150 protein-coding genes, 4 tRNA genes, 3 rRNA genes and 4 pseudogenes are annotated in these 179,930 nt (G+C 48.9%); 99 read left to right on the forward strand and 62 right to left on the reverse strand.

Annotation, left to right across the window (positions count from 1 at the left end; all coding sequences use genetic code 11):
• Positions 1-59: 59 nt before the first annotated feature.
• Positions 60-905, reverse strand: a complete 846-nt coding sequence (locus tag AC4IFB_RS10910) for a CsgG/HfaB family protein (protein WP_490775556.1) — start codon at positions 903-905, stop codon at positions 60-62.
• Positions 906-1,037: 132 nt separating this feature from the next.
• Between AC4IFB_RS10910 and AC4IFB_RS10915 the strand changes: the two genes are divergently transcribed.
• Complete coding sequence (locus AC4IFB_RS10915; protein WP_490780179.1) at positions 1,038-1,487, forward strand: FxsA family protein; 450 nt, start codon at positions 1,038-1,040, stop codon at positions 1,485-1,487.
• A 96-nt stretch (positions 1,488-1,583) separates the two neighbouring features.
• Here the strand turns inward: AC4IFB_RS10915 and ppk2 are convergent, their stop codons facing one another.
• A complete protein-coding gene (ppk2, locus tag AC4IFB_RS10920) occupies positions 1,584-2,417 on the reverse strand; it encodes a polyphosphate kinase 2 (RefSeq protein WP_490780180.1) in 834 nt (277 codons plus the stop codon).
• A 432-nt stretch (positions 2,418-2,849) separates the two neighbouring features.
• Between ppk2 and AC4IFB_RS10925 the strand changes: the two genes are divergently transcribed.
• The 8 genes from AC4IFB_RS10925 (at position 2,850) to darH (ending at position 11,221) form a co-directional block, all read left to right on the forward strand.
• The gene (locus AC4IFB_RS10925; RefSeq protein WP_490775559.1) at positions 2,850-3,140 is read left to right on the forward strand and encodes a co-chaperone GroES; all 291 of its coding nucleotides are present in this window, start codon (positions 2,850-2,852) and stop codon (positions 3,138-3,140) included.
• 71 nt (positions 3,141-3,211) lie between these two features.
• Positions 3,212-4,864 (forward strand): chaperonin GroEL, encoded by a 1,653-nt coding sequence (gene groL / locus AC4IFB_RS10930; protein WP_490775560.1) that lies wholly within the window; start codon positions 3,212-3,214, stop codon positions 4,862-4,864.
• Between the two features lie 157 nt (positions 4,865-5,021).
• Positions 5,022-6,947 carry a methyl-accepting chemotaxis protein gene (locus tag AC4IFB_RS10935; protein ID WP_490780181.1) on the forward strand — a complete coding sequence of 642 codons (1,926 nt, stop codon included), beginning with the start codon at positions 5,022-5,024 and terminating at the stop codon, positions 6,945-6,947.
• Positions 6,948-6,962: 15 nt separating this feature from the next.
• Entirely contained in the window at positions 6,963-7,283 is a 321-nt protein-coding gene (locus AC4IFB_RS10940; protein WP_490780182.1) for a CZB domain-containing protein, read from the forward strand.
• A 429-nt stretch (positions 7,284-7,712) separates the two neighbouring features.
• Complete coding sequence (locus AC4IFB_RS10945) at positions 7,713-8,666, forward strand: dialkylresorcinol condensing enzyme (protein ID WP_490780183.1); 954 nt, start codon at positions 7,713-7,715, stop codon at positions 8,664-8,666.
• The gene (locus AC4IFB_RS10950; protein WP_490775564.1) at positions 8,663-9,811 is read left to right on the forward strand and encodes a beta-ketoacyl-ACP synthase III; all 1,149 of its coding nucleotides are present in this window, start codon (positions 8,663-8,665) and stop codon (positions 9,809-9,811) included. Before AC4IFB_RS10945 ends, AC4IFB_RS10950 begins: the two co-directional genes overlap by 4 nt.
• Positions 9,808-10,215, forward strand: coding sequence for a DarG family dialkylresorcinol biosynthesis protein (locus AC4IFB_RS10955; protein ID WP_490780184.1), 408 nt, complete (start codon positions 9,808-9,810; stop codon positions 10,213-10,215). Before AC4IFB_RS10950 ends, AC4IFB_RS10955 begins: the two co-directional genes overlap by 4 nt.
• Positions 10,208-11,221, forward strand: coding sequence for a BtrH-related acyltransferase DarH (gene darH, locus AC4IFB_RS10960; protein ID WP_490775566.1), 1,014 nt, complete (start codon positions 10,208-10,210; stop codon positions 11,219-11,221). Before AC4IFB_RS10955 ends, darH begins: the two co-directional genes overlap by 8 nt.
• On the opposite strand, the gene AC4IFB_RS10965 is transcribed toward darH, so the two are convergent.
• The 5 genes from AC4IFB_RS10965 to AC4IFB_RS10985 form a co-directional block, all read right to left on the reverse strand.
• Entirely contained in the window at positions 11,199-12,068 is an 870-nt protein-coding gene (locus AC4IFB_RS10965; protein WP_490780185.1) for a hypothetical protein, read from the reverse strand. The two genes, darH and AC4IFB_RS10965, sit on opposite strands and share 23 nt — an antisense overlap.
• On the reverse strand, positions 12,068-13,219 hold the full coding sequence (locus AC4IFB_RS10970) for a beta-ketoacyl synthase N-terminal-like domain-containing protein (protein ID WP_490780186.1): 1,152 nt from the start codon (positions 13,217-13,219) through the stop codon (positions 12,068-12,070). Before AC4IFB_RS10970 ends, AC4IFB_RS10965 begins: the two co-directional genes overlap by 1 nt.
• A gap of 116 nt (positions 13,220-13,335) precedes the next feature.
• Positions 13,336-13,605, reverse strand: coding sequence for a phosphopantetheine-binding protein (locus tag AC4IFB_RS10975; RefSeq protein WP_490780187.1), 270 nt, complete (start codon positions 13,603-13,605; stop codon positions 13,336-13,338).
• Positions 13,605-14,795, reverse strand: coding sequence for an ABC transporter permease (locus AC4IFB_RS10980; protein WP_490775570.1), 1,191 nt, complete (start codon positions 14,793-14,795; stop codon positions 13,605-13,607). The genes AC4IFB_RS10975 and AC4IFB_RS10980 overlap by 1 nt, the downstream gene beginning before the upstream one ends.
• Before the next feature lie 3 nt (positions 14,796-14,798).
• Entirely contained in the window at positions 14,799-15,722 is a 924-nt protein-coding gene (locus tag AC4IFB_RS10985) for an ABC transporter ATP-binding protein (RefSeq protein ID WP_490775571.1), read from the reverse strand.
• Positions 15,723-16,075: 353 nt separating this feature from the next.
• On the opposite strand from AC4IFB_RS10985, the gene glnE reads away from it, so the two are divergent.
• The 5 genes from glnE to AC4IFB_RS11010 all read left to right on the forward strand — a co-directional run bounded on the left by glnE (position 16,076) and on the right by AC4IFB_RS11010 (position 22,569).
• On the forward strand, positions 16,076-18,961 hold the full coding sequence (gene glnE, locus AC4IFB_RS10990) for a bifunctional [glutamate--ammonia ligase]-adenylyl-L-tyrosine phosphorylase/[glutamate--ammonia-ligase] adenylyltransferase (RefSeq protein WP_490780188.1): 2,886 nt from the start codon (positions 16,076-16,078) through the stop codon (positions 18,959-18,961).
• On the forward strand, positions 18,961-19,884 hold the full coding sequence (locus AC4IFB_RS10995) for a branched-chain amino acid transaminase (RefSeq protein ID WP_490775601.1): 924 nt from the start codon (positions 18,961-18,963) through the stop codon (positions 19,882-19,884). Before glnE ends, AC4IFB_RS10995 begins: the two co-directional genes overlap by 1 nt.
• 75 nt (positions 19,885-19,959) lie before the next feature.
• Complete coding sequence (locus tag AC4IFB_RS11000; RefSeq protein WP_490775573.1) at positions 19,960-20,148, forward strand: zinc-finger domain-containing protein; 189 nt, start codon at positions 19,960-19,962, stop codon at positions 20,146-20,148.
• 292 nt (positions 20,149-20,440) lie between these two features.
• Positions 20,441-20,869, forward strand: a complete 429-nt coding sequence (locus AC4IFB_RS11005; protein ID WP_490775574.1) for a response regulator — start codon at positions 20,441-20,443, stop codon at positions 20,867-20,869.
• Entirely contained in the window at positions 20,866-22,569 is a 1,704-nt protein-coding gene (locus AC4IFB_RS11010) for a two-component system response regulator (protein ID WP_490780189.1), read from the forward strand. Before AC4IFB_RS11005 ends, AC4IFB_RS11010 begins: the two co-directional genes overlap by 4 nt.
• Here AC4IFB_RS11010 and AC4IFB_RS11015 read toward each other — a convergent pair.
• Both AC4IFB_RS11015 and AC4IFB_RS11020 read right to left on the reverse strand, forming a co-directional pair.
• Positions 22,563-24,821 (reverse strand): TonB-dependent receptor plug domain-containing protein, encoded by a 2,259-nt coding sequence (locus AC4IFB_RS11015; RefSeq protein WP_490780190.1) that lies wholly within the window; start codon positions 24,819-24,821, stop codon positions 22,563-22,565. The two genes, AC4IFB_RS11010 and AC4IFB_RS11015, sit on opposite strands and share 7 nt — an antisense overlap.
• The gene (locus AC4IFB_RS11020) at positions 24,818-26,995 is read right to left on the reverse strand and encodes a TonB-dependent receptor plug domain-containing protein (RefSeq protein ID WP_490780191.1); all 2,178 of its coding nucleotides are present in this window, start codon (positions 26,993-26,995) and stop codon (positions 24,818-24,820) included. Before AC4IFB_RS11020 ends, AC4IFB_RS11015 begins: the two co-directional genes overlap by 4 nt.
• A 196-nt stretch (positions 26,996-27,191) precedes the next feature.
• Between AC4IFB_RS11020 and AC4IFB_RS11025 the strand changes: the two genes are divergently transcribed.
• Genes AC4IFB_RS11025 through AC4IFB_RS11035 form a run of 3 tightly spaced genes read left to right on the forward strand, consistent with a single transcriptional unit; the run spans position 27,192 to position 30,522 of the window.
• Positions 27,192-28,793, forward strand: a complete 1,602-nt coding sequence (locus tag AC4IFB_RS11025) for a sensor histidine kinase (protein WP_490780192.1) — start codon at positions 27,192-27,194, stop codon at positions 28,791-28,793.
• An 18-nt stretch (positions 28,794-28,811) separates the two neighbouring features.
• A complete protein-coding gene (locus AC4IFB_RS11030; RefSeq protein ID WP_490780193.1) occupies positions 28,812-29,606 on the forward strand; it encodes a PhnD/SsuA/transferrin family substrate-binding protein in 795 nt (264 codons plus the stop codon).
• On the forward strand, positions 29,596-30,522 hold the full coding sequence (locus tag AC4IFB_RS11035) for an ABC transporter substrate-binding protein (RefSeq protein WP_490775582.1): 927 nt from the start codon (positions 29,596-29,598) through the stop codon (positions 30,520-30,522). The genes AC4IFB_RS11030 and AC4IFB_RS11035 overlap by 11 nt, the downstream gene beginning before the upstream one ends.
• Positions 30,523-30,525: 3 nt before the next feature.
• Here the strand turns inward: AC4IFB_RS11035 and AC4IFB_RS11040 are convergent, their stop codons facing one another.
• Entirely contained in the window at positions 30,526-30,783 is a 258-nt protein-coding gene (locus tag AC4IFB_RS11040) for a hypothetical protein (protein WP_490775583.1), read from the reverse strand.
• A gap of 555 nt (positions 30,784-31,338) precedes the next feature.
• Positions 31,339-34,218, reverse strand: a complete 2,880-nt coding sequence (rapA, locus tag AC4IFB_RS11045) for an RNA polymerase-associated protein RapA (RefSeq protein ID WP_490780194.1) — start codon at positions 34,216-34,218, stop codon at positions 31,339-31,341.
• A 235-nt stretch (positions 34,219-34,453) separates the two neighbouring features.
• On the opposite strand from rapA, the gene AC4IFB_RS11050 reads away from it, so the two are divergent.
• From AC4IFB_RS11050 to AC4IFB_RS11070, 5 genes are all read left to right on the forward strand, one after another.
• Positions 34,454-34,969, forward strand: a complete 516-nt coding sequence (locus AC4IFB_RS11050; RefSeq protein ID WP_490780195.1) for a YqhA family protein — start codon at positions 34,454-34,456, stop codon at positions 34,967-34,969.
• 18 nt (positions 34,970-34,987) lie between these two features.
• Positions 34,988-35,449, forward strand: coding sequence for a GIY-YIG nuclease family protein (locus tag AC4IFB_RS11055; protein ID WP_490780196.1), 462 nt, complete (start codon positions 34,988-34,990; stop codon positions 35,447-35,449).
• A 131-nt stretch (positions 35,450-35,580) separates the two neighbouring features.
• A complete protein-coding gene (locus tag AC4IFB_RS11060; RefSeq protein WP_490775588.1) occupies positions 35,581-35,904 on the forward strand; it encodes a c-type cytochrome in 324 nt (107 codons plus the stop codon).
• Between the two features lie 327 nt (positions 35,905-36,231).
• Positions 36,232-36,717, forward strand: coding sequence for a copper chaperone PCu(A)C (locus tag AC4IFB_RS11065; protein WP_490780197.1), 486 nt, complete (start codon positions 36,232-36,234; stop codon positions 36,715-36,717).
• A 123-nt stretch (positions 36,718-36,840) separates the two neighbouring features.
• The gene (locus tag AC4IFB_RS11070; protein ID WP_490775590.1) at positions 36,841-37,887 is read left to right on the forward strand and encodes an HIT domain-containing protein; all 1,047 of its coding nucleotides are present in this window, start codon (positions 36,841-36,843) and stop codon (positions 37,885-37,887) included.
• On the opposite strand, the gene AC4IFB_RS11075 is transcribed toward AC4IFB_RS11070, so the two are convergent.
• Complete coding sequence (locus AC4IFB_RS11075) at positions 37,863-38,093, reverse strand: hypothetical protein (RefSeq protein WP_490775591.1); 231 nt, start codon at positions 38,091-38,093, stop codon at positions 37,863-37,865. The two genes, AC4IFB_RS11070 and AC4IFB_RS11075, sit on opposite strands and share 25 nt — an antisense overlap.
• A gap of 352 nt (positions 38,094-38,445) precedes the next feature.
• Between AC4IFB_RS11075 and AC4IFB_RS11080 the strand changes: the two genes are divergently transcribed.
• From AC4IFB_RS11080 to AC4IFB_RS11090, 3 genes are all read left to right on the forward strand, one after another.
• Positions 38,446-39,063: a c-type cytochrome gene (locus AC4IFB_RS11080; protein WP_490775592.1), complete on the forward strand. Its 618-nt coding sequence runs from the start codon at positions 38,446-38,448 to the stop codon at positions 39,061-39,063.
• A 492-nt stretch (positions 39,064-39,555) separates the two neighbouring features.
• On the forward strand, positions 39,556-40,359 hold the full coding sequence (locus AC4IFB_RS11085) for an endonuclease/exonuclease/phosphatase family protein (RefSeq protein ID WP_490775593.1): 804 nt from the start codon (positions 39,556-39,558) through the stop codon (positions 40,357-40,359).
• 51 nt (positions 40,360-40,410) lie between these two features.
• Complete coding sequence (locus AC4IFB_RS11090; protein WP_490775594.1) at positions 40,411-41,961, forward strand: GGDEF domain-containing protein; 1,551 nt, start codon at positions 40,411-40,413, stop codon at positions 41,959-41,961.
• A gap of 159 nt (positions 41,962-42,120) precedes the next feature.
• Here the strand turns inward: AC4IFB_RS11090 and AC4IFB_RS11095 are convergent, their stop codons facing one another.
• The 4 genes from AC4IFB_RS11095 to AC4IFB_RS11110 all read right to left on the reverse strand — a co-directional run bounded on the left by AC4IFB_RS11095 (position 42,121) and on the right by AC4IFB_RS11110 (position 45,907).
• Positions 42,121-43,758 (reverse strand): methyl-accepting chemotaxis protein, encoded by a 1,638-nt coding sequence (locus AC4IFB_RS11095; RefSeq protein ID WP_490780198.1) that lies wholly within the window; start codon positions 43,756-43,758, stop codon positions 42,121-42,123.
• 237 nt (positions 43,759-43,995) lie between these two features.
• Positions 43,996-44,571: a hypothetical protein gene (locus AC4IFB_RS11100; RefSeq protein ID WP_490780199.1), complete on the reverse strand. Its 576-nt coding sequence runs from the start codon at positions 44,569-44,571 to the stop codon at positions 43,996-43,998.
• The gene (locus AC4IFB_RS11105; protein WP_490775597.1) at positions 44,568-45,050 is read right to left on the reverse strand and encodes a CreA family protein; all 483 of its coding nucleotides are present in this window, start codon (positions 45,048-45,050) and stop codon (positions 44,568-44,570) included. Before AC4IFB_RS11105 ends, AC4IFB_RS11100 begins: the two co-directional genes overlap by 4 nt.
• Before the next feature lie 467 nt (positions 45,051-45,517).
• On the reverse strand, positions 45,518-45,907 hold the full coding sequence (locus tag AC4IFB_RS11110) for a TusE/DsrC/DsvC family sulfur relay protein (RefSeq protein ID WP_490775598.1): 390 nt from the start codon (positions 45,905-45,907) through the stop codon (positions 45,518-45,520).
• A 209-nt stretch (positions 45,908-46,116) separates the two neighbouring features.
• Between AC4IFB_RS11110 and AC4IFB_RS11115 the strand changes: the two genes are divergently transcribed.
• Positions 46,117-47,865, forward strand: a complete 1,749-nt coding sequence (locus tag AC4IFB_RS11115; protein ID WP_490780200.1) for a sugar phosphorylase — start codon at positions 46,117-46,119, stop codon at positions 47,863-47,865.
• Positions 47,866-48,383: 518 nt separating this feature from the next.
• Here AC4IFB_RS11115 and AC4IFB_RS11120 read toward each other — a convergent pair.
• Together AC4IFB_RS11120 and AC4IFB_RS11125 are read right to left on the reverse strand one after the other, a co-directional pair.
• Entirely contained in the window at positions 48,384-49,595 is a 1,212-nt protein-coding gene (locus tag AC4IFB_RS11120) for a glycosyltransferase family protein (protein WP_490776196.1), read from the reverse strand.
• On the reverse strand, positions 49,595-50,377 hold the full coding sequence (locus AC4IFB_RS11125; protein WP_490780201.1) for an HAD-IIB family hydrolase: 783 nt from the start codon (positions 50,375-50,377) through the stop codon (positions 49,595-49,597). Before AC4IFB_RS11125 ends, AC4IFB_RS11120 begins: the two co-directional genes overlap by 1 nt.
• Positions 50,378-50,693: 316 nt before the next feature.
• On the opposite strand from AC4IFB_RS11125, the gene AC4IFB_RS11130 reads away from it, so the two are divergent.
• From AC4IFB_RS11130 to AC4IFB_RS11140, 3 genes are all read left to right on the forward strand, one after another.
• Positions 50,694-50,879, forward strand: a complete 186-nt coding sequence (locus AC4IFB_RS11130) for a hypothetical protein (protein WP_490780202.1) — start codon at positions 50,694-50,696, stop codon at positions 50,877-50,879.
• 145 nt (positions 50,880-51,024) lie between these two features.
• Positions 51,025-52,110, forward strand: coding sequence for an efflux RND transporter periplasmic adaptor subunit (locus tag AC4IFB_RS11135; RefSeq protein WP_490780203.1), 1,086 nt, complete (start codon positions 51,025-51,027; stop codon positions 52,108-52,110).
• A complete protein-coding gene (locus tag AC4IFB_RS11140) occupies positions 52,107-55,241 on the forward strand; it encodes an efflux RND transporter permease subunit (RefSeq protein WP_490776192.1) in 3,135 nt (1,044 codons plus the stop codon). The genes AC4IFB_RS11135 and AC4IFB_RS11140 overlap by 4 nt, the downstream gene beginning before the upstream one ends.
• A gap of 31 nt (positions 55,242-55,272) precedes the next feature.
• On the opposite strand, the gene AC4IFB_RS11145 is transcribed toward AC4IFB_RS11140, so the two are convergent.
• Positions 55,273-56,244 (reverse strand): aldolase catalytic domain-containing protein, encoded by a 972-nt coding sequence (locus AC4IFB_RS11145; RefSeq protein ID WP_490776191.1) that lies wholly within the window; start codon positions 56,242-56,244, stop codon positions 55,273-55,275.
• A gap of 215 nt (positions 56,245-56,459) precedes the next feature.
• Here AC4IFB_RS11145 and AC4IFB_RS11150 point away from each other — a divergent pair, with 215 nt between their 5' ends.
• From AC4IFB_RS11150 to AC4IFB_RS11165, 4 genes and pseudogenes are all read left to right on the forward strand, one after another.
• Positions 56,460-58,268: a hypothetical protein gene (locus AC4IFB_RS11150; RefSeq protein ID WP_490780204.1), complete on the forward strand. Its 1,809-nt coding sequence runs from the start codon at positions 56,460-56,462 to the stop codon at positions 58,266-58,268.
• A gap of 66 nt (positions 58,269-58,334) precedes the next feature.
• Positions 58,335-58,667 carry a hypothetical protein gene (locus AC4IFB_RS11155; RefSeq protein WP_490780205.1) on the forward strand — a complete coding sequence of 111 codons (333 nt, stop codon included), beginning with the start codon at positions 58,335-58,337 and terminating at the stop codon, positions 58,665-58,667.
• A 30-nt stretch (positions 58,668-58,697) separates the two neighbouring features.
• A pseudogene (locus AC4IFB_RS11160) lies at positions 58,698-58,874 on the forward strand (transposase); the annotation flags it as partial.
• Between the two features lie 137 nt (positions 58,875-59,011).
• Positions 59,012-59,143 (forward strand): annotated as a pseudogene (locus AC4IFB_RS11165) (transposase); the annotation flags it as partial.
• Between the two features lie 394 nt (positions 59,144-59,537).
• On the opposite strand, the gene dmeF reads toward AC4IFB_RS11165, so the two are convergent.
• Positions 59,538-60,461 carry a CDF family Co(II)/Ni(II) efflux transporter DmeF gene (dmeF, locus tag AC4IFB_RS11170; protein ID WP_490780206.1) on the reverse strand — a complete coding sequence of 308 codons (924 nt, stop codon included), beginning with the start codon at positions 60,459-60,461 and terminating at the stop codon, positions 59,538-59,540.
• A gap of 684 nt (positions 60,462-61,145) precedes the next feature.
• On the opposite strand from dmeF, the gene AC4IFB_RS11175 reads away from it, so the two are divergent.
• Genes AC4IFB_RS11175 through AC4IFB_RS11185 form a run of 3 tightly spaced genes read left to right on the forward strand, consistent with a single transcriptional unit; the run spans position 61,146 to position 63,004 of the window.
• Positions 61,146-61,457 (forward strand): DUF3240 family protein, encoded by a 312-nt coding sequence (locus tag AC4IFB_RS11175; RefSeq protein WP_490780207.1) that lies wholly within the window; start codon positions 61,146-61,148, stop codon positions 61,455-61,457.
• Positions 61,454-62,641: a HupE/UreJ family protein gene (locus AC4IFB_RS11180; protein WP_490780208.1), complete on the forward strand. Its 1,188-nt coding sequence runs from the start codon at positions 61,454-61,456 to the stop codon at positions 62,639-62,641. The genes AC4IFB_RS11175 and AC4IFB_RS11180 overlap by 4 nt, the downstream gene beginning before the upstream one ends.
• Before the next feature lie 12 nt (positions 62,642-62,653).
• Complete coding sequence (locus AC4IFB_RS11185; protein ID WP_490780209.1) at positions 62,654-63,004, forward strand: DUF6488 family protein; 351 nt, start codon at positions 62,654-62,656, stop codon at positions 63,002-63,004.
• Between the two features lie 540 nt (positions 63,005-63,544).
• Here the strand turns inward: AC4IFB_RS11185 and metE are convergent.
• Entirely contained in the window at positions 63,545-65,842 is a 2,298-nt protein-coding gene (metE, locus tag AC4IFB_RS11190) for a 5-methyltetrahydropteroyltriglutamate--homocysteine S-methyltransferase (RefSeq protein ID WP_490780210.1), read from the reverse strand.
• 104 nt (positions 65,843-65,946) lie between these two features.
• Here metE and AC4IFB_RS11195 point away from each other — a divergent pair, with 104 nt between their 5' ends.
• The 9 genes from AC4IFB_RS11195 to AC4IFB_RS11235 all read left to right on the forward strand — a co-directional run bounded on the left by AC4IFB_RS11195 (position 65,947) and on the right by AC4IFB_RS11235 (position 74,513).
• Positions 65,947-66,858 carry a LysR family transcriptional regulator gene (locus AC4IFB_RS11195; protein WP_490780211.1) on the forward strand — a complete coding sequence of 304 codons (912 nt, stop codon included), beginning with the start codon at positions 65,947-65,949 and terminating at the stop codon, positions 66,856-66,858.
• Positions 66,859-67,021: 163 nt separating this feature from the next.
• A complete protein-coding gene (locus AC4IFB_RS11200) occupies positions 67,022-68,398 on the forward strand; it encodes an L-serine ammonia-lyase (RefSeq protein WP_490777059.1) in 1,377 nt (458 codons plus the stop codon).
• Positions 68,399-68,509: 111 nt separating this feature from the next.
• Positions 68,510-69,211, forward strand: a complete 702-nt coding sequence (locus AC4IFB_RS11205) for a hypothetical protein (protein ID WP_490777058.1) — start codon at positions 68,510-68,512, stop codon at positions 69,209-69,211.
• A 549-nt stretch (positions 69,212-69,760) separates the two neighbouring features.
• Positions 69,761-71,206: a Fe-S cluster assembly protein SufB gene (gene sufB / locus AC4IFB_RS11210; RefSeq protein WP_490777068.1), complete on the forward strand. Its 1,446-nt coding sequence runs from the start codon at positions 69,761-69,763 to the stop codon at positions 71,204-71,206.
• A gap of 40 nt (positions 71,207-71,246) precedes the next feature.
• Entirely contained in the window at positions 71,247-71,999 is a 753-nt protein-coding gene (gene sufC / locus AC4IFB_RS11215; protein WP_490780212.1) for a Fe-S cluster assembly ATPase SufC, read from the forward strand.
• Positions 71,996-73,306: a Fe-S cluster assembly protein SufD gene (sufD, locus tag AC4IFB_RS11220; RefSeq protein ID WP_490777056.1), complete on the forward strand. Its 1,311-nt coding sequence runs from the start codon at positions 71,996-71,998 to the stop codon at positions 73,304-73,306. The genes sufC and sufD overlap by 4 nt, the downstream gene beginning before the upstream one ends.
• Before the next feature lie 13 nt (positions 73,307-73,319).
• The gene (locus tag AC4IFB_RS11225; protein WP_490780213.1) at positions 73,320-73,658 is read left to right on the forward strand and encodes an SUF system Fe-S cluster assembly protein; all 339 of its coding nucleotides are present in this window, start codon (positions 73,320-73,322) and stop codon (positions 73,656-73,658) included.
• 45 nt (positions 73,659-73,703) lie between these two features.
• A complete protein-coding gene (locus tag AC4IFB_RS11230) occupies positions 73,704-74,030 on the forward strand; it encodes a HesB/IscA family protein (RefSeq protein ID WP_490777054.1) in 327 nt (108 codons plus the stop codon).
• A gap of 30 nt (positions 74,031-74,060) precedes the next feature.
• Complete coding sequence (locus AC4IFB_RS11235; RefSeq protein ID WP_490780214.1) at positions 74,061-74,513, forward strand: SufE family protein; 453 nt, start codon at positions 74,061-74,063, stop codon at positions 74,511-74,513.
• Between the two features lie 57 nt (positions 74,514-74,570).
• Here the strand turns inward: AC4IFB_RS11235 and AC4IFB_RS11240 are convergent, their stop codons facing one another.
• From AC4IFB_RS11240 to AC4IFB_RS11260, 5 genes and pseudogenes are all read right to left on the reverse strand, one after another.
• Positions 74,571-75,071: a CZB domain-containing protein gene (locus AC4IFB_RS11240; protein WP_490780256.1), complete on the reverse strand. Its 501-nt coding sequence runs from the start codon at positions 75,069-75,071 to the stop codon at positions 74,571-74,573.
• Positions 75,057-75,695, reverse strand: a pseudogene (locus AC4IFB_RS11245) (methyl-accepting chemotaxis protein); the annotation flags it as partial. The gene AC4IFB_RS11240 and the pseudogene AC4IFB_RS11245, both read right to left, overlap by 15 nt.
• A gap of 186 nt (positions 75,696-75,881) precedes the next feature.
• The gene (locus AC4IFB_RS11250) at positions 75,882-76,592 is read right to left on the reverse strand and encodes an SIMPL domain-containing protein (RefSeq protein ID WP_490780215.1); all 711 of its coding nucleotides are present in this window, start codon (positions 76,590-76,592) and stop codon (positions 75,882-75,884) included.
• 412 nt (positions 76,593-77,004) lie between these two features.
• Entirely contained in the window at positions 77,005-77,880 is an 876-nt protein-coding gene (locus AC4IFB_RS11255) for a ThiF family adenylyltransferase (RefSeq protein ID WP_490780216.1), read from the reverse strand.
• Positions 77,867-78,640, reverse strand: a complete 774-nt coding sequence (locus AC4IFB_RS11260) for a PEP-CTERM/exosortase system-associated acyltransferase (RefSeq protein ID WP_490777050.1) — start codon at positions 78,638-78,640, stop codon at positions 77,867-77,869. The genes AC4IFB_RS11255 and AC4IFB_RS11260 overlap by 14 nt, the downstream gene beginning before the upstream one ends.
• A 656-nt stretch (positions 78,641-79,296) precedes the next feature.
• Between AC4IFB_RS11260 and AC4IFB_RS11265 the strand changes: the two genes are divergently transcribed.
• Entirely contained in the window at positions 79,297-80,496 is a 1,200-nt protein-coding gene (locus AC4IFB_RS11265) for a GGDEF domain-containing protein (RefSeq protein WP_490777049.1), read from the forward strand.
• Between the two features lie 27 nt (positions 80,497-80,523).
• Here AC4IFB_RS11265 and AC4IFB_RS11270 read toward each other — a convergent pair whose 3' ends face one another.
• The 3 genes from AC4IFB_RS11270 to AC4IFB_RS11280 are packed head-to-tail and all read right to left on the reverse strand — an operon-like array spanning position 80,524 to position 84,834.
• Positions 80,524-81,732, reverse strand: coding sequence for an efflux RND transporter periplasmic adaptor subunit (locus AC4IFB_RS11270; protein ID WP_490780217.1), 1,209 nt, complete (start codon positions 81,730-81,732; stop codon positions 80,524-80,526).
• 2 nt (positions 81,733-81,734) lie between these two features.
• The gene (locus AC4IFB_RS11275) at positions 81,735-84,098 is read right to left on the reverse strand and encodes an ABC transporter permease (RefSeq protein WP_490780218.1); all 2,364 of its coding nucleotides are present in this window, start codon (positions 84,096-84,098) and stop codon (positions 81,735-81,737) included.
• 4 nt (positions 84,099-84,102) lie between these two features.
• Positions 84,103-84,834 (reverse strand): ABC transporter ATP-binding protein, encoded by a 732-nt coding sequence (locus tag AC4IFB_RS11280; protein WP_490777046.1) that lies wholly within the window; start codon positions 84,832-84,834, stop codon positions 84,103-84,105.
• A 764-nt stretch (positions 84,835-85,598) separates the two neighbouring features.
• On the opposite strand from AC4IFB_RS11280, the gene AC4IFB_RS11285 reads away from it, so the two are divergent.
• Together AC4IFB_RS11285 and AC4IFB_RS11290 are read left to right on the forward strand one after the other, a co-directional pair.
• On the forward strand, positions 85,599-86,861 hold the full coding sequence (locus AC4IFB_RS11285) for a hypothetical protein (protein WP_490777044.1): 1,263 nt from the start codon (positions 85,599-85,601) through the stop codon (positions 86,859-86,861).
• Between the two features lie 90 nt (positions 86,862-86,951).
• Positions 86,952-87,602, forward strand: a complete 651-nt coding sequence (locus tag AC4IFB_RS11290) for a c-type cytochrome (protein ID WP_490777043.1) — start codon at positions 86,952-86,954, stop codon at positions 87,600-87,602.
• A gap of 335 nt (positions 87,603-87,937) precedes the next feature.
• Here the strand turns inward: AC4IFB_RS11290 and AC4IFB_RS11295 are convergent, their stop codons facing one another.
• Positions 87,938-88,483, reverse strand: a complete 546-nt coding sequence (locus AC4IFB_RS11295) for a PEGA domain-containing protein (RefSeq protein WP_490780219.1) — start codon at positions 88,481-88,483, stop codon at positions 87,938-87,940.
• A 359-nt stretch (positions 88,484-88,842) separates the two neighbouring features.
• On the opposite strand from AC4IFB_RS11295, the gene AC4IFB_RS11300 reads away from it, so the two are divergent.
• Positions 88,843-89,313, forward strand: coding sequence for a hypothetical protein (locus tag AC4IFB_RS11300; RefSeq protein ID WP_490775342.1), 471 nt, complete (start codon positions 88,843-88,845; stop codon positions 89,311-89,313).
• A 76-nt stretch (positions 89,314-89,389) separates the two neighbouring features.
• On the opposite strand, the gene AC4IFB_RS11305 is transcribed toward AC4IFB_RS11300, so the two are convergent.
• Positions 89,390-90,103 carry a GDSL-type esterase/lipase family protein gene (locus AC4IFB_RS11305; protein WP_490775341.1) on the reverse strand — a complete coding sequence of 238 codons (714 nt, stop codon included), beginning with the start codon at positions 90,101-90,103 and terminating at the stop codon, positions 89,390-89,392.
• A gap of 411 nt (positions 90,104-90,514) precedes the next feature.
• Here AC4IFB_RS11305 and AC4IFB_RS11310 point away from each other — a divergent pair, with 411 nt between their 5' ends.
• Positions 90,515-91,042: an REP-associated tyrosine transposase gene (locus AC4IFB_RS11310; RefSeq protein WP_490775344.1), complete on the forward strand. Its 528-nt coding sequence runs from the start codon at positions 90,515-90,517 to the stop codon at positions 91,040-91,042.
• Positions 91,043-91,733: 691 nt separating this feature from the next.
• Here the strand turns inward: AC4IFB_RS11310 and AC4IFB_RS11315 are convergent.
• A tRNA-Arg gene (locus tag AC4IFB_RS11315) sits at positions 91,734-91,810 on the reverse strand.
• 180 nt (positions 91,811-91,990) lie between these two features.
• Between AC4IFB_RS11315 and AC4IFB_RS11320 the strand changes: the two genes are divergently transcribed.
• Entirely contained in the window at positions 91,991-92,500 is a 510-nt protein-coding gene (locus AC4IFB_RS11320) for a c-type cytochrome (protein WP_490774934.1), read from the forward strand.
• Between the two features lie 42 nt (positions 92,501-92,542).
• On the opposite strand, the gene rep is transcribed toward AC4IFB_RS11320, so the two are convergent.
• On the reverse strand, positions 92,543-94,546 hold the full coding sequence (rep, locus tag AC4IFB_RS11325) for a DNA helicase Rep (RefSeq protein WP_490780220.1): 2,004 nt from the start codon (positions 94,544-94,546) through the stop codon (positions 92,543-92,545).
• Between the two features lie 419 nt (positions 94,547-94,965).
• Here rep and AC4IFB_RS11330 point away from each other — a divergent pair, with 419 nt between their 5' ends.
• Genes AC4IFB_RS11330 through AC4IFB_RS11345 form a run of 4 tightly spaced genes read left to right on the forward strand, consistent with a single transcriptional unit; the run spans position 94,966 to position 98,010 of the window.
• Complete coding sequence (locus AC4IFB_RS11330) at positions 94,966-95,688, forward strand: LOG family protein (protein WP_490774936.1); 723 nt, start codon at positions 94,966-94,968, stop codon at positions 95,686-95,688.
• 36 nt (positions 95,689-95,724) lie between these two features.
• Entirely contained in the window at positions 95,725-96,072 is a 348-nt protein-coding gene (locus AC4IFB_RS11335) for a DUF2782 domain-containing protein (RefSeq protein WP_490774937.1), read from the forward strand.
• A 10-nt stretch (positions 96,073-96,082) separates the two neighbouring features.
• Positions 96,083-96,631: a TRAP transporter small permease subunit gene (locus AC4IFB_RS11340; protein ID WP_490774938.1), complete on the forward strand. Its 549-nt coding sequence runs from the start codon at positions 96,083-96,085 to the stop codon at positions 96,629-96,631.
• Positions 96,631-98,010 (forward strand): TRAP transporter large permease, encoded by a 1,380-nt coding sequence (locus AC4IFB_RS11345; RefSeq protein ID WP_490774939.1) that lies wholly within the window; start codon positions 96,631-96,633, stop codon positions 98,008-98,010. Before AC4IFB_RS11340 ends, AC4IFB_RS11345 begins: the two co-directional genes overlap by 1 nt.
• Before the next feature lie 80 nt (positions 98,011-98,090).
• Here AC4IFB_RS11345 and AC4IFB_RS11350 read toward each other — a convergent pair whose 3' ends face one another.
• Complete coding sequence (locus AC4IFB_RS11350) at positions 98,091-100,583, reverse strand: EAL domain-containing protein (RefSeq protein WP_490780221.1); 2,493 nt, start codon at positions 100,581-100,583, stop codon at positions 98,091-98,093.
• Positions 100,583-101,035: a response regulator gene (locus AC4IFB_RS11355; RefSeq protein WP_490774941.1), complete on the reverse strand. Its 453-nt coding sequence runs from the start codon at positions 101,033-101,035 to the stop codon at positions 100,583-100,585. Before AC4IFB_RS11355 ends, AC4IFB_RS11350 begins: the two co-directional genes overlap by 1 nt.
• 310 nt (positions 101,036-101,345) lie before the next feature.
• On the opposite strand from AC4IFB_RS11355, the gene AC4IFB_RS11360 reads away from it, so the two are divergent.
• Positions 101,346-103,754, forward strand: a complete 2,409-nt coding sequence (locus AC4IFB_RS11360; protein ID WP_490780222.1) for a cache domain-containing protein — start codon at positions 101,346-101,348, stop codon at positions 103,752-103,754.
• 444 nt (positions 103,755-104,198) lie between these two features.
• Here AC4IFB_RS11360 and rdgB read toward each other — a convergent pair whose 3' ends face one another.
• From rdgB to AC4IFB_RS11380, 4 genes are all read right to left on the reverse strand, one after another.
• Complete coding sequence (gene rdgB / locus AC4IFB_RS11365) at positions 104,199-104,807, reverse strand: RdgB/HAM1 family non-canonical purine NTP pyrophosphatase (RefSeq protein WP_490780223.1); 609 nt, start codon at positions 104,805-104,807, stop codon at positions 104,199-104,201.
• Positions 104,808-105,091: 284 nt separating this feature from the next.
• On the reverse strand, positions 105,092-105,808 hold the full coding sequence (gene rph / locus AC4IFB_RS11370; protein WP_490774944.1) for a ribonuclease PH: 717 nt from the start codon (positions 105,806-105,808) through the stop codon (positions 105,092-105,094).
• Positions 105,809-106,005: 197 nt separating this feature from the next.
• Entirely contained in the window at positions 106,006-106,698 is a 693-nt protein-coding gene (locus tag AC4IFB_RS11375) for an SOS response-associated peptidase (protein WP_490780224.1), read from the reverse strand.
• A 115-nt stretch (positions 106,699-106,813) separates the two neighbouring features.
• The gene (locus AC4IFB_RS11380) at positions 106,814-108,295 is read right to left on the reverse strand and encodes a helicase HerA-like domain-containing protein (protein ID WP_490774946.1); all 1,482 of its coding nucleotides are present in this window, start codon (positions 108,293-108,295) and stop codon (positions 106,814-106,816) included.
• 213 nt (positions 108,296-108,508) lie between these two features.
• Here AC4IFB_RS11380 and AC4IFB_RS11385 point away from each other — a divergent pair, with 213 nt between their 5' ends.
• The 3 genes from AC4IFB_RS11385 to AC4IFB_RS11395 are packed head-to-tail and all read left to right on the forward strand — an operon-like array spanning position 108,509 to position 110,137.
• Positions 108,509-108,901, forward strand: coding sequence for a DUF2780 domain-containing protein (locus AC4IFB_RS11385; RefSeq protein ID WP_490774947.1), 393 nt, complete (start codon positions 108,509-108,511; stop codon positions 108,899-108,901).
• A 10-nt stretch (positions 108,902-108,911) separates the two neighbouring features.
• Positions 108,912-109,829: a KPN_02809 family neutral zinc metallopeptidase gene (gene ypfJ / locus AC4IFB_RS11390; RefSeq protein ID WP_490780225.1), complete on the forward strand. Its 918-nt coding sequence runs from the start codon at positions 108,912-108,914 to the stop codon at positions 109,827-109,829.
• A 17-nt stretch (positions 109,830-109,846) separates the two neighbouring features.
• Positions 109,847-110,137, forward strand: a complete 291-nt coding sequence (locus AC4IFB_RS11395; RefSeq protein WP_490774949.1) for a GlsB/YeaQ/YmgE family stress response membrane protein — start codon at positions 109,847-109,849, stop codon at positions 110,135-110,137.
• A 40-nt stretch (positions 110,138-110,177) separates the two neighbouring features.
• Here the strand turns inward: AC4IFB_RS11395 and AC4IFB_RS11400 are convergent, their stop codons facing one another.
• Together AC4IFB_RS11400 and AC4IFB_RS11405 are read right to left on the reverse strand one after the other, a co-directional pair.
• Positions 110,178-111,065 (reverse strand): PP2C family protein-serine/threonine phosphatase, encoded by an 888-nt coding sequence (locus tag AC4IFB_RS11400; RefSeq protein WP_490774950.1) that lies wholly within the window; start codon positions 111,063-111,065, stop codon positions 110,178-110,180.
• Positions 111,062-111,991: a serine/threonine protein kinase gene (locus AC4IFB_RS11405; protein ID WP_490774951.1), complete on the reverse strand. Its 930-nt coding sequence runs from the start codon at positions 111,989-111,991 to the stop codon at positions 111,062-111,064. The genes AC4IFB_RS11400 and AC4IFB_RS11405 overlap by 4 nt, the downstream gene beginning before the upstream one ends.
• Before the next feature lie 358 nt (positions 111,992-112,349).
• Between AC4IFB_RS11405 and AC4IFB_RS11410 the strand changes: the two genes are divergently transcribed.
• Positions 112,350-113,216, forward strand: coding sequence for a YicC/YloC family endoribonuclease (locus AC4IFB_RS11410; protein ID WP_490780226.1), 867 nt, complete (start codon positions 112,350-112,352; stop codon positions 113,214-113,216).
• A 206-nt stretch (positions 113,217-113,422) separates the two neighbouring features.
• Here the strand turns inward: AC4IFB_RS11410 and AC4IFB_RS11415 are convergent, their stop codons facing one another.
• From AC4IFB_RS11415 to AC4IFB_RS11435, 5 genes are all read right to left on the reverse strand, one after another.
• Complete coding sequence (locus AC4IFB_RS11415) at positions 113,423-113,617, reverse strand: CopG family ribbon-helix-helix protein (protein ID WP_490780227.1); 195 nt, start codon at positions 113,615-113,617, stop codon at positions 113,423-113,425.
• A 340-nt stretch (positions 113,618-113,957) separates the two neighbouring features.
• On the reverse strand, positions 113,958-114,476 hold the full coding sequence (locus AC4IFB_RS11420; protein ID WP_490780228.1) for a DUF302 domain-containing protein: 519 nt from the start codon (positions 114,474-114,476) through the stop codon (positions 113,958-113,960).
• Between the two features lie 371 nt (positions 114,477-114,847).
• Positions 114,848-116,152: an endo alpha-1,4 polygalactosaminidase gene (locus AC4IFB_RS11425; RefSeq protein WP_490780229.1), complete on the reverse strand. Its 1,305-nt coding sequence runs from the start codon at positions 116,150-116,152 to the stop codon at positions 114,848-114,850.
• A gap of 131 nt (positions 116,153-116,283) precedes the next feature.
• A complete protein-coding gene (locus AC4IFB_RS11430) occupies positions 116,284-116,739 on the reverse strand; it encodes a hypothetical protein (protein ID WP_490780230.1) in 456 nt (151 codons plus the stop codon).
• A gap of 176 nt (positions 116,740-116,915) precedes the next feature.
• Positions 116,916-120,614 (reverse strand): DUF1631 family protein, encoded by a 3,699-nt coding sequence (locus tag AC4IFB_RS11435; RefSeq protein WP_490780231.1) that lies wholly within the window; start codon positions 120,612-120,614, stop codon positions 116,916-116,918.
• A gap of 327 nt (positions 120,615-120,941) precedes the next feature.
• Between AC4IFB_RS11435 and AC4IFB_RS11440 the strand changes: the two genes are divergently transcribed.
• The 11 genes from AC4IFB_RS11440 (at position 120,942) to AC4IFB_RS11490 (ending at position 131,413) form a co-directional block, all read left to right on the forward strand.
• Positions 120,942-121,748: a M48 family metallopeptidase gene (locus AC4IFB_RS11440; RefSeq protein ID WP_490775761.1), complete on the forward strand. Its 807-nt coding sequence runs from the start codon at positions 120,942-120,944 to the stop codon at positions 121,746-121,748.
• 32 nt (positions 121,749-121,780) lie between these two features.
• Entirely contained in the window at positions 121,781-122,398 is a 618-nt protein-coding gene (gene gmk, locus AC4IFB_RS11445; protein ID WP_490780232.1) for a guanylate kinase, read from the forward strand.
• A gap of 568 nt (positions 122,399-122,966) precedes the next feature.
• Entirely contained in the window at positions 122,967-124,316 is a 1,350-nt protein-coding gene (miaB, locus tag AC4IFB_RS11450; protein WP_490780233.1) for a tRNA (N6-isopentenyl adenosine(37)-C2)-methylthiotransferase MiaB, read from the forward strand.
• The gene (locus AC4IFB_RS11455) at positions 124,309-125,283 is read left to right on the forward strand and encodes a PhoH family protein (protein WP_490777934.1); all 975 of its coding nucleotides are present in this window, start codon (positions 124,309-124,311) and stop codon (positions 125,281-125,283) included. Before miaB ends, AC4IFB_RS11455 begins: the two co-directional genes overlap by 8 nt.
• Before the next feature lie 20 nt (positions 125,284-125,303).
• Entirely contained in the window at positions 125,304-125,759 is a 456-nt protein-coding gene (gene ybeY / locus AC4IFB_RS11460) for an rRNA maturation RNase YbeY (protein WP_490777935.1), read from the forward strand.
• Positions 125,756-126,364: a CBS domain-containing protein gene (locus AC4IFB_RS11465; RefSeq protein WP_490777936.1), complete on the forward strand. Its 609-nt coding sequence runs from the start codon at positions 125,756-125,758 to the stop codon at positions 126,362-126,364. Before ybeY ends, AC4IFB_RS11465 begins: the two co-directional genes overlap by 4 nt.
• Positions 126,365-126,534: 170 nt before the next feature.
• On the forward strand, positions 126,535-128,028 hold the full coding sequence (lnt, locus tag AC4IFB_RS11470; RefSeq protein WP_490780234.1) for an apolipoprotein N-acyltransferase: 1,494 nt from the start codon (positions 126,535-126,537) through the stop codon (positions 128,026-128,028).
• Between the two features lie 133 nt (positions 128,029-128,161).
• Entirely contained in the window at positions 128,162-128,941 is a 780-nt protein-coding gene (locus AC4IFB_RS11475; RefSeq protein ID WP_490777938.1) for an SDR family oxidoreductase, read from the forward strand.
• Positions 128,938-129,441, forward strand: a complete 504-nt coding sequence (locus AC4IFB_RS11480; RefSeq protein ID WP_490777939.1) for a hypothetical protein — start codon at positions 128,938-128,940, stop codon at positions 129,439-129,441. The genes AC4IFB_RS11475 and AC4IFB_RS11480 overlap by 4 nt, the downstream gene beginning before the upstream one ends.
• On the forward strand, positions 129,441-130,805 hold the full coding sequence (gene mpl / locus AC4IFB_RS11485) for a UDP-N-acetylmuramate:L-alanyl-gamma-D-glutamyl-meso-diaminopimelate ligase (protein WP_490780235.1): 1,365 nt from the start codon (positions 129,441-129,443) through the stop codon (positions 130,803-130,805). The genes AC4IFB_RS11480 and mpl overlap by 1 nt, the downstream gene beginning before the upstream one ends.
• The gene (locus AC4IFB_RS11490; protein WP_490780257.1) at positions 130,802-131,413 is read left to right on the forward strand and encodes a flavin prenyltransferase UbiX; all 612 of its coding nucleotides are present in this window, start codon (positions 130,802-130,804) and stop codon (positions 131,411-131,413) included. Before mpl ends, AC4IFB_RS11490 begins: the two co-directional genes overlap by 4 nt.
• A 171-nt stretch (positions 131,414-131,584) precedes the next feature.
• Here the strand turns inward: AC4IFB_RS11490 and AC4IFB_RS11495 are convergent, their stop codons facing one another.
• The 8 genes from AC4IFB_RS11495 to thiD form a co-directional block, all read right to left on the reverse strand.
• Positions 131,585-131,893, reverse strand: a complete 309-nt coding sequence (locus AC4IFB_RS11495) for a c-type cytochrome (protein WP_490777941.1) — start codon at positions 131,891-131,893, stop codon at positions 131,585-131,587.
• Between the two features lie 296 nt (positions 131,894-132,189).
• Entirely contained in the window at positions 132,190-134,529 is a 2,340-nt protein-coding gene (locus tag AC4IFB_RS11500) for a sensor domain-containing diguanylate cyclase (RefSeq protein WP_490780236.1), read from the reverse strand.
• Entirely contained in the window at positions 134,526-136,346 is a 1,821-nt protein-coding gene (locus AC4IFB_RS11505; RefSeq protein WP_490780237.1) for a PhnD/SsuA/transferrin family substrate-binding protein, read from the reverse strand. The genes AC4IFB_RS11500 and AC4IFB_RS11505 overlap by 4 nt, the downstream gene beginning before the upstream one ends.
• Positions 136,347-136,518: 172 nt before the next feature.
• Positions 136,519-138,504, reverse strand: coding sequence for a bifunctional DedA family/phosphatase PAP2 family protein (locus AC4IFB_RS11510; RefSeq protein ID WP_490780238.1), 1,986 nt, complete (start codon positions 138,502-138,504; stop codon positions 136,519-136,521).
• Positions 138,505-138,537: 33 nt separating this feature from the next.
• Positions 138,538-138,750, reverse strand: coding sequence for a hypothetical protein (locus AC4IFB_RS11515; protein ID WP_490777945.1), 213 nt, complete (start codon positions 138,748-138,750; stop codon positions 138,538-138,540).
• Complete coding sequence (hemL, locus tag AC4IFB_RS11520) at positions 138,747-140,033, reverse strand: glutamate-1-semialdehyde 2,1-aminomutase (RefSeq protein ID WP_490777946.1); 1,287 nt, start codon at positions 140,031-140,033, stop codon at positions 138,747-138,749. Before hemL ends, AC4IFB_RS11515 begins: the two co-directional genes overlap by 4 nt.
• Positions 140,034-140,044: 11 nt before the next feature.
• Positions 140,045-140,680 (reverse strand): thiamine phosphate synthase, encoded by a 636-nt coding sequence (thiE, locus tag AC4IFB_RS11525; protein WP_490777947.1) that lies wholly within the window; start codon positions 140,678-140,680, stop codon positions 140,045-140,047.
• Entirely contained in the window at positions 140,677-141,501 is an 825-nt protein-coding gene (thiD, locus tag AC4IFB_RS11530) for a bifunctional hydroxymethylpyrimidine kinase/phosphomethylpyrimidine kinase (RefSeq protein WP_490780239.1), read from the reverse strand. Before thiD ends, thiE begins: the two co-directional genes overlap by 4 nt.
• A gap of 332 nt (positions 141,502-141,833) precedes the next feature.
• Between thiD and AC4IFB_RS11535 the strand changes: the two genes are divergently transcribed.
• The 3 genes from AC4IFB_RS11535 to AC4IFB_RS11545 all read left to right on the forward strand — a co-directional run bounded on the left by AC4IFB_RS11535 (position 141,834) and on the right by AC4IFB_RS11545 (position 144,191).
• A complete protein-coding gene (locus AC4IFB_RS11535) occupies positions 141,834-142,310 on the forward strand; it encodes a DUF5063 domain-containing protein (RefSeq protein ID WP_490777949.1) in 477 nt (158 codons plus the stop codon).
• A gap of 110 nt (positions 142,311-142,420) precedes the next feature.
• On the forward strand, positions 142,421-142,789 hold the full coding sequence (locus tag AC4IFB_RS11540) for a HesB/IscA family protein (protein ID WP_490777950.1): 369 nt from the start codon (positions 142,421-142,423) through the stop codon (positions 142,787-142,789).
• Between the two features lie 208 nt (positions 142,790-142,997).
• A complete protein-coding gene (locus AC4IFB_RS11545; RefSeq protein WP_490777951.1) occupies positions 142,998-144,191 on the forward strand; it encodes a protoporphyrinogen/coproporphyrinogen oxidase in 1,194 nt (397 codons plus the stop codon).
• A gap of 14 nt (positions 144,192-144,205) precedes the next feature.
• On the opposite strand, the gene AC4IFB_RS11550 is transcribed toward AC4IFB_RS11545, so the two are convergent.
• A complete protein-coding gene (locus tag AC4IFB_RS11550; RefSeq protein WP_490777952.1) occupies positions 144,206-144,904 on the reverse strand; it encodes a DUF4126 domain-containing protein in 699 nt (232 codons plus the stop codon).
• Positions 144,905-145,181: 277 nt separating this feature from the next.
• On the opposite strand from AC4IFB_RS11550, the gene argC reads away from it, so the two are divergent.
• From argC to erpA, 4 genes are all read left to right on the forward strand, one after another.
• A complete protein-coding gene (gene argC, locus AC4IFB_RS11555; protein WP_490780240.1) occupies positions 145,182-146,213 on the forward strand; it encodes an N-acetyl-gamma-glutamyl-phosphate reductase in 1,032 nt (343 codons plus the stop codon).
• A gap of 3 nt (positions 146,214-146,216) precedes the next feature.
• Positions 146,217-146,939: a DUF6776 family protein gene (locus tag AC4IFB_RS11560; RefSeq protein WP_490777954.1), complete on the forward strand. Its 723-nt coding sequence runs from the start codon at positions 146,217-146,219 to the stop codon at positions 146,937-146,939.
• A gap of 21 nt (positions 146,940-146,960) precedes the next feature.
• Positions 146,961-147,416, forward strand: coding sequence for a bactofilin family protein (locus AC4IFB_RS11565; protein ID WP_490777955.1), 456 nt, complete (start codon positions 146,961-146,963; stop codon positions 147,414-147,416).
• 117 nt (positions 147,417-147,533) lie between these two features.
• Positions 147,534-147,884, forward strand: a complete 351-nt coding sequence (erpA, locus tag AC4IFB_RS11570) for an iron-sulfur cluster insertion protein ErpA (RefSeq protein WP_490777956.1) — start codon at positions 147,534-147,536, stop codon at positions 147,882-147,884.
• A 97-nt stretch (positions 147,885-147,981) separates the two neighbouring features.
• Here the strand turns inward: erpA and AC4IFB_RS11575 are convergent, their stop codons facing one another.
• From AC4IFB_RS11575 to AC4IFB_RS11590, 4 genes are all read right to left on the reverse strand, one after another.
• The gene (locus tag AC4IFB_RS11575) at positions 147,982-148,650 is read right to left on the reverse strand and encodes a YiaD family glycine zipper/OmpA-like lipoprotein (RefSeq protein ID WP_490777979.1); all 669 of its coding nucleotides are present in this window, start codon (positions 148,648-148,650) and stop codon (positions 147,982-147,984) included.
• A gap of 224 nt (positions 148,651-148,874) precedes the next feature.
• Positions 148,875-149,630, reverse strand: a complete 756-nt coding sequence (gene sdhB, locus AC4IFB_RS11580) for a succinate dehydrogenase iron-sulfur subunit (RefSeq protein ID WP_490780241.1) — start codon at positions 149,628-149,630, stop codon at positions 148,875-148,877.
• A gap of 10 nt (positions 149,631-149,640) precedes the next feature.
• Complete coding sequence (gene sdhA, locus AC4IFB_RS11585) at positions 149,641-151,533, reverse strand: succinate dehydrogenase (quinone) flavoprotein subunit (RefSeq protein ID WP_490780242.1); 1,893 nt, start codon at positions 151,531-151,533, stop codon at positions 149,641-149,643.
• A complete protein-coding gene (locus AC4IFB_RS11590) occupies positions 151,530-152,162 on the reverse strand; it encodes a succinate dehydrogenase/fumarate reductase transmembrane subunit (RefSeq protein ID WP_490777959.1) in 633 nt (210 codons plus the stop codon). The genes sdhA and AC4IFB_RS11590 overlap by 4 nt, the downstream gene beginning before the upstream one ends.
• 340 nt (positions 152,163-152,502) lie before the next feature.
• On the opposite strand from AC4IFB_RS11590, the gene AC4IFB_RS11595 reads away from it, so the two are divergent.
• Complete coding sequence (locus tag AC4IFB_RS11595) at positions 152,503-154,194, forward strand: sensor domain-containing diguanylate cyclase (RefSeq protein WP_490780243.1); 1,692 nt, start codon at positions 152,503-152,505, stop codon at positions 154,192-154,194.
• A 117-nt stretch (positions 154,195-154,311) separates the two neighbouring features.
• Here the strand turns inward: AC4IFB_RS11595 and AC4IFB_RS11600 are convergent, their stop codons facing one another.
• Entirely contained in the window at positions 154,312-155,781 is a 1,470-nt protein-coding gene (locus AC4IFB_RS11600; RefSeq protein WP_490777962.1) for an OapA family protein, read from the reverse strand.
• A 164-nt stretch (positions 155,782-155,945) separates the two neighbouring features.
• Between AC4IFB_RS11600 and tyrS the strand changes: the two genes are divergently transcribed.
• From tyrS to AC4IFB_RS11700, 20 genes are all read left to right on the forward strand, one after another.
• Positions 155,946-157,145, forward strand: a complete 1,200-nt coding sequence (gene tyrS / locus AC4IFB_RS11605; protein WP_490780244.1) for a tyrosine--tRNA ligase — start codon at positions 155,946-155,948, stop codon at positions 157,143-157,145.
• A gap of 587 nt (positions 157,146-157,732) precedes the next feature.
• Positions 157,733-159,274 (forward strand): 16S ribosomal RNA (locus AC4IFB_RS11610).
• 107 nt (positions 159,275-159,381) lie between these two features.
• Positions 159,382-159,458: transfer RNA gene (locus tag AC4IFB_RS11615), tRNA-Ile, on the forward strand.
• A 27-nt stretch (positions 159,459-159,485) separates the two neighbouring features.
• Positions 159,486-159,561: transfer RNA gene (locus AC4IFB_RS11620), tRNA-Ala, on the forward strand.
• A 212-nt stretch (positions 159,562-159,773) separates the two neighbouring features.
• Positions 159,774-162,659 (forward strand): 23S ribosomal RNA (locus AC4IFB_RS11625).
• A 107-nt stretch (positions 162,660-162,766) separates the two neighbouring features.
• Positions 162,767-162,882 (forward strand): 5S ribosomal RNA (gene rrf, locus AC4IFB_RS11630).
• The 16S, 23S and 5S rRNA genes sit together here with 2 tRNA genes alongside, the layout of an rRNA operon.
• A gap of 226 nt (positions 162,883-163,108) precedes the next feature.
• Positions 163,109-163,621 (forward strand): hypothetical protein, encoded by a 513-nt coding sequence (locus AC4IFB_RS11635; RefSeq protein WP_490780245.1) that lies wholly within the window; start codon positions 163,109-163,111, stop codon positions 163,619-163,621.
• Positions 163,622-163,623: 2 nt separating this feature from the next.
• Complete coding sequence (locus AC4IFB_RS11640) at positions 163,624-165,435, forward strand: M61 family metallopeptidase (protein ID WP_490780246.1); 1,812 nt, start codon at positions 163,624-163,626, stop codon at positions 165,433-165,435.
• Positions 165,425-166,405 (forward strand): bifunctional biotin--[acetyl-CoA-carboxylase] ligase/biotin operon repressor BirA, encoded by a 981-nt coding sequence (gene birA / locus AC4IFB_RS11645; protein WP_490780247.1) that lies wholly within the window; start codon positions 165,425-165,427, stop codon positions 166,403-166,405. Before AC4IFB_RS11640 ends, birA begins: the two co-directional genes overlap by 11 nt.
• 8 nt (positions 166,406-166,413) lie before the next feature.
• Positions 166,414-167,142 carry a type III pantothenate kinase gene (locus AC4IFB_RS11650; RefSeq protein ID WP_490780248.1) on the forward strand — a complete coding sequence of 243 codons (729 nt, stop codon included), beginning with the start codon at positions 166,414-166,416 and terminating at the stop codon, positions 167,140-167,142.
• Between the two features lie 136 nt (positions 167,143-167,278).
• The gene (locus tag AC4IFB_RS11655; RefSeq protein WP_490780249.1) at positions 167,279-168,097 is read left to right on the forward strand and encodes an SPOR domain-containing protein; all 819 of its coding nucleotides are present in this window, start codon (positions 167,279-167,281) and stop codon (positions 168,095-168,097) included.
• Between the two features lie 43 nt (positions 168,098-168,140).
• A tRNA-Thr gene (locus AC4IFB_RS11660) sits at positions 168,141-168,216 on the forward strand.
• Positions 168,217-168,592: 376 nt separating this feature from the next.
• Positions 168,593-170,227, forward strand: coding sequence for a FecR domain-containing protein (locus AC4IFB_RS11665; RefSeq protein WP_490780250.1), 1,635 nt, complete (start codon positions 168,593-168,595; stop codon positions 170,225-170,227).
• 4 nt (positions 170,228-170,231) lie between these two features.
• On the forward strand, positions 170,232-172,745 hold the full coding sequence (locus tag AC4IFB_RS11670) for a putative bifunctional diguanylate cyclase/phosphodiesterase (RefSeq protein ID WP_490780251.1): 2,514 nt from the start codon (positions 170,232-170,234) through the stop codon (positions 172,743-172,745).
• 106 nt (positions 172,746-172,851) lie between these two features.
• On the forward strand, positions 172,852-173,769 hold the full coding sequence (locus AC4IFB_RS11675; RefSeq protein ID WP_490780252.1) for a cation diffusion facilitator family transporter: 918 nt from the start codon (positions 172,852-172,854) through the stop codon (positions 173,767-173,769).
• Positions 173,770-173,916: 147 nt separating this feature from the next.
• On the forward strand, positions 173,917-174,228 hold the full coding sequence (gene rplU / locus AC4IFB_RS11680) for a 50S ribosomal protein L21 (protein WP_490777972.1): 312 nt from the start codon (positions 173,917-173,919) through the stop codon (positions 174,226-174,228).
• Between the two features lie 9 nt (positions 174,229-174,237).
• The gene (gene rpmA, locus AC4IFB_RS11685; protein ID WP_490777973.1) at positions 174,238-174,495 is read left to right on the forward strand and encodes a 50S ribosomal protein L27; all 258 of its coding nucleotides are present in this window, start codon (positions 174,238-174,240) and stop codon (positions 174,493-174,495) included.
• Between the two features lie 221 nt (positions 174,496-174,716).
• Positions 174,717-175,790, forward strand: coding sequence for an Obg family GTPase CgtA (gene cgtA / locus AC4IFB_RS11690; RefSeq protein ID WP_490777974.1), 1,074 nt, complete (start codon positions 174,717-174,719; stop codon positions 175,788-175,790).
• Between the two features lie 56 nt (positions 175,791-175,846).
• Positions 175,847-176,971 (forward strand): glutamate 5-kinase, encoded by a 1,125-nt coding sequence (gene proB, locus AC4IFB_RS11695; RefSeq protein ID WP_490780253.1) that lies wholly within the window; start codon positions 175,847-175,849, stop codon positions 176,969-176,971.
• A 110-nt stretch (positions 176,972-177,081) separates the two neighbouring features.
• Entirely contained in the window at positions 177,082-178,911 is a 1,830-nt protein-coding gene (locus tag AC4IFB_RS11700) for an SLC13 family permease (protein ID WP_490780254.1), read from the forward strand.
• A gap of 78 nt (positions 178,912-178,989) precedes the next feature.
• On the opposite strand, the gene AC4IFB_RS11705 is transcribed toward AC4IFB_RS11700, so the two are convergent.
• Both AC4IFB_RS11705 and AC4IFB_RS11710 read right to left on the reverse strand, forming a co-directional pair.
• Complete coding sequence (locus AC4IFB_RS11705) at positions 178,990-179,214, reverse strand: YgaP-like transmembrane domain (protein ID WP_490780255.1); 225 nt, start codon at positions 179,212-179,214, stop codon at positions 178,990-178,992.
• A 462-nt stretch (positions 179,215-179,676) separates the two neighbouring features.
• A pseudogene (locus AC4IFB_RS11710) lies at positions 179,677-179,930 on the reverse strand (hypothetical protein); the annotation flags it as partial.

Here is a 179,930-nt window from a genome sequence, read left to right on the forward strand (position 1 = left end):
CCCTAAAAAACACGCGGCCGGTAAACCGGCCGCTAGTCTGATCGGTTTTTGATTACAACTTAGTCACTGACTTTCAATCGGCCACCTTTACCCAGGCCACCTTTAACCTTCTGGGCTTTATAGTTGCGCAACGCTTTGACCATCTGGTTGTAGGAGTCGGCAAAAGCTGCAGTGACGACTTTTCCTTCAGGTGTGTCGGTAAATCCACCGACACTGCCCCATCTGCCACCGCCGAAGAAGCCGCCAAACAGGCTGAAGTCGAAATTTTTGGCGTTACCTACCGATGAAGAAACCTGCACCCCTGAGCGATTGTCGATCAGCAGTAGCGTGGTGGCGGCTTCATTGGATTTTAAGCCACCTGCAAGTCTGCCGAGTCGGTAGTTTCCAAGCAAGCCTCCAACAGTGGCGCCGAGGCCACCAGTGCCTTTCTCAGAGAATTGGATGCTGGGATTCATAGTGTAGTCTGCTGCTACCATCTGGCCTTTGCCGAAGTTGCTGCCCTGGCGCATCTCACCGGATTGCATAAGCGCCCGTTCCTGCATCATGTTGTTCATCGCCTTGCCACGTTCGACCACCACGAAGCAGTTGGACTGTTGAATCATCATGCGCAACACCGGTACGGTGGTACCTAGAGTTGGGTAACGCCTTCTATAGGTATGCCACCAGGGTGCGGCCTGGTCCTCTACAACAGACAATGTGCCGAGGGTCTCTTCACAACTTTCAAGTGCGCTGTTTTCTCCCGCAGAAGTTTCACCACCGGCAGCACCGGTGACGGTATTACCTGATGAGCCGCCTAAGGTGGGCATGCTGCCACCACAGCCACTGAGTCCAATTACTGCGGCGACAGTGATCCAGGTTGCTGTTTTGAAAGAACTAAATATCTTGCTCTGGATATGCATTCTCATTCTTCTCCCCTATGAGTCCAGTAGGTTATAAACCTGATGTTAAAAAGATAAATTACTTGGTTATATATATAAAGTGAGTGTGAAAGTCACTCTCACTTGTGTGTCATATTCCCGCAGCGTAAGCTTTCAGCTATGAATCCCATACTCTTAATTCTGTTGTTATTCGTCGGTACACCACTCGTCGAGCTCTATTTTCTCATTAAAGTAGGTGCTCAGATAGGTGTTTTCTCTACCCTGTTTTTAACTCTGTTTACGGCCGCATTAGGCGGGTGGATGGTACGTGCCCAGGGACTTTCAACCTTTGGTCGGGTGCAAGATGCCATGAATCGAGGCGAGGTGCCCGCGATTGATATGATGGAGGGTGCGGTATTGCTGGTTTGCGGCTTTCTGTTGCTGCTGCCTGGCTTTATTACCGATATCGTTGGCTTTATCTTTCTCATTCCCTGGATCAGGCGCTGGCTGCTGACTGTAGGTTTACAGAGTAGTGGAGTCATGCGGCCGATGCAATCGTCTCGTGATGATTCGGGGTCTGATCAGAATAGACGGGTCATAGAAGGAGAGTATCGCCGGGATGATGATTGAACCGTCGATCCCCTTTTACTCGCGGATAGTGGTGGGGAGTAGCCCCACCTTACAGATTGTCTGAGCGTTATCTGATTTACCCCGCGGTCCACTCGATCAAGGATAGACATCCGGGACAAATGTTTGGTCAGTGATGGGGGGTCTTACATAGCCGGTGTTTTCTGTTCTTTGGGGTAGTTCAATAGGCTCAGGGGTCAGATCCTTATAGGGTATCTGGCTCAGGAGGTGTGCTATGCAGTTCAGTCTTGCATGCTTTTTGATATCTGAATCAACCACATACCAAGGGGCCTGTTTTATATCTGTATGGGCAAACATCTCATCTTTGGCTCTGGAATATTCAAGCCAGCGGGAGCGTGATTCCAGATCCATCGGGCTCAGTTTCCAGCGTTTGTGAGGCTCTTCCATGCGACTTTGGAAGCGGCGTTCCTGCTCTTCATCTGAAACTGAAAACCAATATTTAATGAGTATGATGCCTGAGCGAACCAGCATACGCTCAAATTCTGGGCAGGAGCGCAAAAACTCCTGGTACTCGTCATCGGTACAAAAGCCCATCACCTTTTCAACCCCTGCACGGTTATACCAACTGCGGTCTAGCAATACCATTTCACCCGCAGCAGGCAGGTGGGGCACATAGCGCTGGAAATACCACTGGGTCTTTTCCCGTTCAGTAGGGGCTGGTAGGGCAACAACCCGACAGATACGTGGGTTGAGATGTTGATTGATGCGTTTGATCACGCCACCCTTGCCGGCAGCATCCCGCCCCTCAAAAATGACGACTACTTTCAAACCTTCGTGCTTGATCCACTCCTGTAGCTTGACCAGTTCCAATTGGAGTTTGAAAAGCTCCTTTTCGTAGACCTTGTTGTCGATCTTCTTTGGCTTTTCACTTTTCTGCTTTTTCTCTTTTTTCTCTGGCTTTGCTTCTGCCATGGCGATCTCCCGGAGTAAGGCTTATTGGCTGCTATTAATATAGCGGCAAAATGAGCTATTGGATTATTAAACTGATAGACAGATGGATAAGCGGTTCTAAATGAGGAAACTCACTCAGGCGTGCTCAAATCTTGCCTCCCCTATGTGGTTACTGAATATGCCTCGCTATTGAGTATGTTGCATCCGGAGCCACCCCAGTATGTCGGCTCTGCTTTGCGGCTCTAGACAAGCTTGTAACCTTATTATCACACAGAATGGCGGCAGGGTGAGTCAGAGCTGGAGTCTGATAGTGAAAATCTCGCGCTATGGTCTTGACTCTCGGATATTTGCCACTATTATTAGCACTCAGTAAAGGCGAGTGCTAACAACATTGCCTGCTAACCACGTAAAACATTCGAATTAAAACACCAAATATAGTTAGGAGAACAGTCGATGAATATTCGTCCGCTGCACGATCGCGTAATCGTTCGTCGTATGGAAGAAGAGCGCACCAGTCCTGGAGGCATCGTACTCCCAGATGCTGCCACTGAGAAACCCATTCAGGGTGAAGTGATGGCAGTAGGCAACGGCAAAATCACCGATAGCGGTGAAGCCCGCCCTCTGGATGTCAAAGTTGGAGATAAGATCTTGTTTGGCAAGTACTCCGGTACCGAAGTGAAAGTGGGTGGCGAGGAAGTTCTGGTCATGCGCGAAGAAGACATCATGGGTGTGATCGAGGGCTGATCGCTCAGCAGCGATATCCCTGCAGGCTTAGCCTGATGACGAATCTCAACATTTTCCAAGGAAATTAAGACATGAGTGCAAAAGAAGTACAATTTGGTGATGATGCCCGCCAACGTATGATGAAAGGCGTCAACATCCTGGCCAATGCGGTTAAGGTAACCCTCGGCCCTAAAGGTCGTAACGTAGTTCTGGAGAAGAGCTTCGGTGCGCCAACCGTAACCAAAGACGGTGTTTCAGTAGCCAAAGAGATCGAGCTTGCCGACAAGTTTGAAAACATGGGTGCGCAGATGGTTAAAGAGGTCTCTTCCCAGACTTCTGATGTTGCTGGCGACGGCACCACCACTGCTACTGTGCTGGCTCAGGCCATGGTTCGCGAGGGTCTGAAAGCGGTTGCTGCGGGAATGAATCCGATGGATCTCAAGCGGGGCATCGATAAAGCTGTGATCACCGCAGTTGAGGAGCTGAAAAACATCTCCCGTCCTTGTTCAGACGATAAAGAGATCGCCCAGGTAGGCACCATCTCTGCCAACTCTGACACCAATGTGGGCGACATCATTGCTGAAGCCATGCAGAAAGTGGGTAAAGAGGGTGTTATCACCGTCGAAGAAGGCTCTGCTCTGCAGAATGAGCTTGATGTTGTGGAAGGTATGCAGTTTGACCGTGGCTACCTCTCTCCCTACTTCGTTACCAATCAGCAGAGTCAGGCGGCTGAGCTGGATGAACCCTTTATCCTGCTGCACGACAAGAAGATCTCCAATATCCGTGAATTGCTGCCAGTGCTTGAAGGTGTTGCCAAAGCGGGTAAGCCATTGCTGATCATCGCTGAAGATGTGGAAGGCGAAGCGCTGGCTACTCTGGTGGTCAATAACCTGCGCGGTATCGTTAAGGTTACTGCGGTCAAAGCCCCAGGCTTTGGTGATCGTCGTAAGGCGATGTTGCAGGATATCGCTATCCTCACCGGTGGTACTGTAATCTCAGAAGAGGTGGGTCTTTCTCTGGAGAAAGCTACTCTTGATGATCTGGGTAGCGCTAAGAAAGTAACCATCACCAAAGAAGAGACCACAGTTATCGATGGTGCTGGTGTTGAGGGTGATATCAAGGCCCGAGTCGAGCAGATCCGTGCTCAGATTGAAGAGACCTCTTCTGACTATGATCGGGAAAAACTGCAGGAGCGTGTAGCCAAGCTCGCCGGTGGTGTTGCCGTGATCAAGGTCGGTGCTGCTACCGAAGTTGAGATGAAAGAGAAGAAGGCTCGTGTCGAAGACGCTCTGCATGCTACTCGTGCGGCAGTTGAAGAGGGCGTTGTTCCAGGTGGCGGTGTCGCTCTGGTGCGTTCTTTGCAGGCCCTCTCTGATCTGACTGGTGAAAATCACGATCAGGATGTCGGTATTACCATCGCCTGTCGTTCCATGGAAGAGCCTCTGCGTCAAATCGTCAGCAATGCTGGTGGTGAGCCTTCAGTAGTGCTGGACAAAGTTCGCAATGGTGAAGGTAACTTCGGTTTCAATGCCTCGAATGACACCTACGGCGACATGATGGATATGGGTATTCTGGATCCTACCAAGGTTACCCGTTCTGCGTTGCAGAATGCCTCTTCCGTAGCTGGCCTGATGATTACCACCGAGTGCATGGTGGCTGATGAGCCTAAGGACGATGCTGCTGGACCTCCAATGGGAGATATGGGCGGCATGGGCGGCATGGGTGGTATGGGCGGCATGATGTAAAAGCCCTACAGCTGATACGTTCAATACCGTAAACCCGCCTCCGTCAGGAGGCGGGTTTTTTTGTAAACTCTATTAAATATTTTACTGATTTAGCCGTTACCAATGTTGAAAAATCTATTTTGCACGAAGGGAGTCGTCATTTTCTGAGGAAAAGCTAATGTTACGCAGTATTGGCATTTCGGCTCGCTTTGTCTACGCGACTGTATTCGCTGTATTGGTTGTTCTGGCCATTACACTTTTCACAACATTCAACTTCATGGGGGGGATTCTCAGCACCTCTGAAGAGAATGAAATCAGCGAAATCTTCGAAAATGTAGTTTCAGGAATTGAATCCGAGGGGCGATTGGCTCGGGCTATGAGCGCCTTGGTGGCAGGTATTCCCGATGTTCAGGAGGCCTTTAGCAATAAGGACAGGGAGGCCCTGTCTGATCTCTTTGCACCAGGTTTCGCAAAGCTCAAGAAGGAGTATGGGGTTAGGCAGTTCCAATTTCATGAACCGCCTGCTACTTCCTTTCTGCGGGTACACAAACCAGCAAAATTTGGCGACGATCTATCTGGTTTTCGCCTTACCGTAGTAGAGGGTAATCGTGAGAAAAATCCAATCCAGGGGTTAGAGGTCGGTGTTGCCGGTCTTGGTATCAGAGGGTTGGTGCCTGTAAGTCATCAGGGCAAGCATATCGGTACGGTTGAATTTGGCATGTCGTTTGGTCAGGCTTTTTTCGATGAATATGCCAAGCATCATGATGTGGATCTGGAGCTTTATATTGATCGCAAAGGCGCCATGGATCGATTCGCCTCCACAATGGAAGGTAATAACCTGATCTCCTCAGATGAGTTATCTGCGATTCTAGGTGGTGAAAGTCACTATGGTCGAGGTGAGCTTAACAGCAAACCAGTAGCCTTCTATGCAGCGAATATCAACAACTATTCCGGTGATCCCATTGGTGTTTTGGTCGTTGCCAAGGATCGCTCTGAAGCAGCAAATGCAATCTCCAGTCTTACCTGGATGTTATTTGCCTTGGGCCTGGTTTCTGTGATCGTAATCGGTTTTCTGGTTTGGGTGATCAGTGGTGGCGTGGTTAAACCCATCTGTGTCGCGGCTAAGGCAATGGAGGGTATCGCCTCTGCTGATGGTGACCTGACAGTACGTATGGATGAGAGTGGAGAAGATGAGGTTTCCCGTCTCTCCAAGGCCTATAACCGCTTCGCTGAAAAGATTGAAGGTATGGTGAAAAGTGTCTCCAATTCTGCAGGTAACCTGAGTGTGCAGATCGGTGAATTCGCTAACCTGGCTGAGCATACCAATAGTGGAATTCGTCAACAGCATGAACAGACCACCCAGGTAGCTACCGCCATGACGCAGATGTCAGCCACTGTACATGAGGTGGCGCACAATACCACCCAGACCGCAGAAGCGGCTCGAGAGGCAGATATGCAGGCAAATTCAGGGCGTACTGTCGTCATGGATGTAACCAAGAGTATCGATCGCCTGGCAACGGATGTTGGCAAGGCGGTAGAGACAGTACAGCATGTGGCCGAGGACAGTGAGCGTATTGGTTCTGTGTTGGATGTCATACGCGGTATTGCTGATCAGACCAACCTGTTGGCACTGAATGCAGCCATCGAGGCGGCCCGGGCTGGAGAGCAGGGGCGTGGATTCGCAGTAGTGGCAGATGAGGTTCGTACACTGGCCAAGCGTACCCAGGATTCTACGGAAGAGATCCAGGAGATGATTGAGAGCCTGCAATCAGGAGTACGCAAGACGGTTGTTGTAATGGAGACCAGTAAGCAGCAGGCAGCAGAGAGTGTGGAACAGGCTGGACGGGCACACGCCTCTCTTGAGGAGATTAACCAGGTAATCGACTCAATTTCTGGTATGAGTGCACAGATTGCCACTGCAGCGGAAGAGCAGAGTGCAGTGGCTGAGGATATCAATCGCAATATTATCGAGATTACCCAGATTGCGGATGAGACCTATAAAGACTCTGATAAGAGCTATCAGGCCAGCACAGAGATGTCTGATGAAGTCGATAAGCTGAGTCACCTGTTGGGTCAGTTCAATATCGGTGATACTCATGGCTAGCATCTGCAACAGGCGATGCTCGCCCATCTGAGCTGGAAAACAAAGCTGCGTAGTTTCCTGGATGGAAAGGGCGCTCTGGATGAACGGGTTGCCTTTGATCATACCCAGTGTGGCTTTGGTAAATGGTATGACGCGCATGGTCGAACTGATCTGGGACATATCAGTGAGATTCGTGAGATAGAGAAGCCTCACAAGGAGCTTCACGAACTGATAAAGACCATTGCTGAGTTTAAGAAACGCGGCGACCTCGCTGGGGCTGAGCGCGAGTATCAGCGGGTCGGCCCGATGTCAGAAAATATTGTTGCTCTGATGGGGTCGATAAAGAGCAAGTTGTAGAGCATAAACAGACCAGACCACCGGGCCGATCAACGCCCGGTGGTCTTTTTTTTGATCTGCACCAGACTCTTCTACTCTATCCCTCCTCGATTGACAGAACTCCTATCCATAGGCAGACTGGCCCTGTCTCAGTGATCATCATGTTTTGGAAAGCTTCAGACACTATGGTTTGACATAATTGACTGTATCCTGATGTCCTTATTTGGGGCGAACCGAGACAGTACCATGCAAGCGGAATCGGGTGTGATTCGAATGCACCCCTATAGATTCGGCATACTCAGTTGTCGGGTTAAAAATTGATCATGCTGAGTCTCTTGCTCAGATAGTCAGGCTATCCGGTAAAAATATGGAGATGCTGCCGGTTAGTAAGTGTCTTGCGCCTCCTTTGGATGTGTTAAGTGGAAATGCCTGATTAATACCTGTCCAGATATGAAAAAAATACTTGTCATTCAATATTCTCAGACCGGCCAGCTATCCAGTATCATTGAGTCTGTTTCCCGGCCGCTGATTGCTTCCCCCGATTTGGAGGTCTCCATAGAGACCCTTCAGCCAGTTGAGCCCTATCCTTTTCCCTGGCCATTTTTCAAATTTCTGGATGTGTTTCCAGAGTGTGTGGCTTTGGATGCGCCAGAGCTTCAACCCTCTGACCTGGCGGCACATAGTGATGCTGATCTGGTAATTATTGCCTATCAGGTCTGGTTTCTCGCGCCTGCACTGCCGATCACCAGTTTTATGCAGAGTGAACAGGGTAAAGAGCTGCTTAAGGGTAAACCTGTGATTACCATCATCGGCTGCCGTAATATGTGGACCCGGGCTCAGGAGACCATGAAGGCGATGTTGGATGACTGTGGCGCCCGTTTGCTTGATAATGTGGTATTGACCGATCAAGGTTCGTTATTGGCCTCCTTTGTGACCACCCCACGATGGTTGTGGACGGGTAAAAAGGGTGCTTTCTGGGGGTTCCCCGCAGCGGGTGTTTCCAACCAGGATATTGAATCGTGCTGCCGTTTCGGAAAAGCGATTGAGGCAGGACTTGCAAAAGATAAAGAGAAGGATCAAGGCCCTATGCTATATGGATTGAAGGCTGTTGAGGCCGATGTGAGCCAGATTCAGTCGGAAAAGGTTGGTTTCCGCAGTTTTAAGGTTTGGGGTAAATTGTTACGTTCGATCGGTAAACAGGGGGATCCAAAACGGGTTCCGGTTCTGGCAATCTATGTGGTATTTCTGATTCTGATGATCATAACTGTGGTGCCAATCAGTATGTTATTGAAGGTGCTTTTAGCGCCGCTTATGAAACAAAAGCATCTACAGAGCAAATACTATTTTGAAGCGCCCTCTGGTTCAGGAGATGAGCGCATGGAAGAATTCGGTTGCAGTAAATGAGGGCATATATCACTAATACTTCGGCTTTTCTGCCGAATCAACCCGTTGAAAACGACCAGATCGAAGCTGTACTGGGTATGGTGGGGGGCAAGCCGTCCCGAGCCAAGCGCCTGGTGTTACGCAGCAATGGTATCAAGCAACGTTACTACGCCATCGATCCAGAGAGTGGTGAGATGAGCCACAATAATGCAGAAATGACTGCATCCTGTGTGCGTGGCCTGTTCGCTTCTGATGATGAGCTTGATCAGATGCAGTGCCTGGTTTCCGGAACCTCGATACCGGATCAAATCATGCCCGGTCATGGACTGATGGTTCATGGTGAGCTGGGTAATGCCTGCTGTGAAGTTATCTCCACCTCCGGCATATGCCTGAGTGGCGCAGCTGCACTGAAGTATGCCTATCTGGCAGTTAAAAGTGGTGAGTTCTCTCAGGCTGTTTCGACCGGTTCCGAGCTGGTCTCCCCGGTACTACGTGCCAACCATTTTGAAGGCGAATCAAAATATAAAGTTGAAAGTCTGGAGAAAAAACCAGAGATAGCCTTTGAGAAAGATTTTCTACGCTGGATGCTCTCCGACGGGGCTGGGGCCTTTCGTTTGGAAAGCGAACCGAATCAGCGTGCACAGCAGCCAGTGCTCGAAATAAACTGGATAGAGATCTACTCCTATGCCAACGAGCTTGAGACCTGTATGTACTCAGGGGCTGAAAAGTTCGAAGATGGCAGTCTGAAGAGCTGGAAACTCTATAGCCAGCAGGGGCTGATTGATCATTCGATCATGAGTATCAAACAGGATGTTAAGCTGCTCAATGAAAATATTGTACCCATGGCCGTCAAGGAGACACTGAAGCGGGTGATCGCCAAGACCGGCTTACAGGCTGATCAGGTAGACTATTTTCTACCCCATATCTCCTCCATGTATTTTGATGAAAAGGTCTACGAAGCGCTGGTTGAACTGAACTTTGAGATTCCCAGGGAGCGGTGGTTTACCAACCTCACCAGCAAGGGGAATACCGGTTCTGCCTCTATTTACATCATGCTGGATGAGATCCTCAAATCCGGGCGATTGCGCAGTGGTGACAGGTTGCTCTGTTTCGTGCCTGAGAGTGGCCGTTTCTCCAGCTCTTTCATGTTGCTGAGTGTGGTATGAAGATAAAAGATGTGCCCCAGGATAAGGCTGATTCGCTGGGCGGTGAGACCAAAGTGATCTACGCTGAATCGGAAGCTGGCCGGATTGAATCTTCGGAGACCAGCGGGTGGGAGGTTGAAGAGATCGTGCTGGGTCAAGCTCTGGATGAGATCAAGCGCCTGACTAAGGATGCCTATGCCCGCGCAAAGCAGGGCACTACCTCTCCGTTGGAATTTCATATGTATCACCAGAGAATGGATCTGGCGATGTTGGCCCAGGCGGTGGGGCGTTTTCAATGGATGGTTAAGCGGGATTTCTCCCCGCAGCGCTTCTCCCGGCTCTCTGCACAAAAACTGGCAAATTATGCTGACGTGCTGGGTATTGATAGCAAGACATTGAGCCAACTGCCTGAACAATATGACTGATAAGAATAATACAACCTTCGAACACCGACATGCGGCACATTGTGAAACCGGTGTAATGTCTGCCATGCTCCGTCACTATGGCTTGGCGGTGTCAGAACCGATGGCCTTTGGCCTCGCCAGTGGTTTGACCTATGCCTATATTCCTTTGGTGAAAATCAATGGTTTGCCGCTGATCGCCTATCGCACACCACCACGAATGATAATACGTGCCTTGTCGAAGCGTATCAGTGGCCTGAAGATGAATTTCCAGAAATTCCGCAAACCTGCCGAGGGTGAGCAGGCGCTGGATCGACTGTTGGATGATGGGCGGATCGTAGGGTTGCAGACCTCTGTTTTTTTTCTCCCCTATTTTCCAGAGGATATGCGTTTCCACTTTAATGCCCACAATCTGTTGGTGTATGGCCGGGAAGCGCAGGAGTTTCAGGTCAGTGACCCGGTTTTTTCCCATCTGGTGACCGTTGACAGGGAGAGTTTGAGCAAGGCTCGGTTTGCCAAAGGTGCGCTGGCGCCCAAAGGGTTACTCTACTATCCAGAAGAGGTTCCGGCAGAGATAGATTTCGAGACGGTATTGCCCAAATCGATTCGATTTACGGCCAAAATCAATGGCCCCAAAAGCCCGGTACCCATCGCCGGTTCCAAAGGGATTCACATGGTTGCCAAAAAGATTCGTAAGCTGGCGGATGCTGAAGAACGTTATGCTCATCTCTATCTGGGACATATAGTTCGCATGCAGGAGGAGATTGGCACCGGGGGTGGTGGATTTCGCTTTATGTATGCAGCCTTCCTGCAGGAGGCATCAGAGATCCTGGCTTCTGAACAACTCTCTGAGGCCGCGGAAGAGATGTCCTCCATCGGTGATGAGTGGCGTCTGTTCGCACTGATGTGCGCACGTAAAAGTAAAGCGCGCTATGACGATACCTTCGACTCAATAGCTGATCAGCTGGACAGGATTGCTGAGAAAGAGGCAGCTCTATTTGGCCGACTCAGTGCTTTTCAATCAAAGTGACACTCAGACGCTGACTGCCGGCAGTGCCATTCAACATGCCCAGGCGCTCCCCCTGTTGGGCACTCTTTAACCAGCTTTGCAGATAGTAGGCGTTTTGAGTGAGGTAGTGCCCACAGCTTGCTGTTACAAACCGCTTGCCGGGTAACTTCAGATCCTTTAATGGTGAGTTTTGGATGAAATCTCCCAGCAGGTGGTGAGTGATCTGATGTTCCCTGAAAAAAGAGGTTACTTCATCCTTGTCTAGCATCGGGCCGCAAAATTTGATTGTGGCCAGTGCTGTTTGTGAGGCGGGCTGGTCTCCGCAGAGAAACCAGAAACTCCCCTCAGCCAATGGACTATCGCCACTCATATTCAGACGGCGTCTGTGTTGCTCCAGGTCATTGGGGATCTCATCAACTGTACCGAGCAGGATGGGGGAGTCAGCGCTGTGCTGCAGCGTACTCGCTATCTCTATTCCCGCCTCGAGAGAGCAGTGGTCTCTCGAGACGGTGATTACCTGGCCATGGATGCCCAGAGTCATACAGATGTGATATGAGGTTGAGTTGTTAACTGTGTTGATAAAGCCGATTGGGTTGGGGATGGTTCCGCTGTCAAAGATCTGCTCACTGTTGGCAATGGTACTGCTCAAATTGGCATCGCCACTGGTGAGAACCAAGTTGGTATGCTCGCTCAATGGCAAGCAGCCCGGAGTGTTTGCCAACCCCAGCAGACTGAGTTGAGTTAGCCTGTCTGAGCGGCGTGGCAGCTTGAAAGGAAGCGCCTTCAATAGCGAATTCAACTTGGGTAGTTGCTGCGAAACAGTGTGGCAATAGCCACCATAGGCGAACAGGGGCAGGTTCAATTCCATTAGACCTTTTCCAAAACGAGAACGGTGTTACTCCCACCGAAACCAAAATAGTTAAGTAGATAGACACCGTTTTGGGCGTCAATATCCTCACTCAAGGGTAGTAGAGCCAGTTCCGGGTCGAGGGTTTCAAAATTGAGTGTTCTCGGTACAAATCCCTGCTTGATGGCCTGGCCGAACAGTACAAGCTCAAGGGTGCCGCAAGCGCCCAGAGTGTGGCCGACATAGGGTTTGATTGCTGTGATCGCCGGCGTATCCTGGGGGAAAACAGCCTTAATGCCACGTGACTCCGAGATGTCATTCATAGAGGTTGCGGTGCCATGGCTTTTAATCGCCACAACCTCATCCTTGCGGGTGTCGGTCTCCTTAAGGGCGATCTCCAGAGTTTCGGCGATGGTCGAGCCGTCCGGGTTTGATGTGGTAATGCTATAGGGATCAAAACTGCTTCCACCACCACGTAGATAGAGTCTTGTTTCAGAGCCCTCCGTTGCGCTCAAGATCACCGCTGAGCAGGACTCGCCGAGGATGATGCCATCACGGTTCTTATCGAAAGGTGCAACCCGCTCTTGTGCAATCAGCTGTAGACCTGAAAAACCATTGATTGTGGTCTCGTTGAAGAGTTCGATTCCCACCACGATGGCGTGTTGGTAGCGTCCCTGCTGAATCATGCTTTGGGCAAGCAACAGGGCGTTGGCGCTGGAGGTGCAGGCAGAGTTGATGTTGAAAGGTTCGGTGTTGATGCCGAACTTCTCACAGATCAACTCACCCAGGTGGTTGTAGCCGGTAAATGGCATTGGGATTGCCTGCTGACTGTTCTCCCTGAGTTGCCGTTTGTATTCAATTTCACTGCGACGAAGATCATAAGATGATGAGCCGATGAAGAGGCCGGTTTCGGCTATCTGCTCGGGGTTTAATTGACTTCTTTCCAGCGCCTTCTCTATGACCTCGAAGAGTATTCTTTCTGTCCGCTCCGGTTGATCGAACTGTTCATCGATTGCGTAGTAGGGCAGCCGAAGATCTGTCGAATCCAGATGAATAGTTGATGGTTTGAAATGCCCCTCCCTGGCTTGCTGATCAGGCGTGCGGGAGATCTCCCCGCCCAGATGGGAAGCGCAGGATAGCCCGATGATGGATAGCTTAGAGTGACTCGTCATAGACGCTCTACCATACAGCAAGTCTGGCAGGGGCTAGCCGCGCCTTGATCTGGCCTATTGGGGTGGCTCTGAATGGTAGAGTATCTATGACGAGGCACACTAGCAGAATTCATGGGTTACTCTGGGTGCAGGTGGTCGGCAAGGTTGTTGATTGTGGCGAGAATCTCTCTCGATTCCGCATCATTCTGGATATGTACCCCATATCGATTCTTTATTGTCACTATAACCTGGAGCATGTCGATTGAGTCGAGTCCAAAGCGGGCGTCCGGCCCAGCAAGATATTCGTCATCCTTAATCTCCTGAGGATCGAATTCGTCTAACCGACATTCATCCACGATCATCTGTTTTAGTTCCAGTTTAAACTGTGTATCCGTTGAACCTTTCATTATTTAGTGTCCGTCAGGCCTCGGTATGAGTAGAGTGAGAGTAAGAACAAGCAGCCGGAGAATGCCAGCAGTTTGAGGATCTCGGGCCCGACCATGGCCCATCCCCCCTGTCTCAAAAGGATGGAGAAGAAGCCCTCTAATGCCCAGTTCATGGGTGAGAGCGCGGCTATCTGCTGCATCAGTTCGGGCATCACAAAAGTTGGCACCATGATACCACCAATAGCCGCCAGAATAAGATTACTAATACCACCCAGCGTGGTGGCCTGTTCCGTGGTTTTGGCGCGGGTCGCGATCAATAAGGCAAAACTGATTGCAGACAGGCTGGTGGTTAAAATCAGCGGCGCCAGCAGCCAGGTCTCTCCAACCAGATGAAGGCCTTCGCCTGTTACCAAAGGAACGAGGTAGATGCCTACCAGTAACATCAATGCAGCCTGTACCAGATTGATGCCGAGGTAGGGAATGATTTTACCGATTAGCAGATAGCTGTTGGGGACTGGCAAGGTTTGCAGCCGTTGCAGGGTGCCTTGCTGCCGCTCAGTAAGTAGCGTGGTGGATATCGGCAGGACGACAAAAAACATGGAGAAGATCAACCAGGCAGGAACGCTCTGCTGGACTGAGTTGGGTTGTGATTCAAGGTCGCTGCCCTGGGTCTGGGATGTGACCAGCGATCGGCCGAGCAGGTGATCGACACGGGCCTGACGTTGGGATTGGGTGAGGTCGTCATATTCAAACAGTTTGTTCACCTGATAGGCGCCAAGGGCTTCACGGACTGCACCCAGGATTGAGCGTCGCAGTGAGTTGGGCAGGCTGGCGGCATAGATGATCTGTAATTTTTCGCTCTTATCGGTAACCGGGGAGTCGATGGATTTTGAAAACTGTGCAGGGAGAATGATCCCGCCAAGGATCTCCCCACTAACCAGCAGTTGGGTTAACTGATCCTGGCTGTTGACTTGTTCGACCCTCAAACCTTCGAGATGGCTGAATGTCTGGGTCAGGTCACTATTCTGATCGGCTCCGTTTTCGACCCAAAGCCCAACCTTTGGCTGATCCTTGCTCTCCGGGCTCATACGATCCTGGAGGGCCATGGACATGATAAGAATGAACACAATCGGCAGTAGAAACAGAACCAGCAGAGCGTGAATATCCCTGGATACCAGCAGCAGCTCCTTCTTGATTACAGCAATCAGCATGGGTCAGTCCCTTAACCGGGTATGGGTCAGTTCGAAAAAGAGCTTTTCGAGGGTATGTTTGCCATAGGAGAGTGTGACCACATTGATACCCAGGGCATCGATGGATTGAAGTAGTTCAGCGATCTCACCTTCATCTTTGGGGTGGCCGATAATGGTTCGTTCTGACAACTTAAAGCCGCGTATCTCTAGCGCATCGCTGAGCTGATGAAGCAGACTTTCATCTTTTTCTGCTTCCAGCTCGATAGTCAAAAGGGGATCTCTTTCGAGAATCTTCTGTAGAGGGCCATGTACCAGAATTTGTCCATGATCCATGATCGCCACCTCGTCACAGAGTTGTTCGATCTCCTCCATATAGTGGCTGGTATAGACAATGGTGCTGCCCGCCTTGTTCAAGGCCCGGATCGATTGCAGGATGAAGTGGCGGGATTGAGGGTCTATGCCGACTGTGGGTTCATCTAGAAAGATCAGTTCAGGTCTGTTGAGTAGGCCTATTGCCAGGTTGAGGCGTCGCTTCAACCCCCCGGAAAAATGTTTGGCCAGCTTTTTTGCCTGGTCAGCCAAACCGGTCAGTTTCAGTGCTTCATCGATGAGCTGCGGGCTTTGGCGACCCTGTTTGGGATAGAGACTGGAAAAAAACTGCAGATTCTCCATCACAGTGAGCTGGGGATAAAAAGCATACTCCTGTGGGATGTGTGCCAGCTTTTCAAGAATCCTGCCCCGATTACTCTGGTAAGTTTCGCCATTAATGCGGATATCGCCGCTGCTGGGTTTACGTTGCCCAGTCATCAATGAGATCAGGGTGGTCTTGCCAGCGCCATTGGGTCCTAATAACCCAAACAGGGAGCCCCTCTGAATCTCCAGATTGAGATCATCGAACAGAGGGGGGCTCTGCGGGTAGTGATAATCGATATGTTGAAGGTTTATCATGCTTGACCTAAGCCGAAAATTAGACCCGGACGGTTTGCAGTGGGGCTTGTTTGTATCTTCTGAATGCCATCTGGAATTTGGGTAATTAAAGTGTAGTTTGACCAAGCTGAGTAGAAACTCAAAGCGTACTTACAGGTTATAATTTCGGCTCTGGTAACGCCTCGAAACCCGCTGCTGAAGGCTGCAACCCTATGTGATTTGTTACCACTTGGCAATAATCGTTAACCCGATCTATGATTGATCCGGCATTTGATGCAAGACTCCGCGCTGTTCCGGTTCGCCGTGATCGATAGTGGGGTTGGTTCAATCCCCGCTCAGGTGTAACCTGACTGGATGCCGCTACAATAAATCTGATGATGAGAGCAGCCGTGGAGCCAGAGCAAAAAGAGAATAATAAACAGTGGCAACAGTGGTGTGAAAAGCTGACTGAGGCCGAATTGAGCCCACCTGAGGATAAAGCATTCATCAGTCGCCTGAAGGTTGTTTGGGAGGCCAGTGAGTACGTTGCTCAGGTCTCCACTCGATACCCGGCACTACTTCTGGATCTGTTTCAACAAAATCTGCTGGATCGCTCTTTTCAGGCCGGAGAGATCTCTTCCCTGCTTGCTGAGCTTCTAGAGGGCGTCTCAGATGAGGCAGCTCTGGCGAAACATCTCAGGCACTTCCGGCGTGAGCAGATGGTACGCATCATCTGGCGTGATCTTAACCGACTGGCAGAACTCGATGAGACCCTGGAGGATCTTTCCGCGCTTGCCGACGCCTCTATCGGACACGCTATGGAGCACCTCTACAGCTGGTGTTGCAAGGAGATGGGTGTTCCCAGGAGTGAAGAGGGAGAAGCTCAGTCTTTGGTAGTACTGGGTATGGGGAAGCTGGGTGCCCGCGAGCTCAACCTATCTTCTGACATCGATCTGATTTTTGCCTATCCAGAGACAGGGTCGACAGATGGGGCAAGACGCCTGACCAACGAACAGTTCTTTATCCGTCTCTGCCAGCGGCTTGTTCAGGCATTGGACAACCATACCGCAGAGGGATTTGTGTTTCGGGTCGATACCCGTCTGCGCCCATTTGGCAGTGTCGGCCCTTTGGCGATGAGCTTTTCAGCGATGGAGAGCTACTACGGCTCTCAGGCCCGGGAGTGGGAACGCTATGCCATGATCAAGGCGCGGGTAGTAGCAGGAGACTCGGCCGCCGGTGATGAGTTGATGGCCATGTTGAGACCCTTTGTCTATCGCCGTTACCTCGATTTCAGTGCTATTGAATCACTGCGTGATATGAAGCAGTTGATCAGTAGTGAACTGCATAAAAAAGGCATGGAGGCGAATATCAAACTGGGGCCGGGCGGTATTCGCGAGATCGAATTCATCGGCCAGGCCTTCCAGCTGATCAGAGGGGGAAGGGACAAAGCACTGCAGACACGCCCCATTCTTTCGGTATTGCAGATATTGCAGGAGCGGGAGCTTGTTCCGGAATATGTAGTTCGTGAATTGACCGAAGCCTATGTTTTCCTGCGCCTGGTGGAGAATCGTATTCAGGCCTGGCAGGACAAACAGACCCATCTACTGCCTTCCGATGATGCCGGGAGAGGGCGTCTTGCCAGATCCATGGGGTTTGATGCATGGGATCCCTTTTCTGAGGTGCTGGAGCAACACAGAAGGCGGGTTCAGGGCCATTTCGATATGGTCTTTGCCGCACCTCAAGCTGAAGCCGAGGAGCAGAGTCAACCCTTGACTGGGGTCTGGAATGAGCTGCTTGATGAGGCGCAGTCGACCTCCATTCTGCTGCAAAATGGATTTCAACAAGCCGACCAAGCCCTGCATCTGTTAGGGGCATTGCGTAATAGCCATGCCTGTAGACAGCTAAGTGCCAAAGGGTGGGAGCGACTGGATCAACTGATGCCACTACTTCTGCAGGCGGTTGGTCAATCAGAGTGTGCCGATGTTGCCCTGCCACGGGTGCTCGATCTACTGGCAGCAGTCGTTCGCCGCACCTCTTATATTGCCTTGTTGGTCGAAAACCCGATGGTGCTCTCTCAACTGATCAAGCTGGCTGGGATCAGTCCCTGGGTGGCGAGTATGCTGACACGCCATCCTATACTCTTGGACGAACTGCTCGATCCCCGGCGACTCTACTCGCCGCTCAAGCGTGAGGCACTCGGTCAGGAGTTGGCGGAACAGCTCACCCGCATCGACGAAGATGATCTGGAGAGTCAGATGGAGCGACTGCGTCAGTTTGGGCAGAGCAATCGCTTACGAGTGGCAGCTGCAGATATTGCCGAGCAGATTCCGCTGATGGTGGTCAGTGACTACCTTACCTGGATCGCAGAAGTGATCATTGAGCGGGTGATTCAACTGAGTTATCAGGAGATGTTCCGGCGGCATGGGCAGCCCCCTGGGCTATCTGAAGGAGAGACGGGATTTGCCGTGGTAGGTTACGGTAAACTGGGTGGTATCGAACTTGGTTTTGGCTCAGATCTGGATATGGTGTTTCTGCATGGCTGTAAAGATAGAAATGCCTTTACCGACGGCAAAAAGCCTGTCTCCGTTGACGTTTTTTATGCCCGCATGGCCCAACGTTTCATCCATATCATGACCACAAGGACACCCTCCGGAATTCTCTACGAGACCGATATGCGTCTGCGCCCGAACGGCAACTCCGGGATGATGGTCTGCTCTTTAGAGACCTTTGAAACCTACCAGCAGAAGAGTGCCTGGACCTGGGAGCATCAGGCACTGATACGGGCAAGAGTGGTAGCCGGCGATGTTAGGGTTGGTGAACGTTTTAACGAAATTCGGCGAACCATTATCAGCGAGCAACGGGATGGGGATAAGCTTCAGGGTGAAGTCGTTGAGATGCGAGAAAAGATGCGTGCATCTCTGGATAAGAGCAATGATGGCCTATTTGATTTAAAGCAGGGTACCGGCGGTATCGTCGATATAGAATTTATGGTTCAATACACGGTCCTTCGGTGGGCTCATGACCACCCGGAACTATTGGTCTGGACCGATAATATTCGTCTGTTGGAGACGCTTTCCAAGCTTGGGTTACTGAGTAATCAAGCTGCAGAGCGTATGATGGGCGTCTACAAAGTCCTGCGGGCAGCCTACCATCGTAGCGCGCTACAGGATCAGCCAGCCCTGGTGAAAAGTGAAAAGCTTGCCGAAGAACGGGCCTTGGTGCAGGACATTTGGTCCTGCTTGATGCAGAACAAAGAAGTTGAGCGAGAGAAGTTTCAATGATGTCGACAATGGCAGACCGTGACGGTGTCATCTGGCTGGATGGCGAAATGGTTCCCTGGCGTGAGGCGAAAACCCACGTACTAACACATACCCTGCACTATGGTATGGGCGTGTTCGAGGGGGTGCGTGCTTATCACGCCGAGCAGGGTACCGCTATTTTTCGCCTGCAGGAACATACTGACCGTCTGTTCCGCTCCGCCCATATACTGAATATGCCAATGCCCTTTGACCGGGATACCTTGAACGAGGCGCAACTGGCTGTTGTCAGAGAGAACAATCTCGATTCAGCCTACATCAGGCCGATGTGTTTTTATGGTTCAGAAGGGATGGGGCTTAGAGCTGACAATCTCAAGGTTCACTGCATGGCTGCAGCCTGGGAGTGGGGTGCATATCTCGGTGCGGAGAATATGGAGAAGGGAATCCGTATCCGTGTCTCCTCTTTTACACGCCACCATGTCAATATCACCATGTGTCGGGCCAAAGCCAACGGCAACTACATGAATTCCATGATGGCGCTGCAGGAAGCGCTGCATGACGGCTATGACGAAGCGCTGCTGCTGGATGCGGAGGGGTATGTGATGGAGGGCTCAGGTGAAAATATCTTCATCGTCAGAGACGGAGTGATCTACACCCCTGATCTTACCTCGGCGCTGGACGGCATCACCCGTAAAACAGTCATTGAGCTTGCTGAAGAGCTGAACTACAAGGTGATTGAAAAACGCATCACCCGTGACGAAGTCTATATCGCCGACGAGGCATTTTTCACCGGTACTGCTGCGGAGGTAACCCCGATCCGCGAAGTTGATAACCGCAGCATCGGTGAGGGTGGTCGTGGTCCGATCACCGAACAGTTGCAGAAGCGTTATTTCGATCTGGTGCATGGACGTCTGGCCTCCCATCCCGAGTGGCTGGCCTATGTCTAATAAGTCACTGGCCGATAGTTCTAACCACCCACGGTTCGAAATCAAGCTGAGACTCCCTAATCAGGAGAATTAAATATGACCCAGGCAGAAAAACAATCAACACAGCAGGATGTACACAAGGTCACCAGAAACGATCTACCTCTCAGTTGTCCAAGACCTGGTGAAACCCTGGCTTCACTCCACCCGCGGGTCTACCTGCCAATTGAAAAGAGCGGCACTGCTACCTGCCCCTATTGTGGCACCATTTATCAGTTGAGTGATTAACGATAAAGTAAAGGTGGCCGCACTGTTCTGAATTAGAGGCACCTCTCTAATCTGGTTGGGTAGGAGCCTGGCCCTGAAAACTATTCCGGACTGAGTCATTGATTTGTTTTCAAAGGCCTGCTTGGAGTTCGAATGGCTTGAACAGCGCAGGAGTCAATGCAGGAGAAATTAGTCGTTTTGTGATTGGCTGCTATGCGCAAATGGGCGTAGTAATACCCTTAATAAAAAAATATTGGCTGCTGCTATTTGTATTGCTACTTGAAAGTGAATGGCCGCCTGGGAAACTTCGGTTATGAAAAATGATCTCATCCTGTTGGTTGAAGATAACCCCGATGATGAGCTGTTGGCTCTGCGTGCCTTAAAAAAGAACAAATTAAAACACAAGGTTCAGGTAGCTCGTGATGGTAGTGAAGCTGTGGAGTATCTGCTTGGAAGGAGTGAGAAAGCCCCCCTGCCAAAAGTTGTGCTCCTAGATCTTCAACTGCCCAAGTTAAGTGGTCTGGATGTGTTGAAAATCATTCGCGAGTCGCCACGTACACAATTGCTCCCCGTTGTAGTGCTCACCTCATCTGATGAAGAGAAGGATATGGTTGAGAGCTACCAACTGGGGGCCAACAGTTATATACGCAAGCCTGTGGGTTTTACTCAATTTGTTGAAGCGGTTCAGAAACTGGTGACTTACTGGATGGCCATGAATATGACGCCGAGAACCGTTAAATGAAGCGTAAGCAACCGATTCGTCTGTTACTTGCGGAGGATTCTGAAGATGATGCCTTGCTGTTGCTGCACCATCTGAAGAGAGATGATTGGGTAATCGAGCACTATATTCGGGTCGACAGCTCTAGATCCTTGCAAGAGGCATTGGATGGCACTCATTGGGATCTGGTTATCACAGACCATAACATGCCTTCCTTCGATTCGAAGGAGGCGTTGCAAATTGTACGTACCACCGATCTGGATATTCCGGTCATTATTGTTTCGGGTAGTATCGGTGAAGAGCTGGCTGTATCAATGATGAAAAGTGGCGCGGCTGATTACATCATGAAGGATAACCTTGCTCGACTGGGACCAGCTATCGAGCGTGAGTTGCTGGAAGCCCAATCCAGAGCTGCAAGACGTAGAGCAGAGAGTCAGCTTCAGCATATGGCCTACCATGATTCTTTGACTGACCTGAAAAATCGCAGGGAACTGGATCAGGCTCTGAATCAGAACCTCAATAGTGCCAGGAGTAACCAGGAGCACCACGCTTTCATGTACCTGGACCTGGATCAGTTCAAGGTGGTTAACGATACCTGTGGCCATATTGCTGGGGATGAGTTACTGCGTCAGGTTTCCACACTACTGAAAAAGCAGGTTCGGGAGAGTGATCTCCTGGCCCGTTTGGGTGGAGATGAGTTTGGTGTGATATTGAGCAACTGCTCGCTTCCTCAAGCAGAAGTATTGGCGAATATGCTCAGGGAGACTGTAGAGAAACACAAGTTTATCTGGGATGCCCGGCCTTTTAGTACCAGTGTCAGTATAGGTCTGGTGGATATTACACCAGATACGAAGAGTAGTGATGAGGTTTTGAGTAATGCGGATATGGCTTGTTTCGCCGCTAAAAGCCGAGGCCGCAATCGTGTGCATATCTACACCGCAGAAGATGATGAGCTGGCGTTACGACGTGACGAGATGCAGTGGGTCAGTCGAATAAACAGTGCCTTAAATGAAGAGCGATTTTTACTCTATCAGCAACCGATTGTCTCTCTGGCTGACGACAGTAGCCCCAAACATATGGAGATACTGCTGCGTATGCTCAGCAGTGATGGTGAGATTATCCCCCCAGGTGCGTTTATTCCCGCAGCCGAACGTTACGATCTGATGCAGCGTTTGGATCGCTGGGTGGTTAATACCATCTTTACCTATCTGGGGAAAGATAGAGAACGCTGTGATGATGGGCGTCTCTATTTTATCAATCTCTCCGGAACCTCTTTGAGTGATCCTGGCTTCTTTAATTTTATTCAGGAGCGGATGAACCACCTCAAGGTGCCGCCACAAGCCATCTGTTTTGAGGTAACCGAGACTGCAGCGATCAATAATCTTGGTACTACTGAGAATTTCATTCAGGAGATACGGGAGATGGGCTGTTTCTTTGCGTTGGATGATTTTGGCACAGGTCTCAGTTCATTTTCCTATTTAAAGTCCCTTTCGGTCGATTTTCTGAAAATTGATGGCTCTTTCGTTAAGCAGGTCGAAGGTGACGAGATGAGCCGGGCGATTGTTGATGCGATCAATACCATTGGCCATGTTGCCGGCTTAAAAACCATTGCAGAGTTTGTCGAGCGGCAAGAGACTCGTGTTGTGTTACAGGAGATGGGGGTCGACTTTGCCCAGGGTTATGGTATTCAGCGGCCTGAACCATTGGAACCGGATAATCAATAATTGAGTTGCAGCTCTACCCAATAGCCACGGCTATCCATTGGGTAGTCATTGACTATAGATGAATTGGCCGGTTCGCGAACATCGGCATCAAACAGGTTTCTGACGGCCATGGTCAGATCCAGGTATTGCATAATCTGTTTTCGATGCAGAGTCAGGTTGACGATCTGATAGTCATCAATGTCGGGGCGGCTATCTCCCTCAGCACGCGCTCTATCGCCAATCCAGAACCACTGGCTATCAAGTGACCACTTAGGTAGGAATTGCCAATTCGCACGGGCGTAGTATTGAAATCCTGGCGTGTTGGCTACTTCCTCTCCACTGTCACTATCTTCACTCTGTTGCCAGGCACCATTCGCCTGGAGTTTTAGCGCTTGGTTGACCTGCCATTCGATCTCAAATTCGACACCCTGTCCCTCTTGATCCCGTGCGTTTTGGTTGGTGTTACTGGCGCCGTCGGCATCAGGGACGGCCTCGATCAGATCATTGATCTGATACGCATATAGGTTAGTGGCCAGTCTCAGGTCTGAGGTTGGTCGCCAGTCCAGAGCCAGCTCAAGGGTATCAATAGTCTCAGGATCTAGCGACTCATTGCCCAGTTGGACTGGATTGTTTTGTGCGTAGAGTTCGGAAAAAGAGGGTGGGCGAAATGCCTGGCCATAGAGCAGCTTGGTGGTTAAGTCGTAGCGGGTTTGCCACACCAGGGCGAACCGAGGATTGAAGGTGTCACCAAAGTCCGAATAGCTGTCGTAGCGTGCCCCCAGGGTCAGATCCCACCCTCTTGTCAGCGTCCATTCATCCTGCAGGGAGAGGTAGCGGAGATGACGAGTCTTGCTGGGGCCGTAGAGATAAGGTGTGGCGACATTAGTCAGATCGCCATCCACCACCGGTTGGTTGCCGTCGATCACCCCCGGGCCAAAGTTCTGCTTTGCATGGGGTTCCAATGTTAACTTTTTATAGCCTGTTGCAATACGATAGTGGTGATTGGCAAAACCATCGTAGAACCCTGTCGCCTCATAGCCGAGAGTTTTATTGCTGCTGTTCGGCTGGCCAATATATCCTTCTGTGAAGTGGGTGAGCCCGACTGGGTTATTGAAATTCAGGTTGCCGTCGGCGCCTATAGGCAGAGTGGCGCCAGCAGGGAAGAGTGTGAATTTATTGGTGTAGTCGGTGTAGTTGTAGTTGAAGCGAAAATTTAACGCCCAGTCCGGGTGAAGATCCTGGTTCTGGTAGAGGAGGTCGAGGTTGTAAATGTCCTTCTCCAGACTTCCCTCAGAATCGAGCACAGGTGCTGCACCGACACCGACACCGACGTCTCTCTGCCAAAGGCCCCAGATACGAGCACTCCAGTTATCTTTACTTAAACCGAGATGGTAGTTGATGAGGCGCTGGTCAAGGTTCATCGCACCTGGGGCCAGAGACGCCTCAGTGCCGAAACTCTCGTCCAGTGTGGATTGAAGATCCTGTTCAATGACTCGTTCATCGTCTGTGCCCTGCTTTAAGGCTTCCAGACTGGCGACCAGATCCCAGCCCTGGTGGTTGGTGCCGTACTGCATCCAGCCATTGGAGGTGTTGAAAGATCCCTGACGGAGTCCTACACGGGCACCATCTATCTCTTGACCATCTTTGGTGATGATGTTGATGGTGCCAGCAAAGGCGTCAGCGCCATGTACTGCTGACCCTGGTCCTCGCACAACCTCCACTCGGGAGATCATCTCAGCAGGCATTTCGAAGCGGTGACCGAGATTACCATTCCACAGATCCTTGATCTGTACCCCATTGATCAATACTAAAACTTGCGGGTTAAGGGCAGTAGTGATGCCGCGAATATTAATGTTGGTGATCAGCGGGCCATAATTGCTGGAGGGAGATATATGAACACCAGGCACGGTTTCGAGAATTTCAAAGAGCGTTCTGGCCCCCATGGCCTGGATCTCCTCTTTGCTGATCACACTGGCGACCGATGGAGCAAGAAATACTGGTTTGGCGCTGCCAGTGGCAGAGACAAGCACTGCGTCGGTTCTGTAGTAGTCATCTTCTCCTGGGCCGCTGAATAACGCCTCAGCCTCTCTCATCTGCTGGTCTGTGATTACAGGGGTATCCGCGAAAGCGCCGGTCGTAGAAGTCTGGGCAAGGATGAAAAAGAGTGAAATACACAGATTTCTGCTGCTTGATGTGAAAGGGTGTTGAGCTGTCTCCGTATAGAGACCATCGAAACGGATTGGTTTGTCAGATGATTTTTGTTTATATTTCATAGGCTTATTTGAACTTCGGTCCAGATTTCACGGCCTTTCATCGGATAATCATCGGGGATAGCTGTAGTGCTCGGCTCCCGTACATCCTCATCAAAAAGGTTGCGTACTGCCAGTGAAACATCGAAATGTTCAAACAACTGCTGACGACGCAGGGTAAGGTTGACGATACTGTAGTCATCGACATTGTCCCGGGGATCCCCTTTGTCTCGCTCCCGCTGTCCGACCCAGAACCATTGTGCATTGACGGACCAGTCAGGAACAGGACGCCAATCGGAAGAGAGGTAGCCTTGTAGCCTGGGGGCATGGGGCACTCTCTCTCCTGTCTCTTTGTCTTTCGAGTCCTGCCAGGCAATATTGGAGTTGAGTCTGAGAGTTTCTGTAATCTGCCAGTCCCCCTCCAGTTCGACCCCCTTACCTTTCTGGTCACGGGCATTTTGAGATGTTGAGGTTGTCTCCCCATCGTCGGGTAAGAATTCGATCAACCCTTTGATATTATAGGCATAGAGATTGGCCGCGAGTCTTAAATCTACCGTTGGGCGGTAGTCGAAGACCAGTTCCAGAGTATCCAGGGTCTCTGGATCCAGGTCAGGATTACCAAGGCCTATGGGATTGTTTTGGGCATGTACATTGGTAAAGCTCGGCGCACGGAATCCGCGTCCGTAGAGCAGCTTGGTCGTCAGGTCATAGCGGGTTTGCCAAACCAGGGCAGCTCTGGGATTAAATGTGCCACCAAAGTCTGAATAGCGGTCGTAGCGGGCGCCCAGTGTCAATTCCCAATTTTTTGCAAAATTCCATTCATCCTGTGCGGAGACATACCATAACCTGCGTTCTACGTCTGGCATGAATACTCTCGGATCGCCTGTGAGCTCGGTCAGGGTTCCATCAACCTCGGTTTGAGTACCGTCGAGTACCCCTGGCCCCCAGTTTTGATAGGCTTTATAGCGAGTCTCAGTGTACTGGTAACCAAGTGCAAACCGAAGTTGATGCTGGGCCAGGCCATCATATAAAGCACTGCTTTCAGTACTGAGCTGGTTCTGAGTACGTATTGGAAAACCTATATATCCATCGGTGAACAGCGTCAGAGTTGCTGGGTTGGTAAAGCTGAGATTTCCGTCACTACCGATGGGTAGCAGGGAGCCTGGCGGAAAGAGCTGCAAATAGGTCGAGGCCTTCAGATAGAGATAACTGAGACTGAGGTCGAAGCTCCACTCTTCTGCCCACTGATCGTTTTTATAGTTGATATCTCCCAACAAGGTATCACTCTCAAGACGGTTGTCGTCGGCCATTGCGTTTGCCAGTCCTGCTCTGACGCCCCCGTCGTTCTCACGCCAGCCCCAGAGATAGAGCTGCCAGTTCTCACGATTGAGACCGATGTAGCCATTTAGAATGTCATGTTGGGTGTCCATGGCGCGGGGAGCCAATGAGGCTGAGGTACCGAAGCTCTCATCCAGCGAGGTTTGGAGGTCACGTTCGATGACCCTGTCGTTATCGCCATCCGATTTCATCATGTCTAAGCTGACTGCGATGTCCCAACCCTGGTACTGTCCTCCCTGTAGTGCCCAGGCATCTTTGCGGGAAAAGGAGCCGCCTCGGTATCCACCTTGACTGCCATTAATCTCCTGCCCGTCCTTGGTAATGACATTGATGGTGCCGGCGAAGGCATTGGCGCCATGTACGGCTGAGCCTGGCCCACGAATGACCTCCACTCTTGAGATCATGCTGACCGGTAACTGAACTTGACTGGGGCGTCTTCCCCGATGAAGATCCTGAACCGGCTGTCCATTGAACAGCAGCAGGACGTGGGGATTGGCATTGGTGTGGATACCCCGAATGGACCACTGGGTCTGATAGTTGGGTGACTGGGGCATGTAGACATGAAGTCCCGGAACGGTTTCCAGTACTTCATCCAGCGTAGTGGCCCCCATTGCTCTGATCTCCTCTTTTGTGATCACCGTTGCAACAGATGGTGCCAGGAATACCGGTTTTGCACTGCCAGTGGCGCTTACCAAAACAGCATCGGTTCGATAGTAGTCCTCCTCAACAGGACCACTGAAGAGACGCTCTGCCTCCTGCATCTGTTCATCAGAGATCAGGGGAGCTTCAGTTGCTGTGGCAGCGAAATGGCAGCTCAGAAAAAACATGAAGATGAGTTTACTATGGCGTCTAGTGGTCATGTTTACAGTCTGTTCAGTAAAGTCGCTGAAGAGATAGTAATAAGAATTCCAAAAAGGCTATCGCCATAAGATCTGCGCTCATTTTTCTTGATTGAGCTTATAAAGCTAGGAGCGCGATTGAGAAAAATCAAGAGAAATCGGATTCTTAGCTGACATAGCGCAAGTTACTATTTAAACTCTTTTGTCTATGAGCGTGATGAAATTCTTGTTGCCCACCGGAAAACTGCCCTCGATCCGACTCTATCTGGTATCGATGAATCTGGCATTACTGCTGTTATTTACAATCATCAGTCTTCTATTCTGGCAACAAATCAGTGACTTTCGCCAAACAGAGCATAAGGCGGATATTGCTGCCATACACAGTGCTATGCAGGCAAGGAACGCATCATTGGTGCGCAGTATGGCACTCAGCTCAAATCAAGCGATTGTTGGTTATGATTTCAGTTTTCTGAATGCCCTGATGAAACGGGTTGCAGATGGCGATGGTGATATTCGGTTCTGTTTGGTGGTCAGTAAACTGGGTCAGATTGTTGCTCACAGTTTGCCGCAACAGGTGGGCGCCACACCTAAAGATGCTGTTGATATCGAAGCGCTCTCTCTGATTGAGAGTGACTTTGCAGGCGATACGGTAAGTGACTTTTCGGTACGGTTTGTCAGTGATTCATCAAATGACTTACTGGCTGAAGAGTCGATGCAGGTAGTGACACCAGTATTTAATGGGCAAGAACTATGGGGTGTTTTACGTTGTGGAATATCACTGGTCGGCTTACAGGCAAGCATCGATGCGCGCATCGAACAGTGGGATGAGAAGATGCGCCAAATCCGCATTTTCTACATCTCAGTTGCAGCGGCATTTATCCTGTTTGGTTTTCTTGTGGCCTTGATCTTTACTCAACGTCTGCTGAGAGCGGTCAGTCAGCTCGATAAGGGTGTAAAGGAGGTATCTGCAGGAGACCTGAACTATCGTCTCAGTATGAATGGCTTACTCTGTTCTGAGTTTGGCTCGTTTGCCACTTCTTTCAACCGAATGACAAGCAACCTGGAGATCTCCCATGGTCAGTTGGATGAGTACAACAGATCGCTTGAAAAGAAAGTGGCCGAGCGGACGATTGAGCTGGAACGGAGTAATAAAGAGCTGGAGGCCTTTAACTACTCGGTCTCCCATGATCTGCGTGCACCCTTACGAAGTATAGAGGGATTCAGTCAGGCGCTCTCTGAGGAGTATGAGGATAGTATTGATGAGATGGGGCATGACTATTTGCGTCGTGTCAGGTCGGCTGCTACCCGCATGGGCCATTTGATCGATGACATGTTAAGGCTTTCACGTCTTGGTCGTCAGGAGATGGAGATCAGTGATATTGATTTGAGTGAACTGGCTAACAACGTAGTGGAGAAGTTAAAGGGAGAGGAAACTGAGCGACAGATCCACTATCAGGTGGAGCCTGGGTTGAAAGTCCGTGGAGATCAAAGCTTACTGGCGATAGCCCTCGATAATCTGATTGGTAATGCCTGGAAATATAGCAGTCGTGTCGAACGGGCCGAAATTATTTTTGGTAAAACAGTTAATAAAGGGATGCCATGCTTTTATGTCAAAGATAATGGCGCTGGGTTTGATATGCGCTATGCTGATAAATTGTTTGGTGCTTTTCAGCGTCTCCATAAAAATAGTGAATTTGAAGGTTCCGGAATTGGCCTGGCAACAGTAGCCAGAATTATACATCGACATGGCGGTTCCGTCTGGGCTGAGTCAGAGGTAAATAAAGGTGCCACTTTCTATTTCGAGTTGCCAGGTGAATAAGATGCTCTTGGAGTGGTCTTGCTGCGTACTACATTAAACATTAACGCTTGCCTGCTATGGCTTTGGCTGCTGATCTTCCCAGGTGCCTTACTTGGGGATAGCGGTCTGAGTTTCTATTATTTCAATCCCGATTCACCACAGAATAATCTGGGCCGATTGAAAAGTGATATGGAGATGCTGCTTAGAGATTTCAGCATATCCATAGAGTTTCAGCCGTTTGCTCATCTGAACGATTTTGATCAACGGGTACGTGAGGATCGACCTGCATTTGTGTTTGCGCCCCATTGGTATCTGAAGCGCTATGTTGATGAGCTTGGGTTCAATCCGTTATTGCAAGCAGTACGTCATCAACGAAACGACTACCAAAAATTGCTGGTTAGTAAGCGTAAAGGGAATAGTGAATTTCGTAAGTCAGGGAGGAAAACTTTGGCGATGACCAGCTTGGGACCAGACTCCAAAAAGTTACTGAGTGGCATATTGGATGCTAGTGATCTGATTGATGTTGATCAGGTCAGTATTGTTGAGGTGCCCAAGGATGCGGATGCAATTTTTGCGGCTGCATTGGGGCAGGTCGATGTCGCTCTGGTAACTCAGACAAACTTGAAACTGTTTAAGAGCATTAACCCAAAACTGATCGATTCTCTACGGGTCTATAGCGATTTTACTCCAGTTGATATGCCGGTATTGGGCTACATGGATGGTGCCGTCACTAAAGAGCAATCAGATCAACTGATAAAATTCATACTTTCATCCCAAGACAGTACGGTGATGCGTACTCTTCAGATTGATGGGTGGAGTGATCATGCGAGATAGGTGTCTGCTATTTTTAGTCATGATTATGATGACCTTGTCTGCCTGGTCAGATCAGGCACCGGTTGTTGTGTTGCTCTCCGATTCAGAAGCAGTTTACGAACAGCCCCTTGTTCAATTCAGATCTAAATTGAAACGTCCGGTTGAGGTGTTCAATCTAAAAGGGGATATACAGCGGGCGCCAGAGGTGATGGCAGAGGTTATGGCATCCAAACCTGGTTTGATTGCGGCATTTGGTGCTAAAGCCGCCTATTTTGCTAAATTGGCTACCCAATCGAGGCAGGAGATACCGGTGATTTTTGCCATGGTACTTAATTGGCAACGCTATCGACTGCTGGAGGGACAGGACAACCTTGCAGGAATCGATGCTGAGGTCGCCCCTGGTACACAACTGCTTTCGATGAATCTGCTGTTTCCCGATGTCACCCGTTTAGGTGTTATCTATAGCAATACACATAGTTTGGCGAGTGTTGAAGAGGCAATCAGTGCCGCAGAACTGGTTGGTGTTGAAATATCAGCTGAGCCAATTGAGCGGGCAAAAGAGCTTAAGCAGGCATACCGTCGATTGGCAGGAAAGGTTAATGCTGTGTGGCTGCCAACCGACCCTGTGCTCTACACACTGGAGAATATCCATTGGTTAAAACGCCAATGCGTTAAAGATCGTCTGATCTGTATCGGCCAATCTGACAATATCGTTCGTCTCGGATTGCTGTTGGCGGTCAATCCGGATATCCCAAGCGTCGGGGCGCAGGCTGCAGGCCTGGCAGAAGATATACTGCAACATGGTGTGAAACCGTCACAGATTGGCGTGCAGGACCCATTGGGTACCCGCATGACCTTGAATGCAAAAACAGCCAGTAAAATAGGACTTGAGCTAACGGAAAGCGTGTTGTTGTTGGCGGATGAGGTGGTCGAATAATAATTATGAGATGCTTGTTGCATCTCGGAAGTCCGTAACAGGATGAACCACTACTTCGCCGTTTTCCTCGAGTACACCGATCTGGTCTCCTGAAGGATTGGAGACAACAATCGTTACATCCTGAAAAAGCGGTCTTCTGATAAATTTAATTTTCCAGCCAAAGCCCTCGATCTTCTGCAAGGTCATTTGCTGCCATTGATTGAGCAGTTGCTGAAAGTCGTCTGGCACGGGCGGTAAGCCTGTTCTCTGTTCCTTGGCCATGAGAAAACGTCCCTCTTCTCGATCATATCCTAAATAATCCGTTTCCAATCCTATGGATCAGAATGGTCGATTCTAATCAAAAATGTCGATGAAGTCACTGCGAGCAACTGAGATGCTCTTACACCAGCAATAGAGGTGGAAGATTGTATGAAAATGCTTTTCAGGACTCTCCAAAATTACCGACGATGGGCACGGCTTCGAGACCACTTATAGTGGGGCGTGCCCCCACCCAGCACTCGAATTTATTCAGGTTTGGGGTAGGGTGGGGCCATGCCCCACCAAAAGCCATGTTGAATCGTACTTACGGCCTGCCGCACCACCCAGGGTATGCATTCGCAAAAAACCAGTTACTTGGTTCATTACCCGCAGTGTCAGTAAAGCGGTTCGTCAGGTGGTTTTGGTTTCAGTTGGGCATGGTGCGGCAGGGCCGCACCCTACACTCGAATTTATTCCGGTTTGAGGTAGGGTGGGGCCATGCCCCACCAAAAGTAATGTTGAATCGTACAGTACGTCACCGCCGCCCCTTTTCGAATTCAACTTCTAAAGAATTTCTATTCAAACTGTAACCACCAGCCTCACTGCATCAAGACGCAAGCGGGCTGATTGAAGATGCTGGTGCAGTGATAACCCCTGATCCTGGAGCAGATCGATCTCTTCGCTTCTGACTGACGGATTGTGCTTTTTCAGCGCCTGCATACGTTTGATCTCAGTCGTATAGTGGCTCATCATTTCCGCTGAGGCTTGCTTGACTGTCTTTTCGATCTGCTGTTGTGCAACCTCTTCGGCGCGTGATATCAGAGCTCTGATCGCTTGCCGGTAACTGTTGATAACGGGTAAAAGGCTTTGTCGATCCAGATCCTGGGCATGTTCCAAGAGGCTGTCACAGTCGACCAGATGATCGTATCGTGTCCCTTTTGCATCTATGAAAATGCGCTTCAGGGTTGGTGGTAGAAAACGGCCAATCTGCAGTTTTCGTGGGGCAGGGCACTCGAGAACGAAGAGGCACTCCAGCAGCAGCTGCCCCTTTTTCAGTTTAGGGTGACCACAGGCAATAACGCTACTGTTACCAGTCTGTATGCCTATGACCTGTTCCATGGCTCCCCGTACCAGTGGGTGTTCCCAGGTCAGGAATTGCCGCTCTTCGTGGCTCAGTGCATCCTGTCGACTGAATGTTACTGTCAATCCATCTGCCGGCAGACCAGGTAGGGAACCGGCGACAACCTGCTCTCCCGGACGCAGGATGAGCCCGGCTTTGCCCAGCTCCTCGGTTTCGATGTTGTAGCTGTCAAAAAGACGGCTTAGATAATCAGTCAGGGCTTTGGAACTGTCTTGCTGTTTGAGCTGCTCCACCACCTGGCTGGCCACAGGTTCTCTACAGGCGCCCAGCTCAAGTAGATGGTCTCGGCCCTGTTGTAGCCGGGTCTGGATCTCCTCCTTGAGTTGTCGGGTTTGTTCAATCAGCTGTGGTAGTGCTGCGTTATCCTGTCCATTTTCAATCAGCTGCCAAAGTTCTGAGCTGAGTTGCTCACTGATCTGCTGGGCACCTGGTACGTGGTGATTGAAGGCATCTAAACCATCCCGGTACCAGTGCAGTATGACCGACTGTGGGCCTGGGTCGAGATAGGGTTGATGTATCTTTACCGTCTGCTTTTGACCGATTCGGTCGAGTCGGCCAATACGTTGTTCCAATAGGTCTGGGTCAAGGGGCAGATCGAACAGAATCAGGTGGTGAGCGAATTGAAAATTCCGGCCTTCACTGCCGATCTCTGAGCTGATCAAAAGACGTGTGCCTTCGGGGTCAGCAAACCAGGCGGCAGCCCTGTCGCGTTCAACGATGCTCATCTCCTGATGGAACAGTCCGGCAGAGATACCGGATTGAGTGCGAACCGCTTCCTGCAACTCTACGGCTGTCTCCCCATGGGTGCAGATCAGTAAAAACTTAGTCTCAGGGTGTTGTCGTAACAGTTCGATCAACCAGGGCACGCGGGGGTCATCCTGCCACCAGGTTTTGTGCCCCTGCTCGCTAAAGATCCGCTCAGGTGTCAAACGTAACGCAGCAGACTCTATGTCAGAGCTCTCCAGCAGATCTGCATAGGACTCTGGAAGTGGCAGCGGCGTCGCCAACAACTCGCGTTCAGGGAAGCCGCTGATGCGTGCCCGGGTATTGCGGAACAGCACTCGGCCTGTGCCATGCCTGTCGAGCAGCATATTGATCAATGTCTCTCTGGCTTCACTGCATTCGTGCTCACTACTGCCAGGATCATTCAGCAGATTGAGCAGAGGAGTGCTCTCGGTCTCATCCAGTTTGCTCAGCAGCGCCTGGGTTGCCTGCTCAGGGAGGGGCTCCTTTCGCAGCAAGTGCTCGACCGCTTCGGCGACAGGTTGATAGTGGCGCTCCTCTTGTAAAAAACTCTGCAGGTCATAGTAGCGGTCGGGGTCGAGCAGTCTCAACCTGGCGAAGTGACCGGCCTGGCCGAGCTGTTCTGGCGTGGCAGTGAGTAACAATACGCCTGGAGTTCTCAGGGAGAGCGCCTCTACCAGTAGGTACTCGGCGCTTGGATCCTCCTCTGACCAGGTCAGATGATGGGCCTCATCCACGATCAACAGATCCCACTCGCCATTCAGCGCCTGGCTGAGACGGTCGGGGTTATGATGAAACAGGTTCAGGCTGCAGAGTACCAATTGCTCAGAGTGAAAAGGGTTGTCCCCCTGGCCTGAGTCCTGGATGGCTTGGCAGGTCTCTTCGTCGAGAATGCGGAATTTGAGGTTGAAGCGTCGCAGAAGCTCCACCAGCCACTGGTGTACAAGAGGGTCGGGTACAAGAATCAGCGCCCTGCTGGCGCGGCCTGTCAGCAGCTGCTGATGGAGTATCAGGCAGGCCTCGATCGTCTTACCGAGGCCAACCTCATCAGCAAGCAGAACTCTCGGGGTGGGACGACTTGCCACTTCATGAGCGATATAGAGTTGATGGGGTATCAGGTCAATACGGGGGCCCACCAGACCGAGCAGTGATGATTGTTGCCGCTCCCCAATCTGTTTAAGGGTAAGCTGTCGAAGATTGAACCAGTGCGGTGGATCGATCTGGCCGGTGAGCAGGCGCTGTTTGGGCTGATCAATGCGTAGTGTATCGTCCAGATCTATCTCTTCCAAACGAGCCTGGCTGCCGTCGGTTTTTTCTCCCAGATAGGTGATCAGTCCGTCGTTGAGCTGGGTTTCACGAACCTGCATCTGCCACCCTTCCCGGCTTTGAATCTCATCACCGGTGGCGAAGGCTACCCGAGTCAAGGGCGCTCCTTCTATGGCGTAGACACGGGTTTCGTCTATCGCGGGGAAATTGATGCTGACACGTCGTCCTTCACAGTCGGCAACAACCCCCAGGCCAAGTTCAGATTCTGTGTCGCTGATCCAGCGTTGGCCCGGTAGAAAAGATGGCATGTTGATATGGTCCTGACGAAAAGGGGCAGATGATAATGGCTATCCGCTCAGCATGCCATATGGTTTTTTAGCTCGGAGCTGATGATCGTGACTCAGATATGGATTCTGGGATGATTAGTAAATCCCGCCGATAAGCTCTTTTCTCAGAGAGCGGGTGATATTAAGTTGGCTGGCCATGTCTGGTATGATTTGACCGCTTTTTAACAAGACTGAGAATAATTGAATCGTGGAAGCAATGTTTGAGAAAATACTCTGGAACAGCCGCCTGATCGTATTGGCAGCTGTGATTGCAAGCCTGGCTGCAGCTGTCGCTATGTTTTATATGGCCTCTATTGACGCCTTCTACATGATTTCCCATCTGGGTTCTTATGCATCGCCGGCATTGACTGGCGAAGAGCGGGTTGCTCTGCGTTCATCCACGGTGACCCATGTGGTGGAAATTGTCGATGGTTATCTGCTGGCCACGGTGTTACTGATCTTCTCTCTGGGTCTGTATGAGCTGTTTATCAGTAAGATCGGTCATGCTGAAGGATCCGAAAGCGCTTCCAATGTGCTGATGATAACCAGTCTGGATGATCTGAAAAGCCGCCTGGCGAAGGTGGTGATGATGATCCTGGTGGTGCGCTATTTCGAATTCGCCCTGGGGATGGAGTTCACAACCCCGTTGGACCTGCTTCAGTTCGCAGGGGGGATTGCTCTGCTTGGATTGGCCCTCTATCTATCGCACATGGCGGATAAGGGTTCTCACTAGTATGAAGCACCACACTAGGTGACCGGCCTGCAACCCAAATTGCCTGGCACCTATGTTCTGCTGCTGAAAAATAGCAGGTTGAAAGCGATCAACGTGGGGCGTCTGGGCAATTGTGAATTCCCAAAAGGCTGGTATCTCTATGTTGGCAGTGCTTTTGGCCCTGGGGGGGTGGCAGCACGATGTGGACACCATAAGCGCGTCAGTCAGCGTCCCCACTGGCATATCGATTATCTGCGTGCTGAGACGGTGTTGAGAGAGATATGGTTCACTCATGACCCGTGCCGGCGAGAGCATGAGTGGGCTGGATTGTTTGCCGAACACCTAAAACTCAGGCAGCCGATTCCTGGATTCGGCGCTTCAGATTGTGATTGTGGGAGTCACCTCTCTATTTCTGATGTCAAACCCAACTGGAGTAGATTTGCAGGGCTGGCTGGGGAACTTTTAAACGGGCAGAAAGTTATCTTTTGTGAAATTGTTTAATTGACAATTATCGTTTATAGGCATTTACTGCCCGTTTAACGTATAATCCAGCATTTTTGTGGGAAAGGACTCTTGAATTAACCCCCGCAGGTGTACCCTAAATAACTGAACTACATGAGGATAAATCCCTGATGAATAAGATGAAATCATTGCTGCTGTCTACCAGCGCTTCCCTCCTTGCTCTTGGTGCTGTTGCTACTGCGTCAGCTGATCCTGTTGCGCTTGCTACACAGCGTGGTTGCATGGCTTGCCACCAGGTTGAGACTAAGGTTGTTGGTCCAGCATACAAAGAAGTTGCTGCCAAATATAAAGGTCAGGACGGTGCGGTAGATGCGTTGGTAGCCAAGGTTAAAGCTGGTGGTTCTGGTGTGTGGGGTCCTGTGCCTATGCCACCTAATGCACATGTCAGCGATGAAGATATCAAAGCAATCGTAGAGTGGGTTTTAACCCTCTAAGATCGCTCTGACAGCCCACCACTTGTTAAGAGTGGTAGAAAAGCGCCTGACACATTGCAGGCGCTTTTTTTATGGCTGATTAAAATGCGCTCATTCTCTGCAAGTGTGTGTGGGATATGGCCTTAAATGAGTGATTTGACACATTTTAAGGTGGATTTTTAGTAAACATTGGTCAGATGGGATTGCCTTTGTTATCGGATTAATGCCATTCTCCTGCGCCAAGGGGTTTATTGGGCCTCTCAAGAGAAGGGTGGTTGAGTATGTGTTCACGAGTTGCCATGCCAGACTGCCATTCCCCTAACTAATTTGAATTCTCGGGAGAAAGTAATGAACTTTCAGCGTTTTTCTCTACTCATCGGGTTTTGCCTGGTCTTCATGAGTCAACTGGTTTTAGCCGCTTCCGCCGGAGAGATGGTCATGGTCGACGATCCCTATGTCCGGGCTGTGCCTCCAGGGCAGCCGAATTCGGCCTCCTTTATGTCACTCCACAACAAGAGCGACAAAGGGATTGCCCTGGTTTCTGCCAGCAGTAGTGCCGCTGAGGTGGTCGAACTGCATACCCATACCATGGAAGATGGCATGATGCGTATGCGTAGGGTGGAAAAGATAGATCTCCCGGCAGGAGAGATGACCAGCCTGAAACCTGGTGGGCTTCACGTGATGTTGATTGGCTTGAAACAAAAGCTGATTCCAGGCGAAATTATCGCTCTGACTCTCTCCTTCGATGATGGATCGCAGCTCAAAGTGGATGCGCCTGTGCGTAAGTTGCGCATGAAGATGAAGTCTTCGGATCACAGTGGTCATAGTCACTGAAATCAAAGCAACCTCCGGGTAAGTCTGGGCCGAACAGTTTACCGGCAGGATGTCGGTAGACTATCTATTCAGAGGTTTCCTGTGGCTGCTACAACCTCGCGAGAGGGCTAAGAGATCGTTTCGATGGGCCAATCACCCTTTGATTCATTTTCCGGCATGCAAAAAGCATTTGCCACCGGTCTGGAGCGTTTGCTTCAGCAGCCGGGTCTGGGCAGTTATATTCTGGTTCATGCCAACGCTTGCTTCGATGAGGAGGTCAAGCGGATATTGCAAACCCAGTTGCGTCACCGGTTTGATCAACACGCAGAGTATTGTCGTTTAACGCTCAGCGAAGGTCGTGAATTAGCTGGCGCAGCTGACGACAGTCTGGTCTTTCTGAAGCTAATGGCTATCGGTTTTGATGGTGTGCAGACCGCAGATTTTCGCCAGGAAGATGGATGGGAGCTTCAGTTCAATCATCTGCGTGCTTTTCGGCCATCCAGAATGACTACCGAAACAGTAACCGGGCTCAGTCGCCCTTTCGATGCCGATGGTTTCCACTTCAACAAGCCATTTCTAAGAAAAGAGGCATTTTGGAGAGGTGAGCTACACGGGGTGGAGGTGGAGCTCCTCTACAACAAATTCCCTTTTGTTCCAATGCATTGTCTGCTGGTACCCGACAGGAGTTTGCGATTGCCGCAGTTGCTGACACCTAAGTACCACAGATATGTCTGGGCCCTGGCTGAACGGATGTCTGGTTCGCTGCAGGATATTGGCATTGCCTATAACAGCTTCGGTGCTTATGCCTCGGTCAATCATCTCCATTTTCAGGTTTATGTTAAATCCGAGCCTCTGCCATTGATGCAGGATCACTGGCGTCATAATGGGGGAGATCGCGACTATCCTCTGGGTTGTGAAGTCTACCTGTCGGTAGACCAGGCTTGGCAGCGAATCGAAGCGCTGCACAAAAGTGAGACAAGCTACAATTTGATCTACCGTCCAGGCAAGCTCTACTGTATACCGAGAAAACGACAGGGGAGCTATGATCATGAGCCGTGGACCAGGGGCTTTGCCTGGTATGAACTCGCCGGTGGATTCACAACCTTCAGTCGTTCAGATTTTGACACTCTGGAAGGCTATGCCATTACCAGGGAACTGAGTAAACTTCAGCTCAGCCAGCTGACCAGGTAGTAGAGGCGAAGCCCCTCAGAAGAGCGGGAAGGACCGTTCACCTGAGCGGGGTGGTAATTCTCTTTTTCTGCAGCTTTTTCCAGCGCCTCTTCAGCCGATGTCATCAGGGTGACGCAATTCTCGGGAAAGCGGTCTCTACGCTGGCTGGGGGTATAGATCACCGCATAGCTGGTGCGCACGATCGACTGATCCGGATCTTTTTGCATGATGGCAGGCCTGAACTGGAATTCTGTGTTGAGTCTAACCTGATTATTACATTCAGTCTCTATTGAGCGGCTACCAGGAAGTCAGTGCCCTTAATTAGAAGTTCCTTGGATTTAGATAGAAATTTGAGGGGTTTTTCCAAAAGCGATTAATGAACCACTCAGGTGAGCCTGAGTCGAATCAGAAAATGTCATTTAAAGCTTGCTGAAGATCCATTTTGACCTTTATTAGGAAATTCTGGTATAGTTCCGCAGCTTTTTTAGGGTCTTTACAGCGCTCAGACTGTGGTCTGGTCAATTGCTGGGAGGCTCAGGATTTCAACCTATCCAGCATAATTTCAGAGCAGGATTGATAATGAATAAATGGCTCGTAACCGCAACCCTAGCCCTATCTTTCAGTGTTGGCCTGGCTAATGCCGCCGGCAATGCAGAAGAGGGTAAAAAGAACTCCGCTGTCTGTGCCGGTTGTCACGGCGCAGAGGGTAACAGTCCCATCAACCCGGTATGGCCAAAGCTTGCTGGGCAACATCCCCAATATATCGAGAAGCAGCTCAGGGATTTCAAAGCGAAAGACCCTAAACGCAGCGATCCGATGATGTCGCCAATGGCCGCGCCTCTGACCGATCAGGGTATTGCCGATCTGGCTGCCTATTTCTCCAGCCAGACAGTCAAAGGTGGCGTTGCAGCTGCTGATAAGGTCGAAGCAGGTGAGAACCTCTACAGGGCGGGTAACGCAAAAACTGGTGTCGCAGCCTGTATGGCTTGCCATGGCCCCTCTGGTGCAGGCAACCCACAAGCAAACTTCCCTGCCATTGCTGGCCAGCATGCCGCCTACATAGAGAAGGCATTGAAGGATTTTCGTGCTGGTAACCGAACCAATGACACCAGCAAAATGATGCAAGGTGTTGTAGAACGAATGACTGATGCTGAGATTGCTGAGGTTGCTCAGTATATTCAGGGGCTCAGTCGGTAACCTGACATAATGCATTTTTTTGAGAGGCGGTGTTTTGACACCGCCTTTTTTGTTTCAGCTGCTTTCAGAATGGTTAGTGGCTTGTGGGCCGGCCCGAAGGGAGCCCCGTAGCGGGGCTCTGAGGGTTACCGCACTTACTGCGAGGCCCACTAGGCGGGGCTGTCTATCAGAGTTGGTATAGATGGCCACAACACACTATTCACCCGGCTTGAGTATATTGCTTTCAGGGCTTCAGGCTTGCGCTTGATCAAGATGTGGCTCGAGAGAAGGGGGGGTTCCCTTGTTATTGGTAGGCACACTGCAGCTGAAGGCATATACTTAGTCACCGGGTTAAAAATGTTCAGGGATTGAACGTAGTTCCAGAAGATCTTTGCTTTGTATGTTAAATCTGAACATACGGATTCAGGTTAAAGTGACGGTTTAGTCTTAAGTTTTTTGGCTTTTATCCGCAATATCAATAGATACCGGAGAGAAATTAAGCGTCGCTAAATAATGAATAAGCAAATCCTAGAAAATCAACCGGCTCTGGATGACACAAATCGTTTGCGCCTGCTCAGCTATAACATCCAGGCGGGTGCTGATACCCGCCGTTACAGTGAATATGTCACCAGTGGCTGGAAACAGGTTCTCCCGCATAAAGAGAAGCGAAATAATCTTAATCGTATTGCTCACCTGCTCAAGGATTTTGATGTGGTGGGATTGCAGGAAGTAGATTCCGGAAGCTTCCGTAGCGGCTTTATCGACCAGACCGCCTACTTGGCAGAGCAGGCAGGTTTTCCCCACTGGTATAAGCAGGTTAATCGCAAGCTGGGTAAATTGGCGCAACACAGCAATGGTGTGTTGAGCCGTGTAGAGCCAAGGATTATCACTGAGCATAGACTGCCCGGTTTACCAGGGCGGGGTGCGGTACTGATGGAGTTTCACACCAATGAGAAGCCTCTGGGTATCTGTATGATGCATCTAGCTCTGGGGCGGCGGGCCAGACTGCGTCAGTTCTCCTTTATCAGTGAGCTGGTATCCCACTATTCTCATCTCGTGCTGATGGGAGATTTCAATTGCGGATGCAGTTCGAAAGAGTTTCAGTACTTGATGGAGCATACCAATTTGCAAGGCAGTGCTTGCGATATGATGACTTTTCCCAGTTGGCGGCCCAATCGCAAGCTGGATCATATTCTGGCCTCACCAAGTCTCAGGGTGTCGAAATCGGAGGTGCTCAACTATGCACATTCGGATCACCTGCCAATCACGCTTGAGATCGAATTACCTGAGAATGTTGTATTACCAGCTGCGGCTTGACCCGCTTCAATACAACTAAGCTGTTAATCTATAAGCTATATCTAGAAGCCTATGAACGATGTCGATTGGAAAAAACGCTATGAAGAGCTGTTGCACCAATATGAAGGTGAGGAAGAGGCAAATAAGGCACTAGAGGAACTGCTGACTCGAACTATTCTTCGCTTGACCATTGCTGCCAGCGGTCTGGACAACCGGCTTGAGCCTCACCTGAAGGCAGTACGGAATACTGTCAGAGGGGGGGCGAGTGTCAAGCTCAGCGATAAGCTGAATGAGATTACTGAAGGGTTGCTCCATTTTGCGGAAGAGAACGACAGCATCGCCAAGGATAGTGATGACGAAGTACATCTGAAACTGATTGCCCAGTTGAAGCTCTCAAAGAAAGAGTCTGCCGAAGCCGGTGATCTGCTGAAGAAGCTGCTGGAAGATCCGGCTGCGATGGAAGAGAGTGCCTTCACCCGTCTGACCCAGCTATTGGGCCAGGGTGCTGATGCCACTATCGAGAAGAAGGGGAGTGGACTATTCGGTCGCTTGCTCGGGCGTGCCTCTACCTCAGATGAATCAGGACCTCAGCCTAACGATATCCTGCTGAACTTACTCGAACAGGCCTCCTGGCCTGGGCATTGGGGTGAGACTGTCAGCAGTTTAAAGCTACGACTGATCAAGGATGCTGCGGCAGATACCTGGGTTGGTGTTCTGGATGACCTGTTGTCTCTCTCGGCCAGGTCCTTTGGAGAAATTCAGTCTGAGATACAGGAGGCTGAAGATTTTCTCGAAGAGTTGACCCAGCGGTTGCAGGATCTTGGCCTGCATCTGCAAACTGCCCATGAAGGCCGTGACAAAATGGTTCAGCATGGGCGTGATTTGAGTGACACGGTTCATGGGCAGGTTGGTGATATCGGAACCCATGTTGCTGAGGCTACTGATCTTCACCAGCTGAAAGAGGCTGTCAGTCAGCGCATCTCTTCAATCCAGCAGAGTATCGATACCTACCTCCAGGAGGAGCAGGAGTGGCATCAGCAGGCAGAGCAGGGGGAGCACGCACTGCGTGAGCGCTTGGCGCATCTGGAGAAAGAGTCCTCCGATCTGCGTTCCCGCATGGTTGAGGCTCACCATATGGCGATGTTGGATACTGTAACCGGGCTACCCAATCGACTGGCTTATGAGGAGCGGGTTGAGCAGGAGCTGGCCCGCTGGAAGCGATTTGGCAGTCCGTTATCGATGCTGGTCTGGGATGTGGATGATTTTAAACTGATCAATGATCGCTACGGTCACCAGGCGGGAGACAAAGCGCTTCGCATAATTGCCCAGAGTCTCCAGGCCCGTTTGCGGGAGACCGACTTCATTGCCCGGTTTGGCGGTGAGGAGTTTGTCTGTCTGCTGTGTGGTACTGAGGGTGAAGAGGCATTGAGTGTGGCAGAAGAGATGCGCCATTCAGTGGAGAGCAACGGTTTTCACTCTCAGGGCAAACCAGTACGGGTCACTATCTCATGTGGGCTTACCAGTTTTAATGATAAGGATAGTCTGGAAAAGGTTTTCTCCCGGGCGGACAAAGCGCTATACAAGGCGAAACGCAGTGGTAAGAATCGTTGTGAGCTGGTTTGATTGGAAGCTGTGCTGTTTGCCTGGCAATTGAAGCTATTGTCAGGCACTGGAATAGAGAGTCCTGGTCTGAGCCGGCTTTCCATTGGGTGAGGCGCTAAGCTGCCATCCCCGTGCTTGTACCCCAAGGGCACTCGCTACGGGGCGTTGTGCTGTATTGACTTATGATGTTTTAAACTGCGAGATCATCTCCTGCATTGACTCTCCCAGTTGCGAAAGTTCAGTGCTTGCTTGGGTGATCTGTTCGCTGGCTAAAGATGATTGTTGAGCGAGCTGAGAAATCTGAACTACGCTTTTGTCGATCTCCTGTGCTACAGCCGATTGCTCTTCAGATGCACTGGCAATCTGGGTGTTTCGTTCAGAGATGACGCCGATTGATGAGGCGATATCATTCAGAGATGTTGTCGCTTCTCTTGCCTTCTCTACCGTCGATAGTGTGGTAGCGCCACTTTTGTGGATGACGTCCACTGCATTTTGAGTACCGGACTGTAACCGTTCAATCATCTCTTTGATCTCAGCAGTTGCCTCTTGAGTGCGGCTTGCCAGAGAGCGGACTTCGTCGGCGACCACAGCGAAGCCACGCCCCTGCTCACCAGCCCGTGCAGCCTCAATGGCGGCATTCAGTGCCAGCAGACTGGTCTGTTCAGCAATTCCGCGAATCGTTTCTGAAACTGCACCAATGCCATCACTCTCTTTTGCCAGGAGATTGATTACGTCCGAAGCGGAGTCCATCTCGCTCGCCATATGATCGATGGCCTGTGTGACGCCATCGACGACACTCTTACCCGCCAGCGCCTGATCGTCCGCTGTGTGAGCAGAACCCGCCGCGCTCTCTGCGCTTTCAGCAATCTCCTTGATGGTTGCGGCCATCTCGGTGACGGCCGTCGCCACCTGGTGGGTCTCGTTCTGCTGTTGGTTAAGATTCGCGTGGGTCTGTTCGGTGGTGCTGGAGAGTTCAACAGCTGCGGTTGCAAGCTGGGTGCTGGATTGAGCAACCTGCTTAATAATGTTTTCGATCTTCTCGATGAAACGGTTGAATTCAGTTGCCAGTTGAGCAACTTCATCTTTTCCACTCGAGTCGAGGCGACGGGTAAGGTCACCCTCACCGGTGGAGATATCATTTAGTGCGGCGACCGTCTCATTGAGCGGGCAGGTAATGCTTTTTGTTATGATGTAAGAGATAAACAAGAAGAGCGCTACGACAGTCATGGCTGCGACTGCAATCATGGTGGCAAAGTGCTTAAACTCTTCTTCAACATCGTCTATATAGATACCTGTACCCACGACCCAGCCCCAAGGTTTAAAACCTTTAACATAGGAGATTTTGTCAACCGGGGTGTCTGATCCGGGCTTGGACCATTTGTAGGGTACGCTGCCAGCACCTTCCTGTTTGGCAATCGCTGCAAATTCACTGAAGATCCGTTTCCCATCGGGGTCTTTAAAGTCTGAAAGATCCTTGCCATTGAGTTGGGGTTTAATGGGATGCATCACAATGTGTGCGTTGAGGTCATTTATCCAGAAGTAGTTGCCACCGTCATATCGTAATCCTTCGATATCCTTGATAGCACGCTTTTGTGCTTCCTCCGTGGTGATCTCACCCTTCTCAGCGTGAGCATGTTGTGAGTCTATCAGGCTGTGGGCGGTATCGACCAAAGCCTGAGTCTGAAGAATCTTTTCTTCAATTAAACCCGAGTAGAATGCATCAAGAGAGATCGCAGTAATAACCAGTAAGCCTAATAGTGTGGTTATCGTTAATAGCCATAACTTCTTCTGTATTTGTAGTTGTCTGAGAATTTGCATTGATAGTGAGTCCGAATGATATTTGCAGAAAAATTGAACGGCGTTACATCAATGCCATTAGGATTATGTTTCGGCTCAATGTGGATTTGCTTAAGAGTTATTTTTGATAAATGTCAATGAAGTGAATATTGCGAATAAGATTCCTCAAAGTCGCCCATTCGATATCTATATCACTGAAAGTAGGCAAGCTATTGTTTTATTAATGTTTTCTTAGGGTTTGGTGAAAACAGGTTTTACTTATTCCTGGTGATAGAAGAAGTGCCAGATCTCTTCCTCGCTCGAATGCTTAAGGCTATCGAGCAGGCTTTGAGCAGGGATCGCTTCCTGGGGGAAAATATTCTCCAGATAAAGTAGAAATCGCCCGCAGCCGGCACTCTGCTTGAAGTCATATGTGGCCGGATCCTGTAAATGTCCGCAGTGAGGGCATTCAGACTGCCAGCCATCACCCTTCGCCTCCCATATTTTAAAAGTGTTCTGCCAATCGCCAAGTCGTTTGCGGCAACTTTCGCAGCGTGGGGGAAGGGTGTTTTTTCCGACAATTAACTTTGGACGGGGATATGGGCCATCCAGCAAAAGATGACAAAAGGGTTGATCGCTATCGTCAGGTGCAAGCCGGATAGAGGGTGAGCAGCCCATGAAGGTGATCAGCTGCATGAATGCTTCGCCTGGCAGGTAGGAGTGGCCAGTCTGGAGAGGGGTATCTATCAGGCCGATCTCCTGCAGTCTGGTAAAGATGGCCTCAGGATTTTCAGGTAACTGATAAGGGTTCTTTGGTGTGAGTACCAGGCGTCCGGTATGTAGAAGTTGGGTCATTGTGCAGTTGGTGTCTGTGGTTGTTTGCTCAATGGGTAGTAGAGGGGAACTGCAGTGATGCTGTTTTTAGGAGAACCATCGACCAATTTGTCACTGTAGGTCATATAGACCAGGGTGTTGCGTTTAGCATCATAGAAGCGAACCACCTGCATCGTTTTAAAGAGAATCGATGTGCGCTGTTTGAACACCTCTTCTCCATCTCTGGATTGATTGAGTATGTTTCCTGGAAGATTGACCGGGCCGGTCTGGCGGCAGGCGATAGAGGCGTCAGAGGTATCTTCAGCAATACCTATAGCACCGCCCACTCCTCCGGTTATCGCGCGACTGAGGTAGCAGGTGACACCGGATACGGCGGGGTCATCAAAGGCTTCTATAGTAACCTTATCGTTTGGCCCAAGCATTCGAAACTTGGTGCTGACTTCTCCCAGCTGCTCTGCCTGAAGCGGATTCAGATAGAGGAAGATCAGTGAAACTGTCATAAGATATTTCGATGTCATGATGGTTGTATGAGCGTGTTAATCGTTGTTCTGTGTTGGTCTGCATCAGTGTTTTTAGATTAGAGCCGCTATGATACGCACTTTTGATGCCGGTAGCAGGTGTTCTGGCGGTGTGGAAAGAGTGAACTATTGATAGTTGCGAATAGAAGGGTGTGGCCCTGCCGTACCTTATTAATCTATGACTGAACCCCTGGTGCAGCAGGGCTGTACGCTACCCTCAATAATATCAGCACGATCTGTTTTTCTATTTTGAGGTGATTAGAGCACTTTAGCGGTTATGATCTTCATTTCAGTGCCCTCGATGGGGTGGGGCTTTGGCATTTTGTGATGGCTAAAAAGTGACGCGCCCATCTAAGAGGCTGCAGAAGCGGATTATTCCACAGCCAATGACAGGCACGTTGCACATACCCCATCAAACTTATATCAAGGGTATAGCTCAATGGATTGATTTACAGGCAACTGCGTCCAACCGGTCTGCTCAGTCCAGCATAGCGGCAGGCCATTTTTGCACCACCGGAAAAGAGGGTTTCGATATAGCGCTTGGTCCAATGGCAATCGTCTTTGTCTTTGCACAGGTTTCTGGCCAGGATGGGCATTTCCGGCGCAATACCATACTCTGCGTAGAAGCGATGCAGAAAATCGATCAACAACCAGTGCTCTTCAGTCAGCTCCACGCCATCGGCTTCGGCGAGGGCTTCTGTGACCGCAGGACTCCAGTCATCAGGATTAATCAAATAGCCATCTTTATCTAGTGCGATCATTCGCCCTTCAACTTCTAAGGGAGTTGACTCTTTCAGGCTTTCAGGAGGGGTGCGGGTATCTGAGTGTTCTAACCTCATGGTGGATCTCCTTGGTGAAATGCAAGTTTTATCTAATCTGTTTTTTTAATGCTTGTTCTTTAACAATAGCAGTAGTGATGTAAGGTTTTTGGAGGTAGGTTGATCTGGATCAACTCTTTCATACTTAAGAGATATTGAATATAGTCAGTTTTTATTAGTTAAAGCGGCTCGATAATAGATTTCACTATAGAAATCCATTAGGTGGCGGTATGAGAGTAGCGATGAGTGTTGATGAGTTGGATAACAAACTACTGGATCATCTAAGTCTGTTATATGGAAAAGAGAGGGCTACGGATCTGCTGCCCAAAGTGCTTGAGTTGATCAGTCGTCATATCGAGGCCCGGCAAGGTAAGCGTCTGGAGATTCCTCGCTGGGATGAAAAAGACAGTGTGCTGATTACCTATGGTGATAGTGTCCAGTATCCTGGAATGATGCCTCTGGCTGCATTGAAGCACTTCCTCGATCGACGCCTGAATGGTGTCTTCAGTATGGTGCATGTTCTGCCCTTCTTCCCCTACAGCTCTGATGACGGTTTCTCGGTCTCCGATTTTCGTGCAGTCAATCCGCAGTTGGGGGAGTGGGAGGATATTGAGCGACTGGGAGAGGGGTTCACCCTGCTGTTCGACCTGGTTTTGAACCATATGTCCCGAGAGCATCTCTGGTTTGTTAATTTCGTACATGATGAAGAGCCTGGCCGTGACTATGTCGTGCAGGTGGCGCCGGAAGAGAATCTCTCCATGGTGGTGCGGCCGCGCAGTACCCCTCTGTTGAGCCATGTCCGTACACCCAGAGGGATGATTGATGTCTGGGCCACCTTCAGTAATGATCAGATCGATCTTAACTATGCTAATCCTGAAGTTCTGCTTGAGTTCATCGATATCCTGCTGGAGTACATTCGTCGCGGCGCTCGCGCAATTCGGCTTGATGCAGTGGCATTTCTTTGGAAAGAGATCGGTACTTCCTGTATCCACCTGCCTCAAACCCATGAGGTGATCAAGCTTTTCAGAACCCTGGTTGATCTACTTGAGCCAGGTGCCATTCTGCTGACTGAAACCAATGTTCCTCATCAGGAGAATATCAGTTATTTCGATGCTGGGGATGAGGCCAACATGGTCTATCAGTTCAGCCTGCCGCCACTGATACTGCATGCCATTATGTGCCAGACCACTGGATACCTGGTGCCCTGGGCCCGGTCACTGGAGCAGGAAGCGCTGCCTGATGGTTGTACCTATCTCAACTTTACCGCCTCTCACGATGGGGTGGGATTGCGTCCCCTGGAGGGGCTGGTACCAGATGAAGAGCTGGATCAGCTGCTCGATATGATGCGCAAACGAGGTGGTTATGTCTCTATGCGGGCCACCACTGAAGGCAGGGACAGGCCCTATGAACTCAATGTCAGCTATTTCGATGCTTTTGCTGCCGAAGATGATGATGTCGATCCCTGGCACATTGCCCGTTTTATGTTATCCCAGACTCTGCCGCTCTCCCTTCGGGGTATCCCTGCGGTCTATATCAATGCACTGGGTGCGACCCCTAATGATCCGCTGGGTGTGGAGCGGACTGGAATGACACGGGCTATCAATCGTCGAAAGTGGGATGGTTCTGAGCTTGAAAGGCTTATAGATCTACCGCTTACCGACGCGGGCCAGGTTTTTCCTGAATATATCCGCAGACTGCGTATCCGCGGTGGAATCAAAGCTTTTCACCCTGATGCGCCACAGCGGGTGCTTGATCTACCAGAGGGGATATTTGGTGTGGAGCGAGTCAGCCTGGATGGTAAACAGCGTATCTATGCTATCCACAACATCACAGGTGACCTGGTCTCTGTCGATCTCTCGTCACTGGGGGATGTTGAGGTACGCTGGTTTGATGCGCTGCATCAGGTGGTTCCCGATATGGATGAGAGTGGTTTGAGATTCCGTCCCTATCAGACGGTCTGGTTGATGTCTAAGCAGTAAAGCTGGGCGCGTAAATCTATTACTGAATATCCTCCTCACCCAGTTATTTCTTTAGCTTTGTGATATATGGATTGAAGCGTAAATTGAAGTATGAGCTTTGATTCGCAGCGCCTTTTGGTGGGGCATGGCCCCACCCTACAAATAGCTGGGTGTTGTGGGGTAGGGTGGGGCCATGCCCCACCATTCAAGGCAGCTACTGGAGCAAGGCAAGTCGCACTTAACCAGAGCGTAGGGTGCGGCCCTGCCGCACCATCTTCGACTGAAACGAAAACCACCTGGCGAAAGGCTTTACTGACACAGCGGGTAATGATCCAAGTAGCTGGTTTTTTTGCGAATCCTTACCCTGGATGGTGCGGCAGGGCCGCACCCTACAAATAGCTGGGTGTTGTGGGGTAGGGTGGGGCCATGCCCCACCAATCAAGGCGGCTACTGGTGCAAGGCAAGTCGCATTTAACCAGAGCGTAGGATGCGGCCCTGCCGCACCCTACGTCTTAACATGGCTTTTGGTGGCACTAGTCTTAGCGATTGTCCTCAGCCACCGCTTGATAGAGTCGGGAGGTGAAATCGGGCATGGCGGAGAGTACCCTTTTCCAGTTCGGTATAAACGGGGCTTCCAGTGGGTTGTCGAGAAACGCCTGTCCCGCTTCCACGATACTCTGCTGAAAGACTTCGATCGCCTCCTCTTCCGCATGGCGGTTGAAGGTCAGGGCGTTGATCTTGGCATCGTGGTAGTACATCTCCACCATATCGAGGGCTTTACGTAGATAGGCTGCCTTGAGGCTACGAAAGAAGGCCTGGTTCATCTGGATGCCCTCGGTCGCCAGTTTTCGATAGAAGGATTTTGCGATGTCCCGACTCATTTTTGCGAGACCACCTGCGCGGTCTTCTGCAGATAGATCCTGATGTTTGTGGTCATATTGGTCGGCTATATCGACCTGACAGATCTGGTGGTAAGAGATATTCCGGTAGACCTCTGATAGCAAGCCAACCTCAAGTCCCCAGTCGCTGGGTATGCGTACCTGGGATGCGAGATCCCGGCTCATGGCAAACTCTCCGGAGAGTGGATAGCGGAAGCTGTCCATATACTTCAGATAGTCGAGTGGGCCGACCATCAGTCTCAGAGCGCGCAGCATGGGGGTGACGAATAACCGGGTAACTCGGCCGCTGAGTTTGTCCTCGTTGACTCGGGCATAGTAGCCCTTGGCATATTCAAAACTGAAGTTGGGGTGGGCCAGTGGATAGAGTAAGCGGGCAGGCAACTCCCGTGAGTAGGTGACGATATCGCAGTCGTGCAGACCGATGGCCTGCAGCTCCTCGATGGCCAAGGCATATCCCAGGCAGAACCAGACATTGCGACCCTTTCCCGGCTCCGGTGGGGATAGTTCCCGTTCCTGCAGTTCTGCATCGAGGCTTCGCAGTCGAGGCCCATCCTGCCAAAGCAGGTGGGTTTGCTGGGGGAGTCGGGCAAAAAACTCCTGGGCTTGTTTGAATTCTGATTCACTGGCCCGGTCGAGGCCGATAATGATATGGGATATGTAGGTGGCGTGTTGCAGCTCATCGACTATGTGGTTCAGGGCTGGTCCGGTAAGCTCTGAAAACAGGCTGGGAAGAACCAGGCCTATGGGTTTCTTCAGTGAGAATGTTTTTAGTTCCTGTTCCATATCCTCCAGAGGACGATTGGTCAGTTTGTGTAATGTCGTGATATCCCCATGTTGGAAAAAGTCAGCCATTATCTATCCTCATATTGTTGTATCAGGCCCATAATGGCCTGGTTCCAGCCGGTCGGACCCGGTTGGTCGGTTATCTTGGCATCGGGCCGTTGTGGAAGTGTCATATGGCTGCCGTCATGCTTGCGAACAATGATCGGGATGTCTACAGCAAGCAACATATCCCGGTCGTTGTCACTATCTCCTAGAGCGATGGTTCGATCTATTCTTTTGCCTTTGGTCATCAGGTGATTCATTACATGCTTCACTGCGTGGCCCTTATCAGTATCGCTCAACAGATGAAGAAAGCGTCCACCTTGTAGTAGCCTGAATCCAGCCTTGCGGGTCTTACGTTTGAACTTGTTCAGGCTCTCTTCGCTACCTCGCCAGATCATCGGTTCTGATGCCAGCCTTTGCATGGCGAGTTCTGCCGATGCTCTATCCAGTCCTGTCGCCTCAATGACATCTTCCAGACTCATGTCACCAAAGCCTATGAAGTCATACTCGGGGTTGGCACGACAATCGACCAGATAGTCCCTCATCATCAGGTAACCTGGCGGTGCGATCTGAGGCTCTTCGTCAGGGTAGATGATCACCGCCCCGTTCTCCGCTACCATCGGGCCATCCAGTTCAAGTTGTTGCAAAAACACCTTCAGCTCTGCATGGGTCTTGCTTGAGGTTGGAATGACTGGAACCTTATGTTCTTTCAGTCGCTGAAGTGCCGGCAGGGCTGGAGTGTAATCATAGCTGTTATGATCCAGCAGTGTGCCGTCCAGGTCGGTAAAGATCAGCCATCCGTTCATCATTTCTCTACATCTTTTTCGTGTTGTTGTGAGTAGCCCGGTTGGTCATTGATCTGCCAAAACGCCAGGTGTTGACCGTTCAGCATACCGCTAAACCGGTAAAATTGAATGACTTACGGCAGTTTGAAACAAAAATTTGCATGGATCGATTAGCACTCAGAGATGGAGGAGAAGAGAATTGAAATGGATGACATGGGATTGAAATCAGTTACTGCAATTTGTTGTGTCGCTATGTTCAAAGTCTTTAACTGGCTGTTATTAAGTTAGAACCCGATAGAGCAGATTCTATGCCAAAGTGTCTGTAGTGAGGGAGCAAGCTGTGATTCATCACTATTTCAGTGGCTATTACGGCTTCACTAAAGGAGAGTCGGATGCAGCTCTGATCAGGCTGGACAGGTTGTATGGAAATTGTCATCCTGCATTTTCCGACGGAAGGGTTGTGATGGAACATAGTGAGCCTAAAAAACTCTACTCAGACACACCTCGTAAGAAAAAAGGTTCATAACAGGGCGTTCACTGGCTGCAACTTGATCTGTTGCGCACTAAAATAGTGCGCTTATATCTTTAGTTCACCATTCTATAGTGCCCTAGGGCAAAAAATGGGCTGCCCCCATGCACCACATTTGTGAGTAAAGGAGAGCGGAAGCGACATGCCACTATTCAATACCAGTATGTTTTCACTACTGCTCTTCCTGGTTAGCCCAATAATCCTTGCTGAAGATAAGCCAGCGCCCTGGGTGATCGTGTCAGAAGCGAAGGAAGATGACTTTGTGCAACGCATAGAGGCTCTGGGTACACTCAAAGCGAACGAGTCAGTAGAGCTGACTGTGAATGTTGCCGAATCGGTGACAGCACTCCATTTCGATGATGGAGAGAGGGTTACCAAGGGGCAGGTGATCGTAGAGATGACCAGTCGTGAAGAGCATGCGTTGCTGGAAGAGGCGCGGGCCAACCTGGAGGAGGCCAGGCAACAGTTCACTCGGGTAAAGAGTCTCCAGTCACGAGGGATAGAGGCTCAATCTCTACTCGATCAGCGACGCCGGGAGCAGGACACCGCCAGGGCAAGACTGGCTGCGATAGAGTCCCGTTTGTCCGATAGGGTGATCAAAGCGCCGTTTTCCGGGGTGGTTGGATTGCGTAATATCAGCGTTGGTGCCTTGGTTGAGCCTGGCGATACCATCACTACTCTGGATGATGACCAGGTAATGAAGCTGGAGTTTGCCGTACCCTCATCCTATCTCGCACAGCTGCTGCCGGGATTAGCGATTCGAGCCCATACCCGAGCCTATTCGGATGAGGTTTTCGAGGGGCGTGTGAAAGTGGTCGATAGCCGGGTCGATCCAGTAAATCGTTCAATCATTGTAAGGGCGATGTTGCCCAACACGAGCAGTAAGCTGAAGCCGGGCATGTTGATGACAGTGGAGTTACTTTACAACCCCCGTCGGGCACTGCTGATTCCTGAGTCGGCACTGATGCCAAAAGGCAGAAAACAGTTCGTGCTTACAGTCAATGGTGAAGAGAACAGGGTTTCAAAAGTTGAGATCAAAATAGGTTCACGCCGACCGGGAGAGGTGGAGGTGATCGAGGGATTAAAGCCTGGGGATCGGGTGATAACCCATGGCACAGATAAGGCGAAGGTGGATGGCCTAGTGCGCATCAAAAGTGTTGATGATGGCTCTAAGAGCGTCGAGATGATGTTGAAACCTCAGCTCAGTAAAATACCGGGTCGCAAATGATCCTCTCTGATCTCTCAGTCAAAAGGCCGGTCTTCGCAGCAGTCATCTCACTGCTGCTGATTGCCTTCGGTTTGGTGGCCTTCAATCAGCTCCCTTTGAGAGAGTATCCCAATATCGACTCCCCGGTGGTCTCAGTGGAGACTATCTATCCTGGCGCTGCAGCGAATGTGGTCGAGACACGGATTACGCAATTGATCGAGGATCGTATATCCGGTATCGAAGGGATTCGATTTACCTCCTCAGTCAGTGAAGATGGCCGTTCAGTGGTGACCATCGAGTTCGACATAGGACGGGATATCGACTCTGCAGCCAACGATGTTCGGGACAGGGTGTCGGCGATCCTCGATAACCTGCCATTGGAAGCCGACCCACCTGAGATCCAGAAAGTCGACACCAATGAAGAGGTCATCATGTGGCTCAATCTGGTGAGTGAGCGGATGACAGTGCCTGAACTTTCCGATTATGCCCGGCGCTATCTGGTGGATCGGTTTTCGGTGCTCGATGGGGTTGCCCGGGTGCGGGTTGGCGGCGGGCAGACCTTCGCCATGCGGGTCTGGATCGACCGACAGGCGCTGGCTGCCAGGGGATTGACCGTAGTTGATGTAGAGCAGGCGTTACGTAGTGGTAATCTGGAGTTGCCAGCAGGCAGTATCGATTCTGTTGATCGTGCTTTCACTGTGCGGGTGGATCGAAGTTTTCATACCGAAGAGGATTTCGCGCAACTGGCGCTGGCTCGAGGCGATGATGGTTATTTAGTCAGGCTTGGTGAGGTGGCCAGGGTGGAAAAGGGGGCGGAGGAGACGCGTACCTTCTTTCGTGGCAATGGGGTGCCGATGGTGGGTATAGGGATAATCAAGCAGTCCACAGCGAATACCTTGACGGTAGCGGAAGCGGCAAAAGCTGAGCGAATCAGAGTCAATCAATCCCTGCCGGAGGGCATGGAGATCAAACAGAGTTTTGATAGTTCGGTGTTCATCAAAGAGGCCATCGACGAGGTCTATAAAACGCTTTTCATCGCCATCGCACTGGTGGTTACGGTGATCTTTCTGTTTCTCGGAAGTCTGCGGGCGATGATCGTACCTGCGGTGGCAGTCCCTGTCTCGCTTGTTGCGACCTTCCTGGTTTTACTGGCGTTTGGATTTACCATCAATATCCTCACCTTGCTGGCGTTGGTTCTTGCGATAGGGTTGGTTGTTGATGATGCGATTGTGATGCTGGAGAACATTCATCGTCGAATGGAGAGCTATCAGGAGAGTCGTCTTGTCGCTTCGTTTCGTGGTGCGCGGCAGGTTGCCTTCGCCGTGATCTCTACCACTTTGGTGCTGGTTGCAGTTTTTACCCCGATCGCATTTCTTGGTGGGGATATAGGCCGCCTCTTCTCGGAATTTGCCATCACCATGGCGGCGGCAGTGATCTTCTCCAGTCTGGTGGCCCTCTCACTTTCGCCGATGCTGGCTTCTCAGATACTGCCCCAGGGGGATGATGAGAGAAATTGGCTTAGCCGGCGTGTGGATGGTCTGTTTAAGCAACTCCGTCGTTTTTATATAGCCACTCTGGGGTGGATAATGAAGCGCCTCTGGTTGGTGGTTCTGTTGTTTGCAGTGACTTTGGGCGGTGCCTATTGGTTATTTGATCAGATCCCTGATGAGTACGCCCCAAAAGAGGACCGCGGCGCTTTCTACCTATTGGTAAATGGTCCTGAAGGCGCTTCATATGACTATATGAAGAGCTATATGGACGAGATCGAGCGGCGCATGATGCCCTATGTTGAATCTGGAGAGATCACAAGATTACTGGTGCGGGCGCCAAGAACCTTCAGTAATTTCGCCATCTTCAACAGCGGTATCGTTATCAATGTGTTGAGTGATTGGGGGGCACGTCGCTCTGCCTGGGAGATCATGGCCGAGTTACGTAAAAAGCTCTCTGATCTACCAGGGGTGAAAGCATTCCCGGTGATGCGGCAAGGGTTTGGGCGACGCATTCAGAAACCGATCCAATTCGTTATTGGTGGTGGTACCTATGAAGAGTTGGCCAAATGGCGGGATATTCTGCTGGCAGAGATTGAGAACAGTAATCCAGGATTGCAGGGTATAGATTGGGACTATAAAGAGACCAAGCCCCAGCTTAAAGTGATAATTGATTATGATCGGGCTGCGCAACTCGGCGTAACCATAGAGAGCATAGGTCGAACCCTGGAGACTATGTTGGGTTCACGCCGGGTGACGACCTACATTGAAGAGGGTGAGGAGTATGACGTGATCCTCGAAGGTGACCGAAAGGATCAACAGACCCCCAGTGACCTGAGTCACCTCTATGTACGATCCGCTAATGATGGAGAGCTGGTTCAACTCTCTAATCTGGTCAGCCTGCAAGAGATAGCAGACTCTATCAAACTCAACCGATACAACCGGGTCAGAGCGATTACCATCGAAGCCAACCTGAAAGATGGTTTGGCCCTGGGTGATGCGCTGGGTTATCTGGAAGATCTGGTAAGTGAGCACTTGCCTGCTCATGCAGTGATTGACTACAAGGGGCAGTCCCGGGACTACAAAGGTGCGGGTGGGTCGGTATTGTTTGTATTGATTCTTGGTGTGGTAGTGGTCTATCTGGTGCTTGCTGCCCAATTTGAGAGCTGGGTTCACCCTCTGGTGATCATGTTGACAGTCCCCCTGGCAATGGCAGGGGCATTGCTTGGGCTCTACCTGACAGATCAGAGTCTCAATATCTACAGTCAGATCGGACTGATCATGTTGGTTGGTCTGGCTGCAAAGAACGGTATCCTGATTGTTGAGTTTGCCAACCAGTTGAGGGACAGGGGGCGCAGTTTCGATGAGGCTCTGTTTGAAGCTGCTGAAGTGCGTTTTCGTCCAATTCTTATGACAGGTATCACTACGGCAGCAGGGTCATTGCCACTGCTGATCTCAACCGGAGCCGGTTCTGAAACCCGACTGGTTATCGGCACCGTTATCCTGGCAGGTGTCATAGCCGCCACACTCTTTACCCTCTACATTGTTCCTGCTGCCTACCATCTGCTGGCCAGACACGCCAGTTCTCCATTGCAGCTGACGCAACAACTGCAGGCTGAACTGCAGCAACATCCGGATAGGGCCCGATCAACCGACTCCACCTGACGCATCTAAAAAACGCATCGTGTTGAGCGTTTTAAGAGATGACCCCTTCATCGAGTTTGCTCGATTCGACCAGGAAGTCGTAGCAGAGATCCCGTACTTTCTCATTGGCACGACACTTCATCGCAGAGCGGGGGTGCTGATTGAGGTGGCCACTGATGCCATAGATATCATTGAAGCCCCACTCGATCTCTTTACGCAAAGGCACAAAATCTTCCTGAATGGCCTTGTAGATGGGCCGCACATCGAATTTAGGATTCTTCAGAAAATTGAGCAGCAGCTCCAGGTTGCAGTTGCCAGCACCGCGCCCAATACCATTAATTGTGGCATCAAGCAGGTTTACGCCATCAATGATCGCCTGCTGGGTATTGGCGAAGGCGAGTTGCTGATTGTTATGGGCATGGAAGCCAAGCTCTTTGCTTGGTGCATATTTCTTATAGAGCTCAAGATAGTCAGTGACCTGTTCCGAGTAGAAGGCACCATAGCTGTCAACAAGGTAGAGATAGTCGAGTTCCGGGGTCTCCTCCACTTGGTTGAGGGCCTCGATCAGATCGGTTCGAATTGCCGCTGAGCAGGCCATGATATTGATGGTGGTTTCGTAGCCAAGGTCTTTGGAGCGCTTGATCAGATCCAGGCCTTTATCGATGTCTGGAACGTAACAGGCGACCCGGGCCATATCGAAGGGGCTCTGCTCTCTGGGTTGCAGACTGTTGATGTCGACCCGGCCGATATCGAACATCACTGCCACCAATGGAGGGTTTTCACACTCGTGCGAATCGATGACCATTTTCAGGTCATCGTCATCACAGAAATTCCATTTGCCATAGGCTTCACGGGTGTAGTCTTCGCTGACCATCAGCTTCTTGCCCAGCTCAATGACATCCACCCCAGAATCGCAGGCCGCTCGGTAGACCGCTTTCACGAAGTCGTCAGTGAAGTGGTAGTTGTTGATCAGGCCACCATCGCGAATGGTGCAGTCCAGGACTTTAAGCTCTTTGCGGAACACGTTGGATTTCCTCGGGGACGCATTTAAATAACCGATTCTAGCTGATAGAGTCGGGGTGGGCCATGGTTGGTGCTTCAATAGTGAGTATTAATTTATGCTGAGTCGCACGTAGTCTGCCTGGATCTGATTCCAGAGGGAGAAAGAAAATAATTGATTGTAGTTTTATTAAGTTAAGATATGGTCAAGCAGATTCGTGATTTAAAGGAGTTATTTTCATGTTGAAGGGATATCAATCAGGCATCCTGCTTTTTCTCATGGTAGTTGGCACACTAGCCAATGCGGCTCATATCAACCATGACCGGAAAGGGCAGGTGGCCTTGCTGCCTTACTACACCGTCAACAATAACTTCATTAGCAACTTCACGGTAACCAACACCACTGAATTTTTTAAAGCGGTACGGGTGCGCATCGTTGATTCCCGAACGGCGGCCGACCTGCTGAATATCAATCTCTATCTCAGTCCCTTCGATGTCTGGAACGCGACACTGAGAAAAGACCCGCTTAGCGGACTGCCGAATCTGATCACAGAGGATGAGAGTTGCACCTACCCGGAAAAATCTGAGCTACAGGCGGGCATTGCATTTCAAAACCCCTATGCTGCAACAACTGATGACGATCTTACCGAAGGTTACATTGAGATCATTGAAATGGGCGACATTGCTGATGGTGTTTTGGGAGCAGAGGATGGTGATAATGAAGCTGAAATTGATGCGGATGGCGTTGCTGATGGTGTGATAAGCAGTGGCGATCGTTCCATTAAAGTTGGTCTGCTTCACGATGCTGCAGGCATGCCAGCTGATTGTTCTGTTGTAGCGGGTGCCTGGGCAGCCGGTAGTGCCAGTGTAGATAATATTAATGGTTTTGAAGCCGGTAACATGAGTGCAGAAGGGATCGCTGAAGATGCTGGCAGTTCGGCGTTGCCTTATGACAACAACCACAATGCAGGTCTGGTGGCACCAAGTGGTGGCATCAATGCCTATGGAATTTTAATCGATGTGGCCAATGGCAAAGCCTTTGTGCAGGAGGCTACCCATATCGATCGCTATACCACTGTAGCCCAACACTACCTCCCTGATGATCCAGTGCACTATCGTCTGCCGTCATTGGCATCGGGTGATGTTCGTGAGGCCTATATCACCAATGCTGTCGGGGAGGCTATGAAGGGGGATACCATGCCGCTGACTGAGTACGACACCGGTGCGCTGCAGGATATCTCGCCTAAACCGTCAGTACCGATGGGATCAAATCCCCTGCCTATTGCTGCTGTCCTTAGTGCAGAGAGTCTCTCCTCGCCCTATTTTGTAGAGAGCAATCTTAGTGGGCAGACAGATATAGTTTTTACCTTTCCAATGCGTAAACATTCCATCTTCAACGGTGGCACGCTAACCAATCAGGCTGATCCGGAAAGAGAGGCTTGTGTAGGGAGTTTGAGCGATGGGATTGATGACGGTCAAGCAGTGTTTCTGCCATCGTTGGGTGTTAGAGTTGAGGATTATCCTCATACTGCAAATGGCGCACACTGTGAAAATAGTGGTTTTGAAGTGTTTGTTGACTCTCGGGGTGATGTTATCGGTGATACTCAGATGCATATCACCTATTACGATTATGAAGAGGGTACGTCACGGATGTTAAGTGATGATACTCCATTATTTAGTCCAATACCTGCTGATGATCTATATGTATTTACTTTCGTATTGGAAGACAGTGTTAATACTAATCAAGTTGTCTCTGCGATTAATGTGCCCTCATCATTGTTCGGAACACCCAGCGTAAATGGTCTACCATTGAATCTTGATGTGGGCTTTGATTCAGGTTGGATGACATTTGACTTTAGTTCTGTCTACAACTATGAAATCAACCAAGGCATAGTAGCACTGACCGAACCGGTTGGCGGATTGGGCTTGGACGTGAATAACACTTGGAGTGGCGTGCCGGTAATAGGCTTTACAGCGATATCAAGTGAGATTAATTCCAACTCAGTTGGTGAAATCATCGAATTTATTCGTGCGGTTAATCGTGATTAAAATGCATAAAAACCTTCTATCTTAAGATATGGTTAAGTAGGTTCGTAACTTAAAGGAATTATTTTCATGCTCAAGGGATATCAATCGGGCATCCTGCTTTTTCTCATGGTAGTTGGCACACTAGCCAATGCGGCTCATATCAACCATGACCGGAAAGGGCAGGTGGCCTTGCTGCCTTACTACACCGTCAACAATAACTTCATTAGCAATTTCACGGTAACCAACACCACCGCAATGTTCAAAGCGGTACGGGTGCGTATCGTTGATTCCCGAACGGCAGCCGACCTGCTGAATATCAATCTCTATCTCAGTCCCTTCGATGTCTGGAACGCGACACTGAGCAAAGAACCTATTACACAAGCAGAACGCGATATGGTTTCTGAATTACTGACTATATAGCGCACAAGGCTTCACAACATCAGCTGACTTATGCGCTGTCTTAATGAGCCAATTGCACGCATGGCCAATAAAGATGATAGCTGTACAGGTCGCTTCTGGGTGGGGCGCTATAAATCACAGGTGCTGTTAGATGAGAAGGCCCTCGCTGCCTGCATGGCCTATGTAGATCTCAACCCGATTCGTGCAGGGTTGGCTGAAACACCTGAGTAGTCTGAATATACCTCCATCAAAGAGCGTACCCATCTATTCAAAAAAATTTTGATAGTGATAAAGAAATAAATACTCCCAGTGGCCTTCTACCTTTTGCAGGTTACCCGAGAAAAGATATGCTTAAGGGCGTACCTTTTCGTCTTGTAGACTATCTTGAGCTTGTTGATTGGACGGGGCGCGCCATCCTAGATAATAAGCGTGGTTACATACCTGACCATAAACCGCCTGTTCTCGATAGGCTACAGATCGATTCCAAACATTGGCTCTACATGGCTCAACATTTTGAAAGTCGTTTTAAAGGGTTAGTTGGAGCAAGTCACGCACTAAAAGCAGCCTGTCGCAAACTTGAGTTTCGACGAACGCCGAATTTAGGTTCTGTGGTAGAGCTACTCAGCTAGTCTTCCTTTTTAAATCCAAAATATCAATCAGCTATACAGGGCTGAGGTTATGTTGCGCCTGCAAATATGTAAACAGCCTTCAAAAACAGTACTTCAATCTAAAGACACGGCCATTCTTCATATTTCTTGATCATATAGAACTAATCTTTAAGGTGTGTCGAACCCGCCATCTTGAATCTGGGGTCCGAAATCAAATCTATTTAAAGTGGGTGTCTGATTAGGGAGCTGTCAAGGCTAAGTGACTGTTCATAGTGACAAGCTTTCACTCTTTACAAACATTTACCTCAATCGTCACATGCGAAAGCTTACTAAAATCAGAAAGTAGGTTTTTGTAATATTCTGTTGCCTTTGGTTGATGTGTAACTAACGAAATAATTGCAGCATAATGATTTGGGCTTACTTTCCAGATATGAATATCAGAAATGCGATTATCTGAATCAGATTCTATTTTTTCCCTGATCGCAGCTTGATACTCATCATCAATACTACCATCTAACAAGATCGGACTAGTTTCCCTTAGAAGGCCATAAGACCAGCGAGTGATAATAATGGCCCCAACAATACCCATCATGGGGTCAAGCCAATTCCAGCCAAAATATTTGCCTGAGACCAATGCAATGATTGCTAGTAAAGATGTCAAGGCATCAGCCAATACATGTAAATAAGCCGCTCTTAAATTGTGATCATGATGATGTTGGTGATGATCGTCATGCCCATGATGATGGTGGTGGTGATCATCTTTGAGAAGAAAAGCGCTAATAACATTAACTATCAGCCCTAGTGTTGCTACGGCTATTGCTTCATTGAAGAAAATTTCATGAGGCGAATAAATACGCTGTACAGATTCGATCAGCATGACCAGAGCAACGACTGCAAGAGCAACAGCACTAGCAAATCCTCCCAAAACATTGACCTTACCCGTACCAAATGCATAAGCCGGGTTGTCTGCATGTTTTCGAGCATATTGATAGGCAAAGATGGCTATCATGAATGCTGCTACATGAGTGCCCATATGCCAACCATCAGCCAAAAGCGCCATTGACCCAAATACACTGCCAGCAATAATTTCCACAACCATTGTGATTGCCGTGAGAATTAAGACATAAAACGTACGTTTCTCCCCATGTTCATTCTTTATAGAAAAATCATGGTTGTGCTGCCAATTTTCTAGACTATGTTCATGCATAATATTCTATGATTACTTTAGCTTATGAGGTCATTGCGTAATTATGCATTTTAACTCAGTCACATGTAAATTAACTTAATAAAAAAGCGGTTTTTCTGCCAGTTTGCCAGGCAGAGATAATCTTGGTAGATTCTGTCGATGCTACTTTCAGCGATCAAAAATAATATAATCTCAGCCAAATGGGTGCTCATCCTGTCTTTGACACTCTTATCGGCTCAATTGGTCAAGCTCCATATTCATACGTTTGATCATGATTATTCAGGCCATTCGGAAACTGAGATATCTGGCCATAATTCTATCGCTCCCTTACATTTCGTCACAGACCAATCACATTCTGATCATCATGAAGGGGCAATACTAGAGATAGAACCGACCACAAGCGTTCAGACTAAGAATGCTTCTAACCTTTTACCGATTCTGGCACTAATCTCTGGTTTCTTCTCAATAATATTCCTGACTAATCCAATATTTTGGATACACCCGATTCGTGAGGATGATTTACCGCTGTCCGACCGAAGTTTTTTCACGCCACCTCTGCGCGCTCCCCCTAATTAAATACTCCCTTTAATTATCAAGCAATTAGCTTTCAACTGAATTTATTTCAGCTGAATACAATGCCTTAAGACGCCGATCAAATGCCCAGTCTGGCAAGCTTGGTTGTGCTTAATTTATTTGGAGTGCCAAATGAAAGTTTTGACGCTTATCGTCCACACAAATGCTCAGGAACAGCTTACAGAACAGCTCAGTTCAATGGAGCAAATTACTGGTTTTACTTTCTCCCATGTTGAAGGACATGGCACCGAGTCTGAATCAGACAACTATCTATCTGCTCATGACACCACCATAGGACTGGCCCCCAGATTAAGGGTAGACATTCTCATCGAAGATCCCTTTATAGGCCAGGTTTTGACCAAACTTCGCAGCAGCGAAGGGAATATCGCCGGTCAAGGTATCTACTGGTTATCCCCTGTTGAAGAAGGAGGTCATCTGCTATGACGGTAGAAAATAGTAAAAATATTTATAGTTATTCATATTTGCTCATAGTCTTTTTACTGTTAGTACTGTTCTCAGCTACTGCACTGTCGCATGGCATGTCAGAAGCAGAAAAACAGTCCATTCTCGATGGAGGTAATTGGAGTTACTTGTGGTTAGGCGCCACTCACATGTTATCTGGTTACGACCATCTGGCATTTGTATTTGGCATCATCTTCTTTCTGACAAACTTCAGGGATATTGCCAAATATGTCACGGCTTTCACTGTTGGCCACAGTATCACTCTGATCTTTGCCACATTTAACGCGATCCAGCTCAACTATTTTCTTATTGATGCCATTATCGCTTTAAGTGTTTGCTACATCGCCTTTGCCAACATTGACGGCTTCCGTAAATACCTGAATGTCAGACCGCCCAATATGATGATCATGATTCTTTCATTGGGGCTTATACACGGTTTTGGCCTATCGACCCGCTTGCAGTTATTACCATTGAGTGAAGATCAACTTCTCATGAACATCATCTCATTTAATGCTGGCGTGGAAATTGGTCAAATTACAGCCTTGGCGGGAATGCTGCTATTACTTGCTGCTTGGAGACATACTCATTTTTTCCAGAGATTCAGCATTATTGTTAACTACAGCTTAATTTTGTTGGGTGGATTTCTATTCCTGATGCAGATGCATGGCTATGAACACGTTGCTAATGCTGCTGAGCTAAATGCCAGCGCACAAATGGTAGAAGCATCAACAAAAAATGCCGTACAAGTTAATACGCGGGAAGAATTGAGCAATAAGGTCGAATGGAAAGATGAACTGACAATCAATATTCCAGCCAGGGATGATAAGGAATACAAAATCCTTGTTCCCGAAGGTAAGCGTTTTTTTTATTCATGGGCTACTGCTGGAGAATCTCTCTTTTACGACTTTCATGGTGAGCCATCAGGTGATACCACAGGCTTTTTTCAAACCTTTGAGAAAGACACAAAAACCGAAGCCACAGGTGAGCTAACGGCCGCTTTCACAGGCACACATGGCTGGTATTGGAAAAACAATACACGGTCTCCTGTCACCATTTCATTGAAACTTGCAGGAACATATCAGCTTAAAGATTCAGTAATGGAAATGGCAAAGCCAGAGCCAGCTATTGAACCAACAAAAACCATTCACGACTCAATTTTTAAATAGGAGTTATATAAAATGCGTATTCAATCAATAATTGTGAGCCTAGTCCTAACCTTTCTACCAATGGCTGTTTTTTCTGGAAGTGGCCATGATCATGGACATGGTCATTCTCATGGGCCAGTAACTCAGGAAAAAGCCATAGCAACCGCTACTCGTGTTGTCTCTAATATGGTTAACCAAGGTGTAATTGAAGAAAGCTGGAAGTCAGTACAAGCTACAAGCGCTGAACAAAAAGAGTTTGGCGGACAATCAGAGTGGGTCGTTACTTTCAACAATGAAAATGTAAACGATGCCACCAAACAAAAGCTTTATGTTTTTCTGACTATTGATGGTCGATATTTAGCAGCGAACTACACAGGAAAATAGCTAGTATCGAGATTTCTCAATGACATAAACCCATGCCAGTCAATCACTACTGATGGCTGGTGTGGGTTTAAAAATAATCTCACCAAATTGATCTACTTAAATCAATCTTTAAGTCTAACTCAACAGGACCGAAAATAGCCATTTATTAATGATTATCAGTCCGGTTTTCAGTAATTTCTGCTGTTAATATTAATACCAGAATGACCGCTCATAGTAGTTTCCAGTAGTATAGAATAAGCTTGCAAAATGTCCGCTTCTTGCTGGATGGGGGCACTAGGTGTCCGCTTTCATTAATTATATATCGCTAAGGTCGAGCATCCGAAATCTCAGCAAACATCGCTCACTGGTAAGGTCATCAGTGCACGTATCTATTTTCTATGGGATATAACTATACCCCCTCCCTTGACGGGAGAGGGTGTACATCAAACATTTGATGATATTTTTCAGCCCTTTTCCTACGGTGTAGTGCTTTTTTATCATTTATTGAGAAATTACTGTGAACTGAGCCTACAGCAAAGAGTTGCTACAAAAATAGTGTTTTTACTTAGCCAAGACCTGTCTGTCTCCTACAGTAAACTCTTCACGTAAGATTCGCGCGGCTTGCTGCATATTTTCCAGGGCTGGGATAACTTCCTGCCATTGACGGGTTTTTAGACCGCAATCAGGGTTTATCCAAACTCTTTCTGCAGGTATCTGTTGCTGTGCCAGCCGCATCAATTTGAGAATGCTTTCTGTGCTGGGAATGTTTGGGCTGTGTATGTCGTAGACGCCTGGCCCTATTTCGTTTGGGTATTCATAGGTTTCAAAGACTTCAAGAAGTTCCATATCAGAGCGTGATGTTTCAATAGTGATTACATCCGCGTCCATTTCTGCAATGGATCCAATGATCTCATTAAACTCGGAATAACACATATGAGTATGAATCTGTGTCTCATCTTTGACGCCATTCGCGGTCAAGCGGAAGGCTTTTAACGACCAGTCGAGGTATCCCTGCCATTCACTTTGTCTAAGAGGAAGCCCTTCCCTGAATGCTGCTTCATCGATCTGTATAATCCCGACTCCCGCCTCTTCCAAAGACAAAACTTCATCTCGCAGTGCAAGGGCTATCTGGTTGCAGGTAACGGCAAGGGGCTGGTCGTCTCGTGCAAAGGACCAGTTCAATATAGTGACCGGGCCAGTTAACATTCCTTTCACAGGTTTATCGGTCAGAGATTGTGCGAATCCTATCCAGTTTAGTGTGATATCTCCAAGTCGTTTCACATCTCCGAAGATAATCGGTGGTTTCACGCAGCGTGATCCATAGGATTGAACCCAGCCAAACCTGGTGAAGGCAAAGCCTGATAGAAATTCTGCAAAATATTCCACCATGTCGTTGCGTTCCGCCTCGCCATGGACCAATACATCCAGACCTATATTCTCCTGTTGTCGTATGCAGTGGGCGATCTCCTGCTCCATCGCGGCACGATATTTATCCTGGGATAGTTTGCCCACCCTATAGTCCTGCCTGAGCTGGCGAATCTCCTTCGTCTGAGGAAACGAGCCGATGGTGGTGGTTGGAAAGATGGGTAGATTGAGTCTCTGTTTCTGCTTTTGTTGCCGAATGGCAAACTCATGGTGACGCTGGCCCATCACATCAGTAATTTGAGCGACTCTCTGGTGTACTTCAGGGTGGATGACCTGCTGTGAGCTGGCCCGTGCCTTTAGGGTTTTGGTATTATCATCAAGAGTATGAGCAACGGCTTCCCGTCCTTCATTGAGTGCAGTTGCGAGAACCTCCAGCTCAAACAGTTTCTGTACGGCAAAGCTCAACCAGGTTTTTATCCCGGCATCAAGATCTGTTTCGCTGTCGAGATCTACAGGTACGTGCAGCAATGAACAGGAGGGTGCCAGCCAGAGTCTTTCAGAGAGACGTTGATGAATAGGTTCGAGCCAATCAAGCAGTGCGTTGAGGTTGCTCTTCCATATGTTGCGGCCGTCGATTATCCCCAGTGAGACTATCTTATGTTTTGGTAGCCAGTCGATGACCTTTTCAACCTCTTCCCTGGCTCTGGTGGTATCGATATGCAGGCCTTCTACAGGAAGTTCACAAGCCAGTTGCAGGTTCTCTTTCAAGCTGCCGAAGTAGGTGGCCAATAACAGCTTTATTGGTTGGCTCTGCAATCGATAGTAGCTTTTTCTTAAAGCGTGTCGCCAGGCTTGATCCAGTTCGGTCACCAGGATGGGTTCATCGATCTGAAGCCATTCGATACCCGCTTGCGACAACTGTGTCAGGAGTTGTTCATAAACAGGCATAATCTGCTCAAGCAGGTCGAGAGGATCACTGCCATCTTTTGATTTACCAAGCCACAGATAGGTGACTGGGCCGATAATAACCGGTTTGATGTTGCTCCCTTCCGCCTCTTTGATCTGCTGCAATAGAGTGTCGCTATTCAGTTCGAAGCGAGTTTCTCGACTGAATTCGGGTACCAGATAGTGGTAGTTGGTATCGAACCACTTGGTCATTTCAACTGCTGACAGGGGGGCGCTCTCATCTGTTGAACGACCTCTGGCTGCCTGGAAGTAGCGATCCAGTGGGGTGAGTGACTCCTCCTGCCTGAATCGGGGAGGCAGATTTCCCAGCATGACGCTGGTATCGAGGATGTGGTCATAGAGCGAGAAGTCCCCGACACTGCGCCAGTGCAGCTGCTTTTGAAGCCGCTGATTTTCTGCGCGGATCTGCTGAGCAGTGGATGCCAATTCATCAGCGCCAATATCCCCTTTCCAGTAGGCCTCCAGGCTGAATTTGAGTTGTCGCTTGTCGCCGATGCGGGGGAGTCCCAGATTGTGAGTAGTTGCCATGATCCCTAACCTTTTTCCAATGAGTTTAAGGTGAGAGATTTTAGATCTGCAAACTATGAAGATATAATGATGATTATTGCTGAACCTATGAATAAATTACATATATGATCGACCTTGCCCATCTCAGAATCGTCTCTGCTCTACAGCAACATGGAACATTGACCAAAGCCGCCAATGCGCTCTGCTTGAGCCAATCAGCTCTGTCTCACCAGATACGCTACCTTGAAAAGAAATTGGGGGTGGAGATCTGGGTTAAAGAGGGACGAAGGTTGCGCCTGACCAGAGCTGGCAGCCTGCTGCTTGAGACCTCAGAGAAGATTCTGCCCTTACTGCAACAGAGTGAGCGTACTCTGAAGGCCTATGCGCAAGGGAAGCGGGGTGTGTTGCGTCTTGGGGTGGAGTGTTACCCCTGTTATGAGTGGCTTACCGGTGTCATCGCGGCCTATCTGAAATCGAACCCAGAGGTGGATGTGGATATCTTTCAGCGATTCCGGTTCAGTGGTTTCGAAGGGGTGCTCAATTTTCATATCGATATGCTTATAACCCCCGATCGGGTTGATCATCCTGGCTTGGTCTATGAGACCCTGTTTGAGTATGAGCTGCTACTCCTGGTGCCTGATACTCATCCTTTGTCAGAGCGGGATTGGGTTACCCCGCAACAGGTTGCCGATGAAACCATGATCACTTTTCCGGTGGAGGCAGAACGACTTGATATTCTTAACGGTTTTCTCTGGCCTGCTGGTTTCAAACCCTCTGAACACAAACAGATTGAATCGATTGAAATCATGCTGCAGCTGGTGGCCTTGTCTCGTGGTGTGACGGCAATGCCGGACTGGTTGGTGGATCGTGCCTGCGGCGCGCTGCCTTTGAAGAGTCTGCGCCTGGGACGTAAAGGCATGCCACGCAGACTCTACGCAGCATATCGGGCGGAAGATGCAGATCTGCTCTATCAGCAACAGTTCATCGCTTTGGGTAAGGCCCATGCTCATGAACGAGTCATTAACCAGCCCAGGTGAGTACACGTAGCGTCAAACTGCGCACAAAGTGGGTATATTGTTGTTGTCGGTTATGAGATGTTTGTTCGTACGTTTCATATCTGAAGGTGGATATTCTGGTGTAGATCCAGGATAGACTCCCTAAGCGAATTCCCAGGGTGTTTGGGAATAGAGGAGAAGTGTCATGGCTGTCAGTGTGTTTGATCTATTCAAAATCGGCATCGGACCTTCGAGCTCCCATACCGTAGGCCCGATGTTGGCTGCAAAACGCTTCATAGAGCAGCTTACTGAAGCAGGTCAGCTAACAAAAATGCAGCGCTTGAAGATTGAACTTTATGGTTCACTGGGTGCAACCGGAAAAGGGCATGGTACGGATAAGGCGCTGATTCTCGGATTACAGGGTGAGACGCCGGATCAGGTTGAAGTTGAGGCGATCCCGCTGCGTATGGACCGGGTCCGTGTTGAGAGAGAAATCGAACTCCATGGTGGCCATACTATCCGTTTTGATCCCGAAAACGATCTGGTTTTCTTTCGTAGGAAGCAATTGGGTCTACACCCCAATGGGATGCAATTCATTGCCCTGGATGAGGCAGGGGCCTCTCTGCGGGAAGCGCAATTCTACTCTGTGGGGGGTGGTTTTGTGGTGCAGACGGATGAGCAGGGTCAACCGCAGATAGTAGAGGATCAATCACCACAGAAATATCCATTTAAAAGTGGCCGTGAGTTACTCGGTCAGTGCGAAGAGCATGGCCTCTCTATCAGTCAGTTGATGTTGGAGAACGAGTGTGTGTGGCGGGAGAAAGCTGAGATCAGGCAGAAGTTGCTGCAGATCTGGCAGGTCATGCAGCAGTGTGTTGAAAAGGGGTGTGTCAGTGAAGGTCTGTTACCTGGTGGCCTGAAGGTCAAGCGCAGAGCTCCGAGGTTATTTCGCCAGTTAAGTAATGATAGTGAACTGACTACTGTGCCATTGGGTACCATGGATTGGGTCAATCTCTTTGCCCTTGCAGTAAATGAAGAGAATGCAGTCGGGGGCAGGGTCGTCACTGCCCCGACCAATGGTGCTGCGGGGATTATTCCTGCGGTATTGCACTACTACTGGCGCTTCTCTCCAGGCGCCAGTGAGGATGGGATAGTTCGTTTCCTGCTCTGTGCCGGTGCCATCGGCATACTCTATAAAGAGAATGCATCCATATCGGGGGCCGAGGTTGGTTGTCAGGGAGAGGTCGGGTCAGCCTGTTCCATGGCTGCAGGGGCTCTGACCGAAGTTTTGGGTGGTACACCACAACAGGTCGAAAACGCCGCAGAGATCGGCATGGAGCACAATCTGGGTTTGACCTGCGATCCAGTAGGGGGGCTGGTACAGGTTCCCTGTATAGAACGAAATGCGATGGGGGCAGTTAAAGCGATAAATGCCTCAAGAATGGCCCTGCGGGGTGACGGTTCCCATTTTATCTCCCTGGACAAGGTGATCATGACCATGCGTGAGACCGGTGCTGATATGCAGACAAAATATAAAGAGACCTCCCGTGGTGGCTTGGCGGTCAATCTTGTTGAGTGCTGATAAGAGCTAAGTCTGACATAAATAGATTTAAAGCGTGGTTTGCTTTTCTTTAGCCAATATAAATGGTTAGAATCAAGCCTGGATATGGATAAGTTAGGAGATGGAAGCACCATGAGCCTCGCGAGCGAAGCCGGTATATTTTTTAGTTGGGAAGATGCCAGCCACTTTGCTGGCGATGAAAAGGTGCTCAGGGAGATTGATCGACTCTATTTTCATTTTGCAGGATTTGCATCAGTTGAAGTGGAAGAGCGCTCATATGAACGTGTCTATGTTGATGGATTTTTGAGGCTCTATCCTGCTGATGTCAAGGAGCTGAAAAGAGGTGTCTCTGTTACCTGCAGCAGTGCACTGATCGATCACCACATGAGTATAAACGGCATCATCAGAGAAGAACTTTTTCGCAAGTTCCTGGTATTTGATGAGGAGTTACTGATCGGTCTCGCTGTCGAAAAGGGTGAGAATTCATTCAACTACCCAGCGGATATCAGCTTTCATCAGGACGATCTGCATAAGATCTGTACGACCATCGGTATCTTGCCCGAAGAGCCCGAGCAGGTATCCCCACAATCCGAGCCATTGGATAGCAATAATTTGGAGTTGGACCAGATGAACGTTATTGGCGCGCTGGCCTGTATGCTGGCGATGAACAGGGATCTTGAGGGCTCACTACAGGATGGTCAACATATCTCCGAGATCATTATCGATGACCTTTTCACCATGATGGGTGGTTTAGGTGTCAATGTGGATGGAAAGAAAAAATTTCTCTATGAAAGGCTCATTTCGAAGGGTGTGAAGTCGATACTTGAAGGTTGAGGCTGTCAGAGAAGGCAGGTTAGCTGCAACATTGCGAATCTGCCGCTAGTCTTTATGCAATAAAATCATACTCTGTAACCCCTATGCTATCAGGGTAGTCTTGCAATAACTTTTAACGCGAAGTTATCTATCTTTCTGATTTATTGGAAAAAATAAATCCCCTATAAGTGCTTGTTTCATCTATTCCCCTGTATTCCTCTTGGGTTTACAGCTTGCAAATCATAATACCTGACTATATTACTATGTTATTATGTGTTGTCCCTGGCGTTCTGGGACAGAGGTATTTTGCGATGAATGGTTTAAACAGATTTTTTTCACCCCAGTGCTGTGGTGGTCCAGTGCTTCTACTGAGTGCCATCAGTGCAGCATTCGGCATACTGTTCCTGATTTTGGCTGCATTCGAATTGGGCATTGTATTTATCTTGGTTGGCCTCTTTACAACGGCTCTGTGCCTCTATCTCGGGGGTAGCCGTTGTCGCCATAGTTCTCAAAAGCATTCGTTTTCTAGATGTAATGCAAATCTTCCACAGAGTTAAATTGGAGTAGATGATGAGTCAAACCACTACAGAAATGGAAGAGTTGATAGAGAGTGAATATGCTCAAGGCTTCGTTACACAAATCGAATCCGATACCTTCCCTCCGGGTCTTAGTGAAGCGGTGGTTCGCGCCATCTCAGCCCGTAAGGATGAGCCGGAGTGGATGCTGGAGAAGCGCCTTGAAGCCTACCGATACTGGTTAACCATGGAGAAGCCGGAATGGGCAAAAATCAACCATCCTCCAGTCGATTTTCAAGGGATCTCTTACTACTCATCACCAAAGCGCCCCGTTGCGCTTGAAAGTCTGGATCAGGTCGATCCTGAACTGCTTGCGACCTACGAGAAACTGGGAATACCAATCGACGAACAGAAAGCTCTGGCGGGTGTTGCAGTTGATGCAGTATTCGATAGCGTATCTGTTGCCACTACCTTTCGTGAGAGCCTCAGCGAGGCAGGGGTCATCTTCTGTTCCATGTCAGAAGCGTTGCGTGAATATCCCGAACTGGTAAGGCGATACATGTTCTCGGTAGTGCCCTATAAAGACAACTTTTTTGCTGCGCTCAACAGTGCGGTGTTCAGTGATGGAACCTTTGTATTCATCCCCAAGGGGGTTAAATGCCCAATGGAGTTATCCACCTATTTCCGCATAAACGAAGCCAGGACGGGGCAGTTTGAACGCACCCTGATAGTAGCGGAAGAGGCTGGTGAGGTGAGTTATCTTGAGGGCTGTACTGCTCCAATGCGGGATGAAAATCAGTTGCATGCAGCAGTCGTTGAGTTGGTGGCACTTGACGATGCGAAGATCAAATATTCAACGGTTCAGAATTGGTATCCAGGGGATATGCAGGGTCGCGGTGGCATCTACAACTTTGTCACCAAGCGTGGAGATTGCAGGGGTGACCGCTCACACATCTCATGGACTCAAGTTGAGACCGGCTCTGCGGTTACCTGGAAATATCCCAGCTGCATACTACGTGGTAAGGATAGTGTGGGTGAATTCTATTCTGTTGCAGTGACCAAGGGTTACCAGCAGGCAGATACCGGCACCAAAATGATCCATATTGGTGAGAACAGCCGTAGCACCATTGTCTCAAAAGGCATATCTGCAATGAAAAGCAGTAATACCTATCGGGGATTGGTCAGGGTGGCAGCCAAAGCAGAAAACGCGCGCAATCATACCCGATGCGACTCTCTGTTGATCGGTGATCGTTGTGCCGCACATACCTTTCCATATATCGAAGTGAAGAATCCCACGGCCCAGGTGGAGCATGAAGCAACCACCTCCAAGGTCAGCGAGGATCAACTTTTCTATTGTCGGCAACGGGGTCTCTCTGAAGAAGATGCCGTGTCGATGATCATCAACGGTTTTTGTAAAGAGGTCTTTAAAGAGTTACCGATGGAGTTTGCGGTTGAAGCCCAGAAACTGCTGGCAGTGAGTCTGGAAGGGGCTGTTGGTTAAGCGGTTTTAGAGACAATGCAGTATGAGTGAGGAGATAGAGATGTTATCGATTAAGAGTTTGACCGCCAACGTAGAGGGTAAAGAGATCCTGCGAGGTATTGATCTTGAGATCAAGCCAGGTGAAGTACACGCCATCATGGGGCCGAACGGCTCTGGTAAGAGTACTTTGGCACATATCCTCTCGGGTAGGGATGGCTATACCGTAACGGGTGGAGAAGTCTCCTATATGGGGATTAATCTGCTGCAGCTTGAGCCTGAAGAGCGATCTCAAAAAGGAGTATTTTTAGCGATGCAGTATCCAGTGGAACTGCCTGGTGTGAACAACATGACCTTCTTGCGAGAGTCGATGAATTCAATACGTAAGGCCAGAGGCGAACCCGAGATCGATACTCTGAGTTTTATGAAGCAGGTTAAAGAGAAGGCAAGGTTGGTGAAGCTGGATGAAAAACTGCTGAAGCGTTCAGTGAATGCAGGGTTTTCAGGTGGCGAAAAGAAACGTAATGAAATCCTGCAAATGGCGATGCTGGAGCCCAATCTTGCGATTCTGGATGAGACCGATTCCGGGCTTGATATTGATGCACTACGCACAGTGGCCGATGGGGTCAATATGTTGCGCTCTGCGGATAGGGGAATGATTGTGGTGACCCACTACCAGCGACTGCTGGACTATATCGAACCTGATCGAGTGCATGTGCTTGCTGGTGGTCGGATCATCCGCTCTGGGGGTAAGGAGTTGGCCCTGGAGTTGGAGGCCAAAGGCTATGGCTGGCTTCTAGAGGAGGCTGCTGCGTGAACGCCCCATTAGAAGAGTACAAAAGCAAGGCGCGAAACAGCATCGAATGCCTGATGAAACCGGATGATGGTCTGTTTGATCGACGTCTGGCGGCATTGGCGCGATTTGAGGAGCTGGGTTACCCCAATCCACGTCTTGAAGCCTGGCGCTATACCTCTGTTGAGGGTCTGCTAAAGCAGGATTTTGCAACACCACCGGCTGACATCACGGTGAATCAGCTGGAAGTTGAAACGCACTTCCTTAAACAGCCGGTTGCTGGCCGCCTGGTCTTTGTCGATGGGCTCTACCAGGCCCAACTCTCCGAGTGTCAGCATACAGGGATCAAGATCAGCAGCTTGAAATCCGCTCTGGCTGAAGGCAATCGAAGGGTGCTCGAGGCAGTGGGATCACAGACCGGACTGGGGGAGGATGGCTTTGCCGCCCTCAATCTTGCCGGTTTTCAGGATGGTGCTCTGATTCAGGTGCTCGAGGGGGTCAAGCTGAGTGCTCCTATTGAACTTCTGCACTTGACCAGTCGTCAGGCAACTGGCTGTAAAATTCCTACACGCCACCTGATACTAATGGAAACGGGGGCTGATGCTGAGTTGATTGAACGATATCAGTCACTGCAAGAGGGCATCAGCAGTTTCAATCACCTTGTGTATGAGATCAGTTTGGCTGAATCAGCTCAACTCACTCATAAGCGACTGCAAATGGAGAGTGACCAGGCTTACCATCTAAGCGATATTCATATCGCATTACAGGCGAGGGCCAACTATCGAGGGGTCAATGCTGCGGTTGGTAGTCGTTGGTCACGCACGGTTCTGCATAATCGTTTTATGCAAGCCGATGCCCATTGTGAGTTGGATGGGCTCTATCTGGTTAGTGATGGTCAATTGAGTGATTATCATCTTGATGTCGATCATCAGGTGCCACATTGCACAAGTAGAGAAAATTTCAAAGGCATTCTGCGTGGCTCTGGCAGAGCCGTTTTCGATGGACTGATTCAGGTGGGCGAACAGGCGCAAAAGAGTGAAGCCCATTTGCATAATGCCAATCTGATGTTGTCACGGCGTGCTGAAGTGGACACCAAGCCTCAGCTGATGATTCTGGCTGATGATGTAGTGTGTAGTCATGGCACGACAGTTGGCCAGTTGGATCAACAGGCGATGTTCTATATGCGTTCCCGTGGACTCAATGAGGAGCAGGCAAAGCGACTGCTGTGCCAGGGTTTTATTGCAGATGTGGTAGAGCGATTTGAACATCCGGAACTGATAGAAATATTAAATCAAAGAGTAAGCTTTCAGGAGACGTTGGCTGAATCTTGATGAGGATTCCAGGTTGAACTTTTTTAGCACCAATAAAAGCGAAGCAGAACCCCCATCTCGGGATGATCTGATCGATGCTCTAAGAACCGTTTATGACCCGGAGATTCCGGCAAATATCTATGATCTTGGATTGATATATCGGTTGGATGTAGATGATCAGGGCAGAGTTGAGGTGGAGATGACGCTCACTGCTCCTGCCTGTCCTGTAGCGGGTACCTTACCCAAAGAGGTAGGCCGGGTAGTCGATGCAGTGCCGGGTGTGCGTGATGCCACGATACGTCTGGTGTGGAATCCTCCCTGGAGCAAAGAGCGAATGAGTGAAGAGGCTTTGTTGCAGTTAGGTTTGATGTAGGTTATTGACCCTCCGCGCAAGTCACTGGATTAATGAGGTGTAAAGATGTCTATAGAATTAACAGATAATGCTGCCAGACATGTAGAAAAAATGTTGGCGAGTCATGGTTCTGGTATTGGCTTGCGACTGGGTACGAAAAAAAGTGGCTGCACAGGTTTTGCCTATATTGTCGATTATGCTGAGCATGTCGATGACGATGACAATGTTTTTGAAAGTCATGGTGTGAAGGTGGTGGTTGATAGCAGTAGTCTCTCTATGCTGGATGGCATGACCATTGACTATGTAAAGGAGAACGCACTCAATGAAGGGTTCGAATTTATTAACCCTAATGTTAAGGAGAGTTGTGGCTGTGGTGAATCGTTCAGTGTATGACGGTTTTCGCCTGCTGTGGATTGTCAGACTATGACTACGCTATCAAATGCCGAGAGCATTGAACATATCGTCGAAACCTTTGAGTTTCTTGAAGATTGGGAAGCACGTTATCAGTATCTGATCGAATTGGGTGAGCAGCTTCCGCGTATGCCGGATGAGATGAAAACGGAGCAGAATTGGGTCAAACCCTGCATGAGTAGAGTGCATGTGGAGGCTCAGAGGGATCAGTTTGATCCGCAACTTATTCAATTTACGGGTGATTGTGATACAGCAATAATCAAAGGTGTTTTAGCACTATTGATCGATCTGTTGTCGAATCTCACTTTGGGAAAGATTCAGGATATGGATGTGGATAGTCTGTTCAAACGGCTGTGCCTGGAAGAGCATCTCAGCCCCAACCGGCACGTAGGTATCTATGCCATTGTCGATAAGATGGTTGAGAGAGCTGCTGCCGTGACGAGCAGCAACGATACGGCAACCTGAAAGGGTTGCCGGGTTTAGGGCATAAGCAGTTAATAGAGGTGCCCTTAATAGTTTGGGTTACTCACTGGCGCAGAGAATGTTTGAGTTCTGTTCTCCTGCCCGGGCCAGTTGTTCAAGGCTGGAAAGTACATTCATACTGGCATCTTCCATTTGGGAGATAGCATCGATCCCTGCCTTGCGATCCCCGTTATTGGCGCATTTCAAAGCAAGCTTACCATTTTTGTGTACCTCATTATGCGGTGCTTCGATCTCACGATATCCAGGCAGTTGAGAGAAACAGGCCAGACCTTCCCCTTGGTAGTACCAATCGCCCAGACGGCAGTTCTTGTGATCCGGTAATGAGTCTGGATCAAGGTCTGCTAGACCCATGAAGGATTTATAGATACCAAACTTAAATATTAAATGATCCAGTTTGGCAAGCTCGACAAATGCCCGCAGCGAAGTAGAGGCGATTGTGCCCTCCATCATCTTCGAAAGTTCAAATTGCTGCTTTATTTTTTCTATGGATTGGGAGACCTGGGTCTGGAAGTTGTCGGTTACATCCATGACTGATGACATGGTCTCAACAGACTTCTTTGTCTCTTGGGTAATGGTATCCACCAGTGTGGCGATTTCGGATGTCGCTTCGCGGGTTCTGCCTGCAAGATTCCGCACTTCATCGGCAACAACTGCAAAACCGCGTCCCATTTCACCGGCCCTGGCAGCCTCTATGGCAGCATTCAGTGCCAATAGATTGGTCTGTTCAGAAATTCCCTGAATGATAGAGACGAAGTTACTGATGCTATCTGCAATAGTGCTCAACTTGACTACACTCTCAGAGCTCTCCTTTGAAATTGCAGTGACATTTTCGATCTCACTACTCATTATTTCCACCCCGGAGATAGCCTGAGAGGAGATTTCAGAACCCTTGATGGCATTCTGCTTCTCCTCCTTCATGGAGTTCGCGGTATGGCTCAAGGAGTGTTGAAGTTGCGTAAAGGACTCACCAAAACTGATGAAATTACTGAATAATTGCTGCTGTAACTGCTGGTCAGTTTTTGAGCTTTCTGATTCGTTCCTTAATACTTCATTCTCTTCCGTGAGGTTGGCTACCTGTTGTTCGAGTGCCTGAATCTGATCACTTTGCTGGGATATCTGCTGTATCTGCTGCGTGATTGTTTTTTTGCTGCTTAGGCCAAACATGGCAAACCTCGCTGAGAACTGCTGTAAATTGCGCTGTGGTAGAAGGGGTATCGGCTGATAAGGCTTTTTTTGAAGCCGATCTGACCAAGGCTCAGTGAATAATTGGAATATTCAGGGCTCTGAGAGTTACCGAACATACCGCACGGCCCACATGTGAAACCTTTGGCGGGTACGCCTGACAATAGATCACTCCAGTTGAAGTTCAATACGACCGCTGATTTCAACGCTCAGGGTTTGACTGCCGGCCTCGATGGCTGGTGCTGATGGGCTGCTTTCGAGTGCCATCATTGTGCCGCGCATGCCGTAGGGTTGGGGTGACTGGTCGATTGTCTGGAGGCTCATCTCCAGCAGACGATAGTGGCTGCGTTGCATTTGCTGAGTGATCTGTTCAGCCCGTTTGCGAAATGCCATGATTGCCTGATTGGTGAGTCTCTCTTCTACCGCTTCCCGGCGCTCTGTAGAGATCTTGTAGCTGAGGGATTCCAGAGCGAGACTCCCTTGTAAGCTTCCCAAAAGGCTACTCATAGCCTCACTCTCCTGGCTCTCCAGCCGAATCGATTGGCGTACCCGCCAGCCAATGAGTTGCTGTTTTTGGTAGCGGGGTGAGGTTTGGTAGCTATGGGTGCTGACTTTAATACTCTTCTGCTGTTTCGCTTTTTGTAAAGCTTGAGTGATCAGTTGATTGACTTGATCGGTCAACTGGCCAAGGTCAGAGCCCTCCTTTTGGGCATACATCACAGCAATCTGTATATCATTCTCCACTTCCATCTTCGCAGAGGTGCTGAGCCTGACCTGGTCGTAGTGAACCGTACTCTCTTCCGCGAATAGAGATTGAGTGGCGCTCAGTAGGCCAATGAAAATAAGGCCAGTTGTCTCTCTTAACCAGCTATGCCGCATAATGCCTCCGATTGAACTTATTTATATAACGAATCACTGCTATTTCCCATTCACTCTCAATCACCCAAAAGCAAGCATTCAAGCCCCTCTCTCTTGACGGGAGAGGGTGAGCATCAAGGGTTTGATGCAATTACAGTGTAAACCGTACTACCCTATCAATCCTTGAATTGTAGATTGTTGATGCAGTTATTGAATGCTCCCCCTCTCCCCCGACCCCTCTCCCGCAAGGGGAGAGGGGAGTAAACTATGTCCCAGCCACACATAAACTATGTCCCAGCCACACATAAACGATGTCCGATTTGTACATTACTCTCCACTCTTATCACACGACGGCTGAGTGTCGTAATACTTATGATCTGATTAGTAAGCAGTGATAGTAAATCTATTTATTGATTGAAAAATAGTTTAAAAATTAACCGGACGCCATTGTCGTCAGTTTCAGTTGGCGTGAGCCAAGCCAAATCGCCAGCCTCTGTAGTGGATGACGATTTCCGCCGGGGCGCCAGGTCTGTCGCAAACGATTTTGATAGGCATCAAATTGTAGGCCTATGGGGGCTGCTGGAATCCTGCCCCGGTTCAACAGCAGTTTAAGCACTTGACTGGCTGCGATGCCGGCACACAGTTCACACCCCATGGCTGTAGATGGGCCGCGTTTGGCAATCAAGTCGATCCGTTGCGGTTCAACCAAATAGGCTTGATGGAGTCTTGCCGGAGCCAGCCCAACTAAAAATCTTAGATATTGTTGATACTCTTCCGCCTTTTCGAGTTGGAAATAGGATTCGAAACTCATCTTGCCGGGAAGGAAACAGAGCAGTGCTGAACCCATGCCTAAAGGGGCGGCTGTGACGGCTGGTATGCCTAATTCATGAGCGGCTGCAAATACAGCACGTCTGGCATCCATGGCAAAAAAATCGAGGCCATCCAGATAGAGATCGCAACCTTCAAGAAAATCTATTGCCTGACTCGGTATCACTCCATTTGGAAATGATCTGATTCTAAGCTCGGGATTGATGGATAGTGCTGCCTGGCTCATGCAGTCGAGTTTTGGCTGGCCAACAGTGTTGAGATTGGCGCCGGCCTGACGATTAAAATTTTCAACCGCAAAAGTGTCGAAATCTGCCAGATTAAACTCACCAATCCCAAGGCGGGTCAGGGTCAACAGGTGGCTGCCACCAACGCCACCCAGCCCCGCGATCGCTACTCGGGCTTGACGCAAGCGTTGCTGCTCCCCTTTTGTTACCCAGCCAATATTTCTTGAAAAGGCAGTCTGATAGTCAAAGCCTGTCATTGGAGTGTACCCGCATTGAAAGCTGCGGTGCCTGCCAGGGCTGTTGTTCCAGAGTCTCTTTGATCAACTCATAAAGTTCCAATATTTGATCAGGCATATGACTGGTTAACTGATTTCGCGGTAGCTCGAAAAGCGCTCTCTCTCCCTGTAGTTCAAAGTGATCACTTATCTTCTGGAAATGGAGTCCGTAGCGTTTCAAGAGGCGCTGTAATCTTGGTTCCATGACGACCAGTACCAATTCAAGCTCGCAAAGCTCAGCCAATGCAATAGAAGAAAGGTAGAGACCAATGGCGATATTGGGGAAGTTGCGTCTCTCTTCCTCTGTAAATATGGTATTGCTGTTGTGTTGATCGAGAATGAATGGTCTGCCCGATTCATTTGAGCGGCGACGAAAGTGGTCTGGAACTGCCAGGCGGGATATCTCTCCAACAGATGCCGATGGCGATTGGTTCAAATTACTATCAGCAATCTCGGGAATGGAATGTAGTCGATAAGGCAAATAAGCATCGCGACGATCTGGTTGCGGTACTACTAATCGAACGCACCCGGCAACATCACCTGTGCGCTTATGTTCAAGCAGACAGTGATGCGCATAGTTGTCGCAATGATCTGTCTCCAGACGGCTGTTGTTGATTGCTTCCCATCCCAGTTCTTCAGCGTATACCTTGTATCTGATGCTGTAGCAGAAACGCTTCTGGTGTCGGGAGGCTGCGTATCGAGGTAGGAAGTATTTAGAAAAATTGTTAGCCAGACTCTCCATGTGTCACTCCATTAAGTATCGCGTCCAGATCTGATTTTTATTGGTTTTTTTACCTGAAATCCGGAGGCTTTTATTTAATTTTTTCCTTGATTCTCCAAAAACAAACACTGGATCAGGAACTTGACTGGGTGTGTGGCAGCAGGGTTTACTGAAAAGAGGGCGGAACATCGCACCATAACGGTGTCGATCAATGCAGACCCTGCGTAGTTCAGCCACCACAAGATGATTCATGGTTCGATCGGAGATCGATTAAACATAGCGATAAGAGAAGCTGTTTTAAATGATCTGGCACAATCAACAGAGACTATTCCTACCCTTTCGGTTGTCATTCCCATGGGGTTATCCTTCTGCTGTGAATCGCAAAGTCGAACTCTATTCGGTAAAAAGCTGGTTATATCTAATTTAGATATAGTTCAATTTGCGAGTGTCGTCGTGTTTGAATGTGTGTAAATGTGTAAAATATTTCAATTTTTGGTCACAGTGGGTTTGTGTGACGGTTGCTACCGATAACTCATTTTCTGGGCAGGAAAGCCCAAATGGATGGGTTTGTCATTAACGGTCTCTTTTGATCTGTGTCATGGATTAGGTGCATAGTGATTAAGAAAACCGCTCAATGAGCGCTATATTGTCGACCACGATGTTGTGGGATTAATGGAATGAATAGTTTAGAGAAGATGTATATTACAATTAGCGAATCATTGGGAATTTACACAGCTGACCAACTCTACGAGTTGTTCACCACCAAGGATCATGGGCTACCTATCTCCCGGCATCGAGCAGCAATCATACAGAGCCGGGTTTTCTTTTTTTGCGTCGTTTTCGCCATTCTGGTGCCCGCTTGGTCGATAATCGACCTGCTGTTTCTACCCAGTGCACTGTGGGGTGGGTTATTGTCTATCAGGCTGGTCTCTGGTCTGGTGTTTGGTATTCTCGCCTGGATTTCGCGCAGAGAGCCGACAATGACGCTTGCCCGTCTGCTATTGGCTGGAATGTTGGCGGTAACGCCGATATTTTATCTGGCCTCAGGCTATTGGATCTCAGACTACCCACTGAGCAGTCAGGAACAGATTATCGCTGGGCTCTACGGATTGTTACCCTTCGTGATGGTGGCCGGGTTAACCCTTTTTCCACTGACACTGCTGGAGTTTGTGATCTATGCGGTGCCGATGTTTCTGATTACCCTGATTTCAGCTTATCCCGACTCCACTGCTGAGATTCCTCATGCTGTTTCCACCATGTGGTTGCTGATTCTGATTCTTGGTGTGGCACTCTTCTCTTCTCTGACCCAATTGCGCTACATGCTCTCCCAGGTGAGTCGTGCAAGCTATGACGTACTCACTGGCATGCTAACCCGGCGTGCAGGTATCGAGGTGTTGGATCTGCAGTTCCGCCTGGCATCTATGGGTGGGGCATCGATGTCGATCCTCTATTTCGATCTTGATAATTTTAAAACAGTTAATGACACCTATGGTCATGATAAAGGTGATGAGGTGCTTAAAGCCGCTTCCGAGCAGATCTGTAACAGTGTGCGGAAAGGGGATAGTGTGATTCGTTGGGGTGGTGAAGAGTTTGTGGTGGTACTGCCTACAGCAGATCCACGTGAGGCTAATGATGTGGTGAGCAGAATTATGCACGCAGGTGTCGGGGAACGGCCTGAGGGTGGCCCGGTAACCGCCAGTATTGGTGTTGCTGAAGTCCAGGAGGACAATTTGAATGACTGGAAGTCGCAGATAGAGTTGGCTGATCACCGCATGTACACCGCCAAGACCACTGGTAGGGCAAGATGTATTGGTGTCGATGGCGAAGCCATACACTGGGTTGGGTTGGATCAGAAAGAGACAGCAGAGCCTGTTTGATCAAGATTCGTTTTACTCCGAAGCGCTCTATTCTCTGGCTTCGAGTAACACCCCTTCAGCTATTTTATCACTCGGGTGAACGATGATGCGTTCACCCGAAGTTAGCCCATCAATGATCTCCGCCTCGAAACCAGTACGACGGCCGATGGTGACCTGTCGTTGTTTCGCAACACCGTTCTGTTCGACAAATACGGCCCATACATTACCATCACGAAAGAGTGCGGTGAGGGGAAGTTTCAAAATATTCTCTCCCTGGGATAGCACGATTCGCACGTCCACCTGATAACCGTGGGCTATACGCATCCAATCTGCTTTGGGTGAAGTGAAGTCGATGATTACATTAACCCGCTGTTCCTCTATACCCAGAGCAGAGATCTTGGTGAAACCAAAGGGTTCAATACGTCTTACCTTGCCGGTGAGAGTCTGATCTCCGCCCCAGTTTTCAATGAAAACCTGTTGGCCCGGTTCCACTTTTACCGCGTCTGATGAGAGAAGGTCTGCCACGATCTCCAGCTTACCAGGGTCGCCAATCTCTAATAGATGCTCCCCGGCACTGACCACGCCTTCGCTTTTATGATGAATTTTCAGGATACGGCCATTGACTGGCGAGCGGATCGGTACACATTGGCAGTCTTGGCTGTTGCTGCGGGGTTCAGCGGGTGAGATCAGTTCAGCATTGGCTCGATCGAGTTCCGCCTGGCGTGCCTGACGATTGGCAATGGCAGTCTCCATGGCTGCCTGACGAGTCAGGTAGGTGCGCTCTGCAGATTCCAGTTCTCTGGCGGAAATTACCGCATCATTTCTTAAACTTTTGGCTCTCTTAAGTTCACTGAGTGCAAAATCAAGTTCAACCCTGGCCTCTTTCACAGCAGCATCCGCCAGGATTCGGTTTGCTTCAGCGGCACGAATGTCAGCCCTGGCCTGGGCTTCACTGCGGGGATCGAGAAGGGTCGAATCGATAGGTTCGATTTCTGCAATCAGGGTCTCATTGGCCACCACCTCATCCCCAACCTCGGCCTCGATGCGCATCGCCCGTCCGCTGATCGGGGCGGAGAGGGTGAAGACATCACGGACTCGGGTTTCTCCCTCCTCATCGATGGTGACAACCAGTTCGCCAGGTTCAAGGGTCAGCAGGTCAACCGAAATAGGTTTAGCAGTGAAGGCCCAGATCAGTGAAGCTACCAGGATCAGGCTCAACACGCCCCAAATAGTGATACGTTTCCAGTGTGCACTCATAATCATTCACGCGTTTTTAGTACAGCAATCAGATCGAGATGGTCGAGACGTCTCCGCACAACGGCGGCAGAGAGGGCGGTAGCCCCGAGTGTAACCATTACTGCGGTGGCGTCTGTGGCGGCTTTAATTACCAGAGGAATACGATACAGCTCCGTATTCATGGCGTTTGTCATCAGCCAGCCCAGGCCATGGCCAATGAAACAACCCAGGGGTAGGCCGACCAGGATCAATAGTGCCGCCTCTCCCAGCAGGATGTAGGAAATTTCCCCTGATTGAAATCCCAATACCCTGAGGGTAGCCAATTCACGTCCCCGTTCTGAAAGGGCGATGCGGGTACTGTTGTAGACTACGCCAAATCCTAAAGCACAGGCAAAGGCGGCGAAGAAGGTGATATAGATCATCAGGGTTTCCGCCATGGTGCGGTTGAACTCCTGCACAGCTGCATCCTTCAGATTGACCGATGAGACTTTGGGTAGTGATTTCAGGGTACGATAGAGCTGTGGCAGCTGTCTGTCATCCACCAGCAGGTTGACCGCCTCCAGACTTGCACCCTCTCCCATCAACCGATTAAAAGCGTGGATATGCATATAGGCAGGCATGCCCATATAGGTCTCGAACAGTTTTACCACCGGGATCAAGGCCTTTGGCTGCTTACCCTCCAACACCTCTACCCAGACCGAATCGCCGATTTTTACATTGAGCTTTTCAGCCAGCTTTGTGGAGAGTAGCAGGCCCTCAGGAGGGATAGATACAACCTGGCCGCTGGCATCGAACACCCGCTGTAGTTGTGGGTTTGGTTGAATCCCTTCGATGGCCCCTCGATGGCTGAGATGTGCAGATTTCAGGTCGGCACTTTTTAGTCGCAGTGGTTCTGCTGCAAGTACACCGGGCAGACGTCTGAATTCGTGTAGGGTGCTGTCTGATTGACTCTCGACCAGGCCGACAGTCATGTCCTGACGCTGAGTATCGTAAAAATTGACCTGTACGATCTCTTCAATGGAGTCGATCCACTGTAGTGCCATGACCATCACCGATACCGACAGGGCGATGCCAATAGTGGTGAGCAGAGCGCGCAGTGGTGTGCGGAATATCTGCCGCAGTATGATTCGACTCGGCTGGTCGAGCCATAGTGCCAGGCGGCTGCTGGAGAGTCGGCTCTTGCGGTACATCGGCGGCGAGGGTGGGTTCATCGCCTCTGCTGGTGGCAGGGTTGCTGCGTATCGAACCGATCCCAGAGAGCCCACAAGTGCTGCAACCAGACTGACCACCGCACCAATCGCAAACACACCGGGATCCGGGCGGAAGATAAGTAGAGGAAAGCGAAAGAACTCGGCATACATTTCGGTATTTACTCGCCCAAGCCAGGCACCCAACAGCCATCCCAGAATGATCCCTACTGAGGTCATCGCCATGACCATTTTTGCGTAGTGCCAGGCGACCTGCCAGTTGCTGTAACCGAACGCCTTCATGAGGCCGATTTCACTACGGTCCGTAGCGATCAGACGACTCAAAACCATGTTGCTGAGAAAAGCGGCCACCGCTAAGAAGATGGTCGGCAGAATGGTCGACATGGTTTTTAACTGCTCGATTTCATTCATCAGAAACCAGTTAGAGATCTGATTCTTTCTGGCTATCGCTCCACGACTGCCATAGCGCTCAAGAATCCGATCAAGTGCTACGATGATCTGTTGCGGATTGGTGCCGTGTAGCAAACCAATACTGATCTCATTGAAAGCGCCATCCAGATCATAGGCGGCAGCCAGAGCCTCCCGCCCCATCCACATGATCCCGAAGCGCTTGTTGTCCGGCATCAGTGCCCCTGGACCAATGGTGTAGATGAACTCCGGTGAGAGGGCCAGTCCAACAACGGTGAGGGTGCGTTGATGTCCGTTCATCAAGGCTTTGAATTGATCTCCAACCTGTAGATTATGGGCTTCAGCAAAAGGTTCGTTGAGCACCACTTCGTCTGGATGGCCAAGGGTGACCAATCGCCCGGATCTTAAAACCAGCTGATTCAAGAGTGGGTCGCCCTGTTCCGGGATAGAGACCAATTGTCCGACAACAGGCTCTTCGAAACCTTCAATCGAGAGGGTGGCCATCTGTAGAATTCGCTCCTCAACCGAACGCACTCCCGGCAAGGTGCTTATGCGCTCAACCAATCGACTGGGGGCTCGCTTGACCGTGGCAAACACATCGGCGAAGCGTTGTCTCTCATAGTAGGCGGCGGCAGTATCCTGTAGTGCCTGGAGTGCCGATAGCGACATCACCAGAACAGCAACACCAGAGGCAATAACCACAGCAATCGCTAAAACCTGTCCTCTCAATTTCCACAGGTTGCGTAGCAATTTCAGGTTCAGGGCGCGCATCGGTTTACCAACTTAACTCATTAGCTTGCTGTCGGCTGCTGTTCTGCTCACTGTTTACAACCCGGCCGTCACCAAAGTGAAGTACCCGGTCTGCCATGCCGCCAATAACACTATTGTGGGTAATGACAGCAGTGGTGGTACCCATCTCCCGGTTGACCCGCTCAATCGCCTCCAGCACCAGAATACCGGTATGGCTGTCTAAAGCGCCGGTTGGCTCATCACAGAGTAGAACATCGGGTCGTTTTGCGATGGCCCTGGCAATGGCAACTCGCTGTTGTTCCCCCCCTGAGAGTTGCGCGGGAAAATGATTCAGACGTTCACCCAGGCCAACCAAAGCGAGGGCTTCGGCTGGATCCATCGGCTGAGTGGCAATCTCTGTCACCAGGGAGACATTCTCCTGAGCAGTGAGACTGGGAATGAGATTGTAGAACTGAAATACGAAACCGACATGATCCCGCCGGTATCTGGTCAGCGTGGATTCATCACCGGTGGTGATCTGCATATCGCGAAAATAGACCTCACCACTGCTCGGCGTATCCAAACCGCCGAGGATGTTGAGTAGTGTGGATTTACCGCTGCCGGAGGGGCCAAGCAGTACTACCAGCTCACCTTCCCTGAGTTGTAGATCCACCCCTCTCAAGGCATGCACATCGACACTGCCGGTGTGGTAAACCTTGGTCAGCCCCTGACCTTGCAGGGTGATCTCTGAGGGTTTGCTGGATCCTGAATAGTTCACGACTTACTCCATGTGATAGAAGTATAGATCAGCTTTAGTCTCCTCTACTCCTCCTTTTCAATGACCTGTTGATATTAGCGAAGTTTAGGCTCGATAGAAAAAATGGGGTTGGCTTTGAATGAAAAATAGCGTCAAGCGGTAAATTCTTCTGAGGATCCCAAACATTAGTGGGGTTCGTTGCTGATGAAGATGAAGAAAGCAATCTTTCTTGCGGTGGGGTGTAGGGGTATTGCTACCCACCAAAAGTAGGGTATCTGCCCATAATAATAAAACAGTCATATTGGTAGGGTTTCTATTAACTGTTTCACAATCAGAAATATTCATGCCTTGGGTGTTATTGGTTCTTTGAATCTGCAGTGAGCGTCAAGGCAGCAACAATCAGTGAAACGTGTGAGGATGGATTGGGGTGTTCTGTGTCGTGCAGAAAAAAATAAGAAGGGGTTTGCGTGAACGACATGCCATACAGCTGTTTCATGGTATGTCGATTACGGGCGATTGCAGCTGGTTACAAGTACGACTCTAAATATTTCAGGTAAGCAGGTTTTTTCTGGCCAATCTGGCCAGCTTGTTTGCCTGTGCTTTATAAAAAACACTTCGCCCATTCTGGATTAACTGCTCCAGCCTCCAATTAAGAAGAGCTATTTGAGAGCAGTAACTGCCGGGCTGGATATGGGGTGTCAGTGAGGCGTTGTTCCGTAGTATGGCTTGAACATCGGATCTCAGTGCATACAGCCTGGCCCATATTTTCAAAATGGGAGAAATTAATGAGTCTGAACCTCGCAAACCTACATCGCACAGCTTTGTGCCTGTTACTACTCTTGGGTGGCTTGGTGGTAAACGAGCAAGCAGCCGCAGTACCGGCGTTTGCCCGTCAAACCAGCATGCCTTGTACCGCTTGTCATTTCCAACACTTTCCTGCACTGAACTCATTTGGGCGTTCGTTTCGAGCTGGGGGGTACACACTTACCGGTGGCCAGGGTCTGATTGAGGGAGATGATATCTCTTTGCCACTGATGCTGAATGCCTCGGTAGTAACCAAGCTTCGCTATCAGAAAACCAACGGCAATACAGATGAAGGCAGCGACTATGGCCGGATTGAGTGGCCTGATGAGGCCGCCTTGCTGGTAGGTGGCAAGTTGGCTAAGGACGCTGGATTTCTTATGGAGCTCGGCTTGTTGGATGGCAGCTCGTTTCTCTCCACTAAGGTGCACTTTAATGTGGCCAAATTTGGCGCAACACAGTTGAGTGTAATACCCTTTTCAACTGACGGATTGGGTGCGGGTTATGGTTTCGAACTACTGAATACCGGAGCACAGCGTTCTCAACGTCCAATAGAAGAGCGTAAGGGTTTCAGTGCTGCACAAGCCTTGGGCTTGGGGAGTGGTGAAGCGACGGGTATAGCGCTGGTGGCTTCAGGTCATAACTATTTTGTAAATTATACCCCCTGGGTGCCTGGTTGGGAGGAGAACAACACAACCGTGAAACCTTCAGGGTTGGCCCACTATTTTCGCGCGGCCTATACCCCTTTTATCGGCAGTTGGGATACCGGTTTTGGCGTTCAGGTCTGGAGCGGAGATGCTGAAGCGAAAAATCATGGAGATGATAGTGTTATTCCAACGGATGGCTGGGTGGTTGATGCCCAGATGCAGGGTAATCTCGGAAATATGCCGCTGGGGCTCTACGGTAGCTTTGGCCAATGTTCAGGTACCGATGCAGCGAATACCGGTTTGACACATTTTGCAGATGGTGGGGTGTGTAATGGTGCTGAAGATGCAGATTCTTTTGCGATACTAGGGCAATTGGGCGTGCTGCCTAATAAAGCGAATATATTTCTTGCCTATCGAACCTTGGATGATGGTTCTGACGATGACAACAAGTTCAATGCAACAACCATTGGCGGCAACTATATGTTCTCACAGAATATCCGTTTCGAGCTCTATTATGTGAAAGAGAGTGGAAGCGGTATCGATTCCCGTGCCGATGAGCGTGACAGTAAATGGCTGTTTCAGCTGTTTGCCGGCTATTAATGCCCTGTTGATTATTAATCGGTTATCGAATCAATACCCAGATAACTTCGCCATGAGGGCGGAGTGTCAGAAACCTATGAGGATAGACTCATGAGTAGAATTGTTACTAGAGTTGTCGAGTTCGCAGTGATGTTCAGTGCGTTGTGTCTGATTTCAACATCAGTTTTAGCAGCAAGTGCCTATGAAGGGTACACCCTGTTTAATCAAACCTGTTTTTTATGTCATGGTGTCAGCGGTAAAGGAGATGGTCCCCTGGCAAAAAAACTGGACTCTGAGCCAGAAGACCTTACCACTAACGGCAAAACCGATGATGCACGCTTGTTTGGTCTGATCAAAGGTACCATCAAGCACGGTACAGAGAAAAGCGAGATGCCAAAATGGGGGTTGGCAATGCCTGAGAATCAAATACATTCTCTGATTGCCTATATCCGTTTTCTGCAAAAATCAAAGCATGCTTTGACTGGTGATCCCGAAGTGGGTCAGCAGGTTTATATGGCAAAGTGTGCAGCCTGTCATGGCAGAACTGGAGAGGGCGATGGCCCGTTGACAGAATTGTTGTCTATGAAAGCGAAGAATCACACCAACAGTGTTGAGATGGATAAGCAACCAAATAGCTATTTGACTGAAGTGATCACCTATGGGACACCAGGCAAAACTTTGATGCCCGGTTGGAAGGGTATTCTCTCTGAAGAGGAGATCGAAGGGGTTGTCAGCTACATAAGATTACTTTCGAAAAAATAGCTGATTACTTTTTGAATCCGTTTATCGCTGAAGCCTGAAGTATAAAGATAAGCTACTCAGCATGATTAACATTGTATAGGTGGGGCATGGCCCCACCCTACGCCTATAAGGACAGGTAGGGTGGGGCCATGCCCCACCAATAAAGGCTGATCAAGTACAGGTTGACCAATATAGTTCGCTAAGGATTTTCTTGCGGGCTGATTGGCGCTCCAACAAAATAGACAGTGCGTAGGGTGGGGCCATGCCCCACCAAGTGCTATGCCATAGCGGACACTGTTAGATGTAGAGTGAGACCCTGCTCCACCAATAAAGGCTGATCAGGTTGAGGATGACCGTTATAGTTCGCTGAGGATTTTCTTGCGGGCTGACTGATACTCCTCATCACTGATAAGATTCTCCTGATGCAAACTCTCAAGTCGTATCAAGCGCTGCCTGATGCTGTTATCAGAGATGGTTTGTTTTGCCTTATTCTCAGAGTTATTTAATGCCTTGGGTTGTTCTTCGACCCGTTCATTTTTTTCAACCGGTCTGTTTTCAGCATCGGCAGGTTTAGTCTCATCTTGCTCGATTTTTTCACGCTTTGCAGATAACTCGCCACACACCAGTTGGATCTTCAAGCCCTTGGTGAAATCCTGGTATTTCACCCGTTGAGTGTAATCATCGCACTCTCTTTTGCGGATATTAATCTTGCCATACAGATCTCTCTTGCTCGATTCATAAGCAGGGGGATAGAGCTGGCTTTGTGTAATATCGATAGGGGTCTCTCCAATCGCCTTCTCCATGATATAGACAGTTGCGCCACTGGGTATGGTTTCTATATGCAAAGGCATCTCACCGTGTAGTTCGCCGATGCCGGTACAGGATTGTAGTTGCGAGAACAAAATTAAGAGACCCCCTATGCGGGCCGATACTTGGGTAGTCATGCTATATTTTTTTAACCTTTCAAGATGATTGACAATCATACTCTGGCTGATAGATCCAATTCGGTAGTTGCAATGAGTATAAAGCAAGCGAGAAGATCGGCAACGCAGAAGCGGCGCATATTTGGTTGCTCACCGATTCCTTAAGCCTTAATTAAAGCTTAAGTTATTGCTCACACTTTGGGAAATTATTCCCGCATTTTAAGGTTCGTTTAAGCTTTCAGGGCTAACTTGAATACAGATGTTATGCAATCAAGTTACACATCAGTGTCTATTTGGCATTGAATTGAATGCCCGGATCTCGGGTATTGGAGGCAAAAATGAAGCGCTTTACGAGTTTAGTACGAAGTTTCGCAATAGTGGTGTTTGGGCTATTACAGGTTTCACTCCTGTCTGCTGATGAGCAGGTTTTAGGCAAAACAGACGCACTATCCAACCATGGGCCGGATACCCTGGTGGTGGTAGAGAAGGTGGTTGGTCTTGATGCCCAAGGTAATACACATACCCTCTACCAGGAAGAGGATGGTCGGGTCTATCGGCTGGAAGATATCAACCAGGTTGTGCATGATTTGAATGCAAGAGGCATTAAATCAAAAGGTAGCTTTCGTGCCTTGCAGGCAGTCTTGGGCGACAGGGTCTATGTGATGGGGAAGAATCGTCAGCCTCATCCGACGCTCCGTCACGAGTCAGGTATACCTCAATCCCTGGAACTCGATGTTGATTCTGTTCGGGTCACCAAAGACCGTGTTACCGCGATCTACTCCACAAATTGCCAGGGCGTTTCTATTTAAGCCCTGAACATGTCTAATAAGGTAGCGGGTTAATAAGATGTCCCCTCGACTCTTAAGTGAGTCGAGGGTCTTCCAACTACTCAGAGCATAAGTGATAGGGTTTTATCAGATCTTTCTCCAGAGCCGGTATCGCGTAAGCATCCAGGTCCTGGTAGGCCTTGTCAGTGATATGTGAGAGATCTTGCGTGAAATAACCAGCCTTGCGATTGCCCTCTTCATTGGTCATCAGTTTCTCGATGTCCAATAGAGGGAAACTTTTTTGTTTTGCGTATCCCCGCATCCACTCATTGGCCGCCATGACATTGCTGCTGATATATTGTTGAAAGCTCTGTTTACCTCTGATCGATCCAATCCACCCCATCAGGTTGTCGATGAGTGAATCTGGCGCACCCATAGTGACCTCTGTTGCCAATACTGGAATAACGCCAGCCTTGTGGGCTGCTTCAGCCATCGCCTCGATATTCCGAATGGCGGTCTCTCTGGTTTCATCGGCAACTTCACGGGAGTTGTTGGAGAAGTCGTTAATGAATCCCCAGATCAGTACAGCCTTTGGATTGACCTCCAGAGCATCTTTCTGAAAACGCTCTAGAACCTCTGTGGATACCTGCCCATTGATACCTCTGTTTAAGACATCAAGACAGCCGATCTTGTCGATCGGCCAGTTTTCGGCATAAGAGGCGCCGATAACAACCAGATTGGGCTGAATGCTCTCAGCTGCTGGGTTCTCCTGGGAAACAGATACGATGGGGTAGAGAATCAGTAACGTGATCGCAAGTCGTAACAGGTTCATAGCGTTATGGGCTCTTGTTGGTGTTTGTGAGTTACTTATATATGGCGAGATGTGAAATTTTGATAAACGAATCATACTGTTTCTGGCCACTACTTAGAAACCCTCAAAGTATGATTAAGTCGGTCTAAGTCGGGTTGTCTGATCATAAACCAATAATACCTAAGAAAAAACAGAGATCGAGTGACCAAAGTTTGACTGCGATTCCAGGAGAGTCACCGTTTGAAATGTTAATACTTTCGGATTCCGTCGCACTCCATCCAGGCTAGACTGCTGTAGCCTGGATGGAGCGGAGCGTAATCCGGGAACTGTGGCCATATGTCATGCCGGTGTAACAAGAACTTGTAGCTGAAGATGTTTACCGATCGTGACTCCCTGATTCCATCCATGTCAAAACTGCAAAGGAGTGCATTTATGGTGAGCTATCGACGAAGCCGTGTGGCCGGCGGTACCTATTTCTTCACTGTGACATTGCGTAACAGGCAAGTTAGTACGCTGGTTGAAAGGATCGATGAATTGCGCTTGGTTGTAAAGCGAGCAAGGGAGGAGCATCCGTTCCGAATCGACGCTTTCGTGGTTTTGCCGGAGCACCTTCACACAGTGTGGACACTGCCAGCGGATGATGGTGACTATGCAGGGCGATGGCGTCAGATCAAGGGCCGTTTCACCCGTACCTTGGTGAAGGGAGGAGTAGCGCTTTCTAAAAATTCAAAGGGTGAATACAACCTGTGGCAGCGGCGTTATTGGGAGCACAGGATTCGAGATGAAGAGGATTTCAGGCGCCATATCGAGTACATCCATTTCAATCCGGTAAAACATGGTTTGGTGAAGCGGGTGAGGGATTGGCCCTATTCCACGTTTCACAAATTTGTAAGGCAGGGCGTCTATCCCTTGGATTGGGCTGGAAGTGAGTTGGACGGGGAGGGTGAGTACGGAGAGTGAATTCTTGGATTACGTCCCCCATCTGAACAGCCTTACGATGTAGCCTGTATGAAACGGTGTCTATTCCGTGGGTATGGACCCCGGATTCCGTTGCACTCCATCCAGGCTACACCAGTTTGGGTTGGGTAGAGCGTAATCCGGGGAGTCGGAGTGTGGATTAGGTTCCCCCATCTGAACAGCCTTACGATGTAGCCTGGATGAAGCGGTGTCTATTCTGTGGGCATGGATCCCGGATTCCGTTGCACTCCATCCAGGCTACACCAGTTTGGGTAGGGTAGAGCGTAATCCGGGGAGTCGGAGGGTGGATTAGGTTACCCCTTCCGAACGGTCTTACGATGTAGCCTGGATGAAGCGGTGTCTATTCTGTGGGCATGGACCCCGGATTCCGTTGCACTCCATCCAGGCTACACCGGTTTGGGTTGGGTAGAGCGCAATCCGGGGAGTCGGAGTGTGGATTAGGTTACCCCTTCAGAACAGTCTTACGATGTAGCCTGGATGAAGCGAGGTCTATTCCGGGGGCATGAACCCCGGATTCCGTTGCGCTCCATCCTGGCTACATCGGTTTGGGTGAAGTAGAGCGTAATCCGGGGAGCGTGGATACTGAATTAGCTGCCATCGTTAGTAACAATGAGAAATGCATCGGCCGACTTCAGCTCGAAATCCGGATTATTTTTTGCGGTGAAAGTGAATTTGGCGCGCCCGACAGGATTTGAACCTGTGACCCCCGCCTTCGGAGGGCGGTACTCTATCCAGCTGAGCTACGGGCGCTTGTGATGCCTGCGATTAGACCTCTTGGGCAGGTGTCGCGGCGAAGCGTAGTTTAGCCCCCTCAAGGGGTGCCGTCCAACCCTGTTCGCTCTTTTTTCTGTCGGCGGGTATAATCGGCGGGTTTTTTGGAATTGCCTGTTACATGGGGCGCAATCGATTGAAATACGGAGGATTATGCCCGTGAGTATCAATGTTGTATCTAAGTCTGGTGTGTTGGTCGGCGTAGCGGCCGCTGCACTTTTGGTTTCTGCCCAGGTTGTGGCAGAAGATCGTGGTGATGTATTGGAGCGCATTGCTCCCATCGGTAAAGTGAATGTAGAGGGTGCTGCCAAACCGGCTGAAGCTGCAGCTCCCGCTGAAGCGCCTGCAGTAGCGGAGAGTGCAGCCGCGCCTGCAGCCGAAGCAGCGCCTGCTGCGGCACCTGCAGCTGCCGCTTCCGGTGGTGATCAACTGGCTCTGGCTACCTCCTCCGGCTGTATGGCCTGCCATCAGATCGAGGTTAAGGTTGTCGGTCCTGCCTACAAGGAAGTTGCCGCCAAATACAAGGGTGATGCCGCTGCTGCCGATATGCTGGTGGCAAAGGTGAAAGCTGGCGGCGTGGGTACCTGGGGACAGATCCCGATGCCACCAAATGCCCACATTGCGGATGAGAATATCCGTGCTGTGGTCAATTGGATTTTGACCCTCTGATAATCAGCTCCAGCCGCCGCCATTTGCGGCTGCTGGAGCCGCTCAGTTGAGCATCGATTTGAGATTGGCCAGATAGGCCGATCCTCTCGCCTGTTTCTCTTCTTTGCTGAGTTTGCTGCCACGGCCCTCCCATAACAGGTCATCCTCTGGCAGTTCCTGCAGAAAGCGACTCGGTTCGCTGGCGATCATCTCGCCAAATCGCTTGCGTTTACTGGCATAGGTCATGGTCAGGGTGCGTTGTGCTCTGGTTATACCCACGTAGGCGAGTCTGCGTTCCTCTTCGATATTATTCTCTTCAATGCTGCTGCGATGAGGCAGTAGCTCCTCCTCCATACCGACCAGGAATACGTGGGGAAACTCCAATCCTTTTGCTGCATGCAGGGTCATCAGGTGAACCTGATCCTTCTGCTCCTCATCATCTTGTCGCTCCAGCATATCCATCAGGGTCAGGTGGTTGACCATATCAGAGAGGCTCTTCTCCTGTAGTTCGCCGTTCTGTAGTGCTTTTAACCAGTCCATAAGGTCGGTGACGTTTTCCATGCGTCGTTCAGCCACGGCATCGCTGCTGGCATTCTCCTTCAGCCAGTCGAGATAGTCGATCTCCTCTATCAGGCTGCGGAAGGCGGCAGAAGGGTCGGACTCTGCCTTTTGAGTGTAGTGTTGAATCAGTCTTGCGAAGTGTTGCAAGCGTTCGTAGGGACGGGCGCTGAGTTTATGCTGCAGGCCGATTTCATTGCAGGCCGGGAGTAGGGCGCAGCCTCTTATCTGGGCATATTCAGCAAGCTTTTCCAGGGTATTGGGGCCGAGCTCCCGTCGTGGTGTATTGACGATGCGCAGAAACGCACTGTCATCTTCCGGATTGGCCAGCAGGCGCAGATAGGCCATGCCATCCTTCACCTCAGTACGGGAGAAAAAGGAGGTGCCACCACTCAGGAAATAGGGAATATTATGAGTGCGTAGAGCCTTCTCGAACAGTTTGGCCTGGTGATTACCCCGGTAGAGAATGGCGCAATCGCTATTTTTGGCCTTGGCGGTAAACTTTAGATGAATGATCTTGGAGACAACCCGCTCTGCCTCCTGAACTTCATTGGGGCAGACCAGCACTCTCAATTCAGGGCCAACGCCCAGTTCACTCCAGAGTTTTTTCTCAAACACATGAGGATTCTTGCTGATCAGCTGGTTGGCAGACCTTAAAATGCGGCTGCTCGATCGATAATTCTGCTCCAGCTTGATCAGTTTCAGAGTGGGAAAATCGCTCTGCAGGCGGATCAGGTTTTCAGGTCTGGCACCGCGCCAGGCATAGATCGACTGGTCATCGTCACCGACCACAGTGAATGCGGCCCGCACCCCGGCCAGCAGTTTTACCAGCTCATATTGGGCCTGATTGGTGTCCTGGTACTCATCCACCAATAGATAGCGGATGCGGTTTTGCCACCGCTCCCGTAGATCAGGGTGGTCTTGAAATAACTGCACAGGCAACAGAATCAGATCATCGAAATCAACGGCGTTGAAGGCCTTTAGACTACGCAGATAGGCGGTGTAGAGGTTGGCCTGAGCCACCTGAAGCTCATTTTCAGCCTGTGACAGGGCTTGTTCCGGTGTGACCAGGTCGTTCTTCCAGGCAGAGATCGTCCATTGAGCTGCGTTGATCACAGCCTCATCGCCGAGGTTCTGCTTTCGCAGCAAGTCCTTCAGTAGTGCGGCGCTATCCTGTTGATCGAAGATCGAAAATCCGGGTTTCAAGCCAAGGGTTTTCAGCTCCTCGCGGAGGATGTTGAGACCAAGGTTGTGAAAGGTGGATATCCTTGGCATCTTCTCCGATCGATTGCCCAGGGATTTGGCCACACGCTCTTTCATCTCTCGCGCTGCTTTGTTGGTGAAAGTGACCGCAGCTATGTGTTGTGGATCGTGTCCGCATCTATTCACCAGATAGCCAATTTTGGCGGTGATCACCCGGGTTTTGCCGCTACCTGCACCAGCCAGTACAAGTAGCGGCGAATCGATGTAGTTCACCGCTTGTTGCTGTCTTGGATTAAGGTCTGACATAGATGGCTGGTTTTCCAGAGTGGTCGGCAGAGGCGCAAGGTTACGCAGTGGTGTTATTGATTTCAATACCAGTGTTGTGTTGCTTCTAACCGATCTACTTCAAAATATCTCAGCAACCACTTGTTCAGGCATGGCTTATTTTGCCAACTAAGTTGTGAGACATCATACTTGGACCAGGCGCATCCCTTCTCCTTCCAGGAGAGGCAGGCAACTGGATAAGAGTGGTGAAGTCTCCTATATAGATGGCTTGGCCCTATACAGAGATAAGCAATCGAGACTAAAACACTACCGTTGGGGCTAATGCCTGATATCATCCACTGTGACTGCGGCTTAATCAGTATATTTTTTTAGTCTTCAGGACGGGGTTGGATATAGGCCGAACAGATCTCCCGAAATGAGCTCAAAGTGTAGAGATTTTAATGGCAATAACACAAGATAGGCGCCGCAATCCACGCGCTGGCGCAGAAGGTCAGCTGACCCGTGAATCCTGGCGTGTATTTCAGATCATGGCTGAATTTGTCGAGGGCTTTGAGCAACTGGCTCAGATCAGCCCCTCGGTGAGTTTTTTTGGTTCAGCGCGGACGCCAAGGGATCATCCTCACTACGCTTTAGCGGAGGAGATTGCCCGGCTGTTGTCGGATAGTGGTTTCTCTGTGGTCAGTGGTGGTGGGCCGGGTATTATGGAGGCGGCCAATAAAGGCGCTTTCGAGGGTAAATCAACCAGTATCGGACTGAATATCCAGCTGCCAATGGAGCAGGCTGGAAATGCCTATCAGGACATCGCCCTCAACTTCCGCCACTTTTTTGCCCGCAAAGTGATGTTCGTCAAACATGCTTCTGCCTATGTGGTTCTGCCGGGTGGATTTGGCACCCTGGACGAGATGGCTGAGATACTCACTTTGGTTCAGACGGGGAAAACCCGTAAAATTCCAATTATCCTCGTGGATGGGGAGTTTTGGGGTGGATTGCTGGAGTGGTTTCGCAACACCCTCTGTCCGGCGGGTACCATCGATGTGGAGGATCTCGAGTTGGTGCAGGTATGCGAACAGCCGCAACAGGTGGTGGATGCGATTTTCGACCACTATGAGACTCGGCGTTTCGAGCCCTCTCCCGCTGAGCAGGAGATTCTGCTTGAGCTGTGATTTTGTTGTTAACGACCTCTCCCATGGAGGGAGAAAATGATTGATCATCTGAAAACACCTATCAGAATCCTGTTGTCTGCTGGCTTTTTTGTGGCCCTCTCAGCCATTGCTGAGGATACTGCAGTTCCAGAACCGCCGGAGTTGCCTCTGCCTGAAGTGATCGTCGATGGTGAAGTGATTGAACCCGATGTGACGATCATTAAGCGGGAGGAAGGTACGATTACTGAATACCGGGTAAATGGTCAGCTCTACATGGTGAAAATCGATCCTGATAACGGGCCGTCCTACTACATGAGTGATCGGGATGGGGATGGGGAGTTTGACTCTCGCAGTACCGACCCAACGAATATCTCAGTACCTCAATGGATCTTATTGCGCTGGTGAATGGGGTTCGATGAGTCACTTTGTTGAAATAATTCAAAACCTGGCAAAAGTTTTTGACAGGATAAACGAAGTGTTGGGCCAAGCGGTCTCATGGTTGAGTCTGCTGATGGTCCTGGTAACCGTGACTGTGGTGATATTGCGTTATGTATTTGGAATGGGCTGGATCTGGCTTCAGGAATCGGTCACCTTCATGCATGCAGCCCTGTTTCTGATTGGTGCTGCCTATACCCTCAAACACGAAGGTCATGTTCGGGTCGATATTGTCTACCGAAAATTCTCTGAGCGGGGCAGGGCATGGATCGATCTGATAGGCACCTTGACCTTGTTGCTGCCGGTCTGTCTGTTTATCTTTTTCGTCAGCTGGGACTATGTCTCACAATCCTGGTCTCTCTACGAAGGCTCGCGGGAGGTTGGTGGGCTGGATGGGGTTTTTCTGCTTAAAACCCTGATTTTGGTAATGGCTGCTCTACTGATGCTGCAGGGATTCTCCATAACAATCCGCTGTTTGAGTCGACTATTCGGATGGCATGAGTTGGCATCGACCGAGCTTGAGCGTTGATGGCTGAATATCTTCCTTTGATTCTGTTTCTCTTGGTGTGCCTGGTTTTGTTGCTGGGTTATCCGGTTGCCTTCTCACTGGGGGGTACTTCACTGGCTTTTGCCTGGTTAGGAAGTCAAACCGGTCATTTCGACGATGCTTTCCTGCATGCCTTACCGAATCGGCTATATGGCATCATGACCAATGAGACACTGATAGCCGTGCCATTGTTCGTGTTCATGGGGGTTATGCTGGAGCGCTCCAGAGTTGCAGAGAATCTGCTCGATACCATGGCCAGTCTGTTTGGCAGGTTAAGGGGAGGGCTGGGTATCTCTGTAACCCTGGTAGGTATGTTGCTGGCTGCAAGCACAGGCATTGTCGGTGCGACAGTGGTTACCATGGGTCTGTTATCCCTGCCAACGATGCTCAAGCGTAACTATGACCCGGCCATCTCCTGCGGGGTGATCTGTGCAGCTGGAACTCTGGGGCAGATTATTCCGCCCTCTATCATCCTGGTTCTTCTGGGTGATGTGCTATCCGCTGCCTACCAGCAGGCTCAGCTTGATATGGGGATATTCTCACCAGAAACCGTATCAGTGGGAGACCTTTTCGTCGGTGCCTTGTTGCCGGGCTTGATGCTGGTACTTCTCTATCTGCTCTATATCGTTTTAATGGCAGTAGTGAAACCCGATGCAGTGCCCGCCATGCCTGTCGATGAAACGCAAGAGAGAGGGGCCTTACTATCAAAAGTGGTTAAAGTGTTACTGCCGCCACTGTTACTGATCGTAGCGGTTCTGGGTTCTATATTAGGCGGTCTTGCAACGCCTACAGAGGCTGCCTCAGTTGGTGCGATTGGCGCCATGTTGCTGGCAGTTAGCCAGCGGCAGCTTAACCTGAAAACCTTGAAAGAGGTTGTTACCGGCACCACTAAAGTCACCAGTATGGTGTTTATGATTTTTATCGGAGCCTCTCTATTCTCATTGGTTTTCCGTGGCTATGGTGGTGACGATGTTGTAACCGAGCTGTTGACCAATTTACCGGGTGGTGTGGTGGGTGCGATGATTGTGGTCATGCTGGTGATGTTCCTGCTTGGGTTTATTCTAGACTTCATAGAGATAACCTTTGTGGTTGTTCCCATAGTCGGGCCAATCCTGTTGGCCATGGGGCTGGATCCGGTATGGCTTGGTGTAATGATCGCAATAAATCTGCAAACCTCATTTCTAACGCCGCCGTTTGGATTTGCCCTCTTCTATCTACGGGGGGTTGCGCCGAAACAGATCACTACAGGTGCGATCTATCGTGGAGTTGCTCCATTTATCGTTATTCAGCTACTGATGCTGGCTCTACTGGCCTATTGGCCTCAGTTGGCAACCTGGTTGCCAAATGTTGTTTATGGTTAATGTTGAATAGATACTTTATAAGTGATGAAAGGTTAAAGCCTGAAGAATCTATAAGTCCTGCAAATTCTCAGCTCACAGGGTTAGTAGGTGATGCTGTTAATCTCCTCTGCAGGAATGCGAGTCGAGTGAGGTCTTTGTTTCTCGCCTGAGCGTAGTAGATCGGTCATTTTATCAACGTTTTGTGGACGACAAAAATAGTAGCCTTGAACTTGCTCACATCCCAGCTCTCTCAACTGTTGAGCTTGTTCAAGTGTTTCCACCCCCTCTGCAACAATAGTTTTTCCTAGAGATTTTGCCAGATCGGTGATTGCACAGACAATAGCAAGGCTATCTTTATCTTTTGTGATATCCATGATAAATGAGCGATCAAGTTTGATTTTACTGACCGGTAGCTTTTTCAGGTAACTAAGGGAGGAGTATCCGGTGCCGAAATCATCTATAGCTATGCTGATTCCATTATCATAGAGTTTTTGAAGTTGGTAGATTCCAACCTCTGGACGTTGCATAACAAAACTCTCAGTTACCTCTATTTCCAAATGTTCTTTTGGAAAGTTTGTCTCTAATAAAATGTTATGAATCTTATCTGCAAAATCTTTGTGCTGGATTTGTGAGCCTGTCATATTCACAGATATATGTTGAACCGGTAGACCCTGGTCAAGCCAGATTTTGCCTTGAAGACATGCAGTTCTAAACATCCAGAAATCGATTTCCTGAATGGTGCCATTTTGTACTGCCAATGGAATAAATCGGTGAGGTGGGATGGCGCCTTCTTGAGGATGTTGCCAGCGTATCAAGGTTTCACAGCCGATAAGCTGACCAGTATCCAATTGAAACTGTGGCTGGTAATATTGAGAGAATTGATTTTCTGAGAGAGCATTATGTAGTGCATTTTCAAGGAATACATGTTCCAGTGCACTGGCAGTCATTTCCGATGTGTAGAACTCATAGGTGTTTCTGCCATGCTCTTTGGCTCTGTACATTGCTGCATCGGCATTTCGTACCAATGCATCAGAATCGTGTGCGTCATCAGGGAAAATACTAATGCCGATACTGCAGGTTATTAACACTTTGTGATGCATGAGTTCGAAGGGTTGATGAAATGCCCTCATGATCTTATTCAATACATGAGTAATATTCTCCACTGATAATTCGTTTTCGATCATAAGAACGAATTCGTCGCCGCTGATCCTTGCAAGTGTGTCTTCTGCACGTATCAATTGTTGAAGGCGCTGTGATACCTGTTGTAGTAACTCATCACCCACAGTGTGCCCCATACTGTCGTTGATGTTTTTGAACCGATCCAGATCTATGAACATAGTCGCCACCTGGCTCTTGTTTCTTATGGCGTGTTGTAGGGCTTGATTGAGTCTTGCCTTGAAAAGTAAGCGGTTGGGGAGTTTTGTTAGGGCGTCATGGTGAGCAAGGAAATCGAGGCGCTCTTCGGTGCGTTTGGATTGTGTGATGTCAACAAAAAGACAGACGTAACCTGTTGTTATTTTATTTTCGTCCTTTACAGCACTAATGGTCATTAATGCAGGATAGCTGTTTCCGTTGGCGCGTTGATTCTGTATTTCACCGCTCCAATATCCATCTGATATCAGTGTTTGCCATATTGAATGCAGAGTGTCATTTGAGTGATCGGCTGACTGTAGAAATCTGGGTTTTTTACCAACAGCTTGTTCACTTGTATATCCTGTAATCTCTTCGAAAGCAGGATTGACACGAAGTATATTTGCATTGGCGTCTGTAATGATCACACCTTCAATAGTACTGCTGAAAACCTGTGCTGCCTGACGAAGTTTTTCATCAGAATTGCGTCGCTGTGTTATATCTATATGGACGCCCAACATTCGTATAACCTGACCATTGGTATCAGTTTTGTAGCTTGCTCTTGCATTAATCCATCTGTAGCCATCAGTTTTGTGATGCATTCGAAATTCAATGTTCCATTGCTCTTCTGGAGTTGTAACAAATAATTTGATAGTAGCTATAACTTTGTCTCTATCTTGTGGGTGTAATAGCTTTTCGAATGTCGAAAAACTGTTCTCAAGTTCCTGATCCTGATAGCCTAACTGTTGTTTCCACTGAGGCGAGAGGTAGAGCGAGTCAGTTTTTAGATTCCAGTCCCAGATGCCATATTGACTGGATTGCATGAGTAGTCGGTAACGCTCTTCACTGGCTTTCAGATTCTGTTTTTGGCGTTTATCTTCAATTGCACGATTGACTGCTTCTGGTAGTCTTGCAAGACGATCTTTCAGGATGTAGTCAACAGCCCCTTGTTTTAACATTTTTACCGATGCCTCTTCACCGATAGCGCCGGTTACGAAAATAAAAGGAATATCCTGTTCAAGGGCTTGTACTGCCAGGAGGGCCTTGAAGCCATTGTAGTGCGGTAGATTATAGTCAGAGAGTATTAGGTCAGGCTGAAAAGTGATCAAGGATTGCAGAAATAGTACTTCAGTTTCTATCCTTTTTATTTCAAATATCAATCCACTTTTACGCAGTATACGTTCAATAAGTTCGGCGTCGAAGGGGTTGTCCTCGAGCATAAGAATCTTAATTGAATGCGTCATCAATCAGCTCTTATTTGAGGGGGTACTCGGTTGACAAGTACCCAGTACAAACCAAGGTCAGATACAACGTGAATAAAATCATTAAATATGACGGGTTTGGGTACAAAGCTGTTTATACCGAGTCGATATGTGTTTACAAGATCCTTGTCCTCTTTAGAAGAAGTTAGTACTACAACTGGTATGTCGCGCGTCTTTTCATTACTACGGATTTCTGTCAGTACCTGAATACCATCAAGCTTTGGTAACCTTAAATCAAGTAAAATAACTCGTGGAAGTTCAGGGTTTCGGTCGGAATAGGTATCTCGAAAGAAGATATAATCAAGTGCCTCTACACCATCTTTAACCCAGTGTAATCTATTCGCAAGACGGTGTCTTTTTAGTGCATGGATTGCCAGTTCCGCATCATTGGGATTATCTTCAACCAGTAAAATGTCAACTATAGTGTCCTTCATAACTAATACAGAAGTTCCTTTGAAATGGTGAAATCCTTTATAGTAAATTACTAAGAGTAGATTAGATTTTGCTTAGAGGGAGAAGTTACCCTTGTAGGAAATTGGCATAAATACTCCATTGAGAATAGATATTACTCCATGATTATTAATGGTTATCGCACTACGTGGTAGTTTAGTCGTAATCAGAAGTATATATATTTAAAATTATCCTATGGTTAACATCTCCAAGTCATAGTTTACTATATAGCTTAAAATATGCTCTAAAGATAGCATTGAAGCGTAATCAAGGATTAACAGGATTTCAGGAGATATGATGATCCCTGTACCAAGGAAACTGAGTTGGTTCATTCCTACAACATATTTTCTAATTGTTCTGCTGCCGTTGCTGCTTGTCTCATTGTTGTGGTTAAACAATTTAATGAATATAAACGATATTCAGAAGGATCAGGTTGAACGACGTTTTATTGATCTACACAAACAGATAGTCAAGCATGAGGTCGAACATGTGCTTGCAAAAATAGAAGAAATTCGTAGTGATAGCAGAAAAGAGTTTATGCAGCGAGGCGAAGAGTACCTCTCTATCACGCTACAAATACTACAGGCTCTGGATCAGGATGAGGGTTCATTCAAATCGTTGGATACTCTACGTCATATAGCTTTGGATGAGTTGAAACCAATCCTAGGATCAAGCCATTTTGATTCAATATTTATTCTTGAGCAAGGAGGCGATGTTCTATTCAGCAGTCGACAAAACCAGAGTAACTATCCGATCAATATTGAACAGAGTTGTATTACAGCGCTGATAGAGCAACCAGGTTCTTCAAAGGTTTGCAGGGTTACTACTAAAGTGAATGAAAAGTATTCATTTATTGTTCAGTACTTTTCTTCATTCGATTTCTTGATTTTAATTGGAATCTCAGATAAGCAAGTCGATGAGCGAGCAAAGCATCGTGCACTAACTTTGATAAAAGATATGCACTACGGTGACCATGATAATGGTTACATGTTCACCTATCAATATGATGGTATCTGTCTGACTCATCTCTCACCAGAGATAATTGGACGAAATATAAGAGAACTGACGAATCTGAATGGTACTGAATTATTTGATCAATTACTCAAGGCGAGTAAACAGGGTGGCGGATATGTAAGTTATAAGTGGGAGCGGTATGAGCAGGAAGGGGATAGCAATAGATTGCAATACTTAAATTCGAAAGAGTCACAAGAAAAAATTGTATCTCAAGCGAATAAGGTGAGTTACACAATGGCCTATCCTGAGTGGGAGTGGATTATAGGTACAGGGTTTTATCTTGATGATCTATATGAAGCGCAGCCAATCCAGGACGATTTGGTATCCAATATGTTGAAACAGACCGTATTATATGGTGTGTTGATTATAGTGGCGCTGTATGTGATAACTGCCTGGTTGGTTTTTTTGACTGTCAGAGGATTTGATAAAGAAATCACCCACTTCAGTAAATTTTTCTTACGTAAAGCAGATGAAGCGAAGCCGATTGATGTTCATCAGCTCTATTTTACAGAGTTTAAGGATTTAGCAAGAAGTGCGAATGTAATGCTGGAGTCTAGACAGAAAGCAGAACAAAAACTTATAGATGTCTTCAACTGTATTGATGATGTGATCTATTTGTCTGATCCGGAAACATATGAGCTGTTATTTGTTAATGATGCGTTTAAGAGTAAATTTGGTGAAGATGCTTTAGGAAGAAAGTGTTATAGAATGCTACAGGGTAAAGATCAGCCCTGTGATTTTTGTACTAATCATTTAATATTTGGAGCTAACTTAGGCAATGTTCATGTTTGGGAATTCGAGAATGTACAAGATAAAAGATGGTATAGCATCAACGATCGTGCCATAGAGTGGCATGACGGTCATTACGTAAGATTTGAGCAGGCAAGGGATATAACAGAGCAAAAGTTAGCAGAATTTGAAAGAGAAAGCTATCGTGAGAAATTAGAACTGGCAGTTAAACAAAGAACCACGGAGTTAATGGCAAGAACTGATCAATTGGAGCAAGCCAATCGAGATCTGGAAGGGTTCAGTTATTCCATATCTCATGATCTACGTTCACCATTACGTGCAATCGACGGTTTTTTAACAATACTGAAAGATGAGTATAGGGATAGCTTGGATGATGAGGGGCTAAGACTATTTGGAATTGTTCAGAATAATGCCTGCAAGATGGGAGAATTAATCGATGATATTCTGGCTTTTTCCCGTGCGGGCAGGGTGGATCTTGTTATACAACAAGTCGATATGGAACAGCTCGTTAAAAACGTATGCGAGAGTGTAAAAGAACAATATCAAGATAGTAATATTGTAGTTCATTATAACAATCTGCCTGCAGTTAAAGCAGATCCAAGTGCAATCCGGCAGGTTATATTTAATTTAATAAATAATGCAGTTAAATTTTCAGTATCAAAAGACCCGGTTGTCATCGAAGTTAAAGGTGAAGTACACGATGGTTACATCCGCTACTCGATCAGCGATAATGGTATAGGATTCAGTAATGAGTACAAAGATAAACTGTTCGTAATGTTTCAGCGTTTACAGGGTATGGATGAGTTTGAGGGTACAGGAGTGGGTTTAGCAATAGTTGAACGCTTCATTGCAAAACATGGTGGGCGTGTGGATGCTCATGGCGTCCAGGGTGAGGGGGCAACTTTCAGTTTTGAATTGCCATTGAAAAAAACTGCGTAAAACTGAAGTCTATTCGATGATGGCTGATGATATAGACGCAATGCGTCAGAGCATGCAAGTTATGACACCATCTGTTGCGACAATGGGGCCTACAATGAATCGAATGGGGGTATGAATCGTGGTGTCGACTCCTTTACCAATCCTGGCAACTATATATGGAATATGGTCAGGTGAGAATTTATAACCAACTATAGATCAAGAGTTGTCATATGCTGTTTATCTAACACTTGGCCGCTACACTATATACAGCTGTAGAGCTGGGGCATGGCCCCAGCCTATTCGCTCTACAAGGTTTGTTTTACGGAATACTCTTTATGAAGAGAAAGTTTGTAAGGCATTTGTGAGGCTGAAAATTTGTGTGACTATTTTACTGTAGCTCAGTAGTTCATGCCATTACCCTGGTCAAGGTGGGCCTCACTGAGTCGAGTATTTACTATGATACGTTTATTTAGTAAGAGTCTGGAGTAATAATTTAAGGGCTTGCCCTCTGTGACTGAGGCTGTTCTTAGTCTCAGGATTTAGTTGTGCAGAACTGCAGTCGTGGCTAGGTACATAGAATACCGGGTCGTAGCCGAAACCATTCTCACCCTGTGGTTCAAATAAAATACGCCCCTCCCAGGTGCCCTGACAGATGATAGGTGTCGGGTCTTCTGAGTGTCGCATAAAGACCATCAGGCATTGAAAGCGAGCAGTGCGTTTTGCCTCGGGAATCTCTTTCAGATGCTCTAGAAGTTTGTTTAAATTCTCTTCATCGGAAGCCCCCGAGCCAGCAAAGCGGGCGGAGTAGATACCAGGTGCGCCATTCAGGGCATCTACCTCAATACCTGAGTCATCAGCAATAGCTGGCAGTCCACTAAGGCTTGAAGCATGGCGCGCTTTCTTGATCGCGTTCTCTACGAAGCTGAGGCCATCTTCAATCGCGTCAGGAATATTAAAATCCTTTTGCGGTACAACTGTGATTTGCTCACTCGTCAGTAGCTGATTGATCTCGCGAACCTTGCCGGTATTGTTACTGGCCAATACGATCTGTTCGCCTACGTGATGTCCACTCATTTTGCTTAACCTCTCGCCCAATAATTACTATGCTTTGGGCGACTTACCTGAAGACTGTGCTTGGCAGCTTCATATTTTATCACCCTTATATATCTAACGTTCCAGCCTAGCGAATAATCGAAGGGGCGACTTCACATTATTGGTACTATCTGTTAAACGCTGCTCAATGCGGGAGCAAGAACGGGGTATCTCTTTTGAACTCAAACCAGGGAATCTCAGAGCAACTCAGAGGCAGACAATCTCCCGGCCTTGAATCAATCAGAGGTTCCTCAGTCTCTACATCTCTAGGTTGCCAGAGCTTGATGCTGAATTTTGCAGATCTGGTCTACACCCTGATTCGCCAAATCAAGCATTGCATTCAATTCATCGCGACTGTAGGCATTGCCTTCGGCAGTACCTTGTACTTCGATGAAACCCTGATTTTCATTCATCACTACATTCATGTCTGTCTCGGCATTTGAGTCTTCGGCGTAGTCGAGATCGAGCACTGGCGTGCCTTGGTAGATGCCAACAGAGACTGAGGAGACCATGCTCAGTAGTGGGCTCTCTTTCAGTTGGCCCTTTCCGCGGACATGCTCTATGGCATCCACCAGAGCTACGCAAGCACCGGTAATCGAGGCAGTACGCGTACCTCCATCGGCCTGAATGACGTCACAGTCCAGGGTGATGGTTCGTTCGCCGAGTGCTTTTAAGTCAACGGCAGCACGAAGAGAGCGCCCGATCAAACGCTGTATCTCGAGGGTTCTTCCTCCCTGCTTACCCCGGGCAGCTTCCCGTCCCATGCGATCAGTGGTCGATCTGGGTAGCATTCCATACTCTGCGGTGATCCAGCCCTGACCAGCGCCTTTGAGAAACCTGGGAACCGATTCATCCACGCTGGCAGTACATAATACTTGTGTATCACCAAAACAGACCAATACTGATCCTTCTGCGTGTTTTGTGTAGTGGCGGGTTATGCTGATCTTTCTCAGCTCATCAGGCTTGCGTCCGGAAGGTCTCATGTCGCAGGGGGTCTCCTTGGGGAAAATGAAAATTTAGGTGTCTATGAACAAGTCGTGGATAGAGATCTTGATTGCCAATCCGATTCTTGGGGGCGCTATTATGGGTTATAAGGGATTGGATGTCAGCTTAGGGAAATAAGAGTTCACAAATTCAGAAACAATAATTCTAAAAACAGCGCCACTTCAATTGTGCTCGGCTACAAGAGTCTGAATTGATCTGTTTTATCGTAATTTATTATTAAATCCGGATGGTTGTTCCTGGGATTGTTGAGTTCCAGGCTTACTGGGTAGTGCTCGATGTTACCATCTGGCCATGCCCTCAACAGGGGGGTAAGGGTCTGCCTGGTTTGGATCTCGGGATTAAGCCAGTTCTCAAAATCATCTGCTGCCAGGATGATCGGCATCCTGTCATGGATGGGAGCGACATCCCTATTCGCCTCTCCAACAATGATCGTACAGGAATCGATCTGTCTGCCTGATGCGTCTTGCCAATGCTCATAGAGACCTGCCAGTGCAAACATCGGCTGTGTGGTTGGTCGGAAGCAGTAGGGTTGCTTGATTCTGTTTTCACTTTTCCATTCAAAGAATCCGCTACAAGGAATCAGGCAGCGTCGGGTTTTAAATGCTGAACGGAAGGCGGGTTTGCTATCGACGGTTTCTGCTCTGGCATTGATGCATTTGTAGCCGATCTTTTCATCTTTTGCCCAGGATGGAATCAAGCCCCAATGAAACCCTTTTATCTCTCTTTTTTGTTGCAGAGAGACCACGGCAAGGATCTCTTGAGCAGGTGCGATGTTATATCTTGGTGTGACAGAGATGAGAGATGATTGAAGGTCAAAGTAGGCTTCAAGCTCCTCCTGCATCACATCAAGATAGAATCTGCCGCACATTGGTTTAACCCGAGTATTTAATCCTGCCCAATAGAATATTAGTAACCGTCATAGGATCCAAGCTACTGCAAATCCGCATCAGAACTATGACTTGCCGAACTTACCGCGCCTCTCACTAGCGTTTACCCATAATCGATCCCAATATCCCTCTGATGATCTGCTTTCCAAGATTTGAACCGATGGCTCGTGCGATCGATTTAGCAAAGGCTTCGCCAACGCCTTGTCTCTTTGAGCCGCCGCTACTGCGTTTACTACTATTGGCCTGTTTTTCAGCAGCTGCTTCGCTGGCTTGCTGCTCACGGCGTTTGATCAACTCTTCCTCACGCTTTTTCAGCAATTCATAGGCGGAGTCCCGGTCGACCAATTCACTATACCTGGATTTGAGCGGTGAGCGATCGATGATCTTTTTTCGCTCCTCTGCAGAGATAGGGCCGAACTGGGATCGAGGTGGGGACATCAGGGTCTTCTCCACCATGCTTGGAACACCCTTTTCATCCAGGGTGGAGATCAAGGCTTCACCCACGCCCAGGTTGCTGATCATCTCTTCAGTATCAAAGGCGGGATTCTCACGGAAGGTTTGTGCTGCTGCTTTGACCGATTTCCTGTCTTTTGGAGTGAAGGCGCGCAGTGCATGTTGAATGCGGTTACCCAATTGCCCGATGACCTGATCGGGGACGTCGTTAGGGTATTGGGTAATAAAAAATACACCAACCCCCTTGGAACGAATCAGTCGCACGACTTGGGTGATCTTTTCCAGTAGCGCTTTTGGTGCGTGGCTGAAAAGGAGGTGGGCTTCGTCAAAAAAGAACACCAGCTTGGGCAGGTCGGCATCACCACGTTCAGGCAACTCTTCCATCAGTTCCGAAAGCAGCCACAGCAGGAAGGTGGCGTAGATACGGGGTGAGTGATAGAGGGTGGTGGCATCAAGAATGCTGACCACGCCCCGACCGGAGAAGTCATTCTGCATCAGATCTTCGATACGAATCGCGGGCTCACCGAAAAAGATCTCTCCACCAGCCTCTTCCAGAGTCAGTAGTCTGCGCAGGATTGCACTGACGCTCTGCCGGGAAACCCGGCCATACTCCCGCTGTAGATCCTTGGCATTATCTGCTACCCAGTTGAGCATGGATCGAAGATCTTTCAGATCAAGCAGTAGCAGGCCTTCGTCATCGGCGAGGCTGAAGGCGATCTGAAGTACACCCTCCTGGGTCTCGTTGAGTTCTAAAAGATTGGCCAGAAGAGTGGGGCCCATCTCTGAGATCGTAGTGCGTACCGAATGACCCTGTTTACCGAATACATCCCAGAACAGTACTGGGCAAGGTTCAAAGTCATGTCCTTCAATATCGATATATTCGAGACGTTCAGTAATTTTGGGGTGAGCCTTGCCTGCACCTGCGAGTCCTGACAGGTCGCCTTTCACGTCAGCGGTAAACACAGGCACACCAAGGCGAGAGAATGATTCGGCGAGAACTTGCAGGGTTACTGTTTTACCAGTACCGGTTGCGCCTGTGATCAGACCATGACGGTTGGCCATGCCGGCGTTTAGAAGAATCTGTCGGTCGCCGTTCCCGCCGAGCAGAATATTGTTGTTTGTCATGGTTTTGGTCCTGATCTGTTAGTTGACAAAGATTTACCTTCTATACTGGTCAATCGCGACAGTTGGGGTAGACTCCGTGAAAGATACGGCTCTAGACGCGCCACACTAGTCTAGCCGCTATACTTATACGCTGATGACAATTCATTGATCAAGCGGGATCACGTATCCTGTAACATAAATTAGAGTTCTTTGTTTACCTTGGAGGTTAATAAGATGATGGAATTGGTTCAACAATTGGTTGCTGGAGCCGGGGTCAATCAACAACAGGCGGAGGGTGGAGCCGGGCTGCTGTTAGGATTGGTTAAGGATCAGCTCTCATCTGGGGATTTTGGCAAGGTTGCAGAGGCGGTGCCTGGCATCGATTCTTTGATCAATGCAGCGCCAAGTGAAGATTCTGGTGGCCTGGGTGGACTGCTTGGTGGTGTAGCCTCAGCGATTGGTGGCGATGGCCTGGGTAACATGGCTGCATTGGCCAGCGGTTTTTCCAAGCTCGATCTGGATGCCGGCATGATCGGCAAATTTGTACCTATCGTGCTCTCTTTTCTTCAGTCGCAAGGTGGTGATGGGGTCTCTTCCCTTGTAGCCAAGGTTCTGCAAGGGGATTAAGGGGTATTCAATGCGCTGGCGAGGTCAAAGGCAGAGTAACAATGTAGAAGACCGACGAGGTATGAGATCACCCTCACCCCTGGGATTGGGCGGTGGAGGGGGTGGATTGCTCAATCTACTGCCGATGGTGTTTAAACTGTTCGGGGTCAAAGGCGGGATCGTTGCCGTTCTGGCAATAGGCGCCTATGGATTACTGAGCGGCAATCTGGGTAGCATGCTCGGCGGCGGCACTGGAGAGAGTCTCTCCACTGGCGGTGGAGAGCCGGTGAAACAGAGTGCTGAGGAGCAGGAGTTGGTCAGTTTTGTTTCTGTGGTGCTTGCTGATACGGAAGCGACATGGCATCAGATGTTCAGCGAAATGGGATCGAAATACGAAGAGCCCAATCTGGTGTTGTTTCGTGGGGCCACCAAAACAGCCTGTGGATTCGGCCAGGCTGCCATGGGGCCTTTCTACTGTCCTGGTGATCACAAGGTTTACATCGATCTCAGCTTTTTCGATGACTTGAAGAAGCGTTTTAAAGCACCAGGGGATTTCGCTCAGGCATACGTAATTGCCCACGAGGTAGGGCACCATGTACAAACTCTTCTTGGTATTTCCAAAAAGGTACAAAAGGCAAAGGCATCACTGAGCGAAGTGGAGGGTAACAAACTCTCTGTACGTCAGGAGCTCCAAGCCGATTGCTTTGCCGGTTTATGGGCTCATAACGCAGATCGCTCCCGTCAGTTACTTGAGTCCGGGGATATTGAAGAGGGTCTCAGGGCTGCCAGTGCGATTGGTGATGATCGCCTGCAAAAGCAATCCCAGGGGTATGTCAGCCCGGACTCATTTACCCATGGCAGTTCGGCGCAACGGGTCAAATGGTTTAAGGTGGGTTTTCAGAGCGGTGACTTGAAAGGCTGTGACACCTTTGCCGCAAAACAGCTGTGAACAGATGAGGTGACGTGATGGGAATCATATCTTGGATTATTCTGGGACTTATAGCCGGTGCGCTGGCGAAATGGATTATGCCCGGAAAGGATGGTGGCGGCCTTATCGTGACCATGTTGCTGGGTATCGCAGGTGCCATACTTGGCGGTTATATCGGTAATTTTCTTGGCATTGGGAATGCCGGAGGCTTGAGCCTTAGTAACATTCTTACCGCAACAGCCGGGGCATTCCTGATACTCTTTGCCTATAGGTTGATTAAGCAGCCAAGTGGTGATGGGAAGGCGGTCGAAAAAAAGAGTGACCTATGAGGAGTGATCCATAGTGGCGTGGCAAAATTGAGCCTGATCATCAATCCTCTTCCAGGTCATCCACCATTTTACGCAGATCTTCTATCGCCTGACTGACGTCGACGTTCTCTTCGGGATGGTCGAGAATGCCCCTGTTCTTTTTCGTCAGTGACATGCTTATATCAGCAGGTTCAAGTTTGTTGTTACTCTCCCGCCAGCGCAACGCGACTACAGTGACGTTATCACTCTCAGGTTTGCTTGTGGTCTCAGCACGTTCTGCGAGTTGAGATATGTTATTCAGCAGTGGCCCATTTTTTTTGTAGAACATCTCCACCAGGGGGCGTTCCGGCAGTGGTCCCCAGAATCCGTCACTACAGAGTAGTACGACATCCCCCTGCTTGAGTTCATGTGGGCCACTGAGTTCGGCAACCGGTCTGTTACTGTTTCCACCCAGGCATCGGGTGACATAGTTGCGGAACTTATGGGTATGCACCTGAGCGGCAGAGATAATGCCCTGTTGTCTGAGGTGTTCCACGTAGGAGTGATCATCAGTGCGCAGATGGATGACGCCATCACGCATTATATAGAGTCGACTGTCGCCAATATGCGCCCAATATGCTTTATCTTCCTGGACAAGACAGAGAACCCCGGTAGTTCTTGGTTCGATGGGAGGTTCCTGTCGATCACCAAATGCGGTTATCTGCTGGTGGCTCATCTCCATCAGGCCTGAGAGGAAAAAGCGAGGATTTGATATTGGTTTGCGACTGGTCAGGAAGGCCTTGCGGGCATTGTCCATGAGGATTTGTGCCGCCATTTCCCCCTTTGGGTGGCCCCCCATTCCATCAGCGAGTGCCAGCAATATAGCATCTGGCGCTTCCATCACCAGGGCGCGATCCTGATTCATGGAGCGATTGCCGACCAGGCTGCATTGGGCTGTTTCGTACTTCATATTGCTCTCTTTTCGTCAAACAGCTCAGAAATGGCACTTTCAGTATCAATCGCACTATTATTGTCTTGCAGTGCATTGAGAAGTTCGCTGGCATTTTGTGGCCGCTTCTCATAATCGATCTCCATCGCCCAATCGATCGCTTCAAGCATCGCTGCCGGATATCTTCTGCGGTAGATCCTTGCCGCAGGCTTCAATTTCTCTTTGGCATGTCGCTCAATGGCTGAGGGCGGGGCTTTGCCATCCAGGCAGGCGCGCATGCTTGCGCCAATGGCATAGACATCGCTCCATGGTCCGACATTGCCTGATTGGTAATACTGTTCAACAGGGGAGAAGCCAGTGGTTACGACACGGCCGGTGCGTGTGCCCTCATTGCGCACTTCGTGAACGGCACCAAAATCGAGTAACAGAGGGTTGCCGCCGGTACGGAGGTGGATATTGCTGGGTTTGATGTCGAGATGCAGCAGATTACGGGAGTGGATCTGACTTAATGCATCCAAAATTGGCGGAAACACGGTCATGATGAATCTGGTGCTGAGGCTGCCACTACGCTTCTTTATGTAGCTGGCCAGGTTCTTACCACGCTCGTGATCCATTACAAGATACCCCGTGTTGTTGGCCAGAAAGAAGCCTCTTACCTGGACAATATTGGGGTGTCGCAAGGAGGCCAGAACCTTGGCTTCCTGGTAGAACAGGCGCAGGCTGCGATTGAAATTATCGATCTGCTTCTCTTCAAGGGGGACGACTTTACCATTGCTGCTGCGGCGGGCGAGTTTCTTCGGCAGAAACTCTTTGATTATCACTTCGTCCTGAGTGTCTTCGTCCTCTGCCAGGTAGATCAGGCTGAAGCCTCCACTCGCAACGACCTTCATGATGACATAACAGTCAATTTCTGTGCCTTCCGGCATGCTGTCTCGAAGCTTATCCATATAAGATCCGCGAAGGTTCGTCTCGGCTTGTGTCGCTATCCATCATCACACTGATTATAAGGCCTTTTTATAGAAATGCCGCTACTCTCTATGGTTTTGTGTGCCTTTCAGAGTGAAAAGGTGATTTTCATCAAAAAAACAGTAGGCATATAGAAGCCGAACCATGCATAGAGTTGCTGCACACCCAGATTTAGCGGCGTCTCAAGGTAAATCTGAAATCAAAACGCCAATATTGGTATATTTTTGCCCCATAATGTGGCGTATCGCTTATCATAGTCAGACTTTCTTAACGGGTGGTTATGGCTGCGACTTATATAACCACTAAATTGTTTCAACAAGAAAACTCAGGCATATGATTATGATCAGTAGTATGACTGCCTTCGCAAGGGAAGAGTACCGGGGTGACCTGGGAAATATGAGCTGGGAGATCCGCTCGGTTAACCATCGCTACCTGGAGGCTTTTTTGCGTTTGCCAGAAGAGCTCAGGGCTCTGGAGCCTTCGGTCCGGGAGCGTCTCAACAGCCGTTTGGGGCGAGGCAAGCTCGATGTCAGTCTGAAGTTTAAAGCCGGGGTTGCTGCCGATGCCTCTTTACGCATCAACCAGCGTCTGGTGGAGCAGCTAATGGGGGCAGAGCAACAGTTGCTGGAAGCGACTGATCTGAGTCCCAGTATACGATCCGGCGATCTGCTCAGATGGCCTGGAGTTTTGGAAGAGGCGGAGCGTGACTATACGCCGGTTAAACAGCAGGCGATGCAACTGCTGGAGACAGCTATCGACAGTTTGATCGATAATCGATTGCGTGAAGGCGAGCGGTTGGGAGAGATCATCAGATTGAGATGTGATGCTCTGGAAGGGGAAGTGAGCCGGGTGCGAGGTTTGATGCCTGAGGTATTGGATTCTGTGCGCAGCCGAATCAGGGACAGGTTATCAGAGGTGATGGAAGAGCTGGATGAGTCTCGTGTTGAGCAGGAGATGGTACTGTTGGCTCAGCGACTCGATGTGGATGAGGAGCTGGATCGTCTGGAGACCCATATCGATGAGGTGAGACGGGTACTCGAGGTTGATGAGCCGATTGGACGTCGACTCGACTTTCTGATGCAGGAGCTTAACCGGGAGGCAAACACCCTGACCTCAAAGTCGAACAATGTGGAAGTCACTCGCTCTGCTGTTGAGATGAAGGTGCTTATCGAGCAGATGAGAGAGCAGGTGCAAAATTTGGAATAATTATTTTTCTGGCTGCTATTTTTGTTACAGAATTTAGGTTCAAGTGACAGATGACTGAATGCAGGAGAAATATCCAAAGTTCATTTATACCCGGCTTCTTTCTGGGCACGAACGGCGAGGACAAACACAGTATCTATTTCGGCAACGAACCAGTATAGCCTTACATAGCCTTTGGATCGTTGCCCAATAACCAGTTCGCGCAACTCTTACGTAGTTTCTCGACCGATATACGGGTTACTCTCAAGAACGGAGATGGCGCTGACGATACGATGCTCTTCAGCGTCGATACGCTCGGCTATAGCATCAAGAATCAGGGCATGTGATGTTGATCCCAGGTTCTTTGCTACTTTTGCAAGTCGATCCTTTAGTTCGGTGGGGAGTCGGATGGTGGTGGTAGACATGCTGTTTCCTTGAGCAAGGTGTATCTATTGGGGAGAGGGTGTACGCGAAGCGTTTCATCTGGTTGAAAGATAAAACCGCATTGATCGTTCATATTTATCTTGCTGATTGTTGGAGAAAATAGGGTGTTCATTCTCCCCCTCTCCCCCGGCCCCTCTCCCGCGTGGGGAGAGGGGAGTTTATCTCCCTACCTATTTAAGATACTGATGACTTATAAGTTTTTTCTAGCCGTGACCCTCTGCTTTACGATGTTTTTCTTGTCTCAATTCTCAATCAGCAATAGAAACAAGCAGCAATGAATCAGTTACAACCGTAATAGTAGTGATTAGGGATCGATTTAGATCAATTGTCGGTTAGTTTCGCCACTGCTGAATCGACAGTTTTATTCAGTTTTTTAATCGATTTCTCCATGATCTGGGCGACCTTGGGTTCCATCATGGCACTCATCATTTCAAAATTCATTCTTGAAATAACCACGCTGCCATCACTTTTACCATAGACGGACAAGCCGCAGGGCATCATGGCAGAGACATAGCGAGTTTCGTCATCAGCGAGTAGAGGCATTGCATTCTTACCACTGGTGATTTTGAAAATCACCAGGCCGCCAGGTACATCGACACCTTTCTTGGCGAGTCTCTTGCCTAAGTCAATTTCAGCAATGAGTTTCCAGCCATCAGTTTTCAATTGTTCTCTTAATGTATCCAGGCTCTTGCGGTAGTCTTGTTGAATAGTACGTTCAACAACAATGGCGTGAGACTGCTTAGCATCCTCGGGAATGGTGTTTTCAACTGACATGGCAACAGATGAGGTAGCCATGGAAATGGCTAAAATCAGACTGGAAATTGTTTTCTGATATTTCATAGAGATGCTTTCCTGGGATGGTTATTGATCAAAAAGATTTGGCGCATCTTTCAGAAAGTTGTCCCGACAAGCATTGAGATTCCGCAATCTCAACTTTATCTGTAAGGGTATTGAGGCTTTTATCGGGCACTGATTTAAGATTATTTTTCCTGATCAGGGTGGGATGCTGCTACTGAAGCGATAACGACTCCATTAGAGGTATAGTGATAGCGCTGATATCATTAAAGCCAAACAGATTTCAGAGCCTAAAAATCAGTAGCTTGTCAGGGAGTTAGCTGCAGCCGATGTCGTTCAAATGACAGTCCCGGTGAGACTCACCGGGTTCTCACACCGCATACCTCTGTGCGTGGTAGATAAAACCAGTCAACCTGTCAGTACTCCTTGCAATCCAATCTCCAGGCGTCCAAATCGAGGTTCTTGTACAACCAGTCTAGACCCATGCTGTTTGCCTGAGGGCAAAATTGAGTGGGATCACCTTTGTATTCCACACCAAATACAGCTTTATTCATCTGAATAAACGGTAATAGCAGATCACATTCGTAGTATTGAAAGCATTGCTCATTGAGCGCCCAATCGAAATGGATGACCAGATCCTCAATTTGGTCCAGATCATTTTTCAAACCAACAGAGAGTCCCCGGTTGTGCGCTTCCTGAGCCAACCAGATGTTGAAGTCTAACTGGTCCTGATAGGTGAGCGGAAAACCGGTGTTGTTGGTATAACCATCCACATTGTCTGGATCAACACCGTCACAGTTTTTGCTGACCGCCAGGTCAAGGCGTGCCTGAAGTATGGGGCCGAGTTCATTCAGACGTCGGACATCCAACCAGGCTTCACCGGGCCAACCGTTACTGTTGCCTTTTACAGTGGACGGATAGTGATCGGCATCGGGACGCCACTCTTCCCAACTACCTGCACTGAAATAACAAATCACGGTTTTACCCTGGGCATGGAGTTGGTCAATCAGGCTCTGCGGAGTATCGAAGAGATCGATATCGTACATCTGAAGGTTATAGCTGGTGTCGATATCACCCTGTAGCTGCAGTTGCCACGAGGTTCCGGGGGCAGGTTGCCAGATGTCGCCTGGAAGAGGTGGTGGCGGTGGTGGTGGTTCATCCGCGGATTGTAAGCTAATGCTCAGAGCCAGATAGTCGAGGTCACTGTCATCCCCTTCATTGCGGGTGAAATAGCGCAGTTTGAGTCTGTTATTCCTGTTTATATAGCGATCAGGGGCGCCGCTCACTTCAGCGCGGATCAGGCTCCATTCCCAGTTAGGTACGCCGGAATTATCCGTCAGTGATATCCACTTGGCACTGACAAAGTCCCTGATCTGCCACCGCCAGCGCTGTTCTGAACGGGTGGGACCCTTGTAGTTGGCGGCAAACGACAGGGTGTTGATTGCTGATGGATCCTTGTCTGCAGGAAGTTCGAAGGAGAAGATTCCGGTGTAGCCTCCAGAGCCGGTATAGAACTCCTTATAGGTGTTCCAGTTATCGTCGGCGCCTGTTTGCTCCTGTACCGATAGTACCGATAGTTCCTGTTCGCTGTGATTGCCCCTTTTGCTGGTCAGCTTGATCGGGTGGAGTGTCAGTTCTGTCTCTGCGAGCACTTCGGTGTGCCACACAAAGCAGAGAAAGAAGAAAACAACAGAGAATGAACGAACTACCTTGTTATTCATGATGATGCAGCCTTTATTACTCCACGGGAGCAGTGTAATTAATAAAAACCAAACCTATTGTGAAGGCAATCAAAAAAATGATCGTAGCTTTACTAGGGCCTATTCGATTAGTGTTAGCAGGCCCTAACATATTACAGTTGAAAATGTTTAGAGATTGCCTCAGCGCAATCCCCTGTTTCACTATTGATATCCAGCTGGGCTCCTTGAGGTGATATGCAGCTGATAGTTACCAGCTGGTCTCCCTCTATGCCTACCACCCGCATTACCCGCATTGGATTATTGCTGTATATGAGGTCGATCACTGCCAACTGACGTTCACCTATCCACTCATAGTGTCCCTTGGCTTGGGCGTGGCTGAATCGCTCATGTTGCGGAATGTTGTTTCGATCGTAGGTTTGCTGAAGACTCTGTTCTGCTCCCTTTTGATACTCATCCGTCAATTGCTGAAGGTATCCTTCGTCGAACGAGGATTGAGTCAATCCCTCAGCTGGTTGTTTACTGATCTTTACATTGGAGGGTTCAGGAGAAAGGCCACAGCCTGCAAGCAGCAGACAGATTATGAGTGACTGAAGGGTGGCGCGTAGCATACTGTTTCCTGGCTCAAGCTTTAAATCCCGCCATTCTAGCTTAAATGAAGCCGCCATTTCATGATTTTGCAGAGGATACTTACTAACCAGGCCATAGAAATTGATATCTAAGGTCTGGTTAGTAGCTACAACAGCCGAAGGTAAACTATTTGCTCGCCGGGTTTAAAAGAGTAGCGTCAATTATCTACCTCGATAATTTCTGCCAACATCCCCTTCAGAGGTTTTGGTTTTCCAAAGTGATAACCCTGCCCATAATCCACGCCTATGTTTTTCAGGGCCTGACTGGTGGTTTCATCTGAAACAAACTCAGCGATTACCTTTTTTTCCATAAAGTGTGCGATCTCAGTAATCGAACTGATCATGGCGTAATCTGCCGGTTTGTTGAGAATCTCCCGTACAAAGATGCCATCGATCTTGACATAATCCACGGGGAAGTCCTTCAGGTAAGAAAAAGAGGCGTATCCAGAGCCAAAATCATCCAGTGAAAACGAACAGCCAAGTGCACGAATATCATTTATTGTATCGGCAGTATCGCTGATATCCCCGACCAGTGCTGTTTCTGTGATCTCAAATCCAAAATTCCTGGTCTGTAGGGATGATGATTTAATGCGATCTATAAGTTGAGCTTTGAATTCGCCATCTCCCAGTGATTTGCCTGAGAGGTTGATAGAAAAACTGTGCCCCTCTGGCAGGCGGTCAGCATAGGGTTCAACCTGTTGAAAAAATGCGTCTACCACCCAGAAGTCGACATCCCGCATCAAGTCATAGGTTTCTGCAGCCTGTATGAATGAGACAGGGGATTCGAGTTCCCCTTCGTCATTTAGAATACGCAGTAAGATCTCATGGTGATGAGGCAGTGTATTTGCTGCCTGAAGAGGTACTATTGGTTGAACAAACAACTCCATACGTCCTTTCGCCAATGCCTCTTTGATTGTGGGCAGGGACTCTACCAGTTGCTGGCGTGCCTGATAGACAGGGTCACTTTCAAGGTAGATGCGTGTGCAGTTACCGCCGCTCCGTTTGGCCGTGTTGCAAGCAGCCAAGGCAGCTTGCATCAGTTTATCCGGTCTCTGAACATCCGATTCGATCTGCACAACACCAATGCTGGCTGTTGCTGGAATAAGCCTCCCTTTCCATTTAAAGGAGGCTTCATCGATTGCCTGGCGAAGCATCTCTGCAGATTGGTAGCCAATCTCGAGATTCTGCCTCGCTAATAGAAGGGAAAACTCATCATCACCGATACGCCCCAGGAAACCATCGTCTGGCAGATAGCTGAGAAGAATGTCTGTCACAGTCTGGAGTAGTTCGTCGCCGCCCTCGAATCCACAAAGATCGTTGACCACCTGGAATTTATCCAGGTCTATCTGAAGCAGTACACCTGCGTTGTCATATTGCCATCCATCGATATGCTTTTTCAGTTCAGACTCAAAGGCTCGTCGGTTGGATAGACCGGTTAGTGGATCGATATCCGACTCCTGTTTGAAGTCGTTATAAGTATTGGAAAGGATGGTCTCAATGGTTCTTTCAATAATCGGTTTTGCTGAGCTCTCCATTGGACGGATATGGTGGCTGGCAAAACGATTTGCAAGTTGTGGCAGTGCCTCATCCAATGCTTTGAAACCATCTCCGTCTACCAGTAGATACCTGCCTGATTTCGGGTTCTTCCATGCCAGACTGAGAATTCTTGGGTGCTCAGGATCTTCCTGCTCCACCAGCCAGGTATCGAGAGCAAACTTACTCAACTGTTTTTGCCACTGCTGATCCTCTACTGAGGGTGTGCTGGTTTTTTGGTGGATGTTCATCCCCTGAAAGTAGTGGTGTAGATAGGCTTCATTGGCCTCTATTCGCAGATGGGGAAAGTTGTCACCTTCCAGACCACATTCAAGCAGTCGTTGCAACTCCAGCTCAAACCCTTGTGCCTGCTCGGCGTAGATTGGGTAGTCGGTAAAGCCTTTGTGAATCGTAGTAAGCAGTGCTTTCTGCTGAATCGCTGTAAGATGATGCTCACCTGGTGGGTCGGTAAAAATTTGGTGTAGCTGTTCTACTATCTGAAGATAATTTTGCCAGCCTTTATTGCCGGTTTTTTCCAAAACTGCAGTCTGAACCATCAGGTTGACCCAGCCAAACCGAAACAGTTTATCGACTATGGGAGAGATTGTTTGGTCAAGTAGAAGCTTAGCCAGGGCCTCATAAGTTGCTGTTTGGGCCTGTCGAAGTTTCTCATCTTTGAGGCAGCGAGAGATAGAGAGCTTTCGGTTGGTTTTAAATCGCTTGAGCTGCTCTTTGTGCAACCTGATGATTTCATCTGTCACTTCATCGATATGACTATAGTGGCCACTTTCCACCGCTTCAGTGATCACTGCCAATTGCTGCGATTCTCTATCTCTTAGCATTGAGCTACGGGTGCCCTTATTCACATAAGGTTTCATTGATTCAATCGAGTCGAGCAGGTGCCGTACTGGGTGATCAGGGTTTTCAAGCAGGTTGGTATCTTTTAGAACTGCTTCGATGATCAGAAACTTTAAGCTGCCCATCAGTGAACGTAATTCGTTACTGATCAGTGGGTCTTCGCTCAGTGTGGCGACCAGCTCCTCGCCCGCACCGATGGCAGCTCTGGCTTCGGCGGATAGTTGAATCGGTTTACTACTCTCCTGCTGTAGAAGGTTCTCAATTTGCTGTTGCAGTGTGGCGGTCTGCTGTTGCGATAGAGAAGCAATACTGGTCAGTATCTCCTTCTGTTCGTCTGCCGACATGCCCTGTGTAGCTGACTGAGTATCCTCTGTTTGATGGAGTTGATGTAAGTTACTGAGATGTTCTATAGGGTTGTCGGAGATAGTGCCGGTTTCGGCTGTTTTTACAATAGTCCATTGGTTTTTGGTTTCAGCTTCCCCGACTATTTTTTGCTGTCGCATCTGTTGCAGCAGTTTTTCATAAAGTGTTTTCAGGGTATTAAGCAGGTTTTTACTGAAACTATTCAGGAGCAGTTTGGTGATTTGAACGTCAAACTGATAGCCATCTAAACTATTTTTGAATGTGCTCAACAGAGTGATTGGAGAGATCGGATTGAGTTCGTTATGGATATTATCCTGGCATAGATAACTGAGTGCTGACTCAATATGGTAGAGCTGACGGGAAACTTTGGATTCAAGCTGTCGAGCCACATCATTCACCAGAATCCATGTCTCAATTTCTTGTGTCTCTACCAAGGCCATCTCATCCAATTGCTCGGGTTCTGAGTCTAATTTGCCTTTGGATTCTCCTGTCAGTTCGGTAAAGCTGATTTCTATTTGTTGAATAAACTCTTCAGCTAAGGTTTGGTGATCCTTTTCCAATGTGTTGAGTGCGAAGAAGAGGCTGGATTGCTCCTGTGGATCACTGGTATCCGTAATCCTCTGCTGAAGTTCCTGCTCTGCTTGAGCGGAAAAACTGAGCAGACAATTTTTGAGAAAAGGTTTAGCTGTTTTCTGGACTTGATTGATTGCCTTTCGACTCTGCTCCGGATCAGAGGTTATATGTCCGGTCTCTTGACGGGTATCTTCATTTTGCGCTTCTGCAGATAGAGACTGGTAGAGCCTGTCGCCACCACTGTCGCTAAATGCGGCGCCCATTCCACCGTTATCAAAGTAGACTACCTCGACAGCAACCTGACTGGAAGTGTCAGAGATCGATAGCCGCACTTTCTGACGCTCAGGCTCAGCTATGTAGCCATGAGTGAGGACGTCGTTCAGGTTTTCATTCAGACACTGAAGATAGACACCACCCCGGGAGTAGTTGAGCATACGACAACCATCGTAGACCTGAGATTGAAATTCGATGGTGACAGGAATATCTATCTTAAGTCGCGGATGCTGCCGACGATTCCTTTGATCTTTCAATGCATGAATCCTATGAAAAGCAGCCTATATCGTTCTTAATTGGTGTAGGGTGAGACTATACCTGTATCGGCACTATGCCGGGTGGTCTTTAACTCATAAATATTGTGCTGTCATTGAGCGATGCTATCTTCAATCTGATGGCAAGGCCGTTCAGCTGAAATAATAGAGGTGCCCTTGAAAATGTGTGGTTTTTCCAACCACTTACTGACGAGGTACACTAGATAATTGTCTGACGATATTATGAGCTATGAATTGATCCAAATTTTTGAATTGTTCTGTTTTCTGTAATAGTCAGATCCTATTCGATTCGTGTTAACAGGCCCTAGTATGATGAAACGCTGTAGCTCTTTTACCAGTATATTACTTCTTCTGATCATGGTTGCCTGTACCACCAGTCCCACTGGGCGCAAGCAGTTGATGATCATCAGTGAAGAGAGTGCGATCAACTCTTCGAAAGCGGCCTATATTGAGATGCTAAAACCCTATGAAGAGGAGGGTAGACTTGATAGTGATCCACAACTCAAAGCCAGGGTGTCGCGTATCACTGGGCGTCTCATCGCTCAGGCAGTGGAGATGCGTCCAGAGACTAAGGAATGGGCATGGAGCATGAAGATACTGGATGATCCGGAGATGGTAAATGCCTGGGCGATGGCTGGGGGTAAGATGGCGCTCTACACCGGGCTGGTTGAGCAGGTAAAGCCAACTGATGATGAGTTGGCTCAGGTATTGGCTCATGAAATATCCCATGCCTTGGCCAAACACTCTGCTGAGAAGATGTCTGTCGCCATGGCCAGTCAGTTGGGGATGGTTGCGGTAGCTGCATCGACTGACAACCGGGCAGTGCTTGCCGGCTCTATGATGGCGGCAAAATTGGCAATCGACTTGCCGAATAGCCGCACAGCTGAGGAGGAGGCAGATAGAATCGGTATTGAGTTGGCTGCCAAGGCTGGATACGATCCAAGAGCGGCGGCCACGCTATGGAAAAAGATGGGCGAAGTGTCTGCTAGCCGGGTACCGCAATTTCTCAGTACACATCCCAGCCCGTCCAATCGCGCCGAGACACTCGGCAAGCTAGCGGATAAGATGATGCCCTATTTCGAGGCGCCCGGTGAGCGCCCCAGCTTCAATTTTTGAAAATTACCAATATCCATATATCAGGACTCAAAATGGCCACAGGCACGCTCTACATCCTCTCTGCACCATCCGGGGCAGGTAAAACAAGTCTGTTGAAAGTGCTGCGTGAGCAGGATGGCAAATTGCATGTCTCTGTCTCCCATACCACCCGACCGATGAGGCCAGGAGAAGAGAACGGCAGGGACTACCACTTTGTCGACAAGGAGACGTTCCTGCAGATGGTTTCATCCGACGCTTTTTTAGAACATGCAGAGGTATTCGGTAACTACTACGGAACCTCTGAGGCTGAGGTCAGGGGGCAGCTGGATGGGGGTAGGGATACGGTGCTGGAGATCGATTGGCAGGGGGCGCGTCAGGTGAGGGCGCGTTTTCCTGAGGCGGTGTCGATCTTTATTCTGCCACCCAGCCCTGAGGCACTGCATGAACGCCTGAGTGCCCGGGGACAGGATAGTGAGGAGGTCATCCAGGGACGCATGCAGCAGGCTGTGAGTGAAATGTCCCATTACGATGAGTTCGACTATTTAGTGATTAATGATGAATTCGATACAGCTCTGGGAGAGCTCAGGGCCATTGTTAATGCTGATCGGCTACGACTGACATACCAATCAGATCGCCACGCGGAACAGATCAAGGCATTGCTACAGATCTAGTGTGGTGCGTCATATAAACCCTGTATTTAGAAAGCCGCTCAAGTCGTGAGTACAAGGCGCAGCCCGCAGGTAATGGTTGTTCCCTTACCAAGGGGTGCAACGCCGTAATCGCGGCTTGAGTGGCTTCCCGCAGGGCGAGGCAGGTGATTTAAACGCAAACTGAGATAGGCCTTGTCGAAATATAGGGTTTATATGACGCACCACATTAGTGTACCTCCGCCGGGTTAGGGCACTATCTTGCCATCAAATGTCCCACTTCAGATGTGGGTATCTTCGTAATGTTTACCTATAAAGTACTTTCCTTGATATCTATCGCACTACTTATTGATGCTCGATATGATTCATATGGGTGCAACACTGGCCAATTAGGATTGGATCTCAATCCTACAAGCTATAATATAGCGACCCTTAATTTGAACTGCGGATTGATGATCCGAGATTCCGCAGTCGATCGCTGATATCTGATGTAAGGTAATGATATGCCACTTCAAATAGTGAAGTTTATGTTCCCCCATTGGGTGAACTCATTAACGCTACATGTCCATGTTCGACTACGGATTCTGGGATAATGGCCGGAAAACTCTATATCAAAACCTTCGGTTGCCAGATGAACGAGTACGATTCGTCACGTATGGCGGATGGTTTGCGCGTGGCCGCAGGTCTGGAGTTGACCAATGACCCTGAGCAGGCGGATGTGCTGCTTCTCAATACCTGTTCTATTCGGGAAAAGGCTCAGGAGAAGGTCTTCTCCCAGTTGGGGCGGTGGCGACCCTGGAAAGAGCGTAATCCCGCCCTGGTCATAGGTGTGGGTGGTTGCGTGGCCAGTCAAGAGGGTGAGGCCATTCGGCAGCGAGCCCCCTATGTGGATCTGGTTTTTGGTCCTCAGACCTTGCATCGGTTGCCTGAAATGGTGAAACAGGTTCGTCTTCAGCGACAACCGATGGTCGATGTCAGTTTTCCAGAGATCGAAAAGTTCGATCGACTGCCTGATCCCCGGGCAGAAGGCCCAACGGCATACGTTTCTATCATGGAAGGATGCTCAAAATATTGCACATACTGTGTAGTGCCATTCACTAGAGGTGAAGAGATCAGCCGCCCATTCGATGATGTCATCGCTGAGGTGGCAGGTTTGGTGGAGCAGGGGGTTCGCGAGATCCATCTGCTGGGTCAGAATGTGAACGCCTATCGGGGAGAGATGGACGATGGAGAGCACGCTGATCTTGCCCTGTTGATCGAGTTCGTAGCGGCAATCGATGGTGTTGAGCGGATTCGTTTCACCACATCCCATCCCGTTGAATTCTCTGATCGACTGATAGAGGTCTATGCTCAGGTTCCGGAATTGGTGAGTTTTCTGCATCTTCCAGTGCAGTCCGGTTCAGACCGTGTATTGGCGATGATGAAGCGGGGGCATATGGTGCTTGAATATAAAGCGAAAATAGCCCGTTTACGCAAAGCGCGCCCTGAAATCACCATCTCTTCAGACTTTATTGTCGGATTCCCCGGTGAGACTGAAGCGGATTTTGAGCAGACCCTTCAGCTTATCGAAGAGGTCGGTTTTGATCACTCCTACAGTTTCATCTATAGTCGCCGTCCCGGTACACCGGCTTCAGATCTGCCCGATGATGTACCGCTGGAAGTCAAACAGAAACGTCTGGAGCGGCTGCAGCAGTTAATCAACACCCAGGCGCAAAGCATCAGTCGCCAGATGGTGGGAACTACCCAGCGCATCTTGGTAGAGCGACCAGCGAAAAAGAATCCGGCACAACTGGCGGGTCGTACCGAAAATAACCGGGTGGTTAATTTTGATGGACCAGCCGAACTCATTGGACAGTTTGTCGAAGTCCGAATCACCGAGGCACTGCCAAATTCGCTGCGAGGCGAATGGTCAGGCCGGCTTAAGGAAAGTGCAGTTGGCTGAACATCCTCAATCTCTCGATCTGGCTCTGGAGCCAGCGGACAATTCAAGACTTGCCAATGTCTGCGGTCAGTTGGATGAACACCTGCGCCTAATAGAGCGGCGTTTGGGTATTGAAATCAACAATCGGGGTAACCATTTCCGTCTGATTGGAGAGGGAAATGCCATTCAAGCCGGAGAGCAGGTGTTGCAGGATCTCTATCGCGTCTCTGTGAATGAGGTGCTGGAACCGAAGCGGGTGCATCTGTTTTTACAGGAAGCAGGCGTGGATGAATTACTTGACCAGGATAAGCTGGCTGATCTGCCCGAAACAGTTATCAAAACCCGCCGTGGATTGGTGCGTCCCCGGGGTGGGAATCAGAAAGAGTATCTGCATAAGGTGCTCACTCACGATATAAACTTCGGTGTTGGGCCTGCTGGAACGGGTAAGACCTATCTGGCGGTAGCCAGTGCAGTGGATGCCCTGGAACGTGACCAGGTGAGACGTATCCTGCTGGTGCGGCCTGCGGTAGAGGCCGGTGAGCGACTCGGATTTCTGCCTGGCGATCTGGCACAGAAGATCGATCCCTATCTGCGTCCGCTCTACGATGCGTTGTATGAGATGTTGGGCTTTGAGAAGGTCGCCAAGCTGGTGGAGCGGAATATCATTGAGATTGCGCCACTGGCCTACATGCGCGGTCGTACCCTTAATGAATCCTTTGTCATTCTTGATGAGGCGCAAAACACAACACCCGAACAGATGAAGATGTTTCTGACCCGGATTGGTTTCGGTTCAACTGCAGTAATCACAGGGGATGTGACTCAAATCGACCTGCCCAGGGGGCAACAGTCCGGATTGCGTCAGGTTACGGAAGTACTGGCCAATGTCGAAGGTATCAGTTTTACTTTCTTCAATGCTCGCGATGTGGTTCGCCATCCTGTGGTACAAAGGGTGGTTCGTGCCTATGATGACTTCGAGCTGAGGTCCTGACCGCCAACATGAGTCGCTTGATGCTGGAGATTCAAAGGGTTGCTGAGCGATCTCAGGGTCTGCCCCAAGATGAACAACTGCTTGCCTGGGCTGAAGCTGCACTCGAGACCGGTGAGAATGAGGTGGAAATGGTCATCCGTTTGGTGGATGAGCCAGAGAGCCAGCAGTTGAATCGGGACTATCGAGGCAAGGACAAGCCGACCAATGTACTCTCCTTTCCATTTGATGCCCCTGAAGTGGTTACAACGCCTTTAATCGGTGATCTGGTGGTTTGTGCACCAGTGGTCGCTCGGGAGGCGCAACAGCAGCACAAGACCCTGGAGGCCCATTGGGCACATATGGTGATTCATGGTGTGTTGCATCTGCAGGGATATGATCACCAGACCGATGAGGAGGCAGAGATGATGGAGGATAGAGAGCGTGAAATCCTTCAAACCCTACAGTTTTCAGACCCCTACATTAACGAGAAGCAATGAACAGCGAAGATCGATTAAGTAGCGGTTCCTCCAAACGCTGGCTGGAACGAATCAGTCGAATGTTTGGTAGTGAACCGCAAGACAAGGAGCAGATCTACAGCCTATTGAAGGAGGCCAACGAGAGGGAGTTGTTTGACAATGACGCCCTGAGCATGATGGAGGGTGCGATGCTGGTTTCCGAGCGGCGAGCGCGGGACATCATGAACCCCCGTTCCAAGCTGGAGGTGGTGCGTGCTGGAGATAGTCTGGATGAGGTCTTAAAGGTCGCCATAGAGTCAGCTCATTCCCGACTGCCGGTAATCGGAGAGGATGTGGATGAGGTTCTGGGGCTGCTTTTATCAAAGGATCTGTTGCCGTTCTTTCAAAAGGAGCAGCGAGATGAATTTGATCTGCTTGAGGTTATGCGTGAAGCACTCTTTGTTCCGGAGGCGATGCGCCTGAACCAACTGTTAAAGAACTTGAAATTGAGCCGTAACCATATGGCCATTGTTGTTGATGAATATGGTTCAACAGCGGGTATCGTGACTCTGGAGGATCTGCTTGAGCAGATCGTTGGCGAAATAGAGGATGAACACGATACACCTGAAGACGAACCGCAAGCGTAAGCAGTTCATCAGCTCAATTTTATGAAGCAGTGCTACAGCGGCGTTTTGATGCCTTGCCGCAGGCAGGCACACTTCGGCTGAAGACAACATACTTAGTCGCCGGGTTAATAGTAAGCTTGAAAAAAGTAAGTAACCCAACTGTCGGCTAGAGGATGGAAGGTATACCCACAGTGCAATTGCTATTACGCGCCCCACGGTTAACGGCCTTTATCTCAGGTGGACTTGCCACGCTGGCATTTGCCCCTTTCAATCTCTGGTTGATGGCGGTTTTAAGCCCGCTTCTGCTCTTCCTTATCTGGCACCATGGCAGAGGCGCTAGCTTCCAAACGGGTTTTGCCTATGGTGTGGGGCTGTTAGGGAGCGGTGTCTCCTGGCTGTATGTCAGTGTCGCCCAGTTTGGAGACCTGGGGTGGCTCTTTCCTTTGCTGCTTACCCTGGGGTTTATCCTCTTTGTATCCCTATACTACGGTTTGCTGGGATGGGTTGCCTCTTACTTTGAATCAGTTGCCGTTACACCAAAACTGCTGTTGATCTATCCCTCCCTATGGGTCTTGATGGAGTGGCTCAGAGGTTGGTTTTTAACCGGCTTTCCCTGGCTGCAGTTAGGTTATTCTCAGGTTGATTCACCACTTGCAGGATATGCGCCTCTGCTTGGCGTATTGGGTGTAACCTGGGCTGTTACGCTCACTGCAGGGTTATTGTCTCACCTCTTGGATGTTCAGGGTCGCAGGATCTGGTTGCTGTCAGGTCTGGTGGTGATCTGGCTCGGAGGTTGGTCGACGAGCCAGATAGAGTGGAGTAGCCAAAACGGTAAACCTGTCACAGTTGCTTTGATACAAGGCAACATACCTCAAGCGCAAAAATGGGCGCCTGAGCAATTGGCTCCCAGCTTGGTCTTGTATGCCAATCTTTCACGGGATAATCTCGATAAAGATCTGGTGATCTGGCCGGAAACGGCTGTCTCTGCCTTTCAGTATCAAGTTGAAGCGGCGTTTATTCAGCCACTTGAAAAACGGGTCCGGGATCATGATTCAAACCTGGTGTTCGGTGTGGTGCAGATGGATTCCTCTCGGGAACACTACTACAACGCCCTGGTGGCTCTGGGTAATGAGGAGAGGGGTAACTATTACAAGGGACACCTGGTGCCATTTACTGAGTATCTGCCACTGAAATCGATACTCTGGCCTCTGGTTGAGTTGTTTACAATTCCGATGTCTGATTTCTCCGCTCGCATCGAAGAGAAACCATTGATGAAGGTGGGTAATCACGCCGTTGGTATGTCGATCTGTTATGAAGATGCCTTTGGAAATGAGATGATTAAGGCATTACCTGAGGCGGCTTACCTGATCAATGTGAGTAATGATGCCTGGTTTGGCGACTCCCTGGCTCCCCATCAACATCTGCAGATTGCCCGTATGCGAGCCCTTGAAACGAGTCGCTATCTGTTACGCGCCACGAATACTGGAATCTCGGCAATCATTGGGCCTCTTGGCGAGCTTCAGGGGCGATCGGCGCTACAACAGCAGGATGTGTTGCACGGAGAGATTCTGCCGTTGAGTGGCATGACCCCTTATGCCTGGACTGGAAATCTGACGGTTCTGATGATGCTGCTAGTGACCTTGATTCTGAGCATTGCGCTAACCCAAAAACGGTTGCGTGGCTAGACGCGTTATTCAACAACGATGATTTGAGAGATGGCGTGGGCCAGGTTCAAAAGCCGTTTTGATTATGTTTGAATGGACGTGGAACGAAGATTGGCTGGGCAGATGACCCGTCACAAAATTCAGTACAACCTTAATGTTACCCATGAAAAAACGAGTGTTGATTACAGGCGCCTCATCCGGTTTTGGTGAGGCTTGTGCCCGCCGCTTCTCTGAAGCAGGTGACGATCTTGTGTTGTGTGCCCGCAGAGAGGATCGGCTGCATGCACTCAGAGAGTCCCTCTCAGGAGCAGGGCAGGTTGATGTCGAGACTTTGGATGTTACCGACCGTCAAGCGGTGGATGGTTTTCTAAAGCGGCTGCCAGAACCCAGTCGTGAGATCGATGTGTTGATCAACAATGCAGGTTTGGCCCTTGGTCTTGAGCCGGCTCATCGAGCTGATCTTGAGGATTGGGAGACTATGGTAGACACCAATATCAAGGGTTTGATGCGTATCACCCGGTTGATTCTGCCTGGTATGGTTCAACGTAAACGTGGGCACATTGTCAATATCGGTTCAGTTGCAGCTAACTGGCCCTATCCCGGTGGTAATGCCTATGGTGCTACCAAAGCATTCGTGCAGCAGTTCTCCAGAGGCTTGAAAGCAGACCTGATTGGCACGCCATTGAGGGTTACCAATATCGAGCCGGGGCTGGCTGAGACTGAATTTTCACTGGTCAGAATGAAAGGGGATAGTGACAAGGCAGCAGATGTTTATAAGGACACCCAACCCTTGACGGCAGATGATATTGCCGAAATCGTCTATTGGGTGACATCCTTACCGCCACACATCAATATCAATGCTCTGGAAGTGATGCCCGTATGTCAGTCGTGGAGCCCTTTTGCGATTGACCGAACCCTGGGTAAGCTTCTTTGAAGGCACTGCTCAATGCTGCCATAGAACTCTGCCTGCTCAAACGTGGCCCGCAGGATCTACCGCTATCCATACATCTGTTGTGGCTTACTATCCTGTTGAATATGTTTGTCAGCGTATTGATGCTGACGGATGGCCAGTCGGGGCTTGGCCGTGCCATTTGGCAAACCCTGTTTGAGTTGGCGCTGATGCTGGGCATGCTCTATACAGCACTGCGTATGAGAGGGTTGTCGCAACGATTTATTCAAGCAGTTACGGCTCTTATGTTGAGCGGTTTTCTGTTAGGTATGTTGGTGCTGCCATTGATCGCTTGGGGAAAGCAGAGTCAATCGGTGGAATCAGGTCTGTTGTTTTTGATTGTGTTTTCCTGGGGCATCGTCGTGTTTGGCCATATATTACGGCACACTTTCGATTTTTCTTTGAATGTAGGTATTGCTGCGGCACTGCTTTACACCATGATCGCAGGTAGTCTGATAGCGATCTTTTTTCCGGTACTTGATTGATGCATCTACATATCCTTGGAATATGCGGCACATTTATGGGGGGCATTGCCCTGCTGGCAAGAGCATTGGGTCACAAAGTGAGTGGTTCGGATGCCAATGTCTATCCTCCCATGAGTACGCAACTGGAGCAGGCTGGGATAGATCTGATGCAGGGTTTTAAACCTGAACACCTTGATCCTGCTCCCGATGTTGTTGTGGTAGGAAATGCCATGTCCAGGGGGAATTCTGCGGTGGAGTATATGCTCAATCAGGGGCTCTCCTACACCTCTGGTCCGCAGTGGCTGGCTGAACATGTTCTACCTGAGCGATGGGTGCTGGCCGTTGCCGGAACACATGGGAAAACCAGTACAGCCAGTCTATTGGCCTGGATTCTTGAGGATGCGGGACTCAATCCTGGGTATCTGATTGGTGGTGTACCGGAGAATTTTGGGGTATCCGCCCGCTTGGGTGACTCGCCATTTTTTGTGGTTGAGGCAGATGAATACGATACTGCTTTCTTTGATAAACGCTCGAAATTTGTACACTACCGCCCCCGTACCCTGGTGTTGAACAACCTCGAATTCGATCATGCTGACATCTTTGATGATCTGGCGATGATCCAGAGACAGTTTCACCATCTGCTACGTACAGTCCCTTCACAGGGGTTGATCGTGGCGCCGCAAAACGATGAAAATCTCAGCCAGGTGATCGATATGGGTCTCTGGACACCGATGGAGTATTTCGATCCCATAGGGGAAACAGATTGGTATGCTGCTGATGCCTCAGTGGATGGTCAAAAATTTGATGTAATCTGTGGTGGGCAATCCCAGGGGCGTGTCGAATGGGACCTGGTTGGGCAGCATAATGTTGCCAATGCACTGGCTGCTATCGCGGCAGCTCGACATGCCGGGGTTCCCCCTGGCGTTGCCATTTCCGCCTTGTCACGATTTAAGAATGTTAAGCGCCGTATGGAGCTGCGGGGAGAGGTCGCGGGCGTCCGTGTCTACGACGACTTTGCTCACCACCCCACTGCAATTGAAACTACCCTGAATGGTCTACGCAGTCAGGTTGGAGATGCACGTATCGTCGCCATGCTTGAGCCTCGCTCCAATACCATGAAGCAGGATATTCATACCCGGCGCCTGGCAGGTGCCCTGGAGGCGGCTGACAGAGTGATGCTATTTGCACCCAGTGATCTGGAGTGGGATGCGGAGTCCGTTATGGCGCCACTGGGTTCCCGTGCTGAGGTGTTTCGCGATACCCAGGGGATGATCGACAGATCAGTGGATATTGTTCAGCCAGGAGATCATATCCTGATTATGAGTAATGGCGGATTTGAGGGGATACATCAAAGATTGCTGGATGCTTTACAATGTCGGGTATGACTAATAAAACAAAAGCGATCGCTGTGGCCATTACCGGAGCATCGGGAAGCGCCTATGCATTGCGCCTGATCGAATCTCTTGTCCAGGCAGATCAGAAATTGTATGTGATGTTCAGTCAGGCCGCTCAAGTGGTATTGAAGATGGAGTCTGGATTGGAGCTGCCATCTCAGCCAACCGAAGCGCAGAAGGTACTATGCCAGCGCTTCAATGCTGACCCGGAAAAGTTGCAGGTGTTTGGACGTCAGCAGTGGATGGCGCCAGTGGCCAGTGGATCCAATCCACCGAGGGCGATGGTCGTCTGTCCCTGTACTGTTGGTGCGCTATCAGCCATTGCCTGCGGAGCCAGCAATGATCTGATGGAGCGGGCTGCAGATGTGATCTTAAAAGAGCGTCGAAAGTTGATCCTGGTAGTTCGCGAGACCCCCTTTTCTGAAATTCACCTGGAGAATATGCTCAAGCTTAGCCGTATAGGGGCTGTGATCATGCCAGCAAACCCCGGCTTCTATAACAATCCGCAGGGAGTTGAGGATATTGTTGATTTCATGGTGTCCAGAATTCTGGATCAACTGGATGTTGAGAATAATCTCTCCCCAAGGTGGGGAGAGTGAAACACTACTTCCATCCGTAAGAAACAGTCGATGGCCTGCCACTAAATATCTTTTGATTAGAGGCTGCAGGAGTGGCTCAGTCAGGTGTAGCAGGTTCGGCGACCCGCGCGCGCCTTGATCAAGGGCACGCTTATAGCCCTGAACATGGCTATTAAGGTGCCGGATTAGTAACTATTGTGCCTTGAGATAGGCCGCTACTTTTTCCGCTTCCTGCTGACTGATGTTTGGGAAGGCTGGCATTATATGGCCGCCGTTAATGATCTTTTCAGAGATCTCTTCTGAGGAGTCATCGGTGCCTGCGAGTTTAAGTAAAAAGCCGAATTTGCCCTGTCCATTACTGCCATGACAGCTAGAGCAGGCATTGGCATATATATCCATACCATCCATGCCAGCTACTGGTTTAAAATCATTTGAGTCGCTACAGCCAGTAAGAGTCAAGGCGAGCAGAGTGATGCCGGTGATGTAGATCGTTTTTTTCATTCGAAGCCTCTAAATCTAAAAAATTGTCACAACCACGTCATGGTTTGGCTGCGCATCCATAAACGCACACTTCACGCTGCCCAACTGATCTTTTAGGTTTAAGCGGTCAAACAGCCGATGGCGCAGATAGTACGTTTTTTTTCTGGCTAAGGATAGGGTGGTTGTTGTATTGAACTGCAACGATTTTTTAAATAAGTGTGTCAGGTCATATTTTAGCTGGTCGTGATAATAAATATGATGACTGAGAGGGAATTATGCTGTGGGATGGGGGTATAAATCTAACAGTCTGTCGCTGCTTAAAATACAGTGCAGCGATTACGCCCCTTCTGCTTGGATTCATATAGAGCGCTGTCTACCCGCTTAAGCAGTGTGTCTATATTGTCACTTGATCTTACAACGCTGGCACCAAAGCTGGCAGTTACGTTGCCGACTTTCTCATGCTCTAGCTGTTCGATGGCAGAGCGTAGGGATTCTGTCAGAATTCTTAACTCTTTGGTGTCGATCAGTGGGGCTATTATCATGAACTCTTCACCGCCCCATCGAGCAAGAATATCTGATTTTCGGATTCTACCGGTCAATAGATCCACCGTATTCTTCAGCACCCGATCACCCATGTCATGGCCATACGTGTCATTGACCTGTTTAAAGTTATCCAGGTCGAACATTATCAAGCCAAATCGGTTGTTGGTCAGACTGGCCCATGCGATCTGGTTCTTTAGCTCCTCATCAAATTTCATACGATTGAAAATTTGTGTGAGTCTGTCGGTTTCAGCGATGTACTGGAGTTTTTTCTCCATCTCCACTGTCTCGGTTATATCGCGGTGAGACTCGATGATTTGAATTATATTCTCACCAGATTCATCAAAAATAGGAGTTGCGCGTACATCTACATGTATCACATTACCCTGGTGGTCAAAATGTTTGTGAACGACCGATACTGTTGTCTTCTTCTCTTTGATTTCTTTGATAGGGCAGGGGTCGAGCTGCCCCTTACAGGGTGAGGTGCGCTTGTGGGAGAGATGGTAGCATGTGGCATTCGAGGTGATTATTTGGCCATTGTTGTAAAGGTCGAGTGCTGATTGATTAATCAGTTGCAGTTCGAAGGTATTGATGTCAATTACCAAGGTTGGGTCGGGAATAGTATCGACCACTTTCTGGATATAGTCCCTTGATTGTGTGAGTTGCTGCTCTGCCTCTTTCAGCTGAGTGACATTGTGTATATGGACAAAATAATCAGTCAACCTGCCCTGGTTGTCACGAATAACATGGGTGGTTTCATCTACCCACTTGCGGTTATTTTTATTGTCGACAATCAGGTATGGCGAACGGTTGAATGTGATGGAGCGATTTCGTTCGGCCTCCAGTGTCTCTTGGGTATATTGCTCCAAATAGCCACTATCTATAATGCTGGAATAGGTGATTTTGCCCGATTTAAAATATTCCTTATCAAATCCCAGCAACTCTTCGATATTTGCCGAAACGAATGATATTGGCCAGCCAACTTCATTACGCAGTTTAGCAACTACGCCTGGGCCATTTAGGAAAAGCTCATGCTCATTGGTGATTTTTCGATTAAGAGCATCAATCTTCTGTTTGTCCGCGTTTCGTTTCTCTCTCTGCCAAAGTGCTATGCCAAGAGCTATTGCCAGCAGTAGATAGATAAAGATTATCAGAGGTATGGTGTTGGAGAGCTTACGCCAAAGTTTAGCCTGTAACAGTTCATTAGGTACATGCAATATCATTCTCAAGCAACCCTTACAGGCCTGTGTGGCTTGAAAAATACCCGAAGGGTCAATGGTATTGAATGTGTAGAGTCCCCATGGGTTGAACAACTGCCCTTGGTGGGTGCTCTGGATCTCTTGCCACGCTTGGTCGTGAGTTACGTTCATTCCTACCTGAGGACTGTCGGGAAACATGAATTCCCAGTCCTGGGCAGCATCTGGGCTAACCAGGCTATAGCCTTGCCAGTTGAGTAGCATGGCTTGTCCTGAAAAGCCCGCCGAAATTTGCCTGAAGTCGTTTAGTAACTCCTTGGCAAGATAGTTCAAAATTATTACCCCATCAGCCTTGCCGTCACTCATATTGATTCGGTTACCAAAGCGGATGGTTGGTTTCAAGGGTAACTCTATCTGTTTTCGCTCGATGTTGAGATCAAGTATTGAATTCCAAATTTCGTCAACTGGTGTATTAATGGCCTCTACAAAATAGTATCGGTGCTTTTTTGATTGAAGCTTGTCACTACTTACCGGAAAGGGGGTGCCACCATTATAGTTAATGCGGATAATCTCCTGTCCTTGGTTGTCGAGAAAGCGAATCTGGTCGTATCGACCTCTCTGATCTGCCAGGGAGATCCATAGTTGTTGCAATCTTTTAATGGCAGCGGGGTTCTTGGTAACACGATCTAGGCCATGTAATTTATACTGCTCTGCCAGCAGCCTCAGATCTGAGTGGATCTCTATAAATGCCATGCTCAGTTGATCACTCAACTGATTAATGAGAATGTTGGATTCAAGCTTCATCTCATTATTGACACTGTTTTCGGTCTGGGAATAGAGCACCCAGAATGCAAGACCTACCAATACTGTTGTCGGTATGAGAAAGAGAAGGTAGTAGCGTAAGAATCTGCCGATATTCATGATGCCAATTGTGGCGGGGGAGAGTCTGGTTGATCAGAAGTCAATTGATGTAGAACCACAACAGCACCGGTTACTTTTCCATTCTCTTTGATCGGGGTGCTGATATACTCAACTTCCACAGGATTACCGCTCTTGTTCCAAATAATCTCTTTCTCCCCCCGTTGAATCTCCCCACTTTTCAATACTCCTGTAATGGGGCAGTGAACTGGTGGTAAAGGTGAGCCATCTTCGGAGCTGTGATGCCATAGTTGATGGCTATCTTTGCCGATCATCTCTTCGATGGTATATCCCAATAGTGTGGCGGCGGCAGGATTGACAAAGGTATGCCTGGCTTGATCATCTAATCCGATAATGCCATCTCCTGCAATATTCAGAATCAACTCTTTCTGCTGTTGTGCCCGTTGGCCCTCTTCTTCAAGCTTCTTGTACTTATCGATATCGTCAATTACAGCAACTAAATAATCTACCTGTCCACTGATGTCCGGCTTGGTGGACAGAGAAAGCTGAATCCATTTTGTGTGGCCGTCGGCACAATTTATACGTACTCGCAGGGAAGTGCTGGCCAACTTGTTTTGGCGAAGTTGATCGATAGCTTTAATGCATGCGGGTAGATCATCGCTATAGAGAATCTCTTTGAGATTGATATCTCTCATCTGTTGTCTGGTCAGAGCAATAATGTCGCAGAGTTTTTGATTCATCCTTAAAAACTGGCCAGTTGGCATGATATGAGCTAACCCCACAGCAGCCTGTTCGAAAGTGGCAACCTGAGCCTCCCTGCTGATCTCTAAGGTCGTTTTATGCTCTGACAGGGAGCGCTTAAGCCGAATAACCCTCATGCTGAGAATCGCTATTGACAAGAGTATTAGAGAGAGAAGTAGATACCAGTACCAATATCTGGCTAAGGAATTGATCAGCTTTTCATGGGGTTTCTTGTCGTATGGAGGCAATGCCAACAGGCGTAGCAGGTCGTCAACAGTCTGGTAGTTTTCAGGAATTGTCCAGCCATAAATATTTGCGTCATTTGTAGCGCGATGTTCGGGGGGGAGACTTAATAGCGCAATAGAGACCTTTCGCGCAAGTTCCAAAGGCGTATGGGGAAGCAGTGCAAAAGGCCATTCAGGATAGAGGGGGGTGCTGATAGCATAGGGAAAATTATCATGCTGTTTTGCAGAAATGATACGAAAATTCTCGATATTTACCAGACCCTCCTGAGACATTCTCTCCAAGGTGTCTGTCCTGACTATACCAACCTCTGCTTCACGGTTTAGAATTGCGTTGACCACAGCATCGTGAGTGTTCAAGAATCTTAGAGTAGCAAAATCCCAGCGGTCAATGTCGTTGGATTGGAACTCCCTCTGAACCATTATCCAGCCACCTAATGAAGTGGGATGCACCGCTGCAATCCGTTGGTTTTTGAGATCCTCCAGACGTTTGATGTCGTCACGACTCTCGAGTGTGAATACTACACTGCCAAACTGGGATGTACGGTTCCCAGGCGAGAGTTCGTTGACCAGTGTGAGAATTCGTCTGGCGCCATACCTCACTGCAAGGTCAACATAAATCCCAGAATTGACAATAACGAAATCAACCAGCTTGTTTTTAACGATAACGGGAATGTCGTCGAATCCCATAGGCACAATTGTAAACTGGTATTCAGGTAAGGATTCAGAAAGATAAGCGGCGGTGGCATCCCAACGTTGATGACTTTTCTCATAACCCCTTTTTGCCAAAACGCCAATTCGTACCTCATTCGGCTCAGCCAAAAGGTCAGAGACGCAAAACAACAGACAGAATATTATGGTAAGTGACCTGATCATTTTGGGCTTATTTTTTAGTGGGGTAGGTAAGCGATTTCTCACCTGATTATATTACGTAAAACACTCAAAAGTAGCTATACGCTCTTATTCCTCCCCTGGATAGAGTTACTTTTAAATCGGCCGGATTGTCTGGAGCTTTAGCTCAGGCACTATCAGAGTTTTTTTCAGTGGTCTAATTTTTTTCTGCTGTTAGCAGTAAAACCGACGACTCTAAAGAGTGATTTATGATTTTTTCATTCGGTTCTAAATCTTCCAACAGTTGTTTAGTCGGGGTGGTGAAGTCTGATTCAGTGCGTGGAATAATCAATAAGCCGAGCGAATTCACTGGCCGTTGGGCCGATATATTGCCCAAGTATAGAGGATCACCTGGAGCTTCAATGGTAAACCGGGTTGCCCAGAGTCTCAGGACAATCCGCTTATTCAGTGACAGGTTTTTAACCAGTACCAGTTTTTCATGGCTGGCATTATGTACATGGGGTAATACAGGTAGGTCTGCTAAAGGGGTGCTCGGAGAGAGTAGTCGTAACACACTATCCCAGCTTACTATTTTGGCTGGCTCCCACCCCTTCGCGGAAAGCTGCTCTGCCAGCAGCTCTAAATCCCCGGAGTATTGAAGATTCAAAGGGTGATTGTCTGCACCTCGTAGATCATGGCGTGATGCTGGAATATCCTCTTGGCCTGACAACCAGCTAGCCTGCGAGAGTATCTGGGATTCGACTTGGACTTGATAGGGCAGTAGATTCTGCTTTAAATGCCACCCTTGAAAGAGTAAGCAAAGTGTCAGGATTGCCAGCCCAGTGGCAACAATTGCCGAAATACGGGACTCTGCTTCAACATGGTGATAGTAAGCGATTCCGAGTAGAGCCAGCCAGGCGATACCTAAGGTTAAACTGCCCAGTACATCTGTAACCCAGTGGACACCAAGATAGAGTCTTGACAGGGCAACGGCACCCACAATGGCGGTGGCAATGCTATATGGAAGCCAACGCCAGTCATGGCTCAGGATACGCGCCACCATTATGCTATAGAAACCATAGAGTGTGACACTACGCAGTACATGTGCACTAGGAAAAGACCAGAGCCCCAGCTGATCCGGTGATGTGGTGGGGCGAGGAATGCGTAAACCATACTTTAGCAGTAGTGGGGTCAGGAGGCCGAAAGCAACTGCAGCAAGCAGATAGTAGAAAGTGCGATAGTGTCCTCGTAAAAGCAAAACCGTTGCTGTTGCGCCTCCGAAAACCAGTGTGGTAGATAGATCGCCAAGGCTGGTTATTAAGTACATAGCCTGGTCACCCCAGGGTGTTCGCAGACTCTGTAGCGCGTTATGGATCATCTCGTTGGCTGACTTTGTCAGTGAGCCATCCAAAACAATTCCAGTGAGCAGAACAGATAATAACGTGGTGAGCAGCAGCAGGGTTGCCAGAAAAGCCAATCCTTTTGCTTCTGGGTGTTGCGGATCTGCCAAGGCGGAAGATATTGATCGAAATCCACGATGGAGCTGTCCCCATTCAAAGCTTTTCTGGATCATCGTCTTGGCGTGAGGCTGAAATAGTCGAAACAGGGTATGAACCAGTTTAAAAAGTCCCCAGGCCAGTATCAATAACATCAGCATCAGTATGACCAGCCTGAATGCAACCTCTGAGGCGAGCTCAAGAGAAGCTCCGAAGACGATACCGGGTAAAAGATAGATCGGGGCCCAGGCCAGGGCAGAGCTGAGATTAGCGATAAAAAAGCGCCAGGTGGACATCCCCAGCATCCCTGCCACCAAGGGAATAATGGCTCGTACCGGGCCGAAAAAGCGTCCAATGGCGACACTTTTTCCACCATATTTCTCAAAGAAATCGATTCCCCGGTAGAGGGTTTTAGGGTAGCGGTTGAAGGGCCAGATTTTTCGTAGCCCCTGCTGATAGTGCCTGCCAAGCCAGAAACTCAAGCCATCTCCGGCCACGGCGCCTGCTACAGCCCACCAGAACACAGGCCAAAATTCGAGGGTGCCGGTTGCAATCAGCGCACCGAAACCGAACATCGCTACCACCCCTGGAACCAAGAGGCCAAAAAGTGCAACAGATTCCGAAAAGGCCACTAGAAAAACTACAATGCCAGCCCACAGGGGGTTTTCGCCGATCCATATCAACAGAGGTGCAAAGAACTCACTCATCGGGGAATATCCGATGAGTGAGATACGATAGGTCTATTCTGCCTTTGTATGTTTATCACGCATCGCCTTGTACTCCTCATAGCTTTTCGCCTGTTCATCACATGCGCGGCTATCCAGTTGTTTAAGGCATTGTTGATGGCGTTGAAATTCCAATGCTTCATAGGTCGTCAGTTTTACACTGTCTGAACTGCATCCTGCCAGCTGAATAAAGGTTAACCCCAGCACAAACCGGGCGAGGAAGATCAATTTTTTAGTGCCACGAATGACTCACCTGCTGCATTGATAGTGACTTGGATATCCTCATCACTATGGGCATCAGAAACGAATCCTGCCTCGAAGGCAGAAGGTGCCAGATAGACCCCTCGATCCAGCATGGCGTGGTAGAAGGTCTTGAAGCGCTCCTGGTCACAGTTGGTGGCGCCCTGGAAATCTGTGACAGAACCCTGGTCAGTGAAAAACAATCCGAACATGCCCCCGACATGATTTTCAGCCAATGGGATTCCGGCGGATTGAGCTTGCGTCATAATGCCGTTAACCAGAGACTCGACCTTTTTTGAGAGACGTTGGTAAAATCCTGCTTCAGATATTAGCTCGAGAGTTTTTAATCCTGCTGTCATAGCAACGGGGTTACCAGATAGTGTGCCGGCCTGATAGACCGGTCCCAGAGGAGCGATCTTCTGCATAATATCGAGCCTGCCTCCAAATGCACCGACAGGCATACCGCCGCCAATCACCTTGCCCAGGGTGGTTAAATCGGGTTTGATGCCATAGTGTGCCTGAGCCCCGCCAAGGCCAACCCGAAACCCTGTCATTACCTCATCAAAGATCAATACGGTGCCATGCTGGTCACAAACTTCACGCAGGGTTTCAAGAAATCCGGGTTGGGGTGGAATGCAGTTCATATTCCCCGCAACAGGTTCAACGATGATCGCAGCGACCTGGTCACCAAATTGTGCAAAGGCATCTCGAACCTGCTGACTGTCGTTGTAGTTCAAGGTGACTGTGTGTTCCGCCAGGCTGGCTGGAACGCCGGGAGAGGAGGGTTCTCCCAGGGTTAACATACCAGAGCCAGCCTTCACCAGCAGCGAGTCAGAGTGGCCGTGATAGCAACCTTCGAATTTCACAATTTTATCGCGACCAGTGAAACCCCTTGCTAAGCGGATGGCTGACATGGTTGCCTCTGTTCCAGAGCTGACCATGCGTACCATCTCCATGCTGGGTACCAATTCACAGACCTTGTCAGCCATCTGCGTCTCCAACTCGGTGGGCGCGCCAAAGCTGAGTCCTTTGTTGAGAATTGAAGCAACGGCATCAATCACTTCGTGGTGAGAGTGGCCGACGATCATCGGTCCCCAGGAGCCGACATAATCGATATAGCGTCTACCCTCCGGGTCATAAATGTAGGGTCCGGCTGCACAGTCGATAAATATCGGATCGCCTCCAACACCCTTAAAAGCCCTTACAGGGGAGTTTACTCCACCAGGTATGTGCTGTTGTGCGTGACGAAAGAGTTCCTCGGAACGACTCATATGTTTTTCTCCTACGGCGTGAAAAGGGCGCTTAAACGATGGCTTGCCAAGTGGATATCCTGCTGTCCGAAGACGCCATGTATTACCGCCAGCATGTCGGCGCCTGCTGCTATCAGTGGGGCGCCATTTTCCGGCGTTATTCCACCAATGGCAACCAGCGGCTTTGTTATTTCTTGCTTGGCTCTGATCAACAGGTTCGGCTCGGCCTGTATAGCCTCAGGCTTGATTCGAGAAGGGAAGAAGCGACCAAAAGCGATATAATCAGCACCGTTGGCTTCAGCATCTCTTGCCAGATCCAGGCTGTTATAACAGGAGACGCCAATAATGGCATTTGGGCCCAGTATGTTACGTGCCTGCAGAAGTGAGGCGTCGTCTCTTCCAAGATGCACCCCATGGGCTTTCGTTTTTTTGGCCAGGTCGATGTCGTCATTGATGATCAGCAACGCCTCAAATCGGTGACACAGGGCAAGAATTCCAACTATCTCCTCCTCACAGCTTGATCTATCTTCTCGTTTATCCCTGTATTGAATGATGCGTGCACCACCACGCAGAGCTGATTCGACCTGCTCAACTATCTGCTCCGGAGGACAGAGCTTGTTATCTGTTATGGCGTAGAGCCCCCTTAAACCCTTAGTAACTGCTGTCATTGTGGCTCAGGTCTATTGTGGGAGTGATGCCATCGATTCGGTAGTGATTGGCATTTTCCGGTTCTGAATCCGGAGTTCAGACAATCCCAGCTGTAAGTCAGCGCTTTCTGCGTAGCGGCTTCAATCGAATCCCCAAGACCAATATGGGCAGCAAGCGCGGCAGCAAGGGTGCAGCCTGAGCCATGATACTCACCAGATAGACGAGGCCAGGTGGAGAGAACAGGTGCTTTTTTCCTTTGGTAAAGTCGATTGGTAACCAGTTCAGAGTCACTCAAATCGTGGGTTCCAGTGATCAGAACAGATTGAGCGCCCAACTGGAGCAGAGTTTCAGCATGCTGATCAATAGAAGCAGCATCACCACGCCCTGAGAGTCTGGCGGCCTCTTCAGTATTGGGGGTGATCAGATCGCATAGTGGCAGTAATCGCTGTTGGATTATGCTGAGTAGTGTCTGACTTGTCAGATCATTACCTCCCCCCGCAGCGAGTACCGGGTCGAAAACTATCGGGATTTTGGGGTGATTCTGAAGAACCTTGATAACGGCCTCAACGGCATGAGTGCTCCCCAATAAGCCTATTTTTATTGCCTCAACCCGGCAATCCTCGAGTACCGCCGAACATTGGGCGCTGAGTGTCTCCGCTGGAAGTGGTATCAACTGATCAACATTGCAGCTATCTTGCACCGTCACACAAGTGAGTGCCGTGGCAGCATGGCAGCCATTAGTACCAATGGACTCAATGTCTGCCTGTATTCCTGCTCCACCACCAGGATCATGTCCGCCGATGGCCAGAACCACCGGGCGATAATTGCTCTCTGTTTGCATCTGCTCATTGTATCCTTTTTTGAATCGGAGCAGGGATCAGGCTGTTGGTGTTGTCATTTGCTCCGCATGGCTGTAGATTTCGCCCTCGTTGTCCTATATCCCAGTGATTCTGAAACGGAATTGGCAGTTTTAATAGCAGGTAGCATATATATTTTATCAATCGATGTGCTGAGGGAGATTAAGGGTTTCTCCTAGGATTGATCAGGATCACTGCTAGAATCTGAGATGAGCGACTAATCAAGGTGCCGTACAGCTGTTTCTTTTGGGATAGGGAGAAGATCCCTGGGTACACACCAAGGAAGGACAACGAAAATAGCTGTGAGGAAGAGACTATGAGCCCAAACATTCAAAAACTTGAAACACTGGCTAGACGCTATTGCGAATTAGTCGAATCTTTACATAATGGCGACACCGAGTGGTTGCAAGAGGTCGCCAGTTTGTTGCCTCGTCTGCATGAGGCGGTCAGTGCTCTTAATCTGCCGACCCCTCGGAATACCCACTATACAGCGGCAGACCTGGATGCTCGATTTGAGCTCTACACCTTCATGCGGACACTGCTTGGTGAACGTGATGGATACTGGATGGAGTTCGATGTGGCCGGTGACGGGCAGAGTATGAGCGGCAGTCTGGCTGATGATCTGACAGATATATACTGCGAGCTCAAAAGTGGTCTGAAGATGCTTGATGGAGAGCCTGAACAGGCTGTTGAAGGTTGGCACAAAGGCTTTCATCTGCATTGGGGGCAGCATCTGCTGGATGCTGAGCGCCATCTTTTCGAGCTCAATGCTCGAGATCAACTTGCCATGTAGTCCTGCTGTTATTCCGTAAAAACCAACTTATATTCTAAGTTAATTGGCAAATAGCTTGAGTTTCTTGATAACATAACGGCCATCAAGAGTGATTTTCCAGGAGAAATGGCATGAATTCAAATGCCCTGACCGATACAGATTTAACCCTGACTGGCACCGCTCAGACCAAAATGGGCGAGTTATTTCAACAGGTTGACGAGAATATTCAGGGAGTACGCGTCTTCGCTACACCTGGTGGCTGCAGCGGGATAAGCTTTGGCATGACCTTCAGCGATGAGATCAATGAAAACGATGGCGTTTTGGACTGTGAAGGATTCAAAGTGATCGTTGATGACGGTACCCTGCAATATCTGCGTGGTGTTGAAATCGACTTTGTTGATCAGGGAGATGGTAATGCAAGTTTCGTTTTCAATAACATGCAACCAGTTGGTGGTGGCTGTGGTACTTGCGGCTCCTCGAGTGGCGGCGGTTGCAGTTAGACCAACCTTAAGTTCTGAATTGTAAATAAACCGTGCCTGGGCATTAAGTCCTCGCACGGTTTTTTTATCCCTGATTCAGCATGGCTGGTATGCTTTAGAGTATTTATGTGATTGTTTATAAATGGTTACTAAATACAATTGGTTATCAAAATATTTGTCTGTCTGGATAGTTAAAAACCAGGTGGCATAGCTGGATTAAGGTGGAGTGATGAAACCTGGAGCAGTTGATCTCTTGGTAATAGGGGCCGGTATTAGTGGTCTGGGTTTGGCGCAGATGGCAAGACGTTATGGCTTCAAGCCAGTCATCATCGAGGCCAGCGACCATATCGGGGGGGCTATTAACTCCCATCTATTCCAGACAGACCATGGAGAGATCTGGGCTGAACTTGGAAGCCATACCTGTTACAACAGCTACGGAAATCTTTTGGAGCTACTTGAAGAGACTGGTCAGCTCGACAGCCTGGTTCCAAAACTAAAGCTGCGCTATAAGATGCTGATTGGGAACAAACTTCAATCAATACCCTCGCAACTGAGTATGTGGGAGTTACTTGGCGTATTGCCTCGACTATGGACGACTGAAAAGGAGGGGCATTCGGTCGAGGAGTATTTCGGTCGTATTATCGGTACTCGAAATTTTCGACAAGTCCTCAGGCCGGCCCTGGATGCTGTGGTATGTCAGCCATCCGGTAGTTTTCCGGCAGATGCGCTATTTCGCAAAAAACCAAGACGTAAAGAGGTGATACGTAGCTTTACTGGCGCTTCAGGTCTGCAATCCTTTACTGACGGCATTGCAGAAGGACTCGATATCCGCACTAAAAGCCGGGTAATCCGGATTGAGCGCATCAGTGATCGATATCTGGTTGAAATAGAGGGCGGAGAGCCGGTTCAGGCTGATCGTCTGGCTTTAGCCGTGGCGCCAGATATCGCAGCTACTCTGATGGCAGGTTTGATGCCAGAGTTAGCCTGTCATCTGGCAGAGATTGAAATGAGTGAAATCGATAGCCAGGCAGTTTTGGTTCGTGCTGATCGTATCAAGTTTCCCCCACTTGCGGGCATTATCGCTCAGGATGACGATTTTTACTCAGTGGTTTCGCGGGACCCTGTGCCCGATGAAACCTATCGCGCCTTTACTTTTCATTTCAAGCCTGACCTTTTGGATGAGGTGGGCCGAGATAGACGCATTGCCAAGGTGCTTGGTGTGGATGAAGAGGCGATTGTTGGCAGTGCAAGCTACCGTAATCGTCTGCCCGCACTGCGCTTGGGCCACCATCAGCGGGTTGAAGTGATCGACCAGCAATTGAAAGGGCAATCCCTGGGATTAACCGGCAACTGGTTTTCCGGTGTATCGATAGAAGATACTCTTATTCGATCCTTTGAAGAGTGCCAGAGACTCTTTGTATAGATTGAAATCACGCTCTACTTGTGTGTTGTATTGTCTGCACTGCTTGCAGCGTGGAAAAGTGATTTCAGGGTTTCAGAGCGACCCTCTGCCAGGTTGATGTCATCCTCTCGATTTGTGCCTTTAAAAAAAGCAGTGATTCTCTGAGTCAGAGCTTTCAATGCGCGCCAAATCTTCGGCATCACCCAAATCATTAGAGCAATGAACAGGACTAACATCACCAGAAATGCTAGCGGATAGTTGAGTGCAGCCCAAAGAGCACCAATCACAGCAAGATCCTCGGCGATTGATGCAGTCCAGTTGGAGACTGGTTCTGGAGAGGTATTAATAAGCAGTCTGGACCCTGCTTTGGTGAAATGGCTGCCCGCCGCCAGTGTGCCACCCATCAATGCTGCAGCGAGTTCTGCTGATTGGCTAACATCGATACCACTGGCTGCGCCTGCAGCTAGTAGCGCACCTGCCGGGATGCGGATGAATGTATGTATGGCATCCCAGCCGCTATCTACACCTGGCGTTTTATCTGCGAAGAATTCGATAAAATACATCATACCTGCCACACCCAGGACGAGCGGATCACTTAGTGCATCCAGGCCTGGTGGTAATACAACGTGCCCTGTGAGGTTCAGGTAGCCCAGCACAAGAATGGTCGCATAGAGATTTATGCCGGCTGCCCAGCTGGCCCCAAGGGTAAGTGCCAGAGTGTCGATGGTTTCCATAGTCAATTGTCTCGCTAGATGTCTCTACTGTTAATGTGATACCTATTGGATTGAAATTCCACTCCCTGGTGGTTTTTGTACCCCTATTTCACCTCAAGTTCACAAATGTTTAGGATTTTACCCTGCTTTGCTTTTTCTTTGATTAATCAAAGCTTATGATTGTCTCCACAGAGAAGCTGGTATTTGAACTCGAAAGGCCGTGTTAATTCCTCCAGCTATCTGCGATTTCTCTTTTTTATTTGGCTTAGCTGGCTCATTCTGGCTGGTAGGTAAAGGTATGATTAAAGTAGGTATAATTGGTGGTACAGGCTATACCGGTGTCGAGTTGCTCAGAATACTGAGCAGACATCCGGAATCTGAGTTGAGTGTCATTACTTCCCGTTCGGAAGCTGGACGACCAGTTGCAGATCTTTTTCCCAACCTGCGTGGTCATACTGATTTGGCCTATGTAGAACCCGAGCCTGCCCATTTCGATGGTTGTGATCTGGTTTTTTTCGCAACCCCTAATGGGGTGGCTATGAAGCAGGTGCCGGAACTGCTGGAGAAAGGCATTCGGGTCATCGACCTGGCCGCCGACTTCAGAATTAGGGATCAGGCTACCTGGGAGCATTGGTATGGCATGTCTCATGCCTGCCCTGAACGCCTGTCTGAAGCGGTATATGGGCTACCTGAGCTGCATCGCGAGGCGATCAAAAATGCCAGTCTGGTTGCCAATCCGGGCTGCTATCCTACAGCCGTATTACTTGGATTTTTACCGCTGGTGGAAGCTGGCTTGGTCGATGTTAAACAGCTGATTGCTGATGCAAAATCGGGGGTGAGTGGCGCAGGTCGTACGGCAAATGTCGGTACATTGATGGGCGAGGTCGGTGAGAGCTTCAAGGCGTATGGTATTCCTGGTCACCGCCACCAGCCTGAGATCAGCCAGACTCTAAGCCTGGTCGCTGGGGATGGTGTTCAGTTAACCTTCGTGCCCCACCTGGTTCCAATGGTGCGGGGAATAGAGGCAACCCTATATGCTCGCCTTGGTGAGAAAGAGCTGGATCTGCAACTCCTTTATGAACAACGCTATGCGAACGAGCCTTTCGTCGATGTTCTACAGCCAGGTTCACATCCAGAGACACGCAGTGTGCGTGGTTCGAACCACTGCCGTATTGCTGTGCACCGCCCTATGGATGGCGATGTGGTCGTAATCAGTTCTGTAATTGATAACCTGGTCAAAGGGGCTGCAGGACAGGCAGTGCAGAATATGAACCTGATGTTCGGACTTGATGAAGATTGCGGACTGGAACAAGTTGCATTGATGCCATGATCCATGAGTATTGATAAAAAATATCGTGTACCAAAGATCGTTGCGGCCCATCAGGGGACGCCGGTATGGTTACGTCTGGGTTTAGTGATGTTGATACTGGGCGGGGTGGCCTGGCTTGCCTATCAGCAGGGAGGGAGCGGTATCGCCGATGGATTGGCCCGTTTGCAATCTGGCGGAAAGGATCGGATGGAGATCCTCAAGCAGGAGCGAAATGATCTCAAAAGGGAGTTGGCTATGGTTAAACAGGCGGCAGAGGTCGATAGAGAGGCCCTGCTGTCGATTCGAGACAAGATCAAGTCAATGCAGAGTGAGCGCCTAAAGATGGAAGAGGAGCTGGCTTTTCTTAGAGGTATTGTCTCCACTTCGTCCAAGAAACAGGTATTACGGGTACAGAATTTCAAGTTGGAAGCAGGACTTGAAGCGCATCAATATATCTACAAATACACGGTTAGCCAGGTAATCAACAGCGGCTCGGTGGTTAAAGGTAAGATCGAAATGAGCATTTCCGGTTTGAAAGGAGGTCAAGCCACGGTGATGAACCTGGAACAGCTTCATGATGAGAAGCTTGACAGCCACAAGATGCGTTTCAGATATTATCAGAACGTAGAAGGTATGCTGCATATACCCACTGATTTTCAACCGGCCAAAATTTTGATTGAAGTGAAACCAACAGGTAAAAAGCTTGCCCCTGTTGATGAGACTTTCGAATGGTCGCCGGTTTCCTGAGGTCTATATAGGAAATGAACCATGTTTGGTAACAGTAAGAAAAAATTGCGTACCCCCAGAATCACAACGGTGATTGGCTCGGGAACCGAAATCAGGGGAGATATTACCTTTAAAAATGGTCTGCATATTGATGGCACCATAAAAGGTAACGTCATCTCCGATCAGGAAGACCCATCAGCAACACTGACACTCAGTGAACTGGGTACAATCGATGGTAATGTCAGGGTAGGCAATGTGATGTTGAATGGAACAGTGGTCGGTGATGTATTCGCTGGAAACCGGGTTGAATTGGCCCCCCAGGCAAGGATTACAGGGACATTGACCTATGCCATGCTGGAGATGGCAATGGGGGCTGAGGTGAATGGGAAATTGATTCATGCGGCCGATCAGGATCCGCTGCAACTGGCCTATGATGGGAAAGAGGAACAGAGTGAACCGGTTAGCAAAACCGTAGCATCTGACACCACTGAGGAATAACCCTCTAGATTGGGGTTTGTATAATACTTGACTGTTTTCCTCGGTAATTGCATACTCTGAGGTAACGAAACGACCCTCAGCCTGTACTAAACAGGCTGAATTGAGCAGGATTTAACCATGAGCGGCTTAGAAACAACCAACGATTCGATCCTTTTCACAGAAGCAGCGGCCACTAAAGTGGCATCCCTGATAGAGGAAGAGGGTAATCCGGAGCTGATGCTACGGGTCTACATCCAAGGTGGTGGATGTTCCGGGTTTCAGTATGGATTCACATTTGACGAAAATGAGACCGAGGGTGACACCAAAGTGGTTACCAGTGGTGTCACACTGCTGGTGGATCCGATGAGCATGCAATACCTGATGGGTGCTGAAGTTGACTACAGCGAGGGACTGCAGGGTGCTCAGTTCGTTATTCGCAATCCCAATGCAACCACAACCTGTGGTTGCGGTTCCTCATTTTCAGTTTGATTTCACCCTCTGTACATAGCAAAAGAGGCGCTTAGGCGCCTCTTTTGTCTGTTCAGAAATTTCCTGCTGAAGGTTGTCAGGATCTACTCAATGACACCTATTTATTCTCAATGTAAGGTAGCAGAGTCAACTCAACCCTGCGGTTTTGTTGACGTCCTGCCGGGCTGTTATTCGATGCGACCGGACGACTTTCACCATAGCCAACAGTATCGATTCGAACACCTGTCACTCCGTTGCGGTTAAGAACATCGGAAACCGACTGGGCTCGTTGTTGTGAGAGTAGCTGGTTGTAGGATTCTGATCCTGTGCTGTCGGTGTGGCCGGCGACTTCGATCATGGTTGACTTGTACTCGTTGAGTACCAAAGCAACAGAACCGAGAATTTCCACAAAATCGGGTTTTACATCTGTTTTATTCACCTCGAAGGTAATATTGCCAGGCAGGTTAAGAATGATGTTGTCGCCATTACGAGTAACACTGACTCCAGTATTCTCCAGGCGCTGACGCAGTTTGGCTTCCTGTACATCCATGTAATAGCCCACACCGCCACCGGCAATTGCGCCGATACCAGCACCCTTAAGTGCGCGTTCCTTTCGTTTCTTTTTATCCTTTGAGCTGGCTATACCAATCACAGCACCGGCTACAGCTCCAATTACAGCCCCGGTAGTTGATTTGGAAGTCTTCTCTTCCCGTGAATAGGGATCGACTGTGGTACAGGCCTGTAGCGTTATGAGTGCCACAATCATGCAGCAGAGAGTACTTTTCATAATCATTGATTCTCCTTCGGTTATGTAAGGGTTGGGTGTATATGGAGAGGGAAAGTATTTGGCCAATCCGGATATATCATCATAAACACTAACGTGTCGACTTACTGTGACATATTGTTACGAGCTAGGCGATGAATTAGCCTTCCTTTAGTTTAGAAGCACTAACAATATTTCAATCTATTGGAGAAGTTGAACTCTTCAGACAATAGGATGTGTGTCGAGGTTCATTCGCTGGCCCCAAACAGGTCTCTGAGCATCTGCAGTGATGTTTGTCGTCCGAGTTCACCGATGGCCGTGGTCAGAGGTATCTTCTTTGGGCAGACTTGAACACAGTTCTGTGCATTGCCACAGTCACTCAGACCACCTTCGCCCATAATGGCATGCAGGCGCTTCTGCTTATGATATTTCCCTGTTGGGTGGTTGTTCATCAGTCGAACGGCGGCCAGTATCGCCGGACCGACAAAAGCCAGCTCATGTCCATATTGAGGGCAGGCTTCCAGGCAGCTGCCGCAACTCATGCAACGACTGTATAGATAGTTGTCTTGCCATGCCTCTGGGGATATTCGTGGCGCACCCTGGTGAATATCCCAAGCGCCATCGATCTCGATCCAGGCATGAACCTTTTTCAAGTCTGAGAAGAGACGGGAACGATCTACCATCAAATCCCTGATAACAGGAAATTTACTCATTGGTTCGAGTTTTATGGGTTGTTCCAAGGATGAGATTAAAGTTGAGCAGGCCTGTCTGGGGCGATCATTGATGAGCATCGTACAGGCACCGCAGACCTCCTCCATACAGTTAAACTCCCAGGCTACAGGATCTACCCTTTGACCGTCGTTGGTGATGGGGTTTTCTCGAATCACCATCAACGCAGAAACTACATTGTGGCCCTCTCGATAAGGAATTGCGAAACGCTGCCAATAGGGGGGACTGTAAGGGGTATCCTGTCTTCTTATATGAAATTCGATTCTCTCTGCCATAGCCAGATCCTCAACGATAGTCTCGTGGCTCCTCTGGTGCTAATACACTAAGGTCTACCGCTGCATACTCAATGCTTGGACCGTCAGCTGTATGTTTAGCAAGCGTGGTTTTAAGCCAGCTTTCATTCTGCTCTTTCCACTTGCTACGGTAGTTTTCGTATGCCGGGTCTCCGGGGTAACTATTCTCTGGTATCTTTAATTCAAACTCTGGCTTGAAATGGGCGCCTCGACACTCATTTCTGAATAGCGCGCTGGTCGCGATAGTTTCGCCCAGGAGTACCATCTCTTGAACCTGACGTGCATACGCCAGGCCTTGATTACTCCAGTTGTTTGTCTCCTTCAAATTGACCCTTTGGCTGCGTTCCTGCAACGCTTTCAGTCGCTCTATTGCTTGCTGTAAACGGGTATTGTCCCGCACCACACCCACATGACTCGACATCAGTTCACCCAGTTCATGCAGCAGTTGGTAGGGGTTCTCCTCTCCCTGGTTGTTAATGAGTTTTGTGTTGATATCCTTCTGGCGCATGACCTCTGAGGTAAATATCTCGTGGTTGTCGTCATGGTGACCCTGCTGCAGACTTTTAAGGTAGCTGGCGACAGACTCCCCGGCAACCCGGCCGCTATATGAGGCAGAGAGCAGGGAGTTGGCACCTAACCGGTTTGCACCATGGTAGCCATAGTCGCATTCGCCACAGGCATAGAGGCCTTTGATATTGGTAGCATGATTTCGTGGGCTGCCGGACTTGATACCTCCAGTGGAATCATCCTTCTCAAAATCGACCCAAAGTCCCCCCATGGCATAGTGTGCTGAAGGGTAGATCTCCATAGGTTCATGTACTGGATCGGAACCGTGGAACTTACGATATATGTCCAGAATCGCATGTAGTCGCTGCTCGATAAATCCGGGGTTGAGATGGGTCAGGTCAAGGTAGACTTTGTGTTCCCCAGCAACCCCCATTCCCATTTTATGAACCACTTCCCAGATCGCTCTTGAGGCGAGATCGCGAGGCACAGTATTGCCATAGCTTGGATACCACTCCTCCAGAAAATAGAATCGATCCCCTTCTGGAATCTGCTTGGCGTCACGTCGATCAGCAGCATCTTTGGGAACCCAAATGCGACCCCCCTCACCCCGGGCAGCTTCACTCATCAGGCGTGTCTTGTCTTTTCCCAACATGGCTGTTGGATGAAATTGAAAGAACTCAGTGTTGGCTAGCCATGCACCCTGTTGATAGACCCTGGAGGCGGCAGCGCCAGTGGAGTTGGTGGAGTTGGTGGAGCGATGGCCATAGACTTGTCCCATACCGCCAGTGGCAAGAATCACAGCGTCAGCGGGGAAGGGTTTGATCTCCATGGTTCTCAGGTTCATGGCGATGACTCCCTGGCTGGCGCCATCACTATTCAGCGCAAGGGAGAGAAATTCCCACCACTCAAATTTTTGTATTCTTCCCAGCGACTCCTGCCGACGAACCTCCTGATCAACGCCATACAGTAGTTGTTGTCCAGTGCTTGCACCGGCAAATACAGTTCGTCGATGTTTGACCCCGCCAAACAGGCGAAGATCGAGAATTCCTTCAGCTGTTCGGGAAAAAGTAACTCCCATACGTTCGAAGGTTTGGATCAAGCCTGGTGCCTCTTCGCACATCGATTTAACCGGAGGCTGGTTGGCCAGGTATGATCCGCCTTTTATCGTGTCAACGATATGCTGCCAAACAGAATCATGCTCCCCTTTGGTGTCAAAACAGGCGTTAATACCACCTTGTGCGCAGACTGAGTGGGATCTTTTTACTTCGAACAGGGAGAATATTTCGACTTGAAAGCCGGCCTCAGCGACTCGCAGTGCTGCCCATAGTCCACCGAGACCACCACCAACGACAATTACTTTACGGGGTCGATTCTTCATAGCAAAAAGCCCAGCATGCCATGTAGACCAAGAGCAAACAGCAACAGCGACAGTATGCTACAGACGTAGAGCCAGATCCGCTGAGCCTGAGGAGTGGTTGTAATACCCCAGCTGATGGCCATACTCCATAGACCGTTACATAGATGAAAAATGGAAAGCAGTAGCCCGAAAAAATAGAGAAGAAATATGACTGGATGAGAGAGTAATTGCTGCATGTGAGTGAAAAGGTCAGCTTTGATGTCAGGTTCCCATATTCCCCATAAACGAGTCCAGCCAATATGCATCAGCAAAAACAGCAGAATTGCGATGCCGGAAAATCGCTGCAGACTGTAACGGATGTTTCCCGCCCAAGGGAAGGTGGATAAATTGCTATTTCCACTCTTCAGTATCACCAAACCGTAGCCTGCATGCAGCAACAGCGGCAGTGCGATCATGAATATCTCTAGAAGGGTTAGATAGTTGAGACTTTGAAGCCAGCCAACAACCTGCTCATTATAGTGCTCGGGGCCAAACCGAGATTGGGAGTTTTCCCAAAGATGAAAGAGTAAAAAACCACCAATGGGCAGGAGGCCCAGCAGAGAATGGAGCCGACGCAATAGGAAATGAGTGTCTTGGATAGAGGTGTGCATGGACCTGGAACCCGAGATCTTTGATTGCTTATATATTACTTTATTAGTATCAACTACTTCCCTGATCCAGGGCAGTGAAACATCAGATTACTAAAGGCAAGTTGTAAATGGTCGATGATATGAAGGATATTCCTTATTTTGCATGGATTGGCTCCACTCTGATTCCTGAGTGGACTATTGGAATTTCCCACAGGTTGAGCATTGCCAGTCTCACACTTTGACAATGTTGTTTAAACAAACTAGTTGAAAAAGAGAGTCTGGTATATACCACTCTTATGGATAAGAGGGTATTTATAAAACAAAATTGATGAAGTGATCAGGTCACGGGTTTCAACAGGACATGATAAAAAACAGTATCGGCGCGAAGATCTTGATGGTGGTCGGTATAACTGCCATGGTATCCATGGTGGGATTGATTCTATTCTACACCCAAAGCCAACGTGCAATTATCATCAAAGAGCAAAAGCTGGTCACTGATCGCATGGTCTCAACGGTTGTGGCGGGGCTCAGAGTAATTATGGAAACGGGCAAAGCGAATATTGCCCAGCGCTATGCAGAAGAGATCAAGAGTGAACTCGAGTTAGAAGATTTCCGCTTTGTGCGTTTGAATGGTGTTGAGGCATTTCTCGACAATGACACCATACGCAAGGTCAATAAATTAAATGGCGAAACGCTATTTATTGAACGTGAAGAGACAGAGATTAATCGTTTGTATGGAAACGATGATCCAGCCTTGGTTAGCGCAAGGAGCAGCGGTGAAATATACCGGATTATCGATGATGCTAAGCAACAATATAAGGTTTTGACACCCATTCTCGGTACGTCTGTTTGCCATCGATGCCATGGTAGTGCAAATGGGATCATTGGCTTTGCTCAACTTACAACCTCAATGCGGAATATTGATCAGGCGATTTCGGAGAGTCGAAATTGGGCCACATTGGTGCTTTTTGTGGTGTTGGTTCTGTTTTTGTCGATCACTTATGTGCTGTTGAACAATGTGGTTATGTCACCAATAAGACGGGTGACTACTGCAATGCATCGGGTAGAGCAGGGGAAACTGAATCAACAGGTACCTGAGTTGAGTGAGGATGAGTTAGGTCACATGGCTCGTTCATTCAACAGAATGACTAAAAAATTGCTTGAAACCTATACAGGTATGGAGTTAGAGCAGGATAAGCTAACCACCATTATTCTTAATGCGGGTGAAGGTATTGTTGTTACAGATAATGAAGGAGATATAGTTTTAGTAAATCCTTCAGCTGAACAGTTGATAGGAAAGGAAAGATCAGAAATTGTCAGCCAGGAATTTGAGAATCTGGTCAACGATCCGGAAATCATGAAGAGACTGCTGGAGCATCCCGATTCGAACTATGCTGAGACTGCTCTGTTAGGCGAGCGCTATCTGAGTGTAATGGCTGCCTGTATACATACCCAGCAGGGTGAGATGCTCGGTAAGGCTGCGTTGATTCGCGATGTGACTGCACAAAAAAACCGTGAAGCATACCTGGAGGCCATCTCCTATAAGGATGAGCTGACGGGGCTATTGAATCGGCGTTCACTCACTGATGTGCTTGCCCAGTCAGTTTCTGAGGCAAAAGAGCGAAACAAATCCCTGACCCTGCTGATGTTGGATATGGATCATTTCAAGCGACTGAATGATACCTATGGTCACGGTATGGGTGACAGGATGTTAAAGACTTTCGGTCACCTTTTGATGAAACGGCTAAGGGATTCAGATTATGCCTGTCGTTATGGTGGTGAAGAGTTCTCAGTGATTTTGACTGGTACAGGTGTAGAGGGTGGAATGAAGACAGCGGAAGATATCCGCAAAGCTGTAAGTCAGGTCGTTATTGATGGTGTCTCCATTACCATAAGCATTGGCTTGGCATCCTTGAGTCAATGTCTGGAGTCTTCGTCGAAATGTTTGTTGGAGGCGGCAGACTGCGCCCTCTATATGGCCAAACAGCAGGGGCGAAATAGAACAGTCATCTACGAAGCATCAAACTCTAAAGCGACAAACGCCATCAATTGATTGGCAAGCTTCTCAGGTATATCGACCTCACTCTTGCCATGCACTAGTGTTAATTAAAACAAATTCAACGGCTACAACATTAATGCAACCAAGGCTTGATCCAGGTAAGGGTCAGCTCTAAAGCTGGGTTTTAGCATCAGCTACAAGTGTGCGACTGATAGTCTCCAATGTTGAGATCAAAGGTCGAACCTTGATCTGGAAGTCATCGCGATATTTTTTTGCAATTGGTTGCGCCGCTGGCAATTTCACAGTCAAAGGGTTGCGATGAACGCCATTGACTCTGAACTCATAGTGCAAATGGGGGCCTGTAGCCATTCCTGTTTTACCTACATAGCCGATGACCTGCCCCTGCTTAACCCGTCTACCTTTCTTTGCTTTCTTGTTATAGCGCGAGAGGTGAGCATAGAGTGTGGTGTAGGTTTGACCATGCTGGATAATCAATGTGTTGCCATATCCACCCTTTTTGCCACGAAAGATGATTTTCCCATCACCCGAGGATCTGATGGGTGTGCCGGTTCTCGCTGCGTAATCCACACCGCGGTGAGGCCGTTTTTTACCAAGTACAGGATGCCAGCGCTCCCTGGTGAATTTTGAAGAAATGCGTCTGAAATCTACAGGGGCACGCAAAAAGGCTTTACGCATACTTCTACCCTCAGGGGTATAGTAGTCAGCGCGTCCAGTGTCATCGACATAGCGTAATGCTTGGTAGGTACGGCCCTGGTTTATAAATTCGGCGGCCAGAATTGGGCCATCCCGCAATTTTTCGCCGTCCAGATAGTCCTCTTCAAAAATTACGGTAAAGCGATCTCCAGATCGAATCTCTAGCGCAAAGTCGATATCCCAACCAAAGATATCTGCAAGTTGCATGATCAATTTCTCAGGCAGGCCCGCTTTTTTTGCTGATAGATAGAGTGAGTTTTCTATTACACCACTCAAGTGTGCATTGCGTGTATCAACCGCTCTACTCATTTCCGTGGCATCGAAGCCATCATCTGTCACCGCGATTTCAATACTGTCGATCTTGCTGTGTGCCAAGCGTAGAGCCACCAGTTGCTGTTCTGAATCGAACTCAAGATAGAGCATCTCTCCCGGCTTAATAGCTGTTAGCTGCTTCGCGGTCTTACTGGAGTGAACAATCCTGTGTAACAGATTGGCGCTGAGATCATGTTTCTTAAATATAGAGGCCATTGAGTCACCACTGCGAATCTTGTAAGAGATTTCGTGGGTCTCTTTTTTTATTGGTTCAGTCGGGACGACTTCTGGCTCTATGGGGGTATTTGGCTGATCTGCGGCTACCGCCTCTTTGATGAATCCTGCCGGACTCTGGTTTTCGGGGGGCTGCTGGCTACTGTCGTCGGGTTGTCCTGGGAGGGTCAGAGGAAGAATCAGCTTTCTATTTTGCTCAGGTTGGCTCTCTGATTCAGAATTCTGGCGCGTTTCTGATTTGGGGGCATCTCCCGGATTAGAGATCAGAAACAGGAAACCCAATGCAAGAATAACCAGGAAAATCAAAGCGAAAACCAGGCGCTTTACAAGCTGGCCTCTGGCGGGTCTTCTCTCTAATGTATACGATTTAAAATCTTGCATGATGAATTGCTGCACGATTCAATAGTGCAGTAAGGTACCTCAATATTAGAACTCGGTTATAAGTCTTAATGATAGAACAAAGAATCATAACGCTTAATGGTTAATTTTATCAGATGCTTCTAGTAGAGTGTGCAACCATTGTCTTAATTTTTGAGATTTGATAAATGATCGATGTCATAGGTTCCCTAGATCTAATTAAACGAGGTACGGAAGAGGTTTTGCCTGAGGAGCTGCTGGTCAAGAAGCTCGAGCGTGGCAAACCACTCAAAATAAAAGCAGGATTTGACCCAACTGCCCCTGATTTACATATCGGCCACACTGTTCTGATAAATAAACTCAGGCAATTCCAGGAGTTGGGTCACGAAGTGATCTTTCTGATTGGGGATTTTACCGGCATGATCGGAGATCCAACAGGGAAAAGTGCCACCCGGCCACCGCTAACACGAGATGAAGTCTTGGACAATGCCAAGACCTATGAGCACCAAATATTCAAAATTCTTGATCCCAGCAAGACTACTGTGCTCTTTAACTCATCCTGGATGGGGGAGATGTCAGCTGTTGATTTAATTCAGTTGGCGGCAAAACATACCGTGGCCAGGATGTTGGAGCGGGATGACTTCAATAAGCGCTATACCAGTGGTCAGCCAATCGCTATCCATGAATTTCTCTATCCATTGGTGCAGGGGTACGACTCCGTTGCACTCAAGGCTGATGTTGAGCTGGGGGGGACAGATCAGAAATTCAATCTGCTAGTGGGTCGCCAGCTCCAGGAATCCTACGCTCAGGAGCCACAAGTGGTTATCACATTGCCTATTCTTGAGGGTTTGGATGGTGTGCAAAAGATGTCCAAGTCGCTTAACAACTATATTGGTATCACTGATCCACCGGAGGAGATGTTTGGCAAAGTAATGTCAATCTCCGATGACCTTATGTGGCGCTACTATGAGCTACTCAGTTTCAGGCCAATGAGTGAGATTGAGAGTTGGAAGGACGAGGTCTCTAAGGGAGGTAATCCCCGGGATGTGAAGGTGCGCCTTGCCGAGGAGTTGGTAGAGCGATTTCATTCCAAGGAGATGGCGGAGAAAGCACACCAGGCCTTTGTGGCCAGATTTCAGAAGGGCCAGATGCCCGATGAAATGCCAGAGCATGATCTTAAGCCTGAAGGGGATGGCTATCCAATAGCAAATCTTCTGAAAGATGGGGGGCTGGTGAAAAGTACCTCTGAGGCCAATCGAATGATCAAGCAAGGCGCAGTACGTATCGATGGTGAAAAGCTGGAAGATCAATCGATAACTGTCAAAGTGGGTTCGACTGCTGTTTACCAGGTAGGTAAGCGACGCTTTGCGCGTATCACTGTGAGCTGATCCCTTAGTGATCAATACTTATATATAGTGATTTTGTCGATCTTTAATTTAGTTTGAAATTGTTCTTGACCTGAGAGATTTGACGCTTATAATGCGCGTCTCCTTGAGTTGACCGCTGCCTGAAAGCAGCACGAATCAAGGTGTTGATGAGGCGAAATTAGTCGATAAAAATTCTTTCCAAATTTTTGTTGACGGCAGGAATGATCGACGTATAATTCGCCTCCTCTTTCGGTCGAACCGGAGACGGTAAAACGAAAGAAAGAGCGTTGTAATAAATAGTTCAAATAGTTGTTGACAATGACTTGGTGGGCTGTAGAATACGCGCTCTCGAACAGGCCGGGATGACCCGCCAGCTTGAAAAAGGTTGAGAAACTTCTTGACACAAGCTACCGGCACTGTAAAATAGGCGGTCTTTCTCAAGCAAAAGTTTTGAGAAGCTCTTTAACAATTAGGTTAGGTAATTTGTGTGGGTGCTCCGTTGATTTTGGGTAACCAAAAGATCGACAGAGAGCATTCAAAAAATAGTTAATTCTATTTCGAGAATCTCGAGTCAAAAGGATTGGCTGCCATAAGCAGCTATCAAACTTAAACTGAAGAGTTTGATCCTGGCTCAGATTGAACGCTGGCGGTATGCTTAACACATGCAAGTCGAACGGTAACAGCAAGAGCTTGCTCTTGGCTGACGAGTGGCGGACGGGTGAGTAACGCGTAGGAATCTGCCTAGTAGTGGGGGACAACTCGGGGAAACTCGAGCTAATACCGCATACGCCCTACGGGGGAAAGCGGGGGATCTTCGGACCTCGCGCTATTAGATGAGCCTGCGTTGGATTAGCTTGTTGGTGGGGTAATGGCCTACCAAGGCGACGATCCATAGCTGGTCTGAGAGGACGATCAGCCACACTGGGACTGAGACACGGCCCAGACTCCTACGGGAGGCAGCAGTGGGGAATATTGGACAATGGGGGCAACCCTGATCCAGCAATACCGCGTGTGTGAAGAAGGCCTGCGGGTTGTAAAGCACTTTCAATTGTGAAGAAAAGCCTAGAGTTAATAACTCTGGGTCTTGACGTTAACTTTAGAAGAAGCACCGGCTAACTCCGTGCCAGCAGCCGCGGTAATACGGAGGGTGCAAGCGTTAATCGGAATTACTGGGCGTAAAGCGCGCGTAGGTGGTTTAATAAGTCAGATGTGAAAGCCCCGGGCTCAACCTGGGAACTGCATTTGAAACTGTTAGACTAGAGTATGGTAGAGGGAAGTGGAATTCCGGGTGTAGCGGTGAAATGCGTAGATATCCGGAGGAACATCAGTGGCGAAGGCGACTTCCTGGACCAATACTGACACTGAGGTGCGAAAGCGTGGGTAGCAAACAGGATTAGATACCCTGGTAGTCCACGCCGTAAACGATGTCAACTAGCCGTTGGATCCATTTAAGGGTTTAGTGGCGAAGCTAACGCGATAAGTTGACCGCCTGGGGAGTACGGCCGCAAGGTTAAAACTCAAAGGAATTGACGGGGGCCCGCACAAGCGGTGGAGCATGTGGTTTAATTCGATGCAACGCGAAGAACCTTACCAGCCCTTGACATCCTGGAAACTTACTAGAGATAGTTTGGTGCCTTCGGGAATCCAGTGACAGGTGCTGCATGGCTGTCGTCAGCTCGTGTCGTGAGATGTTGGGTTAAGTCCCGTAACGAGCGCAACCCCTGTCCCTAGTTGCCAGCACATAATGGTGGGAACTCTAGGGAGACTGCCGGTGACAAACCGGAGGAAGGTGGGGATGACGTCAAGTCATCATGGCCCTTATGGGCTGGGCTACACACGTGCTACAATGGCCGGTACAGAGGGCCGCAAACCCGCGAGGGGGAGCTAATCTCAGAAAACCGGTCGTAGTCCGGATTGGAGTCTGCAACTCGACTCCATGAAGTCGGAATCGCTAGTAATCGCGAATCAGAATGTCGCGGTGAATACGTTCCCGGGCCTTGTACACACCGCCCGTCACACCATGGGAGTGGGTTGCAAAAGAAGTAGGTAGCTTAACCTTCGGGAGGGCGCTTACCACTTTGTGATTCATGACTGGGGTGAAGTCGTAACAAGGTAGCCGTAGGGGAACCTGCGGCTGGATCACCTCCTTTAAAGATGTTACCCGGATCTTCGGAGCATCCACACAAGTTACCTAACCGATGTTGAAGCAGATACAGACCTGTTGAACAGCTAAGCAGCTGTACTGCACTGAGTACTTGGGTCTGTAGCTCAGTTGGTTAGAGCGCACCCCTGATAAGGGTGAGGTCGGAGGTTCAAATCCTCCCAGACCCACCAATTTGTTCAGAAAACGATGACTCTTCAGGGGCCATAGCTCAGCTGGGAGAGCGCCTGCCTTGCACGCAGGAGGTCGGGAGTTCGATCCTCCCTGGCTCCACCAAATAGACAGGAAGTGTTAAGTGTCTAGCGAATTAAACGCTAGCCACTTCGTATTTTCGAAGTACTGCTCTTTAAAAATTAGGTTAGATCGCAGATAGGCGGATGTCGTGAGACATCCAAAATATCTATATAAGTACTAAGTTCTCAAACTTAGTTACTTGGGTATGTTGCATTTGTACGAGCGACCAAACTCCAGAATTTTTGGGGTTATATGGTCAAGTGATTAAGCGCATACGGTGGATGCCTAGGCGGTAGAAGGCGATGAAGGACGTTGTAGCTTGCGATAAGCTTCGGGGAGCCAGCAAACAGGCTTTGATCCGGAGATTTCCGAATGGGAAAACCCACCTGTCATAAGGCAGGTATCTTGCACTGAATTCATAGGTGTAAGAGGCTAACCCGGGGAACTGAAACATCTAAGTACCCGGAGGAAAAGAAATCAATTGAGATTCCCTCAGTAGCGGCGAGCGAACGGGGACCAGCCGAGCAAGAAATTCGTAGTGGAATGGTCTGGAAAGTCCAGCGATACAGGGTGATAGCCCCGTACACGAAATGAATGATTGACGTATTAAGTAGGTCGGAACACGTGATATTCTGACTGAAGATGGGGGGACCATCCTCCAAGGCTAAATACTCTCTACCGACCGATAGTGAACCAGTACCGTGAGGGAAAGGCGAAAAGAACCCCGTAGAGGGGAGTGAAATAGAACCTGAAACCGTATGCGTACAAGCAGTGGGAGCCCCTTCGGGGGTGACTGCGTACCTTTTGTATAATGGGTCAGCGACTTACTTCTCAGTGGCAAGCTTAACCGAATAGGGGAGGCGTAGGGAAACCGAGTCTTAATAGGGCGTTCAGTCGCTGGGAGTAGACCCGAAACCGGGCGATCTATCCATGGCCAGGGTGAAGGTGCGGTAACACGCGCTGGAGGCCCGAACCCACTTATGTTGAAAAATGAGGGGATGAGCTGTGGATAGGAGTGAAAGGCTAATCAAGCCCGGAGATAGCTGGTTCTCCTCGAAAGCTATTTAGGTAGCGCCTCGCGTCTCACTCCAGGGGGTAGAGCACTGTTTCGGCTAGGGGGCCATCCCGGCTTACCAAACCGATGCAAACTCCGAATACTTGGAAGTGCAATCGCGGGAGACACACGGCGGGTGCTAACGTCCGTCGTGGAAAGGGAAACAACCCAGACCGCCAGCTAAGGTCCCTAAATCATGGCTCAGTGGGAAACGATGTGGGAAGGCATAGACAGCTAGGAGGTTGGCTTAGAAGCAGCCATCCTTTAAAGAAAGCGTAATAGCTCACTAGTCGAGTCGGCCTGCGCGGAAGATTTAACGGGGCTTAAGCCATGTACCGAAGCTGCGGATGCGTGTTTACACGCATGGTAGAGGAGCGTTCTGTAAGCCTGCGAAGGTGTGTTGTAAAGCATGCTGGAGGTATCAGAAGTGCGAATGCTGACATGAGTAACGATAAAGGGGGTGAGAGGCCCCCTCGCCGAAAACCCAAGGTTTCCTGCTCAACGCTAATCGGAGCAGGGTTAGTCGGCCCCTAAGGCGAGGCAGAAATGCGTAGTCGATGGGAATCCGGTTAATATTCCGGAACTACTTATTATTGCGATGGGGTGACGGAGAAGGCTAGGTCATCCGGGTGTTGGTTTACCCGGTTTAAGCGTGTAGGGAGTCAGTTTAGGTAAATCCGGACTGGCAATTCTGAGACGTGATGACGAGTCTCCATGTGAGACGAAGTGATTGATGCCATACTTCCAGGAAAAACCTCTAAGCTTCAGATAATAAGTAACCGTACTCCAAACCGACACAGGTGGGTAGGGTGAGAATCCCAAGGCGCTTGAGAGAACTCTGGTGAAGGAACTAGGCAAAATAGTACCGTAACTTCGGGAGAAGGTACGCCCTTGGTATGTGAAGAGACTTGCTCTCGGAGCAGAAGAGGGTTGCAGTGACCAGGTGGCTGCGACTGTTTATTAAAAACATAGCACTCTGCAAACTCGAAAGAGGAAGTATAGGGTGTGACGCCTGCCCGGTGCCGGAAGGTTAATTGATGGGGTTAGTCCTCGGACGAAGCTCTTGATCGAAGCCCCGGTAAACGGCGGCCGTAACTATAACGGTCCTAAGGTAGCGAAATTCCTTGTCGGGTAAGTTCCGACCTGCACGAATGGCGTAACGATGGCCACGCTGTCTCCACCAGAGACTCAGTGAAATTGAAATCGCTGTTAAGATGCAGTGTACCCGCGGCTAGACGGAAAGACCCCGTGAACCTTTACTACAGCTTTGCACTGGACTTTGAATATGTTTGTGTAGGATAGGTGGGAGGCTTTGAAGCGAAGACGCCAGTCTTCGTGGAGCCAACCTTGAAATACCACCCTGACATATTTGGAGTTCTAACCTCGACCCGTTATCCGGGTTAGGGACAGTGTATGGTGGGTAGTTTGACTGGGGCGGTCTCCTCCCAAAGAGTAACGGAGGAGCACGAAGGTACCCTCAGCGCGGTCGGACATCGCGCAACGAGTGCAAAGGCATAAGGGTGCTTGACTGCGAGACAGACAAGTCGAGCAGGTACGAAAGTAGGTCTTAGTGATCCGGTGGTTCTGTATGGAAGGGCCATCGCTCAACGGATAAAAGGTACTCCGGGGATAACAGGCTGATACCGCCCAAGAGTTCATATCGACGGCGGTGTTTGGCACCTCGATGTCGGCTCATCACATCCTGGGGCTGAAGTCGGTCCCAAGGGTATGGCTGTTCGCCATTTAAAGTGGTACGCGAGCTGGGTTTAGAACGTCGTGAGACAGTTCGGTCCCTATCTGCCGTGGGCGTTTGAGATTTGAGGGAAGCTGCTCCTAGTACGAGAGGACCGGAGTGGACGTATCTCTGGTGTTCCGGTTGTCACGCCAGTGGCATTGCCGGGTAGCTAAATACGGACAGGATAACCGCTGAAAGCATCTAAGCGGGAAGCCCCTCCCAAGATTAGATCTCACTTGTCTCTTGAAGACACTGAAGGGCCGTTGAAGACTACAACGTTGATAGGCTGGGTGTGGAAGTACAGCAATGTATGAAGCTAACCAGTACTAATTGCCCGTGAGACTTGACCATATAACACCCAAACGTTTTGGGTTTGGTTCGAGCAAACGCATACTCAATAAACTTAAGCGATCTAACCGAATGCGAGTCGTCCCAGCTGGGGCGACTCCAACAGTTTGCCTGGCGGCCATAGCATGTTGGTACCACCCGATCCCATCTCGAACTCGGAAGTGAAACGACATAGCGCCGATGATAGTGTGGGGTTTCCCCATGTTAAAGTAGGTCACTGCCAGGTTTTTATGTAAAAACCCCGTATCGGAAACGATACGGGGTTTTTTTTTGCTATAAAGCGTAAAATCCTAGCCAACAGATTCATTAGTCTTAACAGGCCCTAATATCATCAAATGCTCATAGCCCTTGTTCTACTGATTATCGGATCGTCGTTACTTATACTCTCTGTGCGCCAAATTATTATACAAAGGCGTCTAATGAGGGGAGGTGTTAGTGGTGTATTCGGATCCATGCTTGTTTTTTCAGCAACAATAATTTTTTTGCTTCTATTAAATCTTCAAACTTATATTCAGTTAACTAAAGAAGTTGAGTTGGTAGAGGTGATGGTTTCTGAGATTACAGATCAGGGAGCCAGTGTAAATCTGACTATTGATGGTAGAGAAACAAACTATCTTATATCAGCGGATGAGTGGCGACTTGACGCCAGATTTATAAAATGGAAACCCTGGTTTACTGTGCTTGGTAAAGAGCCCATTGTGAGATTAGAGACACTAAGTGGAAAGTTGTATCGGAATAGCCAAAAAGATCAACAGACATACCATCTTTCATCAGAAATCGTTCAATTGGATGGTCTGTTATCATACCTGATAGATCGGTTTGGAATTTTAGATGTGATGTATGGCAGTTCGGTCTACATGCCAATAAAGAAAGGCGCTCGCTTTCGGGTTAGTGCAACGCACTCTGGACTTATTGCTCGTCCTGTCAATGAACAAGGTCGTATGGCTGTCCAAGACTGGAATTGAGAATGATTTACTACAAAATCCGACTGAAATCTCCACAGTCACATACTTTCGAAGTCGAAATCACCATAAATAACCCGGATCCTTCTGGTCAGGTCGTCTACCTTCCTGCATGGATTCGCGGAAGTTATTTGATAAGGGATTACGCCAGACATATCACATCTATTCAAGCGTCATGCAATAAAGCGCATGTTGAGTTGAAAAAACTTGATAAACAGACTTGGCAAATTGAGCCTGTAGAGGGTGCGTTAACAATTCGATATCTTATCTACGCATGGGAACTGTCAGTGAGATCAGCTCACTTTGATATCAATCACGCTTATTTTAATGGTCCAGCAGTTTTTTTAGGGGTAAGTGGGCAAGAGCAAAGCCGATGCTCGCTGGAAATAGTAGCGCCAGAAGATCAACAACTACTGGGCTGGAATGTCGCTTACCCGTTAAGCCCTGAAAGCTGTAACGAATCGGGTTTTGGGACATACATAGCTACAGACTATGAAGAACTAATCGATTGTCCGGCAGAGATTGGTCACTTTTCCGAGAGTGAATTTGAGGCAGCTGATTGCAAACATCGATTTGTTGTAAGTGGTACTAAAAGGTTTGATCATGAGAAGATTTGTAACGATTTACGTTTAATTTGTAAAAAACAGGTTGAGCTATTCGGAGAACTTCCAACCACAAATTACCTCTTTTTATTACGTCTGGTCGATAACGGGTATGGCGGACTTGAACATAAAAGTTCTACCAGTTTGATATTTCCCCGTGATGAAATACCTCCAAAACGAATTAAGGAGAATTCTGCAGGATATAGAAGGTTGTTGGCCCTATGCAGTCATGAATATTTCCATCTTTGGAATGTAAAACGCATTACGCCAAAGGTATTTACTGAGCAGAGCACACTTCACGAAGTTTACACGCGCCAATTATGGGTTTTCGAGGGTATTACCTCTTACTATGACGAGTTGATTTTGCTCCGTAGTGGCGTCATTGAACGGGACGAATACTTCATAATTTTAGCTGAGACGGTGACTCGGGTAATGCGTGGTAGTGGGCGGTTTAAGCAGACACTCGAAGAATCCAGTTTCGATGTTTGGACCAAGTTTTATAAACAGGATGAGAACGCCCCCAACGCAATTGTCAGCTACTATGCAAAAGGTGCTCTATTTGCTTTGATACTTGATCTGACGATTCGTTTGCAGAGTAACGGTGCCTCATCACTTGATCAGGTAATGCGTGAGATGTGGTTACGCTATGGAAAAACCGGTAAAGGTGTACCTGAAAATGGTTTTGAAGAGGTCGCTACCGAGATAACATCGTTGGATCTCAAGCCACTTTTTGATTTAGGACTTCGTTCAACAGCTGAGTTACCCCTTAGAGAGTGTCTCGAGTTGTTTGGTGTAGAGTTGAAACTGATGCCGGCAAAGTCGCAGGAGGATAAAGGTGGCATAGTTCGTACATCCGAAGCTGATCCTGGTGTCACTCTTGCGATTGGAGCGAAATGGACAGATAAAAATGGGGTAATTCGTGTAGAGCAGGTATTTGATGGAGGCGCAGCACAAAATAGTGGGTTATCAGCTGGCGATGAGATTATCGCAGTAGATGGACTTAGGGTAAATGCCAAGCAACTTGAAAGATATATAGCCGACACTGACCTGGGTTGCACTATTGAACTTCATCTGTTTCGACGTGACATGTTGATGTCTATCCATCTGCAGCCAACAGAAGCGCCGCAAGATACCTGTTATTTTAAACTGACCGATGAGGAAGATACAGAGGCGGCAAATCGACTGACAGCATGGTTGATGGGTAATGTCAGATAATTTTGACTTGGTTAAAATCATGGCGGATGGGCGCTTCCACTCTGGTGAAGAACTGGGGGGTAAGCTTGGTGTTAGCCGTGCTGCAGTTTGGAAAAAACTACAACTCGTGAAGGACCGCTATCTTCTTGGGATCGATGCTGTTAAAGGTAAGGGTTACCGGCTCAGTGAGTCCCTTGATTTACTGGATCGTGAAAAGATAATTGAACGATTACAACAATCAAATCCAGGCACTCTACCTTCACTGAATATTCACACTACAATCGACTCCACCAACAGCTGGCTTATGCAACAGGCTGCTTTGGGGATTGAGTCAGGGTCTGTCTGTTTGGCTGAGCAACAAAATGGCGGTAGAGGTCGGCATGGCCGCCAATGGGTATCGCCTTTTGGCAGAAACCTCTATTTTTCCATGCTGTTTCGTTTTGACCTTGCTCCGACGCAAGTAGCAGGACTAAGTCTGGCATCGGCAATAGGTGTTTTACGACTGTTACGTCAACTGAATTGTTATCAAGCAGGGCTTAAGTGGCCCAATGATATTCTTTGGCAGGGAAAAAAGTTGGCAGGACTGCTGCTTGAGGTGTCAGGTGAGACCAGTGGTCCGTCTCAGGTGGTTGTGGGTGTCGGTCTCAATGTTGGCATGGGTAGCCTGGGCGAAGAGATAGATCAGCCCTGGAGTGATTTACGAGAGATACCTGAAATTGCAGCCTGTAGCCGAAGTGAACTTGCTGCCAGTTTGACTATTCACTTAAGTGACATTGCGGAACAATATAGAGCTGAAGGGTTGCGAAGTTTTATAGATGAGTGGCATGCCAGTGATCTGTTTATGGGGAAAGAGGTGGTAATCCGCAGTGCCAATCGTGCCCAAAATGGTCAGCACCTCGGTATCGATGACTCCGGAGGAATCCTTATTCGGATCGAGGGGGAGCCCCGTTGTTTTCATGCTGGTGAAGTCAGTCTAAGGAGAGCCGGATAGGTTTTGTCATGAAGCTTTTTGTTGATATTGGCAATACATTGATCAAATGGGCAAGTGAAAAGGATTTGCAGTCTCAAGTTGTTCATCGAGCAAACTCTCAAGAGTTACCCGAGGTAATTGATACCCCATGGTCTGATATGGCTGAACCTGCGGAAGTGCATATTGCCTCTGTCAGACAGCAGAAAGTGGTCGATAATCTAACCTCATGGATCATTCAGCATTGGCAAGCTACCGTACGGATATCAGAAACAGTGCAGCGGGAATTAGGGGTAGTCAACGGTTATGCTACACCTTCGCAATTGGGAGTGGATCGCTGGCTGGCTCTACTTGCTGCGCGCAGAATCTGTAACAGGCCTGTGGTTGTGGTGGATCTGGGCTCGGCAACTACGATTGATGGCTTGGATGATAAAGGATGCCATTTGGGTGGAACCATAATCCCTGGATTGCAACTTTATGCCAAATGTCTTGATCTTAATACAGATCTTTCCATAGATAACAATCACTTGAATTTAAGTGAATTTGCGACTGATACCGCAACAGCCGTTCAAAGTGGTGCTATGCTGACACACCTATGCATGGTAGAAAGGTCACTGCTGCGTTTGCAGGAAATTTGTGGTGGTGGCGTGGAATGCATTCTTACCGGTGGAAATGCCCATCAATTGTCTGAATATCTTATGATTGCTCACCAGATCGTACCCGATCTGGTTTTACAAGGCTTGGCCTTACAGTCGACTTAAACCTAAAAGAATCAGTTGACCGCTCCATTCTAATAGCAGGTTCCTGATTTTTTTGAAAATAGCTGCGACGGTCTTGGTCACCTGTTGGGTGAATCACGCTGCCCAACTGATCTTTTTAGGTTAAACAAACTGACTTATGAAATGGTTCTTCTTTATTCTGATACTGATTAATCTTGGCCTGTTTCTGTTGATTTACCCTCAACAGCAGGAGGTAGAGAAATCATACGCTACGACTGATGTAGGCGAGTTAAGACTTGCAAGTGAGCTTAGTCAAAGCGCTACGGTCGATGAAACAGATGCTGTGAAAGATGAAGAGGCGATGCAAACTATGGATAGCAAAGCCGACCCTGAAGCTGAACAAACCCAGCCTGCTGGCGCTGCTGTTGTTGAGGCTCAATCTCAGGTTGAACTGGAGCTGGAAGCTGATAAGCCCTCGGAAACAGCTGATGTTGCAGTTGAGCCGGAAATGGTCACCACATCTGATGTGGTGCCACGCTGCGCCATGGTTGGGTATGTGGAAACCAGATCGGCGGCGGAAGAGATATCTGTTCGCCTCCGCGCACTTGGATTAAAACCTGAACTTCAATCGGAAACGCGTAATGAGCAGGCCGGGTATTGGGTACTTATTCCGCAACAAGCTACCCGCAGGGAGGCGGTCAAGATAGCGAAAAGGTTGGAAGAATCCGGTGTTTCAGACCTGTGGCGCTTTACCAGTGGTGAATTGGTGCACGCCATCTCCCTGGGACTGTTCCGGGATGAGGTTCGTGCAGGGGATCGAAAACGTGAAATCGATGCATTAGGGTTTGAATCGGTTATTCAACCTCGATACCGGGAAAAAACCAATTATTGGCTCAGGTATCAGGCAAACGACCCTACTGGAATCAGTGATCAAGACTGGTCCAGACTGGTGAAAGATTTTCCCGAACTGGTTTCTAAGGCTGTTGAGTGTCGTTAGGATTGCCAGAGAGAGAAGAAACGCTTAGAATTCGCACTCCTTAGCCGGCGTAGCTCAGTTGGTAGAGCAGCTGATTTGTAATCAGCTGGTCGGGGGTTCGAATCCTCTCGCCGGCTCCATTTTTCCTTAACCTGCGTAATTGCAGGCGCTCAGCGGGATTGTGTAACCTTGCGCTTTCCCGAATATCGATCCTTTTGATCGAATTCCTTATCGATTAGCCCGGTTTTATCATAAATCTAAATTTAACTGATTTAGGGCGCCATTGTGCTGTCGATGTCTAAATTATTTTTGCTCTATTGAAACTTGGTGTGTCAATTCGACCTGGATCGGGTGGAACCTAACCGTTATTCTGCACTTTCATGATTTGGATGAGCTGTCAGTGTATTGTGTTTGGTATAGACTTATTGCATAAAGAACTTTATTCGAATTCATGATCTGGATTCCTGATGGGCGTTCAACAATATCGCTAATCTTGGGACAAAAAGGGGAAGTCCATTGCTGAAGCGAATCTCATTATTAAAATCTGCACTTCTCTTTATGTTGCTCTCCATGCCTGTACACTCTGCAGATTGGGTATATACAGTCGTCGATGGTGACAACCTGTGGGATTTCAGCACCAAGTACTTAGACAGTGTGATGAGGTTCGAACAGCTTCGAAAGCTGAATAACATCAAGAACCCCAAACGCTTGCAGCCCGGCAGTTGGCTTAGGGTCCCGATGAAGTGGATTCGTAGCAATGCAGTTCCTGCACGAATCGAATTGATTGGTGGTCAAGTCAAAATTACCCGCTCAGATGGAACAGCTCTGAATGACCTCAAGCCTGGTACATTGATCCATTTGGGGGATACGCTGAAGACAGGACAAGATAGCAGTGTTGCTATTGTCTTTGCAGATGACACAAGGTTGACGCTGCACAGTGATGCTGAGATGCGCTTTGACCACCTCAGTGCCCATGGTGAGACAGGGATGGTTGATTCAAGACTGCATCTGGGTCGCGGCCGTATACAAACCAGAGTAAAACCTTCCGAAGGTCCTGGATCACGTTTTGAAATTCATACACCATCTGCAATAACTGCAGTTCGGGGTACAGCTTATCGTGCGGCTGTCAGCCTGGATGGAGAATCCTCTAACATTGAGGTTCTGGAAGGGGATGTGGTGGTCAGTGGTGCTGAAGAGCAAGCGCTGGTTAAAGCCGGGTTTGGTACCCGGGTAACTCAGGGGCAGCCACCAATACCACCGCGAAAACTATTATCACCACCCAAACTGAATGAAATTCCCGAACCTCTCAGAGAGTTGGATTGGCAACTTGGCTGGCAAAAGCTCGCGGGGGCTAAAAACTACCGGCTAGAGGTCAGCGATAATCAACAATTGGATATTCTGCTCTGGGAACAGGTCGTTTCTGATCATCAGCTTAGCCTGCCGGATCTACCAGATGGAGACTATTGGGTAAGCGTTCGAGGTATCGATGCAGATGGGCTGGAAGGCAGTAACACGGTAAAGAGGCTTGTTCTTGACAGGCATCCTCAACCACCGCAATCACTTAGCCCGGCTGATGGAGAGATGTTGCAGGGAGGCGATATTGAGCTGAAGTGGGATAGGCCCGACTATGCGAGTGGTTATCTCCTGGAAGTCGCAACGGATCAGGCTTTCGAGGATATTGTCATTAAGAGGGAGGTTGAAGATGTCGAACATATCAAACTGACCGATATATCCGAACCGGGAACCTACTATTGGCGTGTTGCTGCGAAATCAGATAGTGGAGAGCTGGGGCCTGCCGGAATCGTTCGTTCATGGCGTCTCAGATCTGAACTGGAGCCACCTGGTGTCACTATGGTGGTTACTGAAGAGCGAGTTATGGGCTCCTGGCAACAGCTAGATTCTGATCATCGTTATCATGTTCAGATAGCTCATGATCCAGACTTCAACCATCTTGAGCTTGATCAAGTTGTCTCGAAAAATGAGATTGAAATCGAACATATATATAGTCAACTACGCTATTTGAGAGTCTGTGTAGTAGACGAGGATGATTATCAGGGGCCATGGAGTGATGTCCACAAGATCGACCCTCTGCTTGGTAAAAGCGTTTGGATAGTTCCTGTAAGTCTGATTTACGGTTTGCTGTTTTTGTAGAGGAATGTTCAAGCACTTTTTCAATAAAGGAAAAGTCAGTCAGGTTATCCTGGCGATAGCTTTAGTTGTCTGTGCCAATGTACTCATTGGCAGTGCGGCAATTAAGCGCCTCGACTTTCTGTTTTACGACTACTTTCTCAATCTTCTTGATAATCATATCAGTGACGAGTTAGTGGTAGTCGCCATCGATGATAAGAGTCTACAGGAACTTGGTCGTTGGCCCTGGTCCCGGCGTTTTCATGCTAAACTGCTTAATCGTTTGACGGTCATGAATGCACGGGTTGTTGGATTTGATGTGCTTTTCTCTGAAGCTGAACAGAACGATCCTCAGGCTGATCAACTTTTTGCTGAAGCAATTGCAGCAAACGGGGTTACCGTACTTGCTGTGGCACCGAGTAATCCTCTGTCAGGCATTTCGATTTCAGAGGTGCTGCCGCTTCCCATACTTGCATCATCTGCAGCTGGTTTGGGACATGTTGATTTTGAGATCGACAGTGATGGGCTTTGCCGTAGGTTTTTCTTGCATGCGGGACTGGATGATGCCCGTTGGGCAACATTTTCTTTAGCGCTTATGAATGTGGCAGGTGAGCAGATTTCTCTGCCTGGTGTGGTCAATAAACAGTCACCAATGAGCAGTGAGTCAAGTTGGCTGCGCTCCGGAGAGTTTTTAATTCCTTATGATCCAAGTCCGGATACAGTTGAAACCATTTCTGTTCATCAACTGCTCAATGATGATGAAATTGCATCGAGGATTGAAGGTCGGTATGTATTGATTGGCTCAACTGCTACCGGTCTGGGTGATGTTATTTCTACACCAGTATCCCAGAGTCATCAGCGCATGCCAGGGGTCAGGTTGAATGCCCATGTGCTGAGTGGTCTCTTGAATGGCAGCTTATTGAGAGTGATGGATCATGGATATCATCTGCTCCTGACCTTGATCATAACAGGGGTGATTGCTTTGGTGCTGTCTTCAACCAGGTTTCCTCTGTCTATTGTTCTATTTCTGATTGCGATTGTTGGTCTACCCGCTCTATCAGGGCTTACCTTGTCTCTCAGCCAAGTCTGGTTTGCCCCTGCTGCCTCGATTGTTCCACTACTTATAGGCTTCCCGCTATGGGGGGTCTGGCTTCATCTGCATGAGAGACAGGTTAACAAGTCACTGAACATCAGAATGTATGACCAGGCTATGCACCATGCTGTAACCGGCTTACCTAATCAATACGCATTGGATGAATATTTGAGAGGCTTGAGCAGTTCGGGCTCTGATGATTTCAAGTGCTCTGCATTGATGATTGTGCATGTTAAATGGTTGGGCTCTGCTGGCGGAATCATCGGCGGAGCAGCTGGTAATCAGTTATTACAAGCGATTGCACAGCGGATTCGTGATGTGGTGCGAAGCGATGATCTTGTTGCTCATCTAGGTGGTGATGACTTCGGTGTTTTAGTGAATGGACTTAATGACCTGGAGTCAGCGCACTTGATTGCGAAAAATCTTCTTGCTGTATTACAGCAACCTATGGTGTACGAGGGTAATTCTGCTTTTCTTGGGCCGAGCATAGGATTGAGTCTCTGGCCTACCGAAAGTCAGGATGGAGAGAGTTTATTGCGTGATGCCAATATGGCTGTGTTTCGTGCGCGTATGCAGAATTCAGATTCCATCTGTCTCTTTTCTGAGCAGATAGCAAAAGAGGTTAAAGAGGGATCTCAGTTGGAACAGGCGCTTACTTATGCGATTGAGCGCAGTGAATTCGAGGTCTACTACCAACCCCAGGTAGTTACCGGTAACGGACGTATTTTTGGAGTTGAAGCGCTCATACGTTGGCATAATCCTGAGTTAGGTCTGGTCTATCCCAGCGCTTTTATTCCGGTTGCTGAACATACTGGATTAATTCGTTCAATCGGTTTGTGGGTGTTACGCACGGCTTGCAAACAGGTGCAACAGTGGAATCATGAAGGCTTCGGGCCTCTACGTTTGGCTGTTAATCTCTCACCAGTGCAGTTCAGTGACAAGAACCTGGTGGCTGAAGTGCGTAGATCTCTTGATGACAGCGGGCTTGATCCCAGGTTTTTAGAATTGGAGGTCACTGAGAGTACAGTCATGCAAAATCTTGAGGAGGCAAGATCTGCTATGCGTCTGTTGAAGGAAGAGGGTGTACAGCTTGCAATCGATGACTTTGGTACAGGCTACTCATCATTGAGTAATCTGCAACATTTTCCTTTTGATCGTATCAAGATCGATCAGTCTTTTACCCGTGAGTTTCAGGATAATGAAAGTGTAAAAGAGATTACTATGACAATCATTGAAATGGCGAAACGTTTAAAACTTGATGTCATTGCTGAGGGTGTTGAAACTGAAGCTCAAGCAGAAAACTTACGCCAATATGGTTGTGATGCTCTACAAGGATTCTATTTCAGTCACCCTCTGCCTGCATCTGAATTAACCACGATATTTTCCGGGCGGGTTGCAAACAATACCTCTCACACAGAGTTTAATGTTCAGAATAAATCCACTCGATGATCTCTTAACGTTTTTTTTAGCTGACGGAACTCCCTGGGTGCTGAGAAAGGATATACTCTGCGTCGCATTGATCGGCTTATTGGCTACCTGTTGAAGGAGTTTGGTTGTGGCATCTGGTTCTAAAAAAGTTATTTTCGCAGCATTGGCTGGTAATTCATTGATCTCGATTACCAAATTTGTCGCTGCATTTTTTACTGGTAGCTCTGCAATGCTATCCGAGGGCATCCACTCCCTTGTTGATACAGGGAATCAGGGGTTACTGCTGTATGGCATGGCCCGTGCTGAAAAACCGGCGGATGAGGCTTTTCCTTTCGGCTATGGCAAGGAGATCTATTTCTGGAGCTTTATCGTTGCGATCCTGATTTTCGCACTGGGTGGCGGTATTTCGATCTATGAAGGGATAAAACATATTCAGCACCCGGAACCGATCAGTAACCCGATAATAAACTACGTGGTACTGGGGTTGGCCATGCTGTTTGAGGGGGCTGCCTGGCTATTCGCTTTCAGGGAGTTCACCAAGGTGAAAGGTAAATGGGGATATATGGAGGCGGTTCAAAGGGCAAAAGATCCCTCTATTTTCGTGGTTTTGTTCGAAGATACGGCAGCACTGCTGGGACTTATTGTGGCATTTCTAGGCGTTATGCTGGCGCAGATGACCGGATTTCCGCTTTTCGATGGTTTGGCGTCGGTAGTTATCGGCTTAATACTTGTGGGAACAGCGATATGGCTCGCCTATGAGACTAAGGGTCTATTAATTGGAGAGAGTGCCAACCAGCCTGTGATTCAAGGGGTTAAGGCAATAGTTGCTGAAAAAGAGAGCGTGGATCACGTGAATGAAGTACTAACCATGCATATGGGGCCGGATTTTGTGTTGGTCAATCTCAGTGTGGACTTTAAGGATCATCTGACTGCTGACCAGGTTGAGAAGTCGATAGCAGAGATGGATTTGGCGATCAAAGCAGAATTTTCCCAGATAAAACGAATATTTATCGAGGCTGAAAAGCGCGCCGTCGCTCAGACATAAAGCGCAGCAAACGGGGTTGGGGTAATTTCAGTAGAATTGATACACGCTTTGGGTTGACCCATTGAAAGTGTACGGGTAGAATTCCGGCTCTTTACCTCGCCAGATGTCTGGCTGGGGGAATAACGGGATATTTCGGGGATTAATGCAATGTATGCGGTAATTCAAACCGGCGGAAAACAGTACCGCGTTTCTGAAGGCGATACCATCAAAGTCGAAATGCTGACTGCTGATGAGGGCGCTTCGGTGGAGCTGGATAAGGTTCTTATGATCACCAATGGTGATGATGTGAAAGTCGGTACGCCCTATGTTGAAGGCGGCAAGGTAACGGCTACTGTTAAATCCATTGGCCGTGGCAAGAAAGTGAAGATCATTAAGTTTCGTCGCCGCAAGCACCATATGAAACGTCAGGGACATCGTCAGTGGTTCACTGAGTTGCAAGTCACTGGCATTAGCGGTTAGGAGAGAGAGATGGCTCATAAAAAAGCAGGCGGTAGTACACGTAACGGCCGCGATTCGGAATCCAAACGTCTTGGCGTCAAGATTTTCGGTGATCAGGCTATAAAAGCTGGAAATATCATCGTTCGTCAGCGTGGCACCCAGTTCCATAATGGCGTAAATGTTGGCATTGGCAAGGATCACACCCTGTTTGCCAAAGCAGACGGTACCGTGAAGTTTGAAGTCAAGGGCCCTCGCAATCGCAAATATGTGAGCGTTGTTACCGACTAGTATTACTACGGAATTAACGCTCAAAAGCCTCGTCTGTGTACGAGGCTTTTTGCGTTTTAGTGCACTGTCTCTAACTCAAGCGTGATATCAGAGGCTTGCACTCTTTCCAAGGCAAGGCGCGATGCGCCAACAATGGCAGCTCCTTGTCAGGCAGCGCAACTCAGACGATGGCCTGGCGTCACGCGGATTTCACGCATTAGTATGAGACAGTACATCAGCCTATGAAATTTGTAGACGAAGCCAAGATAAAAGTTATTGCCGGAGACGGGGGAAATGGTTGTGCCGGATTTCGGCGCGAGAAGTATATTCCCAAAGGCGGGCCTGATGGTGGTGATGGGGGCAATGGCGGCAGTGTTTACCTGATTGCCGATAGTGGCCTCAACACCCTGGTGGACTTTCGCACACAGAGAACCCATAAGGCAGAGCGTGGCCAGAATGGCATGGGCCGTGAACGTACCGGTCGAAAAGGCAGTGATCTCAAGGTGCGAGTACCGGTGGGCACACGTATTCTGGATGACGAAACCGGGGAGTTACTGGGTGAGCTGCTGGAGCACCAGCAGAGTATGCTGGTCGCCAAAGGAGGTGAGCGGGGAATAGGTAATGTGCACTTTAAAAGCAGCACCAATCGTTCGCCACGGCAATTTACCTATGGTACTGAAGGTGATCGTCGGGAATTACGCCTGGAGTTGATTCTATTGGCGGATGTTGGTCTGTTGGGAATGCCGAATGCGGGTAAGTCGAGCCTGATCAGCAAGGTTTCCAGTGCCCGGCCCCGTGTAGCGGATTACCCCTTCACTACCCTCTATCCCAATCTCGGTGTTGTCAGTCTCGGTCATGATCATAGCTTTGTCGTGGCTGATATTCCTGGTGTGATTGAGGGTGCAGCAGAGGGTGCAGGGCTTGGATTGCAGTTTCTCAAGCACCTCTCCCGTACCCGTCTGTTGCTTCATCTTGTAGATATTGCACCATTGGATGAGACCATTGACAGTGCAGCTGAAGTTCGTCAGATTGAAAAGGAGCTATCGCGTTATTCTGATGAGCTTTCAACCAAAGAGCGTTGGCTTGTGCTGAATAAAAAAGATCTGTTGATGGCAGATGATTTTGAAGAGAGAAGTCGCAATCTGTGTCAGGCATTGGCTTGGGAAGGGCCGGTTTATGGCATCTCAGCAGTAAGTGGTGAGGGTACAAAGCAACTTGTATCGGACCTCATGTTACGACTCGAGGAGATTTGGCGGGTAGAGGAGCAGCCTGCTGAAGAAGATGATGATGCTGAGTGGGATCCACTGCAAAGCTGATAGCAGAATCACTCATGGGATAGTCGATTAACTTAAACCACCATATCAGGTAGCAAATGATTTCCCGGGAAAAGATCACCAGTTCGAGGCGCTGGGTTATAAAGATCGGTAGCGCACTACTTACTGCTGACGGTAAGGGTTTATCCCATGAATTACTCTCTGCATGGGTTGAACAGATGTCTGCACTCCGGCATGCCGGTAATGAAGTGGTGCTGGTATCGTCTGGAGCCGTCGCGGAAGGTATGAGCCGAATGGGTTGGCGAAACCGTCCTCATAATCTAAATGAACTGCAAGCGGCAGCAGCCATTGGTCAGATGGGATTGGTACATGCCTGGGAGGCGGGATTCCAAAAATATGATCTGCATACGGCTCAAGTTCTGCTGACCCGGGATGATCTTGAAAATCGTTCCCGCTATTTGAATGCACGCAGTACGCTTCGTACCCTGCTTGAATTGGGTGTGGTTCCTGTGGTCAACGAAAACGATACGGTAACAACCGATGAGCTTCGTTTCGGAGACAACGATACCCTGGCTGCTTTAGTGGCAAATCTGATCGAGGCTGATCTGTTGGTGTTGTTAACAGACCAGGAGGGTCTGTTTGATGCTGATCCACGCTTCAACCCTGATGCCTCTATGATCAATATGATGCGAGTCGATAATCCGCAACTCGATGTTGTGGCAGGGGGCAGTGCGAGTGGGCTCGGTTTGGGGGGTATGGTAACCAAGGTACGGGCTGCAAGGCTGGCTGCTCGTTCCGGTACAGGTACGATTATCGCATCGGGTAGAACTCAGCATGTTCTAGATGCCATTTCCCGAGGTGAGGAGGTTGGAACACTATTGGTACCAGTCCAGGAGAGACAGGCGGCAAGAAAACGCTGGTTAGCTGGTCAGCTTCAACCACGAGGAAGCCTGACTTTGGATGATGGTGCGGTACGTGTGTTACGTGAGCAGGGGAGCAGTCTGCTGGCGGTTGGGGTCTGTGACGTTAAGGGAGATTTTGGGCGTGGCGAAGTTGTCGTCTGCCTTGATCTTGCTGGAAATGAAATTGCCCGGGGTCTGGTCAACTATAGTGCCCAGGAGACGATACGTCTGAAGGGTATACCCAGCAGCCGCATTGAAGAGGTTCTGGGGTATGTGGATGAGGATGAGTTAATACATAGGGATAATCTGGTATTACTGTAAGAGGATGGTTGATTGCATTAGAGTTAGGCTTTAATCGACCCCTTTTCAGGCTTCCACTTGCTTCTGATGAGTGGATCGAAACAATTCAATAGCTGACTCCTGGAATCCATGTGATCTGGCAACCCTACTTTGTCTTCGCGCTAATCCTTGTCGCGATAATCTTATTCTTTAGCGGTCGCGTAAGACTCGATCTGACCGCAGCTTTTGTAATTCTTGCTCTGGCGATTTCCGGTGTGGTTACACCTTCCGAAGCTATTGCTGGCTTCGGTGATCCACTGGTGATGATGATAGCTGGGCTGTTTGTTATTGGGGAAGGTCTGCATCGAACCGGTGTGGCAGCGTGGGTTGGACAGCGCATTGCTACCATAGGACGAGGTAGTGAGTGGCATCTGATTCTTCTATTGATGCCGACAGTAGCGATACTCTCCGCTTTTATGAGCTCTACTGGTGTGGTGGCAATTTTTATTCCTGTGGTTATGAGCATGGCCCGTTCTGCTGGCTTGGCTGCACGTAGATTGCTGCTGCCACTAGCCTTTGCTTCGCTCATTGGTGGTATGTTGACGCTGATTGGTACACCGCCAAATCTTGCAGTTAGTCGGGCCTTGGTGGATGCCGGCATGGAAGGTTTTGGCTTTTTTGACTTTGCACCTATTGGTGGTGCAATCCTGCTTGTTGGTATTGTCTACATGCTGACTCTGGGAAGGCGATTATTGCCTGGCGGAAAGGTGGCTGAAGGTGAGTTGGCAAGGCGGAGCCTGCATGACATGGCAGAGGAGTACGGTATAACGGAGGGACTGCACCGACTGCAGGTTCGAACCGGATCACTCCTTTGTGATATGACTGTGGGTGAGGTTGGATTAAGAAGAAATTTCGCTATTACCGTAATGGCAGTGGAGCGACATGGCGCACTATTGACTGCTTTGAAGCCGGTTTTGATCGGCACACGCCTGCGTCAGGGGGATGAACTATATGTAGTGGCACCCCAGGCAATAATAGATCGCCATGCAGATTATCTGGGACTAAGTGACCTGGGTTTTCCCTCCGGGCTGCGTAGACGTCTACAGGGCCAGTTCGGTATGGCTGAGGCTTTGGTGGTGCCAGGGTCACCGCTGGTTGGCAAGACCGTGCGAGAGGGTAACTTCCGCAACCGTCAGGGTCTGACTGTACTCTCGATTCGACGGGCTGATCAACCAATGGCGCTCGATTTTGATCAGACCAGGATGGAGGCGGGCGACATGATGTTGCTGGCTGGCCCATGGGAAGCGTTGGAACAGATGAACGGCCCCAGGCGTGACCTGGCGTTGCTGGAGCTGCCTCAGGAGATAGTCGAGCGTACTTGGCATGGAAACCAGGCGCCCTGGGCTGTATTGGTCACCTTAGGTATGTTGATTGTAATGACCCTTCAGCTTACCTCTAATCTGGTGGCAGTGATGTTGGGTGCCTTTGCCATGATAGCAACTCGGTGTGTCAGTATGGATGAGGCCTACCGGTCTATGAACTGGCAGAGTCTGGTGCTGATTGCAGGCATGTTACCCCTGGCGCGTGCTTTAGAAGTGACCGGTGGTTCGGGCATGATGGTCACTAGCCTGGCAGAGTTTTTCCATGATATGGGACCCAGGGCGGTACTTGGCGGCCTGTTTCTGCTTACCTCACTGTTTAGTCAATTTATCTCCAATACGGCAACTACAGTATTGATTGCGCCCATCGCGCTTAACCTTGCGCTCGATATGGGACTCTCTCCAACGCCGTTTTTAATGACTGTCGCGATTGCAGCTTCCACAGCATTCGCGACACCCGTGGCCTCACCGGTAAATACATTGATACTTGGTCCGGGTAACTATCGCTTTAGTGATTTTCTGAAGATTGGTGTTCCGCTCCAGGTGCTGGCATTGATTGTTACTTTGGTCATGGTGCCATTGATCTTTTCAGTCGAAACTTAGATTGCCATAGTTTTCCTTATAGAAAATGATAGCTATCCGTGGTGTTGAATCACGATATCAATGGCGCCACGAATGGATTCAAGAGCCAGAACCCATTTTTCCAAATAGACTCCCAGTGGGTACACCCATAGCTTTTAGCAATGCGGGGAGTGGGCAGAATTTTGTGAGGGGAGCCTGGAATATCATGAAGCCTACAAACATAGCAGCATATAAAAAAATATCGACTTGAGTCGTTAGGTAAGCTCCAACGGTAGCCATAATCAGAATACCAACAATAGCAAATGTAATTTTCTCTACAGTCATCTTGATAACTCCTTAATGTTAAAAAACGCGGTGTGATCGTCCTCACTAACTTCATTCTATAAATCCTGAGATAGTAGTCTGGAACATTTGTTACACACGGACGCTACTGGCTGAAAAACAGTTCGGATGATTCTATAAAGAGGTGATTGGTATGTATAAATAACTGCGAGCTGAAACATAATATGACTTAGAAATGCATCCTTTCTCCGCTCTTAAAAAAACGGTAGGGTGGGGCCCTGCCCCACCAAGTAAGGTGAGTGACAGTTTGAGGTTTGATCCAGTCTTTAGTATTTTTTACTCAAGCCTTTTGCCAGGGCAAAGCCCCGCCCGTTGCGGGCAAAGCCTGTTTTTTGTCCTTAAGTGTAAATAACACAGAAACCATGATCAGATAGTAGCCACAAACTATAGTGAGCAACATTTCAAGTCACTTTCTCCATTGACGGTGGAATATCTACCGCCTCTTCAAACCTTGAATCGTCCAACATGAGACTCCAGTTCTGAAGCCAGGGCCTGCAGTTCAAGGGTGGAATTACTCAGTGCTTCTGTGCTGTTTGATGTTTGTATCGCAACCTGGTTTATATTGACAATGCTTTGGTCTACACCGACAACAGTTTGATGCTGCAGGTCAGTAGCACTTGATATATCCTGATTGAGTTGTGAGATATCAGCCATGGTTTTTGTAATCTGGTTGAGACTCTCTCCCGCCTGTTCTGCAG

The sequence above is a fragment of the Candidatus Thiodiazotropha sp. AKIB8 genome (assembly GCF_058244675.1).

Bases quoted from the DNA above. Each gene is read 5' to 3' on its own strand.
- AC4IFB_RS10975 (WP_490780187.1), bottom strand. From the start codon at position 13,605: ATGAAAGGTTCAACGGATACACAGTTTAAACTGGAACTAAAACAGATG.
- AC4IFB_RS11405 (WP_490774951.1), bottom strand. From the start codon at position 111,991: ATGGATAAGCTTCGAGACAGCATGCCGGAAGGCACAGAAATTGACTGT.
- AC4IFB_RS11505 (WP_490780237.1), bottom strand. From the start codon at position 136,346: ATGATCAGGTCACTTACCATAATATTCTGTCTGTTGTTTTGCGTCTCT.
- AC4IFB_RS11590 (WP_490777959.1), bottom strand. From the start codon at position 152,162: ATGCACACCTCTATCCAAGACACTCATTTCCTATTGCGTCGGCTCCAT.
- AC4IFB_RS11600 (WP_490777962.1), bottom strand. From the start codon at position 155,781: ATGCAAGATTTTAAATCGTATACATTAGAGAGAAGACCCGCCAGAGGC.
- AC4IFB_RS11040 (WP_490775583.1), bottom strand. From the start codon at position 30,783: ATGGCCAAGGAACAGAGAACAGGCTTACCGCCCGTGCCAGACGACTTT.
- darH (WP_490775566.1), top strand. From the start codon at position 10,208: ATGACTGATAAGAATAATACAACCTTCGAACACCGACATGCGGCACAT.
- proB (WP_490780253.1), top strand. From the start codon at position 175,847: ATGATTTCCCGGGAAAAGATCACCAGTTCGAGGCGCTGGGTTATAAAG.
- AC4IFB_RS11535 (WP_490777949.1), top strand. From the start codon at position 141,834: ATGAGCCCAAACATTCAAAAACTTGAAACACTGGCTAGACGCTATTGC.
- AC4IFB_RS11385 (WP_490774947.1), top strand. From the start codon at position 108,509: ATGATGGAATTGGTTCAACAATTGGTTGCTGGAGCCGGGGTCAATCAA.
- AC4IFB_RS10995 (WP_490775601.1), top strand. From the start codon at position 18,961: ATGTCGACAATGGCAGACCGTGACGGTGTCATCTGGCTGGATGGCGAA.
- AC4IFB_RS11015 (WP_490780190.1), bottom strand. From the start codon at position 24,821: ATGAAATATAAACAAAAATCATCTGACAAACCAATCCGTTTCGATGGT.
- AC4IFB_RS11310 (WP_490775344.1), top strand. From the start codon at position 90,515: ATGGTGAGCTATCGACGAAGCCGTGTGGCCGGCGGTACCTATTTCTTC.
- cgtA (WP_490777974.1), top strand. From the start codon at position 174,717: ATGAAATTTGTAGACGAAGCCAAGATAAAAGTTATTGCCGGAGACGGG.
- rpmA (WP_490777973.1), top strand. From the start codon at position 174,238: ATGGCTCATAAAAAAGCAGGCGGTAGTACACGTAACGGCCGCGATTCG.
- AC4IFB_RS11140 (WP_490776192.1), top strand. From the start codon at position 52,107: ATGATCCTCTCTGATCTCTCAGTCAAAAGGCCGGTCTTCGCAGCAGTC.
- AC4IFB_RS11545 (WP_490777951.1), top strand. From the start codon at position 142,998: ATGAAACCTGGAGCAGTTGATCTCTTGGTAATAGGGGCCGGTATTAGT.
- AC4IFB_RS11640 (WP_490780246.1), top strand. From the start codon at position 163,624: ATGATTTACTACAAAATCCGACTGAAATCTCCACAGTCACATACTTTC.
- ppk2 (WP_490780180.1), bottom strand. From the start codon at position 2,417: ATGGCAGAAGCAAAGCCAGAGAAAAAAGAGAAAAAGCAGAAAAGTGAA.
- AC4IFB_RS11195 (WP_490780211.1), top strand. From the start codon at position 65,947: ATGATCGACCTTGCCCATCTCAGAATCGTCTCTGCTCTACAGCAACAT.
- AC4IFB_RS10910 (WP_490775556.1), bottom strand. From the start codon at position 905: ATGAGAATGCATATCCAGAGCAAGATATTTAGTTCTTTCAAAACAGCA.
- AC4IFB_RS11150 (WP_490780204.1), top strand. From the start codon at position 56,460: ATGTTGAAGGGATATCAATCAGGCATCCTGCTTTTTCTCATGGTAGTT.
- tyrS (WP_490780244.1), top strand. From the start codon at position 155,946: ATGATCGATGTCATAGGTTCCCTAGATCTAATTAAACGAGGTACGGAA.
- AC4IFB_RS10915 (WP_490780179.1), top strand. From the start codon at position 1,038: ATGAATCCCATACTCTTAATTCTGTTGTTATTCGTCGGTACACCACTC.
- AC4IFB_RS11175 (WP_490780207.1), top strand. From the start codon at position 61,146: ATGAAAGTTTTGACGCTTATCGTCCACACAAATGCTCAGGAACAGCTT.
- AC4IFB_RS11305 (WP_490775341.1), bottom strand. From the start codon at position 90,103: ATGAACCTGTTACGACTTGCGATCACGTTACTGATTCTCTACCCCATC.
- AC4IFB_RS11410 (WP_490780226.1), top strand. From the start codon at position 112,350: ATGATCAGTAGTATGACTGCCTTCGCAAGGGAAGAGTACCGGGGTGAC.
- AC4IFB_RS11205 (WP_490777058.1), top strand. From the start codon at position 68,510: ATGAGCCTCGCGAGCGAAGCCGGTATATTTTTTAGTTGGGAAGATGCC.
- AC4IFB_RS11100 (WP_490780199.1), bottom strand. From the start codon at position 44,571: ATGACCCAACTTCTACATACCGGACGCCTGGTACTCACACCAAAGAAC.
- AC4IFB_RS11005 (WP_490775574.1), top strand. From the start codon at position 20,441: ATGAAAAATGATCTCATCCTGTTGGTTGAAGATAACCCCGATGATGAG.
- AC4IFB_RS11120 (WP_490776196.1), bottom strand. From the start codon at position 49,595: ATGGCTGACTTTTTCCAACATGGGGATATCACGACATTACACAAACTG.
- rep (WP_490780220.1), bottom strand. From the start codon at position 94,546: ATGTCAGACCTTAATCCAAGACAGCAACAAGCGGTGAACTACATCGAT.
- AC4IFB_RS11080 (WP_490775592.1), top strand. From the start codon at position 38,446: ATGAATAAATGGCTCGTAACCGCAACCCTAGCCCTATCTTTCAGTGTT.
- AC4IFB_RS10945 (WP_490780183.1), top strand. From the start codon at position 7,713: ATGAAAAAAATACTTGTCATTCAATATTCTCAGACCGGCCAGCTATCC.
- hemL (WP_490777946.1), bottom strand. From the start codon at position 140,033: ATGAGTCGTTCCGAGGAACTCTTTCGTCACGCACAACAGCACATACCT.
- AC4IFB_RS11025 (WP_490780192.1), top strand. From the start codon at position 27,192: ATGAAATTCTTGTTGCCCACCGGAAAACTGCCCTCGATCCGACTCTAT.
- AC4IFB_RS11705 (WP_490780255.1), bottom strand. From the start codon at position 179,214: ATGACTGTAGAGAAAATTACATTTGCTATTGTTGGTATTCTGATTATG.
- AC4IFB_RS11650 (WP_490780248.1), top strand. From the start codon at position 166,414: ATGAAGCTTTTTGTTGATATTGGCAATACATTGATCAAATGGGCAAGT.
- metE (WP_490780210.1), bottom strand. From the start codon at position 65,842: ATGGCAACTACTCACAATCTGGGACTCCCCCGCATCGGCGACAAGCGA.
- ybeY (WP_490777935.1), top strand. From the start codon at position 125,304: ATGCTGGAGATTCAAAGGGTTGCTGAGCGATCTCAGGGTCTGCCCCAA.
- AC4IFB_RS11335 (WP_490774937.1), top strand. From the start codon at position 95,725: ATGATTGATCATCTGAAAACACCTATCAGAATCCTGTTGTCTGCTGGC.
- AC4IFB_RS11065 (WP_490780197.1), top strand. From the start codon at position 36,232: ATGAACTTTCAGCGTTTTTCTCTACTCATCGGGTTTTGCCTGGTCTTC.
- AC4IFB_RS10925 (WP_490775559.1), top strand. From the start codon at position 2,850: ATGAATATTCGTCCGCTGCACGATCGCGTAATCGTTCGTCGTATGGAA.
- sdhA (WP_490780242.1), bottom strand. From the start codon at position 151,533: ATGAAGAATCGACCCCGTAAAGTAATTGTCGTTGGTGGTGGTCTCGGT.
- AC4IFB_RS11020 (WP_490780191.1), bottom strand. From the start codon at position 26,995: ATGACCACTAGACGCCATAGTAAACTCATCTTCATGTTTTTTCTGAGC.
- argC (WP_490780240.1), top strand. From the start codon at position 145,182: ATGATTAAAGTAGGTATAATTGGTGGTACAGGCTATACCGGTGTCGAG.
- AC4IFB_RS11270 (WP_490780217.1), bottom strand. From the start codon at position 81,732: ATGAGTGCACACTGGAAACGTATCACTATTTGGGGCGTGTTGAGCCTG.
- AC4IFB_RS11240 (WP_490780256.1), bottom strand. From the start codon at position 75,071: ATGTCATCAGTCATGGATGTAACCGACAACTTCCAGACCCAGGTCTCC.
- AC4IFB_RS11155 (WP_490780205.1), top strand. From the start codon at position 58,335: ATGCTCAAGGGATATCAATCGGGCATCCTGCTTTTTCTCATGGTAGTT.
- AC4IFB_RS11180 (WP_490780208.1), top strand. From the start codon at position 61,454: ATGACGGTAGAAAATAGTAAAAATATTTATAGTTATTCATATTTGCTC.
- AC4IFB_RS11550 (WP_490777952.1), bottom strand. From the start codon at position 144,904: ATGGAAACCATCGACACTCTGGCACTTACCCTTGGGGCCAGCTGGGCA.
- AC4IFB_RS11090 (WP_490775594.1), top strand. From the start codon at position 40,411: ATGAACGATGTCGATTGGAAAAAACGCTATGAAGAGCTGTTGCACCAA.
- AC4IFB_RS11490 (WP_490780257.1), top strand. From the start codon at position 130,802: ATGACTAATAAAACAAAAGCGATCGCTGTGGCCATTACCGGAGCATCG.
- AC4IFB_RS11440 (WP_490775761.1), top strand. From the start codon at position 120,942: ATGATGAAACGCTGTAGCTCTTTTACCAGTATATTACTTCTTCTGATC.
- glnE (WP_490780188.1), top strand. From the start codon at position 16,076: ATGATGAGAGCAGCCGTGGAGCCAGAGCAAAAAGAGAATAATAAACAG.
- AC4IFB_RS11085 (WP_490775593.1), top strand. From the start codon at position 39,556: ATGAATAAGCAAATCCTAGAAAATCAACCGGCTCTGGATGACACAAAT.
- AC4IFB_RS11095 (WP_490780198.1), bottom strand. From the start codon at position 43,758: ATGCAAATTCTCAGACAACTACAAATACAGAAGAAGTTATGGCTATTA.
- AC4IFB_RS11200 (WP_490777059.1), top strand. From the start codon at position 67,022: ATGGCTGTCAGTGTGTTTGATCTATTCAAAATCGGCATCGGACCTTCG.
- AC4IFB_RS11105 (WP_490775597.1), bottom strand. From the start codon at position 45,050: ATGACAGTTTCACTGATCTTCCTCTATCTGAATCCGCTTCAGGCAGAG.
- dmeF (WP_490780206.1), bottom strand. From the start codon at position 60,461: ATGCATGAACATAGTCTAGAAAATTGGCAGCACAACCATGATTTTTCT.
- AC4IFB_RS11290 (WP_490777043.1), top strand. From the start codon at position 86,952: ATGAGTAGAATTGTTACTAGAGTTGTCGAGTTCGCAGTGATGTTCAGT.
- AC4IFB_RS11400 (WP_490774950.1), bottom strand. From the start codon at position 111,065: ATGAAGTACGAAACAGCCCAATGCAGCCTGGTCGGCAATCGCTCCATG.
- sdhB (WP_490780241.1), bottom strand. From the start codon at position 149,630: ATGGCAGAGAGAATCGAATTTCATATAAGAAGACAGGATACCCCTTAC.
- AC4IFB_RS11360 (WP_490780222.1), top strand. From the start codon at position 101,346: ATGATGATCCCTGTACCAAGGAAACTGAGTTGGTTCATTCCTACAACA.
- rdgB (WP_490780223.1), bottom strand. From the start codon at position 104,807: ATGAGTGGACATCACGTAGGCGAACAGATCGTATTGGCCAGTAACAAT.
- AC4IFB_RS11355 (WP_490774941.1), bottom strand. From the start codon at position 101,035: ATGAAGGACACTATAGTTGACATTTTACTGGTTGAAGATAATCCCAAT.
- AC4IFB_RS11500 (WP_490780236.1), bottom strand. From the start codon at position 134,529: ATGAATATCGGCAGATTCTTACGCTACTACCTTCTCTTTCTCATACCG.
- birA (WP_490780247.1), top strand. From the start codon at position 165,425: ATGTCAGATAATTTTGACTTGGTTAAAATCATGGCGGATGGGCGCTTC.
- AC4IFB_RS11035 (WP_490775582.1), top strand. From the start codon at position 29,596: ATGCGAGATAGGTGTCTGCTATTTTTAGTCATGATTATGATGACCTTG.
- AC4IFB_RS11070 (WP_490775590.1), top strand. From the start codon at position 36,841: ATGGGCCAATCACCCTTTGATTCATTTTCCGGCATGCAAAAAGCATTT.
- AC4IFB_RS11060 (WP_490775588.1), top strand. From the start codon at position 35,581: ATGAATAAGATGAAATCATTGCTGCTGTCTACCAGCGCTTCCCTCCTT.
- AC4IFB_RS11350 (WP_490780221.1), bottom strand. From the start codon at position 100,583: ATGACGCATTCAATTAAGATTCTTATGCTCGAGGACAACCCCTTCGAC.
- AC4IFB_RS11275 (WP_490780218.1), bottom strand. From the start codon at position 84,098: ATGCGCGCCCTGAACCTGAAATTGCTACGCAACCTGTGGAAATTGAGA.
- rph (WP_490774944.1), bottom strand. From the start codon at position 105,808: ATGAGACCTTCCGGACGCAAGCCTGATGAGCTGAGAAAGATCAGCATA.
- AC4IFB_RS11260 (WP_490777050.1), bottom strand. From the start codon at position 78,640: ATGGAGAGTCTGGCTAACAATTTTTCTAAATACTTCCTACCTCGATAC.
- AC4IFB_RS10985 (WP_490775571.1), bottom strand. From the start codon at position 15,722: ATGATAAACCTTCAACATATCGATTATCACTACCCGCAGAGCCCCCCT.
- AC4IFB_RS11000 (WP_490775573.1), top strand. From the start codon at position 19,960: ATGACCCAGGCAGAAAAACAATCAACACAGCAGGATGTACACAAGGTC.
- miaB (WP_490780233.1), top strand. From the start codon at position 122,967: ATGGCCGGAAAACTCTATATCAAAACCTTCGGTTGCCAGATGAACGAG.
- AC4IFB_RS11560 (WP_490777954.1), top strand. From the start codon at position 146,217: ATGAGTATTGATAAAAAATATCGTGTACCAAAGATCGTTGCGGCCCAT.
- erpA (WP_490777956.1), top strand. From the start codon at position 147,534: ATGAGCGGCTTAGAAACAACCAACGATTCGATCCTTTTCACAGAAGCA.
- thiD (WP_490780239.1), bottom strand. From the start codon at position 141,501: ATGCAAACAGAGAGCAATTATCGCCCGGTGGTTCTGGCCATCGGCGGA.
- AC4IFB_RS11465 (WP_490777936.1), top strand. From the start codon at position 125,756: ATGAACAGCGAAGATCGATTAAGTAGCGGTTCCTCCAAACGCTGGCTG.
- AC4IFB_RS11110 (WP_490775598.1), bottom strand. From the start codon at position 45,907: ATGAGGTTAGAACACTCAGATACCCGCACCCCTCCTGAAAGCCTGAAA.
- sufB (WP_490777068.1), top strand. From the start codon at position 69,761: ATGAGTCAAACCACTACAGAAATGGAAGAGTTGATAGAGAGTGAATAT.
- AC4IFB_RS11235 (WP_490780214.1), top strand. From the start codon at position 74,061: ATGACTACGCTATCAAATGCCGAGAGCATTGAACATATCGTCGAAACC.
- mpl (WP_490780235.1), top strand. From the start codon at position 129,441: ATGCATCTACATATCCTTGGAATATGCGGCACATTTATGGGGGGCATT.
- AC4IFB_RS10965 (WP_490780185.1), bottom strand. From the start codon at position 12,068: ATGGAATTGAACCTGCCCCTGTTCGCCTATGGTGGCTATTGCCACACT.
- AC4IFB_RS11330 (WP_490774936.1), top strand. From the start codon at position 94,966: ATGGCAATAACACAAGATAGGCGCCGCAATCCACGCGCTGGCGCAGAA.
- AC4IFB_RS11540 (WP_490777950.1), top strand. From the start codon at position 142,421: ATGAATTCAAATGCCCTGACCGATACAGATTTAACCCTGACTGGCACC.
- AC4IFB_RS11125 (WP_490780201.1), bottom strand. From the start codon at position 50,377: ATGATGAACGGATGGCTGATCTTTACCGACCTGGACGGCACACTGCTG.
- AC4IFB_RS11340 (WP_490774938.1), top strand. From the start codon at position 96,083: ATGAGTCACTTTGTTGAAATAATTCAAAACCTGGCAAAAGTTTTTGAC.
- AC4IFB_RS11420 (WP_490780228.1), bottom strand. From the start codon at position 114,476: ATGAAATATCAGAAAACAATTTCCAGTCTGATTTTAGCCATTTCCATG.
- groL (WP_490775560.1), top strand. From the start codon at position 3,212: ATGAGTGCAAAAGAAGTACAATTTGGTGATGATGCCCGCCAACGTATG.
- AC4IFB_RS11250 (WP_490780215.1), bottom strand. From the start codon at position 76,592: ATGCGGCATAGCTGGTTAAGAGAGACAACTGGCCTTATTTTCATTGGC.
- AC4IFB_RS11135 (WP_490780203.1), top strand. From the start codon at position 51,025: ATGCCACTATTCAATACCAGTATGTTTTCACTACTGCTCTTCCTGGTT.
- AC4IFB_RS11475 (WP_490777938.1), top strand. From the start codon at position 128,162: ATGTTACCCATGAAAAAACGAGTGTTGATTACAGGCGCCTCATCCGGT.
- AC4IFB_RS11050 (WP_490780195.1), top strand. From the start codon at position 34,454: ATGTTTGAGAAAATACTCTGGAACAGCCGCCTGATCGTATTGGCAGCT.
- AC4IFB_RS11230 (WP_490777054.1), top strand. From the start codon at position 73,704: ATGTCTATAGAATTAACAGATAATGCTGCCAGACATGTAGAAAAAATG.
- AC4IFB_RS11010 (WP_490780189.1), top strand. From the start codon at position 20,866: ATGAAGCGTAAGCAACCGATTCGTCTGTTACTTGCGGAGGATTCTGAA.
- AC4IFB_RS11565 (WP_490777955.1), top strand. From the start codon at position 146,961: ATGTTTGGTAACAGTAAGAAAAAATTGCGTACCCCCAGAATCACAACG.
- AC4IFB_RS11510 (WP_490780238.1), bottom strand. From the start codon at position 138,504: ATGAGTGAGTTCTTTGCACCTCTGTTGATATGGATCGGCGAAAACCCC.
- thiE (WP_490777947.1), bottom strand. From the start codon at position 140,680: ATGACAGCAGTTACTAAGGGTTTAAGGGGGCTCTACGCCATAACAGAT.
- AC4IFB_RS11670 (WP_490780251.1), top strand. From the start codon at position 170,232: ATGTTCAAGCACTTTTTCAATAAAGGAAAAGTCAGTCAGGTTATCCTG.
- AC4IFB_RS11495 (WP_490777941.1), bottom strand. From the start codon at position 131,893: ATGAAAAAAACGATCTACATCACCGGCATCACTCTGCTCGCCTTGACT.
- AC4IFB_RS10955 (WP_490780184.1), top strand. From the start codon at position 9,808: ATGAAGATAAAAGATGTGCCCCAGGATAAGGCTGATTCGCTGGGCGGT.
- sufC (WP_490780212.1), top strand. From the start codon at position 71,247: ATGTTATCGATTAAGAGTTTGACCGCCAACGTAGAGGGTAAAGAGATC.
- AC4IFB_RS11345 (WP_490774939.1), top strand. From the start codon at position 96,631: ATGGCTGAATATCTTCCTTTGATTCTGTTTCTCTTGGTGTGCCTGGTT.
- AC4IFB_RS10970 (WP_490780186.1), bottom strand. From the start codon at position 13,219: ATGACGAGTCACTCTAAGCTATCCATCATCGGGCTATCCTGCGCTTCC.
- AC4IFB_RS11415 (WP_490780227.1), bottom strand. From the start codon at position 113,617: ATGTCTACCACCACCATCCGACTCCCCACCGAACTAAAGGATCGACTT.
- AC4IFB_RS11595 (WP_490780243.1), top strand. From the start codon at position 152,503: ATGATAAAAAACAGTATCGGCGCGAAGATCTTGATGGTGGTCGGTATA.
- AC4IFB_RS10935 (WP_490780181.1), top strand. From the start codon at position 5,022: ATGTTACGCAGTATTGGCATTTCGGCTCGCTTTGTCTACGCGACTGTA.
- AC4IFB_RS11075 (WP_490775591.1), bottom strand. From the start codon at position 38,093: ATGCAAAAAGATCCGGATCAGTCGATCGTGCGCACCAGCTATGCGGTG.
- AC4IFB_RS10940 (WP_490780182.1), top strand. From the start codon at position 6,963: ATGCTCGCCCATCTGAGCTGGAAAACAAAGCTGCGTAGTTTCCTGGAT.
- rplU (WP_490777972.1), top strand. From the start codon at position 173,917: ATGTATGCGGTAATTCAAACCGGCGGAAAACAGTACCGCGTTTCTGAA.
- AC4IFB_RS11285 (WP_490777044.1), top strand. From the start codon at position 85,599: ATGAGTCTGAACCTCGCAAACCTACATCGCACAGCTTTGTGCCTGTTA.
- AC4IFB_RS11425 (WP_490780229.1), bottom strand. From the start codon at position 116,152: ATGAATAACAAGGTAGTTCGTTCATTCTCTGTTGTTTTCTTCTTTCTC.
- rapA (WP_490780194.1), bottom strand. From the start codon at position 34,218: ATGCCATCTTTTCTACCGGGCCAACGCTGGATCAGCGACACAGAATCT.
- AC4IFB_RS11185 (WP_490780209.1), top strand. From the start codon at position 62,654: ATGCGTATTCAATCAATAATTGTGAGCCTAGTCCTAACCTTTCTACCA.
- ypfJ (WP_490780225.1), top strand. From the start codon at position 108,912: ATGCGCTGGCGAGGTCAAAGGCAGAGTAACAATGTAGAAGACCGACGA.
- AC4IFB_RS11300 (WP_490775342.1), top strand. From the start codon at position 88,843: ATGAAGCGCTTTACGAGTTTAGTACGAAGTTTCGCAATAGTGGTGTTT.
- AC4IFB_RS11635 (WP_490780245.1), top strand. From the start codon at position 163,109: ATGCTTGTTTTTTCAGCAACAATAATTTTTTTGCTTCTATTAAATCTT.
- AC4IFB_RS11255 (WP_490780216.1), bottom strand. From the start codon at position 77,880: ATGACAGGCTTTGACTATCAGACTGCCTTTTCAAGAAATATTGGCTGG.
- AC4IFB_RS11655 (WP_490780249.1), top strand. From the start codon at position 167,279: ATGAAATGGTTCTTCTTTATTCTGATACTGATTAATCTTGGCCTGTTT.
- AC4IFB_RS11115 (WP_490780200.1), top strand. From the start codon at position 46,117: ATGAGAGTAGCGATGAGTGTTGATGAGTTGGATAACAAACTACTGGAT.
- AC4IFB_RS10980 (WP_490775570.1), bottom strand. From the start codon at position 14,795: ATGCTGATTGCTGTAATCAAGAAGGAGCTGCTGCTGGTATCCAGGGAT.
- AC4IFB_RS11395 (WP_490774949.1), top strand. From the start codon at position 109,847: ATGGGAATCATATCTTGGATTATTCTGGGACTTATAGCCGGTGCGCTG.
- AC4IFB_RS11380 (WP_490774946.1), bottom strand. From the start codon at position 108,295: ATGACAAACAACAATATTCTGCTCGGCGGGAACGGCGACCGACAGATT.
- AC4IFB_RS11265 (WP_490777049.1), top strand. From the start codon at position 79,297: ATGAATAGTTTAGAGAAGATGTATATTACAATTAGCGAATCATTGGGA.
- AC4IFB_RS11430 (WP_490780230.1), bottom strand. From the start codon at position 116,739: ATGCTACGCGCCACCCTTCAGTCACTCATAATCTGTCTGCTGCTTGCA.
- gmk (WP_490780232.1), top strand. From the start codon at position 121,781: ATGGCCACAGGCACGCTCTACATCCTCTCTGCACCATCCGGGGCAGGT.
- AC4IFB_RS11575 (WP_490777979.1), bottom strand. From the start codon at position 148,650: ATGAAAAGTACTCTCTGCTGCATGATTGTGGCACTCATAACGCTACAG.
- AC4IFB_RS11375 (WP_490780224.1), bottom strand. From the start codon at position 106,698: ATGTGCGGCAGATTCTATCTTGATGTGATGCAGGAGGAGCTTGAAGCC.
- AC4IFB_RS10950 (WP_490775564.1), top strand. From the start codon at position 8,663: ATGAGGGCATATATCACTAATACTTCGGCTTTTCTGCCGAATCAACCC.